The sequence below is a fragment of the Streptomyces tendae genome, assembly GCF_008632955.1.
GTDB lineage: Bacteria > Actinomycetota > Actinomycetes > Streptomycetales > Streptomycetaceae > Streptomyces.
This window is the reverse complement of record NZ_CP043959.1, coordinates 1-225,677: the sequence shown is the minus strand read 5'-3', so window position 1 is coordinate 225,677 and position 225,677 is coordinate 1. Positions and strand designations below refer to the sequence as shown.

208 protein-coding genes, 4 tRNA genes and 5 pseudogenes are annotated in these 225,677 nt (G+C 71.9%); 91 read left to right on the top strand and 126 right to left on the bottom strand.

Annotated elements, in window-relative coordinates; all coding sequences use genetic code 11:
* Window positions 1-156: 156 nt before the first annotated feature.
* The gene (locus F3L20_RS01075; RefSeq protein WP_150151164.1) at window positions 157-1,347 is read left to right on the top strand and encodes a pyridoxal phosphate-dependent aminotransferase; all 1,191 of its coding nucleotides are present in this window, start codon (window positions 157-159) and stop codon (window positions 1,345-1,347) included.
* Window positions 1,348-1,349: 2 nt separating this feature from the next.
* On the opposite strand, the gene F3L20_RS01070 is transcribed toward F3L20_RS01075, so the two are convergent.
* Window positions 1,350-2,219 carry a hypothetical protein gene (locus tag F3L20_RS01070; RefSeq protein ID WP_206338844.1) on the bottom strand — a complete coding sequence of 290 codons (870 nt, stop codon included), beginning with the start codon at window positions 2,217-2,219 and terminating at the stop codon, window positions 1,350-1,352.
* 459 nt (window positions 2,220-2,678) lie between these two features.
* On the opposite strand from F3L20_RS01070, the gene F3L20_RS01065 reads away from it, so the two are divergent.
* On the top strand, window positions 2,679-3,329 hold the full coding sequence (locus F3L20_RS01065; RefSeq protein WP_150151162.1) for an SCO4225 family membrane protein: 651 nt from the start codon (window positions 2,679-2,681) through the stop codon (window positions 3,327-3,329).
* Window positions 3,330-3,338: 9 nt separating this feature from the next.
* On the opposite strand, the gene F3L20_RS01060 is transcribed toward F3L20_RS01065, so the two are convergent.
* From F3L20_RS01060 to clpB, 3 genes are all read right to left on the bottom strand, one after another.
* On the bottom strand, window positions 3,339-3,947 hold the full coding sequence (locus tag F3L20_RS01060; RefSeq protein ID WP_150151159.1) for a DUF1707 SHOCT-like domain-containing protein: 609 nt from the start codon (window positions 3,945-3,947) through the stop codon (window positions 3,339-3,341).
* A gap of 147 nt (window positions 3,948-4,094) precedes the next feature.
* The gene (locus F3L20_RS01055; RefSeq protein WP_145829185.1) at window positions 4,095-4,625 is read right to left on the bottom strand and encodes a YbjN domain-containing protein; all 531 of its coding nucleotides are present in this window, start codon (window positions 4,623-4,625) and stop codon (window positions 4,095-4,097) included.
* 177 nt (window positions 4,626-4,802) lie between these two features.
* The gene (clpB, locus tag F3L20_RS01050; protein ID WP_150151156.1) at window positions 4,803-7,412 is read right to left on the bottom strand and encodes an ATP-dependent chaperone ClpB; all 2,610 of its coding nucleotides are present in this window, start codon (window positions 7,410-7,412) and stop codon (window positions 4,803-4,805) included.
* Window positions 7,413-7,545: 133 nt separating this feature from the next.
* Between clpB and F3L20_RS01045 the strand changes: the two genes are divergently transcribed.
* The gene (locus tag F3L20_RS01045; RefSeq protein WP_150151153.1) at window positions 7,546-7,962 is read left to right on the top strand and encodes a pyridoxamine 5'-phosphate oxidase family protein; all 417 of its coding nucleotides are present in this window, start codon (window positions 7,546-7,548) and stop codon (window positions 7,960-7,962) included.
* A 170-nt stretch (window positions 7,963-8,132) separates the two neighbouring features.
* Here F3L20_RS01045 and F3L20_RS01040 read toward each other — a convergent pair whose 3' ends face one another.
* Window positions 8,133-8,429, bottom strand: a complete 297-nt coding sequence (locus F3L20_RS01040; protein WP_167534435.1) for a (2Fe-2S)-binding protein — start codon at window positions 8,427-8,429, stop codon at window positions 8,133-8,135.
* A gap of 40 nt (window positions 8,430-8,469) precedes the next feature.
* Window positions 8,470-8,619, bottom strand: a complete 150-nt coding sequence (locus F3L20_RS01035) for a hypothetical protein (RefSeq protein ID WP_167534417.1) — start codon at window positions 8,617-8,619, stop codon at window positions 8,470-8,472.
* A 208-nt stretch (window positions 8,620-8,827) separates the two neighbouring features.
* Here F3L20_RS01035 and F3L20_RS01030 point away from each other — a divergent pair, with 208 nt between their 5' ends.
* Window positions 8,828-9,772, top strand: a complete 945-nt coding sequence (locus F3L20_RS01030) for a helix-turn-helix transcriptional regulator (protein ID WP_167534434.1) — start codon at window positions 8,828-8,830, stop codon at window positions 9,770-9,772.
* Between the two features lie 23 nt (window positions 9,773-9,795).
* Complete coding sequence (locus F3L20_RS01025) at window positions 9,796-10,770, top strand: helix-turn-helix transcriptional regulator (protein WP_150151148.1); 975 nt, start codon at window positions 9,796-9,798, stop codon at window positions 10,768-10,770.
* Here F3L20_RS01025 and F3L20_RS01020 read toward each other — a convergent pair.
* The 7 genes from F3L20_RS01020 to F3L20_RS00990 all read right to left on the bottom strand — a co-directional run bounded on the left by F3L20_RS01020 (window position 10,733) and on the right by F3L20_RS00990 (window position 18,576).
* Complete coding sequence (locus F3L20_RS01020; RefSeq protein WP_150157175.1) at window positions 10,733-11,764, bottom strand: helix-turn-helix transcriptional regulator; 1,032 nt, start codon at window positions 11,762-11,764, stop codon at window positions 10,733-10,735. The two genes, F3L20_RS01025 and F3L20_RS01020, sit on opposite strands and share 38 nt — an antisense overlap.
* A 127-nt stretch (window positions 11,765-11,891) precedes the next feature.
* Window positions 11,892-12,998, bottom strand: a complete 1,107-nt coding sequence (locus F3L20_RS01015; protein ID WP_240810813.1) for a sugar ABC transporter substrate-binding protein — start codon at window positions 12,996-12,998, stop codon at window positions 11,892-11,894.
* 274 nt (window positions 12,999-13,272) lie between these two features.
* Window positions 13,273-13,725 (bottom strand): heat shock protein transcriptional repressor HspR, encoded by a 453-nt coding sequence (locus F3L20_RS01010; RefSeq protein WP_006134641.1) that lies wholly within the window; start codon window positions 13,723-13,725, stop codon window positions 13,273-13,275.
* A gap of 4 nt (window positions 13,726-13,729) precedes the next feature.
* On the bottom strand, window positions 13,730-14,905 hold the full coding sequence (gene dnaJ / locus F3L20_RS01005) for a molecular chaperone DnaJ (RefSeq protein WP_145829177.1): 1,176 nt from the start codon (window positions 14,903-14,905) through the stop codon (window positions 13,730-13,732).
* 36 nt (window positions 14,906-14,941) lie between these two features.
* Window positions 14,942-15,610 (bottom strand): nucleotide exchange factor GrpE, encoded by a 669-nt coding sequence (grpE, locus tag F3L20_RS01000; protein WP_150151143.1) that lies wholly within the window; start codon window positions 15,608-15,610, stop codon window positions 14,942-14,944.
* Entirely contained in the window at window positions 15,607-17,445 is a 1,839-nt protein-coding gene (gene dnaK / locus F3L20_RS00995) for a molecular chaperone DnaK (RefSeq protein ID WP_145829176.1), read from the bottom strand. The genes grpE and dnaK overlap by 4 nt, the downstream gene beginning before the upstream one ends.
* A 93-nt stretch (window positions 17,446-17,538) precedes the next feature.
* Window positions 17,539-18,576, bottom strand: coding sequence for an undecaprenyl/decaprenyl-phosphate alpha-N-acetylglucosaminyl 1-phosphate transferase (locus F3L20_RS00990; RefSeq protein ID WP_150151140.1), 1,038 nt, complete (start codon window positions 18,574-18,576; stop codon window positions 17,539-17,541).
* 323 nt (window positions 18,577-18,899) lie between these two features.
* Between F3L20_RS00990 and F3L20_RS00985 the strand changes: the two genes are divergently transcribed.
* Window positions 18,900-21,206, top strand: coding sequence for a (Fe-S)-binding protein (locus F3L20_RS00985; RefSeq protein WP_150151137.1), 2,307 nt, complete (start codon window positions 18,900-18,902; stop codon window positions 21,204-21,206).
* A 715-nt stretch (window positions 21,207-21,921) separates the two neighbouring features.
* Here F3L20_RS00985 and F3L20_RS00980 read toward each other — a convergent pair.
* Window positions 21,922-24,864 (bottom strand): AAA family ATPase, encoded by a 2,943-nt coding sequence (locus F3L20_RS00980; protein WP_150151134.1) that lies wholly within the window; start codon window positions 24,862-24,864, stop codon window positions 21,922-21,924.
* 316 nt (window positions 24,865-25,180) lie between these two features.
* Between F3L20_RS00980 and F3L20_RS00975 the strand changes: the two genes are divergently transcribed.
* The 3 genes from F3L20_RS00975 (at window position 25,181) to F3L20_RS00965 (ending at window position 28,744) form a co-directional block, all read left to right on the top strand.
* Window positions 25,181-25,933: a helix-turn-helix transcriptional regulator gene (locus tag F3L20_RS00975; RefSeq protein ID WP_240810812.1), complete on the top strand. Its 753-nt coding sequence runs from the start codon at window positions 25,181-25,183 to the stop codon at window positions 25,931-25,933.
* A gap of 154 nt (window positions 25,934-26,087) precedes the next feature.
* The gene (locus F3L20_RS00970) at window positions 26,088-26,732 is read left to right on the top strand and encodes a DUF4255 domain-containing protein (RefSeq protein ID WP_150151131.1); all 645 of its coding nucleotides are present in this window, start codon (window positions 26,088-26,090) and stop codon (window positions 26,730-26,732) included.
* A complete protein-coding gene (locus tag F3L20_RS00965; RefSeq protein WP_150151128.1) occupies window positions 26,729-28,744 on the top strand; it encodes an ATP-binding protein in 2,016 nt (671 codons plus the stop codon). The genes F3L20_RS00970 and F3L20_RS00965 overlap by 4 nt, the downstream gene beginning before the upstream one ends.
* A gap of 31 nt (window positions 28,745-28,775) precedes the next feature.
* Here F3L20_RS00965 and F3L20_RS00960 read toward each other — a convergent pair whose 3' ends face one another.
* Both F3L20_RS00960 and F3L20_RS34365 read right to left on the bottom strand, forming a co-directional pair.
* Window positions 28,776-30,173 carry a ricin-type beta-trefoil lectin domain protein gene (locus tag F3L20_RS00960; protein ID WP_150151125.1) on the bottom strand — a complete coding sequence of 466 codons (1,398 nt, stop codon included), beginning with the start codon at window positions 30,171-30,173 and terminating at the stop codon, window positions 28,776-28,778.
* A gap of 91 nt (window positions 30,174-30,264) precedes the next feature.
* On the bottom strand, window positions 30,265-31,860 hold the full coding sequence (locus tag F3L20_RS34365) for a DUF4157 domain-containing protein (RefSeq protein ID WP_240810811.1): 1,596 nt from the start codon (window positions 31,858-31,860) through the stop codon (window positions 30,265-30,267).
* Window positions 31,861-32,081: 221 nt separating this feature from the next.
* Between F3L20_RS34365 and F3L20_RS00950 the strand changes: the two genes are divergently transcribed.
* The 13 genes from F3L20_RS00950 to F3L20_RS00890 all read left to right on the top strand — a co-directional run bounded on the left by F3L20_RS00950 (window position 32,082) and on the right by F3L20_RS00890 (window position 46,792).
* Window positions 32,082-33,671: a phage tail sheath family protein gene (locus F3L20_RS00950; RefSeq protein ID WP_150151122.1), complete on the top strand. Its 1,590-nt coding sequence runs from the start codon at window positions 32,082-32,084 to the stop codon at window positions 33,669-33,671.
* Between the two features lie 66 nt (window positions 33,672-33,737).
* The gene (locus tag F3L20_RS00945) at window positions 33,738-34,181 is read left to right on the top strand and encodes a phage tail protein (RefSeq protein ID WP_024886438.1); all 444 of its coding nucleotides are present in this window, start codon (window positions 33,738-33,740) and stop codon (window positions 34,179-34,181) included.
* A complete protein-coding gene (locus tag F3L20_RS00940; protein ID WP_150151119.1) occupies window positions 34,181-34,714 on the top strand; it encodes a hypothetical protein in 534 nt (177 codons plus the stop codon). Before F3L20_RS00945 ends, F3L20_RS00940 begins: the two co-directional genes overlap by 1 nt.
* Complete coding sequence (locus F3L20_RS33870; protein WP_167534433.1) at window positions 34,711-34,869, top strand: DUF6760 family protein; 159 nt, start codon at window positions 34,711-34,713, stop codon at window positions 34,867-34,869. The genes F3L20_RS00940 and F3L20_RS33870 overlap by 4 nt, the downstream gene beginning before the upstream one ends.
* Window positions 34,870-37,849: 2,980 nt before the next feature.
* Window positions 37,850-38,227: a hypothetical protein gene (locus F3L20_RS34235; RefSeq protein WP_206338843.1), complete on the top strand. Its 378-nt coding sequence runs from the start codon at window positions 37,850-37,852 to the stop codon at window positions 38,225-38,227.
* 51 nt (window positions 38,228-38,278) lie between these two features.
* Complete coding sequence (locus tag F3L20_RS00925) at window positions 38,279-38,704, top strand: phage tail protein (protein WP_024886434.1); 426 nt, start codon at window positions 38,279-38,281, stop codon at window positions 38,702-38,704.
* 71 nt (window positions 38,705-38,775) lie between these two features.
* Entirely contained in the window at window positions 38,776-39,513 is a 738-nt protein-coding gene (locus F3L20_RS00920) for a LysM peptidoglycan-binding domain-containing protein (RefSeq protein WP_150151116.1), read from the top strand.
* Window positions 39,513-41,420 (top strand): VgrG-related protein, encoded by a 1,908-nt coding sequence (locus tag F3L20_RS00915; protein ID WP_150151113.1) that lies wholly within the window; start codon window positions 39,513-39,515, stop codon window positions 41,418-41,420. Before F3L20_RS00920 ends, F3L20_RS00915 begins: the two co-directional genes overlap by 1 nt.
* Complete coding sequence (locus tag F3L20_RS00910) at window positions 41,420-41,878, top strand: GPW/gp25 family protein (protein WP_150151110.1); 459 nt, start codon at window positions 41,420-41,422, stop codon at window positions 41,876-41,878. The genes F3L20_RS00915 and F3L20_RS00910 overlap by 1 nt, the downstream gene beginning before the upstream one ends.
* Entirely contained in the window at window positions 41,878-43,836 is a 1,959-nt protein-coding gene (locus F3L20_RS00905) for a putative baseplate assembly protein (protein ID WP_150151107.1), read from the top strand. The genes F3L20_RS00910 and F3L20_RS00905 overlap by 1 nt, the downstream gene beginning before the upstream one ends.
* The gene (locus F3L20_RS00900; RefSeq protein WP_150151104.1) at window positions 43,833-44,429 is read left to right on the top strand and encodes a phage tail protein; all 597 of its coding nucleotides are present in this window, start codon (window positions 43,833-43,835) and stop codon (window positions 44,427-44,429) included. Before F3L20_RS00905 ends, F3L20_RS00900 begins: the two co-directional genes overlap by 4 nt.
* On the top strand, window positions 44,426-45,718 hold the full coding sequence (locus F3L20_RS00895; RefSeq protein ID WP_150151101.1) for a zinc ribbon domain-containing protein: 1,293 nt from the start codon (window positions 44,426-44,428) through the stop codon (window positions 45,716-45,718). The genes F3L20_RS00900 and F3L20_RS00895 overlap by 4 nt, the downstream gene beginning before the upstream one ends.
* A gap of 72 nt (window positions 45,719-45,790) precedes the next feature.
* Window positions 45,791-46,792, top strand: coding sequence for a Yip1 family protein (locus tag F3L20_RS00890; protein ID WP_150151098.1), 1,002 nt, complete (start codon window positions 45,791-45,793; stop codon window positions 46,790-46,792).
* A gap of 58 nt (window positions 46,793-46,850) precedes the next feature.
* Here F3L20_RS00890 and F3L20_RS00885 read toward each other — a convergent pair whose 3' ends face one another.
* Window positions 46,851-47,219, bottom strand: coding sequence for a MerR family transcriptional regulator (locus F3L20_RS00885; RefSeq protein ID WP_145829171.1), 369 nt, complete (start codon window positions 47,217-47,219; stop codon window positions 46,851-46,853).
* 125 nt (window positions 47,220-47,344) lie between these two features.
* On the opposite strand from F3L20_RS00885, the gene F3L20_RS00880 reads away from it, so the two are divergent.
* Window positions 47,345-48,250, top strand: a complete 906-nt coding sequence (locus F3L20_RS00880; protein ID WP_150151095.1) for an NADP-dependent oxidoreductase — start codon at window positions 47,345-47,347, stop codon at window positions 48,248-48,250.
* A gap of 11 nt (window positions 48,251-48,261) precedes the next feature.
* On the opposite strand, the gene F3L20_RS00875 is transcribed toward F3L20_RS00880, so the two are convergent.
* The 3 genes from F3L20_RS00875 to F3L20_RS33865 form a co-directional block, all read right to left on the bottom strand.
* Entirely contained in the window at window positions 48,262-48,771 is a 510-nt protein-coding gene (locus F3L20_RS00875; protein ID WP_150151092.1) for a phosphoribosyltransferase, read from the bottom strand.
* Entirely contained in the window at window positions 48,768-49,343 is a 576-nt protein-coding gene (gene dcd / locus F3L20_RS00870) for a dCTP deaminase (protein WP_024886422.1), read from the bottom strand. The genes F3L20_RS00875 and dcd overlap by 4 nt, the downstream gene beginning before the upstream one ends.
* 135 nt (window positions 49,344-49,478) lie before the next feature.
* Complete coding sequence (locus tag F3L20_RS33865) at window positions 49,479-49,637, bottom strand: hypothetical protein (RefSeq protein WP_167534416.1); 159 nt, start codon at window positions 49,635-49,637, stop codon at window positions 49,479-49,481.
* Between the two features lie 267 nt (window positions 49,638-49,904).
* Here F3L20_RS33865 and F3L20_RS00865 point away from each other — a divergent pair.
* Window positions 49,905-49,978, top strand: a tRNA-Gly gene (locus tag F3L20_RS00865).
* 79 nt (window positions 49,979-50,057) lie between these two features.
* On the opposite strand, the gene F3L20_RS00860 is transcribed toward F3L20_RS00865, so the two are convergent.
* The 11 genes from F3L20_RS00860 to F3L20_RS00810 all read right to left on the bottom strand — a co-directional run bounded on the left by F3L20_RS00860 (window position 50,058) and on the right by F3L20_RS00810 (window position 57,225).
* Window positions 50,058-51,224 (bottom strand): tyrosine-type recombinase/integrase, encoded by a 1,167-nt coding sequence (locus tag F3L20_RS00860; RefSeq protein WP_150151088.1) that lies wholly within the window; start codon window positions 51,222-51,224, stop codon window positions 50,058-50,060.
* A complete protein-coding gene (locus F3L20_RS00855) occupies window positions 51,224-51,433 on the bottom strand; it encodes a helix-turn-helix domain-containing protein (RefSeq protein ID WP_150151085.1) in 210 nt (69 codons plus the stop codon). Before F3L20_RS00855 ends, F3L20_RS00860 begins: the two co-directional genes overlap by 1 nt.
* Before the next feature lie 2 nt (window positions 51,434-51,435).
* A complete protein-coding gene (repSA, locus tag F3L20_RS00850; RefSeq protein WP_150151082.1) occupies window positions 51,436-52,833 on the bottom strand; it encodes a replication initiator protein RepSA in 1,398 nt (465 codons plus the stop codon).
* Between the two features lie 89 nt (window positions 52,834-52,922).
* On the bottom strand, window positions 52,923-53,243 hold the full coding sequence (locus F3L20_RS00845; RefSeq protein ID WP_150151079.1) for a SpdD-like protein: 321 nt from the start codon (window positions 53,241-53,243) through the stop codon (window positions 52,923-52,925).
* A gap of 12 nt (window positions 53,244-53,255) precedes the next feature.
* Window positions 53,256-53,411, bottom strand: coding sequence for a hypothetical protein (locus F3L20_RS00840; RefSeq protein WP_078948898.1), 156 nt, complete (start codon window positions 53,409-53,411; stop codon window positions 53,256-53,258).
* A gap of 11 nt (window positions 53,412-53,422) precedes the next feature.
* Entirely contained in the window at window positions 53,423-53,614 is a 192-nt protein-coding gene (locus F3L20_RS00835; RefSeq protein WP_150151076.1) for a mobile element transfer protein, read from the bottom strand.
* A 1-nt stretch (window position 53,615) separates the two neighbouring features.
* On the bottom strand, window positions 53,616-53,810 hold the full coding sequence (locus F3L20_RS00830; protein ID WP_150151073.1) for a hypothetical protein: 195 nt from the start codon (window positions 53,808-53,810) through the stop codon (window positions 53,616-53,618).
* Between the two features lie 19 nt (window positions 53,811-53,829).
* Window positions 53,830-54,507 (bottom strand): DUF2637 domain-containing protein, encoded by a 678-nt coding sequence (locus F3L20_RS00825; protein WP_150151070.1) that lies wholly within the window; start codon window positions 54,505-54,507, stop codon window positions 53,830-53,832.
* Between the two features lie 83 nt (window positions 54,508-54,590).
* The gene (locus F3L20_RS00820; RefSeq protein ID WP_150151067.1) at window positions 54,591-55,946 is read right to left on the bottom strand and encodes an FtsK/SpoIIIE domain-containing protein; all 1,356 of its coding nucleotides are present in this window, start codon (window positions 55,944-55,946) and stop codon (window positions 54,591-54,593) included.
* 3 nt (window positions 55,947-55,949) lie between these two features.
* Window positions 55,950-56,306, bottom strand: coding sequence for a hypothetical protein (locus F3L20_RS00815; RefSeq protein WP_004929398.1), 357 nt, complete (start codon window positions 56,304-56,306; stop codon window positions 55,950-55,952).
* 139 nt (window positions 56,307-56,445) lie between these two features.
* A complete protein-coding gene (locus tag F3L20_RS00810) occupies window positions 56,446-57,225 on the bottom strand; it encodes a GntR family transcriptional regulator (protein ID WP_150151064.1) in 780 nt (259 codons plus the stop codon).
* 18 nt (window positions 57,226-57,243) lie between these two features.
* Between F3L20_RS00810 and F3L20_RS00805 the strand changes: the two genes are divergently transcribed.
* On the top strand, window positions 57,244-57,708 hold the full coding sequence (locus F3L20_RS00805; protein WP_167534432.1) for an NUDIX hydrolase: 465 nt from the start codon (window positions 57,244-57,246) through the stop codon (window positions 57,706-57,708).
* Window positions 57,709-58,105: 397 nt separating this feature from the next.
* On the opposite strand, the gene F3L20_RS00800 is transcribed toward F3L20_RS00805, so the two are convergent.
* Window positions 58,106-61,561 carry a type ISP restriction/modification enzyme gene (locus tag F3L20_RS00800; protein WP_150151061.1) on the bottom strand — a complete coding sequence of 1,152 codons (3,456 nt, stop codon included), beginning with the start codon at window positions 61,559-61,561 and terminating at the stop codon, window positions 58,106-58,108.
* Between the two features lie 1,285 nt (window positions 61,562-62,846).
* On the opposite strand from F3L20_RS00800, the gene F3L20_RS00795 reads away from it, so the two are divergent.
* Entirely contained in the window at window positions 62,847-63,254 is a 408-nt protein-coding gene (locus tag F3L20_RS00795) for a hypothetical protein (protein ID WP_181007385.1), read from the top strand.
* 300 nt (window positions 63,255-63,554) lie between these two features.
* Here F3L20_RS00795 and F3L20_RS00790 read toward each other — a convergent pair whose 3' ends face one another.
* From F3L20_RS00790 to F3L20_RS00765, 4 genes and pseudogenes are all read right to left on the bottom strand, one after another.
* Window positions 63,555-63,860, bottom strand: a complete 306-nt coding sequence (locus F3L20_RS00790) for a hypothetical protein (protein ID WP_150151058.1) — start codon at window positions 63,858-63,860, stop codon at window positions 63,555-63,557.
* A complete protein-coding gene (locus F3L20_RS00785; protein ID WP_167534431.1) occupies window positions 63,857-64,597 on the bottom strand; it encodes a GntR family transcriptional regulator in 741 nt (246 codons plus the stop codon). The genes F3L20_RS00790 and F3L20_RS00785 overlap by 4 nt, the downstream gene beginning before the upstream one ends.
* Window positions 64,557-64,853 (bottom strand): hypothetical protein, encoded by a 297-nt coding sequence (locus tag F3L20_RS00780; protein ID WP_150151055.1) that lies wholly within the window; start codon window positions 64,851-64,853, stop codon window positions 64,557-64,559. Before F3L20_RS00780 ends, F3L20_RS00785 begins: the two co-directional genes overlap by 41 nt.
* Window positions 64,854-65,334: 481 nt before the next feature.
* Window positions 65,335-65,612, bottom strand: a pseudogene (locus F3L20_RS00765) (hypothetical protein).
* Between the two features lie 80 nt (window positions 65,613-65,692).
* On the opposite strand from F3L20_RS00765, the gene F3L20_RS00760 reads away from it, so the two are divergent.
* The 3 genes from F3L20_RS00760 to F3L20_RS00750 all read left to right on the top strand — a co-directional run bounded on the left by F3L20_RS00760 (window position 65,693) and on the right by F3L20_RS00750 (window position 67,587).
* Window positions 65,693-66,502 (top strand): GntR family transcriptional regulator, encoded by an 810-nt coding sequence (locus F3L20_RS00760; RefSeq protein ID WP_150151043.1) that lies wholly within the window; start codon window positions 65,693-65,695, stop codon window positions 66,500-66,502.
* Between the two features lie 450 nt (window positions 66,503-66,952).
* Window positions 66,953-67,168, top strand: a complete 216-nt coding sequence (locus F3L20_RS00755; RefSeq protein ID WP_150151040.1) for a type II toxin-antitoxin system VapB family antitoxin — start codon at window positions 66,953-66,955, stop codon at window positions 67,166-67,168.
* A complete protein-coding gene (locus F3L20_RS00750) occupies window positions 67,165-67,587 on the top strand; it encodes a PIN domain nuclease (RefSeq protein ID WP_150151038.1) in 423 nt (140 codons plus the stop codon). The genes F3L20_RS00755 and F3L20_RS00750 overlap by 4 nt, the downstream gene beginning before the upstream one ends.
* Before the next feature lie 658 nt (window positions 67,588-68,245).
* Here the strand turns inward: F3L20_RS00750 and F3L20_RS00740 are convergent.
* The 3 genes from F3L20_RS00740 to F3L20_RS00730 all read right to left on the bottom strand — a co-directional run bounded on the left by F3L20_RS00740 (window position 68,246) and on the right by F3L20_RS00730 (window position 69,619).
* Window positions 68,246-68,656 carry a PIN domain-containing protein gene (locus tag F3L20_RS00740; protein WP_150151035.1) on the bottom strand — a complete coding sequence of 137 codons (411 nt, stop codon included), beginning with the start codon at window positions 68,654-68,656 and terminating at the stop codon, window positions 68,246-68,248.
* Window positions 68,653-68,874, bottom strand: a complete 222-nt coding sequence (locus F3L20_RS00735) for a type II toxin-antitoxin system VapB family antitoxin (RefSeq protein WP_206338842.1) — start codon at window positions 68,872-68,874, stop codon at window positions 68,653-68,655. The genes F3L20_RS00740 and F3L20_RS00735 overlap by 4 nt, the downstream gene beginning before the upstream one ends.
* Before the next feature lie 298 nt (window positions 68,875-69,172).
* Window positions 69,173-69,619: an SRPBCC family protein gene (locus F3L20_RS00730; protein WP_150151029.1), complete on the bottom strand. Its 447-nt coding sequence runs from the start codon at window positions 69,617-69,619 to the stop codon at window positions 69,173-69,175.
* A 793-nt stretch (window positions 69,620-70,412) separates the two neighbouring features.
* Between F3L20_RS00730 and F3L20_RS00725 the strand changes: the two genes are divergently transcribed.
* Window positions 70,413-71,246: a PIG-L family deacetylase gene (locus F3L20_RS00725; RefSeq protein WP_150151026.1), complete on the top strand. Its 834-nt coding sequence runs from the start codon at window positions 70,413-70,415 to the stop codon at window positions 71,244-71,246.
* Between the two features lie 133 nt (window positions 71,247-71,379).
* Here the strand turns inward: F3L20_RS00725 and F3L20_RS00720 are convergent, their stop codons facing one another.
* Window positions 71,380-71,883: a lamin tail domain-containing protein gene (locus tag F3L20_RS00720; RefSeq protein ID WP_150151023.1), complete on the bottom strand. Its 504-nt coding sequence runs from the start codon at window positions 71,881-71,883 to the stop codon at window positions 71,380-71,382.
* A 523-nt stretch (window positions 71,884-72,406) separates the two neighbouring features.
* Between F3L20_RS00720 and F3L20_RS00715 the strand changes: the two genes are divergently transcribed.
* Both F3L20_RS00715 and F3L20_RS00710 read left to right on the top strand, forming a co-directional pair.
* A complete protein-coding gene (locus F3L20_RS00715) occupies window positions 72,407-72,625 on the top strand; it encodes a hypothetical protein (RefSeq protein ID WP_150151020.1) in 219 nt (72 codons plus the stop codon).
* A 135-nt stretch (window positions 72,626-72,760) separates the two neighbouring features.
* A complete protein-coding gene (locus F3L20_RS00710) occupies window positions 72,761-73,015 on the top strand; it encodes a hypothetical protein (protein ID WP_150151017.1) in 255 nt (84 codons plus the stop codon).
* A gap of 54 nt (window positions 73,016-73,069) precedes the next feature.
* Here F3L20_RS00710 and F3L20_RS00705 read toward each other — a convergent pair whose 3' ends face one another.
* From F3L20_RS00705 to F3L20_RS00685, 5 genes are all read right to left on the bottom strand, one after another.
* Window positions 73,070-73,513, bottom strand: coding sequence for a PIN domain-containing protein (locus F3L20_RS00705; protein WP_150151014.1), 444 nt, complete (start codon window positions 73,511-73,513; stop codon window positions 73,070-73,072).
* Entirely contained in the window at window positions 73,510-73,776 is a 267-nt protein-coding gene (locus F3L20_RS00700) for a CopG family transcriptional regulator (protein WP_150151010.1), read from the bottom strand. Before F3L20_RS00700 ends, F3L20_RS00705 begins: the two co-directional genes overlap by 4 nt.
* A 69-nt stretch (window positions 73,777-73,845) precedes the next feature.
* Window positions 73,846-74,463 (bottom strand): hypothetical protein, encoded by a 618-nt coding sequence (locus F3L20_RS00695; RefSeq protein WP_240810810.1) that lies wholly within the window; start codon window positions 74,461-74,463, stop codon window positions 73,846-73,848.
* Complete coding sequence (locus tag F3L20_RS00690) at window positions 74,460-76,007, bottom strand: sensor histidine kinase (RefSeq protein ID WP_150151007.1); 1,548 nt, start codon at window positions 76,005-76,007, stop codon at window positions 74,460-74,462. Before F3L20_RS00690 ends, F3L20_RS00695 begins: the two co-directional genes overlap by 4 nt.
* Complete coding sequence (locus F3L20_RS00685; protein ID WP_150151005.1) at window positions 76,004-76,702, bottom strand: response regulator transcription factor; 699 nt, start codon at window positions 76,700-76,702, stop codon at window positions 76,004-76,006. The genes F3L20_RS00690 and F3L20_RS00685 overlap by 4 nt, the downstream gene beginning before the upstream one ends.
* Window positions 76,703-76,865: 163 nt before the next feature.
* On the opposite strand from F3L20_RS00685, the gene F3L20_RS00680 reads away from it, so the two are divergent.
* Entirely contained in the window at window positions 76,866-77,750 is an 885-nt protein-coding gene (locus tag F3L20_RS00680) for a DUF3152 domain-containing protein (RefSeq protein ID WP_150151003.1), read from the top strand.
* A 36-nt stretch (window positions 77,751-77,786) separates the two neighbouring features.
* On the opposite strand, the gene F3L20_RS00675 is transcribed toward F3L20_RS00680, so the two are convergent.
* Complete coding sequence (locus tag F3L20_RS00675) at window positions 77,787-78,377, bottom strand: DM13 domain-containing protein (RefSeq protein WP_150151000.1); 591 nt, start codon at window positions 78,375-78,377, stop codon at window positions 77,787-77,789.
* 159 nt (window positions 78,378-78,536) lie between these two features.
* Here F3L20_RS00675 and F3L20_RS00670 point away from each other — a divergent pair, with 159 nt between their 5' ends.
* A complete protein-coding gene (locus F3L20_RS00670) occupies window positions 78,537-79,271 on the top strand; it encodes a translation initiation factor IF-2 (RefSeq protein ID WP_150150997.1) in 735 nt (244 codons plus the stop codon).
* 68 nt (window positions 79,272-79,339) lie between these two features.
* On the opposite strand, the gene F3L20_RS00665 is transcribed toward F3L20_RS00670, so the two are convergent.
* Window positions 79,340-79,513 carry a CsbD family protein gene (locus tag F3L20_RS00665; protein WP_145829158.1) on the bottom strand — a complete coding sequence of 58 codons (174 nt, stop codon included), beginning with the start codon at window positions 79,511-79,513 and terminating at the stop codon, window positions 79,340-79,342.
* 137 nt (window positions 79,514-79,650) lie between these two features.
* Here F3L20_RS00665 and F3L20_RS00660 point away from each other — a divergent pair, with 137 nt between their 5' ends.
* The 3 genes from F3L20_RS00660 (at window position 79,651) to F3L20_RS00650 (ending at window position 81,521) form a co-directional block, all read left to right on the top strand.
* Window positions 79,651-79,821 carry a hypothetical protein gene (locus tag F3L20_RS00660; protein WP_006134603.1) on the top strand — a complete coding sequence of 57 codons (171 nt, stop codon included), beginning with the start codon at window positions 79,651-79,653 and terminating at the stop codon, window positions 79,819-79,821.
* 238 nt (window positions 79,822-80,059) lie between these two features.
* Complete coding sequence (locus F3L20_RS00655) at window positions 80,060-80,833, top strand: polysaccharide deacetylase family protein (protein ID WP_150150995.1); 774 nt, start codon at window positions 80,060-80,062, stop codon at window positions 80,831-80,833.
* Window positions 80,834-80,936: 103 nt separating this feature from the next.
* Window positions 80,937-81,521, top strand: a complete 585-nt coding sequence (locus F3L20_RS00650; protein WP_145829156.1) for a TerD family protein — start codon at window positions 80,937-80,939, stop codon at window positions 81,519-81,521.
* Window positions 81,522-81,585: 64 nt separating this feature from the next.
* Here F3L20_RS00650 and F3L20_RS00645 read toward each other — a convergent pair whose 3' ends face one another.
* From F3L20_RS00645 to F3L20_RS00635, 3 genes are all read right to left on the bottom strand, one after another.
* A complete protein-coding gene (locus F3L20_RS00645; protein ID WP_150150993.1) occupies window positions 81,586-82,344 on the bottom strand; it encodes a hypothetical protein in 759 nt (252 codons plus the stop codon).
* Entirely contained in the window at window positions 82,341-82,895 is a 555-nt protein-coding gene (locus F3L20_RS00640) for a SigE family RNA polymerase sigma factor (RefSeq protein ID WP_150150990.1), read from the bottom strand. The genes F3L20_RS00645 and F3L20_RS00640 overlap by 4 nt, the downstream gene beginning before the upstream one ends.
* A 79-nt stretch (window positions 82,896-82,974) precedes the next feature.
* Window positions 82,975-83,592: a hypothetical protein gene (locus F3L20_RS00635; RefSeq protein WP_150150986.1), complete on the bottom strand. Its 618-nt coding sequence runs from the start codon at window positions 83,590-83,592 to the stop codon at window positions 82,975-82,977.
* Window positions 83,593-83,964: 372 nt separating this feature from the next.
* On the opposite strand from F3L20_RS00635, the gene F3L20_RS00630 reads away from it, so the two are divergent.
* Both F3L20_RS00630 and F3L20_RS00625 read left to right on the top strand, forming a co-directional pair.
* The gene (locus tag F3L20_RS00630; protein ID WP_150157171.1) at window positions 83,965-86,004 is read left to right on the top strand and encodes a SpoIIE family protein phosphatase; all 2,040 of its coding nucleotides are present in this window, start codon (window positions 83,965-83,967) and stop codon (window positions 86,002-86,004) included.
* A gap of 76 nt (window positions 86,005-86,080) precedes the next feature.
* Window positions 86,081-88,168: a SpoIIE family protein phosphatase gene (locus F3L20_RS00625; RefSeq protein WP_150150983.1), complete on the top strand. Its 2,088-nt coding sequence runs from the start codon at window positions 86,081-86,083 to the stop codon at window positions 88,166-88,168.
* A 22-nt stretch (window positions 88,169-88,190) separates the two neighbouring features.
* Here F3L20_RS00625 and F3L20_RS00620 read toward each other — a convergent pair whose 3' ends face one another.
* The 8 genes from F3L20_RS00620 to F3L20_RS00590 all read right to left on the bottom strand — a co-directional run bounded on the left by F3L20_RS00620 (window position 88,191) and on the right by F3L20_RS00590 (window position 95,902).
* Window positions 88,191-88,505 (bottom strand): SCO4225 family membrane protein, encoded by a 315-nt coding sequence (locus F3L20_RS00620; RefSeq protein ID WP_150157170.1) that lies wholly within the window; start codon window positions 88,503-88,505, stop codon window positions 88,191-88,193.
* 154 nt (window positions 88,506-88,659) lie between these two features.
* The gene (locus tag F3L20_RS00615) at window positions 88,660-89,340 is read right to left on the bottom strand and encodes a response regulator (RefSeq protein WP_150150980.1); all 681 of its coding nucleotides are present in this window, start codon (window positions 89,338-89,340) and stop codon (window positions 88,660-88,662) included.
* Entirely contained in the window at window positions 89,337-90,008 is a 672-nt protein-coding gene (locus F3L20_RS34360) for a hypothetical protein (RefSeq protein ID WP_240810809.1), read from the bottom strand. The genes F3L20_RS00615 and F3L20_RS34360 overlap by 4 nt, the downstream gene beginning before the upstream one ends.
* Complete coding sequence (locus tag F3L20_RS00610; protein ID WP_240810808.1) at window positions 89,918-91,723, bottom strand: sensor histidine kinase; 1,806 nt, start codon at window positions 91,721-91,723, stop codon at window positions 89,918-89,920. The genes F3L20_RS34360 and F3L20_RS00610 overlap by 91 nt, the downstream gene beginning before the upstream one ends.
* Before the next feature lie 381 nt (window positions 91,724-92,104).
* A complete protein-coding gene (locus tag F3L20_RS00605; RefSeq protein WP_150150977.1) occupies window positions 92,105-93,316 on the bottom strand; it encodes an NAD(P)/FAD-dependent oxidoreductase in 1,212 nt (403 codons plus the stop codon).
* A gap of 101 nt (window positions 93,317-93,417) precedes the next feature.
* Window positions 93,418-94,365, bottom strand: a complete 948-nt coding sequence (locus tag F3L20_RS00600; RefSeq protein WP_150150974.1) for an RNA polymerase sigma-70 factor — start codon at window positions 94,363-94,365, stop codon at window positions 93,418-93,420.
* Window positions 94,366-94,449: 84 nt separating this feature from the next.
* Entirely contained in the window at window positions 94,450-94,668 is a 219-nt protein-coding gene (locus F3L20_RS00595) for a DUF4287 domain-containing protein (protein ID WP_150150971.1), read from the bottom strand.
* A 97-nt stretch (window positions 94,669-94,765) separates the two neighbouring features.
* Window positions 94,766-95,902, bottom strand: a complete 1,137-nt coding sequence (locus F3L20_RS00590) for a sugar ABC transporter substrate-binding protein (RefSeq protein WP_150150967.1) — start codon at window positions 95,900-95,902, stop codon at window positions 94,766-94,768.
* A gap of 310 nt (window positions 95,903-96,212) precedes the next feature.
* On the opposite strand from F3L20_RS00590, the gene F3L20_RS33860 reads away from it, so the two are divergent.
* Window positions 96,213-97,208, top strand: coding sequence for an SCO2400 family protein (locus F3L20_RS33860; protein WP_167534430.1), 996 nt, complete (start codon window positions 96,213-96,215; stop codon window positions 97,206-97,208).
* Between the two features lie 76 nt (window positions 97,209-97,284).
* Window positions 97,285-97,604: pseudogene (locus F3L20_RS00580) on the top strand (antibiotic biosynthesis monooxygenase family protein).
* Between the two features lie 25 nt (window positions 97,605-97,629).
* On the opposite strand, the gene bla reads toward F3L20_RS00580, so the two are convergent.
* Window positions 97,630-98,550, bottom strand: a complete 921-nt coding sequence (bla, locus tag F3L20_RS00575) for a class A beta-lactamase (RefSeq protein ID WP_150150964.1) — start codon at window positions 98,548-98,550, stop codon at window positions 97,630-97,632.
* A 27-nt stretch (window positions 98,551-98,577) separates the two neighbouring features.
* Window positions 98,578-100,209 carry a penicillin-binding transpeptidase domain-containing protein gene (locus F3L20_RS00570; protein WP_150150961.1) on the bottom strand — a complete coding sequence of 544 codons (1,632 nt, stop codon included), beginning with the start codon at window positions 100,207-100,209 and terminating at the stop codon, window positions 98,578-98,580.
* 85 nt (window positions 100,210-100,294) lie between these two features.
* Here F3L20_RS00570 and F3L20_RS00565 point away from each other — a divergent pair, with 85 nt between their 5' ends.
* Both F3L20_RS00565 and F3L20_RS00560 read left to right on the top strand, forming a co-directional pair.
* Window positions 100,295-101,263, top strand: a complete 969-nt coding sequence (locus F3L20_RS00565) for a LysR family transcriptional regulator (RefSeq protein WP_150150957.1) — start codon at window positions 100,295-100,297, stop codon at window positions 101,261-101,263.
* Window positions 101,260-102,147, top strand: a complete 888-nt coding sequence (locus F3L20_RS00560; protein WP_150150954.1) for a serine hydrolase — start codon at window positions 101,260-101,262, stop codon at window positions 102,145-102,147. Before F3L20_RS00565 ends, F3L20_RS00560 begins: the two co-directional genes overlap by 4 nt.
* A 126-nt stretch (window positions 102,148-102,273) precedes the next feature.
* On the opposite strand, the gene F3L20_RS00555 is transcribed toward F3L20_RS00560, so the two are convergent.
* The 3 genes and pseudogenes from F3L20_RS00555 to F3L20_RS00545 form a co-directional block, all read right to left on the bottom strand.
* The gene (locus tag F3L20_RS00555; protein ID WP_004985680.1) at window positions 102,274-102,477 is read right to left on the bottom strand and encodes a cold-shock protein; all 204 of its coding nucleotides are present in this window, start codon (window positions 102,475-102,477) and stop codon (window positions 102,274-102,276) included.
* 238 nt (window positions 102,478-102,715) lie between these two features.
* Window positions 102,716-103,096, bottom strand: coding sequence for a MerR family transcriptional regulator (locus F3L20_RS00550; RefSeq protein ID WP_150150951.1), 381 nt, complete (start codon window positions 103,094-103,096; stop codon window positions 102,716-102,718).
* Between the two features lie 116 nt (window positions 103,097-103,212).
* Window positions 103,213-103,668: pseudogene (locus F3L20_RS00545) on the bottom strand (TetR/AcrR family transcriptional regulator); the annotation flags it as partial.
* A gap of 122 nt (window positions 103,669-103,790) precedes the next feature.
* Here F3L20_RS00545 and F3L20_RS00540 point away from each other — a divergent pair.
* The 4 genes from F3L20_RS00540 to F3L20_RS00525 all read left to right on the top strand — a co-directional run bounded on the left by F3L20_RS00540 (window position 103,791) and on the right by F3L20_RS00525 (window position 107,368).
* Entirely contained in the window at window positions 103,791-104,177 is a 387-nt protein-coding gene (locus tag F3L20_RS00540) for an ArsR/SmtB family transcription factor (RefSeq protein WP_150150948.1), read from the top strand.
* Complete coding sequence (locus F3L20_RS00535) at window positions 104,174-104,488, top strand: hypothetical protein (RefSeq protein ID WP_167534429.1); 315 nt, start codon at window positions 104,174-104,176, stop codon at window positions 104,486-104,488. Before F3L20_RS00540 ends, F3L20_RS00535 begins: the two co-directional genes overlap by 4 nt.
* Window positions 104,489-104,683: 195 nt before the next feature.
* Window positions 104,684-106,807, top strand: coding sequence for an MMPL family transporter (locus F3L20_RS00530; RefSeq protein WP_150150945.1), 2,124 nt, complete (start codon window positions 104,684-104,686; stop codon window positions 106,805-106,807).
* A gap of 189 nt (window positions 106,808-106,996) precedes the next feature.
* Window positions 106,997-107,368 carry a DUF6479 family protein gene (locus F3L20_RS00525; RefSeq protein WP_145829137.1) on the top strand — a complete coding sequence of 124 codons (372 nt, stop codon included), beginning with the start codon at window positions 106,997-106,999 and terminating at the stop codon, window positions 107,366-107,368.
* 120 nt (window positions 107,369-107,488) lie between these two features.
* On the opposite strand, the gene F3L20_RS00520 is transcribed toward F3L20_RS00525, so the two are convergent.
* The 4 genes from F3L20_RS00520 to thrS form a co-directional block, all read right to left on the bottom strand.
* A complete protein-coding gene (locus F3L20_RS00520) occupies window positions 107,489-108,283 on the bottom strand; it encodes a carboxypeptidase regulatory-like domain-containing protein (RefSeq protein WP_150150942.1) in 795 nt (264 codons plus the stop codon).
* A 194-nt stretch (window positions 108,284-108,477) separates the two neighbouring features.
* Window positions 108,478-110,181, bottom strand: coding sequence for a glycoside hydrolase family 13 protein (locus F3L20_RS00515; protein WP_150150940.1), 1,704 nt, complete (start codon window positions 110,179-110,181; stop codon window positions 108,478-108,480).
* A gap of 147 nt (window positions 110,182-110,328) precedes the next feature.
* The gene (locus F3L20_RS00510; RefSeq protein WP_150150937.1) at window positions 110,329-111,312 is read right to left on the bottom strand and encodes a nucleoside hydrolase; all 984 of its coding nucleotides are present in this window, start codon (window positions 111,310-111,312) and stop codon (window positions 110,329-110,331) included.
* Window positions 111,313-111,348: 36 nt separating this feature from the next.
* Entirely contained in the window at window positions 111,349-112,599 is a 1,251-nt protein-coding gene (gene thrS, locus F3L20_RS00505; RefSeq protein WP_276615873.1) for a threonine--tRNA ligase, read from the bottom strand.
* 283 nt (window positions 112,600-112,882) lie between these two features.
* Here thrS and F3L20_RS00500 point away from each other — a divergent pair, with 283 nt between their 5' ends.
* A complete protein-coding gene (locus F3L20_RS00500) occupies window positions 112,883-113,704 on the top strand; it encodes a hypothetical protein (protein WP_150150930.1) in 822 nt (273 codons plus the stop codon).
* Window positions 113,705-113,746: 42 nt separating this feature from the next.
* Here F3L20_RS00500 and F3L20_RS00495 read toward each other — a convergent pair whose 3' ends face one another.
* The 3 genes from F3L20_RS00495 to F3L20_RS00485 all read right to left on the bottom strand — a co-directional run bounded on the left by F3L20_RS00495 (window position 113,747) and on the right by F3L20_RS00485 (window position 116,325).
* Window positions 113,747-114,022, bottom strand: a complete 276-nt coding sequence (locus F3L20_RS00495; protein ID WP_150150927.1) for a hypothetical protein — start codon at window positions 114,020-114,022, stop codon at window positions 113,747-113,749.
* 45 nt (window positions 114,023-114,067) lie between these two features.
* Window positions 114,068-114,817, bottom strand: coding sequence for a GAF and ANTAR domain-containing protein (locus tag F3L20_RS00490; RefSeq protein WP_150150924.1), 750 nt, complete (start codon window positions 114,815-114,817; stop codon window positions 114,068-114,070).
* Window positions 114,818-114,981: 164 nt separating this feature from the next.
* Window positions 114,982-116,325 (bottom strand): helix-turn-helix domain-containing protein, encoded by a 1,344-nt coding sequence (locus tag F3L20_RS00485; protein ID WP_145829129.1) that lies wholly within the window; start codon window positions 116,323-116,325, stop codon window positions 114,982-114,984.
* 97 nt (window positions 116,326-116,422) lie between these two features.
* On the opposite strand from F3L20_RS00485, the gene F3L20_RS33855 reads away from it, so the two are divergent.
* Window positions 116,423-116,587, top strand: a complete 165-nt coding sequence (locus F3L20_RS33855; RefSeq protein WP_167534428.1) for a hypothetical protein — start codon at window positions 116,423-116,425, stop codon at window positions 116,585-116,587.
* A gap of 74 nt (window positions 116,588-116,661) precedes the next feature.
* Here F3L20_RS33855 and F3L20_RS00480 read toward each other — a convergent pair whose 3' ends face one another.
* The 5 genes from F3L20_RS00480 to F3L20_RS00460 form a co-directional block, all read right to left on the bottom strand.
* Window positions 116,662-118,032: an extracellular solute-binding protein gene (locus F3L20_RS00480; RefSeq protein ID WP_150150921.1), complete on the bottom strand. Its 1,371-nt coding sequence runs from the start codon at window positions 118,030-118,032 to the stop codon at window positions 116,662-116,664.
* Window positions 118,032-120,659, bottom strand: a complete 2,628-nt coding sequence (locus tag F3L20_RS00475) for a substrate-binding domain-containing protein (protein ID WP_240810806.1) — start codon at window positions 120,657-120,659, stop codon at window positions 118,032-118,034. The genes F3L20_RS00480 and F3L20_RS00475 overlap by 1 nt, the downstream gene beginning before the upstream one ends.
* 4 nt (window positions 120,660-120,663) lie before the next feature.
* Complete coding sequence (locus F3L20_RS00470; protein ID WP_145829348.1) at window positions 120,664-121,023, bottom strand: hypothetical protein; 360 nt, start codon at window positions 121,021-121,023, stop codon at window positions 120,664-120,666.
* Window positions 121,024-121,050: 27 nt separating this feature from the next.
* A complete protein-coding gene (locus F3L20_RS00465) occupies window positions 121,051-122,190 on the bottom strand; it encodes a hypothetical protein (protein ID WP_150150918.1) in 1,140 nt (379 codons plus the stop codon).
* Between the two features lie 64 nt (window positions 122,191-122,254).
* Complete coding sequence (locus F3L20_RS00460; protein ID WP_150150915.1) at window positions 122,255-123,523, bottom strand: PP2C family protein-serine/threonine phosphatase; 1,269 nt, start codon at window positions 123,521-123,523, stop codon at window positions 122,255-122,257.
* A gap of 129 nt (window positions 123,524-123,652) precedes the next feature.
* On the opposite strand from F3L20_RS00460, the gene F3L20_RS00455 reads away from it, so the two are divergent.
* The 3 genes and pseudogenes from F3L20_RS00455 to F3L20_RS34355 all read left to right on the top strand — a co-directional run.
* Window positions 123,653-124,093 carry a hypothetical protein gene (locus tag F3L20_RS00455; RefSeq protein ID WP_150150912.1) on the top strand — a complete coding sequence of 147 codons (441 nt, stop codon included), beginning with the start codon at window positions 123,653-123,655 and terminating at the stop codon, window positions 124,091-124,093.
* Between the two features lie 276 nt (window positions 124,094-124,369).
* Entirely contained in the window at window positions 124,370-125,299 is a 930-nt protein-coding gene (locus F3L20_RS00450; RefSeq protein ID WP_240810805.1) for a hypothetical protein, read from the top strand.
* Window positions 125,300-125,386: 87 nt separating this feature from the next.
* Window positions 125,387-125,554: pseudogene (locus F3L20_RS34355) on the top strand (endonuclease/exonuclease/phosphatase family protein); the annotation flags it as partial.
* Between the two features lie 58 nt (window positions 125,555-125,612).
* Here the strand turns inward: F3L20_RS34355 and snpA are convergent.
* Window positions 125,613-126,293, bottom strand: a complete 681-nt coding sequence (gene snpA, locus F3L20_RS00440; RefSeq protein ID WP_150150908.1) for a snapalysin — start codon at window positions 126,291-126,293, stop codon at window positions 125,613-125,615.
* A gap of 224 nt (window positions 126,294-126,517) precedes the next feature.
* On the opposite strand from snpA, the gene F3L20_RS00435 reads away from it, so the two are divergent.
* On the top strand, window positions 126,518-127,435 hold the full coding sequence (locus F3L20_RS00435) for a LysR family transcriptional regulator (RefSeq protein WP_150150905.1): 918 nt from the start codon (window positions 126,518-126,520) through the stop codon (window positions 127,433-127,435).
* Window positions 127,436-127,487: 52 nt separating this feature from the next.
* On the opposite strand, the gene F3L20_RS00430 is transcribed toward F3L20_RS00435, so the two are convergent.
* Window positions 127,488-129,554: a PhoX family protein gene (locus F3L20_RS00430; RefSeq protein ID WP_150150902.1), complete on the bottom strand. Its 2,067-nt coding sequence runs from the start codon at window positions 129,552-129,554 to the stop codon at window positions 127,488-127,490.
* A gap of 287 nt (window positions 129,555-129,841) precedes the next feature.
* Between F3L20_RS00430 and F3L20_RS33850 the strand changes: the two genes are divergently transcribed.
* The 9 genes from F3L20_RS33850 (at window position 129,842) to F3L20_RS00395 (ending at window position 138,529) form a co-directional block, all read left to right on the top strand.
* Window positions 129,842-130,579: a hypothetical protein gene (locus tag F3L20_RS33850; RefSeq protein WP_167534427.1), complete on the top strand. Its 738-nt coding sequence runs from the start codon at window positions 129,842-129,844 to the stop codon at window positions 130,577-130,579.
* A 293-nt stretch (window positions 130,580-130,872) separates the two neighbouring features.
* Entirely contained in the window at window positions 130,873-131,577 is a 705-nt protein-coding gene (locus F3L20_RS35215; protein WP_346768047.1) for a VWA domain-containing protein, read from the top strand.
* Window positions 131,578-131,679: 102 nt separating this feature from the next.
* The gene (gene metG / locus F3L20_RS00420) at window positions 131,680-133,296 is read left to right on the top strand and encodes a methionine--tRNA ligase (RefSeq protein WP_150150899.1); all 1,617 of its coding nucleotides are present in this window, start codon (window positions 131,680-131,682) and stop codon (window positions 133,294-133,296) included.
* 153 nt (window positions 133,297-133,449) lie between these two features.
* The gene (locus F3L20_RS00415) at window positions 133,450-133,980 is read left to right on the top strand and encodes a hypothetical protein (protein ID WP_240810804.1); all 531 of its coding nucleotides are present in this window, start codon (window positions 133,450-133,452) and stop codon (window positions 133,978-133,980) included.
* A gap of 9 nt (window positions 133,981-133,989) precedes the next feature.
* Window positions 133,990-136,680, top strand: coding sequence for an HD domain-containing protein (locus F3L20_RS00410; RefSeq protein WP_150150896.1), 2,691 nt, complete (start codon window positions 133,990-133,992; stop codon window positions 136,678-136,680).
* A gap of 128 nt (window positions 136,681-136,808) precedes the next feature.
* On the top strand, window positions 136,809-137,174 hold the full coding sequence (locus F3L20_RS00405) for a PH domain-containing protein (protein ID WP_048457137.1): 366 nt from the start codon (window positions 136,809-136,811) through the stop codon (window positions 137,172-137,174).
* Between the two features lie 102 nt (window positions 137,175-137,276).
* Window positions 137,277-137,543, top strand: coding sequence for a hypothetical protein (locus F3L20_RS35390; protein WP_346768045.1), 267 nt, complete (start codon window positions 137,277-137,279; stop codon window positions 137,541-137,543).
* Between the two features lie 165 nt (window positions 137,544-137,708).
* Window positions 137,709-138,188 (top strand): hypothetical protein, encoded by a 480-nt coding sequence (locus F3L20_RS35385; protein WP_346768044.1) that lies wholly within the window; start codon window positions 137,709-137,711, stop codon window positions 138,186-138,188.
* Between the two features lie 29 nt (window positions 138,189-138,217).
* Window positions 138,218-138,529, top strand: a complete 312-nt coding sequence (locus F3L20_RS00395) for a hypothetical protein (protein WP_150150893.1) — start codon at window positions 138,218-138,220, stop codon at window positions 138,527-138,529.
* Window positions 138,530-138,594: 65 nt separating this feature from the next.
* Here F3L20_RS00395 and aspS read toward each other — a convergent pair whose 3' ends face one another.
* On the bottom strand, window positions 138,595-140,358 hold the full coding sequence (gene aspS / locus F3L20_RS00390) for an aspartate--tRNA ligase (RefSeq protein WP_150150891.1): 1,764 nt from the start codon (window positions 140,356-140,358) through the stop codon (window positions 138,595-138,597).
* A 156-nt stretch (window positions 140,359-140,514) separates the two neighbouring features.
* Here aspS and F3L20_RS00385 point away from each other — a divergent pair, with 156 nt between their 5' ends.
* Window positions 140,515-142,659: a SpoIIE family protein phosphatase gene (locus tag F3L20_RS00385; RefSeq protein WP_150150888.1), complete on the top strand. Its 2,145-nt coding sequence runs from the start codon at window positions 140,515-140,517 to the stop codon at window positions 142,657-142,659.
* A gap of 69 nt (window positions 142,660-142,728) precedes the next feature.
* On the opposite strand, the gene F3L20_RS00380 is transcribed toward F3L20_RS00385, so the two are convergent.
* Window positions 142,729-143,709 carry a pirin family protein gene (locus F3L20_RS00380; protein WP_150150885.1) on the bottom strand — a complete coding sequence of 327 codons (981 nt, stop codon included), beginning with the start codon at window positions 143,707-143,709 and terminating at the stop codon, window positions 142,729-142,731.
* Between the two features lie 156 nt (window positions 143,710-143,865).
* Window positions 143,866-144,330 carry an SseB family protein gene (locus F3L20_RS00375; RefSeq protein WP_019525905.1) on the bottom strand — a complete coding sequence of 155 codons (465 nt, stop codon included), beginning with the start codon at window positions 144,328-144,330 and terminating at the stop codon, window positions 143,866-143,868.
* 163 nt (window positions 144,331-144,493) lie between these two features.
* Here F3L20_RS00375 and F3L20_RS00370 point away from each other — a divergent pair, with 163 nt between their 5' ends.
* The 3 genes from F3L20_RS00370 (at window position 144,494) to F3L20_RS00360 (ending at window position 148,121) form a co-directional block, all read left to right on the top strand.
* On the top strand, window positions 144,494-146,320 hold the full coding sequence (locus tag F3L20_RS00370; RefSeq protein ID WP_150150882.1) for an acyl-CoA dehydrogenase: 1,827 nt from the start codon (window positions 144,494-144,496) through the stop codon (window positions 146,318-146,320).
* Between the two features lie 118 nt (window positions 146,321-146,438).
* A complete protein-coding gene (locus F3L20_RS00365) occupies window positions 146,439-147,737 on the top strand; it encodes a M18 family aminopeptidase (protein WP_150150879.1) in 1,299 nt (432 codons plus the stop codon).
* A 126-nt stretch (window positions 147,738-147,863) separates the two neighbouring features.
* Window positions 147,864-148,121 (top strand): DUF6458 family protein, encoded by a 258-nt coding sequence (locus F3L20_RS00360; RefSeq protein ID WP_145829378.1) that lies wholly within the window; start codon window positions 147,864-147,866, stop codon window positions 148,119-148,121.
* Here the strand turns inward: F3L20_RS00360 and F3L20_RS00355 are convergent.
* Window positions 148,097-149,956 carry an NHL domain-containing thioredoxin family protein gene (locus F3L20_RS00355; RefSeq protein WP_150150876.1) on the bottom strand — a complete coding sequence of 620 codons (1,860 nt, stop codon included), beginning with the start codon at window positions 149,954-149,956 and terminating at the stop codon, window positions 148,097-148,099. The two genes, F3L20_RS00360 and F3L20_RS00355, sit on opposite strands and share 25 nt — an antisense overlap.
* A gap of 103 nt (window positions 149,957-150,059) precedes the next feature.
* Here F3L20_RS00355 and F3L20_RS00350 point away from each other — a divergent pair, with 103 nt between their 5' ends.
* A complete protein-coding gene (locus F3L20_RS00350) occupies window positions 150,060-150,554 on the top strand; it encodes an LURP-one-related/scramblase family protein (protein ID WP_150150873.1) in 495 nt (164 codons plus the stop codon).
* A 64-nt stretch (window positions 150,555-150,618) separates the two neighbouring features.
* Here F3L20_RS00350 and F3L20_RS00345 read toward each other — a convergent pair whose 3' ends face one another.
* Window positions 150,619-151,413, bottom strand: coding sequence for a carbon-nitrogen family hydrolase (locus F3L20_RS00345; RefSeq protein ID WP_150150870.1), 795 nt, complete (start codon window positions 151,411-151,413; stop codon window positions 150,619-150,621).
* Between the two features lie 219 nt (window positions 151,414-151,632).
* Here F3L20_RS00345 and F3L20_RS00340 point away from each other — a divergent pair, with 219 nt between their 5' ends.
* Window positions 151,633-152,457 carry a maleylpyruvate isomerase family mycothiol-dependent enzyme gene (locus F3L20_RS00340; RefSeq protein ID WP_150150867.1) on the top strand — a complete coding sequence of 275 codons (825 nt, stop codon included), beginning with the start codon at window positions 151,633-151,635 and terminating at the stop codon, window positions 152,455-152,457.
* A gap of 54 nt (window positions 152,458-152,511) precedes the next feature.
* Here the strand turns inward: F3L20_RS00340 and F3L20_RS00335 are convergent, their stop codons facing one another.
* Window positions 152,512-153,822 carry an MFS transporter gene (locus F3L20_RS00335; protein ID WP_150150864.1) on the bottom strand — a complete coding sequence of 437 codons (1,311 nt, stop codon included), beginning with the start codon at window positions 153,820-153,822 and terminating at the stop codon, window positions 152,512-152,514.
* Window positions 153,819-154,475: a GntR family transcriptional regulator gene (locus tag F3L20_RS00330; RefSeq protein ID WP_400099994.1), complete on the bottom strand. Its 657-nt coding sequence runs from the start codon at window positions 154,473-154,475 to the stop codon at window positions 153,819-153,821. The genes F3L20_RS00335 and F3L20_RS00330 overlap by 4 nt, the downstream gene beginning before the upstream one ends.
* A 196-nt stretch (window positions 154,476-154,671) precedes the next feature.
* Here F3L20_RS00330 and F3L20_RS00325 point away from each other — a divergent pair, with 196 nt between their 5' ends.
* A complete protein-coding gene (locus tag F3L20_RS00325) occupies window positions 154,672-155,574 on the top strand; it encodes a D-alanyl-D-alanine carboxypeptidase family protein (protein ID WP_150150861.1) in 903 nt (300 codons plus the stop codon).
* 73 nt (window positions 155,575-155,647) lie between these two features.
* Here F3L20_RS00325 and F3L20_RS00320 read toward each other — a convergent pair whose 3' ends face one another.
* The 4 genes from F3L20_RS00320 to F3L20_RS00305 form a co-directional block, all read right to left on the bottom strand.
* Window positions 155,648-157,066 (bottom strand): dihydrolipoamide acetyltransferase family protein, encoded by a 1,419-nt coding sequence (locus tag F3L20_RS00320; protein WP_150157165.1) that lies wholly within the window; start codon window positions 157,064-157,066, stop codon window positions 155,648-155,650.
* A 19-nt stretch (window positions 157,067-157,085) separates the two neighbouring features.
* Window positions 157,086-158,063: an alpha-ketoacid dehydrogenase subunit beta gene (locus F3L20_RS00315; protein WP_150150858.1), complete on the bottom strand. Its 978-nt coding sequence runs from the start codon at window positions 158,061-158,063 to the stop codon at window positions 157,086-157,088.
* Between the two features lies 1 nt (window position 158,064).
* Window positions 158,065-159,270 (bottom strand): pyruvate dehydrogenase (acetyl-transferring) E1 component subunit alpha, encoded by a 1,206-nt coding sequence (pdhA, locus tag F3L20_RS00310; protein ID WP_024886327.1) that lies wholly within the window; start codon window positions 159,268-159,270, stop codon window positions 158,065-158,067.
* Between the two features lie 396 nt (window positions 159,271-159,666).
* Window positions 159,667-161,307, bottom strand: a complete 1,641-nt coding sequence (locus F3L20_RS00305; RefSeq protein ID WP_150150855.1) for a protein kinase domain-containing protein — start codon at window positions 161,305-161,307, stop codon at window positions 159,667-159,669.
* A 353-nt stretch (window positions 161,308-161,660) separates the two neighbouring features.
* Between F3L20_RS00305 and F3L20_RS00300 the strand changes: the two genes are divergently transcribed.
* Window positions 161,661-163,301 carry a protein kinase domain-containing protein gene (locus tag F3L20_RS00300; protein WP_150150853.1) on the top strand — a complete coding sequence of 547 codons (1,641 nt, stop codon included), beginning with the start codon at window positions 161,661-161,663 and terminating at the stop codon, window positions 163,299-163,301.
* Between the two features lie 159 nt (window positions 163,302-163,460).
* On the opposite strand, the gene F3L20_RS00295 is transcribed toward F3L20_RS00300, so the two are convergent.
* Entirely contained in the window at window positions 163,461-164,000 is a 540-nt protein-coding gene (locus F3L20_RS00295; RefSeq protein ID WP_150150851.1) for a bacterial proteasome activator family protein, read from the bottom strand.
* Between the two features lie 210 nt (window positions 164,001-164,210).
* On the opposite strand from F3L20_RS00295, the gene F3L20_RS00290 reads away from it, so the two are divergent.
* Window positions 164,211-164,933: a hypothetical protein gene (locus F3L20_RS00290; protein ID WP_150150848.1), complete on the top strand. Its 723-nt coding sequence runs from the start codon at window positions 164,211-164,213 to the stop codon at window positions 164,931-164,933.
* 22 nt (window positions 164,934-164,955) lie between these two features.
* Here F3L20_RS00290 and F3L20_RS00285 read toward each other — a convergent pair whose 3' ends face one another.
* The gene (locus F3L20_RS00285) at window positions 164,956-165,939 is read right to left on the bottom strand and encodes an NAD(P)H-quinone oxidoreductase (protein ID WP_150150845.1); all 984 of its coding nucleotides are present in this window, start codon (window positions 165,937-165,939) and stop codon (window positions 164,956-164,958) included.
* Between the two features lie 207 nt (window positions 165,940-166,146).
* Here F3L20_RS00285 and F3L20_RS00280 point away from each other — a divergent pair, with 207 nt between their 5' ends.
* Both F3L20_RS00280 and F3L20_RS00275 read left to right on the top strand, forming a co-directional pair.
* Window positions 166,147-167,163, top strand: coding sequence for an ATP-binding cassette domain-containing protein (locus tag F3L20_RS00280; protein WP_145829392.1), 1,017 nt, complete (start codon window positions 166,147-166,149; stop codon window positions 167,161-167,163).
* Complete coding sequence (locus tag F3L20_RS00275) at window positions 167,160-168,008, top strand: ABC transporter permease (protein ID WP_145829393.1); 849 nt, start codon at window positions 167,160-167,162, stop codon at window positions 168,006-168,008. The genes F3L20_RS00280 and F3L20_RS00275 overlap by 4 nt, the downstream gene beginning before the upstream one ends.
* A gap of 56 nt (window positions 168,009-168,064) precedes the next feature.
* Here the strand turns inward: F3L20_RS00275 and F3L20_RS00270 are convergent, their stop codons facing one another.
* The 7 genes and pseudogenes from F3L20_RS00270 to pdhA (F3L20_RS00245) form a co-directional block, all read right to left on the bottom strand.
* On the bottom strand, window positions 168,065-169,159 hold the full coding sequence (locus F3L20_RS00270) for a potassium channel family protein (RefSeq protein WP_150150842.1): 1,095 nt from the start codon (window positions 169,157-169,159) through the stop codon (window positions 168,065-168,067).
* Complete coding sequence (locus F3L20_RS00265) at window positions 169,156-170,547, bottom strand: molybdopterin molybdotransferase MoeA (protein WP_150150840.1); 1,392 nt, start codon at window positions 170,545-170,547, stop codon at window positions 169,156-169,158. The genes F3L20_RS00270 and F3L20_RS00265 overlap by 4 nt, the downstream gene beginning before the upstream one ends.
* Window positions 170,544-171,461 (bottom strand): NTP transferase domain-containing protein, encoded by a 918-nt coding sequence (locus F3L20_RS00260; RefSeq protein WP_150157164.1) that lies wholly within the window; start codon window positions 171,459-171,461, stop codon window positions 170,544-170,546. Before F3L20_RS00260 ends, F3L20_RS00265 begins: the two co-directional genes overlap by 4 nt.
* Window positions 171,462-171,638: 177 nt before the next feature.
* Window positions 171,639-172,577, bottom strand: a pseudogene (locus F3L20_RS34340) (dihydrolipoamide acetyltransferase family protein); the annotation flags it as partial.
* Window positions 172,578-172,677: 100 nt separating this feature from the next.
* Window positions 172,678-173,112, bottom strand: a complete 435-nt coding sequence (locus tag F3L20_RS34335; protein ID WP_240810802.1) for a biotin/lipoyl-containing protein — start codon at window positions 173,110-173,112, stop codon at window positions 172,678-172,680.
* On the bottom strand, window positions 173,112-174,116 hold the full coding sequence (locus tag F3L20_RS00250; protein WP_150150838.1) for an alpha-ketoacid dehydrogenase subunit beta: 1,005 nt from the start codon (window positions 174,114-174,116) through the stop codon (window positions 173,112-173,114). The genes F3L20_RS34335 and F3L20_RS00250 overlap by 1 nt, the downstream gene beginning before the upstream one ends.
* Window positions 174,113-175,255 carry a pyruvate dehydrogenase (acetyl-transferring) E1 component subunit alpha gene (gene pdhA, locus F3L20_RS00245; RefSeq protein WP_150150836.1) on the bottom strand — a complete coding sequence of 381 codons (1,143 nt, stop codon included), beginning with the start codon at window positions 175,253-175,255 and terminating at the stop codon, window positions 174,113-174,115. Before pdhA (F3L20_RS00245) ends, F3L20_RS00250 begins: the two co-directional genes overlap by 4 nt.
* A 189-nt stretch (window positions 175,256-175,444) precedes the next feature.
* Here pdhA (F3L20_RS00245) and F3L20_RS00240 point away from each other — a divergent pair, with 189 nt between their 5' ends.
* Window positions 175,445-175,930 (top strand): Lrp/AsnC family transcriptional regulator, encoded by a 486-nt coding sequence (locus F3L20_RS00240; protein WP_150157163.1) that lies wholly within the window; start codon window positions 175,445-175,447, stop codon window positions 175,928-175,930.
* A gap of 47 nt (window positions 175,931-175,977) precedes the next feature.
* Here the strand turns inward: F3L20_RS00240 and F3L20_RS00235 are convergent, their stop codons facing one another.
* Both F3L20_RS00235 and F3L20_RS00230 read right to left on the bottom strand, forming a co-directional pair.
* Entirely contained in the window at window positions 175,978-176,568 is a 591-nt protein-coding gene (locus F3L20_RS00235) for a TetR/AcrR family transcriptional regulator (protein ID WP_150150834.1), read from the bottom strand.
* Window positions 176,565-178,079, bottom strand: coding sequence for a 3-hydroxyacyl-CoA dehydrogenase (locus F3L20_RS00230; protein ID WP_150150832.1), 1,515 nt, complete (start codon window positions 178,077-178,079; stop codon window positions 176,565-176,567). The genes F3L20_RS00235 and F3L20_RS00230 overlap by 4 nt, the downstream gene beginning before the upstream one ends.
* A 160-nt stretch (window positions 178,080-178,239) precedes the next feature.
* On the opposite strand from F3L20_RS00230, the gene paaN reads away from it, so the two are divergent.
* On the top strand, window positions 178,240-179,931 hold the full coding sequence (gene paaN / locus F3L20_RS00225) for a phenylacetic acid degradation protein PaaN (protein WP_150150830.1): 1,692 nt from the start codon (window positions 178,240-178,242) through the stop codon (window positions 179,929-179,931).
* A 7-nt stretch (window positions 179,932-179,938) separates the two neighbouring features.
* Here the strand turns inward: paaN and F3L20_RS00220 are convergent, their stop codons facing one another.
* From F3L20_RS00220 to F3L20_RS00210, 3 genes are read right to left on the bottom strand one after another with little or no spacing between them, the layout of a single operon-like run.
* On the bottom strand, window positions 179,939-180,721 hold the full coding sequence (locus tag F3L20_RS00220; protein ID WP_150150828.1) for a TrmH family RNA methyltransferase: 783 nt from the start codon (window positions 180,719-180,721) through the stop codon (window positions 179,939-179,941).
* Window positions 180,722-180,731: 10 nt separating this feature from the next.
* The gene (locus F3L20_RS00215; RefSeq protein ID WP_150150826.1) at window positions 180,732-181,976 is read right to left on the bottom strand and encodes an HTTM domain-containing protein; all 1,245 of its coding nucleotides are present in this window, start codon (window positions 181,974-181,976) and stop codon (window positions 180,732-180,734) included.
* Window positions 181,973-183,085: a DUF5819 family protein gene (locus F3L20_RS00210; RefSeq protein ID WP_150150824.1), complete on the bottom strand. Its 1,113-nt coding sequence runs from the start codon at window positions 183,083-183,085 to the stop codon at window positions 181,973-181,975. Before F3L20_RS00210 ends, F3L20_RS00215 begins: the two co-directional genes overlap by 4 nt.
* Before the next feature lie 314 nt (window positions 183,086-183,399).
* Here F3L20_RS00210 and paaA point away from each other — a divergent pair, with 314 nt between their 5' ends.
* Genes paaA through F3L20_RS00185 form a run of 5 tightly spaced genes read left to right on the top strand, consistent with a single transcriptional unit; the run spans window position 183,400 to window position 187,025 of the window.
* Complete coding sequence (gene paaA, locus F3L20_RS00205) at window positions 183,400-184,416, top strand: 1,2-phenylacetyl-CoA epoxidase subunit PaaA (protein ID WP_145829406.1); 1,017 nt, start codon at window positions 183,400-183,402, stop codon at window positions 184,414-184,416.
* Window positions 184,413-184,700 carry a 1,2-phenylacetyl-CoA epoxidase subunit PaaB gene (gene paaB, locus F3L20_RS00200; RefSeq protein ID WP_150150822.1) on the top strand — a complete coding sequence of 96 codons (288 nt, stop codon included), beginning with the start codon at window positions 184,413-184,415 and terminating at the stop codon, window positions 184,698-184,700. The genes paaA and paaB overlap by 4 nt, the downstream gene beginning before the upstream one ends.
* Complete coding sequence (gene paaC / locus F3L20_RS00195; protein WP_150150820.1) at window positions 184,697-185,434, top strand: 1,2-phenylacetyl-CoA epoxidase subunit PaaC; 738 nt, start codon at window positions 184,697-184,699, stop codon at window positions 185,432-185,434. Before paaB ends, paaC begins: the two co-directional genes overlap by 4 nt.
* The gene (paaD, locus tag F3L20_RS00190) at window positions 185,428-185,967 is read left to right on the top strand and encodes a 1,2-phenylacetyl-CoA epoxidase subunit PaaD (protein WP_150150818.1); all 540 of its coding nucleotides are present in this window, start codon (window positions 185,428-185,430) and stop codon (window positions 185,965-185,967) included. The genes paaC and paaD overlap by 7 nt, the downstream gene beginning before the upstream one ends.
* Window positions 185,967-187,025 (top strand): 2Fe-2S iron-sulfur cluster-binding protein, encoded by a 1,059-nt coding sequence (locus F3L20_RS00185; protein ID WP_150150816.1) that lies wholly within the window; start codon window positions 185,967-185,969, stop codon window positions 187,023-187,025. The genes paaD and F3L20_RS00185 overlap by 1 nt, the downstream gene beginning before the upstream one ends.
* A gap of 58 nt (window positions 187,026-187,083) precedes the next feature.
* Here F3L20_RS00185 and F3L20_RS00180 read toward each other — a convergent pair whose 3' ends face one another.
* From F3L20_RS00180 to F3L20_RS00165, 4 genes are all read right to left on the bottom strand, one after another.
* Window positions 187,084-187,413 (bottom strand): rhodanese-like domain-containing protein, encoded by a 330-nt coding sequence (locus tag F3L20_RS00180; RefSeq protein ID WP_150157162.1) that lies wholly within the window; start codon window positions 187,411-187,413, stop codon window positions 187,084-187,086.
* Between the two features lie 53 nt (window positions 187,414-187,466).
* A complete protein-coding gene (locus F3L20_RS00175; protein ID WP_145829410.1) occupies window positions 187,467-188,306 on the bottom strand; it encodes a hypothetical protein in 840 nt (279 codons plus the stop codon).
* A 413-nt stretch (window positions 188,307-188,719) separates the two neighbouring features.
* Entirely contained in the window at window positions 188,720-190,210 is a 1,491-nt protein-coding gene (locus F3L20_RS00170) for a DUF2252 domain-containing protein (protein ID WP_382687424.1), read from the bottom strand.
* Between the two features lie 427 nt (window positions 190,211-190,637).
* Window positions 190,638-190,721: transfer RNA gene (locus F3L20_RS00165), tRNA-Leu, on the bottom strand.
* Window positions 190,722-191,372: 651 nt separating this feature from the next.
* Between F3L20_RS00165 and F3L20_RS00160 the strand changes: the two genes are divergently transcribed.
* The 6 genes from F3L20_RS00160 to pknB all read left to right on the top strand — a co-directional run bounded on the left by F3L20_RS00160 (window position 191,373) and on the right by pknB (window position 199,497).
* Window positions 191,373-192,233 carry an FhaA domain-containing protein gene (locus tag F3L20_RS00160; RefSeq protein ID WP_145829411.1) on the top strand — a complete coding sequence of 287 codons (861 nt, stop codon included), beginning with the start codon at window positions 191,373-191,375 and terminating at the stop codon, window positions 192,231-192,233.
* Between the two features lie 10 nt (window positions 192,234-192,243).
* A complete protein-coding gene (locus tag F3L20_RS00155) occupies window positions 192,244-192,750 on the top strand; it encodes an FHA domain-containing protein FhaB/FipA (protein WP_150150814.1) in 507 nt (168 codons plus the stop codon).
* A gap of 132 nt (window positions 192,751-192,882) precedes the next feature.
* On the top strand, window positions 192,883-194,421 hold the full coding sequence (locus F3L20_RS00150) for a Stp1/IreP family PP2C-type Ser/Thr phosphatase (protein WP_150157160.1): 1,539 nt from the start codon (window positions 192,883-192,885) through the stop codon (window positions 194,419-194,421).
* Window positions 194,422-194,448: 27 nt separating this feature from the next.
* The gene (locus F3L20_RS00145; protein ID WP_145829412.1) at window positions 194,449-195,885 is read left to right on the top strand and encodes an FtsW/RodA/SpoVE family cell cycle protein; all 1,437 of its coding nucleotides are present in this window, start codon (window positions 194,449-194,451) and stop codon (window positions 195,883-195,885) included.
* Window positions 195,882-197,357, top strand: coding sequence for a peptidoglycan D,D-transpeptidase FtsI family protein (locus F3L20_RS00140; RefSeq protein WP_150150812.1), 1,476 nt, complete (start codon window positions 195,882-195,884; stop codon window positions 197,355-197,357). Before F3L20_RS00145 ends, F3L20_RS00140 begins: the two co-directional genes overlap by 4 nt.
* Window positions 197,358-197,526: 169 nt before the next feature.
* Window positions 197,527-199,497, top strand: coding sequence for a Stk1 family PASTA domain-containing Ser/Thr kinase (pknB, locus tag F3L20_RS00135; RefSeq protein WP_150150810.1), 1,971 nt, complete (start codon window positions 197,527-197,529; stop codon window positions 199,495-199,497).
* Between the two features lie 97 nt (window positions 199,498-199,594).
* On the opposite strand, the gene F3L20_RS00130 is transcribed toward pknB, so the two are convergent.
* From F3L20_RS00130 to F3L20_RS00110, 5 genes are all read right to left on the bottom strand, one after another.
* Complete coding sequence (locus F3L20_RS00130; protein WP_150150808.1) at window positions 199,595-200,359, bottom strand: class E sortase; 765 nt, start codon at window positions 200,357-200,359, stop codon at window positions 199,595-199,597.
* Between the two features lie 13 nt (window positions 200,360-200,372).
* Entirely contained in the window at window positions 200,373-201,527 is a 1,155-nt protein-coding gene (locus F3L20_RS00125) for a class E sortase (protein WP_150150806.1), read from the bottom strand.
* Window positions 201,524-202,162, bottom strand: a complete 639-nt coding sequence (locus tag F3L20_RS00120; RefSeq protein ID WP_145829417.1) for an aminodeoxychorismate/anthranilate synthase component II — start codon at window positions 202,160-202,162, stop codon at window positions 201,524-201,526. The genes F3L20_RS00125 and F3L20_RS00120 overlap by 4 nt, the downstream gene beginning before the upstream one ends.
* Entirely contained in the window at window positions 202,159-202,320 is a 162-nt protein-coding gene (locus F3L20_RS00115) for a hypothetical protein (protein WP_156700673.1), read from the bottom strand. Before F3L20_RS00115 ends, F3L20_RS00120 begins: the two co-directional genes overlap by 4 nt.
* Window positions 202,321-202,542: 222 nt before the next feature.
* Window positions 202,543-203,325, bottom strand: coding sequence for a DUF881 domain-containing protein (locus F3L20_RS00110; protein ID WP_150150804.1), 783 nt, complete (start codon window positions 203,323-203,325; stop codon window positions 202,543-202,545).
* Between the two features lie 140 nt (window positions 203,326-203,465).
* Between F3L20_RS00110 and crgA the strand changes: the two genes are divergently transcribed.
* Window positions 203,466-203,720 carry a cell division protein CrgA gene (gene crgA / locus F3L20_RS00105; protein ID WP_024886287.1) on the top strand — a complete coding sequence of 85 codons (255 nt, stop codon included), beginning with the start codon at window positions 203,466-203,468 and terminating at the stop codon, window positions 203,718-203,720.
* 325 nt (window positions 203,721-204,045) lie between these two features.
* Here crgA and F3L20_RS00100 read toward each other — a convergent pair whose 3' ends face one another.
* Together F3L20_RS00100 and F3L20_RS00095 are read right to left on the bottom strand one after the other, a co-directional pair.
* Window positions 204,046-204,933 carry a rhomboid family intramembrane serine protease gene (locus F3L20_RS00100; protein WP_150150802.1) on the bottom strand — a complete coding sequence of 296 codons (888 nt, stop codon included), beginning with the start codon at window positions 204,931-204,933 and terminating at the stop codon, window positions 204,046-204,048.
* A gap of 101 nt (window positions 204,934-205,034) precedes the next feature.
* The gene (locus F3L20_RS00095) at window positions 205,035-205,562 is read right to left on the bottom strand and encodes a peptidylprolyl isomerase (protein ID WP_145829420.1); all 528 of its coding nucleotides are present in this window, start codon (window positions 205,560-205,562) and stop codon (window positions 205,035-205,037) included.
* 353 nt (window positions 205,563-205,915) lie between these two features.
* On the opposite strand from F3L20_RS00095, the gene F3L20_RS00090 reads away from it, so the two are divergent.
* Window positions 205,916-206,614 carry a DUF5324 family protein gene (locus tag F3L20_RS00090; RefSeq protein WP_150150800.1) on the top strand — a complete coding sequence of 233 codons (699 nt, stop codon included), beginning with the start codon at window positions 205,916-205,918 and terminating at the stop codon, window positions 206,612-206,614.
* 132 nt (window positions 206,615-206,746) lie between these two features.
* On the opposite strand, the gene F3L20_RS00085 is transcribed toward F3L20_RS00090, so the two are convergent.
* Window positions 206,747-206,819, bottom strand: a tRNA-Ala gene (locus tag F3L20_RS00085).
* Window positions 206,820-207,000: 181 nt separating this feature from the next.
* Here F3L20_RS00085 and F3L20_RS00080 point away from each other — a divergent pair.
* Both F3L20_RS00080 and F3L20_RS00075 read left to right on the top strand, forming a co-directional pair.
* Window positions 207,001-207,549, top strand: a complete 549-nt coding sequence (locus F3L20_RS00080; protein ID WP_150150798.1) for a helix-turn-helix domain-containing protein — start codon at window positions 207,001-207,003, stop codon at window positions 207,547-207,549.
* Window positions 207,550-207,700: 151 nt separating this feature from the next.
* The gene (locus tag F3L20_RS00075) at window positions 207,701-209,245 is read left to right on the top strand and encodes a serine/threonine-protein kinase (protein WP_150150796.1); all 1,545 of its coding nucleotides are present in this window, start codon (window positions 207,701-207,703) and stop codon (window positions 209,243-209,245) included.
* Window positions 209,246-209,361: 116 nt separating this feature from the next.
* On the opposite strand, the gene F3L20_RS00070 is transcribed toward F3L20_RS00075, so the two are convergent.
* Both F3L20_RS00070 and F3L20_RS34330 read right to left on the bottom strand, forming a co-directional pair.
* Entirely contained in the window at window positions 209,362-210,642 is a 1,281-nt protein-coding gene (locus F3L20_RS00070) for a hypothetical protein (RefSeq protein WP_240810801.1), read from the bottom strand.
* Window positions 210,643-210,872: 230 nt separating this feature from the next.
* Entirely contained in the window at window positions 210,873-211,001 is a 129-nt protein-coding gene (locus F3L20_RS34330; RefSeq protein ID WP_003999697.1) for a DLW-39 family protein, read from the bottom strand.
* A 339-nt stretch (window positions 211,002-211,340) separates the two neighbouring features.
* Here F3L20_RS34330 and F3L20_RS00060 point away from each other — a divergent pair, with 339 nt between their 5' ends.
* On the top strand, window positions 211,341-211,781 hold the full coding sequence (locus tag F3L20_RS00060) for a DUF6344 domain-containing protein (protein ID WP_150150792.1): 441 nt from the start codon (window positions 211,341-211,343) through the stop codon (window positions 211,779-211,781).
* Window positions 211,782-212,069: 288 nt separating this feature from the next.
* On the opposite strand, the gene F3L20_RS00055 is transcribed toward F3L20_RS00060, so the two are convergent.
* The 10 genes from F3L20_RS00055 to dnaA form a co-directional block, all read right to left on the bottom strand.
* Entirely contained in the window at window positions 212,070-212,447 is a 378-nt protein-coding gene (locus F3L20_RS00055) for a VOC family protein (RefSeq protein WP_150150790.1), read from the bottom strand.
* 200 nt (window positions 212,448-212,647) lie between these two features.
* Window positions 212,648-212,721, bottom strand: a tRNA-Ile gene (locus tag F3L20_RS00050).
* 120 nt (window positions 212,722-212,841) lie between these two features.
* Complete coding sequence (locus tag F3L20_RS00045) at window positions 212,842-213,588, bottom strand: DUF3566 domain-containing protein (protein WP_150150788.1); 747 nt, start codon at window positions 213,586-213,588, stop codon at window positions 212,842-212,844.
* Between the two features lie 18 nt (window positions 213,589-213,606).
* On the bottom strand, window positions 213,607-216,204 hold the full coding sequence (gene gyrA, locus F3L20_RS00040; RefSeq protein ID WP_150150786.1) for a DNA gyrase subunit A: 2,598 nt from the start codon (window positions 216,202-216,204) through the stop codon (window positions 213,607-213,609).
* A gap of 42 nt (window positions 216,205-216,246) precedes the next feature.
* A complete protein-coding gene (gene gyrB, locus F3L20_RS00035) occupies window positions 216,247-218,307 on the bottom strand; it encodes a DNA topoisomerase (ATP-hydrolyzing) subunit B (RefSeq protein ID WP_206338840.1) in 2,061 nt (686 codons plus the stop codon).
* A gap of 433 nt (window positions 218,308-218,740) precedes the next feature.
* The gene (locus F3L20_RS00030) at window positions 218,741-219,283 is read right to left on the bottom strand and encodes a DUF721 domain-containing protein (RefSeq protein WP_150150782.1); all 543 of its coding nucleotides are present in this window, start codon (window positions 219,281-219,283) and stop codon (window positions 218,741-218,743) included.
* Window positions 219,280-220,401, bottom strand: a complete 1,122-nt coding sequence (recF, locus tag F3L20_RS00025) for a DNA replication/repair protein RecF (protein WP_150150780.1) — start codon at window positions 220,399-220,401, stop codon at window positions 219,280-219,282. The genes F3L20_RS00030 and recF overlap by 4 nt, the downstream gene beginning before the upstream one ends.
* A 72-nt stretch (window positions 220,402-220,473) precedes the next feature.
* The gene (gnd, locus tag F3L20_RS00020; RefSeq protein ID WP_024886273.1) at window positions 220,474-221,349 is read right to left on the bottom strand and encodes a phosphogluconate dehydrogenase (NAD(+)-dependent, decarboxylating); all 876 of its coding nucleotides are present in this window, start codon (window positions 221,347-221,349) and stop codon (window positions 220,474-220,476) included.
* Window positions 221,350-221,492: 143 nt separating this feature from the next.
* Window positions 221,493-222,623 (bottom strand): DNA polymerase III subunit beta, encoded by a 1,131-nt coding sequence (gene dnaN / locus F3L20_RS00015; protein ID WP_024886272.1) that lies wholly within the window; start codon window positions 222,621-222,623, stop codon window positions 221,493-221,495.
* Window positions 222,624-223,667: 1,044 nt separating this feature from the next.
* On the bottom strand, window positions 223,668-225,677 hold the full coding sequence (gene dnaA, locus F3L20_RS00005) for a chromosomal replication initiator protein DnaA (RefSeq protein ID WP_150150778.1): 2,010 nt from the start codon (window positions 225,675-225,677) through the stop codon (window positions 223,668-223,670).

The window sequence follows — 225,677 nt, the reverse complement described above, 5'->3', positions numbered from 1 at the left end:
CGGTCCCCTTGTCGTGTCCTTCGTCGGATCGGGATCGGAGCGGGAGGTACCTACCCGACCTCGGTCGCCGTCACGCTCCGCCGTGCCCGGGCCAAGAGGTGGCACGCGACCCCGTGGCCGGAGAGTGAGTTGAGGACACCGTTGATCCGGCGCAGGATGACCCGCATGACCTCCAGCGCGCGCCCCCTCCTCAACCGCCGGCTCGCAGAGTTCGGGACGACGGTCTTCGCCGAGATGTCGGCCCTCGCCCTGCGGACCGGAGCCATCAACCTGGGCCAGGGATTCCCCGACACGGACGGCCCGGAGGAGGTCAGGGAGGCCGCCGTGCGGGCCCTGCGGGACGGGCTCGGCAACCAGTACCCGCCGGGGCCGGGCATCCCCGAGCTGCGCACCGCCGTCGCCGCGCACCAGCGGCGCCGCTACGGCCTCACCGTGGATCCCGACACCGAGGTCCTGGTCACCGCGGGCGCCACCGAGGCCATCGCCGCCGCGCTGCTGGCGCTGGTGGAGCCCGGCGACGAGGTGATCGCGCTGGAGCCGTACTACGACTCCTACGCGGCCTGCATCGCCATGGCGGGCGGCACCCGCGTCCCCGTCACCCTCCGCCCGAGCGAGGGCCGCTTCCGCCTGGACCTCGACGAGCTGCGCGACGCGATCACCGACCGCACCCGCCTGCTGCTGATCAACACCCCGCACAACCCGACCGGCACGGTCCTCACCCGCGCGGAGCTGGCGTCGATCGCCGCGCTGGCCGTGGAGCGGGACCTCCTCGTCGTGACCGACGAGGTGTACGAGCACCTGGTCTTCGACGACGCCGAACACATCCCCCTGGCGACCTTCCCCGGCATGCGCGACCGCACGGTGACCATCTCCAGCGCGGGGAAGACCTTCTCCTTCACCGGCTGGAAGGTCGGCTGGATCACCGCCTCGCCCGAGCTGGTCACGGCGGTCCGCTCGGCCAAGCAGTACCTCACCTACGTCTCCGCCGGCCCGTTCCAGTACGCGGTCGCGGAGGCCCTCGCCCTGCCGGAGTCGTACTTCACCGACTTCCGCGCGGACATGCTCGCCAAGCGGGACGTCCTCGCGGCGGGCCTGGAGGAGGCCGGCCTGGCGGTCTACCGCCCCACCGGCACCTACTTCGTCACCGCCGACATCCGCCCCCTGGGCGAGACCGACGGCATCGCCTTCTGCCGGGCCCTCCCGGAACGCGCGGGCGTCGTCGCCATCCCCACGGCCGTCTTCTACGACCACCAGGACATGGGCGCCCCCTTCGTGCGCTTCGCCTTCTGCAAGCAGCGCCACGTCCTGGAGGAGGCCGCGGCCCGCCTCAAGAACGCGGGGCGCTGAGCTCAGCCCGCCGCGCGAGCACGGAGAAGGTCTCCGGTTCGACGCTCGCGACAGTCGCGGCAGTGGCCGGGGTGGGGGGCGCGGAAGGCGCGGTCGCAGCCGTCGCAGGTCCGGAGGGGCAGTACGGCCGGGCGGTCGAGGGGCTCCGGGGGCGGCGGTGCGGGCAGCGGGGTCTCGCGGAGGCGGAAGGCGAGGATGCCCGCCGGGCGGGACAGGAAACGGTCGGGGAGCCCCGCCGTGAGCGTTCTGGTGATCTGGCCGGGTGCCACGCCGGCCGCCAGCCACGCGGTGACGGCGGGCGCGAGCCGCACGGCCTCCCGTTCGGACAGCACGAGTCGTGGATCGACCTGCCGGAGGGCCGCCAGCACGGCGACCGCCTCCGGGTCCGCGTCCGCGAGCGCCGCCGAGGGCTCCTCCCGCGCGGCCACGGAGACGGAGACGGCAGGGGTCTGCCCGGCTCCGGACGGTTTCCGGGGACGGGGCGGGCCGGGGGGTTCCGGCGGGCCGTCCGGGTCCGGCTCCGGGGTCCCGCCGGGGACGTCGTAGAAGTAGGTCCGGGTGCGGATCTGCCCGGACGGGGTGCGCTCACGGCGGCGCTCCAGGTATCCGGCGGCCTCCAGCTCCCTGAGGGCCCGCGAGATCAGGATCTCGCCCTCGGTGAAGTGCGCGCACAGGGCGGCGATGCTCACGGGGGTGCCGCTCGGCAGGGACAGGATGTACACCGCGACGGTGACCGCGCTGCCGCGCCGCTGCGCGAGGGCGTTGGCGACCACGGTGAAGTCGGCCGTGAGACGGATGCGGACGTGGATCACGCCGGTGGTCGGAGCACCGGCGTCGGCGCGCAGGCGCGCGTTTGACTGCAAGTCAGCCATTGGGAAGGTTGGAGCTTCCTGATTGGTCAGGCCCTCGTTCGGGATGCCAGTCCCGGCCGGGGGCCGTATCTGTTTGCGGTTGTCGCGGCGAACGGCCCGTGTCCCGCACCCGCAAGCCGGTCACCCGCACGAGTGAAGCGCGCCGTCCGGCGGGGAGGGTGGGCGGGCGGGTAGTTCTCTCTCCCGGTTCTTTGGGGAGGTCAGCGGCCCGCCGGACCCTCGCCGGCAAGGAAGCGGTGGACCGCTCCGCCCGGCGACGGCGGGACCCCGGGTCGCCTGGGAAGGCGGCCCGGGAGGCACCTTCGAAACAGAGGGTCGGCCCGTACGGGGCCTTGCTGTCACGGACGTGCGGGTGAGTGCCGTCGCGCCGACGGTGAGTAGCGGTACTCATGCCGGGGCACGGCCCTGCCGGTCACTGTGTTGATCACCGACCCGTACCGGCTCCAGGAAGGGCCTTCGATGCCGATCTCCGACCGCTTCCGCCCGCGGCGACTCCTCGCACTCGCCACGGACAGTCTGCCCGCCCGCGCCTATCTGGGCCTCGTCGCCCTCGGTGTCGTGGTGCTGTTCCTGGCCCCGGACAGTCCCTACGCCATGGCACCGGCGCTGCTCACCGCGCCGCTCTCCTTCCTGCCCGTGGTCCTGCCCTTCGGGGCGGGGGGCGGGGCGGCCGAGGTGGCGACGGCCGTGCTGCACGGCGGGTGGCTGCTGCTGTGCGCCCTGGTGAACGCCGCCGCGTTCGGCGCGCTCGCCCGCAGACCGGACCGGGCGCCCTCGGCGCGCCCTCACAGCGGGCGGACCCTGCTCGCCGCTGCCGTGGACAACTGGCCCGCGCGGGTCTACGTCGCCGTGGTCGCGGCGGCCCTGGGCACCTTCCTGTACGCCGTGCTGCTGTCGCCGGACCCCGGGTTCGCGGGGATATGGCCCATCCTCGCGGCGGCGCCGCTCAGCTTCCTCGCCGCGGCGGCCTCGGCACCCGCCGAGTACCACTCGCTCCCCTGGCTCGGCACGCTGGTCTTCTCCGCCGGCGTGGTCCTGGCCGGACTGGTCAACGCCGTGCTCATCGGACTGCTCGCCCGGACGGTGAGGGTCCGGGCCGCGGGACGGTGAGAGGGGCCGCTAGTCGCGTACGGGGTTGGTCCTCAGCTTGCGGCGTTCCCAGCGATTGGGGTGGCGGACGACCACTCCCGCCATGCCGCCGGTGCCGGTGAGGCGGATCAGCGGGGTGCCGGGGAGGCGGTCGGGGGTGGTCGAGTCCCGCAGACCGCCGATGCCGGGGTCCATCGCGATGGTGTCGGCCGCCCAGCCGTCGGGGAGGACGATCGTGACGCCCGCCGCCTCGCCGTACACCTCCACCGTGACCTCGGGCAGCCGGCACTCGGCGCGGCTGAAGTCGAGCTTCACTCCTGACAGGCCGCCGCGCGCGATCACATGCGCGGGAACCTCCCAGCGGCCGGGGCCGCGGGACGCTCCGTGGAGGCCGCCCTTCAGCTCCAGAGGCGGCAGGTCGGCGGGGGCCGGCGGGCTCGGCAGGTCCGCGGTGAGGGCGTCCAGCTCCGCGTAGGTCTTCGCGGTGAGCGCCCGCTCCAGCCGCTCGTCCAGCTCGTCGAGGTCGATGCGCCCCTCGGCCGCCGCGTCGCGCAGCTGCTCCACCACCGCCTCCCGGTCGTCGTGGGAGGCTCGCAGGCCGCCTCGGTCGTCGTCGCGCGGGGCCGGCTGGGCTGTCATGTCCCCAAGAATAAGCGGGCCCGGCGGGCCGGGAGCCGGCATGAGAGAGCCCGGCCCCGCGACCGGCCACGTGGGCCGGCTTCCGGGCCGGGCTGGGCTCCCTACGGCGTGCGCCTGGCCGGCGCCGCCGCTCGCGCGCGAGGGCGCTTACGCGTCGTCGTCCGGCTTGTCCGCGTCGTTGATCTCCGACTCCAGGCCGAGCTGCTCGACGAGCCACTTGTCGAACTCGATGGCGGCCCGCACCCAGCTGACCGTCGAGGAGACGAAGTGCTCCAGGCTCACGCCCATGCCGATCAGCATCTGCGCCTCACCGATGAGACGGACCGTGCCGTCGTCGTGGGTGTGCGTGTAGACCTTGGGCCACAGGGTGCGGCGGTTCCAGTCGTCGATGGACTCGAGGAGCTGTGCCTTCTCCTCGATCTGGTGCGGCCGGTCGTAGAACGTCCGCACCGAGAAGATCTGCTGGTCGTCCTCGCCGCGGAACATGAAGTAGGTGCGGAACTGCTCCCACGGCGCCGCGAGGTCACCCTCGTCGTCGACGACGTACTTGAGCTCCATCTGGTCGAGGAGCTGCTTCACGAGGTCCTGATCCGGGACGACGGGGCCCGCCGGTCCTTGGGGCTGCGGCTCGGGCTGCTGGCCCCCGAAATTCGGAATCGAGGACGGGTCGATGGTCACCGTGAATTTCCCTTCGTACGGATTCCGCCATCCTCCCCCATGCGGGGAGGGGGGTGGCAAGCCCCGACGGGCCTGTCAGCCGAGGGCTGACTCGATCCGGTCAGGTCCGGGGTACCCGCAACGGCTCCGGGCCCAACGTCCGCGGGGGACATCGGGCCCGGAAAGCGGAACCGTGACTCAGAGTGTCTTGCCGGTTCCGGTGCCGGCGGCCGGGCCGACGATCAGCCCGTCCTCGAAGCGGTCCACCCGGACCGTGTCGCCGTCCTTGATCTCGCCGGAGAGGATCTCCCGGGCGAGCCGGTCGCCGATCGCGGTCTGCACCAGACGGCGCAGCGGCCGGGCGCCGTACGCCGGGTCGAGGCCCTCCTGCGCCAGCCAGGCCAGCGCCTCGGGCGTGACCTCCAGGGCGAGCCGGCGTTCGGCCAGGCGCCGGCCGAGCGCGGCGATCTGGAGCTCCGCGATGCGCTCCAGCTCGGCCTTGGTGAGCGCGGAGAACACCACGAGGTCGTCGAGACGGTTGAGGAACTCCGGCTTGAACGACGCCCGGACCACCTCGAGGACCTGCTCGCGCTTCTCGGCCTCGGTGCTGACGGGGTCGACCAGGTACTGGCTGCCCAGGTTGGACGTCAGCACCAGGATGGTGTTGCGGAAGTCCACGGTGCGGCCCTGGCCGTCGGTGAGCCGGCCGTCGTCGAGGACCTGGAGCAGGATGTCGAAGACCTCGGGGTGGGCCTTCTCCACCTCGTCCAGCAGCACCACGCTGTACGGGCGGCGGCGGACGGCCTCGGTGAGCTGGCCGCCCTCCTCGTAGCCGACGTAGCCGGGGGGCGCGCCGACGAGCCGGGCGACCGAGTGCTTCTCGCTGTACTCCGACATGTCGATGCGGACCATGGCCCGCTCGTCGTCGAAGAGGAAGTCGGCGAGCGCCTTGGCCAGCTCGGTCTTGCCGACGCCGGTGGGGCCGAGGAAGAGGAAGGAACCGGTGGGCCGGTCCGGGTCGGCGATGCCGGCCCGCGAGCGCCGCACGGCGTCGGAGACGGCCCGCACGGCCTCGGTCTGGCCGATCAGCCGCCGGCCCAGCTCGTCCTCCATGCGCAGCAGCTTCTGCGTCTCGCCCTCCAGCAGGCGGCCGGCCGGGATGCCGGTCCAGGAGGCGACGACGTCGGCGATGTCGTCGGCGCCGACCTCCTCCTTGACCATGGTGTCCTTCGCCACCTCTTCCTCGGCCTCCGAGGCGGCCTCCAGGTCGCGTTCGACGCCCGGGATCTCGCCGTAGAGCAGCTTGGAGGCGGTGTCGAAGTCGCCGTCGCGCTGGGCGCGTTCGGCCTGGCCGCGCAGCTCGTCGAGCTTCTCCTTCAGCTCACCGACGCGGTTGAGGGAGGTCTTCTCCTTCTCCCAGCGGGCGGTGAGGCCGCGCAGCTCCTCCTCCTTGTCGGCGAGGTCGCGGCGCAGCTTGTCGAGGCGCTCGCGGGAGGCGGCGTCGGTCTCCTTGCCGATGGCCAGCTCCTCCATCTTCAGCCGGTCGACGGCGCGCTGGAGCTCGTCGATCTCGACGGGCGAGGAGTCGATCTCCATGCGCAGCCGGGAGGCGGCCTCGTCGACGAGGTCGATGGCCTTGTCCGGCAGGAAGCGGGAGGTGATGTACCGGTCGGAGAGGGTCGCGGCGGCCACCAGCGCGCTGTCGGCGATCTGCACCTTGTGGTGCGCCTCGTAGCGGCCCTTGAGCCCGCGCAGGATGGCGATGGAGTCCTCGACGGTCGGCTCGGCCACCAGCACCTGCTGGAAGCGCCGCTCCAGCGCCGGGTCCTTCTCGATCCGCTCGCGGTACTCGTCGAGCGTGGTGGCGCCGACCATGCGCAGCTCGCCGCGGGCCAGCATCGGCTTGAGCATGTTGCCGGCGTCCATGGCGGAGTCGCCGCCGGCGCCCGCGCCGACGACCGTGTGCAGCTCGTCGATGAACGTGACGACCTGCCCGTCGGACTCCTTGATCTCCGCGAGGACGGTCTTCAGCCGCTCCTCGAACTCGCCGCGGTACTTGGCGCCCGCGACCATGGCGCCCAGGTCGAGCGAGACCAGCCGCTTGTTCTTCAGCGACTCGGGCACGTCGCCCTTGACGATCCGCTGGGCGAGGCCCTCGACGACGGCGGTCTTGCCGACACCGGGCTCGCCGATCAGCACGGGGTTGTTCTTGGTACGGCGGCTCAGCACCTGCACCACCCGCCGGATCTCCTGGTCCCGTCCGATGACGGGGTCCAGCCTGCCCTCACGGGCGGCGGCGGTCAGATCGGTACCGAACTTCTCGAGTGCCTTGTACTGGCCCTCGGGGTCGGGGCTGGTCACCCGGCGCGCTCCCCTCGCCTTCTGGAAGGCACCCTGCAGCTTCTCCGCGGTGGCGCCCTGCCCGGACAGTACCTCGCCGGCCGCACCGCCCTTGGCGGCGATGCCGATCAGCAGGTGCTCGGTGGACAGGTACTCGTCACCGAGGTCCTGGGCGCGGGCCTGGGCGTCGGCGACGACGGCGAGCAGCTCGCGGTTGGGCTGGGGCGGCGCCACGGTGGATCCGGTGACGCTCGGCAGTCCGGAGAGGACCCGCTCGGCACCGGAGCGTACGGCGGCCTGGTCGGCGTCCACCGCGGCGAGCAGGTCCGTGATGTTCTCGTTCTCCTGCCCGGCGAGCAGGGCAAGCAGCAGGTGCGCGGGGGTGAGGTCGGGGTGCCCCTCGGTCACGGCCCGGTTGCCGGCGGCGGCCAGTGCGTCCCGGCTCCGGTTGGTCAGCTCGGCGTCCACGTGTCCGTTCTCCTCCTTGGTGCCCTTCGGTGACCCTCAGCGGTGTCCGTGGTGACTGCGCCAACGTCCACAAACTTGAGTCTATTCCACTCAAGGTGGTGACCGCGAGGACTCGGGGCTAAGTTCCGGGGTCATGACCCTCACGTATTCGGTGGATCCGGGCGATCCGGACGCGTCGTACCTCAGCTTCTGGCGCGAACGGCACCTGTGCACGCTGACCACCCTGCGCCCGGACGGCACACCGCACCTGGTACCCGTCGGGGTGACGTACGACCCCGAGGCGCGCCTCGCCCGGGTCATCACCAACCGGACCAGCGCGAAGGTCCGCCATGTACGGGCGGCGGGGGACGAGGGCGCGCCGGTCGCGGTCTGCCAGGTGGACGGCAGGCGGTGGGCGACGCTGGAGGGACGCGCGCGGGTCCGCACGGAACCGGAGCGCGTCGGGGACGCGGTGCTGCGTTACGCGGAGCGCTACGGACGGATGCCCGGCCCCAACCCGGACCGGGTCGTCATCGAGATCGCGCTCACGCGCGCGATGGGCCGCGGCTGAGACCGGCGGCGCGGCTCGCACCGGCGAGCGATCCCTTCCGGCCATCACCCGATCCAGGCGATACCCGGAAATGTCCCCCAAAACTGCAGCGGCGTCACCGTGTTCAGGTCACGGTGACGCCGCTGCGGGGGGGAAGCACCTGCGCGATCTTTTACGACGGGGGAATCGCGTCAGGCACTGCGGGGGGTGGCCGAGATGGTCCTGGGGGCAGGGGAGTCGGACTCCACCTGCCGGTGGTCCCGCTGGTCCAGGTTCACAAAGATCATTCCGTACCGGATGGCACACCGCACGGGCTTCGGAGCCCCCCGGGGCCGCCTCAGACACCGGTACGCCCGTACGTCACCGTCCTCGTCGCGCGTGACGACCACGGGCTCACCGAAGACGGTCACCATCAACGAGTCACCGCTGTGGGGGATGGCGGTGACCAGGTCGATGAAATGCCATCCGGACCGGTAGGCCGTCGCCATCTCACGACGGAAGGATCGGTCGTCAGGTGGGGTGGCCACGTCAGCTCCAGACAGTGTCTGCCGGGAGCTGGACCACGTCCTCGCCGTCCACCACGCCCACGGCCCCGCTCGACCAGACGGTGTCGTCCTCGGCGTCGCTCTGCGCGCCGGAGAGGGCGCCCAGCGCACCGAAGGCCACAACGGCGGACAAGGCGGCGACAAGCACCGAGCGACGCATTCTCTTACGCATAGTCGGCTTCGTCCTCACTCGAAGGTCCCCTTTCCCCCGTCAAGTAAGACGATGGCTCATTCGGGCACGTCATGGCCACACGATCGGTGCATCATGTTCCTGCATGTTCAGGAGCCTGGGGGGTGGAGATTTAACAATGAATCGGACCAAAACCGTGCATCCCCATCCCATGACGGAGCTGTGCGTGGAAGGGAGTCGTCTGTACGCGAACGCACTGCGCACGGGACGTATCCCCCGGGCGGAGGCCGAAGCCGCGCCCTGTCTGGTCGACTTCTCCCTGCTCCACCCCGACCCCGACGACCCGGACTGGCTGCGCCCCGTCCCGCCCTCCGTCGTGCTGGCCCAGCGGCTGGACCCGATCGAGCGTGAGATCACCGAACGCAGGCGCCTGACCATGGAGTTGGCGGACACCTTCGAGCCGTTCATGGGACTCGGCGCCCCCCTGACGGAACCGGTCCACTCCATCACCGTGCTCGAAGGACTCGACCGCATCAACGAGGCGCTCGACCTGGCGACCTCCCAGTGCCGGAACGAAGTGCTCACCGTCCAGCCGAAGAACCGGCACCCGCAGCAGCGCCTGATCGAGGCGCTGGAACGCGACCGGCCCCTGATCGAACGCGGGGTGCGGATCAGGACGCTCTACCAGCACACCGCGCGGTACAACCCCGAGCGCATCGCCTGGACCGAGCAGTTCGCCGACGGCAAGGTGGAGTACCGCACCATCGACGAGCTGGTCGAGCGCCTCATCGTCTGCGACGACACGGTCGCCTTCATCCCCGTCCGGGACGACCGGCAGGTCGCGCTCGAACTGCGCCACCCCGGCCTGGTCCGCTACCTCATCAAGGTCTTCGAATTCATGTGGGGCCGGGCGGTCCCCCTCACCGCCGGCACCCCGTACGAGACCGCCCCGGACGGTCTCACCGACATCCAGCACTCGATAGCCAAACTGCTCGTCGAGGGACACGTCGACGAGGCCATCGCGCGCCGGCTCGGCATGAACGTCCGCACCTGCCGGGCACACATAGCGAAGCTGGCCACCGCGCTCGGCAGTGGCAGCCGTGCCCAACTGGGGTACCTCATCGCACAGTCCGGCATTCTCGAACAGGACCACTGATCCGGTCCGGGGGGCGATCAGGCATGAGCGGCGACGCACCACACAGGGCGGCGGACGCGCTGCGGGCGGAGGCACTGGACCGCTACGCCCGCGCCCTGGACCAGGGCCACGTGCCCGCCTCGGGGGACGCGGAGACCCCGCTCCTGCTCCGCCTCGGCCTGCTCCACCCCGCCGGGGACGACCCCAGCCGGCTGGAGCCGGTCGCACCGCACCTCGCCCTGCACCGGCTGCTGCGCGCCTCCGAGGACCGCGTCGCCGAGGAACGGCGGCGTCAGGAACGCCTGGCGGAGACCCTGGCCCCGCTGCTGCGCCCCGGCGAACCGGTGGAACAGGAGTCCCCCCTCGTGACCCGGCACAACGGCACGGAGCACATCGGACGGGCGATCAGCGAGGCGATGACCGGCGCCACGGAACTCCTCGCCGTCCAGCCGCACCGCAGCTACGTGAAGTTCGACCCGGCCGTCCACGAGCCCGCCCTCCGCCGCGACCAGGCCCTGCTGGACCGCGGCGGCCGTATCCGCGCCCTGTACCAGCACACCCTGCGCCACGCGCCCACGCTGGCCGCGCGCTACGAACGCCTCACGGGCGACGTCGAGGCCCGCTCCCTGGACGAGATCACCGACCGCCTCGTGATCGTCGACGGCGCGGTCGCCTTCATCCCGGCCGGCCCCGAGCGCTCCACGGCCCTGGAGGTCCGGCATCCGGCGATCGTGACGTTCCTGGTCACCACCTTCGACCGGCTGTGGCGCCTCGCCACCCCCATGTACCCGGAGGCGGACCGGCAGCCCACCCTCAACGGCGTCACCCCGCGCCAGCGCGCCATCGCCACGCTGCTCGTCGAGGGGCACACCGACGCCGTCATCGCCGACCGGCTCGGCATGAACGTCCGCACCGCGCGGGAGCACATCGCCAAACTCGCCACGCTGCTGGGCAGCGGCAGCCGGGCGCAGCTCGGCTACCTCATCGCGCGGTCCGGGGTGCTCGACTCGGCGGAGTGACGGCCGGGTGCCGCGCCCCGTCCAGCCCCGCCTGCGCGATCCGCACCCCCAGCTGGGTACGGCTGGCCGCCCCGAGGGTCTCCGACAGGCGGGCGATGTGCGCCCGGCAGGTGCGCACACTGATGCCCAGGCGCTCCGCGATGACCGCGTCCTGGTGGCCCTCCGCCAGCAGCGCCGCGATGGACTGCTCCCGGTGCGAGATGCCCTCGATGCCGGTGTCCGGCAGGGGGGCCGTCAGCGGGATGGCGAGCCGCCACAGCCGGTCGAAGACCGTGCCCAGGTACTCCACCAGCGCCGGGTGGCGCAGCTCCAGCGCCATCGTGCGCTCGGCGTTGGCGGGGATGAAGGCGACCGTACGGTCGAAGAGGATCAGCCGGTCGACCACCTCGTCCAGCGTGCGCGCCTCCACCGCGTCGCCCATCAGCTCCAGATAGCTGAGCAACCCGTGCCCGTGCCGGGCGACGTGGGTGTACAGGTCCCGCATGCGCACGCCCCGGCCGCGCAGCGCCATCGCCCGGTGCAGGCCCTCCGACAGCTCGGCCTCGCGCCTGATGCCGCCCGGCTGGACCGTGAGCACCTCGGTGGTGCACGCCTGCGTCGCCTCGTCCATCGCGGCCTGGATGCGCGCCAGTCCGTCCAGCACCCGGATCGCCGGGCCCTCCGCCGACGACTGGGCGACGGGCACCCGGCGGCCGAGTCCGGCGTACCACTCGAAGGCGGCCACCGCCGAGCCGACCCGGCGCTGACTCGCCCTCACCTCGTCGTACATGCCGCGCAGCAGCCGGGTCATGACCTCCTGCGGGGCGGTGGGCACCAGCCAGTCCATGTCGTCGGGATCGGGGTGCAGCAGGGCCAGCTCCAGCAGGCAGGGCACCCGCTCGGCCTCCCGGCGCGGCAGCCGGCCGCGCCGTACGGCCCGGGAGTACACGCGGTCCCCGGCCTCGCACAGTCGGTCAGCACCGTGCGGATGCTCCTCCGCCGCGTGCCCGGCCATCGCCCATCCCACCCCCGGTTCAGCCACTTTCCGCAGCGCAACTATGCGCGGCCGGAACCTGCTGTGCAACACGGGGCCGGCCACCGCGCCGCCCGGAGACCTGCGGGTGGCCGAATACCGACGGGAGTTACTTCAGGTCGAGCTTCTCGCAGGCGGACTTGAACTCGGCGGTGCAGATGTCCGACACGTCGTAGAACCCGTCGGCGATGACCGTGTCCTGGATGTTCTCCTGCGTCAGCGCGACCACCGGCACCAGCTGCGCCGGGATGTCCTGCTCGGTGGGGCTGTCGACCCGGTCGCGGGTGAGGGCGTCGAACTGGATGTCCCGGCCCTGGACCCGCGCCACGGCCATCTCCGCGGCGTTCTCCGCCTCCGTCGGGTACGACTTGTACACGCTCATGTACTGCTCGCCGGTGACGATGCGCTGCACCGCGGCGATCTCCGCGTCCTGGCCGGTGATCGGCGGGAGGTCGGTGACACCGGCGGCGCGCAGCGCCTTGACGATGCCGCCCGCCATGCCGTCGTTGGCCGAGTAGACGCCCTTGATCTTCTCCGCGCCGATCTCACCGATCGCCTCGGCCATGTTCTTCTCGGCGTTCTTGGGGTCCCAGTCCTTGGTGTCGAAGGACTTGGCGATGGTGACCTTGCCCTTGAGCTCGGACAGCGCGCCCGCCTTGAACTGCTTGGCGTTGGGGTCGGTCGACGAGCCGTTCATCATCACGACCTTGTCGGTGATGCTGAGGTCGCCGCCGAAGGACTCCAGCAGCGAACGGCCCTGCACCTCGCCGACCAGCTCGTTGTCGAAGGAGATGTACGCGTCGATCGGGCCCTCGGCCAGCCGGTCGTAGGCGATGACCGGGATGCCCGCCTCCTTGGCCTTGGTGACGCTCTCCGCGATGGCGTGCGCGTCCACCGCGTCCAGCACGATGACGTCGACCTTCGAGTCGATCATGCGCTGCATCTGGGAGGCCTGCTTGTCGGCGTCCGCCTCGGCGTTGGCGTACTCGACCTTGCCCTTGTTGTCGGTGAGCGCCTCCACCTTCTTCTTGAAGAAGGGGTAGTCGAACTGCTCGTAGCGCGTGTTGGCCTTCTCCGGGAGGAGGAGGCCGACGGAGATGTCGTCGCCCTTGGCGGGGCTCGCCTCGTCGCTGCTCCCTGTCGCGTCGAGCATGCCGCAGCCGGCGAGCGTGACGGACATCGAAACGGCGGCCACGGATATGGCGATACGACGCATGCGAGGGCTCACTTCAGGTGCGTTTTGGACGTGGGCACAGCTTTGCGGCCCATGTGACTGAAAAGCCAACGCTTCAGGGCCCATCGCCGTCAAGGGGCAACCACTTAACGAGATGGACACAGCACGGTCCGCTGAACTCGTGAAAGTCCTGCGGACACGCCGCGTGGATCACCTGGACACGCAGGCATACCATAGTCACAGATGTGGTCAGGCATAAGAGAAGGGGCCCTGAGGTTCGGTGAACCTCAGGGCCCCTTCCGCGCGTTCCGCGTGGTCAGTCCGACTGCTGCTGGCGCTTGGGCCGCCACACCACCAGCGCGCTGGTCTGCTGCACTTCCTGGTAAGGCACCAGGTCACGGCGGTACGAGGCGTGGACGGCCGCCTCGCGCTGGCGCATCGCCGCCGCCGCGCCGTCGAGCGCGTCCTCCAGTTCGGCCACCCGGGCCTGGAGGGCGGCGACCTGGTTCTCCAGTTCGATGATGCGCTTGATTCCGGCCAGGTTGATGCCCTCGTCCTGCGACAACTGCTGCACCTGCCGGAGCAGTTCGATGTCACGGGCCGAGTAGCGCCGGCCCCGGCCCGCCGTGCGGTCCGGCGACACAAGTCCCAGCCGGTCGTACTGACGCAGCGTCTGCGGATGCAGACCGGACAGCTGGGCCGCCACCGAAATGACGTAGACCGGGGTGTCCTGGGTCAGTTCGTACGGATTGCGTCGACGGCCGTCCATCGCATCAAGCTCCCTTCGCGGCCTGGAACAGCTCCGCCCGCGGATCCTGGTCCGCGGTTGCCTCGCGATACGCCTCCAGGGCGTCACGAGCCTTCCCCGACAGGTCCTTGGGAACACTCACCTCGACGGTCACCAGAAGATCACCGCGGGTGCCGTCCTTGCGGACCGCTCCCTTGCCGCGGGCACGCATGGTGCGCCCGTTGGGTGTGCCCGGCGGAAGCTTCAGCGTCACCGGAGGACCGCCCAGCGTCGGGACCCGGATCTCGCCGCCGAGAGCCGCCTCGGGATACGTGACGGGCACGGTGACGGTCAGGTTGTCGTCCTTGCGGCCGAACACCGGGTGGGTGCCGACGTGCACGACGACGTACAGATCGCCCGCGGGCCCGCCGCGCTCACCGGGAGCCCCCTTGCCGCGCAGCCGGATCCGCTGCCCGTCACTGACCCCCGCGGGAATGCGCACCTGCATCGTCCGCGAGGACTTGGCCCGGCCGCTGCCCTTGCAGACCTCGCAGGGCTCCTCCGCGATCAGACCGCGGCCCTTGCAGTCGGGGCACGGGTCCGTCAGCGAGAAACCGCCGCCGGAGCCCCGCGCCACCTGCCCGGTGCCGACACAGGTCGGGCACACGCGCGGTGTGCCGTTCTTGTCGCCGGTGCCCGAACATGCCTTGCAGGGCGCCTGCGACGACATCCGCAGCGGGACGGTCGCGCCCTCGATCGCCTCGGTGAAGCTGAGCGTCACCTCGGACTCGATGTCCTGGCCCCGGCGCGGCTGGGTCCGCGTGGTCCCCGCGCCGCCCCGGTTGAACAGGCCCCCGAAGACGTCACCGAGGCCACCGCCGAAGCCGCCGGCCTGGCCGCCGCCGGGCTGACCTCCGAAGAGGTCACCCAGGTCGAAGTTGAACGTGCCGCCGCTTCCGCCCGGCCCCGGACGGAAACCGCCGTTGCCGAAGAGGGCGCGCGCCTCGTCGTACTCCTTGCGCTTCTTGGGGTCGCCGAGGATGTCGTTCGCCTCGGAGATCTCCTTGAAGCGCTCCTCCGCCTTGGCGTTGCCCTTGTTGGCGTCCGGGTGGAACTCGCGGGCGAGCTTCCGGTACGCCTTCTTGATCTCGGCCTCGGTGGCGTCCTTGGGGACGCCGAGGACCTTGTAGTAGTCCTTCTCGATGAAGTCCTTGGTGCTCATCCCCGACGTCCCTCCTTCCCTGCGTCAGCTATAACGTCAGCCCTCCTCCGGGCCACCGTTCTCCTTGTTCTCCTCCGCCTGCGCCTCGGTGCTCTCCTCGGCCGGCTTGACCGTCTGCGCGCCCGGCTGCGGCTCGGCGACGGCCACCCGCGCGGGGCGGATGGTGCGCTCGCCGATGCGGTACCCCGGCTGCAGGATCGCCACGCACGTCGTCTCGGTGACGTCCGGGGCGTAGGAGTGCATCAGGGCCTCATGGATCGTCGGGTCGAAGGGCTCGCCCTCCTTGCCGAACTGCTGCAGGCCCAGCTTCGCCACCGTGGTCTCCAGCGACTCGGCGACGGACTTGAAGCCGCCGAGCAGCTCGCCGTGTTCCCGTGCGCGGCCGATGTCGTCCAGCACCGGGAGCAGTTCGGACAGGAGGTTCGCCACGGCGACCTCCTTGACCGCTACCCGGTCCCGCTCGACACGGCGGCGGTAGTTCTGGAACTCGGCCTGGAGGCGCTGGAGATCCGCGGTGCGCTCGCCGAGCGCGGTGCGGGCCTGGTCCAGCTGAGCCACCAGGGCGGCGTTCTGCCCCGTGTCCCCGGCCGGGGCCGCCTCCTCCTCGGAGGGAGCGGCGGCCTTCGGCTCGGCGTCGTCGGTCGGTGCGCCGGAAGGGACGTCGGGCTGCTGCTGCTCGTCGAAGCCCGGGGTCTCTTCCGTCACGCCGCACCGTCCTTGCGGTCCTCGTCGACGATCTCGGCGTCGACGACGTCGTCGTCGGCCTTGGCCTCACCGGCGGACGCGCCACCGGCGGCCTGGGCACCCTGGGCGTCGGCGTACATGGCCTGGCCCAGCTTCTGGGAGACGGCGGCGACCTTCTCCGTGGCGGTGCGGATCTCGGCGGTGTCCTCGCCCTTGAGCTTTTCCTTCAGCTCGGCGACGGCTTCCTCGACCTCCGTCTTGACGTCACCGGGGACCTTGTCCGCGTTGTCCGCGAGGAACTTCTCCGTCTGGTAGACGAGCTGCTCGCCCTGGTTGCGGGACTCGGCGGCCTCGCGGCGGGCGTGGTCCTCCTCCGCGTACTTCTCGGCCTCCTGGCGCATCCGGTCGACCTCGTCCTTCGGCAGCGAGGAGCCGCCGGTGACGGTCATCTTCTGCTCCTTGCCGGTGCCGAGGTCCTTCGCCGTGACGTGCATGATGCCGTTGGCGTCGATGTCGAAGGAGACCTCGATCTGCGGGACGCCACGCGGCGCCGGCGGCAGACCGGTCAGCTCGAACATGCCCAGCTTCTTGTTGTACGCCGCGATCTCGCGCTCGCCCTGGTAGACCTGGATCTGCACGGACGGCTGGTTGTCCTCGGCCGTGGTGAAGATCTCGGAGCGCTTGGTCGGGATCGTGGTGTTGCGCTCGATCAGCTTGGTCATGATGCCGCCCTTGGTCTCGATGCCGAGGGACAGCGGGGTGACGTCGAGCAGGAGGACGTCCTTGACCTCGCCCTTGAGGACACCGGCCTGGAGCGCGGCGCCGATGGAGACGACCTCGTCCGGGTTGACGCCCTTGTTGGCCTCCTTGCCGCCGGTCAGGTCCCTGACCAGGTCGGCGACGGCGGGCATACGGGTCGAGCCACCGACCAGGACGACGTGGTCGATCTCGCTGACGGAGATGCCGGCGTCCTTGATGACGTTGTTGAACGGCGTCTTGCAGCGCTCGAGCAGGTCCGCGGTCAGCTGCTGGAACTGCGCGCGGGTCAGCTTCTCGTCGAGGTGCAGGGGGCCCTCGGCGGAGGCGGTGATGTAGGGGAGGTTGATCGAGGTCTCGGTGGACGAGGACAGCTCGATCTTCGCCTTCTCGGCGGCCTCACGCAGACGCTGCAGCGCCATCTTGTCCTTGGACAGGTCCACGCCGTGACCCGACTGGAACTGCTTGACCAGGTAGTCGACGACGCGCTGGTCCCAGTCGTCACCACCGAGGTGGTTGTCACCGTTGGTGGCCTTCACCTCGACGACACCGTCGCCGATCTCCAGCAGCGAGACGTCGAACGTACCGCCACCGAGGTCGAAGACGAGGATGGTCTGGTCGTCCTTGTCGAGGCCGTACGCCAGGGCGGCGGCCGTCGGCTCGTTGACGATGCGCAGCACGTTCAGACCGGCGATCTCGCCGGCCTCCTTGGTCGCCTGGCGCTCGGCGTCGTTGAAGTACGCCGGGACGGTGATGACCGCGTCGGTCACCTTCTCGCCCAGGTACGCCTCGGCGTCCCGCTTCAGCTTCTGCAGCACGAAGGCACTGATCTGCTGCGGGTTGAAGTCCTTGCCGTCCAGGTTGATCTTCCAGTCGGTGCCCATGTGGCGCTTGACCGACCGGATGGTCCTGTCGACGTTCGTCACGGCCTGGCGCTTGGCCACCTCGCCGACCAGCACCTCACCGTTCTTGGCGAAGGCGACGACGGAAGGCGTGGTCCTGGCGCCCTCGGCGTTGGTGATGACGGTGGGCTCGCCGCCCTCCAGAACGCTGACGACGGAGTTAGTCGTGCCCAGGTCGATGCCGACCGCACGTGCCATTTCGATTCCTCCAGCTGACTTGAGTGGAACAGACTCAAGCATGCATGACGTCCGGCGTGGGGTCAACAGAGCTGAGTCAGCCAGACTCAACTCTTATCCGCTCCTTACACGCAACCGCTCGCTGACCTGCGAGGACGCACTGGCCGAACGTTGACGCGGCCGGAAAACGGGAGTGACGGGCAACCGCACGAGCCCCAGGACGAGCACCGCCGCGGCTCCCGCGACCCACATCGCCGCGCCCGCGGGCAGCCTCCCCGTGTGCACGCACACCGCGAGCACCGCCGCGCCCGCGGCCCCGGCACCGAGCAGCACCACGGCCGCGCGGGGTGCGAGCCCCAGCCGCCGCAGCCGGTGCGCGAGATGGTCCGGCCGTCCGCGGGCCACCGGCCGGCGGTCGAGCCGCCGCCCGAGTACCACCAGGGCGGCGTCCGCACACGCCAGGGCCGTGAGCGCGAACAACACGGCCGCTCCGGACCCGATTCCCTGTCCGGCCCGCACGAACACCGCCGAGGAGGACAGAAGGAAGCCCGTGAACAGCGCCCCGCCCGCCCCGAGCGCCGCCTGCGCGGGGAACCAGTTGTGCAGCAGGAACCCGGCGAGGGCGGCGGCCAGGGCGCCGAGCAGCGCGGCGAGTCCGTCCATCACCTCGGCCGCCGCGCAGACGGCCACCGCGACCGCGCCCACCGCCCCCACGGTGCCGGCCAAGCCGTCGGCGTGGTCCAGGCCCCGGAAGGCGACGGTCGCCACGACGACGCACGCCGCGGCCAGCACCCCGCCGGGCACCCCGGTCTCCTCGTACGGGACGACCAGCGCCGCCGCCACGGCCGTACCGGCGGGCGTGACCCACCGGCGGAGCCGCCAGGCGTCGGCGGCCAGCCCGAGCGCCGCGACGCAGCCGGCGGCCACGACCACCCGGCCGATCCCGGCGCCGAGCGGGGCCACACCCAGGGCGTCCCCGGCCACCGCGACCAGGGCGGTCGCCAGTGCGACGGCCGTTCCCCCGGCCAGCGGCACGGCCCGCCGGCGCCTGCGGTCCACGATCCCCAGACGCAGGGCGGGGACCCGCAGGACCCCCGTGAGCAGGGCGGACAGCAGCAGGGCGGTGGCGGCGGCGACGATCCCGTAGAGCACGGATATAAGTTAGAGGCGTATCGACCGATTTGGCGTGAATAACACGATCGGATCCCGGACGCCATCCGGGGCGGTCGCCAGGGCTCCTCCCGGGCACCCACCAGGGCGTCCGCCGGCCGGCTCACCGGTCACCCGCGAAGGCAACCCTCAGCGATTCAGATCACCCCGTGCCCGGCTACAGTGCGGCCGGAGATGGGGGTAGTCTCAGACGGACTGCATAAGTTACCGCTTAGTAATCTCGGGGAAGCCGGAAGGCAAGTCCCGGTGAAGCCCCCGACAGCCCACTCCACACCCTGAACCCCTCGCAGGCCCGAGGAGCCCTCATGCAACTCGCCGCGATCATCGTGTCGCTGGTCCTGACCGTGGTCGGCGTTGCGCTGCTCGCACGCGCGATCGGCCAGTTCGTCCGGCACTTCAAGCTGGGCCAGCCGGTCCCGGCCGGCAGCCGGACCGACAACCCCTACCAGCGCAGTGTGACCCTGGTGCGGGAGTTCCTCGGCCACACCCGCATGAACCGGTGGGGCATCGTCGGCATCGCCCACTGGTTCGTCGCCGTCGGCTTCCTGACACTGCCGCCGACCCTCGCCCAGGCCTTCGGCCAGCTGTTCCAGGCCGACTGGGTGCTGCCGGTCATCGGCGACTTCCTGCCGTTCGAGATGTACATCGAGTTCATCGGTGTCATGACGGTCCTGGGCATCGCGGCGCTGATCGTGATCCGCCTGCTCAGCCTGCCGTCCCGGCCCGGCCGCAAGTCCCGCTTCGCCGGCTCCAAGGCCGGCCAGGCGTACTTCGTCGAGTACGTCATCCTCACCATCGGCCTCGCGATCTACGTGCTGCGCGGCCTCGAGGGCGCCCTGCACCACGTCGACCACTACGAGGCGTCGTACTTCGCCTCGTACCCGCTGGTCCTGGCCTTCAAGGGGCTGTCGGTCGGCGCGCTGCAGAACCTGGTCTACCTGGTCGCCATGATCAAGATCGGGACGTCCTTCGTCTGGATGATCGTCGTCTCGCTCAACACCAACATGGGTGTGGCCTGGCACCGCTTCCTCGCCTTCCCCAACATCTGGTTCAAGCGCGAGGCCGACGGCGGGACCGCCCTGGGCGCCCTGCAGCCGATGACCTCCGGCGGCAAGCCGATCGACTTCACCGACCCCGGTGACGACGACGTCTTCGGCGTCTCCCAGGTCGAGCAGTTCTCCTGGAAGGGCCTGCTGGACTTCTCCACCTGCACCGAGTGCGGACGCTGCCAGTCGCAGTGCCCCGCCTGGAACACCGGCAAGCCGCTCTCCCCCAAGCTGCTGATCATGTCGCTGCGCGACCACGCGCACGCCAAGGCCCCGTACCTGCTGGCCGGCGGCGGCAAGACCATGGAGGGCGAGGAGAAGGCGTCCGAGGAGCAGCTGGCCGGTGTGCCCGCCGCCGCCCTCGCCGAGGCCGATCGCCCGCTGATCGGCACCGCCGAGGAGAACGGCGTCATCGACCCGGACGTCCTGTGGTCCTGCACCACCTGCGGCGCCTGCGTCGAGCAGTGCCCGGTGGACATCGAGCACGTCGACCACATCGTCGACATGCGCCGCTACCAGGTGATGATCGAGAGCGCCTTCCCGTCCGAGGCGGGCACGATGCTCAAGAACCTGGAGAAGAAGGGCAACCCCTGGGGCCTGGCGAAGAAGCAGCGCCTGGAGTGGACCAAGGAGGTCGACTTCGAGGTCCCGGTCGTCGGCAAGGACATCGAGGACCTGTCCGAGGTCGAGTACCTCTACTGGGTCGGCTGCGCCGGTGCCCTGGAGGACCGTGCCAAGAAGACCACCAAGGCCTTCGCGGAGCTGCTGCACATCGCGGGCGTCAAGTTCGCGATCATGGGCGGCGACGAGAAGTGCACCGGTGACTCCGCCCGCCGTCTCGGCAACGAGCCCCTGTTCCAGGAGCTCGGCATGGAGAACGTCATGTCCCTCAACGCCGCGTTCGGCGAGGAGAGGGACGACGACGGCAAGGTGACCGAGGAGTCCCGCAAGCCGAAGGCGTCGAAGAAGATCGTCGCCACCTGCCCGCACTGCCTGAACACCCTGGGCAACGAGTACCCGCAGCTCGGTGGCGACTACGAGGTCATCCACCACACGCAGCTGCTCCAGCACCTGGTGGACGAGGGCAAGCTGATCCCGGTCACCCCGGTCGAGGGCCTCATCACCTACCACGACCCGTGCTACCTGGGCCGCCACAACAAGATCTACACGCCACCGCGCGAGATCATCGGCAAGGTCCCGGGCCTGCGCAACGAGGAGATGCACCGTCACAAGGAGCGCGGCTTCTGCTGCGGCGCCGGCGGCGCCCGGATGTGGATGGAGGAGCGGATCGGCAAGCGCATCAACAACGAGCGCGTCGACGAGGCCCTCTCCCTCAACCCGGACATCATCTCCACGGCCTGCCCGTTCTGCCTGGTCATGCTGACCGACTCGGTCAACGGCAAGAAGGCCGCGGCCGAAAACGGCTCCGCCCCGGGCGTCAAGGTCAAGGAGTCCATCCAGGTCGTGGACGTCGCCCAGCTGCTGCTGGAGTCCGTCAAGACGCCGATCGACCCGGCGGGCGAGGAAGAGACGGAGCCGGCTCCCGAGCCGGAACCGGTGAAGTAACGCCCCCCGCACGGAAAGGGCCGCCCCGGAAGGGGCGGCCCTTTCACCGTCCCGGCCCTCCGTCAGCCCGCCCGGACCAGGGGGCGCCGCCTGAGCCGCCCGCGCCCCGCACCCCCGCGACGGCCGGCCCGCCGAGCCCGGTACCGCCGCCCGCGCCGAGGGCGCTTCGTCCGGTCGGCGGACGTCGGGCGGCCCGAAGCCGGTGGCGCGTTCGCGCGCGCCGCCCGCGCCCCGGCACCCCTGCGGGGCCCGGCAGCTCACCGGTCGCCGCGTCCCGTACCACCGCCCCCGCCGCGAGGGCGCTCCGTCCGGCCGACGCACCGTGGGCGGCCCGAGGCCAGTGGGGCGTTCGCGCGCGCCGCCCGCGCCCCGGCACCCCTGCGGGGCCCGGCAGCTCACCGGTCCGCCGCGTCCCGTACCACCGCCCGCGCCCCGAGGGCGCTCCGTCCGGCCGACGCACCGTGGGCGGCCCGAGGCCGCAATGGCCCGGCGGGCGGGGCATGCGCCCCGGCCACGGGCGTCCGGCGGGACTCCGTCGGCAGCTCGCGTGAGGGCCCCAGGGGGCCGGGGCCGCCCCCGCCGGGTGCCGTCGGGGGGTGACGCCCTGGCGCCGTCGTCAGCTCGCCGGGCCGGGGGCCGCGGCTCGCGGTCGGCGGACGGCCCGGCCGCCGGGCCGTCGAGCGGGGGCCGCTGGCGGTCACGCCCGGTGTCGTTGTCAGCTCGCGCGGGCCGGGGGGCCGTAGGGGGACGGGGGAAGGGCTGCGGGGAGTTCGGTGCGGCGGGTTATGCCTAACTTGCGGTAGGCCGCCGTCAGGTGGGTTTCCACCGTGCGGCGGGCCAGGTGCAGGGACGCCGCTATCTCCGCGTTGGTGCGGCCCTCCGCCGCCAGGCCCGCGATGCGGCGCTCGCTGTCGGTCAGCGCGGCCGGGCCCGTGCGCGGGGCTCCGGCACGCCGGGCGCCGCCCTCGTGCAGCAGCTCCTCGGCCACCCCGCGCAGCCGGACGGCGCCCAGGCGCTCGGCCCGCTCCACCGCCTCGTACAGCGCCTCCCGTGCTTGGGAGCGCTCCCGCGAGGCAACCAGCAGTCGTCCGTGGGCGATCAGCGCGGCGATCAGCTCGGCATCGGCCGGTGTCCCGCGCAGCAGCGCGACCGCCGTGCCGGTGAGCCGCAGCCCGCGCCGGCCGCCCGTGGCCTCACCCAGCACCCGCAACGCCCGCCCCCGCACCCTCGGGGTGTGCCAGACCTCGGCGAGCCGCGCCTCCTCCTCGGCGTGCGACAGCGCCTCGTGCCGCCTGCCCAGCGCGAGCAGGCACTCGGCGGCGCCCACCCGCCACGGGGAGGCCACGGACAGGTACGCCTCGCGGGACGCCTGCCGCCGGCCGCACTCGCCGAAGTCCTCCAGCGCCGCCGCCGGCTCCCCGGCCGCCGCGCGCAGCACCCCCCGCGCGTAGAGGAAGCGGTGCGTGCGCCAGGAGTCCGGGGCGGTCGGGAGCTCGAAGCCGTCCACCAGCCGGGCGGCCTCCTCCAGCCGTCCCGTCTCCACCAGGGCGATCACGGCCTGCGTGTGCGCGCTCGTGGGCCCGGGCCCGGAGGAGCGGATCCGGGGGGTCCGCGCACTCGGCTCGGCCAGCACGGCGTCGTGGTCGGCGCGGGCCGCCGCGAGGTCCACCCGTACGTCGGTCAGGATGTGGTGCATCGGGTGCAGCATGAAGGACCCCAGCGGATCCAGCGCCCGCCGCACCAGCTGCTCGGCCTCGTCGAGTTCGTCCGCCCAGTGCGCCACCAGCGCCGCCATCCCGAACAGGAACGGCACGGCGAGCGGGTCGGCGGGGCCGTCGGTGAGCGCGCGGATCCGGTCCATCGCGTCCCGTGAGGAGATCAGCCCGGCCGTCGCCCCGTGCCGTACGGCCTGCATCCGCCGGGCCGCGTCGAGCAGGTCCGGACCGTCGCCCTCGGGCTCGGGCAGGGGCGCCTCGTGCTCCGGGCGCAGCGCGTCCGGCGTGGCGTCGGACATCAGCACGGCGACCGCGCGCAGCGTCCGCACCAGGCCGGGCCGTTCCGCGAGCCGCTGCTCCTCCTCGCGGAGGAGGCGCAGCGCCTCCCCGGTCTCGCCGCTGCGGGCGAGCGCCGTGGCCAGGGCCACCATCGCCCGCACCCGGTCCCGGGACTCGCCCGGCAGCCGCACGGCCTGTGCCAGCCGGGCGAGGCCGCCGGACGGGTGCGCGGCGCACTCCAGGGAACCGAGCTGGATCAGCACGGTGGCCCGGCGCACCGGCGCCATGGGTTCGTCCAGGGCGCGCCGGAGGTACGCCACGGCGCAGCGTGGCCGGCCCGCCCGCACCTCCTCCCCCGCCGCCTCGACCAGGATGTCGACGGCCCAGGGCTCGGCCACCGCGGAGCCGTGGAACAGGTGTCCGGCGACCACGCCGGCCGGGGCGCCCTCGCGCATCAGCTCCTCGGCCGCGGTGCGGTGCGCCTCCCGGCGCCGGCCGCTGGTCCAGCCGCTGAGCACGGCGTCCCGCAGCAGCGGGTGCGCGTACCGGTGCAGGCCGTCCTCCCCCCGCCGCAGCAGGCCGAGGCGGGTCATCGCGGTGAGCCAGCCGGTGACCCGGTCCGGGTCCGCCTGGGCCATCCTGGCGGTGATCCGCGCCTGGGTGTCGCGGCGCTCGTCGGGGCAGTACCCCGGGCACCAGTGGCGCGCGGGCGCCGTACCGTCCGCGGCCGGGGGGCGTACGGCCGCGGCGTCCGCCTCCGCGCTCTCCAGCACGGCCAGGCAGCGGGCGACCCTGGCCGTGGCCCCGCCCGCGCCGGCCAGCCACCACGAGACGACGTCCGGGTAGGCGCCCGGGTACAGCGCCGCGCAGGTGTCCGGCAACGCGGTCGGCGGGGCGGTGCCGTCGTCGGCGTTCCAGGACGACAGGTCGTGCAGCAGGGCGCGCAGCAGCAGCGGGTTGCCCGCCCCGGCCCGCACGCAGTCGGCCACCCGGTCCGGCGCGGCCTGCGGGAAGGCGGCACGGACCAGGCCCGTGGCGGCGTCCGCGCTCAGCGGGGCGAGGGTGTGGGTGTGCACGAAGGCCGGGGACAGCCCGTGCGCCAGGCCGGGGGCGGCCTGGTCGATGTCGTACTGGCTGCGCTCGGTGACCACCAGCAGCACCGGCAGGCCGTCGACCAGCCGGGCCGCCTCGGTCAGCCAGCGGCGCGAGGACGGGTCGGCGGCGTGCACGTCGTCGACCGCCACGAACAGCGGCGCCCGCCGCGCGTGCGTCTCCAGCAGCCGCCACAGCAGCGCCCCCCGGGTCCGGCGCCGCTCGGCCTGGGTGGGGCCGGGCTCCGCCTCGGTGCGGGCGGGCACCGACGGGGTGTGGGCCGCCGGGACGTGGGCGGACGCCGCCGCGGCGCCCTGGAGGAAGTCCGCCTCCTCACCGAAGAGCTGGCGGGCGACGCCCCACTCCGTGCCCCTGTCCTCAGGGGTGCAGCGGGCCCGCAGCACCCGCATTCCCCGGGCCGACGCCTGCTGCGCGGCGGCCCTGAGGAGAGCGGTGCGGCCGGTGCCGGTGGCGCCGCGCAGCAGGACCAGCCGGCCCGATCCCGCGCGGGCCCGTTCGGCCCCGGCGGCCAGCAGGCGCAGGGCGTCGTCCCGTTCGCTGAGGGGGTCCACTAAGGGCAACGGTTCCTCCTGGGCCGGGCGGATCGTGGTCGGGGGACGGTGGCGGCGGGCCGCCGGTCCCCTTCTGAAGGACGCGCGCCGGGCCCGTCAGGTGCCCCGACGGGCCGAGGACGACGGCCTGTTGAGGCAAGAGACGGTAAGAAGGTGTGAATCCCCGCCGCGGGTATGGACGCGACGCACCGGGGCGTGATCCACTCCCGCCAAGCCACGGCCCGGCCGCCGTCCAGGCGCACGGAACACCACGTGATCTCGTGGTGCGTCTCGTGGTTCTCCACGATTGCCCGCGTCCCACCCGCCACAGGAGTGTGTGAGCGAAGCGTCGGACGCGGTCGCCCCGGTGGTGCCCGCACGGTCGGGTATGGGGAATCGGTTGCACAGCTCGTTCGGGAACCCGGAGACGGCCACACCACCCACGCTCACGCCCACCGGGCCCGGCAGCCGCATCCCCGTGCTGGTCGAGGCCCAGGACCCCATCTCCCGGGCCGGCGCGGCCAGCGAACTGCGCCGTCACCCGGTCATCGAGCTGGTGGAGGACGGCCGCCCCGGCCCCGGAACCGTCGCCCTGCTCGTCAACGACCAGCTCGACGAGGACCTGTTGACCCGGATGCGCAAGCTCGTGCGCAGCGACGGCAGCCGTGCCGTGCTGGTGGTGGGCGCGATCCGGGAGAACGAACTGCTCGATGTAGTGGAGTGCGGGGTCGGCGCGATCGTCTGGCGCCACGAGGCCACCGCCCACCGGCTGGTGCGTGCCGTCGTCGCGGCGTCCCGGGGCGACGGCGACCTCCCCGGCGACCTGCTGGGCCGGCTGATCAACCGCGTGGGCACCATGCACCGCACCTCGACGGGTCACGCCGGCGGTCTTCCCGCGACCGGCCTGACGGCACGTGAGGTGGACGTCCTGCGACTGGTCTCCGAGGGGCTGGACACGGGCGAGATCGCCGGCAAGCTCTCCTACTCCGAGCGGACGGTCAAGAACGTGTTGCACGGAATCACCACCCGGCTGCACCTCCGCAACCGGGCGCACGCCGTCGCGTACGCCCTTCGGGAAGGTTACATCTGACCGTACAGGCAACCGAATTGACCCCTCGGGCAGACCGCCGTGCCCCTGGCCCGTACGGGCCGGGGCACGGCGTCGCGCGCGCCTGGGCACCATCGGGGAAACCCGGCGGTCCGGCGGCCGGTGAGCGCCGCAACGGCAGAGCAGGAGTACGACGGTGATCCACGAGGTGGACGAGGTCCTCAAGGGCCTCCTGACGAGCGGCGCCCTGACCGGCTCCGGCATCGAGGTGTCCCTGGACGCCCCGACCCGGGACTGGGCGGCCCGCCGCAACGCGCCCACCCTCAACGCCTACCTCTACGACATCCGCGAGGAGGTCTCCCGGCGCGAACGCGGCACGGTCCCGGTCACCGACGGCAGCGGCCAGGTGGTGAAGCGCCGGATGCCCCCGCGCTGGTTCCGGCTGTCGTACCTGGTCACCGCCTGGACCCGGCAACCCCAGGACGAGCACCGCCTGTTGTCGGCCTGCATCGCCACGCTGCTCCCCCGCGAGATCCTGCCGCCCGGCGAACTGCCGCCCACCCTGGCTTCCTTGGGTCTGTCCGTCTCCCTGTCCGTGGCCGGCACGCAGACCGAGTCGCGGTCGCTCGCCGAGATCTGGTCCGCGCTCGGCGGTGAACTCAAGCCGTCCCTCGACCTGGTGGTGCTGGTGCCGTTCCCGTCCTACCCCGAGTACGACGCCGGCCCGCCGGTCACCGAGGGAGCGGTCGTCCGGGTCCGCTCCGTCGACGGCGTCCAGGACGACGCGCCCGGCCGCCACCACCGTCCGCACCACGTCGAGCGGGGGCGGCGCACCCGGTGAACGGCCCGCTCCACGACCCGGCCGAGGCGCTCCTCACCCGCGTCACCCGGCTCCGCGAACGCGTCGCCCGGCTGGTCGGGGACCGCTCCGCCGGCGATCCGACCGCCGGCGACCCGCTCCGCGGCCTCTACCTCGACGAGGACGCCGTACGGCACCACCTGAACGCCGCCCCCGCGCCGGCGACCCCCGACGAGCCAGCGGACGACGAACCCCCCGGTGACCGGCTCGGCCCGCTCGCACGGCGGCTCGGCCTGCGCCCGCTGGAGGTCGCGGTGCTGCTCGCGGCGCTCGCCCCGGACCTCGACCGCTCCTTCGAGCCGCTGTACGGCTACCTCAACGACGACGTGGGCCGCCGCCGCGCCACCACCGGGCTGGCGCTCGACCTGTGCGGCGCCCCCGTGCACCGTCCCGAGGCGCGTGCCGTCTTCCACCCCCGCGCACCCCTGCGCGCGCTGGCCCTGCTGGAGGTCGAGGAGCCGGAACGGCCGTTCCTCAGCCGCTCGCTGCGGGTCCCGGGACGGCTCGTCGCCCATCTCCTCGGCGACGACACCCCCGACGCGTCCCTCACCGGACGGGTCCGCCCGCTCACCCTCCCGGCCACCGCCGGGACGCCCGGCGACGACACCTTCACCGGCCGGCTCGCCACGCGGCTGGCCGAGGAACCCCTCACCGTCTACCTGCGCGAGCACCGCGAGGGCGAGGGCCTCGCGCACGCGGCGCGCGCCCTGCCCGGCGGCGCCCTGCACTACACGCCCAGGGGCGCGCACGCCGACGAGCCGCTGGCCGCCCTGGTGCGCGAGGCACGGCTGCGGAACCTCGCCGTGGTCGTCTCCGCGCTCCCGGACGACCCCGGGGCACTCGTGCGGGCACTGTCGGTGCCCGATGTGACCGTGGTGTTCACCGGCCCCCGGCCGTACGACCCGCAGTGGTGCGACCACGACCCGCTCGTCCTGGACGCCCCCCGGCTGGGCGCGGACGCGGTACGCACCTGGGCGGCCGCCCTGCACGACGGGGACGGCGCGGATCACTCCACCGCCCGGGCGGGCACCCTCGGCTTCGACCTCGCCGCCACCGTCGCCTCCTACCACCTGAGCACCGACCGGGTGACGCGGGCCGTGCGGGCCGCCCGGGGCCTCGCCGCGTTCGACGGCACGGCCCTCGCCCCCGCCCACCTCCGGCTCGCGGCGCGCCAGCAGTCGACCTCCGGTCTGGAACAGCACGCCCGGCGCATCCGCCCTGCGGTGACCTGGGACGACCTGGTACTGCCCGAGGTCCCCCTGGCGCAGCTGCGGGAGCTGGCCCGGCGGGCGAGGCTGCGCGACCGGGTGCTCGGCGACTGGCGGCTGAGCGCCGGCGGCGGCCGGGGGCACGGCGTGCTGGGCCTGTTCGCGGGCGACTCGGGCACCGGCAAGACCCTGTCCGCCGAGGTCGTCGCCGCCGAACTGGGCCTGGACCTCTACGTCGTACGGCTGTCCTCGGTCGTCGACAAGTACGTCGGCGAGACCGAGAAGAACCTGGAGCGGGTCTTCTCCGAGGCGGACCGCACCGACGCGGTCCTGCTCTTCGACGAGGCGGACGCGGTGTTCGGCAAGCGCTCCGAGGTCAAGGACGCGCACGACCGGTACGCCAACATGGAGAGCGCCTACCTGCTCCAGCGCCTGGAGTCCTTCGACGGCATCGCGCTGCTCACCACCAACCTGCGCGCCAACATCGACGAGGCGTTCACCCGGCGGCTCGATCTGGTGGTCGACTTCCCGTTCCCGGACGCCGACCAGCGGCTCGCGCTGTGGCGGCACAGCCTCTCCCGCGTGCCGTGCGCGGACGACGTCGACGCCCGGCAGGTGGCACGGGACTTCGAGCTGGCCGGCGGTTCCATCCGCAGCGCCGTGGTCACCGCCGCCTACGCGGCGGCGGACCGGGGCGGGCCGGTCACCACGGCCGACCTGCTGGAAGGGGCGCGGCGGGAGTACCGCAAGGCGGGGCGGCTGGTGCCGGGCGAGGGCACCTGGTAGCCGCCCCGGCCGGGGCGGGTGCGGCGCCGCGTCAGGGCGTCCGCACCTGCCACTTCTGGTTGGGCGTGCCCCCGCACGTCCACAGGTGCAGGCCGGTGCCGTTGGCGGTGCCGCTCCACATGGCGTCCACGCACTTGTCCGCCTGCGGGTTGACGAGGTCCGCCGCACCGCTCATCACGAAGTCCTGCGCGGGATTGGTGGTGCACCGGGCGAGCTGGATCAGGGCGCCGTCGTCCCGGGAGCCCCAGGCCACGTCCATGCACATGCCCATGGAACGCACGCTCGTGTCGTCCAGGAACTCCCACCGCTGGTTGGGGGCCTTCGGGTCGCAGTCCTGCAGCACCAGACCGGTGCCGTCCTGCGCCTTGCCCTTCTTCAGCGGGACGGTCACGCACCGGTCGGACCCGACGCCCACGATGAAGCTGCCGACCAGCGGCTGCGGCTGGGACTGCTGCTTCTGGCCGCCTCCGCCGCCACCGCCGCCTCCGGAGGCCGGCTTCTCCTCCTCCTTCTCACCGGAGCCTCCGCTGTCCGGGGCCCCGCCGGCGTCGGCGGGCTTCTCCTGCCGGGGCGGCTGCTCCGGCTGCGACGCCCCCGCGCTCGGCAGGGTGATCGGCGCGGAGGCCGAGGGGTCGGGGGCGGGGATCGCGGCGGCCTCGGTCTGCGCCGTCTTCTCGGTGGCCAGGGACCGCACGTCCGGCTTGTACGTCAGCCAGATCACGACGAACGCGACGGCCAGCGCCACCGTCATCCCCAGCACGGTGGCCAGCCAGCCGGGCAGGAAGCCGCGCTGGACGAACTTGCCCTCCACGCCCAGCGGGTCCACGCCCGACCGCTGCACGGTCAGCGTGTAGGGGCGCTCCTGCTTCGAGCCGAACCAGATGATCTCCCGTGGCTTCAGCCGCGCCTTGACGAACGCCGCGCGCCCGGGCTCGATCTGCACGTTGCCCGGGTCCAGGTCGAACGACAGCTGGTCGCCGTTGTCGCTCCCGCTGAGCGAGGCGGTCACCTTGGTGTTGCCGACGTTGTCCACCGCGAGCACCGGCCTGCCCCGCAGCCGCCCCTTCACCACCGGCGGCACCAGCTCGGCCCGCACCTCGGTGAACGGCGTGACCGTCAGGTTCCCCTCGGGGACGGTGGTCGCCTCGGGGTGCTCCGTCGGCGTGATCCGCACCGCGTACGGGTGCGGTCCCGCCGCGGCGTCCGGGCTCCGCGGGATGGTGAAGGACACCTCGACCGTCCCCGTGGTGCCCGGGTACAGCCGCAGCGACGGCGGCTCCACCCGCGCCCACGGCGCGAGGTCGCCCACCGGTTCGAACCGGTACTCGTCCACCACGTCACCGGTGTTGCGCACGCGCAGCCGCACCGTCGTGCCGGCGCCGGGATCGACCGTCGTCGACGCCGGCTCAAGAGAAGTCCAAAGGCTCACGCGTCGACGCTACGGGAGGCCCGCCGGGCGGTCAGGAGGCTCCGAGGCAGGGTCGGTGCCCGGAAAGGCAGCCGGCCCTGCCCGGCCCCGCTCAGCGCGTCTCCTCCCATTCGGAGGCCGACTCGTCCGGGTCGTGGCCGACGGTCCGGTCCGACATGGTGCCCTTGAGGACGTAGTTTTCCAGCGTCTTGCCCTCCGCCTCGGCCCGCGCCCTGACGGCCTCGACCACGTCGGGGTACTGCCTCATCCACTCCGGCATCACCCAGCCCGGGAAGAACTGCCCGTGGGCACCCGCGGCTTCGATCTGGTACCCGTTGGGCCGCCCGATGTGCGCGTTGACGGCCTCGAAGGCCCACTCGCAGCCGGCGCAGGCCAGCTTGACCCCGCCCATCATGACCGTCTTCGGGGACTCCCCGGTTCTGGGGTTCCTCACCCACTCCGCGACGTGCTCTCCGAGGACGGTCATCTCACCGTGCTGGGAGGTCTGCTTCGCCGACTCACCACCGACCGCGTACCACCGGATCTTCCCCTCCTCCAGGGCTCTGCTGACGGCGAGCAGGCCCTCGTTCCCGCCGTGCGCCCCGATGTAGGAGCCCTCGACCAACGCACGGAGTTTGGTGCGGTCCTTGTTGGCGCGGTCGCCGGTGTTCCGGTTCCGCTCCGCGGCCTTGGCCTGCGTCACCTCGTCGGACCGTTCGACGTAGCGGGCCAGTTCGTCCTCGACGACCTTCTTGTCGTTGTCGGTCACCTTCTTGTCGCCGGTGTTCCCGGCGATCGCGAGGTGACCGTCCGGCAGCAGCGACACGGCCAGGTGGGGCGTGATCTTCTTCGCGCTACGGGCGACGGTTTTCTTCTTCTTGTCGAGGAACTCGCCGTTGGTGTCCACGATCGTGTCCCGCGCGACGCGGGAGAGCCGGTCCAGCATGCGCAGGGTCACGTCCCGGTCCTGCTCGGCCGTCCCCGTGGTCCGACGGAACTCCGGTCCGGCGTCCTCCGCCGTCGCCGTCGCGGGAGCCCGCTGCACCCGCGGCGGGCCCGTGTCCACGGCCCGCTGCACGCCCCCGGCGGCCTGCGGGCCTGCCTCTCCGGCCCGCACCGGAGGCGCTCCGGCCATCACGCGGCGGGCGGTCTCCTCGGCCTCGCGCTCGAAGCGGTCCCCGGGGTCGCTGACCTTCAGTCCGCCGCCCTGGTCGCGGCCGTCCACCGGACCCCTGCGCTGCTGGACGACGTGCGTCAGCTCGTGCGCGAGGGTGTGCTTGTCCATACCGTCCCGGCCGACCACCACATGGCTGCCCGAGGTGTAGGCCCGGGCACCGATCTCCTCGGCGGACCGCTGGGCCACGGCGTCCGTGTGCAACCGCACGTCGCCGAAGTCCGCCCCGAGCCGGGACTCCATCTCCGTCCTCGTGGGAGTGTCCAGGGGCCGGCCGGAGCTGCGCAGCACCTGGTGCACGGCCGACCGTTGCACCGACGCGGACTCCGGGCCCGGCCCATGACCGCAGTTCGCGTCGTGCCGGTGGCGTTCCTCGGCCACGGCCCGGGCCACCGCGGCGTTCCCCGCCGTCCGCTGCAACGCGAGCAGCCGGGCGGCCGCCGCGTCGGCCGGCCGCCCGCCCCCCGTGCGGGACTTCGGTGACCGGATGCCGGGCGTCCCTGCCTGGTTCTGCCTGTCCTCCTGCCCGCGCACGGGCACTCCCCTCGACGGCGGATACACGTCTTTCCCCAGGCTGTCAGGCGGGCGCGGGCGGGGGAATGACCTTCGGGGCAGCCTCAGGGGCAGGTGCGCGGCGCCTTGCCCTTCCGGGCAACGGCGGTGCCCCGGGCACGGCACTCGCAGCCGTTCCGGTAGGCGCGCTGCGCGCGCGAAGGTGCGTACAGACCTGACTCGTACCCCGAGGAGAGCAGAGCATGCCGTCCTACCTGTCGCCGGGCGTCTACGTCGAGGAGGTGGCCAGCGGCTCGCGCCCCATCGAAGGAGTGGGCACATCGGTGGCGGCCTTCGTGGGGCTCGCCCCGGCCGGCCCGCTGAACGAGCCGACCCTGGTCACCAACTGGACCCAGTTCGTCGCCGCCTTCGGTGCCTTCACCGACGGGTACTACCTCGCGCACTCCGTCTACGGCTTCTTCAACAACGGCGGCAGCGCGGCCTACGTGGTCCGCGTCGGCGGCGCCCCCGGCGGTGTGTCGGGCGAGGCGTCCGGCGCGCCCGCCGAGGTGAACGGCGCGGCCCCGCGGGCCGCCCTGCCCGCCGGAACGCCGCAGCAGCTCGGCACCTTCACCGTGACCGCGGTGGCCGCCGGATCCGGTGCGCTCAGCGTCGAGGTCTCCGACCCCGAGGGCGAGGGCCCCGCCGAGCGGTTCCGGCTCACCGTCAAGGACGGCGACCGGCCCGTCGAGACCTTCGACGTCAGCGCCAAGAAGAGCAGCCGCACCTACGTCGTCACGCAGGTGAAGGAGCGCTCCAAACTCATCACCGTGCAGGAGGCGGCCCCCGCCGCGCAGCTCGCCCGTCCGGAGAACCAGACCGTCGCGCTCGTCGCCCCCGAGCCCGCGCCCGCCGTCCCGGCCGCCGCCGGGGACGCCGGCCGGCCCGGCCCGGCCCAGTACGTCGGTGACTCGGCGGACCGCACCGGCTTCGGCGGGCTTGAGGCCGTGGACGAGATCTCCATGGTCGCCGTCCCCGACCTGATGGCCGCCTACCAGCGCGGCGACATCGACCTGGAGGCCGTCAAGGCCGTCCAGCTCGGCCTGATCGCGCACTGCGAGCTGATGGGCGACCGTGTCGCCGTCATCGACCCGCCGCCCGGCCTCAACGCCCGCGACATCCGCGTGTGGCGCCAGGAGACCGCCGGCTACGACTCGAAGTACGCCGCCCTGTACTACCCGTGGATCAAGGTCTTCGACCCGGCCAGCGGCCAGAGCCGTACCGTCCCGCCGAGCGGTCACGTCGCCGGCGTCTGGGCCCGCAACGACTTCGAGCGCGGGGTGCACAAGGCGCCCGCCAACGAGGTGGTGCGGGGCGCCGTCGACCTGGAGCTCCAGATCACCCGCGGCGAGCAGGACCTGCTCAACCCGGTGGGCGTCAACTGCATCCGCGCCTTCCCCGGCCGCGGCATCCGCGTGTGGGGCGCGCGCACCCTGGCCTCGGACCCGGCCTGGCGCTACCTGAACGTCCGCCGGTACTTCAACTACCTGGAGGAGTCGATCCTGATCGGCACCCAGTGGGTGGTGTTCGAGCCCAACGACCACCAGCTGTGGGCCAGGATCCGGCGCAACGTCTCCGCCTTCCTCGTCAACGAGTGGCGCTCCGGCGCCCTCTTCGGCGCCCGGCCGGAGGAGGCGTTCTACGTCAAGTGCGACGAGGAGACCAACCCGCCGGAGTCCGTGGACCTCGGCCGGGTCATCTGCGAGATCGGCATCGCGCCGGTCAAGCCCGCCGAGTTCGTCATCTTCCGGCTGGCCCAGTTCTCCAGCGGCAACGGCGAGCTGGAGGAGTAGGGGAGTCCCCCGCACTCCGCTCTCCCCGCGAACTCCGCCCCCTCCTTGCGAAAGAAGTAACGACAGATGAGTCTGCAGCCGGGTGACGCCCTCACGTCACACAATTTCGGCCTCCAGATCGACGGTGTGATGGTCGAGTACCTCGCCGAGGTCAGCGGCCTCAGCATCGAGCAGGACGTGATCGAGTACCAGCAGGTCTCCGCCCAGGGCAAGCCCGTCACCAAGAAGATGCCGGGCGTGAAGAAGGCCGGCACCTGCACGGTCGTGCGCGGCATGACCCAGTCCGCCGCGTTCAACCAGTGGATCAACGAGTCGGTCAACGGCGCGATGGGCACGGCCCGCAAGAACGCCACCATCATGGTGATGGACTACCAGAACAATCCGGTCAAGCGGTACAACATGCGCAACGCCTGGTGCAGCAAGATCGACACCAGCACCGTGAAGGCCGGCGAGGCCTCCGCGCTGACCGAGACGGTGACCATCACGTTCGAAGAACTGGTCATCGAGTAATGTGCCGCACCACCGCCCGGCCGGGAGCCCTCCCGGCCGGCCCCACGCCCGCCGAGGGCGCCGTCGCGGCCCAGGGGCCGTCCACGGATGCCCCGGGGCAGGCCACGGACAGCCCCGTCGGCGCGGGCCCGGCGGCGTCGGCCGCCCCCGCGGGCGGCCAGGCGCTGCGCACCGAGTTCCCCTTCGAGCTGCCCCGCGGCTACGTCGACGAGTCCGGGACCGTGCACCGGCACGGGGTGATGCGGCTGGCGACGGCCCGGGACGAGCTGGTGCCGCTGCGCGACATACGGGTGCAGGAGAACCCGGCGTACCTGTCGGTGGTGCTGCTCGGCCGGGTCATCACCCGGCTGGGCACGCTCCCGATGGTGCACGACGGGGTCGTGGAGAACATGTTCGCCTCCGACCTGGCGTTCCTCCAGGACTTCTACCGGCAGGTCAACGCCGAGGGCCACACCCGGGCCGGCGTGACCTGCCCCCACTGCGAGCAGCCGTTCGAGGTCGAACTCGGCGGGAGCCGCCTGGGGGAATCGTGACGTACGCGACCGACCGGCTGCACGAGGAGATCGCGTACATCGCCTACCACTTCCACTGGAGCCTGGAGAACATCCTGGACCTCGAACACGGTGACCGCCGCCGGTACACGGAGCAGATCACCGCACTCGTCACCCGCGCCACGGCGGAGGGCTGACGGGGTATGGGATTCCTCGACCGGTTGCGGAGGAACGCGAACAACGCGAACGCGGCGGGGCGACGGGGCACGGATGCCGCTCCCGCTCCGGCCGCGTCCCCCGGGTCCGTCGCGGCCACGGGGTCCCCGGGCCCCGTGGACGACGGGGGCGCCGGAGGCGCCGGGGGCGGTACGGCCGGGTCCGGGACGCCCGCGCGCACGGCCGCGTGGCCCGGGCTGCCGCCGATCCAGCGGGCCACCGCCCGGCCGTCGTGGCCGGTCGCCGACGCGGGGTTCGGCGGCAGGCTGAGCACCTGGCAGAACCCGGCCTTCGCCGGCCCGCTCTCCCACGCCGTGCTCGACGGCGCGCCCGGCGGGCTGGTCCAGGGCGTCCTGACCACCTCGGCGCGTCCCTCGCCCGGTCTTGAGCTGCCCACGCTCTCCCTGCCCGTCGCCGCTCCTCCCGGCGAGCCGGGTCCCGGATCTTCGGGCGACGGCGCGGACCTGCCGCCGGTGCAGCGCGCGGCAGTACCCTTCACCGTCACCCGCCCCGCGGGCCCGTCGGTGACTCCCGCCCCCGCCCCGTCTCCCCGGCGGTCCGCGTCCCTGACCAGGACGCCGGCCCCGGTGGCAGCGGTGCAGCGGCGGTCCCTGCCGGTCGCACCGGGCCGGAGCACGGGGGGCTCCGGTGCGGGGACGGCCGGTACACCGGCCGTCTCGTCGTCCGGTCCGGCTGTCTCTTCGTCCGGTCCGGCCGTCTCCCGTCGGCTCCGGCTGGCACTCCGTCCGTCCCCGCTGCGTCTCCGTCGGTTCCGGGCGAGGCGCCGGGCGGCCGGTCCGGTCAGGGCGGTACGTCCTCCGCGCCGCGTCGTCGGCCGTTGCTGGGGGCGCCGTTGACGGCTCCGCCGTCGGCGTCGGCCGAGCCCCGGACACGGCGGGTTCGAGGCTGTGGGGGCCCGGGGGCTCCGGTGCAGGCGGTGCCGTCGGGGCAGGCCGCTCCCTCGGTGCCGTCTGCGCAGGCCGCTCCCTCGGTGCCGTCTGCGCAGGCCGCTCCCTCGGTGCCGTCTGCAGGCGCTCCCTCGGTGCCGTGTGGCGGCTGCTTCGGTGCCGCCGGTCTCCTCGGCCTCTTCGGCTTCTTCTCCTTCTTCGGCTTCTTCGAAGGCGGCGGCGCCGGTTCCTCCGGTGGGCCCGTCCTCGCCGGTGCCTTCGGCCCTCCCGCCGTCCTCGGCGTCGCCCGCTCGCCGCGCCTCTTCGGGGACCCCGGCCGGCCCGTCCTCCCCGGTGAGGCCGGCGTCCCGGGAGTCCGGCAGCCGTGCCGGTGGGAAGGAGCCCGTGGTCCAGCGGGCCGTCACGTCCGCGCCCTCGCCGTCCCGTACGTCCGGACCGCACGAGAGCACCGTCGAGGCACCGGAGGAAGCGGCACCGGCACCGGTGTCCCCGCCCGGCACCTCCGGTGCGGCCCCTGACGCCCACCGTGCGCTGGCTCCCTCCGCGCCGTCGGCGCTGTCTCCGGTGGCCCCGCATCTCCGTCCCGCACCCGCGGCCGTACCTCTGCGGCAGACCGCGCCCGCCGTGCAGCGACGGGCGGCGCGGCCCGGCGGGGGTGCACCGGGCGCACGGCAACCCGAGCCCTCCGGCCCGTCCGGCGGCCCAGCGGCCCCTGTCGCACCGGCACCACCGGCACGTCCTTCGGTCACGCCGGTGCCGTCGGCCGGGGCTCCCACCGTGCAGCGCGTGCCGGTCGAGCCGCCCGCGAGCACCGGGCAGGCTCCGGGCGCCGGGGGCGGCACCCCCGCGCCCACGCCGACGCCCACCCCCGTAACTTCGGCTCCGGTAACCGCTGTTCAGCGCCTCTCCCGGCCCGGTTCCACCGCACCCGTCGCCCCGCTGCGGCGGATTCCGACGGCACCGGCGCCCCGGGCCACGGACGCTCCCGCGACTCCGGGTGCCGCGCCCACGCCCTCCGTACCGCCCCTGCCCACCGCTCCCGCTGTGAGCGTCGTTCCGGGCGCGTCCGGTGCCCCTCGGCCCGCCCCCGTTCCGGCTCCCGACGCGACCCCGGTCCAGCGGGCCGGCGGTGCGGGCACGGCTCCGTCCGCTCCCGGTACGACCGCTCCCCCAGCCGCCCCCGCCGTGACCAGGCGGGCGGCCCCCGGGATCCGGCCCCGGGCCGCCTCCATACCCGCGGCTCCCCTCAACACCCCGGCTCCGCAACCCCGTACGCCCTCCGGGGAAGCACCGAAGCCCGCGACGGGCCGTACCGTGCTGCCGCCGCTCGGCTCCACCTCCGTCGCCGTACCGCGGCCCGGCGCTGCCGCCCCGTCGCCCGTCACGCCCTCTCCCGCCCCCGCGCCTGTCGGGCCCCCCATCCAGCGGCTCGCGGCAGGACGGCCCTCCGCTCCGGCACCGTCCGCGCCCACCGCGCCCGTGGTCCAGCGTTCCGCCGCCCCGGCTCCCCGTACCGAGGCGAGAAGCACCCCCGTGCAGCCCCGTACGCCGACGCCCACCCCGCGCCCACGCGGCACAGCCCCACGCCCGCCGCCCCGCGCACCGGCATCACCCCCGCCGTACGCCCCGGCCTCGGCGCCCCCTTGCAGCGCGGCACGTCACCCGCACCCACGCCCGCAGCGAGCCCCGCCCGTGCGAGCGCCCCGGCCACCCCCGTGTCCGTGCCCCCGGCGAAGTCCGCACCGCCGCTGCCCGGTTCCACCCCCAGCACCCCTGCCACCGGCCCCGCAGGCCCCGCCCCGCCCGGCCGGGCACCACCACCTCCGCCCGGCGCGCCGCCACCACGCCCCTCGCCACCCCGCTCCAGCGCGCCACCACGCCGACCCCGGCGCCCGCGCCGGCGCCGGCCCCGACGCCCCCGCGTCCCGCGGCCGCGTCGTCCGTCCCCTCCGCGCCCCCGTCACCGCCGCCCCGGTCCTCCCGGCGCCGACCGCTGCCTCCGCACCCCCCACCACCCCGCACGCCCCCACAACCCACGCAACCCGCCCTCCCGGTGCAGCGCGCGACGCCAACACCCCCCACCCCGCGTCAGCCCTCTCCACGCCCCCGTCACCCCACGCCCCCGATCCAGCGCACCTCCGCGCCCACCACGGCGCACCCGCCCGCACCGAAGCCGCCGGCCCCACCGCCCCCCCCGCAGGGGCCGCCTCCGCCGTACGACCCGGGGCCGCCCCCGCCGTACAGCGCCCATGACCCGCACCTGGGCGCGGGGGGCACGCGCGGTGGGCCGTCGTTCGATCCGCGCGCGCTGACCGACGGACAGCTCGACGAGCTGACGCACCGCCTGGTCGGCCCGCTCACCCGCCTCCTGCGCACCGAGCTGCGGATGGACCGGGAGCGCATCGGCAGACTCCGCGACCCCCGCGCCTGACCCGCGACCGGCACCCCGCACCCGCACCCGCCCGCCCCGAAAGGCCCTCCGATGCCCAGCGATCTCGATCCGGGATCCACCATCTTCTTCACCCTCACCATCGACGGTGAGAGCCTCGGCGCGTTCAACGGCTGCGAGGGTCTCGCGTCGACCGTGGAGGTCGAGCAGTACCAGGAGGGCGGCAACAACGGGTTCGTGTGGCAGCTGCCGACCCGGGTCACCTTCTCCACGATCCGGCTGACCCGCCCGCTCACCCCGGACACCTCGAAGGTCGCCGCCTGGATCTCGTCCGTGACGACCGGCGTCACCCGCCCCACCGCCCAGATCTCGGCGCTGCGCGCCGACGGGTCCGAGGTGGCGCGCTGGGGGCTGATCGACGTGCTGCCGGTGAGCTGGCAGGGGCCCTCGCTGGACCCGGCGAACCCGGGCGTGGCCACGGAGGTCCTGGAGATCGCCCATCACGGCTTCACGGACTGACCGCGACGGACCACACCCCACCCCGCAGGCACGACACACGTACCCAGGACCGAGGACGGAGACGAAGGACCATGGCAGGCAAGGGAGGCAAGGGCTCCACGGGCGGCGCGGGCAAGAGCCTGGTGCGCGCCACGCTCGCCATCCACGAGCCCCCCATCGGCGACAGCACCACACCGGGCGGTCTGATCAAGACCTTCGACTTCGACTTCAACCCGGCGCAGCTCACCCTCACCCGGCGTGCCCAGTGGAAGAGCACCCCGTCCGCCGCCCTGCGCGACGGCCCGCTGCCCGAGTTCATGGGCGCCGAAGGGCGGAGCCTGTCGATGGAGATCTTCCTCGACTCCTCCGGCGACCCGGGCGACAGCAGCGTGCTGAAGAAGGTCGAGGCACTGTTCTCCTGCTGCGAGGTGACCGCCAAGAGCATCGCGGCGGACCAGCCGTCCACACCGTGGGTGGTGTTCGAATGGGGGTCGTTCTCGACGGCGCGGTTCACCGCGTACATCGGCAGCGTGGGGGCGACGTACACCCTGTTCGGCACCACGGGCGTCCCCGTCAGGGCGACGTGCCAGGTGGAGCTGAACGAGATCCCCAGCCAGACCAAGGGCCAGAACCCGACGTCGGGCGCGCTCACCGCGCGGCGCGTGCACCGGGTCGTGGCCGGCGACACCCTGCAGTCGCTGGCCTGGCGGGAGTACGGGGAGGCCGCGGCCTGGCGGGCGATCGCCGAGGCCAACGACATCGACGACCCGTCCCGGCTGCCCAACGGCACCGAACTGATCCTTCCGGCGGCCGGGGAGGTCGCGTACTGATGGTCAAGCCCTCCTTCTCCAACATCGTCGACGTCACCTTCGACGGGAAGCCGGTGCCGCCCTACTTCGCCCCGCTGCTGGTCGGCGGCTGGGTGGACCTGGGCGCGGGTGTGCCGGGCGCCTTCCGGGTCACGTTCCGCGACGCGCACGGGCTGGTGCTCGGCAAACTCGGCATCAAGTTCGGCACCGAGGTGGTGATTGCCCCCGTCGCCCACGGCAAGGGCGCCGGCGACCCGCTGCTGACCGGCGAGGTCACCGGCATGGAGACCGACTACGACGGCACCGGCACCTTCACCGTGATCCGCGGCTACGACCGCGGGCACCGCATGATGCGCCGCCGCCGGGTCGCGGCCTACCGCAACCAGACGGCGTCCGACATCGCCCGCACCCTGGCCGCCCAGGACAACGTCACCGTCGGCACCGTGCAGGGCACGAAGACGGTCTACGAGTTCATCAGCCAGGCCAACGTCACCGACTGGGACTTCCTGTCCCGGCTCGCCGACGAGAACGACATGGTGATGTCCCTCGACGCCAAGGGACGCTTCCAGTTCGTCAGCCCCGACCCCGCCTCCGGCGCCCCGCCCACCAGCACCCCGGGCGAGAAGAGCCCGTACGTCCTCCAGGCCGGCACCGACGTGCTGCGCTGCCGCGCCGCGGTGACCGCCGCCGACCAGTACGGGCGGGTGGAGGCGCGCGGCTGGGACGTCGTCGCGAAGAAGGAGCTGACGGCGACCGCGCCCACCACCACCCACCCCGGCATCGACATCGGCACCACCCCGCGGAAGGCCGCCTCCGCCTTCGGCACCGTCACCCTGGTGGAGACGGAGAAGCCGTACGACCGGCAGAACGAGGTGAAGTACGCGGCGGACTCCCTCGCCGACGACGTCACCTCATCCTTCGCCGAGCTGGAGGTCGTCGTGCGCGGCAACCCCAAGCTGCGCCCCGGCGTGCCCGTCACCCTCACCGACGTCGGCGCCCCCTTCGAGGGCAAGTACACGGTGACGTCCGCCCGGCACGTGTTCGGCGACGGCAAGCACTACGAGACCTGGATCACCGTCAGCGGCCGCCAGTGGCGCTCCCTGTTCGGGCTCACCTCCGGCGGCGGGAGCGGCGCCGCGGCCGCCGCGCCCCGGCTCCCCGGCGTCGCCAACGCCCTGGTCACCGACGTGCAGGACCCACTGAAGCAGGGCCGGGTCAAGCTGCGCTTCCCGTGGCTGGACGACACCTACGTCTCCGACTGGACCCGGACCGTCCAGCTCGGCGGCAAGCGGGGCGGCGGCATCTTCCCGCTCGACGTGGGCGACGAGGTGCTGGTGGCGTTCGACCGGGGCGCCCTCGACCACCCGTTCGTCGTCGGCGGGCTCTACAACGGCGTGGACAAACCCTCCCCGGTACGGGACGTGCCGCTGCACGACGGCGTGAGGCGGCGGGCGATCCGGCACACCCTGTCCGACCGCGACGCCAACCGCGTGGACCTGCTCAGCCAGACCACCGGCGCCCGCAAGCAGGGCGTCCGCGTCGCCTCCGGCGACGACAAGCTGGTCATCAACCTGGACCGCACCAACACGGAGATCACCGTCGACAGCGAGGGAACCGTCGTCATCAAGGGCGGCCGCTCCGTCTCCGTCGAGGCGGGCACCGACCTCACCCTCAACGGCAAACGCTCGGTGACCATCAGGAGCGGCGGCCCGCTCACCCTCCAGGGCCGCGGCGCGGTCAGCCTCAGCTCGTCCGTCGGCGCGGTGAACGTCGACGCCAAGGGCGCCCTCTCCCTCAAGGCGATGGGCCTGGCCTCGCTGACCGCGATGGGCAGCGTGCAGATCAACGCGGCGGCCGCCGTGGGCATCCGGGCCGCCACCGTACCGGTCATGGGCCTGCTCACCGCCAACGGAAAGCCGGTGATCTGATGGCCGAGCAGTTCGTCGGCTCCGGCTGGGCGTTCCCCCTGCGCATCGGGCCCACCGGGGGCATCGCCCTGGTCAGCGGCGAGAAGGAGATCGAGGAGGCCATCCGGCTCATCCTCGCCACCGCCCCCGGTGAACGGCCGATGCGCCCGGAGTTCGGCTGCGCCATCCACGAGATGGTCTTCGCCCCCGTCAACGAGGCCACCGCCGGCCGCATCCAGCACGAGGTGTACACGAGCCTCGACCGCTGGGAACCGCGCATCGAGGTCGAGGAGGTGCAGGTCACCGCGGGACCCGGCGAGGGCGTGCTGCACATCGACGTCCGCTACTCCGTGCGCGGGACCAACAACCCACGCAGCCTCGTCTTCCCCTTCTACGTCATCCCCTCCCACGACGAGCCCGGCACGAGCGGCACGGCCGGTACGGGCGAGTGGGGCCCCCACCCCGAAAGCGACCGCTGATGGCCCTTCCCTCCCCCAACCTCGACGACCGCCGCTTCCAGCAGTTCGTCGACGACGCCAAGCGCTACATCCAGCAGCGCGCCCCGGAGTGGACCGACCACAACGTCTCCGACCCCGGGGTCACCCTGATCGAGGCGGTCGCGCACATGGCCGACCAGATCGTCTACCGCCTCAACCGGGTGCCCGAGAAGAACCACCTGGCCTTCCTGGACCTCGTCGGCATCACCCTGTTCCCGCCCACCGCCGCCCGCACCGACGTCACCTTCTGGCTGTCCGCGCCGCAGGACGAGTCGGTGGTGCTGCCCGAGGGCACCGAGGTGGCCACCACCCGCACCGAGCGCGAGGAGGCCGTGGTCTTCGCCACCGAACGCGAACTCACCGTCGTGTCCACGTCGTTGCGCCGGCTGGCCGTGCAGCACCAGGGGGAGCCGGCCGCCGACCGCACCGACGACCTCACCGAGGGCAAGGACGTCCTCTGCTTCAACGAGTCGCCCCGGCCCGGCGACTGCATGCTGTTCGGGCTGAGCGCCGCCGTCCCGCACTGCGCCGTCGCCCTGGAACTCGACAGCCGCGTCGACGGCGTCGGCGTCGACCCGCGCCAGCCCCCGCTGGTGTGGGAGGCGTGGACCGAGGACGGCTGGACCGAGTGCGAGGTCGACCGTGACGCCACCGGCGGCCTGAACCGGCCCGGCGAGGTCGTCCTGCACGTCCCCGGCGGCCACGTGCTGTCCCGCAACGGCGGCCACGAGGGCGGCTGGCTGCGCTGCCGGGTCACCGAACCCCTCCCGGGCCAGCCCTTCTACACCACCTCCCCGTCCGTGCGGGCCGCCGAGGCCCACACCCTCGGCGGCACCACCTCCGCCGTGCACGCCGAGACGGTGCACGACGAGGCCCTCGGCGAGTCCACCGGCCTGCCCGGGCAGCGGCTGCGCCTGGCCCACGCGCCCGTCGTCGGCGACACCCCGCCCGTGCTGCTGCAGACCGCCGAGCACGACGGCTGGACCGACTGGGACGTCGTCCCCCACTTCGCCGCCTCCCGCCCGCACGACCGGCACATCACCCTGGACGCCACCACCGGCGAGATCGCCTTCGGCCCCGCGGTCCGCGAACCCGACGGCAGCCTGCGCCAGTTCGGCGCCGTCCCCCCGAAGGGTGCCGTCATCCGCGCCCGCCGCTACCGCACCGGCGGCGGCAGGTCCGGCAACGTCGCCCGCGGCGCCGTCCGCGTCCTGCGCCGCTCCGTGCCGTACGTCTCCGAGGTCGTCAACCGGGAGGCCGCACGCGGCGGCGTCGACGGCGAGACCGTCGAGGAGGCGAAGCGCCGGGCGCCCATCACCCTGCGCGCCCAGGAACGCGCGGTCACCCTGCGCGACTACGAGGAACTCGCCCGCCGCGCCGCCCCCGACACCGCCCGTATCACCTGCCTGGAGGGCGAGGAGAGCGAGCACGGCGCCTACGCGGTGCGGGTCCTGGTCGTCCCGCAGGCCGTGCCGGACCCGGGCGGGCGGCTGCGCTTCGAACAGCTCGTGCCCGGCGACGCGCTGCTCACCCGCATCACCCGATACCTCGACGAGCGCCGGCTGATCGGCACGCGTCTGGCCGTGGGCCCGCCGTTCTACCAGGGCGTCACCGTCGTCGCGACCGTGCACGCCTTCCGCGGCACCGACACCGACCGGGTCCGCCGCCAGGCGCACGACGCCCTCTACCGGCACCTCGACCCGCTCACCGGCGGCGCCGACGGCACCGGCTGGCCGTTCGGCCGGCCCGTCCAGGCCGGGGAGATCTTCGCCGTGCTGCAGCGCGTACCCGGCGTGGAACTCGTCGACCAGGTCCTGCTGCACCCCGCCGACCCGATCACCGGCAAGCGCGGCGAGGCCACCGACCGGATCGACCTGTCCGCCCCGTCCCTGGTGTTCTCCTTCGACCACCGGGTCCGTGTGATCGGGGACGGCGCATGAGGGGCTCCGTCGACGGGCTGGGCTCCTCTACGCCGATCGGCGCGATGCTGCCCGCGATCTTCGCCGACGACGACCTGGCACAACGCTTCGTCGCCGGGCTCGACGAGGTGCTCGCGCCGTTCCTGGTCGTCCTCGACAACCTGGACTCCTACTTCGACCCGGCGCTCACCCCGATCGACTTCACCCGCTGGCTGGCCGACTGGGTCGGCGCCGAGACCGACGGCATCGAGACCCACGACAGCCCGGCCGGCGCCCCCTCGGTGGAACGGCGGCTGCGGGCCGCCGTGGCCGCCGCGGCCCGGCTGCACCGGGTGCGCGGCACCCGGCTCGGCCTGTCCGAGGCGGTGCGCCTGGTGTTCGGCGTGACCCCGCGGATCACGGAGAGCGGCGCCGCCGACTGGCACGCCCGCCCGCTCGGCCCGGTCCCCGGCGACCGCCGCCCGCACCTGCACGTCTCGCTGACGCTGCCCGACCCGGCCCCCGCCGACACGCACCGGCTGGACACCCTGGTCGCCGCCGCCCGCCCCGCCCACATGCCCTACACGGTCGAGGTCATCGCCGCGACCGCCGCCGAAAGGACCACCGACAGATGACCAGCCCGTCCTCCGGCCCCGGCCGGACCGCCTCCAGCTGCGCCGAGTGCGGCACCCCGGCGGAGCCCGGCCAGTCGTTCTGCGACTCCTGCGGCGCGGTCCTCGGCTGGGGCGGCGAGGGCCGCCCGGGCCGCACCGAGCCCGCGCGGACCGCGGCGGCCGGTGCGGCTCCGGGGGACTCCGTCGCCCCGGGCGGCTCCGCGCCGGCGGCCACCGCCTCCCGCACGGACGCCCCGGCCACGGCCCGGGCGGACGACTCCCCCTCCGCCACCACCGCCCCGGAGGACGACACCGAGCCCCTCCCCCACGTCCCGGCCTCCGCCGACCCGCAGCACACCGGCGGGAACGCCGACGACGGCCCGGACGACGACAGCGGCCCGGTCCCCGACGCCGAGGCGGCCGAGCGCGCCCGGTCCCTCCTCGTCCCGGTCGCCGACGCGGAGCCGCGCGCCCCGGAGGACCCCGCCGTCGCACCGGTCCTGCCCGGACGCACCGCGGCCCGGCGCCCCCAGGTCCGCGCCGTGGGCCCGCAGGCCGACGCGGAGGGCGGCGTCCCGTGCCCCTGGTGCTCCACCCTCAACCGCCCCGAACGGCACTTCTGCTCCCGCTGCGCCATGTCGATGACGCGCGGCGACGACGCCCCCGTCCGGCTGCCCTGGTGGCGCCGGATGTTCGCCGACCGCGGCGCCGAGTCGGCCTGGGCGGGTGAACGCCCGCGCCTGCGCCGGGGATTCGGCCGCATCTGGAACTGGGTCGTCGGCGCCGTCGTCGTCGGACTGGTCATCGCCCTGGTCGTGAACCTGGGCACGATGGTCCAGGCCACCCGCGACCACTTCGCCAAGCGTGCCCCGATCGGCCCGTCCGGCGTCAAGGCGTCCCGCTCCTACACCGGGCACGACGCGGGCCTCGCCTTCGACAAGCTCAACAACACGTGGTGGGGTCCCGGCATCGCGGAGTCCGCGGAGGGCGAGTGGCTGGAGGTCACCTTCGACCAGCCGACCCGCCTGCTGGACCTCGTGATCACACCGGGCACCTCCACCCGTGCGGACCAGCTCTCGGAGTCGGCGCTGCCGCGCCGGATCGACGCGCAGGTCACCCTCGCCGACGGCGAGAAGATCACCCGCACCCTCACCCTCGACCAGGGCGCGGGCGGCCAGCGCCGGAAGTTCCGGGTGGGCGAGGTGACGACCGTGCGCTTCGTCCTGCGCTCGGCCTACAACGCCGGTGCCGACAAGCAGGTGGCGATCGCCGAGATCGAGTTCTTCGGCCCGTCGAACAACAACAGCTGACGCCCGCCGGGCCCGCCTCGGGGTGGCTCCGGGGCGGGCCCCGAGGGGACCCCGGAGTGCGCCCCTTAGGGGATGTCACAGCTCGGCAGCAATGCCCCGCCCCGTGGCCGGGGCCCGGCACACGGCCGCCCGGGACCAGGTAGCTTCAAGAACGTGGCTGGATTCAGGATGGGACGCGGACGGAACAACAACGGTGCGCCGCACGCGCGACCGCAACACCCCCCGCACGGGCAGCAGACACCGCCGGGGCCGGCGTACGGCTACCCGCAGGCCCCGCAGCCGCCCGCCTACGGGCAGGGCGGAGGCGGCGGCAGCCCCTGGCCGCACGCCGGACCCGGCGGCCCGGGCGGCTACGGCGGGCAGGGCGGCCACGGCGAGCCGGAGTACTTCGGCGACGGCGGCTACCCGCCCGGCGTCCCGCACGACCCGTACGCGGCCAACAACCCCGGCCACACGCAGGCGTTCTCGATCGACGACCCCTACAGCCAGGGTGAGACGTACCACGCGGGTGCGGCGCCGGCCGGGCCGGTCGGGCCCCGGCTGCACTGGAAGGACCTGCTGAAGGGCATCGTCCTGTCCCCGCAGCAGACGTTCCTGCAGATGCGCGACTACACGATGTGGGGCCCCGCCCTCGTCGTCACCTTCCTGTACGGCCTGCTCGCCGTCTTCGGCTTCGACGGCGCCCGCGCGGACGCCATCAACGCGACACTGTCCAACGCCGTGCCGATCGTGCTGACGACGGCCGTCGCGATGGTGCTCAGCGCGTTCGTCCTCGGTGTGGTCACCCACACGCTGGCCCGCCAGCTCGGCGGCAACGGCGCCTGGCAGCCCACGGTCGGCCTGTCGATGCTGATCATGTCCCTCACGGACGCCCCGCGCCTGGTCTTCGCCATGTTCGCGGGCGGTGACGCCATGTTCGTCCAGCTCCTCGGCTGGGCCACCTGGGTCGCGGGCGGCGCCCTGCTCACGATGATGGTCAGCCGCTCCCACGACCTGCCCTGGCCGAAGGCCCTGGGCGCGTCGTCGATCCAGCTGATCGCCCTGCTGTCGATCGTGAAGCTCGGCACGTTCTGACCGGCACGGTGGTACGAGGGGGCTCCCTGAGGGGAGCCCCTTCCGCTTTCCGGGATGCTCAGTCCCGCGGGTGGGTGCACTCGGGCGGCGGATTGCGGGTGTTCGCGATGACCCCGTCCAGCCGGTCGCGCGCCGCTGTGAGGTCCGCGATGCGCTCGCTGATGCGAGCCCGCTCGCTCTCCAGATGCTCCACGAGCCCCGGCGGCACCGAGCCGGAGTACACGCTCGGCAGCACCTCCCGCACGGAGCGGCTGGCCAGCCCGGCGGCGAACAGCTGCCGGATCAGGCCGACCCGGTCGACGGCGGAGCCGGGATAGTGCCGCTGGCCTCCGGGGCCGCGCTCGGCGGGCAGCAGCCCCTGCTCCTCGTAGTACCGGAGCGCCCGGACACTCACCCCGGCCCTCCGTGCCACCTCACCGATCCGCATACACGTCCTCCGATCGACGGCCGTCACTCGTACGACGTGCCACTTGCATCTGACGCCGACGTCAGGTCCTAGCGTCGCGGGTGTCGAAGTCATTCCGGCTCTTCCGGCCCAGGAGGCAGAACATCATGCGCGCAGCCCGCTACCACGAGTACGGCGACACGACGGTGCTCACCGTCGAGGAGGCTCCCGACCCCACACCGGGCCCCGGCGAGATCCGGATCCGGGTCGCCGCGGCGAGCGTCAACCCGGTCGACTGGAAGGTGCGCAGCGGCGCCGTGCGTGACCTTCTCCCCGTGGACCTGCCGGCGGTCCCGGGCCGCGACGCCGTGGGCGTGGTGGACGAGATCGGTGAGGGCGTCCACGGGGTGGCCGTCGGCGACCGCGTCTTCGGGCTCGGCGGGGTGACGGGCGCGACGGCGGAGCTGGCCGTGCTGTCGGCCTGGGCGCCGGCGCCCGCGGCGTGGAGCGACGAGGAGGCGGCCGGGGCGGCCCTGGCCGCCGTGACGGCGCTCAGCGGACTGAAGACGCTCGGCCCGCTGTCCGGCCGTACGCTCCTGATCGAGGGCGCCGCCGGAGGAGTCGGCAGCGCGGCGGTCGAGATCGCGGCGGCCCAGGGCGCCACCGTGATCGGCACGGCCGGCGAGCACAACCACGCGTTCCTCACCGCGCTGGGGGCGGTGCCGACGACGTACGGCACGGGCCTCGCCGAGCGTCTGGCCGACCTGGCACCGAACGGCATCGACCTGGTCCTCGACGCGGCCGGCTCCGGATCGCTGGACGCACTCGTGGAAATCGCCGGCGACCCGGCCCGGGTGGTCACGGTCACCGACCACCGCAACGCGGAGCGTCTGGGCGTGCGGGTGGCCAACGCGGTGAACGACTCGGCCTGGCTCGCCGAAGCGGCCGACCTCGGCGAGCGGGGCCGCTACACACCGCGCGTCGAGCGGACGTACCCCCTGGAAGAGATCGCGAAGGCCCACGCCCACTCGGAGGGCGGGCATGTGCGCGGGAAGATCGTGGTGCTGCTGTGACCGGTCCTGCCTTAGAGGGCTTCCCGGTTCACGGCGGGGGCCTCACCCGAGGGGGTGACCGGCGGCAGGACGCTCCACGGGAAGTTGATCCACTCATCCGTGCGCTTCCACACGTACTCGCACTTCACCAGCGACTGCGCCTTCTCGTAGATGACGGCGCTGCGCACCTCGGCGACGGCGTCGAGGCAGAAGTCGCGGACCAGCTTGAGGGTCTTGCCGGTGTCGGCGACGTCGTCCGCGATCAGCACCTTCTTGTCGGTGAAGTCGATCGCGTTGGGGACGGGCGCGAGCATGACCGGCATCTCGAGCGTCGTCCCGACGCCGGTGTAGAACTCGACGTTGACCAGGTGGATGTTCTTGCAGTCGAGGGCGTAGGCCAGCCCGCCGGCGACGAACACACCGCCGCGCGCGATGCTCAGCACCACGTCCGGCCGGTAGCCGTCGTCGGCGATGGTCTGGGCGAGCTCGCGGACGGCGACGCCGAACTGCTCGTAGCTGAGGTTCTCGCGCATCCCGCTCACACCTGCGTCCGGTGGAAGTTGAGGAAGGACCTCGAGGCCGTGGGCCCGCGCTGCCCCTGGTACCGGGAGCCGTACCGCTCGCTGCCGTACGGGTGCTCGGCGGGCGAGCTGAGCCGGAACATGCAGAGCTGGCCGATCTTCATGCCCGGCCAGAGCTTGATGGGGAGCGTGGCGAGGTTGCTCAGCTCCAGGGTGACGTGCCCGGAGAAGCCGGGATCGATGAAGCCGGCCGTGGAGTGGGTGACCAGCCCGAGCCGCCCGAGCGAGCTCTTGCCCTCCAGCCGGGAAGCCAGGTCCACGGGCAGGGAGATCACCTCGTAGGTGCTGGCCAGCACGAACTCACCGGGGTGCAGGATGAACGGCTCGTCCCCGTCCGGCTCCACGAGCCGGGTCAGGTCCGCCTGCTCGACCGACGGGTCGATGTGCGGGTAGCGGTGGTTCTCGAACACCCGGAAGTAGCGGTCGAGACGTACGTCGATGCTGGACGGCTGCACCATGGATTCGTCGTAGGGATCGATCCGCACCCGCCCGGCGTCGATCTCGGCCCGGATGTCCTTGTCAGAGAGAAGCACGCCCCGAGAATACGCAAGGCGCGCGCGGCGGCCGAATCCGGCCGCCCCGCGCGCCCACGCCCTCTGTCTGCGACTTTCCGCTGCCGCTCCTGCCTCGGCTGCCTGCCGGCCGCCGCTTCCGGCTACCTCTCCCGGTTACCGCTTCTGCAAGGTCACCGGCACGACGCTGCGAAGCCGCGCACAGCGCGGACACCGCAGCAGCCGGCCGGGGCCGAGGCGCTCGGCCTGCTGCATCGGGAACGAGGTGGCGGTGAACACGTGCCCATCGGCACAGCGGACGACGGTGCGCTCCATCAAGTCCAAGAGTCCCTTCCCCAAGAGCCGCGTCTGGCTTGCTGCCCTGACGACAAAAGCCACGTTACGGGATGAAAGGAACGGCGCTCCAGGCGGCACCCCGGACGCACGCCACGGCGTCACGGTACGCCTCGCCGTCTGCCCACCGCAGCCGCTTCCACACCCTGAAACACGGTCAGGCCCCCGGGTCTTGGACACCGAGGGCCTGCCATGAGGTAGAGTGAGCGAGCGTCCGGACCACTCCCGACGGGGTTATCTGGATCTTGCGCGGGTGTAGTTTAATGGTAGAACATCAGCTTCCCAAGCTGAGAGCGCGAGTTCGATTCTCGTCACCCGCTCCATGAAAAACCCCCAGGTCATCGACCCGGGGGTTCTTTGTTGTCTAGACCGGTGGGCGGATGCCGCACCACAACCGCACCATTAGCCCGCCGACGGCTCCTCCTTGTGGTGCGCACGGTCGTCGGTGTGGTGCTTCGCACGCTCGGCGCGTACGAGGTCGTCGAGCCCAGCGGCGACCTCCCGTTGCCGGTCCTCGTCGGAGTGCTGATAGATCAGCGCCGCCTTCTCGGAGGACTGGCCGGCGCGCACCATCGTGTCCCGGAGGGTGGCGCCCGAGCGGGTGGACAGGGTGTGCCCGGTGTGGCGAAGGTCGTAGAAGCGGAAGCCGTTCGGGAGACCGGCGACCTCACGGGCCCGCCGCCACTTCCGCCCGAAGGTCGTACGCCGGAAGGCCGCGCCCTTCTCCCCCACGAAGACCAACCCGTCCGGGCTCTTCTCGGCGAACCAGTCGAGGTGCCGCTTCACCTCCTTCCGGAGGAAGGGCGGCAGGACGACCACACGAGCACCCGCGTCGGACTTGGTCGGCCCGGGCGCCCGCTTGCCGTTGGTCCGCTCCGGCTCGGCGACCCGCACACGGATCACGAGGTTGTCGACGTCGACGTCCCGACGGCGGAGGCCGGCCAGCTCCTCCGGCCGCATCGGACCGTAGGCGCCGAGGTAGACCATGAGCCGCCAACGGATGCCGATGGCGTCGGCGAGCGCGTCGACCTGGGCGACGGTGGCGATGCGCCGTTCCGCCGCCGATTCCTTGCCCGCCCCCTTGATCCGGCACGGGTTGCGCGTGATCAGGTCGTCGTCGACGGCCGTCTCAAGGATGCCCTTGAGGAGGCGATACGCCTTGGCAACGGTGGTCCTGGCCTTGGTGGCGCGGAGCCGTTCGGCGCGCCACTCACGCACACGCGGAGCCGTGATCTCGTCCAGGTCGAGCCCGCCGAACGCCGGGAGGATGTACAGGCGCAGCAGGTGCCGGTACAGGTCCTCGGTCCGAACGGCCAACTCCCGCTCCTCGACCCACTTCTCGGCGTAGACGCCGAAGTTGACGGCCCCGGCGTCGGGAGCGCGCCAGTCCCCGCGGCTGAGGTCCGCCTCGACCTGGGACAGCCAGATCTCGGCGTCCTTCTTGGTCGCGAAGGTCTCGTCCGCACGGATGCGCTCACCGTCGGGCCCGAGGTACGAAGCCGTCCACCGGCCGGACCGGTACTGCCGCACCGCACCGAAGCGCCGACGTCTGCCCTTCTTGTTGGCCATCAGGCGGCCCTCCGCAGTCCCGCGTGGCGGAGCCTCACCGGTTCCACGGTGTGGGCGGCGAGAAAGTCGCGCACGGCGCTCTCGGGGATGCGGACGTGACGGCCTACCTTCACGTACCGGATGCGCCGCTCCTCGATGAGCCGCCGCGCGAAGCGGACGCCCGTGCCGAGGCGTTCGGCGACCTGGGCCACGGTGAGGAGTCGTTCCATGGTCACCACTCCCCCTCGGCCCCGGCTTGGTCGCGTAGTGCTTCGCGGGCGGTCTCACGGTTGAGCCGGATGTCCCGGGCGATGGTGGCGGCGAGGGCGGATTCACCGGGGGTGTGGCCGTGTCCGGCGTACTGCCAGTCCGCCAGGACGAGGACGGTCTCCGGCTCGCGGTCGTCCCGGCCGAGGGTCCCGGCGTCCTGTGCGGCGCGGTAGTCGGCGCGTGCCTGACGGAGGGCACCGAGGGTGGTGGAGTAGTGGCGGGACTTCGAGGAAAAGTGGCCGCGGAAACCGAGCATGTGCGCCCAGGCCCACAGTCGCCCGTCCGGATACAGCGGGTCGAGGTCGCGGCATGCGGTGATGAGGCGGCGGGTGTGGTCGGGGACGCCATGGCGGTCGAGTTCGGCGAGTTCGCCGATGCGGCGGTCGAGGGTGCCGGTGTTCTCAGCGGCCTTGGTCGAGTACTTGGCGACGTAGGAGGCGACAGCCTGTTCGGTGATGTCGGAGCCGTCCCCGAATGCCTTCACCGGCCGGACGTCGAGCTGTGTACCCCAACGGAACGACCGGGCCGGCTGGTCCCCGGCGGCCGGTACCGAGGCCGACGTGTAAGAGTGCGCCGCAGCTGCACCGATCGCATCGGCGAGGACACCGACCGTGGCCCACGCGGGCGGCGGTGTTCCAGGACCCTCCGGCCCGTCGAGCCGGATCACCGCATGGAAGTGCAGGGCACCCCGCTTCTGGAACTCGGCGACCTTGCCGTACGAGAGGCGGACGTGATCGGCGAGTTCACGGCGGGGAAGGCCACCGCGAGCGGCGAGTTCACGGCGGAGCCGAGTGGTGAAGCGCTGCCAGAGCTGCCCGGCGTGGTTGTTGAAGAGGACGGCGCCCGCGTAGTCGTACGTCGCCGGGTCGAGGGCGGTGCCCAGTTCGGGTGCGTCGGGGGCGTGGCGGGTGCCGCAGCGGCAGACGCCGTGATCGGGCCGGTTGTGGACCGGGCCGAACGAGGGCGCGGTGAGGGTGGCGAAGACGCGCGGGTGATCCCGGACGGTGGTGGGGATGTCGCGGCGGTCGTCACCGGCGAGGCCGGCGCGGATGAGGTGGTAGGTGTCGCCCGCGTAGGTCCAGGCGCAGGCCGGGCAGCGGGAGGCGCGGCGGTTGCCGCAGGCGAGGCGGAGGCGTCCGCCGGGTTCATCGGCGGTGGTGTAGTGGTGCAGGGTCTCGCCGGTGGTCTTGTCCTTGTGGAGGGTCCAGCCGGTGAGGTGGATGGGGTCGGAGCAGCCGCCGGTGCGGCGGATCTGGTCTTCCCATCGGGTGTAGTTGCCGGCCGAGGCCACCCGAAGCAAATCGCCGAGGACGACCGGGTTGAGCAGAGGCTCAGGCGCGGACAGGGCGCGATGCGCCATGCTGGGTGCTTCCTTCCGGTTGAAAGATCGGACAGGGACGGCTCCCGGGCGGCGGATGCTTGGCGGTATCGATGCCGCCCGGGGGCCGGTCAGCGCCGCTTGGCGTCGGCGTTGACGAGCGAGCGGATCACCAGGGCGCAGACGGCGACCGAGGCGCCCGTGATGGCGACCGCGAGGAGCATGGAGACCAGGACGGCGCCGACGACCAGGACGACGGCCGTGCCGCCGCCGACGAGGGCGAGCGCGGTGCCGGGGGTGAGTTGGACCGTGGGCCGGGACGCAACCGGGACTGGGGCGACGGGGGCCGGCGGGATCGGGGTTCCCGGGGTGATCGTGGTCGGCTCGACGACGTCAGGCGGGATGACCCGGCCGGTGGGCTGGGGCATGGTCGGGAGCTTGGGCCGGAACATGAGCGGATCTCCTTACTTGACGGCGCTGTCGATGACGGGGGCAAGCACGCTGTCGGCGAGGAGGAAGCCGCCGAGGAGGAGCACGGCGATCAGCCACCAGGGCGGGCGGACGAGCTTGACGCCGAGCCAGCCGACGACGATCAGGGCGAGCCAGAGCGGGACGTCCATGTCGGGGTCTCCTAGCGGACGCGGCAGCGGTGGGTGCGGGCGGCGAGCTGGGCGGCGGAGCGGCTGGTGTAGTCGGCGGACCAGCCGCAGTTGTCGTTGCTGCACACGGCGGCGTGCTTGGTGGTGCCGTTGCGGTCGCGGTGGGTGCCGATCTGCACGGGGCCGATGCGCATCACGGAGTGGAAGAAGTCGCGGGCGGGCATGTCAGTCGGTCTCCGTTCGGGTCAGGTTCGGGTCGGGGAAGGCAGCGCGGATACCGGCGGCGGTGGCCGGGTCGGCGGTTAGGCGGGCGGCCTCCTCGGCGAGCAGGTAGGCGAGGAAGGGCCGGTTGGAGGCGGCCATCTCGCGGGCGGCGTCGAGGTGGTCGGCGGCGGTCAGGTCGGCCGGATCGACGAGCACGAGGTGCCCCCTTTCGGTGTCAGGCGAGCTGGGCGGCGATGGCGTCGGCCAGGTGCGGCGGAACGCCGAGGCGGGCGCGCAGGGTGTCGGTGTCGATCCGGGCACCAGTCCGGGCGTGGTGGTCGGCGGCGACCTTGCGGGCGTGGTCCACCAGCGCGGCCGGGACCGGAACGGCCGGCGGCGTCGGAGCGGAGTGGACGGGCGGGAGGGCCGGGGCAGCGTCGGCGGAGTCGACCGGGGCCAACTCCGGCTCAGCAGCGGGGGCCGGTTCGGGTTCCACCTCGGGCACGGGGTCCGGCACCGGCGCAGGGTCCGGCGAAGCCGAGGTGTGGCCTGCGGACGAGTGGGCGAGGAGAGTGCCACCCAGGAAGGCCAGGGCAGGCCAGGCGGCGACCAGGATGCTCAGCCAGGCGGGAACGTCGTCCAGGTCGAGAAGCCCGGCGGTGGCGACATTGGCGCCGAGCGAGGCGACCAGGGCGATGAGGAACCAGCACCAGGCCAGCCGGGACGGCCCGTCCATGCGCAGCCGACGCCAGGCGGCGACGAGGAGCAGGTCTACGGAGACCGGATAGGCCCAGGCCTTCCAGCCGTCCTGTCCAGCGGCGGCGGCGAGGTCGTGGAGATGGGCGAAGGACAGTGCCCCGGCGATGACGGCCTGAACGAGCACGGCGTCCACGCGGAGGGCGGGGCGGGTCATGACAGCTCCTCCTGTGATCAGGCATGGCGGGGGTAGGGACACGGCGCGAAGAACGGTCGCGCCGACCGTGGGATGTGGAGAGATCAGGCGGTGGCGGAGGCCGTCTTAGACAGCGGCACACGCGCCGAGGGCACGGAGGCGACCGAGGGCCGGAAGGCCGCCAGGGCGGGAAGATCCGGGGTGCGGTCGGCGTACTTGTTGCAGGTGTTCACGGCTTGCCGAAGTGAGGTGTGCGGGGCGCGGATGCGGTGCCAACCGCCGGTGGAGTCCCCGGCGATGGCGAGCCCGCGGGTCTCGGCGGGGATCTGGATGGCGGCCAGGACAGCATCCGGGGCGATGTCGCCGAAGGCCATGTTCGCCGAGGTTTCGTCGTTGACGCGGTGGGCGGTGCGGCCGGTGAGCTGGGCACGGAGCATCGTGATGCCCTTGCCGAGTTCGGAGCCGAAACGCTGCCCGCAAATCTCCAGATAGATGCCGGCCGCGCGGCCGAGCTGGGCGAGGCGGACCAGGGCGGTGATGATCCGGTCCCGCCGCTTCTCCTCCTCCTTGCTCGCGAAGAGGGCGAGTTCGGCGACCTCGTCGACCAAGACCACGACCGGCACCGGCCGCAGGTCTTCGGGCAGGTCCCAGATGTCGGCGGCGATCTCCGCATCCGGCACGGCGACGCTGACGCGCTGCTCGGCCCGGATGAGCTGATACACGTCCCTCATGTGGGAGACCAGCGCCTCCAGGAGCTCCAGCGCGGTGTCAGGGTTGTCGGCGAGCGCGGAGAACCGGCGCGCCAGCGGGAACAGCTCCACCCCTTGTTTGCAGTCGATGCCGATCAGGGCGACGTGCTGCGGGGCGAGGCCAGCGACGAGGTTGCGCTGATAGACGGACTTGCCGGACTCCGTCGCGCCGAGGGTCAGACCGTGCGGGACGGCACGGTAATCGCGGTAGTGGACCGAGCCGTCTTCCCGTAGTGCGACCGGGACCCGCATCGGACGGGTGTCGGCCTTGGCAGGCATCTGCACCCGCTTGAGCACGTCGTAGCCAGTCATCCGGATCTCGACCACGCCCGAGCGCAGCTCACGGGAGGTGACGCCGTACATGCCGAAGGAGTGGCGCAGCCGGTCCGAGGCGGCGGCGACGTCGAAGGCGTCCTGTCCGGGCCGGAGCTTAAGCCGCAGGATCAGGCCGGTGCGGGTGGGACGCAGCCGCAGGATGCGCGGTGCGCGGGACTCCGGCGCCGGGCGGTTGGTCATCCGAGCCAGCATCAGACGCCAGCGCGAGGGCGGGACCGTCAGGCCGCAGGCGTCCATGACCGAGCCGTACCGGACCAGGACCCGCAGAACCGCGAGGGTGACCCCGAAGGTCAGCCAGTACCAGGCGGGGCGCCGCCACCGCAGGAGACCCGCAGCGGCGACGACCACCAGCAGTAAGACCGTCGGCCACGTCACGGCTCAGGCCGCCTTCGAGGCCGAGTCGACGTCGACCAGCGAGGTGACGGCGACCGCGCGGAAGGCGATCCCGTGCCGCTTCTGGCCGTTGAACTCGTTCTCCCACGGTCGGGCGACCAGGCCGGTGAGCGCCACCGGGGTACCCATGGCCAGCTCACCGGAGAAGCCGGTCTCCGGGACGGTGATGGACAGGATCTCCACCTCGTCGTTGGCCGCGAACATCACGTCGACCGTCATCAACTTGACGCCGGTCTCCATGTCGGTGGCGATCTCACCGGTACGGCGGTCACGGACCTTGGGCTGTGGGGCCTTGGCGACCATCACGGTGGCACCGGACGTCTCCACGGGAATCTGACGCACAGCAGATCACTCCTCTACAGATGTCGAACTCCGCCACTCATGTACATGAGTGATGGGAAGAAGAGTGCCTGACTCCTATACATGAGTCAACCCGCCGCGGCTAAGAAGTCACGACGGATCGCAAGGAGTTGAGCAGGCGTCAGTCGGCGGCAGGGATCCGGTACTCGAAAACGAACTGGTCAGCAGCCATGAGCGTGTCGCAGACTTCGACCACGAGCCCCGCAGTCGTGCGAGCCTCACGGATCAGGTGAACCACCGGCGCACCGGGGCTGAGCGCCAGCTCGGACGCCTCCACCTTGGAGGCCGGCCGCGCTTGCAGCGTCTCGACGAACTCGGCGAACTCGTGCCCGTGGTCTTCGAGTCGGGCGTAGATGCCACCGCCGCCGGGGTTCTCGGCGAACAGCTCCGGGATCTCCTTGACGACGTCCCACGGGAGGTACGAGGAGGCGGTCTCGACCGGGGTGCCGTTGCGGAAGTAGAGACGCCGACGTGCGAGCACCTGAGTGCCAGCGGGGACGCCCAGTCGCCGGGCGGCATCCTCGGGGGCCTCCATGGGCCCGATGTAGAGGACGCTCACCTTGGCCGTGGCGCCGGACTGCGCGGACTCCGCGAGGTACGCGGCCTTACCTCCCTGCCGATGGGACCGCCGGAAGCGATCCGACGACCGATGCCGCACCGGCGGCCGGTCCTTCACGATCGACCCCTTGCCGTGCCGAGTCTCGACGAGCCCGCTCGCCCGCACCTCGACCATGGCCTTGCGGATCGTGCCGCCCGAGACGCCGTAACGCTCCACCAGCTCCGACTCACTCGGCACCATGTCGCCGGGCTTGAGCACACCGGCCCGGATCTGCCGCACGATCTCATCGGCGATCTGCACGTACCGAGGCCCCGACCTGCCCCCCTCTACCGCAGTTCCCATAGTCGTTCTCCGCCTCCTATGCTCCTGTACATGAGTCAATCACAGGAAGCAACGCCCTCACCCCTGCACTCCGTCTCCGTCGCCGGAGTAGTGGTGCGCGAGGACGGGCGCCTCCTGGCCATCCGCCGGGCCGACAACGGCACATGGGAACTCCCCGGCGGCGTGCTCGAACTCGACGAGACCCCGGAGGCCGGCGTAGCCCGCGAGGTCCTGGAGGAGACCGGCATCCACGTCGAGGTGGATGAACTCACCGGCGTCTACAAGAACACAACCCGCGGCATCGTCGCCCTGGTCTTCCGCTGCAAGCCCTCCGGCGGCACTGAGCGCACATCGAGCGAGTCGACGGCCGTCTCCTGGCTCACACCCGACGAGGTCAGCGAGCGCATGGCCGAGGTCTACGCGATCAGGCTCTTGGACGCCTTGGACGGCAACGGCCCCCACGTACGGAGCCACGACGGCAAACAGCTCATCCCAGCGGGATAAGACTTTCCCTACTTCATCAAGGCGGCTCGCTCCGCTCACCGCGCGCGGCCCGGCCCCCGGCCGGGCCTGCGCTCCTGTCTCCGCCCCGCTCCAGCCCGGCCGGCGCCCGTGCCGCGCCCACAGCAGTCAGCCGCCTCGAATCCCGGTGCCATGTAGGTCTGCGGCGCGACACCGTATGAAAAGACCAATTAGCGTGGCTGAGGCTGGTGGTGGTACATCGAGACACACGCGCGCCTGAGCGATCGGTGGACCCGCCGTCGTGGCTGACTGTCGTCGGCTGAGGCACAGACGATGCCCCTCAGCCAGCGAATCAGCACGCACGGAAGGTGTTAGGCGCCAGTCAACCGATGAACGCCGTCTAGCGAAGGCAGAGACTCCGCTAGCTGACATCTAGCAGTTATTCAGGGATCTCCGGCCTAACAGGTTCGGTGTGCCATTCTAGGCTGTCGTCACGGCAGGCTACATAGTTTGCATCCAGCTCATCAGAAAGCAGGAGCAAAGCGGTTACCTTTTTGACGATTGCGGAGAACTGGCGAACCTCGGCGGTATCGAGAGCACGCTTCAGCAGCCGATCGTCTCTGTAGGAAAGCCACTTACGCAAGACCGAATAGCCGCCTACACGATAATCCCAAACCTTCTCAGGAACCGAGGCCCAAAAAGCCCTACCGTTGAGATAGACATCAACGGCACTACCTAGCTGGCTCTCCATGCGGTCGGGTGACAATCCGAGTGCAGCGGCTGCAGCGCCATATGATTGGATCTCATGCGGCGACCATGGACGAGTCTCGGTACGTCCAGCAACGGGCATGACGGCTTTGGGCTGGATACTCGCCCATGACTTCAGCCGCAAGTCCGAAGGCTCTAGTGCGCCCTCTGTCCCACTCACATTTCCTACGAGGCGCAGAAAATCCCACACCTTCGACTCGAAGAGGGGCTCCACAGCCAATTCGACATCGAGGAGGGAACTGATCTTTCTACCGAGCTCGACACTTTGGTCAAACCTCGACTTATCAAGCGGGAGGGGGACTCTCTGGAAATTGAAGCGTCCTCCATCCCTGTTCTCTTCCAGGTATGCAGGGCTGAACCCGACAGCGAGAGCATGCAGCCAAGGAGTCGCAGCCACCTCGGGGTGATCAATCTCTCGGCACCCGATCCGAGTAAGCCAATCGCGAGTTCTTCCTGAGAGATTCGCTCTGGGCTGCTTGGAGGTCACGTCGAATAGCGCCCCTTGCTCTTTCTCCACTTCCGTCGGCAGCATCACAGGGAAATAATAGGCATCCTTGTGCAGGGCATGCTCATCGCCAATTCCTGCAAATAGATAGAAAGCAGCTCCATCGAGGGCCCTAGGAACCCTCTTCCGTGCAAGGAAAAACGTCGGATTGGGTTCACGCATGGCCTTAATCAAGTCCGGACGAGGCTCGTTCCATAGAGGACGAGTCGGCTCGAGGTAGGCCCAGCGCTGATCAAACGGGAAGGACAGATAGCGTCCGACATTTTCAGGACGGTATCCACCCTTAGCAATTAGTCGTTGCCGTACAACATTTGGGTCTGCGAATCGCGCAGCTGGTTCACGCAGACCGCGGAGATCTTCCGCCAGATGTTCCGTGGAATCAGTCTCGTCGAAATACCGCATCATCCTCGCTTCGATCTGAGGACGAGAGAACGCGATCAGCGCACCTTTGCGCTTTTCAAGAAGCCCCAGGAGGGGCGACTCTTCTGCTAGTTCGTCAACACGAGGCCAGCGAAAATACCTCTCGTGGACCTGCGCTGGACGAAAGGTATAGGCAGTATCTTCGCGAGGGGCCAGTGAAGCATAAGCGGGTTCTCCAGTGGAGAGACTATCAAGGAGTTCCTTCCGCTTTCCCACACCCCAGAAGTCTCGATAAGTAACCTCTGGAGCCGGCGAGCGAGTTAGCTTACGGACGAATGTGCCAATCGCTGTGCCTTGATTAATCCCAGAACGATTACGCTCAGTCCTGAAGACGGAAGGGTCATCCTTTCCGTCGGGCGTCCTTTTCCCGGTTTCCCTTCCATCGCCGTTTAGATTGTCGATAGCAACTTTATCGAACTCCGCGAGCACCCGCTGCCTCACCGCAACAAGGGAGGGATCGCCAAGGTAGGAGAAGTTTGAGATGAAGCTGACGATTCCTTCACCCTGCTTTTCTGCTATACGCCGCTCAGCAACCCTGAAGAAGCGCACGTACAGGTCATCCAGGTTGTGCCGAGTAATCCCCCACCCCTTGAGGCCTGACTTGTAGGCATCCAGAAGGTCACCTTCTTCTTTGGGGCTAACACCAGCGAAGGCGTTGTATGGCGGATTGCCGAGCACCACTAGAATCGGGGCTTCCTTTTTGACGGCTTGCGCCGAGTCGCGCTCCTTTTCGAGCTCAGGAAAAGTAAGATGAGTCTGGTTAGAGTCTTCCGACCATCCCGTTAGTGCATTCGTAAGAAAAACAGCCACCCGCTCTGCTTCGGCAGCATTCAAGGGAGCGCCGGCATTCTGCAAGAATGACCCAAGCTGCAGGTGAGCGATAACGAAGGGAGCGGGTAGGATCTCGAAGCCAATGATCCTGCTAGTGGCCGCTCTCTTGAGATCTTGGCCAGTCAGCGCATCGCCTCCGCCTTCTGTGAGCCGCCGCTGAATGACGCGCAAGACCTCCAAGAGGAAGGATCCGGTACCCACACAAGGATCAAGAACCCAGACCCGCTCATCTGCGAGTCCATCGCGACAACCCAGCTCTTCCTTGAGTACGTTGTCGACATTTTGGACGATGTAAGAGACCACCTCTGGCGGCGTGTACCAAATACCCAAATCTTTGCGCAATTGCGGGTCAAACTCGGCAAGAAACGGCTCATAAAAATACTGCACCGCGTCAGCAGCTTCAAAGTATGAGAAGAAGGCGTCGCGATTCACACGGTTAAGCGCTTCTCCAGCCCAATCTAGAATCTCGTCCAAGCGGAGGGGGCGGAGCCGCGAAGCAGTCGATACCTGCTCGAAGAGCATGCGAACGACGGGCACGCTCAGGAACCATGAAGCTGTCCGCCAATTGAATTTCTCATCCCCTTCTTCACGGTCATTGCACCAATAGACCCACGCGGAGAAAACTCCATAGAATAGTGTCTGCACGAGGGTGGATCGGAAGAACCGATGAGCGTCAGGCCCTTCAAAAGAAATGCCGAGTGCCTGATCCAGGGCATTCTCAAGGGAGTCAAGGGCACTCAGGTCCTGATCCTCGATCCGCTCCAGCGCCTGCTTTGCGTAGGCCGCCAGGAAATAGGCGAGATCTTCTGGCTTATTGATAGGCGCGCCTGCTGTGAGTGCGCGATTCATGTAGTCGTATAGTTCCTGAGCAATCCTGTCGAACTGATCGCTAGCTTCAAGGGCGACTAGATCCTGAATCGAGTCGGCCAAAGAGAAAGACTCGCGCTCCAAGAGGCGACTCTTTCCCTGAGTGACGAGTCGAAAGCTCAAAAAGTTGCTTACCAGAACCTTTCCGTAGCGAGTTGCATACTTTCGAACTTGTGCCGTACGAATCACCGCTCCGAGGTCGGCACCGAAAGGCTTGGCTTCAATAGCTCCTTGAGTCGGCAGCTGCCGCTCAAAAGCCGCCTCCTGTCCGCCGACTCGCCTCAGCTGATTGGCCGCAAAGAGTCCCCCATCGGGAATGCCCGCTCCGCTGTTCCTCAAGTTAATTACTGCAGAGATTCCCGGATCCGTGTTGCGACCTACCGAGTTAATGAGCCGCTCTAGAGCCCCGTAATAGGAGGTCTCAGGCACTCCTTCACCGGTGGAATAGACACGCTTAAGATCGTGGATATACTGCTTGAGAATAGCGGTCGGGGCTTTGGGCATTTGAACCAACTGCTCCCTTCGCCGGACAGATCCGGTTCAGCCTTGTATCACTACGATCTTAGCTTCAATCGCGTGTGAGGGCCCGTCAGGACGCAGAAGTAGGGGTGACGTGCTACATCCTCCCCCAGCAGCGGCCACGGCTTGCCGTGCCGGCCATGCGGAAGCGGCCACGCCCGCCAGCCCCGAGCGGCAACCTCTGTCGCTCGCGCTGAGTCGAAGCAGGCAGGAAGCTCAGGGTCTGGCACCTGCATAGGATCCCTGCGGTGGCGCTTGACCCCTGAGGGCACAGCGACCGCGCCCAGAAGCGGGGCCGGTTGGCGCGATGAGCAGGCCGCCTCCCCCGCAATGAGCCGGGTCCAACATTCGTGAGGAGCAGGGGTTGGTCAGTCGCAAAAGGCTGGATCGGGCCTGCCCCACCGGGGGGCGGGGCAACAACCTGCCGCCTGTAGCATCCCAAGTAGGTTGAACTGTGCCACCTGTTGATCGTTTGGGTCAGGGACCACAACGGCCAGGCTGCGCAGTTGACGGCTCCGTACTGAGAGTCGGCCCGGCCTGGTGGTAGCCAGACCGGGCCTGCACCCGCGGAGCGTTGGTGAGCCCGGCCGTTCAATAGCCGGCCGGGCTCACCGTCCTACTTGCTCCAGAAGTGCAGCGACCGCCACGAGAAGGCTGAGAATCGACAAAATCACCTGCCAACGGTCTGGCGGAGACCAGCTAATCCTCACCTTGTTCGGCGACTGGTCACACATTGCTGCCCCTCTCTCATTGCGCCCTCTCTGAGGGCATCCCGGCCGGTTGACGGCCGGAGCTCTCGCGGGAGGTGGGCAACGGGTAGAGCCTAGCGCCCTAACTCGCTCTACTTCCCGGTTGCTTGAGCAGGAGCGTTTCAGCGGTCTCTATCGCGGTGACTTTCGCATGTACTTTGTGTGAGTCCTCTCGGTGTCGGGGCTACTCCCGAGTCCCTCACCCCCGAGATCGGTCGTTAGACGGCCCCAGGTGGCCTCGGGCATGACGGAACAAGCGACGCTTGCAGGGCAATGTGATGTCCGTCACTCTACGGATCGGCGGTCCCTGGACCCGAGCGTCCAGCACAGAGAGCCTCGCCATAGACCTTACGGACTACGCATGGACTAGCCTCGGCCCACAGAGCCCTCGATCCGCCACGACCAGCGACGTCGCCTGACTGTCAAGCGGCCTCCGGAGCCATGTGTGATCCAAGCCGCTCCGTTGGGTCGGCCTGTTCGGCATACTCAGGTGTCTGGATCGCGAGCGCAGGGGGTGGGCGATGTACGGCCGGAGCGACGAGGCATGGGATCAGTTGGTCAATGCCGGCTTGAAGTTCCTCGTTGAGCGGGCACAACTCCGTAAGGTCACGACCTACACGGAGATGAACTCTGTACTGGCCCGGCGGACTGGACTGCCTGGCTTCGACTTCGAGCAAGCGGACGAGCGGGCAGCGATGGGCCACCTGCTTGGACTGATAGTGGAACGGGACTACCCAGAGAGCGGGCTCATGATCTCCGCCTTGGTCCACTACCTCGGGGCAAACGATGCTGGACCTGGTTTCTACACACTCGCGCAGCAGCTCGGTCTGCTTCCGAAGGGTTCCTCCGCAACGGTGAAGCTCGAATTCTGGATTGGGCAGGTCAACTCGCTTCACGAGCGCCATGCCCCTTCGCATCTGCCTGGATGATGCGTTCTGTCATGGAATTTGGGCTCTGGGGCGAGCCGGTCAAGGAGGAACTGGAGCTGTCACAGGAGGACCCCCGACCTTCAACGGCATCCCGTCCCATGACATCCACAGGTGACATCAACAGCCATGGATGGCGGCAGTCGGCAGAAGCTTGACGCGGCATGGTCAGCTGGTGGGTGCCAGGCGTGATGGGGGTACCGGACGAATTCCTAAAGCGGTGGTCACACGGCAGCACCGCCGACGGCAGAAGCCCACGGCATCTGAACTGGTCAGAGCCGTGGGCTTCGCCAATCCCGCTGTTCAGCGGAGCCTGTGATCAGTAGACCGGCTGTCCAGGCGGTGGCCCCGACTGGTCGCCACGCGAAGTGTGTCCCTCAGGGCTCCGGTCAGGTTCTTCGCCAGAAGCCACATGTCGTCCGGGGCCGCGTCGGTGGCAAGCATGTCGGTCGCCTGGTCCAGTAGTGCGGTTGCCGTGCCGAGTTGTACTGACTCGATGTTGTCGGCCAGGCGGGACATATAGCCGCCGTTGTCATCGGTGCTGAGGAAGCACGGCTTGCCGTCGGGCCCCGTCCAGGGAAGGAGTCGCAGTTCGTTCGGCGTCGTCATGTGTTCGTCGACCTCTCGTCGATCACGTAGTGAGTGGTGAACACGGCGTCGGCGCGGTCTCCCGGCAGCACCAGGAGGGCCGCCTCGACCACGCGTCCAGCGGTGTCGGCCACCTGGCGCGTGACGGCGAGGACTGCCAGGGCGGAGCTGATCCGAAGGGTGGACGCCTCCTCCGGTGTCGGAAGGCGAACGCTGATCTCCTCCCGGACCTCAGCCGGCGGCGGGCGGAGTTCCGTCAGTCGTGTCACCACCGCCTCGTACGGGAGTGGCTCGCGGAGCACGACGGCCGGCGCCAGGTCGCAGGGGACGTAGATGCGCGCCAGGCTGTGAGGTCTCTCGTCCTCATGGCCGAGACAGAGGATCTCGGTCAGAGGGCTGCCGGTCGGCATCTTCAGCAGGGCCGCGAGATGCCCGCGGGCCCGCACCCTGGTGGTATGGACGGTGACGCTCAGGGGTGCGAGATCCATGCTGTGCGCGTCCGAGGTTCGCCTCCCGCCGACGTACGTGATTCTGCGGAGCGGACGACGGACGAAGTTCCCCTTGCCGTGGGTCTTCTCGACGAGACCTTCCGCCTGAAGCACGGCGAGGGCACTCCGCAGCGTCGGTGTGCTGACCCTGTACTGCGAGGCCAAATGCGCCTCAGAAGGCAGGCGTTCGCCGGGCTTGAGCCGACCCGTGACGATCCGCTCCCGGAGGTCATCGGCGATGGCGTCGCGTCGTGAGGGCACGGGCGGCATCACCGCCTCTCATTCGCATGAGCCGCAGGGCGACGAGCCGGGTCCCCGTGTGGATGGTCAGCAACTCGCCCGAGTCGAAAACGAGTCGTTTGGCTCCGCCGGGCAGTTGGAAGAGGTCAGTCACCCGGCACTGCCGGCCCCCGACCTGGATGACGTCGCCGAGCTGCACGCTGGCCGAGGTGATCTCGACAGGGGAGAGCACCGCGCCACTGAGTGCCGGCCCCCTCACCGTGCCGCCTCCGCCGGTACCGAGCATTTGGCGAGGGTGTGGCACGAGCAGTCGCAGGTCTCGTAGATCACCGGCACGTCGACCGGTGCGGTGGCCGGGGACGACTCCGCGCAGGCGTGGTGTGTGCCGATGCGGCAGGAGGCCGACCGGTAGGAGTCGGGACCGGATTGGGTGCTGTGGGGTTGTTGGCGGGAAGGCATCAGCGGTCACCCGCCGAGGCGTACCAAGGGCCGGCGAGAGGAGCGCAGCTCACGGCCGCCGAGCGGTGCCGCGCTCGTGCCTCACTGGCCAGTACGTATGGGCGGACGAGCGCCGTCTCCTCGCCCACGAGAACGTCCGTGTGCTCGCGGTGCCGACGCAGCAACAGCACTGCGCCGTAAGCGACTTCCGCAGACACGGCCACCGGCCGCGCAGGCGTTTCGGAGCGGCGGTGCCGGCCCTTGTAGAGGTACCGCTCCCTGAAGTGCGAGGCGGTACGGCGGATACGATTGAGCACGGTGTTCAGCCCCTATCGCTGATGACCCGGTCCCCCGACATCGCCCGTCGCGGGGACCGTTTGCGTACGACCGCCCAGAGGGTGCGGTCGTTCGAACTGGTGGCGAGGAGGCCGAAGCGGTCGGCATCGGCCACCGCTCCCAGGGCCTCCCGCCATGACTCCGCGGAGAGTGGTTCCGGCACCTCCGCCTCGATGGCCGTGCAGTCGTCGCGCTCCTCCACGCGGGTGGCGAGCCCGACGGCCGATAACCGGGCTGCGATGGCCTCCGCGCGATCCTTGGAAGCAGGCACAGGGCAGCCCTCCGGTTAGCGGCGATCACTTTGAGTAAAGCTAGTTAACTAGATTAGAGCTAGTGGACTAGATTTTCCATATGTCTGAGCAACCGCCCTACCTCCGCATCGCCGACGAGCTTCGGCGGCGGATCGCGGAGCACGAGTGGGAGCCGGGGGACCGGCTTCCCTCCCGCGCCCAGATCGGCCAGGAGTACGGCGTCGGCGACAACGTGGTGCGCCGCGCACAGGAGTTGCTGATCTCCCAAGGTGTGCCGGAGGGCCGCGCCGGTTCCGGTACCTACGTCGCCGAGCCACGGCAGCGCGTACGGGTGGTCCGGTCGTCGGCACGCGAGCAGCCCAGTGGCTCCCCGTTCCGGGCAGACATGCAGGCCGTGGGCAGGCAGGGCGACTGGGAGAGCCGGACCGAGGCCAAGGTTCCGGCACCGCCGGAGGTCGCAGCGCGTCTCGGTATCGCCGAGGGTGAGCTGTGCGTGCGGACGGCGTACGAGTTCCTCGCCGACGGCAGGCCGGTTCAGCTGTCGACGAGCTGGGAGCCGTACGACCTCACCGGCGGCACACTCGTCGTCCTCCCTGAGGGAGGACCGCACGCCGGGGCAGGGGTGGTGAACCGCATGGCGGAGATCGGCGTCACCGTCACCCACGCCGTGGAGCAACCGGAGCCGAGGCAGGCGACAGCCGAGGAGGCCTCACTCCTCGGCGTCCAAAAGGGCGCGCTCGTCACGCACATCCGGCGGACGTACTACAGCGACCAGGGACGGCCCGTGGAGACCGCGGACATCGTGGTACCCGCCGCGCTCTGCGAGATCGTCTACGAGATTCCGATCAGTCGCCAGCCGCGCACCACAAGCGCACCAGACGGAGCGGGGAACAGCGGGGAACCACGGTGAAAGCCGCCGAGGCCGACGAGGCGGCATCCGTACCGTTCGTGCAGGTCAGCGGCCGATCCGGCCGCGAATGATCGCAGCTTCCCAAGCTGAGAGCGCGAGTTCGATTCTCGTCACCCGCTCCATGCGAAACCCCCAGGTCATCGACCCGGGGGTTCTTTGTTGTCGTCAAGCCCGGCCACCCCCCTTGTCGCCCCTCGTCAGATGCTGTTGGACCCGCGCGGCCCTCCCGCACGGCCGGCAGGCCCGCACCATCGTTCCCCTGAGCTGCTGGTGCACGGGCTCACACACCGGCCAGCCTGTTTGTCCATCTGGTTCCGCAGTGCCGTGACCGCTCCCACCCGGCGAAGCAGAGCCCTGCTGTCTCCACTGCCCGGCCGCGATCACCATCCAGCAGGATCGACATCCTTGTATATACTTGCTGGCACTCTATATACCTTCGGAGGTGCATCAATGACTCGCACCGTTATAGACCTCGATGATCAGCTGGTCGCTGACGTGGCCAAGGCCCTCGGTACCAGCACCAAGAAGGAAACGGTGAACACCGCCCTGCGCGAGGTGCTGGAGAGCCGACGGCGGGCTCTGGCCCTCACCCGCCTGCGGGCGGCGTCGGCCGAGGGTGCCTTCGATCTCGACCTCCTTGAGGACAAGGGAAACTACCGTCGGTGAACGCCGCTCAGTTCCTGATCGACACCAGCGCACTCGCCCGGCTGTTGCGCGGCGACGCCGAGCAGTACGGCTGGGACCAGGCGACGGCAGCCGGGCTCATCGCCACGTGCCCCATCACGGAGCTGGAGTTCTTCTACAGCGCGCGTTCCGCCGCCGACCGTGCCCAAGGCATCGAGGACCTGCGTCTGCTCTTCGGCTGGGTACCGGTCGACGACCGCGCCTACGACCGCGCCTGGCAGGTCCAGGACACCCTCACCCAGCGCGGACACCACCGCAGTGCCGGAGCCGTCGACCTCGTGGTGGCGGCCACGGCCGAGTTGCAGGGACTGACCCTCCTCCACCGCGACCGGGACTTCGAATGCATCGCCGCCGTCACAGGCCAGGCGCTCCAGTGGTACGGGCCAGAACCCGGCAAATGAACCCTGGGCGCCGGGCGTTCGGCTGTTCCGTAGAAGCCTCGGCCACCGGCCTGTGGTGGCCGACGGGCTGGGACCGGGAATCGGCGCATGCGCGAAGGTGCTCCCCGACTGAATGCCTGCCTCTCCCGGAGACGGGTCCCCACCTATCTCCGTCCTGAGTTCTGTGGCCGCCGCTGAATCTTCTCCGCGTGCGCCTGCACAGGGGCCCGCCGCCACCGGACCTGACCGCAGCGTCGGCATGGGCGTCCTCCAATCATCCGACGGGCGCCGCTGGGCGGCCGCCCACGGTCTCGTCCTGTCCGTGTGGCGAAACGGCCCAATCGAGGATGCACACGCACGCCGGCCGACCAAGCGACGCAAGAAATCGTAGAAGCGCGGAAGCCGTCCGGGAGACCGGCGACCTCGCGAGCCCGCCGCCACTTCCGACCGAAGGTCGTGCGCCGGAAGGCCGCACCCTTCCCCCTACGAAGCAGGACTGGCCTCGGCCGCGTCAGTGCGCTGATGACCGGAGTCATCGGCCGGCGTACCGCCGTTGGCGTCCTTGCTGGGTCACGCCGCGGCGGATCCTCCGCCTGGCCCGGCACTGGCCCTTCACCAGCCACTCCACCGCCGCCCTCGAAAAGCTCACACTCCTGCCGGACCCGGCCGACCAGGCACGTCAAACGACGTCGTGAATGTTGTGCTCGGTCAGGTCGGACGCGTGCCGGGCGACGGTGCTGTAGTCGGCATCGTCGTGAAGGACAGTCAGGCCGTGGTGGGCGGCAGTGGCTGCGATGACAAGATCTACTGCCGAGGCACTGCGGTGCTCCCCGACCTGAGCCATACGGTGTTGCACCGCGCTGATCCAACGCCCTGCGTTCTTCGGCACCGCCGCATCGGGATAGAGGTCGGAGAACATTTCCGCGATCTCGTCGTACTCGCGGCGGTTCCGGGCGTTGTACAGGAACTCGGTGCGTTGCACGTAGCACGATGCGATGGCTCCGGCATCGATCGCGTCGTACCAGGCCGACTGCAGTTTCGGATCGCGGAGCAGCCTGACCAGGCCGGACGTGTCGAGCAGGTACATCACCGGCTGCGCTTCTCCGCCCTGTGCAGACGCTCGGCATCCTCGACGGCACCCCACTCACGGGCACGGTTGAAGTGACGGCTGATGCGCGCCGCACGCTCCTGCTGCTCGGCGTAGAAGTTCAGAGCGAGGTTCACCGCCTCCTTCTTCGTCCGGACGTTGGCCAGAGCCATGGCGCGCTCCAGGGCGTCGTCGTCGATGTCGATCTGGGTCACGGACATACCGCACCTCCCAGGTAATGTTGGTAATATACATAGAAGAATACGTCACCAACATTGACCGTTGCACGTGTCGGCCTCTCGGGCAGCGGCGGCCCGAGCCATCCGGACGGGCGCGTCGAGGCCGGCGGCGACCTCTTCCTGACACTGCTCGTCGGGGTATCGGCTGATCGGCGTAGCTGCCTTCAGGCAACTCCCCGCGCGGACCATCGCAGCGGGCAGCACGCGGCAGCCAGCCGAGCCGATGGCGGTTGACGGCCTCGTCCGAGCAGGGAAGCGTCGCGAGGGCGCGGCCGGTGCCTCAAACGGGCATGGTGTGCTCGCGTACCGCGATCCGTGCCAGCTTGGTCAGCATCATGCCGTTGCGGACCCTGACGAAGTAGTCCACGGGAAGTCCGTGCAGCCGCGTGCCGGGGCCTCTGAGGGCGTGCCAATCGAGGGTGAAAAGGGTGTGCTCGCCCCAAGGTGTCAACTTCATGGCGATGCGAGCCGCACCGAAGGGGTCTGCCTTGGCTTCCAACTGCAGGCGGCGACCTGGGTCGCAGATGCGGACCACGCAGGTGTCGTCGACTGTCAGAGGGCCGGTGCCGACGCGGACCTTCAACCGGGCGCCGACGTCCGGCCAGTGCGGGTCCACGGCGAGGACCTGCTGGGTTCCGGTCACCCACTGCCCGTAGCGGTGCCCGTCGGACAGCAGACTCCAGACTTCGGACGGCGAGCTCAGAATCAGACAGCGATTCCGGGCCATGATCACGCTCCTGAAGGACGGCCGGCATGGAGGCACTCCGCCTCTGACGTCCCCTGGGACGAGGACGGCCGGCGCAGCAGACGGCCGGCGGTTCGGACAGCGTTGGCATCCGGCCGCTGCCCGGCCCGATGTGTGGCCCGACGCACCCAGTTGCCGTCCCCGGCTGTCCCACCGGTCCGGCTTCCAGCGTCGCGCCGGCCTCAGCGCCTGCATAGTCCGGCAGGTCCGGACGAGTGAGGCGACAGCGGGGCGGCGCCGAACGCGGCTCGCTCGGCGCCCTCACCCAGCGCGGAAGCAGCGAGATGCACGGGGCCGGAACAGCGGGTCGGCCTGGTGGGCACCGCCCGGAACGGGCGGACCCGTCGTATCAGGGGCACCTCTTCAGTACGGGCGGACGGTGACACGAGGACGGGCCGCTTCGGAGGCCGGGACCCGATACGGGCATCCGGGGGCGGACCCAGCCTTCGACGGAGCGGTCGTCGCCCGGTCAGCCGTGGTACCTGACGCGGCACCGGCGACGGTGCCTGGTGGGGGAAGCGCGCACCCTACGCGGCGCCGGTGTGTGCGGGTCGCGTCCGGATCCGTTCGGCGTCGGGCCGCCGGCGTCCGGGCTGAGCGGCCCGGCCGGGAACAGCAGGTCCCGGCGGCGCTGTTGCACCGAGCGAGGCAGCGGCACCACAGGCGAGGACCCGAGGACCACGGAATCGCGGGCGGCGCCAGGCCCGGTTTCGGAAGGCAGGTACGCCCGCCGTGCTGCTCGGACCAAGGACACATCTCCACAGGAGGACTTCCCATGACTGACCGGCCCTTGACCCTCATGGCGGTGCACGCCCACCCCGACGACGAGGCCACCGGAACCGGAGGCATCCTCGCGCGGTACGCCGCGGAAGGCATCCGCACGGTTCTCGTGACGTGTACCGACGGCGGTTGTGGTGACGGACCGGGGGGTGTCAAGCCGGGCGATCCCGGGCACGATCCGGCAGCCGTCGCCCTGATGCGCCGCCGCGAGCTCGAAGCGAGCTGTGGCGTCCTGAAGGTCAGCGATCTGGAAACACTGGACTACGCGGACTCCGGGATGATGGGCTGGCCGACCAACGACGCCCCCGGATCCTTCTGGCGGACCCCCGTCGAGGAAGGCGCCGCCCGGCTCGCGGAACTCATGCGGCACTACCGGCCCGACGTGGTCGTCACCTACGACGAGAACGGCTTCTACGGCCACCCCGACCACATCCAGGCCCACCGCATCACGATGGCGGCGCTGGAAATGACCGCCCTGGCACCGAAGGTGTACTGGACCACGATGCCCCGCTCGGCCATGCAGCGGTTCGACGAGATCATGCGCGAATTCCACGAGGACATGCCGGAGCCCGATCCTGCCGAGGCCGCCGTGATGGCCGAGATCGGTCTTCCCGACGACGAGATCACCACGTGGGTGGACACCACCGCATTCAGCGGTCAGAAGTTCGACGCTCTGGCCGCACACGCCAGCCAGGGCGAGAACATCTTCTTCCTCAAGATGGGCAAGGAGAGGTTCGGCGAGTTGATGGGCATCGAGACCTTCGTACGGGTCCAGGACGCCACCGGCGCGGCCGTCCCCGAGAACGATCTCTTCGCCGGACTGCGCTGATCCGCCCGTCCGGCCCGGCGATCGGCAGCACGGCGGCGCACGGCTGCCACGGGCACTTCGCCGGGCAAACGGCGGGCCCGCCCCAAGCGTCCGGGAGCGGGCCCGCCGCCGTTTCGACGCGGGTCGTCGCCCGTCAGCCGTGGTACTTGATGTAGCCGTTGCCGTCCTTGTCGTGCGCCTTCTTGGTGTAGGCGTGGATGTCGGCAGGCGCGCCGCCCGGCTTGTAGAAGTAGATCGTGTCCTTGTCGTTGTTCCACATGAAGTTGCAGTTCTGGCGGTAGACGACGTTCTTGCCGTCGGAGTCGGTGCCCCGGCCGCCGCGCAGGTGCACGTAGTCACCCGGCTCGAGTATGTGGTTGGCCTTGAAGGTGAAGGTGTTGCCGGCGCGGTCCTTGACCTTGTAGCCCTTCAGATTCACCTTCGACTTCTTCGAGTAGTTCTTGATCGTCAGGTACTCGTTCTTGGTGTTCCCGCCCGAGCACTTGTTGGAGTCCCGGCCGGGGGCGTCGTACTGCACGCCCTTGATCTTGAGGGCCGAGGAGTACTCGGCCGCCTGCGCCGGAACGGCCCCCGTGAAGCCGAGCGCGGCGACCGCCGCGACGGTGGCGGCAACGGTCAGAGTGCGCCGGATGCGCATGAGGTTCCCCCCTCAGTGGTGCGAATGAAGCATCCGGAGCATACCTAAGGTGTTCATATGATGAAGTCAGTGTGAAGAATGTATGGTTGGCGACTGTCGCGGCCCTGCTACAGGGGTTCCCGCGGGCGCGGGCGGGGTGTTGTCCACGTGGCCGTTCACCTGGAAGAGGAGCCACTCAAACCGGTCCGGGTAACTTCCAGATCCGCAGCCCAGCCGTACATCGAACTGACATAGGGGCGTGCACCGCTCGGCCAACACCATGCGGGGCGGGCGGACTTGCTGCTCGGGCACCCCGCGCTGCGTCTCCTCGCGTGCGCGCCAACGCCGACGATCTTGGCCCGGGTCCATGTCTATCGCGCGACAGCAGGCCGTTCGGCCGGCTCAGGAGCGCATTTCGGCCGTTCCCGGGGCGGTGGGGCGCAAGGCGCCCTCCGTCCGTCAGGGCGGCTCTATTCTTCTACGCGTCTGTAGAAACAAACAGGCCCGGGTCCACCTGGGCCGCGCACCCCTGGAGACGACACTCATGGCCTCGATCGACCTGGACAAGGTGCTGGACAAGGCGTGGGCGGACAAGAGCCTGCCGGAGATCCTCGCTGCTCCCGTCGGAGCACTGAAGGGGGTCTCCGACCGTGACGGCGAACTGCTCCAGGAGGCGTTCGGCGTCAAGACCGTCGCGGACCTGGCGAACCTGAAGTACGTCCGCTGGGCCCAGGCCCTCGCGGCGCTCGACGCGGCCAAGTAGCCGGCCGCGGGCACCGGACGGGTGCCGTTTCGCCGGCGCGTGGGCGGACGGCACCTGACATGCCAGACTCTCGCGGGCAGGCAGGCAGGCGGACGGACATCCGGCCCGTGACGGGGGGGGGGGAGGGCCATGTCGGTGGCGTTTGCGACCTTGGTGCTGGTGTCGTTCCTGGTGTTCGTGGTGCTCTGGCTCACCTGTGCCGTTCTCGGCCTCTACGGCCTGGTTCTCGGACGTGCGCCAGGTCGGTGGCTGCGCCGCCACGTCCGGCAGCCGCGGCTGTGGGGAGCCGGCGTTCTGCTCGTAGCGGCAGGCAACTTCGCCCAGCCATCGGTCACCGTGGTCGGAGTCGGCCTCGTCGCCCTGGGGCATGTCGTGAGGCCAACTCCGTGATGAGCTGAACGGCTTCTCTGCCCCTCTACCCCTGAGGAGCGGGAGAGCCGGGCGTCAGAGCGGGAGGTCGTCCGGCAGGACGCGGAACGCCTTGTGCCGGCCCAACGGTCGGACGGCACGGAAGTCGCGGCGGTCGAGGGTGAGGATCGCGTCGGTGTCGTAGTCGGCGGCGAGGGCGACGTTCACCGCGTCGGCGAGATCGAGATCGAGTGCTTTGTAGCGGGCCCGCACGAACTGCGCGGCACCCAAGTGGTCGTCGGTGATCTCGGGCATGACGACCCGGCCCCGGCTCATCCAGCGCCGCAGGTCGTCGATCGCGCCGACGGCCACGGCGCGGCCGAACTCCCGGGTGGCCACGTGATCGAGTTCCGCCAGCAGGAGCGGGGACATGACCAGCAGACCGGCCGCCATGATCGCCTCGTTCGCCGCCTCGTGCTCCGGATGTGTCGAGTCCAGGGCGGCGAGCAGACCGGAGGTGTCGGCGATGACGATGATCACGCGGCGCTTCCCGACGACGGGTCCGTCTCACGGCCGACCGCGTCGGCGACGGCGTCACGGACCTCGGCCTTGGACGGTGTCCGTCCCCGCCCCTCGACCGTGCGGGAGAACAGCGGCTCGTCCCACACGCGGTTCGCCATGGCAGCGAGATGGATCCCCTGACGGATGATCTCGGCCTCGCTTATCCCGCGGCGCTTGGCCGCCTCCTTGATGATCGCCAGGTCCTCGGGGTCGGCGTAGACGTTCGTGCGCTTCATGGACATGTACCAATGCTAGGACATGTACCGGTGTGATGTACGGGAACGGGCACCCGCCTACCGGCACGCGGCCGGTCAGTCCTGGGGCTGCACGGAGGGCCGGGTTCCGGGGCCGCCGCCCGTCGGGAAGGCGACGGGGCACTCCGTGATCGGCTGGGTCATCGTCCAGTCGTTGCCGCTCACCAGGACGGCGCCCGGTGCGAGGTCCTCGGCGGGGCCCTCTTCGGCGCGGGGAACGGCGGTGACGGCCAACGGTGCCGCGTACGCCACCGTGCAGGTCAGCTGCAGCATCGCCAGGCGGCTCAGCGGCGCCGTCTCGCCGGGGAGCCGCACGGTGACGGTGCCGTCGCCGGCGACCGACACCCGCGGGGCGTTCTTCAGGCGGGGCAGCTCCGTGACGGCCACGGCCGCCTCCTTCACGTTCGGCCCCTCGAAGAGCAGGCGTACGACGCCTTCGACGTCGTCGGCCAGGCGGGGAAACGCCCTTGGGGCACCGTCGCCGTCGGTGAGGAAGAACAGGGAGACGGAGGCGGGTGCCTCGGTCGGCGCCGGACTGGGATCGGCCATGCCGCCCGCCGGCGCTCCCGCCTCGATGACGTCGGAGGCGGGGACCCCGCACCCCGCGAGCACCACCGCCGTCACCAGACCGGTCAGCAGTGGTGCCGTACGTCCGCCCCTTCGCCCGCGCCTCACGTCGTGCCTCCCTCGTCGCCGTGCAGCGGGAGCTCGACCGTGAAGACAGCGCCGCCGCCGGGCCGGTTCGCCGCCCGGATGCGTCCACCGTGCAGACGCACGTTCTCCGCCGTGATCGCGAGGCCGAGCCCGCTGCTCTCGCTCCTCGCCCGTGACGTGCTCGCCTTGTAGAACCGTTCGAAGATGTGCGGCATGGCCTCCCGGGCGATCCCCGGGCCGTTGTCGCTCACCTCGAGGACCGCCCACTCCGCCTCGCCGGGCCCGCCCCTCCGCACGCCCAGCGTCACCCGGACCGGCGGCTCGCCGTGCCGCAGCGCGTTGCCGACCAGGTTGGCCGTCACCACGTCGAGCCGGCGCGGATCGACCCGTGCGCGCAGCTCCCCCGGCCCGGGCAGCCGCAGTTCCACCTCCTCCTGCCGCCAGCGGGAGGCGATCGTGCGCCGCACGGACTCGGCCAGGTCGATCTCGTCCCGGTTGAGCTCGGCGGCCCCCGCGTCGAAGCGCGATATCTCCATCAGGTCGTTCACCAGCACACTCAGCCGGTTCGTGCCCTCGCCGATGAGCCGCAGCGCCTCACCGGTCTCGCTCTCCGCCTCCACGTCCAGCACGTCGGTGACCGCCGACATCGCCGCCAGCGGGGTACGCAGTTCGTGGGAGACGTCCGCCACGAAGCGGCGGCCCCGCGCCTCCAGACGGCGCAGCTCGGCCACGGTTCGCTCCAGTTCGGCCGCCGTCTCGTTGAACGACCGGGAGAGGTCGGCCAGTTCGTCGGTGCCGGTGACGTCGAGCCGGACGTCGAGGTGTCCCTCGGCCATCCGGCGCGTCGCCCGGCGCAGTGCCCGGACGGGCCGCAGCACCCCGCTCGCGGCGAGCAGCGCCAGCACCACGGCCAGGCACAGAGCCACCAGGGTGGCCCGCTCGATGCCGCTGACCATGGCCTCGACATACCCCTCCTCGGCGGTCTGCGGGACCTCCAGGTACATCACCAGACCGGAGAGGCGGGACTCCTTGCCGTTCTCCGCGATGTAGGTGACGGGCATGCCGACGAGGAGACGAGGGCTGCCGTCGACGTCCACCCGCTGGAACACCGCGGCCCGGCGCGTCGCGACGGACGTGAGCATCTCGTCGCTCGGCTCGGTGAACCGGGGGGTCGGCGCATATGCCCGACGGGTGCCGTAGGCGGCCATCACTCGCCAGCCCGCCGTGGGGTTCGCGTACAGCACCTGGTCCACCACCTTCTGCAGGTCGGCGGCGTCGGGAGAGGACGGGACGTACGGCGCGACGGCGTCGACGCTCGCACGGAACCGGTTGATGACGGAGTCCTGGCTCTGCTGCAGCACCCCGGTCCGTGCCTCGCGGAAGGCGAGGGCCCCGGTGCCGAGGGAGCTGAGCATGGCCACCAGGACGAAGGACGTGAGGAGGCGGGAGCGCAGACCGCGCAGGGGGAGCGGGATGCGGGCGACGGCGGCGCGCAGGACGCGGCGGGGGCCGGTGCGCGGCTCGCCCGTCGCCGAAGCCCGGGAGTCGGTGCTCCGGCGGTTCATGCGATGCCGTTGCCGGTGCCGAAGCGGTAGCCGAAGCCGCGTACGGTCTGCACGTACCGCGGGCTCCTGCCCTCGCCCAGCTTGTTGCGCAGGCGCTTCACGCAGGCGTCCACGAGGCGTATGTCGCCGTGGTAGCTGTGCTCCCAGACCGCTTCCAGCAGCTGCTGGCGGCTGAAGACCTGGCCGGGCGAGGCCGACAGGGTCAGCAGCAGCCGCAGTTCGGACGGGGCGAGGGTGACGGGTTCGCCCCGGTGCGTCACCACGAGCCCGGCGCGGTCGACGACCAGGTCGCCGTGCGTCTCCGGGCGGGGACGGGCGCCGTCCGGCGGTGACGCGTCCTGCCGGCGCAGGACGGCCCGTATGCGCGCGTCGAGGACCCGCGCCTGCACCGGCTTCACCACGTAGTCGTCCGCGCCGGTCTCCAGGCCCAGGACCACGTCGATGTCGTCACCGCGCGCCGTCACCATGATGATCGGCACCTGGTCGCGCTCACGGATCCGCCGGCACACGTCCAGGCCGGAGATGCCGGGCAGCATGAGATCGAGGACGACGACGTCCGGCCGGAAGGGTCCGAGCTGCTCCAGCCCTTCCTCGCCCGTCTCCACCCCGAGGACCTCGTGCCCCTGGTGCCGCAGGCCCAGCCGCACGGCCTGGCGGACGATGGAGTCGTCTTCGACGATCAGAATCCGTGGCATTGCGGCAGTTTAAGCAGACCGGACGACCGGTTCGGTAGCGGAGGATGACCGCTTTCCGGCCGTTGTTGCACAACGATCACATGGGAGGGGGAACCGGGACGTCGTTGCCGTTCCGTGATGGCGCGGGCTCACCCCGATCATCTGGGCTCCGCAGATTGACCCCATGCGTTCGGTACGAGAGAGGCACACCGCACCCCCCGCCGGCACCCGCGCCGTCCACCACGGCTCCCCCCGGCGCCGGTCCTCCCGTCGCCGGGGACGGCCGCGCCGCCGGGGACGCGGACTGCTGCTCGGCCTGCTGGTGGTGGTCCTGCTGGGCACGGCGGGGTACCTGCGCACGGGCGGCCGGGACGACGCCGCCGGGCACGCGCCGCGGACGCCGGACGCACGCGTCGCCCCCACGCCCGCACCCTCCCCTCCGCGTACGAAGCCCTCTGTCGCCGCCTCGCCCTCCGCGGCCCCGACCACGATCGACGTGCCCGCGGAGGGCAGCGGGACGTTCGTCACCGCGCCGGCCGGCGGGAGCACCGTGGGTGAGGGTGCCCGGCCGCTGCGGTACGTCGTGGAGGTCGAGTCCGGACTGGACGTCTCGCCGTCCCGGGCGGCGCGGGAGATCGCCGGGATCCTCGCCGCCCCACGCGGCTGGACCCACGACCCGGACAACGCGTTCCAGCTGGTGGGCGCGGGATCGCCGCACGACCTGCGGATACGGATCGCCACGCCGGCGACTGCGGACGCCCTGTGCTGGGAGGGCATCCACCAGGACACCGGGGGCGAGTACAACTGCGAGGTGCCCGACGGAGTGGTGGTGAACCTCCGGCGCTGGGTGAAGGGCTCGCCCACCTTCGACGGGCCGATCGAGGACTACCGCGCGCTGATCATCAACCACGAGATGGGCCACTTCCTCGGCCACGCGCACATGACCTGCGGCGGCCCGGGACAGCCGGCCCCCGTGATGATGCAGCAGATCAAGGGCCTGCGGGGCTGCGTCGCCAACGCCTGGCCCTACGACGAGAACGGCGACCTCGTCACCGGACCCGCCGCCTGACCGGCCGCTGGACCCGGCGAGGTCAGGCCGGCGCGGTCAGGCCGCCGGGGCGAGTTCCGCCGCTCCGAAGGAGACGTCGAAGCGGTCGCACCAGATGCTGACGCTGGTCCAGGCGGACGGGTCCGCGTCCTCGGGGATGGCGTAGTTCTGGCTTCCCTTGTTGCCCTTCAGCGCTCCGAGGTCGACGTACCGGCCGTCGTCGAAGACGTGCCAGCCGGCCCGCCCCTCCTTCACCGGCGCGTCGGTCAGCCACACGCGCAGGTCGGGGCCGTTGCTGGTGTCGAGCCCTTCCAGCCGCACCACTCGGCTGCCGTCGGCCAGCCGCACGAGGCTCACCGTGCCGGTGGTCGCGTGCTCATGGCTGATCAGCTCGCCGCTCGCCAGGGTCACCGGGCCGGGCGGGGGCGCGGTGGACGCCGTGCCGGACGGGGCTCCGCCCGGGGCCGCCGTCGCGGCCGGGGCGGCCGGGGCGGCCGTCACGGCCCCGGGCAGTGCCTCCCGCACCGTCTCGTCCTGCCACAGCTTCCACGGCTGGAACCAGTACAGCCCGAAGCCCGCCACGGCGGTCACCCCCACCAGCAGCACGGCCGTCCACGGCCTGAACAGCCCGTCGCGCACGCGTCCCATGTCGCCCCACCTCCCCCGTCGTTCGGTCCCGTCAGTCAACAGGAGGGGCGGGCGCGCCGGGCCGCACGGCCCATGACGAAACCCTTACGGATCCCGCCGGGCCGGGTCTGAGTATCCGAACGGATGTGCACCGGGCCCGCGATGGGAAAGGGTGGGCGCATGCGTCGACTTCTGCTGCTCGCACCGGTGTTGGTGGCCCTCGCCGGCTGCGGGGTGATCCAGTCCTCCGAGGGCGAGGCCACCGACTCCGCGCGGGAGGTGGCGACGAGGGCCGGCCAGCGGCTCGCCAGTCAACTCCCGCGCACGGCCGACGAGGTGGGCTACTCGGCGTCGTACCTGGACGGGGTGGAGGTCCTGCGGGTCGAGGGCGACTCCACGCACGAGGGCGACGGTGTCGAGGTGATCGTCCGCACGTCCGGCTCGGCGTACAACGGCTGGTTCGACGTCGAGCAGGTGACCGTGCGGCGCTGCTTCTCCCTACGGGTGTCCCCGAGGGCGGAGTGGGGCGAGGAGGCCCGGGACGTCGACTGCCCCGAGGGCCCGCCCCTCCGCTTCCCCCCGCCGCCCGAACCGCCCCGGGTGCCGTCCGAGGCGCTCGAGGCGGAGCTGCCCCGCGTCCCGGCGGGCGGCCGCGTGGACGAGGCCGAGGTGCGCCGGGTGCTCGCCGCACTGGACATGGATCCGGAGATCACCACAGAAGTGAAGACGGAGGACGGAAGCGTCGGCATCCTCCTGTCCCCGCCGTCCTCCCGCTACGAGCCGGTGGACTGCGTCCTGGCCGTCGTCGGCCCCGGCAGGACGAACGTCTGGATGCCCTCCCGCATCCAGCGCATGCCCGGCGAAGGCGGCTGCTCCGTCGACAACGCCCTGCACCCCCTGCCCCCGCCGCACTGACACGAACACCCGCGTGGGGCCGCCCCGGAACGTGGCCGGGGCGGCCCCACGCGGGTGTGGGGACGAGGTCAGTGCTTGAAGGTGTCCTTCGTCTTCTCCTTGGCCTCGCGGGCGTCGCCCTTGCTCTTCGTGGCCTGGCCCTCGGCGGCCATGCGGTCGTTGCCGACGGCGCTGCCCAGGGCCTCCTTGGCCTTGCCCTGCGCCTGCTCGGTCTTCGCCTTGGCCTTCTCACCGGCACTCATGGAGCATGCCTCCTCGTAGCGTTCGGGCGAACTCGTCGTGGCCCTCGGGTGCCCCCACCGCTCCTTCACAAACAAGGAAGCAGTGAGGTGTGAGGGTGCGGACCGAGGGCAAACGGTGCGGCAGGAGGTCGATAACTATGGTTCCCCTGTTGCTGGTTCTGCTTCTCGCCCTGATCCTCTTCGGCGCGGGCTTCGCGGTGAAGATCCTCTGGTGGATCGCGATCGCCGTGCTCGTCGTCTGGCTGCTCGGCTTCGTCATGCGTTCCACCAACGCGGGCGGTGGTCGCGGTCGCTGGTACCGATGGTGACGCGCCACCGCGCGACACCGCACCACCCCCCGGGGGCCCGGTCACCACGGTGACCGGGCCCCCGGTCCGTGCGGCCGCGGCGCCCGCCGCCCCCGCCGTTCTGTCCGCGAACGTCCCCGGATGTGTCCGTGATCGGTAACGGACGCATCCGGGGACGTCCGTCCGTCGTCTCGCCCAGTGGTTCCCAGGGGAGCCCGGGACGCGGGCGACGAGCGACGGCAGGAAAGCGGGGCGGGCCATGGCGCGGCACGGCGGTGGACGGAGCTGGTACGGCAAGGTGGCCGGGGCGGCACTCGGTGTGACGATGCTGGCCGTCGGCGCCTCGGTGTACACCGCGCAGGCCGACGTCGTGGGCGGCGCGACACCGCAGGCGTCCGCGCCCGCGAAGCCGGGCGGAGAGGCCCGGCGGGTCTCGGCGACGATCGTGCACGCCTCCGACGCGGGTCCGCGCGGCGTCAACATCACCATCGACGACGGCCCCGACCCCCGCTGGACGCCCGAGGTGCTCGATCTGCTGCGCGAGCACGAGGTGAAGGCCACCTTCTGCCTGACCGGCGTCCAGGCACGGACCCACCCGGACCTGGTGAAGGACATCGTCGCGGCCGGCCACCGGCTGTGCGACCACTCCGTCTCGCACGACACCGCCATGGACCAAAAGTCCGAGGCCTACCAGTCGAAGGAGATCCTCGACGCCGAACGCATGATCACCGAGGCGTCCGGAGGCGTACGGCCCCTCTACTACCGCGCGCCCGGCGGCGCGTTCACCCCGCACAGCCGCCAGGTGGCCGCCTCCCGGGGCATGCGCCCGCTGGGCTGGAACGTCGACACCAAGGACTTCGAGCAGCCGGGCGCGGACGCCATCGTCGCCACCGTGCAGCAGGAGCTGTCCAACGGGCCGACCATCCTCTTCCACGACGCCGGCGGCGACCGCGAGCAGACCGTCGAGGCCCTGCGCCGCGTGCTGCCCTGGCTGAAGGAAGAGGGCTACTCCTTCGGCTTCCCGGTGCGCTGAGCGCCCGCAACAATCCCGTTTCAGGGCAGACCCGGCTGTTCAGGATGTTGCGCCGCCAGGCAGACTCTGGCCCGTACACCCGTCGACAAAGGATGGCTCCTTCATGATCACGCTGACCAAGGAAGACGGCCCCGCGGACCTGGACGGGGTCACGCACCTGTCCATCGGCGTCTCCTGGGACCCGACCGCCGGCAGCAGCGGCGGAGTGCTCGGCAAGCTGCGCCGCAAGACCGGTACGGACCTGGACCTGATCGCGGTCGCCATGTCGGGCGGCGACCCGGTGCGCCTCGCGGGCCTGGACTCGCTCGACCCGATGGGCAACGGCTCCCTTCTGCACAGCGGTGACAACCAGACCGGCCACGGGGACGGGGACGACGAGACGGTGACCGTCGAGTTCTCCCGGCTGCCCGGCGCCATCACGGCGGTCGTGTTCGTCGCCGCGGCCTACAAGAAGGGCAGCTCCTTCCAGAAGGCCCGCAACATCAGCTTCAAGGTCTACGACGCGACCGGCGGCAGTACCCAGCAGGTGGCCGACATCTGGCCGAGCATGCTCAGCCAGGACAACGGCTGCGCCGTGGCCAAGGCCGTGCGCGTGGGCAACAGCTGGAAGCTCCAGGTGATCAACGAGACCGGCAAGATCAAGCAGGGTGACGAGCACGCTCTGATGCGGTTCGCCGTCAGCAAGTAGCACACGGCACGAGGGGCACGACGGCGGCCACGGCACCGGACCGGGTGCCGTGGCCGCCGTCGTGTCAGGGCCTGCCGAGCTCGGCGTGGACGCGGCCCTCGGTGTCGCGCACGGTGACGGTGGGCATCGAGGCGAACGGATCGTCGTCGTCGCGCCGGACGGCGTCGGTGACGGCGTACCAGACGCCCCATCCCGGGCTGCCGGGCAACTCCAGCAGATGGCCGCGGACCACGCCGGCCGTCGTCCCGACCTCGACGACGGAGGCCGTGCCCGCACCGCCGTAGTAGAGGCCGGACAGGTACTCCCGGCTGCCGTCGCCGTGGCTCTGCATCGACACCCCGGGCGTGCTCCGGTCGATGTTGCCGTCGACCACGCTGCGGAACTGGGGAAGCTCGGGCATGTCCGGCGTCGTCCAGTGCTTCCCCTCCTCCGTCAGCCACAGGACGAACCCCGGCGCCGCCGTCACCCGCTCACCGGGAGCGACGACGCGGGGTGTCGGGGCGGGCGGCCGCTGCGAGGCGGTGGGCGTGGGCGTAGGGGTGGGCGAGGCGCTCACCGTCGCGGCCGGGCGCGTGGTCCGGTCGGCGGCGTCGTCCGTGCCGTGCACGACGACGAACGCCAGCGGCACCAGCAGCAGACCGCAGCCCGCGCCCAGCACGGTGGTCCGCCGCCTGCGCCGGATCGTCCGGCCCCGGCGTTCCACGTCGGCCAGCGGCGCCCGGGACGGTGTGATGCCGTACGCCGCCGCGGCCAGCGCCTCGCGCAGCCGGCCCGTCTCGGCGGGCCCGGCGTCCGGTTCTTCTTCGGTCGGCAAGTGGTTCATGAACGGGCTCCGGGAAGAGGATGCGAGCGCTCGGCGGCGGCGAACGCGGGATGGGAGCGCAGGGCCTCGAGACCGCGCCGGGCATGCGTCTTCACCGTGCCGGGCGAGCAGTTGAGCACCTCGGCGATGGCGGTCTCGGGCAGGTCCTCCCAGTAGCGCAGCACCAGCACCGTCCGCTGGCGGGTGGAGAGCGTGCCGAGTGCCTCGGTGATCGCGGCGCGGTGCTCCACGGACTCGGCGTGGCCGTGGTCCTCCTGGTGCACCCGCTCCGGCAGGAACGGCATCAGCAGATGCGTGACCCGTCGTCTGCGGGTGCGGCTGATGTTGTTGTTGACCAGTGAGCGCCGTACGTAGAAGTCGACGTCGTCGGCGGGGATGCGTCCCCACCGGGCGTACACCTTGGCCAGCGTGGTCTGCACGAGATCCTCGGCTTCGTGGAAGTCCCCCGTGAGCAGGAGGGCGGTCCGCACCAGACGGCCCCAGGCGGCACCCGCGTAGGCGGCGAAGTCCGGGTTCGCCGGGAAGGGTGCTGATGTCTCGTACTGCGGCACGGACCGGTTCCTCCGGGTCGGGTGTGGGGGGTGGAGCGGGGGCGGGACCGGCCGGGGTGGGCCGGCCCCGCCCGTGAGGTCAGCGGGGCAGCGCCAGCGAGGCGTAGACCCGGCCCTTGGTGTCGCGGACCGTCACCTTGGAGGCGAAGTGCCAGGACCCGTCGTCGGCCGGCACGGCGTCCGCGGTGGCGTACCAGACGCCCCAGCCGGGACGGCCGGCCAGCTCGATGAGCTTCCCGCGCACGGTACCGGCCCTGGTCTCGATCTCGACGGTCGAGGCGATGCCCTTGCCGCCGTAGTACAGACCGGAGAGGTGGACGCGCTCCGGCGTGCCCTCGGACTGCAGGGAGACACCCGGGCTGCTCAGGTCGATGTTGCCGTCGACCACACTGCGGAACTGCGGCTCGGGGTCGCCGGGGGTCGTCCAGTGCTTGCCCTCGGGCGTCAGCCACAGCTCGAACCCGGGAACGGCGGTCACGTGCTCACCGGGGGCGACGACGCGCGGCGTCGGGGCGTGCTTCCTCGCGGTCACCGCCGCCGTGGCGGGCGCCGCCTGGACCGGCAGCGCCTGCGCCGTCCCCGCCCGGCCGGAGATCTCGTGCGGCGCCGTGGCGGGCGCGGCGTACGACACCGTGGCCATGCCGGCCACCGCGGCCGTGACGACCGCACCGGCCAGGTACTTCAGCGTCCGTGTCATGAACGGGCAACTCCTCGTGCAGTACGGGCCTTTGCGGACCCGTCGGTCGGATGGACGGAGGGCGCCTCTCCACCCGTACAAACCCCGGCCCTCCGTCCGCGGATGACACCCGCCGCGAAGTTTCTTCGCCGGTGGGCCGGGACGGCGGCGGGCCGGGGCCCGGCCGTCCACCGGGTGCCCGGGGCGCCCGCCGGGCGTATCGTCCCGGTATGGGCGTCGGGTGCGACAGGGGTGCCCCGCGACCGCGGCCCCCCGGCTCCGGGTCACCCGGGCGTCCACGCCGTCGAGGCGCCGAGAGACGCAGGGGACGCCCGCCTCCCCTGCCGGACGGAGTCAGCCGTGGAGGTGCTGGAACGCACCCTGGTGCAGGGCATGCGGGACACCGGGGCCCACGTCGGCGGCCTGTACCTGTTGGCCGCCCAGGAGCGGGCGCTGCGGCTGGCGGTGCTGAGCGGTGTCCCGTGGGACGTCGCCCTGCCGTGGGCCAGGGTCGGGCTCGGCTACCACTCCCCGGTCGCCGACGCGCTGCGCGAGGACCGGCTGGTGTGGCTCGGCGGGCCGGAGGAGGTGGCGCGCCGGTATCCGCAGCTGGCCGTCGTGCTGCCGTACCCGTTCATGCTGGCCGCGTCCGCGGTCACGGCCGACGACACGGTGTGGGGCGGGCTCGTGCTCCAGTGGCCCGGCTCGCGCCCTCCGGAGCTGAGCGGCGCGGAACGGGACACGATCGACGCCCTGTGCCGACGCCTCGGCGGACTGCTCAGCACCGCCGCCGACCGTGACGCCCCGGTGCTGCCCGGCGGCGCCCCGCGGCTGACGCCCCCGCCGGACGTGCTCACCGGTGAGCCCCGGGATCCCGCGGTCGCCTTCGCCGAACGCCTGCCCGGCGGGTGCTGCTCGCTCAACGCCGACGGCCGGATCGTCTTCGTCACCGACACCGCCGCCCGGCTCCTCGGCGCCGCGCCGTCCGAGCTGCTGGGCGTCCGGCCGTGGGAGGCGCTGCCGTGGCTGAACACCCCGGTCGCGCAGGACAACTACCGGGCCGCGGTGTTCAGCCGGCGTGCCACGTCGTTCACCGCGCTGCACCCGCCGGGCCGGTGGCTGTCCTTCCGGCTCTACCCGGACGGCACGGGCATCAGCGTGCGCATCGCGTCCGTCGCCGCGCCGGGCGTACCGGACCCGGGACCGTCCCCGGCCCCCGAACCCGTCGCCGCCGACCGGTCCGCGGGCGTGTACCACCTGATGCACCTGGCGGCGACCCTCTCCGAGGCGGTGGGGGTGGGGGACGTCGTCGACCGGGTCGCCGGCCTGGTGCTGCCCGCCACCGGGGCCCAGGCGCTGATCCTGATGACGAGCGAGGAGGGCCGGCTGCGGATCATCGGCCACCGTGGCTACACGGAGGACCTGATGGGCCACTTCGACGGGGTGCCGCTGACCGCGGACACCCCCGCGGCGCAGTGCCTGGCCACCGGCACGCCCGGCTTCTTCTCCGCCTTCTCCGACCTGCGGCGCGCCCATCCCACCGCGATCCGCGTGGACGACATGGCCGCCTGGTGCTTCCTGCCGCTGCTCGCCTCCGGACGCCCCGTCGGCACCCTCGTCCTCGCCTACGACCGCCGGCACACCTTCGCCCCCGCCGAACGCGCGCTGTTCACCTCCCTCGCCGGTCTCGTCGCCCAGGCCCTGGACCGCGCCTGCCTCTACGACGACAACCGCCGCCTCGCCCACAGCCTGCAGGCCGGGCTGCTGCCGCACGCCCTGCCGCGGCTGGCTGGGCTCGAGGTCGCCGCCCGCTACCTCCCCGCGGGCCGCGGCACCGGTGTCGGCGGCGACCTGTACGACCTGATCCGCCTCGACGACACCAACGCCGCGGCCGCCATCGGCGACGTGCAGGGGCACAGCGTGCAGGCGGCCACGCTGATGGGGCAGGTGCGCACCGCGGTGCACGCCACGGCCGGGGCGCCGCCCGGGGAGGTGCTCGCCCGCGCCAACCGGCTGCTGACCGACCTCGACCCGGGCCTGTTCACCAGTTGCCTGTACGTGCACCTGGACCTGGCGCGCCACCGGGCGCGGCTGGCCTGCGCGGGCCATCCGCCGCCGGTGCTGCGGCATCCCGACGGGCGCACCGAGGTGGTCGACGTGCCGTCCAACCTGCTGCTCGGCATCGACGCCGACGCCGACTACGAGTGCGCCGGCATCGCCCTGCCGCCCGGGTCCGTGCTGGTCCTCTACACCGACGGTCTGGTCGAGGTACCCGGCGTGGATCTCGGCGACGCCGTCCACGGACTCGCCGACCGGCTGGCCCTCGCCGGCGACCTGGACGCCGAGGCCCTCGCCGACGTGCTGGTCCACGACGTACGGCACCGCGCGCACCGCGGTGACGACGTGGCGTTGCTGGTCCTGTGCGCCCGGTAGCCGGAGCACCGGTCAAGTTGCCGTGCGCGGGTGATGCGAGAAGGTGAGTAGGGGAGTCCCCCGAAGGGAGTAAGCGGTGACGGACGGTCCCGTCGACGACGCCGCGGTGCTGGACGCGCTGTTCGCCGGCTCGCCCCAGGGCTTGTTCCTGCTCGACGGCGACCGCAAGGTCACCCGCTACAACCCCTCGGCGCGCGGGGTGCGCGCCCTGCCCGCCGAGGCGGTCCTCGGCCACTACGTGGAGGACTTCGCCCCCGACCTCGGCACCCACGAGATCGCCCACCTGATCGACGAGGTGCTCACCACCGGCGAGCCACTGCGGAACCGCCTCATCCGCGGACGGTCGCCGTCCGAGCCGCACCGCACGCTCGCCGTACAGGTGTCGCTGTTCCCGCTGCGGGACGGCCCCGGACTGGTGGGCGTGGTGGAGGACGTGACCGAGCGGCAGGCCGCGGCGGACCGCCTCGCCGTCCTCAGCACGGTGCACCGCACGCTCGGTGCCACGCTCGACGTGCAGGCCTCGGCGGACGCCCTGGTCGCCGCGCTGGTGCCCGCCTTCGCCGACGCGGCCGCCGTCGACCTGCTGGACGACGACCCCGCCGGGGCCGAGCCGCCGTCCGGGCCGCTGCCGACGTCCGTCCCCCTGCGCCGGGTGGCCTTCGCCGCCCCCGACGGCGTGCGGCCGTTGCGGAGGACCGGTGACAGCCGCCCCTTCCCCTACCCGACGCCGTACACCCAGGCGCTCAACGACTCCCACGCGCGCCTGGTGCAGGTCACGCCGGACGACCCGTGGCTGAAGACGGACCCGGACGGCTTCGCCCCGCTGCTGGGACGCACGGTCCACTCCATGATCGTCGCGCCGCTCACCGCACGGGACGGGGTGCTGGGGCTGCTGACGCTGTACCGCAGCCGGGTGGACGCCTTCGAGGAGGACGACCTGGACGTGGCCCGGCAGGCGGCCGCCACCGCGGCCTCGCACCTGGACAACGCGCGCCGCTACCGCCGCGAGCACGCGGTGGCCTCCGCGCTCCAGCGCCGGCTGCAGCCGGGGGCCACCCCGCGTCTGTCGGCCGTGGAGACCGCGAACGTGTATCTGCCGGAGGGCGCGGGCGGGGCGTGGTTCGACGTCATCCCGCTCTCCGGTGCCCGGGTGGCGCTGGTGGTGGGGGACGTCGCCGGTCACGGCATCGAGGCGGCGGCCACGATGGGCCAGCTCCGGGTCGCGCTGCGCACCCTGGCGCTGCAAGACCTGGAGACCGACGAGGTGCTGACCCACCTGGACGAGGTCGCGGGACAGCTCACGTCCGTCGACGCCAGGGAGGCGCACCCCTACCTGGCGACCTGCGCCGTCACCGTCTACGACCCGGTCTCCCGGCAGTGCACCATGATGCGGGCCGGCCACCCGGCGCCGGTCCTCGTCGACCCGGACGGGGCACCGCTCGCCGTGGACGTCCCGCTCGGACCGTCCCTGGGGGCGGAGGGCGGGGCGGCGTTCCAGCCCGCCGTGGTGCAGCTTCCGCCGGGCAGCCTGATCGCGCTCTGCACCAACGGGCTCCTCGGCGCCGAGGGCGACCGCGAGGGGGACGGCGAGACAACCGCCGTGCACCGCCTGGAACACGTGCTCGCGACTCCGTCCCGGCCCCTCCAGGAACTGTGCGACACCGCCGTCTACCGCATGGCGCCCTCCCGGTACGACGACGCCGTGCTGCTGCTCGCGCGCACCGACTCCCTGCCACCGCAGCGGGTCGCGGACTGGACGCTGCCCGCGGACGCCTCCGTGGTCGGCACGGCCCGCCGGCTGGTCGGCCAGCAGCTCACCGCCTGGGACCTCGCCGACCGCGCCTTCACCACGGAGCTGATCATCAGCGAGCTGGTCACCAACGCCATCCTCTACGGCGAGGGGCCCGTCCGGCTTCGGCTCATCCACGACCAGGAGCGCCTGCTGGCGGAGGTGACCGACGCCAACAGCGCCAGCCCCCACCTGCGGCACGCGCGGGCGGGGGACGAGGGCGGGCGGGGTCTGTACATCGTGATGCGGCTCAGCGCCCACTGGGGCGTGCGGCACGGCCGCCGGGACAAGACCATCTGGTCCGAGCAGCGGCTCGGCGAGGAGCCGGCGGACCTCCTGGCCGCGGTGGACGCCTTCGACACGGCCGGGGTGTGACGGGCGCACACCCCGGGCCGGTTCAGTGCGCCGGGCCCCGGCGCAGGCGGCGCGAGCACCAGCCGATGACGGCTGCGTTGACCAGCGCGCCGACGACGACCGCCAGGAGGAAGGACGCGATGCCGCCTCCCGGCAGGGCCAGCAGGACCAGACTGGCCGGGGCGGTGGCGAGCACCGGTATGACGCCCGCGAAGGACGCGTCCTCGTTCTCGCCGGCACTCACCGCGAACGCCCACACGGTGAGGCCCGCGCAGACCGCGAGGTACAGGAGGGCGAAGACGTCGCCGTAGAGGTGGCGCAGGCGGCCGAGAAGAGTACGGTCGGTTCGTCCGGTCATGGCGGTGGGCTCCTCGGAGGCGCTGCCGGCGGTGCTGATGCTGGTCATGTTCATGATCCTCGGGTCGGTGCGTCTGGTAGTCGGTACGTCTGGTACAGGACAGGTGCTGCGGGGGTTTCGGGGGCGTGCGGGACGCCGGGCCGGTCGGGCCGGGTCACACCGCGGTGCCGGGAGGGTTCGGGCGGGCGAGGCCAAGGTCGTAGGCGAGGATCGTCGCCTGCACCCGGTCCCGCAGCCCCAGCTTCCGCAGCAACGCGTTGACGTGGGACTTCACCGTGCCGACGGTGATGCCGAGCTGCTCGGCGATCTCCGCGTTGGTCAGTCCGGCGGCGACCAGGGTCAGGACGCCGTGCTCGCGGTCGGTCAGACCGGACAGCTCACGGATCCGCCCGGCCGCCCCCGGGGCGGCGCCCGCGGCCGCGTAATGGCCGATGAGCCGGCGGGTCGCCGAGGGCGCGAGGACGCTCTCGCCCGCCGCCACCACCCGGATCCCGCGCAGCAGTTCGGCGGCGTACACGTCCTTGAGCAGGAAGCCGGAGGCGCCCGCCCGCAGGGCGTCGAAGACGTAGGCGTCGAGGTCGAAGGTGGTCAGCACCAGGACCCTGGGCGCGTCCGGGCGGCCGGTGATGATCCGGGTCGCGGCGATGCCGTCCAGTTCGGGCATCCGTACGTCCATCACGACGACGTCCGGCGCCAGTTGTCCGGCGAGCCGCACCGCCGCGGCCCCGTCGGCGGCCTCACCGACGACCGTCAGGTCCGGCTCGGCGTCGATCACGGCGGCGAATCCCGCGCGCACGATGCCCTGGTCGTCGGCGACCAGCACCTTGAGGCTCATCGTTCCCCCTCCTCCCCGTCGCCCGGTGCGAGGGGCAGCAGGAGACGGACGGTGTCCGCCGGTCCGGTGGTCAGGGTGCCGGCGAGGGCCTCGACCCGCGCCACGAGCCGCTCCCGTACGGCCGGGTGGGCGGCGGACGGAACCCCGGTGGCCGTGATCGTCAACGTACCGTCCGCGGCGTCCAGTTCGAGTGCCGTGGGATGGTCGCCGCCGGTGGCGAGCACCGTCTCGGCGGCGTGGTAGGCGGCCAGGTCCACGGCGGCGGGCAGCCGCTCCGGCACCCGCCCGGTGAGGCGTATGTCCACCTCCCGGCCGGTGGCCCGGCACTGGCGGGCCAGCAGGTCCAGCGCCTGGAGCGTGGGCTGCGGACGCAGCGCGGGCCGCTCCTCGTCGTCGCGGACCGCGTCGAGCAGCGCGCGCATCGCGGCCAGGGCCTCCCGGGCGCGCTCGGCGGTCGCCTCCAGCCTGCCCGCCTCCGCCTCCGCGACCATGTCGGCGGTGCGGGCCAGCACGGTGGTCTCCAGACCGCCGGCGATCCGGCGGCGCTCGGCCCACGCGTCGCGGACCGCCTCCCCGGTCAGCGCGCCGAGGCGGCCGTCCCGCGCGGTGCGGGCGTCCTGGAGGCGGCGTCCGCGCAGCGTGCCGACGCGGTGGGCGGCGGACAGCACCGGGACCGTCCCCGCGAGGGCCACGACGACGACCGCCCAGGCGGGCACCCCGGTTCCCCGGTCCGACACGGCAGCGGTGACGGCAGCAGTGTGCACCGCGATCGCCCCCGCAAGAGTTCGCGGGAGGATGAGAGGGCAGCCGCGGAGCCGTCCGCGCAGTTCGCCGCGCCCCGGGGTGGCTGTCCGACCGGCGCCCCGAAGGGCGCGCGGGAACTGCGCGACCAGCCCCCACCGGACCGCAGCGGACCGTCCGACGCGAGCGCCACGCAGGTGGCCAGCATGCTCAGCGCGGGCGGCAGCAGGACCGGACCGGTGTAGTCACCGGCGGCCGCCGCCACCGGCCACAGCAGGGCCAGCACCGCGAGAGCGCCGTACGCCGTGCGCGGGGCCCGCCGCAGCCACAGGAGCGTGACCGCCTGCCCCGCCGCGAGCAGCGCGAACAGCACGCCCGCCGACACGGACGACCCCGTAGAGGTGTCCTCCGCCCGGATCGCCACCACCGGCAGCAGCGGCTGCAGGACGAGTCCGGCCGCGGCCGTCACCTGGGCCACGCGGTAGCCGCGCGCGCCCGGCCGGTCGGCGGGCCCGGCGGTCCGGCCGGGCAGGACCGCCCGCACCTCCCAGCCGCCGTCCGCCGTCGGGCCGGTGGTCAGGGTGCCGCCGGCCTCCCGGGCACGGGAGCGCAGGATGCCCTGGCCGCGTCCGCCGCCGAGGTCCGCGCCGTGCGCCGGGGTGCCGGGCAGCGGGGCACCGCTGGTGACCACGACGTCCGTGCGGTCGTCGCCGTACCGGCAGCGCACCCGCGTCGGCGCGCCGGGCGCGTACCGCGCCCCGTTGGTGAGGCCCTCGCGCACGATGCCGTACACCGCGTCCGCGACGGCGCCCTCCGGCAGGGGGTCGGTCTCGCAGTCGACCGGCTGGCCGATCCGCCGGAACCCGGCGACCAGGCCGAGCAGCCGTTCCTCGGGTGACGGCAGATCGGCGGCCGAGGGGGCGGGGGCCCGCACCGCGCCGAGCGCCCGAGTGACCTCGTGACCGGTTTCCACGGCGAACCGCAGTGCCTCGTCGGCGAGTTCGGGACGGGTCTCGCGCAGGCCCAGGGCGGCGCCGGCGGTGACCACCACGGCCGTCAGGTGGTGGGCGCTGACGTCGTGCAACTCCCGTTCCATACGGCGGCGTTCAACGGCCGGGAGCCGGTGGCGCTCGGACTCGGCGCGGCGCAGCAGGTGTTCGGACGCCTGGCGGGTACGACGGGCGCGGCGGGTGAGCAGACCGGCGCCGCACGTGGTGGCGTACAGCAGGGCGGTGAGGACGAGGTCGAGTCCGTCCCGGTCGCTCAGCCGGTGCAGGGTGAGGCCGTACAGCAGCTGCCAGACGGCGAGGGACGTGCCGCACAGCAGGGTGGTGAAGGTGTCGCGCCCGGTCGCCACCGCCCACAGGGCGAGCGCGACACCGGCGGTCCCGAGCACCGCCGTGGCCCCGGCGGGCAGCGGGCCGGCGCCGAGCGCGCAGGCGGCGGCCACCACCACGAGCGCGGCCACCGGCCGGCTGCGGCGCAGCGTGAGCACGCCGGTGACGGAAGCGGCGACGAGGGCCGCCACGAGCAGGGCGGACGCGGACGGGATGGCGCCGCGCACCAGTGCCGCCCCCGGCCACACCAGGGCCTGGGCGCACAGCAGCAGGACCGGTACCAGCCGGTCGTCGTTGCGTTTCATGACGTGACCAGGCTAGGTCCGGTATCCCCGCATCCTCCTCCGGCCGAAGGGGGATTCCGCCCTCTGTCCCTGGGTGCAGAGGGGACGGCCGGGGGCCGTTCTCCGGGGCGTCGGGAGGGTGGCGGGCCGGCGCGGTACGGCAACTCCGCTCTGCCCGCTCCGGCCGGGTGCGGCTCGCTCGGGTGCGACGCCCCGTGATGCCTCGGGGCTGTGGCCGGAACGGGACGGAGCGGTCCGGCGAGGTCGGGAACCGGTGCGCGCCCCCGACGCCATGCGTCGGGGGCGCGGAGGAGCAGCCCCACCGTCGGGCCGGCCCCGAGGGCATCCCTCCCGGGCCGGCCCGGCGGACCGCGGCCGGCGGCGGATGGCGGCGGCGGCCGGTCAGGCCGCCGTTTCCGGGGCCGGCTCCGCGGCCGGGGCGGACGGCGCGGTCTCCGGGCGCGGCAGACGGCGGCGGCGGGTCGGCATGCCGAGGGTCGGGTGGGCCACACCCCACGCCGCGCCCTTGCAGATCAGCTCCTTGTAGAACGCCGCGAGCCGTCCGGTCAGGGCGGCGTTCACCGCGCGGTCGTCGGCGGTGACGTACTGGATGAGTCCGTCCTTGCGCCCCAGCGAGACGCACTGGTTGAAGTAGCGCAGCGGTACGTGGGGCAGCTTCCCGCCGGTCAGCCGCGCGGCGATCGCGTCGGCGGCCTGCCACGCGGTGGGCGTGCCGGTCGCGCACGACATCCGCAGCGGCTTGTCGCCGGGACCTCGCACCAGGGCCACGTCGCCGACGGCGTACACGTCCGGGTGCGAGACCGAGCGCATGGTGTCGTCGACCACGATCCGGCCGTCGTCGCCGGCTTCCAGCGCGGTGGCCTTCACGATCGGGTGGACGGCGAACCCGGCGGTCCACACGGTGAGCGCGGACGGCAGGACCGTCCCGTCGGCGGTGACGACCCGGCCGTCCTCGACGGCCGTGACGTCCGCGTTCTCCCGCGCGGTGATGCCGAGCCGGCCGAAGACCTCCCGTACGTACCGGGCGCCCTTCGGCGACAGCCAGTCCCCGAGGCCGGCCCGGGCGGCGAGGGTGACCTCCAGGTCCGGACGGGACTCGGCGATCTCGGTAGCCGCCTCCAGACCGGTGAGACCTCCGCCGACCACGACCACGGACGCGCCCGCGCCCAGCCCGGCGAGGCGCTCGCGCACCTTCAGCGCGCCGGCCCGGCCGGCGATCTCGTACGCGTGCTCGGCGGCGCCGGGCACACCCTGGTCGTTCCAGCCGCTGCCCAGGGCGTACACGAGGGTGTCGTACGTCAGCTCCTCCGCGCCGTCGGCACCGGTGACGGCGACGGCCTTGCGGTCGACGTCGACGGCGGTGACCGTCGCGACCTTCAGTTCCACCTCGGTCCCGCCGAGCACGTCGGCCAGCGGCCGGTGGGGGAGGGTGCGCCCGGTGGCCAGCTCGTGGTTGCGGACGCGCTCCACGAAGTCGGGCTCGGCGTTGACGAGGGTGAGGGAGACGTCGTCACGGTGCAGCCGCCTGGCCAGACGCCCGGCGGCGGAGGCTCCGGCGTATCCGGCTCCGAGGACGATGATGCGGTGCTGCATGGCAGGCTCCTGTCGTCGACTGGTTCGCCCCTTGAACCGGGCAGCCCGCCGATCCCTGACAGGAAAACAATGTGACCTGCGTCACATGCGACGGATGCGCCTCAGTAGACGTCCCGCAGCACCGGCTCCCCGTGGTCGGCGGCGGCCCAGCGCTCCGTCACGCGCTCCAGCTTGTCGGGGTTGACCTGGCTGCGGACGGCGACGATGCCGTCGTTGGTGACCTCCAGGCACATCACGCCGATGACCCGGCCGTCGAGCACCGCCACGACCGCCGGTTCGCCGTTCGCGGTCGCCGCGTACATCGCGGGCGACCCGCCCACCACCTCGCGCTTGGCCCTGCCCGGGGTGAACATGCCGCGCAGGAAGGTGGCCACCGCCTTGACGCCGGCGAACCCCTTGGCACGGGCCGGAACCTTCCCGCCGCCGTCGCCGACCGCGACGACGTCCTGCGTGAGCAGCGCGACCAGCGGCTCGGTCCGCCCGCTGGTGGCGGCCGCGATGAACTCGTCGACGATCCGCCGCGCGGCCGTCTCGTCGATCTCCCGGCGCGCCCTGCCCGCGGCCACGTGCTTCCTGGCCCGGTGCAGGATCTGCTGGCTGGCGGCCTCGCTGACGTCGAGGATCTCGGCGATCTCCTTGTGCGGGTAGCCGAACGCCTCCCGCAGCACGTACACCGCCCGCTCGTCCGGCGAGAGCCGCTCCAGCAGCACGAGCATCGCGTACGACACCGACTCCCGCTGTTCGGCGGTGTCGGCGGGTCCGAGCATGGGGTCACCGGCGAGCAGCGGCTCCGGCAGCCACTGCCCCACGTACGTCTCGCGCCGGGCGCGGGCCGAGGTCAGCTGGTTGAGACAGAGGTTGGTGAGCACCTTCGTCAGCCACGCCTCGGGCACCTCGATCCGGTCGGGGTCGGCGTCCTGCCAGCGCAGATACGTCTCCTGCACCAGATCCTCCGCCTCGCTCGCCGAGCCGAGCAGCCGGTAGGCGATGGCCTCCAGCCGGGGCTTGGCAGCCAGGAAACGGTTCACGTCGCTCGTACGCGGGGCCATGCCGCCGATCCTAGGCGCGCCCCGCCCACCGTCCCCGCGCCTCCGGAACGGGGCCGTCCGGCGGGGACCCGGAGGCCCGCCCGGCTAGGCCCGGGGGGCGGTCCCCTCGGCGAGGGTGTGGGCGACGAGGGCGTTGGCGTGACCGTGTCCCAGCCCGTGCTCGGTCTTGAGCCAGGTGACGAGCTCCATGTGGCGGGTCAGCGGTGACGAGCGGATGAGGTCCTTCCACTCGGCGACGGGGCGGCCGTACTTCTTCTCGATCGAGGGGAAATAGCTGGCGGGGCCCTTCACCTGTGCGCTCATGACGACCGGTCCTTCCATCGCGTGCGGCCACTGTCAGGAGGGTCGACCGGGGGAAGGACCGGAAGTCAGCGGCGGGCGGACGTGACCCGCGTCACGGTCATGGGGTGAGACCGATCCTCGCGCAGTCGTCCTCGTGATCCGGGGTGCAGATCTCCCGGACGGTGTAGACGCCGTCGGCGATCACCGTGTCCTCGATGTTCTCCGGGGTGAGGGCGACCACCGGGACCAGCATCGCGGGGATGTCCTTCTGCGACCCGCTGTCGATCACGTCGCGGGCCAGGGCGTCGAACTGGATCGCCCGCTCCTGCACCTTGGCGACGGCCATGTCGGCCGCCCCGGTCGCCTCCAGCAGGAAGGACTTGTACACGCTCATGTACTGCGTGCCGTCGACGATCCGCCGCACCGCCGCGAGGTCCGCGTCCTGCCCGGTCACCGGCGGCAGCTCGGTGACGCCCGCCTCCTGAAGCTCCTGGATGACCGCACCGGCCATGCCGTCGTTCGCCGAGTAGACGGCGGCGACGTTGCCGGCGCCGACCTTCTTGATCGCCTTGCGCATGTTGGCCGCCGCGACCTCGGGCAGCCATTTCTTCGTGTCGAACGACGCGGCGATGTCCACCTTGCCGTCCAGCTCGCCCATCGCGCCCTTCTTGAACAGCTTCGTGTTCGGGTCGGCGGGCTCGCCGTGCATCATGACGACCTTGCTGGTCTCGGCCTTCTCGCCGAGCGCGTTGACGAGGGCGCGGCCCTGCACCTGGCCGACGAGTTCGTTGTCGTGCGAGACGTAGGCGTCGATCGGGCCCTCGGCGAGCCGGTCGTAGGCGATGACGGGTATCCCCGCCTCCTTGGCCCGGCGCACGTCGGGCGCGACGGCCCGCGCGTCGACCGCGTCCACGAGGATCACGTCGACCTGGTCGGTGACCATCTTCCGGAACTGCTCGCTCTGTTTCTCCTGGCTGCCCCCGGCGTTGGCGTAGACCACCTTGCCCTTCCGGTCGGTCTCCGAGGCGATCCGCTCCTTGATGAGCGGGTAGTCGAACTTTTCGAAGCGCGCCGTGTCCCGGTCGGGCAGCAGCAGGCCCACGGTGATGTCGTAGTCCTTGGCGCGCGCGTCCGCGCCGTGGTCACCGCTCGCGCCGAGGACGCCGCATGCGGTGAGGGAGAGTGCCGACAGCGACGCGGTCAGCGCGAGAGCGTAACGGCGTGCGGCGGCCGGGGCGGTGGTACGGGTCTTCAACGTGGGGGCGCCTTCCGGGCGGACGTGCGGCATGGGGGGGGCGGCTGGACGGCTGACGCGGCACTCCGTACGGCGTCGGGGCCGACGTCCGGCCGGGCCCAGAACGTCGCTTCGCAGTGTGTCCGTTGTGCGGTGGTGCGGCACACGTGCTCACGACCTTCCCCCCAGGCGCGCCGAGAATGTGCGCAGGAGCGGCACACCGGCTGCACACAGCGGGCCGTGGGCCTGGCTAGCGTGGCTGTTCCCCCGCCCGGTCCGGGCCGCCCGTCCCCGCACGGTCGCCCGGTACGACACCTCAGGAAGTCAGCGGATGGACTACTGCTCCACGTGTCGCCGGCACCTCAACGGCGCCCTGGTCTGCCCGGGTTGCGGCGCCTACGCCCCCGACATCGCGCCCGGCGTGGTGGGCGGTGACCGCGTCCCGGGAGCGGCGGCGACGACGTCCGGCCCGGCCACCGGTGCCGGTGACGGTGACGGTGACGGTGACGGTGACGAACGGCGGGCGGACGCCGGATGGTTCACCTCACCGGCACGCTCCATCGACCCTGTCCCCCTGACCGCGTCCGCACGGCCCGCCGCCGAACGGCCGACCGCTCCCGAACGGTCCGCCGACGCCGAACGGCCCGCCGGGTCCGGCCCCGTGGACGGCTCACCGCGCACCGTCCCCTCGAGTTCCGGTACCGGACGGGCGGCACGACGGCGGCAGCTGGCCCGGTGGCGGAAGACGCAGCGGCGCGCCCTGGTCGCCACGGCCGTGGCGCTCGTCGGCGGCGGCATCACCCTCGCCTCGACGGACCGGGGCGGCGGTGAGCGCGCCCAGGCCGCCACCGCGCCCGACCTGCGCGGCATGGGCGGGACCACGGGCACCACGGACGACGGCCCACCGCCCGGCCGCTCCCCGGACCGTACGACCGCTCCCCGGCGGCCGACGACCGCCGCGGCCCGGTCCGTACCGGGTCCGCGCCGGCCACCACCGCCCCCGCGTCGCGCACCCACACCGACCGCACCGCCGCCACCGAAGTCCCCACCGGGGACCGGTCCGAGGCACCGGGGTCCGTCTCCCGCTCGGGCTCCCGTACGGAGACGAGCCAGGGCACCGGCCGCGGAGCGACGTCCGGCACGGGCGGCTCCGGCACGACCACCCGCCCACCTCACCCCGCCGTCCGCCGACGACGGGGAGCGGGGCGGGAGCGGCGACGCGGGCGACGGCGGCAGCGGCGCCACGCAGCCCGCGCCCGGCACGCCCCCGCCGTCCGCCGAGCCGGAGGACCCCCGGCTCTGCCTGCTGCTGCTCTGCATCGGCTGACCGCGCGTCCGGGGCGGGCCGTCCGGAGGCCCGCCCCGCCCGGCGCACCTCACGGAGTCTGCGGGACAATCGGGACATGAGCGTCGTCAAGATCAACGTACTCACGGTTCCCGAGGACCAGCGCGAGACCCTGGAGAAGCGGTTCGCCGCACGGGCCGGGGCGGTGGAGGGCTCGGACGGGTTCGAGTGGTTCGAGCTGCTGCGCCCGGTCGAGGCACCGACACCTACCTTGTCTACACGCGCTGGCGGACCGAGGAGGACTTCCAGCGCTGGATGGCCGGCCGTGGCCAGGCCGCCCACGCGGGTACGCAGGGCGACAAGCCCCGTCCGGCGGCCACCGACGCCACCCTGTGGTCCTTCGAGGTGGTCCAGCAGGCGGCGCCCCGCCAGGGCTGATCCGTCAGGCCTGGCGGGGCCCGCGTCACGCCAGGACGTCCAGCACCCGCCGTGCCGCCTCCGCCACCAGCTCGTCGCTGGCGGCGGCGTCGCGGTCGGGGCGTTCGGTGAGGACGGACAGCACCATGGGGGAGCGGCCGTTCCCGGGCCACAGCACGGCCGCGTCGTTGGCCCGGCCCCACTCGCCGGTGCCGGTCTTGTCCCCCACCGTCCAGCCCCGGGGCGCGCCGGCCCGGATGCGCCGGTCGCCGGTGGTGTTGCGTACCAGCCAGTCGGTGAGCTGGGCGCGCCCGGCGCCCGGCAGGGCGTCGCCGAGGACCAGGGCGCGGTAGTCGGCGGCGATCGCCCGCGGCGTGGTGGTGTCGCGCGGGTCGCCGGGCGGGTTGCTGTTCAGCTCGGGCTCGGTGTGGTCCAGCCGGGTCACCCGGTCGCCGAGCCCGCGGACGTAGGCGGTCAGGGCGCGCGGTCCGCCGAGCTCGCGCAGCATCAGGTTGGCGGCCGTGTTGTCGCTGTACCGCACCGCCGCGTCGCACAGCTCCCGTACGGTCATGCCCTTGCCCGTGTGCTTCTCGGTGACCGGGGAGTACGGCACCAGGTCGGCCGCGCCGTAGGTGATCCGTTCGTCCAGGCGCGCCCCGGGCCGGCGGTCCAGGAGCGCGGCGGCGGCGAGGGTCTTGAAGGTGGAGCAGAGCGCGAAGCGTTCGTCGGCCCGGTGGACGACGGTGGCGCCGGTGCCGGTGTCGACGGCGAACACCCCGAGCCGGGCGCCGTACTCGCGCTCCAGGGCGGTGAGGTTGCGGGGGCTGACCGGTGACGGGGTGGTGCGGTCCGGGGTCGCGGGGGCGCCGCGGCCCGGTGCGCGGTCCGGGGCGTCGGTGGCACAGCCCGCGACGGGGGCGAGGGCGGCGGTCAGCAGCAGGGCGCGGCGGGAGGGGCGTGCGGTCACGAGGGGTTCCTTCCGGGTGGGGGCGGGTCAGGAGCGGGGTGCGGCGGACAGCAGGGCGTGGAGCACCGGTCCGGCCGAGCCGCCGCCGGTGACGCCCTCCTCGACCACGCAGGCCACGGCGACGCCGTCGCGGTGGGCGACCATCCAGCCGTTGTTCTCCTGGTCGTCGGAGACCTCGGCGGTGCCGGTTTTTCCGCCGACCTCACCGGCCAGCGGTGCCAGGGCGCGGGCGGTGCCCTCGGTGACGGTGGCCCGCAGAAGCGCCCGGAGCTGGGACACGACCCCGGGCGGCAGCGCCCGCGTCCTGGTGGTGTCCTCCGTGCCGGCGACGAGGACGGGCTGGTGGAAGGTGCCGGACACGGCCGTCGCGGTGACCGACGCCATGATCAGCGGGTTGGCCTGCACCCGGCCCTGGCCGATCATCGACGCGGCCTTCTCCGTGGCGTCGCGCGACACCGGCACGGACCCGTCGTAGGAGGGGACACCCACGTGCCAGGTCTGGCCGACGCCGAAGTACTCCTTCGCGACGTCCCCGAGCTCGCCGTCGCCGAGCCTGTCGCGCAGGCCGATGAAGGCGGTGTTGCAGGACTCGGTGAAGGCCTTGCGGAAGGTGGCGCCCGGGTGGGCGGAGGTCTCCACGTTCTGGAACCGTTTGCCGACGGTGAGGTACCGGGGACAGTCCACGACGTCGTCCGGTGCGACCGCGCCCTTCAGCAGCAGAGCGCTGCTGGTGACGATCTTCCAGGTGGAGCCGGGGGCGTAGGTGCCGGAGACGGCCCGGTTGAAGCCGGTGGCGGGGGAGTTGGCCACGGCGAGGATCTCGCCGTCCTCGACGCGCAGGGCGACGAGCGCCGCGTTCCTGCCGCCGGAGCTCTTCAGGGCCCGTTCGGCGGCCGCCTGCCAGCGGGCGTCGAGGGTGGTGCGCAGGGGGCCGTCGTCCTCGCGGACGTCGGTGGACCCGAAGGCCGCCTCGGTGCGCCGGACGTCCCCGGTGACCCGGTCGACGAGCTGCACGGCCCCGCGTGGTCCTCCGCCGCCCCGGCCGCGCCCCAGCTGGCCGAGGACCGGGCCGAGGGAGGGGTGTTCGGCCACGGACAGCGTCCGGCCGTCGCGGTCGTCCGCCCTGACCGGTTCGGCCTCCTCGCGCTCCAGGCGGAACTTCTCCGTCCCGCTGAGCCGCGGGTGCACCACCGACAGCCGCCAGTCCACCTTCCACTCGCCGCCCCGCTCGCGCAGCGGCAGCTCGGCGGCGTAGGTCCAGGTGCCGAGACCGGTGACGGGCATCCGGGCGGTGAACGGCACGGTGACGGCGTGCTCGTCGGCCTCCTCGTCCTCCTCGGGCTTCCCGGCCGTGAGCACCGGTTTCTCGATGTCGAGCCCGGCGGTGAAGCTGCGCAGCACCTCCTCCGCGCGGTCGGGTCTGGTGGTGCGGGCGGCGGCGTCCGGGAGCCGTCCGGCGGACCAGTCGGCGAGGAACGCGCGCGCCTCGGCCACCGCGTCGGGGTCGGGTCCGCTCTCGCCCGCGAAGGGGCCGAGGCCGGCCGCCCAGGCGCCGCCCACGGCGACCGCGGCCACCGCCGTCACGGCGACGACGGCCCTGACCGCCCTGCGCGGACGCCGACGGGAACCGGAAGGGGGAAGGTCGGGAAATGTGTGCATGCCCCGACCACAGCAGCGCGGACGGCCGTCCGTCCAAGTCCGCTATCAATCATGGACCGATCAACACTCGATATGATGACTGGTCGTGGACCTGGTGCGGCACCTGGAGTGCTTCGTGGCTGTTGCAGAAGAGTCACACTTCGGCCGTGCCGCGGCCCGTCTCGGCATCGCCCAGCCGCCTCTGTCGCAGCGCATCCAGCGCCTGGAACGGGAGCTGGGCGTGCGTCTGTTCGAGCGCACCAGCCGCCAGGTGCGGATCACCGAGGCGGGACGGCTGCTGCTGGCCGAGGCGCGGGAGGTCCTCGCCCGCACCGAGTCGTTCCGTGCCACCGCCCGCCGGGTGCGGGACGGCGAGACGGGACTGCTGCGCGCCGCCCTGCCTCCCGACCTCTCCGGCGAGACCGTCGCCGCGCTGCTGGCCGGCTTCGGCGACCGTCACGCCGGTCTGGAACTGGAGCTGCACGAGCTGTCCACCGCCCAGCAGCTGGAACGGCTCGCGGCCCACGACCTGGACGTCGGCGTCGTGCACCATCCGTGCGACGTGACCGGTCTGGAGCTGGGCCCGGTGCTGCGCCGGGAGCTGGGCGTGCTGCTGCCGGCCGGCACCCCGGCGGCCGGCTCCGACGCGGTCCCGCTGCCCGCACTGGCCGGCCGGGACCTGATCCTCTTCCCCCGTACGGCCGCCCCGGCCCTCTACGACGACCTGCTGACCACCTGCGCCCGGGGCGGTTTCACCCCCGCCGCCGTACGTCACGGCCAGGGCACCAGCTTCGTCCGCGGCCTGGTGCTGTCCTCCGGGGCCGTCGCCCTGTGCCCGCGCGACGCCGCCCCTCCGGACCCCGCAAACGGGGAGGCGGACGTCGTGTGGCGTCCGCTCACCGGCGGGGCCCCGGCGCTGCGGCACTCCGCGGCCTGGCCGAAGGGGCGCGGCGACGCCGCCGTGCAGGCCTTCGCCGAGGCGGTCACGCACGCCCTGAGCACCGCCGCCGGCGCGGTCCCCGACGTGCCGGACCGTCCCCTGCACCTGCGACCGGCATCGGAGTACTGGCTGTGACGGACGCCGTCGCCCGCATCCACGCGGCCCTCGCCGACGCCGGGGTCACCGGCTGGCTGCACGCGCTCGACATCGACTCGGGTGAGCAGCTGGACGCCGGGGCCGACCAGCCGGTGTGCACCGCCAGCGTCCACAAGCTGTGCCTGCTGGTGGCCCTGCACGAGCGGGCGGCGCGGGGCGAGCTGGACCTCACCGAACAGGTGGAGACCGTGCCGGGGGACCGCACGGCGGGGCCCACGGGGGTGGCCGCCATGCTGGACGCGGCCCGGATGTCCCTGCGCGACCTCGCCTATCTGATGATGGCGGTCAGCGACAACGCGGCCGCCGACCTGCTGCTCAGCCGCGTGGGTCTGGACGCCGTGAACACCGCCACGGCACGGCTGGGACTCACCCGGACGCTGGCCGTGCACTCCTTCGGCGAGATGCTCGCCACCGTGAGGCAGGACGCCGGCCCGGACGGCGCCCGGGCGCTCGCCGACCCGCGGGTGGTGAGCCGGCTGCGGGCGCTGGACCCGGCGCGCACCAATCGCAGCACGCCTCGGGACATGACCCGGCTGCTGGGGGCGGTGTGGCGGGACGAGGCCGGCCTGCCGGAGCACGGCGCCGCGATGCGGCGGATCATGGGGCTCCAGGTGTGGCCGCATCGTCTGGCCTCGGGGTTTCCCTTCGACGACGTCCATGTCGCCGGCAAGACGGGCAGCCTGCCGACCCTGCGCAACGAGGTGGGCGTGGTCGAGTACCCGGACGGAGGCCGTTACGCGGTCGCCGTGTTCACCCGGACCGCCCACACCGCGGCCACTCTTCCGGCGGCCGACGCGGTGATCGGCACGGCGGCACGGATCGCGGTGGACGCCCTGCGCGCGAAGGCGTTCCGCGCGCGGTGACGGCGGGGATCGCGGGGATCGTGGGGATCGCGGCCGGAAATCAAACGGAATAGGGCCGGGAAACGGCGAAGAGCGGGTGCTCGCACGGAACGTGCGAGCACCCGCTCTTCAAAACCTGCGTGCAGGTCAGGCGGGAACGATGTTCTCCGCCTGCGGGCCCTTCTGGCCCTGGGTGACGTCGAAGGTCACCTTCTGGCCTTCCTGGAGCTCACGGAAGCCCGAGGTGGCGATGTTCGAGTAGTGGGCGAACACGTCAGCGCCGCCGCCGTCCTGCTCGATGAAGCCGAAGCCCTTTTCCGAGTTGAACCACTTCACCGTACCGGTGGCCATATCTATCTCCTGAGACAGTGCGGGAATCGCACTTTACGAATCCCTACATCGTCGCGATGATCACCTGCCCGGAGACCCGGTAGCAAACTGGCAACCACAACTGCAACTGACGTCAGCCTAGCACGGAAATGATTCGCGGCAAGCGAGGAAAATCACTGGAATAAACCCGGACAGCGTGTTTAGCGATAAGAATTTCTCGCGAGCGGGGCGGAAATTCTGCGCCGGCCGGGGCAGGTTTTCACCGGTGTCCGTGGACCGTGTCCGCACCCTGACGGCGGAGGTCCTCGTTCATCTGTTCGGCCCGTTCCAGCTGGTCCTCCAGGCTCACGATGCGGCACGCGGCGTCGACCGGGGTGCCCTGGTCGACCAGCTCACGCGCGCGGGCGGCGAGCCTGAGCTGATGGCGCGAGTAGCGGCGGTGGCCGCCCTCCGAGCGTGTCGGGGTGATCAGCCGCGCGTCGCCGAGCGCGCGGAGAAACGCGGGTGTGGCTCCGACCAGTTCGGCGGCCCTGCCCATGGTGTAGGCCGGGAAGTGGTCGTCGTCGAGCCGGTCGGCGACGGGGGGCCGGTCCTGGTCCGGCTGCCGGCCGTCGACGTACGGCTGACTTTCCGAAGGCATACGCACCTTTCCGCGGACCACAGTGGGCATGGTCCGCCACGGGGGCGGGTTCCCCACCTCCAAACTCTAGTCGCCTCGGCGGAAAATCTGTCGTGGCGCATACAGATGTCTTCGGCTCAGGTGTCGTCCGCCGTCGCGGCCCCGCCGTCGGGCCGGGTCCGGTGCGGTCCCATCGCTCCGAGGACCTTTCCGAGTTCACTCTCGTCGAGCGCCCGTCCGGGCAGCGGACGCGGGGTGCCGGCGGGGGCGCGGAGCCCTTCGAGGAACAGGGCGAGGGGGCGGCGCCAGCCGTCGGGACCGGTGGCGGCCGTCAGGGCCGGCACGGCGCGGCCCAGTGCGGCAAGGGCGAACAGCAGGTCCTCGGTGGTGACGTCGGGGCGCACGCCGCCCTGCGCGCGTGCCCGCTCCAGCAGGACGTCGACGGTCTCGCGGTGGTGCGCGTGCACGGCGCGGAGCGTCTCGACGTCCGGCAGACGGGTGGTCATCAGGTCGGTGGTGCCGCGATCGGCCGCCAGAGTGGCGAAGACGGTGCCGAGGCAGCCGGTCAGACCCGTCCAGGCGTCCGGTTTCCGGGGCCTCCCGGACGTGACCCTGAGGCTCCCCCGATCCGACCCTGAGATGTGTCAGAAATCTTTGACAGGTACCCAGGACCCCTGTCAGCCTTTTCTGACAGGTACGAGGGAAAGGGGCCGTGATGCCCGAGGTCCCGCCGCCGGCGCCCACGGGCGACGTTCTGCTGAAGATGCTCTCCGCGCTCGGCAACCCGCACCGGATGCGGATCGTGGCGGCACTCGTGCAGAACCGCACGTACGTCAGCGCGCTGGCGCGCGAGATCGGCATCAGCCGGCCGCTGCTGCACATGCACCTGCAGCGGCTGGAGGCCGCGGGCCTCGTCACCGGCACGCTCGAAGCCGCGGACGACGGCAAGACCGTCAAGTACTACGACGTCACGCCGTTCGTCTGCGAACTCACCCCGCACACCGTCGCCCGCGCGGCCGCGACGCTCACCGACGTCGACGCGGGCACCGCCGACCGCGGCACGGGCCGCTCGGACCGAGGCGCGAAAGAGGAAGCGAAGTGAACGACCAACTGGTGACGCAGGCCGCCGGAGCCGAGGAGCTCGGCGTGCTGGTCGGGGCCGTCGGCGCGGCCGGGTTCTTCACCCTGCTGATCGTGATCGTCTGGCAGGTGGCCGCGACCTGGCGCGCCCGCATGCTGGCCGCGCGCGAGGAGCAGTACAAGGAGCTGGCCACGCGGTACGCGCAACTCCTCGAGGACACCGTGGAGTTGCAGCGCCGCACCACGGACGAGCAGCGCCGGCTGCTGGAGGAGCTGACACAGACCCGGCTCGCCGTCGGATCGATGGAGAAGATGATGCGCGAGATCGAATGACATGACGCGCGTGCACCGAGGTGTACGGCCGGGAGCGGCAACTCCCGGCCGTACGGAGGAAGCACACGCCCCGGACACACCCCTTCCCGTCCACCACGGCAGGTCGTCACAGCCTGAGCGCCGTGGTGCGGGCTCCGTGCGCCCCGCGCCGGCCGTCACCGGCCGGCGGTGCGCTTCACACCAAGGAGAGTACTCATGCGCGCCCTGTTGCAGCGCATCGCGCGTGCGCCCGGCGGGCGCCGCGGAAAGTGGGCCGTGCTCGCGGCCTGGCTGATCGTCGCCGTCGCGCTCGGCCCGCTGGCCGGGAAACTCGGCGACGTGGAGGACAGCGGCCCCAACGCCTTCCTGCCGCACGGCGCCGAGTCCGCGCGGGTCAACACGGAGCTGGAGAAGTTCCGTACGGACACGATCATGCCCGCGGTCGTCGTCTACACCGGCGCGGGCGCGCGGGAGGCCGCCGACGCCGAGCGTCCCGCCCTCGACCGGTTCGTGGCCGCCGGACAGAAGGTCACCGGACCGTTCCCGTCCGACGACGGCGAGGCGCTGATGACGGTGGTCCCGCTGGACGGCGAGGACGAGATCACCGACACGATCGACGCCCTGCGCGACGTCGCCGGGGCCAACGCCCCGCCCGGCACGGACGTCGAGGTCGGCGGCCCGGCCGCGTCCCTCACGGACAGCGTGGCGGTGTTCGACAGCCTGGACTCCACCCTGATGATCGCCACCGGCCTGGTGGTGACCGCGCTGCTGCTGATCACCTACCGCAGCCCCGTGCTGTGGCTGTTCCCGCTGCTGTCGGTCGGCTTCGCCGCCGTGCTCACCCAGGCCTCCACCTATCTGCTCGCCGAGCACGCCTCGCTGCCCGTCGACCCGCAGAGCGCGGGCGTGCTGATGGTGCTGGTCTTCGGCGTCGGCACCGACTACGCCCTGCTGCTCATCGCCCGCTACCGGGAGGAACTGCACGCCCACGAGGACCGGCACGCGGCGATGCGGATCGCCCTGACACGCTCCGGGCCCGCGGTGCTCGCCTCGGCCGGCACCATCGCCGTGGGCCTCGCCTGCCTGGCGCTGGCCGACATCAACTCCTCGCGCTCGCTGGGCCTGGTCGGCGCGGTCGGTGTGGTGTGCGCGTTCCTCGCCATGGTCACGGTCCTGCCCGCCCTGCTCGTCCTCGCCGGGCGCTGGGTGTTCTGGCCGTTCGTCCCCCGCTTCGGCACGCCCGCGCGCAAGGAGCGCACGGTGTGGTCCCGCATCGGGGCCGTGGTGGCGCGGCGCCCGCGCTGGTCGTGGCTGATGTCGGTGGCGGTCACCGGAGTGCTCGCGCTGAGCACCGCCGGGATCTCCCTCGGACTCACCCAGGCGGAGATCTTCCAGGACAAGCCCGAGTCGGTCGTCGCCCAGGAGCGGATCTCCGAGCACTTCCCGTCGGGCGCCTCCGACCCGGCGCGGATCGTCGCCCGTACCCCGGCCGCCGGCGAGGTGCGGGCGGCCGCGTCCGGGGTCAGCGGGGTGGCCCGCGTCGAACCGGGCGGCGACCGCACGCCCGACGGCTCCCTCACCACCCTGTCGGTGGTGCTGGAGGACGCCCCGGACAGCGAGGCCGCCAAGGACACGGTCGACGCCCTGCGCACCGCCGTGCACGCGGTGGACGGCGCGGACGCCCTGGTCGGCGGGACCACCGCGGAGAGCCTGGACACCGCGCGGGCAGCGGACCGGGACCTGACGACCGTGGTGCCCGTGGTGCTGCTGGTCGTCCTGGCGGTGCTCGTCGGGCTGCTGCGGGCGCTGGTCGCGCCGGTGCTGCTGCTGGCCACCGTGGTGCTGTCCTACCTCGCGGCGCTCGGCGCCTCGAACCTCCTCTTCGAGCACGTCCTCGGCTACGCGGGCGTCGACTGGTCGATCCCGCTCATGGGCTTCGTCTTCCTGGTCGCCCTGGGCATCGACTACAACATCTTCCTCATGCACCGGGTGCGGGAGGAGACCGCGCGCCTCGGCTGGTCGCGCGGTGTCCTGGAGGGCCTGACCAGCACCGGAGGAGTGATCACCTCGGCCGGTGTGGTGCTGGCGGCCACCTTCGCGGTGTTCGCCGGGCTGCCGCTGGTGACCCTGGCGCAGATGGGGGTGCTGGTGGGGATCGGCGTCCTGCTGGACACGTTCCTCGTGCGCACGGTCCTGGTGCCGGCCCTCGCGCTGGACCTCGGACGCTGGTTCTGGTGGCCGGGGCGGCTGTTCCGCGAGCCGCCGCGGACGGACGGCGGGGCGGGCGGCGACCGGACCGTCGGGGCTGCCGGGGAGCGGGTCGCCGGGACGTCGGCGTAGAGACGGGAAGGCCGGGGCCGGGCCCCGAGCTGCACACGTGGGGACGCGACGGCCCGTCCCGGCCTTCCCTCTGGCCGCAGACTGCCACCCCGGGCGGGCCGCCGCCCCTCGGGACGGGCCGAACGAGGGGCGGCACCGATTCGGACATAGCGGGAGCTTTATCACATTTCCTGGGCCATACTCGGAAACATGAACACGGCAACGCTTGTACAACTGGCCGCCAGTGACCACCAGTGGGCCGTGGCCGCGGCCTTCGTCGGCGGCATCATCGTGGCGGGCGCCCTGGTCTGGGCCGTACGTGCCGGAATGCGGTACATGGACCAGGAGTCGCCGCGCCCCAACCCCGAGGACCAGCCAAGGCTGCCGGAGGGCGGTGCGATCCGTGAGATGCGGGAGATGCGGGAGCCGGACGAGATACCGCTCACGCCCAGGAGTGGCTCACGGCTGATGCCGTACGAGCTCCACCACGCCAGTACCAGGACGGGAAGGGACCAGCAGCGCAAGCGCTGGCTGCCCGGCTCGAGCGGGGCCTTCGGCAGCGGCGGCCCGGGTCATGTCTGACCTGCCGGTCCGACGTGCCCCCGCCACACAGGACGCGTAGCCGTGGGGCGGGCCCACCGTATCCGGGGCCCCGCCCCCGGATCCCCTTCGCGCAGTTCCCCGCGCCCCCGAGGGGCCCGGTCAGCGGGGCGGGACCGCCAGGGCCGGGGCGGACTCCGGGGTGGGGGAGCCGACGCTGATCTGGATCTGTTCGCTCGTCGCGCTGACGCCGTTCAGGGTGGCCTTGGCCTGGAGCCGGTTCGGGCCGTCCGGAAGAGCACGGGCGGGGGCGCAGCTCCACAGGCCGTCGGGGCCCGCCGTGTCCGTGCACACCTCGTTCCCGTCCTGGTCGGACACGGTGATCCGCGCACCCGGGTGTGCCGTGCCCGCGGCGGCCGGGCGGGCGCCCAGCGGAACGCCGGACTCGGGGCGGGACAGGACCGGCGACGCCAGCCCCACCGTCACCTGGCATCCGCCGGTCGCCCGCGCGACGCCCCGCGCGTCCGCGAGCCGCAGCACGCAGCCCTTCAGCCGGGTCCCCGGCTCCGCGTCCACGGGCACCGCCAGCACGAAGGGGAAGGTCCCGGTACGCCACGGCTGCTCCGCCGAGGTGGCCGTGTACGCGGCGCTGCGGCCGTCGGCGGCGACCGCGCCCCGGTAACCGGCCGCGGAAAGGGGGGCACCGGTGACCCGGGCCCCGTCCGGAGCGGTCAGGGTGAGGGTGGAGTCGGCACCGAGGGCCGGACCCGGCAGTCCCCCGGCCTCGACGATGCCGTCCCGGCCGGGCGGGATGGTCACGGCGCTCCACAGCACCCGGTCACCCGCGGACGGCGCCGGGCCGTCGGCGGCGGACGCCGCACCGGCGGGCAGCCACGCGCCCGCGAGAAGTCCGGCCGCCGTCAGCACGGCGGCCGCTGTCTTGCTGGACCTGTTCATCGTGGACGGGCTCCCTGTACGGCCGGCACGGACACCTGCGGCCGACTCTGACGGCGGTCGCCCCATCCCGCCCGCCCTGGACCCCCGTCCGGGTGGCGTCCACCGATCCCGTCCACGAGATGCGGCGGCACCGGAAGCGCGCCGCTCCCGCCCACACGGGCGGGAGCGGCGCGCTTCCGGTTTTCAGGGGCGCGTCAGCGGGTCAGCCAGGCCGTGGTGTCCGGGGCCAGACGGCCGTCCCGCAAGGGGGCGCTGGTGAGGACGACCTCGCCGGCCGGAAGGGAGACCGGCTCGGCGGACAGGTTCGTCACGCAGCGCCAGCCGTCGCCGCGGTCGAACTGGAGCACCCCCGCCGGAGTGCCCTCCGTCCAGGTCAGCGTCTCGCCGTCGAGCAGCTTGCGCCGCAGCCGCAGGGCCGTGCGGTAGAGCTCCAGGGTCGAGCCCGCCACGCCGTCCTGCGCCTCCACCGCGTACTCCGCGAAGGACGCCGGCTGCGGCAGCCAGGCACCGCCCGCGCCGAAGCCGTACGACGGGCCGGTCGTCGTCCACGGCAGCGGGACCCGGCAGCCGTCGCGGCCCTTGCGGACGCGGCCGGTCTGTTCCCAGATCGGGTCCTGGAGCACCTCCGTGGGCAGGTCGGCGACCTCGGGCAGGCCGAGTTCCTCGCCCTGGTAGACGTACGCCGAGCCGGGCAGCGCCAGCATCAGCAGGGTGGCGGCGCGGGCCCGGCGCAGTCCCGCCTCCAGGTCGACGGCGGGGGCGTGGCCGCCGGACAGCAGCCAGGCGTTCTCGTCCGTGCCCGGCGGCAGCATCAGGCGGGAGGCGTGCCGGACCACGTCGTGGTTGGACAGCACCCAGGTCGCCGAGGCGCCGGCCGCCTGCGCGGTTGCCAGCGACTCGGTGATCACCTGGCGCAGCTCGTCCGCGTCCCACGCGGCCTCGAGGTACTCGAAGTTGAAAGCCTGGCCGAGCTCGTCCGGGCGGGCGTACAGGGCCCGCCGGGCGCCGGGCACCCACGCCTCGGCGACGGCCGTGCGCGGCGGGGTGTACGTGTCGAAGATCTTCCGCCAGTCACGGTAGATCTCGTGCACCTCGTCGCGGTCGTAGAAGGGGTGCGTGCCGGGCGCGAAGTCCGCGAGGGCGGCCTCGCCGCCCGCCGCGTGGTCGCCGAGGTCGCGCAGCGGCTCCTCGAGGTCCTTGGTGAGGGCGTGCGCCACGTCGATGCGGAAGCCGTCCACGCCCCGGTCGGACCAGAAGCGCAAGGTGGTGCGGAAGTCCTCGCGGACGTCCTGGTGGTCCCAGTTGAGGTCGGGCTGCTCGGCCGCGAACAGGTGCAGGTACCACTGCCCGTCGGGCACCCGCTGCCAGGCGCTGCCGCCGAAGACGGACTGCCAGTCGGTGGGCGGCAGCTCGCCGTGCTCACCCCGGCCGTCCCGGAAGACGTACCGGTCGCGGGCCGGGGAGCCGGGTCCGGCGCGCAGCGCCTCCTGGAACCAGACGTGCTGGTGGGAGGTGTGGTTCGGGACGATGTCGACGATCACCTTCAGGCCCAGCCGGTGGGCCTCGCCGACCAGCGCGTCGAAGTCGTCGAGGGTGCCGAGGCGCGGGTCGACGTCACGCGGGTCGGCGACGTCGTAGCCGCCGTCGGCCAGCTCGGACGGGTAGAAGGGGCTCAGCCACAGGGCGTCCACGCCCAGCGCCGCGAGGTGCGTCAGGCGGCGGGTGATGCCGCGCAGGTCACCGAGGCCGTCACCGTCGGCGTCGGCGAAGCTGCGGGGGTAGATCTGGTAGACGACGGCCTGCCGCCACCAGTCGGGGTCACGGGAGGAGAGGTCGGGCGTGGCGTCGGGAGCGGGGTGCGGCGGCCGGGGCTCGGGCGCGGTGGGACGGTCGGTCACGCGGGGTCTCCTCTGGGTGTGCGGGTACCTGTGGAGAAACTGACCAGAACACCGTAAAAGTGAACGCACCGGTATCGGGGTGCCATTCCCCCCGGGTGTGGCGGACCACACGTTCGCCCGGCGCACACGGGTCGAACGGGCGTCCGACTACGGCACAGGATGTTCGACCGTGGTGAGGTACAGCTTCACGTAACGCTCGACATCCACGTCCAGGCCGACGTCCACCAGCGGCTGCTCGCGGGTGCCTTCGTGCAGCTCGGACTCGCCGGGGCGCGGGCGCCGGTCGACGACGGTCTGGCCGCGCGCCGGGCCAGGCGCGAGGGACACCTCGACCGGCAGGCGGTGGGTGGTCAGCCCCTCGGGGTCGGCCACCGCGCACAGCGCGCCCGCGTCCCCGAGACCGCCGGAGTCCTCGGCCGGGTCGTCCGGGCGGCTGCCCGGGTGGGCGGGGCGGTGCGCGAGCAGGTCACCGGCCAGCCGCGCCCCGGGTTCGGCACTGGCGCGCAGCCGCCGCACGTCGGCGCCGGGGACGACGACCCGGGTGAACACGTCCAGCCCGTACATGGTGATCGGCACCCCCGCGGTGAGCATGATCGCGGCGGCCTCCGGGTCGTGCCAGACGTTGAACTCGGCCACCGGGGTGGCGTTCCCCAGGGCCGCCGCGCCGCCCATGAACACGATCCGCGCGATGTTGCGGGTGACCTCGGGGTGGGTCCGCAGCAGCAGGGCGATGTTGGTGAGCGGCGCGGTGGGCACGAGGGTGACCGGACGCGGCGAGGCGAGGATCTCGCGCCGCAGCAGTGTCACCGCGTCCACGCCGGCCGGGACCCGGCTCGGGGCGGGCAGGCCCAGGTCACCCATGCCGTCGTCGCCGTGGACGTGGCGGGCGGAGCGCGGCGCCTCGATCAGCGGGCGCTCGGCGCCCCGCGCCACCGGGACGTCCGGCCCGCCCGCCCGCTCCAGCACGGTCAGCGTGTTGCGCACGACGCCGTCCACGTCCGTGTTCCCGGCCACGCAGGTGACGGCCCGCAGGTCGATCCCGGGGTGGCGCACGGCGAACAGCAGGGCGAGGGCGTCGTCGACCCCGGTGTCGCAGTCGATGATCACCGGGACGGGCCGGCCGTTGCTCACGAGGGGCTCCTCTCGAGGGCGGGCTGCCCGTCGACCTTACGCGGGCTCCCAGAGCGCGGCCCCCCGTCCGCGCACCCGCGCCCCGATCCGCCCCAGGACGTCCGCCACCGGCAGCACGCCGGGCCGCCGCCCGTCCCGCAGGCGCAGGGCGAGCAGACCGTCCTCGGCCTCCCACGCCCCGAGCACCGCCTGGTACGGCACCAGCCGGGCCCGCCGGATCCGGGCGCCGAGGCTGCCCTCCCGGGGACCGGCGACCTCCGCCCGCAGACCGAGTTCCGCGGCCTGCCGTACGACGGCGTGGGCGTGCTCCTCCTGGTCCTCGCCCACCGGCAGCACCACCAGCTGCACCGGAGCCAGCCACGGCGGGAAGGCGCCGCCGTGCTCCTCCAGCAGATGGGCGACGGCGCGTTCCACGCTGCCGATGACGCTGCGGTGCACCATGACCGGACGGTGCCGGGCGCCGTCCGGGCCGATGTGGCGCAGGCCGAACCTCTCCGGCTGGTGGAAATCGATCTGCACGGTGGACAGGGTGGACTCGCGGCCCGCCGGGTCGGTGATCTGCACGTCGATCTTCGGGCCGTAGAAGGCCGCCTCGCCCTCGACGGCCTCGTACTCCACGCCGGACGCGTCCAGCACCTCGCGCAGCAGGGCGGTGGCCCGCCGCCACAGGGCCGGGTCGGCGACGTACTTCCCCCCGCCGCCCGGCAGCGAGAGCCGGTGCCGGGAGGCGCGGATGCCCAGGTCGGTGTAGGCGCGGGAGATCAGCGCGAGGGCGCCTGCGGCCTCCTCGGCGGCCTGGCCGGGGGTGCAGAAGATGTGCGCGTCGTTGAGCTGGATGGCCCGTACCCGGGTCAGTCCGCCGAGGACGCCGGACGGCTCGGAGCGGTACATCCCGCCCAGCTCGGCCAGGCGCAGCGGCAGTTCGCGGTAGCTGCGGGCGCGGGAGCGGTAGATCAGGGCGTGGTGGGGGCAGAGGCTGGGGCGCAGCAGCATCTGCTCCGCGCCCAGCTCCATCGGCGGGAACATGTCGTCGCGGTAGTGGTCCCAGTGGCCGGAGATCTCGTACAGCTCGCGTTTGCCCAGCACCGGTGAGCAGACGTGCCGGTAGCCGGCCGCGCGTTCCGCCTCGCGGACGTACTCCTCCAGGGTGTGGCGCACGACGGCGCCGTCCGGGAGCCAGTAGGGCAGGCCCGCGCCCATCAGCGGGTCGGTGTCGAACAGGCCGAGTTCACGGCCGAGGCGTCGGTGGTCGCGCACGGCGCCCTCCTCAGGTCGGGAGGCGAGCACCACGCGCGACGAAGCCCCGGGGCACTCGCCCCGGGGCTTCGTCAGTGGTCAGCTGTCAGCGCGCCGGGACACTCTCCGGCGTCGTCGTGAGGGACACGTGGGCACGCTGCATGAGGCGGACGCTAGCAGCGGGCGGGCCGTGACCGCACCCGGTTTACCGCTCCGGCGGGACCGCGGTCGTGCTCACCCGGACGGCTCGCCTCGCTGGTGGGGGGCCTGTCCCGGTGGTGCCGTAGGAGCACGTCCGCCCGTGGACGGCCCGGCTCCCCCAGGAGGCATCCCGATGACCCGTGCCCCGGCCACCGCCCGCACCCTCCTCGCCTCCGCCCTGTCGGTGACCGCCCTGCTGATCACGGCGGCCTGCGTCGGCCACGACCGGGACGTCCCGCGCGCTCTGCCCCAGGGCGTGTCCGAGCCCCCGGCCGAACCGTCGCCCACACCGTCGGCGCCGACGCCGTCCGCGGTGACCGGCACCGGGCGGACCACCCCCGTGCTGAACGAGGACCAGCTGAAGGCGGCGCTGATCACCGAGGCGGACCTCGGCCCGCCGTGGACGGCCGGCCGGGGCGCGGCGCTGTGGCGCGACGGCATGCTCAAGGCGACCACGGACGACGCCGACTGCGGCCGTCTGCTGGAAGTCCTCTACACGGAGGAGCCGTTCGGTGCCGCGGCGGGTCCCAGCGCCTCGGTGACGCTGGACGACACCGAGGACGACGCACAACTGCGCGAGCAGATCGGCCCCCGCCGGCCGGACGATGCCGAGCGCGAACTGGCCTGGCTCGCCGCGCTGCCGGAGAAGTGCGGAAGCTTCCGGGCGACGACCGTCCGGTCCGGCGCGCAGACCGTCGAGGTGACGGAGCTGCCCCTGCCGGACCAGGCCGGTGACGCCCGGGCCGCCCTGCGGGTGACGATGACGGGGGAGACCCCGGACGGCGCCCCGGCCCGCCTCACGGTGGACCTCGCGGCGATCCGCGTCGGTGAGGACACGATCACCCTCACCAACGGCGGACTCGGCGCGGTGCGGCCCGAGATCACCCAGGCGATGGCCCAACTGGGCGCGGACCGGCTGGCGGAGGTCGCACGGCAGGGGCGGCTGCGGGTCTGACGCGGACGGCCGGGAGTCTTCGTCGGTCGCTGTCGTGAGGGATCAGCTCAGGCGGTCGACGGCCTGCTTGGCCTCCACCAGGTCCGCGCCCGTGGCCTCGCGGTACAGCCTGATCGCCTGCACCTGCTTGCCGTCGCGCACGAGGGCGCGGATCTCGTCCTCGCGCGGCATTTCCTCGTCCAGGCCCAAGTGCCGCATGACCTGGTCGAGTTTGCGCTCCACGCGGGCGACGCGGCGGTCGGACCTGGCCTGACGGGTCTGGATGGAGGCCACGCCGAGGATCACGACGCAGGTGAGGAAGAGAATGGCTGTGTCCATGACCAGCCAGCCTAGGCGGTAAGGCGCGGCCGGTCGCCGGACGGTTCAGCGCGAGTCGAAACGGCGCCGGTGGGAGACGACGTCGACGGCCGCCTCCAGGACGGTGACGCCCTGGGCGAAGGCGTCACCGCGCAGCCGGGCGAGGGCCTCGTCGGCGCCCACGCCGAGCTGGGCCATGATCATGCCGACCGCCTGGTGCACCCGGTCGTGGTCGGCGGCCAGCCCGCTGAGCCAGCCCTTGTCGGCGTCCCGCGCGTCGTGCGGCAGGTCCATCAGCGCGCCCGTCATCACCCCGGCCAGCAGCAGCGCCACATGCATCTGGTGGGCGCTGAGGACACCGGGGGAGCCGCTGTAGAGGTCGAGGGTGCCGACGCAGACGGCGGTGGAGCCGAGGGGCAGCGCGTACACGGCGCGTACCCCCGTGCCGAGTGCCTGCTGCACGAAGACCGGCCAGCGGTCGGCGCAGTCGTCGTCGGCCAGGTCGCGGGCGAGGACGGGGGCGCCGGTCTTCAGGACGTGGTGGCAGGGGCCGTCACCCAGGGTGGCCTGCAGCTGGGCCAGGCGCGCGGCACGGGCACCGGACGCGGCGAGCTGGAGCGGCATGCTGTCGCCGCGCAGCGACACGGACGCGCCGTCCACCGGGAGCAGGTCGACGGCGACCGCGCACAGCCGTTCGGGTACCTGCGCGGGCTCGGCGTCGCGCAGTCCCGCGGCGATGGCGCCGACCGCCCGCGCGTACCCCCCGGTACCGGCACCCCGGTCCTGCCCACCCCCCGGGTCGTCCCCGGGCCGCACGCCGCACCGCCTCCCCTCATCAGCCGAAACGCGTCCCGACTACCCGGCCCGAAGCCCCCGAAACACACCACGTCCCGGCCCACCGGGGTTGCTGCCGGTCCGGCCCCCTCTCCCGGACCGGCGGAGCCCGGAGCCCACCCGTCCCCGCGGGCCCGGAGTCCTGCTCAGACCGGGGGCTGGGCCGGGGCCGGGCCCAGGGTGGTGGTGCCGGGGGCCGTGCGGTGGCCGAGGCCGGTGCGGTACGCGTCCAGGGCCGCCTCCACGCGGCCCGTGCGGCGCAGCAGGTCGCCCAGGAGGCGGCACAGGTCGGCCAGGTCGCCCGCCGCGCCCGCGCGTTCCAGCAGGCTGAGCGCGCGGACGTAGTGCTCCTCGGCCTGCTCGGTGTCCCGGGCGTCCTCGGCGATGATGCCGAGCAGCCGGTGCGCGGCGGCCGCGTGCACCGCGCCCCGCTCGGGGGAGAGCCCGCCGAGCACGTCCCGCAGCAGGTCCGCCGCCTCCTCGGACCGCCCGCGCCGGTGCAGCACGTCGGCCAGCTCGACGGTGAGCTGGCTGCTGTACAGGAACGCGCGGGTCGCCGACAGCATGCGCAGCGCCTCCCGCATCTCCCCCTCGGCCTGCTCAAGGTCGCCGTTCTGCGCGTACACGTACCCGCGCATCCAGTGGCAGTTGGCCAGCTCGGTGCGCAGCTGTAGCCTCCGGTACAGCTCCGCCGCCTTGGCCAGGGAGGCGTCCGCCTCCGCGAGGCGCCCCTCGGCGAGCAGGGTGCGGGCCACTGACCGGTGCATGCGCGCCACCAGCGCCGGGTCACCCGACTGCGGGGCGAGCGTCAGCGCGAACTCGGCGGCCTGCGCGGCACGCGCGTGCGCGCCCATGTCCATGTACGGCCCGATGACGCTGGCGTACAGCAGGAGCAGTGCGTCCGGGTCGTGCAGTCCGCCCCGGTTCAGCTCGTCGATCGCGGTCTCCAGCAGGTAGACCGCGTACCGCAGCTCCCCCGCGAGGTAGTGCGCGACGGCACGGCCGCGCAGCGCCGGCACCCGTGCGGGCAGCGGGGCCTCGGCGAGCCGCTCCTCGGCCCGCTCGAAATACCGCCGCCCCGACTCCAGTTCGCCGGTGTCCAGCGCGCACTCGCCGAGCCCGAGCAGCGCGGCGGCCTGTTCCTCGGGCAGCCCCTGGGCGTCCGCCTCGGCCAGCAGCGCCGTGTACCGCTCCACCGCGGCCTCCGCCTCACCGAGCGCGAGCGAGCGCTGCGCCTCGGTCAGCCCCAGGCGCAGTTCGGTCACCCGCCGCGCCGAGCGCCCGGTCGCCAGTTCGTCGAACTCGACCTCCAGCCGTTCCGCGAGATGCCGCAGCGCGTCGTCCGAGGGGCGCACCCGGCCGGCCTCGAGGGTGGAGATGTAGGCGGGGGTGTACACCGGCTCGGCCAGCTGTTTCTGTGTCAGTCCGCGCGCCACGCGCAACCGCTGCACCCGCCGTCCGATGGTGCCCGGCTCGTCCCGCTCCCCCATGCCAACTCCCCCAGTGCCCCTTGCCGTTCGCCTCGGACAGCCCCTAGGTTAAACCGCGAATTAAACCCGCTTAACCCATCGCTGTTGCGAGGTCGCCGTGCTGGACCGCACACGCCCCACCGAGCGTTACGCCCGAGGTCTCGTCGCGGCCCTCGCCGCGGTCGCGGCGCTGGTCCTGGCGGCGAACGTGGGACCGGCCAAGGCCGTCGGCCATGAATCCGACCAGGTCACCACCGCGCCGGTGGAGGCGGCCGAACGCTAGGGCGGCGGCACCCGTCACGGGTCCCAGGGACTGCCTGGTGGACGGGCCGTAGGTGTGTTGTCCGGACAGCACACCTAGCCGGGCAGGGCCCTGCGCAGCGCCTGGTCCAGCCGCCGCGCCAGCTCCTCGTCGCCGGGCGGGCCCTCACCGAAGAGCGGACCGAGTTCCGTGATGAACGTCTGGGTGAACGCGCCGTACAGCGGCGTCCTCGGCCGGTGCACGGCCTCGCTCAGGGCGTCCCTCAGCATCTCGTCGGCGAAACCGGGACGGCCCCCGTCCCGGCGCGGCGCCCCGTCGGCGCCCTCCCCCGTCGGCGACGGCGAGGGCACGGCGGAGACCGCCGGGGGACAGCGCACCAGACCGTCGTAGGCGGAGTCCCGGGTCGCCGCGAACCCGGCCTCCAGCAGGCAGCGTTCGCTCTCCCGCCCGGTGAGATACCGGATCAGCTCGGTCGCCTTGCCCGAGCGCTGCGACGTCCGGGACACCGCCAGGTTCTGCCCGCCGAGCACCGCCCGCCCGGGCAGCCGGGCCACCCCGAGCTCGTCCCCGAAGACCTGGTACAGCGTCGGGTAGGCGGAGGGCCAGGCCCGCAGGAAGACCGTGCGCCCCTTGACGAAGTCGCTGGTCGCGGCCGCCTCGTCGGAGCCGGCCGCGTCCGGCAGCGTGTACGCCGGCTCGGTGCGGCGGCGCAGCTCCGCCACCCCCCGGGTGAGCTCCTCCACGTCCCCCGTGTAGCGGCCCTTCCCGTCCACCAGCTCCAGCCCGGGCACCGCCGACGCGAACGCCTCCACCGCGTTGACCGTCCGCCCCTCGTACGCCGCGAGCTGGGTGGTCCAGCCGTTGGCGAAGGCTCCCGGAAGCTTCGCGTGCAGGGTCTCGACATGCCCGCGCAGCCGGTCCCAGGTGAACCCCTCCGGCACGTACGGCTCCTCGACACCGGCCCGCCGCATCAGGTCGCGCCGGTAGTAGAGCAGGCCGACGTCGCTGTTGAACGGCACCGCGTAGACCTTCCCGTCCCAGCGGGCCGTCTCGGCGACCGACGCGATGACGTCCTCGTCCACGACGTCGTCCGGCAGCGCCCGCACCAGGCCGGCCTCGGCGAACTCCGGCACCCAGGTCACGTCCAGGTTCACCACGTCGTACTCGGCGCTGCGGGACTGCAGGGCGCCCAGCAGCTGGCTGCGCTGCTCGTCGGCGCTGCCCGGCAGCTCCACCAGCCGGGCCCGGTACTGCGAACCGGTCCGCTGCTCGCGCCGGTTCCAGGCGTCGATGAGCTGCTGCCGCACGCCGTTCGTGCCGGTGACGTCCCGGCCGCTGGCCACCACGATGGTGCCGGGCACCTCCTCGGTGACGGCCGCGTCGGGGGGCCGTTCCCCGTCCCCGCCGCCGGTGCAGGCGGCGAGGAGCAGCAGCAGCGCGGGCAGCACGGCGAACCGTCGCGGCATCAGCCCTCCCCCGTTCCCGTGCGGGCGATCTCGTCGTGCAGGGCGGCGCCCACGTCGTCCCCCGCGTCCAGACAGCGCCCCCCGCTGGCGTCGGCGATCCGGCGGTCCGGCCGGCCCGTGTCGCAGCCCCCGCTGCCGAGGACCGCCACGGTCACCGGGACGCCGCCCGCCCCGGCCCCGTCCAGCACCTCGGTCAGCCGGCCGCCGGTCAGCCGCTCGCCGTGCTCGCCGTCGGTGATGTGCACGATCAGCTGGGGCCGCCCGTCGCTCCCCCGGCGTTCCATCTCCTCGAACGCCGCGAGCAGCGCCGCGTGCGGGTCGGCGGCGGCGTCCCGCACCCGCGCCCGCGTGTCGACGGCGCGCTGGGCGTCGTGCGTCCGGTGGGTGCCGAACCCGAGCAGCGTCTCGTACGGGCCGTCGCCGGTGTCGGCCACCGCCCACACGCCGTACTCGTCCGCCGTGCCCAGCCCGCCCAGCGACTGGCGCAGCAGCCCCGGGCCGCCGCTCGGCCCCTGCCACAGGTCGGCCATCGAACCGGAGCTGTCCAGCAGGAACAGCACCCGGCCCGGCCCGCCGTACGCCTGGTAGTCGCGCAGCGCCCGGTCCATCGCGTCCCGGCCCGCCGACTCGTCGAGCGGGGCGGGCGCGTACATCATGCCCAGGTCGGAGGCGCCCTCCGGCTGCAGCAGCTCCCGGGTGTCGGCGGAGCGGAAGCCGTACCGGGCGAACACGGCGCGTCCGCCCTCGCCGGACAGCCAGTCGTGGAAGGCGGCCACCGACGCGTCCCTGTCCGCCTCGTCGCGGTCGCCGCCGCTCCAGCGCACCCGCACGAACACCGGCTCCATCCCGGGCACGTCGTCCGGGTAATGGGCCATCCGCCGGTTGCGCGTGGTGCTGTCGCAGCCGACGCCGCTGCGCATCAGGAACTCCGGGACCAGGGCGGCGGTGCGGTCGTCCACGGCGTCGTCGTCGGGCAGCGCGCACAGCAGTTCGCCGGCCGTGGGGGAGGGCGGGCCGTCCTGGTCCAGCAGGCGTTCCCCGCGGGCGACGGCACGTCCCTCGGCGCCGTACAGGCCGACCGTGGCGAGCAGACCGGAGTCGGTGAACTCGGGGTCGGGGCGGCGCACGGCCGCGTCCGGGGCGCGCGCGGTCAGGTCCCGGACCATCTCGGTCAGGCTCTGCGCGGTGCGTCCCTCCAGGGAGTCGACGGCGATCTGCTGCGGCACGGCGAGTACGACGGGGGAGTAGGCGAAGGGCGACGCCTCCCGCTCCAGGGCCGCGACGGCGTCCGTGTCCTGCTCGTCCAGCACCCGGTCGACGTCGGCGCGGGACGCGGGGATCCACACGTCCGGCTGGGGGCCGACGTCCCGCTGCGGGTTCACGTCGTCGTCCCGGGGCTCCTGCCAGTCGCCCGTGTGCCCCCGCAGCGCGCCGACCACGTCGGAGGACCCGGCGCTGTAGACGGTCACGCCGGTGCGCCGGCAGCCGGCGTCGGTGGTGTTCCCCTCCGAGGTGAGATAGGCGTCGGCGGCGGCGCGCACGGTCGGCTCCAGGTCCGGGTCGGTGAGCACCCGCAGTTCCAGGGGCGGGACGCAGTGGGTGCCGTCGCCGCCGGCCAGGCCCGGCGGACCGTACAGGCCGAACCCGAGCAGGCCGAGGGCGAGCAGTACGGGCAGCGCGAACCGGAGCACGGGCCGGCGCACCGGCGGCGGCTCTTCCGGACCCGGCCGCTCCCGGGGCTCCGCGCGGGTCCGGCGCCATGCGGCGAGGACGGCCGGCCGCCCGCCGCGCGGTGGCCGCGGGGGGCGGTCCGGCCCGCCGGAAACCTGACCGGGCGGAACGGGGCGGGGCACGAGGGGGTCGGGGTGCTGGGCGCCCTGGGGCTCCTCCCCCTTGCCTAGCCGCACCTTCAGGCCCGCGTCGGCGCGCAGCTGCGGCTCCCAGCGGTCCTCGCGCAGGGTGCGGTGGCCGCGCTCGGCCATCCGCCGTCTCAGCGCGGCGAGGAGGTCCGGCAGTTCGATGCCGCCACCCTCGCCCAGCAGGGCGGCCAGCTCGGCGGTGAACGGCGTCGGTGTGTGCCGGTCACCCGCGTCGATACGGTGGTTGGCCTGCACGCTCATCAGCACCGCGACGCGCCGCTTGTCCTCGAAGTGCTCCCACACCCGGGCGGCGTTGCCCGCGAAACAGCAGTCCAGGACCACCACGATCCGGCGTGCCGCGCTGGTGGCCAGCACGGTCGCCATCAGGTCGCCGAACTTCTCCGCCCCGGAGAACACCGTGTGCTCACCGGCGATCACCCGGGCGTCGCGCATCTGCAGGTACAGCTCGTCGCCCCCGCTGGGGATCGCCCCGTGCCCCGCGAAGTAGACCAGCAGCAGCCCGCGGGCCTCCTTGGCGGCCCGCTGCAGCACCCGCCCCGTGTCGGCCAGGTACGGCGACGGCAGCGTCCTGATCTCCTGCTCGGCGAACACCCGCCCGCGCACCAGCGCCTCGCGCAGCGCGGTCAGGTTGTGCCGGACCGCCGGCAGGTCGTTCGGCACACCGTCCGGCGGCTCCGTGAAGTCGTACTCGGACACCCCGATCAGCAGCGCCCGGTCCATCGACTCCCCCGCGTCCTGAGGCTGCACCGGCCTACCTGTCGTCGCGGTTCACCGGTTCGACTCTGCCCTGCGGCGGTTCGCCGTTCTCGACCCGGCGCCGATTCGCCTGCCAGGCCAGCACACCCCGCTTGACCTGCTCCAGCAGCTCCTGGAACACCACCGTGGCACCCGCCGAGGTGACGGCGATGACGATCTCCGTGCTCGTCCCCATCGGGGCGCCGGACCGGTCGGCGGCACCCACGTCGGTGGCGGGCCGCACGCGCATCCGCACCCGCCCGTCCCCCAGCAGGTCGTCGAGCGGCTTCTCCCGTTCCAGCCAGTTGCGCAGCGCCGAGATGTCGCCCTCGGTCGCCGTCCCGTCCAGCCGTATGCAGATGTCCTGGTCGGCCACTCCATCCCCCTCAGCCATAACTCACCATCATGGCACCGCTGTTGCTCCCTGGGGAGGGTCCGTACGCAGCTGCCCGGCCGGCACCCCGACGCTCGCCTGCACCGCGCGCAACCGGCGTCGTACGTGCTCCGCGGCCCCGTCCCGGCGCCCCGGCACCCGGCCACGCAGGTCCACCAGCGTCAGCCCCAGCTCACGCACCCGCACCGGGTCGTCGACCAGACCCCACTGGTGGTGCGCCCGGTCCACGGCCGCCTCGACGGCGGGCGCGTCGGCCGGCTGCCCGGCGGCCAGGCGGGTGCCCGCCAGCGCCATCCACGCCTGACAGCTGCGCACCGCGTCCCCCGCCAGCATCGCCAGGTCCGCCCGGACCTCGGTCCAGTGCAGCGCCTCCTCGGACACCGGCCCGTGCGCGAACCCCGCCGCCTGCTCCAGCCGCGCGGCCAGCGCGTCCGCCTCGGCGTGCCGTCCGGCGCGCACGGCGTCGGTGACGGCCGCGTGCGGGTCGCCCGGCAGCGGACCGCGCTGCGCCAGCACCAGGTCGGTGCCCGCGCTCTCCGGCGCGATCCGGGCCAGGACCTGCTGGTGCAGGTCCTCCGCCGCCGGCCGCCGCCCGCTGCGCAGCACCGTCGCCAGCGCCTTCATGTACGACGGCGCCACCACCCCGCGCCGGGACGGCGGCGGTGCGATGCGACCGTAAACGGCGGCGTCCCGTCCGCAGTCCATCAGGAACGGCCGGCCCGGCGCGGGCGGCGCGCACAGCGCCTGCCAGGTGTCCGCGTCCGCGTGCAGGTCGAGGAACAGGGTCGTCGCACCGGCCGGGCGCAGCCGCAGCTCGTCCCGGAACCAGTGCCAGGGCAGCGCCGTGTAGCGCACGGTGGCCGGGGTGGTGCGGGCCAGCGCCAGGTGCGGCAGCCGCTGCCGGCGGTCCAGCCGCAGCTCGCCCGCCGCGTACACGGTGAGCGGACCGGGCGCGGCGGCGGCCGCCCGCAGCCGGGTCAGCACGGCCTGCGGCTCCAGCGGGTCGGCGAGTTCCACGACGTTCGCGGTGTCCGTGCCGGACAGCACGGCGGGCGGCACCGCCGCGAGCACGGGGAGCACGGACGCCGCGTCCACCAGCCGTCCACGGCCCAGCGGCGAGGCCGCCAGCAGCAGCACGGTTCCGGGCATGGTCCCCTCCCCCTGTCGATCACCCACGGCAGCACCGTAACCGCTGCGGCTGCAAACGGGGGCGTCACAGCGGTGAACGTCCCCCTTCGCGACGTTCGACCCCCGCCGCGGGGTCCGCCCCCGTGGGGAGCGCGGTGGCGCCCGCCGGGCGTCCGGACCGCGTCACGCGCGTGCGGCGTACCGCGAACACGGTGGTGTCGTCGGTCAGGTGCCCCCGGCAGTGCCGCACCGTCCCGTCCCGGACGAGCATCACCAGCGGGGCCGGGGCGGTGAGCCGCGGGTCGGCGGCCACGGAGCGCCGTACGTCGTCGGCGACCGCGTAGAAGTGCCCGTGGACGTCGCGCGCCTCGGTCACCCCGTCGGTCACCAGCAGCAGCGTCTCGTCGGCGCCCAGGTGCACCCGGCGCACCACCGGCGGTCCCGGCGCGAGGTCGCGGTAGCCGAGCGGGAGCCCCCCGGCCGTCGGCAGGTGGCGCACGCCCGACGGCCCCACGGCCAGCGGCGGCTCGTGACCGAAGACGACGGCGTCCACGACGTCGGTCCCGTCCGCGGGGAAGTCGAGCAGCACGGCGGTGGCGAACCGGTCGCCGTCCGCCCTGCCGAGCGCGGTGGTGTACGCGCGGTGCCGCACCATCCGCGCCTCCAGCCGGTCGGCGACCGCCGCCAGGTCCCTCTCGTGGAAACCGGCCTCCCGGAACGTGCCGAGCAGCACCGCCGCCGTCTCCACCGCGCCCAGCCCCTTGCCCTGCACGTCCCCGACGAACACCCGGGTGCCGTGCGGGCCGGGCTGGATGTCGTAGAAGTCGCCGCCGACCCGGGCCTGGGCGTCGGCGGTGAGGTACACCCCGGCGTGCTCCAGGCCGCCCCAGCCGGGCGGCAGCGGCCGCAGCACGGTCCGCCGCACCGTGTCCGTCACGTCCCGCATGTGCAGGGCGCGCCGCTCGCCGCGCACCCGCACCCCGCACGCCAGCGTGGCGAGGGCACCGCCCAGGGCGACCAGGATGAAGTCGGGCAGCCCGGCCTGGAACTGGTGCGGCCAGGCGTTGTCGACCAGGGTGTACGTGCCCATGGACAGCGCCGCGAACAGAGCCGTGCCCCACACCCCGCAGAGCGCGGCGGCGATGCCCGGCACCAGAACGATCCAGGAGATGATCCGGAACTCGCCGGTGGTGTTGTAGTCGGCCACCGCGATGGCGAGGAGCAGCAGCAGCGGCGGCAGCCAGGCGACACTGCGACCCCGCACGCGCAGCATCTGCTGCCGTTGCACGACGTCGGCCCGGCCGGCCGCCGGGTACCGGTCGGGCAGGGCGTGTCCTGTGCTGGCCGGACTCACGGCCCCAGCGAAACACGCGGCCGTGCCGCCCGCATCCCCTCCGGCCGGGCCCGCCGCGCACGGCCGAGTTGCCGCCCGGGCGCGGCAGGTGTGCCCTGGTGGGACGGGGGTGGAGAGAGGAGTGCTCCCATGGCGCATGCGGCACCCCGGACCCGGGGCATGATCGAGCAGGCCCGCACCCCCGACGTCTTCGACGCCCGCACCCACCGGATGGCCCGGGTGGTCCTGCCCGTCCTCACGGCGCTCGTCTACGGCTTCTGGGCCGCGGCCAACCGGCGCTACGGCGGACCCATCACCGGCTGGAACCTGCTGTTCGGCTTCCTCACGGCGCTGGTCTTCGCCGCGCTCTTCATCACCCTGCTCACGGTGGGCCCGAAGCTGCGGCGCGCAGCGCACGCCCTGGCCTGGGCGGCCTTCGCGGGCTGCGCGGTCGGCTTCCTGTTCAGCCAGTCCAACGGCAGCATCTACCGCTCGGTCGCGGTGGGCGTGGGCATCATGGCGGGCGTCTTCCTGATCATGTTCTACCGCTACTACACCCAGCAAGACGCAGAGGGCCACCCCCGCGAATAACGCACCCAAGGGGCGCGGGGAACTGCGCGACAAGCCCCCACCGACCCGCACCCTCAGGCGCATGGGGAACTGCCCCGCACCTTCAGGGGCGCGGGGAACTGCGCGACAAGCCCCCACCGACCCGCACCCACCCCACGAACCGCCCCACCCCCAAGGGGCGCGGGGAACTGCGCGACAGGCCCCAACGCACCGGCACCCACCCACCCACTGGAAGCGAGCCCCCCGTTCGGGGGCACCCCACTCGCGCACACGCCCCGACGCCACTTGCCTGGAACCGTGGCCGAAGGCATCCCTCACCGCACCCGCAACGCCCTCGCAGCGGCGCTGCTCGCCCTCGCCTGCCTCCTCACCCCCTGCGCCGTCCTGGCCGCCTGGGCCGCCCACGACCTCGCCGACACCACCCGCTACGTCCGCACCGTCGCCCCCCTCGCCACCGACCCGAACGTGCGCGACGCCGTCGCCGACGCCGTGGGCGACCAGGTCGTACGCGAGCTGGACGCACGGACCACGGACAGCGCCGCCCCGCTCGGTCCCTTCGCCCGCGACGCCATCCACTCCTTCACCCGTACGGACGCGTTCCGCACGGCGTGGGAGGCGGGCAACCGGGCCGTGCACGCCGCGCTCCTGCACGCCCTGCGCGACGACGTGTCCGCCCGCGGCCCGGTCACGGTCGACCTCGCACCCGTCACCGCGCAGGTGAAGCAGCGGCTCGAGGCCGACCGCATGCCCTACGCCCACCGCATCCCCGTCCAGCACACCGAGGTTCCGGTGGTGCCGGCCGACGAGGTGGCCGGGCTCCGCAGGGGTTACCGGCTGCTGGAGGCCGCCGCCCTCTGGCTCCCGCTCACGGCCGTGACCCTCGCCGTCACCGGCGTCGCGCTCGCCGCCGCCCGCCGCCGTGTCCTCACCGCCGCCGGCCTGGGCACCGCGCTGGGCGGGGCCCTGCTCGCCCTGGCGGTCACCGTCGGCCGCCGACTGACCCTGGCCGATCTGCCGGACGCCGTCCACCGCCCGGCGGCCGCCGCGGTCTACGACGCCCTGACCGCCACCCTGCGTACGGCGTCCTGGCTGCTCCTCGCCGTGGGCGCGGCGGCGGCCCTGCTCACCTGGCTGAGCGGCGTACCCGCCCGCCGCCGCGACCGCCTCCGCACGGCCGGCACCCCGGACCCCGCACCCGCCCCGGCCCCGACCGGCGCCCGCACCTGAACCACCGTTCCGACCCGCAGTTCCGGCAACCCGCCGCCTCGTCCCTCGTCCCTCGTCCCTGAGGGAGGATCCGGGCACCGTGCCCGCGACCGCGCACCGACCTGGCCTGCCCGCACCGCCCCGGCGTTCGGCGCACGGACCGACCACGTCCTCATCTCCGGGGATTTCGCAGCGGACCGCGCCCGCTTCCCCGGCCCGGGCGACACCGATCACCGCGCGCTCGTCGTCGCCCTCACCCTGCACCCGGGCCACTGAACGGCGGTGCGGGCCGCCCTCGTCGAGGACGGCCCGCACCGGACGGGACACGCACCGGTCAGCGCGCGGACTTCTCCAACGCCTTCTCCGCCTGGTCCAGCGCGGCCGCGAACCCGTTGGCCCACAGCTGGTCCACCCGAGACCGCTCGGCGGAGTTCGGGATGGCGTTGGTGCAGGACGGGCCGGGGCCGCCGCCGGACATCAACTCGCTGCACGGACCGGAGTAGTTGTCCGGCAGACCCAGCACGTGACCGGTCTCGTGCGTGGTGACCCGCGTCGAGTCGTAGGTCTGGTTCTGGGCGTAGTCGAGGAAGACGTAGCCCCGGCCGTGACCGTCGGTGGAGGCGTACGAGCCGCGCGAGTCGTTGCCCTCGCGGTACGAGAAGTCCGCGCCCGACGTGCCCGACTGGAGTCTCACGTTGGAGACCGAGCTGTTCCAGATCTGGGCGCTGCGGGCTATCTGCGTGGCGAAGGTGGGCGCCTGGGAGGCGTTGTAGACGACGGTGACGGCGGCGGCGCCGGTGGGGTCGGCGGCCCGCTTCTCGGCCACCGACTTCAGCACGGCCTCGAAGAACGCGCGGGTGGCCGCGGCCTCCTCGGACGAACCGTCGTACGCGGCGTACGAACCGGTGGGGGCGACGGGGGCGGGGGCGGCGCCGGCCGGGGCGGCACCGAGGCCGAGGGCGGTCAGGCTCAGACCGGCCGCGCTCAGCACGGACAGGGGCATGCGCAGGCGCATCGATGACTCCTTGGGTGGGGGGTGAGTCATGTGTCACCGGTGAGTGTCCGCGCCCGTGCGGCGGCTGTGATGATGGCAACCGGTGATAGGACGGGGCTATCGCCCCTCCCCGGCCATGTGGCGCAGCGCACCCCTGCCAGGTGTCACCGACGCCCGACTACGTCTGGACAGGCGGGTTTTGGGTGTCTGGTGAAAGCTGAACTTCCCGCTTACGCTCCCGGGGCATGGAGCTTGAGGTCCGGCACCTCAGGGCGCTGTGCGCGATCGCCGACACCGGCAGTCTGCACCGAGCCGCACGCCAGCTCGGCGTGGCCCAGCCCTCGTTGAGCACGCAACTGCGGCGCATCGAACAGGAGCTGGGCGGTGCCCTGTTCGTCCGTGCGCGCACCGGCTGCCGTCCCACCCCACTGGGCCGGCTGGTGCTCAGCCGCGCCCGCCCGCTCGTCACCGAGCTGCGCTCCCTGGTGACCGAGGCCCGCGCCGCCGCCGTCGGCGGCCGGCAGCTGCGCATCGGCTCCACCGCCAGCAGGGCCCTGGCAGGCTGGCTGCGACGGCTGCGCCGGCACTGGCAGGAACCCACCCTGCACATGGACGTCTCCGCCAACGCCCTGCTGCGCATGGTCGCCGACGGCCAGCTCGACGTCGCGTTCGTGCACGAGGTCGAGGGCTGCCCGCTGCGCGTCCCGGAGAATCTGCGCACCCGCGTCCTCATCGCCCGCGAACCGCAGTTCGTGTCCCTGCCCGCGGACCACCCGGCCGCCGCCCGCCCGGTCGTCCGCCTCTCCGAACTGGCCCACGACCGCTGGATGATCGACCCCGCGGTCGACGGCGAGTGGGCCGCCGTGCGCCGGATGCTGGACGGGGCCGGGATCGACCCGCCCGTGCTGCACGGCGACTACCACACCGCCGCGTCCCTGGTCGCGATCGGCGAGGTCGTCACCGTCTGCCAGCCGACGTCGCCCTCCCGCCCCGAGACGGCGGTCCGCCGCATCGACGGCGACCCGCTGGGCGTACGGCTGCTGCTGGCGGCGCGTACGGAGACGGAGCTGGAGGGCGTCTACCCGCACCTGGCGGAGGCGTACCGGGAGGTGGCACGGCAGGCATCGGCGTACCGGGAGTGGCTGGAGGAGCTGGTGCTCTGACGCCCGCGCGGGCCCCGCCGCCGCCCCCGGTCACGCCGTCCGTCCTCCGGCGTCAGACGCCGATGTCCCGCCCGTCCGCGCGCCACACCGCGACCACGGCCGGGCGGACGTACGTCCCGGGACCGTCGGGCCAGGTGCTGGCGGGCCGCTCCACGGTCGCCCCGTCCACCTCGCCAGGGTGCTGTACGGCGACGAGCACCCGCCGGTCCTGGACGACCGGCCCGCAGGTCTCCGCACCCGTGGGCACGGTCAGGAACTGCTTCAGCTCACCGCGCCGCTCCCCGCGCGTGGCGACGCCGAAGAGGCCGTCGTGGGAGCCGAGGGCGCTGCCGTCGGTGGAGATCCACAGGTTGCCGTGCGCGTCGAAGGCGACGTTGTCCGGGCAGGAGATCGGGCTGACGGCGTCCTTGGGGAACCCGGCGAAGTACGTCGCCGGGTCGTCCGGGTCGCCGGCGACCAGGAACAGCGACCAGGCGAAGCGGGTGCTCTCCGGCCGGTTGAAGCGCTCCGTGAGCTCCAGGACGTGGCCGTGCTTGTTGGCGTGGCGCGGGTTGGCCTCGTCGGCCTTGGGGTTGGCGCCGGTCCCGCGGTTGGAGTTGTTGGTGAGCGCGACGTACACCTTGCCGGTGACGGGGTTGGGCTCGATGTCCTCGGGCCGGTCCATCTTGGTGGCGCCGACCTTGTCACCGGCCAGGCGCGTGAAGACGAAGACCTCCTCGGCGGTCATGCCCTCCACGTGCGAGACGGCTCCGCGGGCGGTCGCCGTGGCCAGCGGGATCCACTCCCCGCTGCCGTCGAACTCGCCGTCCCCGGGCAGCTTCCCCGTCCCGTCGATCTCGATGGCGGGCGAGTCGCCGGTCAGCCGGGCGACGTACAGCGTGCCCTCGTCGAGCAGCGTGAGGTTGTGCGCGCGGGCCGCGCGGCTGTCGCCGTGCCGCATCCGCTTGCTGCTCACGAACTTGTAGAAGTAGTCGAACCGCTCGTCGTCGCCGGAGTAGACGACCGGACGCCCGTCGTGCGTCAGCCGCACGGTCGCCGCCTCGTGCTTGAACCGGCCGAGCGCGGTGTGCTTGCGGGGCGTGGAGTCGGGGTCGTACGGGTCCAGTTCGACGACGTAGCCGAAGCGGTGCACCTCGTTCGGCTCCTGGGCGAGGTCGAACCGCTTGTCGAACCGCTCCCACTTGCGCTCGGTGGCGCCGGTGCCGATCCCGTACCGCTTGTCGGTGGCGCTGCTGCCGTTGGCGAAGTACTGGTTGAAGTTCTCCTCGCCGTGCAGGGTGGTGCCCCACGGGGTGGTGCCGCCGGAGCAGTTGTTGAGCGTGCCGCGCACCCGGGTGCCGCTCGGGTCGGCGGACGTCTTCACCAGGTCGGAGCCGGCGACGGGCCCGGTGAGCCGGAACTCGGAGGTGGCGGTGAGCCGCCGGTTCAGGTGGTGCCGTCCGACGGCCGTCAGCCTGCCGCTCCCGCGGTCCTCCTCCACGGCGACGACGGCGAGACCGTGCGCGGCCCAGGCGATCTCCACCTGCTCGCGCGTCGGGTTCTGCGGGTCGTAGTCGCGGAACATGAGGATCTCGTCGGTGTACTCGTGGTTGGCGACGAGCAACTGCCGGTCACGCTCGCCCTTCAGCGGCAGCAGCGCGAGGAAGTCGCAGTTGTACCCGAACTGTCCGGCCTGCGCGCGGGCGCTCTGCCGCTCGGGGTCGAAGGCGGGCGCGCCGCGCAGGATGGGCTCGCCCCAGCGGATGACGACGTTCTGCCGGTAGCCCTCGGGCACGGTGACGGCGTCACGGGTGTTGGGTGCCACCGGCGTGAACCGCAGGCCGCGGGCGCCCTTGGGCGGACGGTGGCCCTTCGCGGCCCCGGCCGCCCCGGCCTCGGGAGCGGCGGCGACACCGACCGCCCCCGCGCCGGCCGCGGCGACGGTCACGACGGCGGCGGCACGCATCACCGACCGGCGGCTGAGGGCCCCGGCGACGACGTCACCGACGTACGCGTTGGCGCTGGTGTTGGGCACCTCGTGGAAGCAGGCGTCACCACACCGGAAGCGACAGGTCAGGGCGGACCGCCCGCCCGGGTGCGAACGGGACGGCGTTCCGATCAACGGCAGCAGCTTTCGCACGTGTTCTCTCCTTGGCGTGCCCGAGGTGTCAGCGCGACCGTAGGAGCGCACGGGTGCGGCGACCGGGCGCCGGGATGAACGACGGGTGAAGCCGCGGTGGTCATCAAGGGCGGTGCGTGGGAGCGGGCCGGGCGGCCGGGTGGTCGTCTACAGGCCGGATCGCGCCCTTGACATATACGATCCCGCACATCCCACCCTGCCCAAGATCACCCACAAGGGCCGCTAACCTTACGTGTCCGTCCTGGCCAGGGTTTGACGGGCATCAACTCACGCGAAGGGTTGCGCACATGGGCATTCTCACTCTCCTGCGGAACGCGTTCGGACGGTCACGGAAAGCGAGGCCCGCCGAAGCGGAGGGTGCGGCGCCGGCCGCCGAGGCGACGGAAACGGCCGCCCCGACCACGCCCGAACCGTCCCCGGAACCCACGATCCCGTCCCCGTCCCCCGAGCCGGGACCGGCCACCCCGACGGTCCCGGAACAGCGCGAACGCGACGAACACGACCTCGTGAGCGCCGCCTTCGACAAGATCACGGTCCCGCGTCCGACCCCGTCGACGGACCCGGAGCCCGCCCCGAAGCAGGCGGCAGCGACCGACCCGGAGCCGAAGACGGAGACGGAGGCCGCCCCGGAGCCGAAGGCGTCGACGGCCCCGAACCCGAGGCGAAGCCGGCCCCGAGGCGACCCCGAGCCGGAGGCGAAGAGCGACGCGGCCCAGGAGCCGGAGGCAAAGACGGAAGCCGCCCCGGAGCCTGAGCCGGAGGCCAAGCCGGCCACCGAGCCCGAGGCGAAGCCCGCCATCGAGCCCGAGGCGGAGGCCGAGACCGCATCGGAGCCGGAGGCGAAGGCCGAGACGGACCCGGCAACCGAGGACAAGGGGAGCCTGGAGGCCGAGGCGGAGGCAACCCCGCCCCCCGAGCCCGAGCCGGAGGCCAAGGCGGAGCCGAAGGCGGAGGCCAAGGCAGAGCCGAAGGCGGAGGCCAAGGCAGAGGCCGAAGGCGGAGGCCAAGGCAGAGGCCGAGCTTGAGGCCGACGCCGAACCCGACGCGAAGCCCGAAGCCAAGGCCGAACCCGAGGCAGAGGCCGAGGTGCGGTCCGAAGCCGAGGCGGAGCCTGATGCCCGGGCTGCTGCCGAGGCGAAGCGTGAGGCCGCGGCCGAGTCCGCTGCCGAGCCGAAGGCCGAGGCCGCCCCGGCGGCCGAGGAGCCGACGGCCGAGGCGACCCCCGAGCCCACGACCGACACTCCCGCGGCCGCCGACGGCGAACAGCCCCCGCAGGGGCCACCCGCACCCGACAACGAGACCCGCACGGGTGGTGCGGGTGGGAACGAATCCCGGCCGAAGGCGAAGCCGAGGCCGACGCCACCCACACCCCGCCACCCCCGCCTCCACCCTCCGCAACACCACCCTCACCACCGCCTACAAGGCAGCCGGCACCGTCCTCGACAAGAACGGCCTCACCGGCGCCCGCGCCAAGATCCACCTCGTGCTCGACCGCTCCGCCTCCATGCGCCCGTACTACAAGGACGGCTCCGCCCAGGCCCTCGCCGAGCAGACCCTCGCCCTCGCCGCGCACCTCGACACCGAGGCCACGCTGCACGTGACGTTCTTCTCCACCGAGCTGGACGGCACCGGCGAGCTCACCCTCACCGAGTACGAGAACAAGATCGACGACCTGCACGCAGGGCTCGGCCGGATGGGCCGTACCAGCTACCACGCAGCCGTCGAGGCGGTCCTCGAACAGCACGCCAAGGAGCCGGCCGGCACCCCCGCCCTGGTGATCTTCCAGACGGACGGCGCCCCCGACGCCAAGACCCCGGCGACCAAGGCCCTCACCGAGGCCGCGAAGAACCACCCCAACGTGTTCTTCTCGTTCGTCGCCTTCGGCGAGCACGACAACAAGGCCTTCGACTACCTCCGCAAGCTCACGACGGAGAACACGTCGTTCTTCCACGCGGGCCCCACCCCCCGCGAGCTCACGGACAAGGAGCTCTACGAGGGCGTCCTGGCGTCCTGGCGCCCGTAGGACGTCCCGCCCCTCACGCACCCCCCGGGGGGTGGACGGAACCCCGTCCACCCCCCGAAACGCGTGTGAGTCGATCTCGTCGGGACCAGTAGGATTTCGACCATGGCGGCCACTGGATCAGAGAAGCAGGGGGCGAAGGCGTACTACGTCTCGACCCCCATCTACTACGTCAACGACGCTCCTCACCTGGGCCACGCCTACACGACCGTCGCAGGCGACGTGCTCACCCGCTGGCACCGCCAGCGTGGCGAGAAGGTGTGGTACCTCACCGGCACGGACGAGCACGGTCAGAAGATCATGCGTACGGCCGAGGCGAACGGGGTCACCCCGCAGGCCTGGGCCGACAAGCTCGTCACGGAGGCCTGGAAGCCCCTGTGGGAGCACCTCGACATCGCGAACGACGACTTCATCCGCACCACGCAGAAGCGGCACACCGACCGCGTCCAGGAGTTCGTGCAGGACCTGTACGACAAGGGCGAGATCTACAAGGGCGGCTACGAGGGCCCGTACTGCGTGGGCTGCGAGGAGTACAAGCTCCCCGGTGAGCTGCTCGACGGCGAGGGCGACTACGCGGGCCAGAAGCTGTGCCCGATCCACAAGAAGCCGGTGGAGATCCTCAGCGAGGAGAACTACTTCTTCAAGCTCAGCGAGTACAGCGAGAAGCTGCTCGCGCACTACGAGGCCAACCCGGGCTTCATCCAGCCCGAGTCCGCGCGCAACGAGGTCGTGAACTTCGTCCGCCAGGGCCTGCAGGACCTCTCCATCTCCCGCTCGACGTTCGACTGGGGCGTCAAGGTCCCGTGGGACGACAAGCACGTCATCTACGTGTGGGTCGACGCGCTGCTGAACTACGCGACGGCGGTCGGCTACAACGAGAACCCGGAGAAGTTCGAGTCGACGTTCCCCGCCGACGTGCACCTGGTCGGCAAGGACATCCTCCGCTTCCACGCGATCATCTGGCCGGCCATGCTGATGGCGCAGGGCCTTCCCCTCCCCGGGAAGATCGCCGCGAACGGCTGGCTGATGGTCGGCGGCGAGAAGATGAGCAAGTCCAACCTGACGGGCATCAAGCCGCAGGACCTGACCTCGCACTTCGGCGTGGACGCGTACCGCTGGTACTTCCTGCGGGCGATCGCCTTCGGCCAGGACGGCAGCTTCTCCTGGGAGGACTTCTCCGCCCGCTACACCAGCGAGCTGGCGAACGACTACGGCAACCTCGCCTCCCGCGTGGCGGCGATGGTCGGCAAGTACTTCGGCGGTGAGCTGCCGGCCGCGACGGCCGACGGCGACGCGGAGAAGGCGATCCACGACGGCCTGGCGAAGGCGGTCACGGAGGCGGACCGGAAGATCGGCGAGGAGCTGGACTTCCAGGGCGGCATCCTGGCGGTCTTCGACTTCGTGAAGCAGGTCAACGGCTACATCACCGAGCAGGAGCCCTGGAAGGTCGCGAAGGACGACTCGCCGGAGAGCAAGGCCCGCCTGGCGACGATCCTGTACACGGCCGCGGAGTCCCTGCGCGCGGTGGCCGTCCTGCTCAACCCGATCATGCCGGAGACCTCCCAGAAGCTCTGGGAGTCCCTCGGCGCGGAGCCCTCCCTGGGCGCCCTCGCCGACCAGAGGGTCCAGGAGTCCGCCGCCTGGGGTCTGCTCCCCGCCGGCTCCACGGTCACCAAGGGCGCGGTCCTCTTCCCCCGCCTGGAGGAGAAGCCCACCGCGTAACACGCACCGCGCATGGCGAAGGGCCCGGGAACCTCGCGTTCCCGGGCCCTTCCGTCGTCGCCGCCCGCCCATGGCCGTCCCCCTGCCTCCAACCGGGTGGACGGCCGGCGGATGGGTATAGCTCTGCTGACAGCAGGCCTACGGGTGGGGGCTATGGGGGAGACGGGCCAGACGCGACCGGATGCGGACACCACGCACACGGGCACCGCGGACACCGGGACCGAGGACACCGCCGCACTGCGCAGGGAACTCGCGCTGGAGCGCTATCGCTACGTCCTGCAACAGATCCAGACCGTGAACGAGAACGCGCACCGGTTCCTCGCGATCTACCAAACCCTCGCCACCACTCTGGTCGCCGCCGCGCTCGCACTCTTCGTCGGCTACCGCAAGTGGGAACTCGCGGCGGACACCGCGCGGGGCGGGGTGATCGGGCTGCTGACGCTCACGACGGTGGTCGCTGCTTTCACCGGCACGCTGATCGTGGTGGGGGCGCTGGCCTGGCTCGACTACCGCCACGAGGAGTGTGACGTCACCGACGAGCTCGTCGGCCCCGGCTTCCGCAAGCGTCCTCGCCCCGGCAACTTCCTGCGCTGGTACGAGACGTACGTAGTGCTCTTCATCCTCGTGTCGGTGATCACCATGTGGGTGCTCGCCGGCCTGTTCCTGCTGCCCGCGATGAGGTGAACGTCCCCCGTGACCGAGCACGTCCACACGAACACGTCCCTGTGGAAGAACACCCTGGCCGCCCGCCCGGGTCCCGAGGCGGACCCTCACGCCGAGCAACGGGGACAGCTGCGCGCGTCGTACAGGGAGTTACGACGAAAGGCGGCCGTCCTCCTGGAAGAGAACGCCCGCAGCATGCCGGACTTCACCGTGCACGACATCAGCCACGTGGACGCGCTCTGGGAGACGGCCGACCTCGTCTGCGGCGACACGGTCACCCTGAACCCGGCCGAGGCGTACGTCCTGGGCTGCGCCTTCGTGCTGCACGACGCGGCGATGGGGACGGCCGCCTACGGGACGACCGTGCCGGAGGCACTGGGCGAGAAGCGTTGGCGCGACCTGGTGTCGCTGGCCTACTACGAGCGGGAGGGATGCTGGCCGGAGCGCAACGAGCTGGAGGACCCGCCCGCGGAGATCGCCGAGGCGTGCGTGGCGACCGCGATCCGTGAGACCCACGCGGAACAGGCGAAACGACTGGTGGACCAGCCGTGGCGGAGCAGCACGGGCAACGAGATCCATCTGATCGACGAGGTGCAGCTGCGGGAGTGGTACGGCCCGCTGTTCGGCGACCTCGCGGCCAGCCACTGGTGGCCCGTGGACCGCCTGGCCCGGGAGTTCCGGCACTCGATCGGGTCGCTGCCCTGGCAACCGAGTGAGTGGGTCATCGAGCCGCTCAAGCTGGCGTGCATCCTGCGTCTCGCCGACGCCACCCAAATCGACAGCCGCCGTGCCCCCAGCTTCCTGTTCTCCCTGCGGCGGCCGCGCGGGGTGTCCCGTGAGCACTGGCGGTTCCAGGAGCACATCAGCCGCCCGTACCGCAACGGTGACCGCGTCACCTACAGCTCGCTGCGCCCTTTCCCGCCGCGGGACGCCGCCTCCTGGTGGCTGGCACTGGATTACCTGCGCGGCATCGACCGCGAGCTCAAGGCTGTCGACGCGCTGCTCCACGACCTGGGCCGGAAGCGGCTCGCGGCGCGAGCGGTCGCCGGCGTCGACTCCCCGGAACGCTTCGCCGAACTGTTCCGCGTCCAGGACTGGCGCCCCATCGACGCGACGGTCAAGGTCTCCGACATCCCGTCCCTGGTCGGCACACTCGGCGGCCGGCAGCTCTACGGGGACGAGCCGGAGGTCGCCCTGCGGGAGCTGATCCAGAACGCCCAGGACGCCGTGCTGGCCCGCCAGACGCTCCAGCCCGACTTCCCGCTCGGCCAGGTGGAGATCCGCCTGACCCGGACCGACGACGACTGGTATCTGGAGGTACGCGACTCCGGGACCGGCATGGACGAGGAAACCCTGGTCCACGGGCTGCTCGACTTCGGCACCAGCGGGTGGAGCTCGACGAGCGTGCGCAACCGTCTGCCCGGCCTGGCCGACGGCGGCTTCCGCCCCAGCGGCCGCTTCGGCATCGGCTTCTTCTCGGTCTTCCTCCTCGGTGACGAAGTCGAACTGATCACCCGCCGCTACGACGCCTCCCTCGCCGACGCCCGCCGCCTCACCTTCGACGGCCCTTCGCACCGCCCACTCCTCACTCCGGTGCCGGGGCAGGGGTGGGTGCCGGAGGGCACGACAGTACGGGTGAAGCTCAGGAAAAGCCCTTACGCGACGCAGGGCCTGTTCAGCAGAACCTACGACGAACGTCTTGCCGAGTTGGCCCGGCGTCTGGTGCTGGAGAACGCGGTGCCCATTCATACATGGGAGCCGGGAGCAGCGGTGCCGCAGGTCCTCCGCCCGTTCTCCCTCGCCTCAGGGGCGCGGGAGGAGGTGTTCGACCGCCTCTACCCGCCGCAGGCGGCGAAGGGGCGCGCCGGGGAGGAGAAGCTCCGTCTCCAAATGCGCGACGACTTCGTGGACAGGGCGACGGAGGTACGTGACGACAAAGGGCAGAGAGTCGGGCTCGCCATGCTGTGGAGCAGCTGGGCGCATCAGGGTCAGCGTGATTACCCGGGCATCGTCACGGTCAACGGATTTCTTGCCGACACGTCGGTCTCGTTCGCCGGATACCTCATGGGACAACCCAGCCGAGCCTCACGGGACAAGGCCGCGTTGGTCGCCACCCGGGACGAGATGCGGCAGTGGATCGACACACAGGAGCAACGGCTACGCCACGCCGGGCTCTTCGACGATTCGCTGCAGCTCGAGATCGCGCTCACCCTGCACACCGCTTCGGCGCCGCTCTCCGACGACGTTGCATTCGCCCTGACGGCACAGGGCGTTCTCAGCTTGTCCGAGGTTCGCGAGTGGGTGGTCCAGCGCAACCAAATCTTCGTGGGTCTGGGCTGGCCCCTCTCCTGGCGCACCCGCCCACCCGAGATCGGTCACCCGGTGTCCGGAGAGCCGATCCAACTGCCCGACGACTGCGTTTTCATCTGCCAGTACGGCACCACCCCACCACTGACGGAGGTGTTCCCGTACGCCGCGAATCGTGATTCAGCCTATGAGTTCGCCCGTGACCACCCCACCCTCACGTGGCAGAAGCACTGGTGGCGGATGTCGGACGACTTGTACGGCCTGTTCGTCCGCACCTTGTGTGACGTCTGGAACTGCTCGCTGGAATCCCTCCTGGCTCCCCTCGAGCAACGTGACTGGTCCGACTGCATCCACGTGGACGAATCCCTCGGCCCCGTGCCCGGCTACCACTTCCGCCGTCCCTCGGGCACGTAACGCACGCGCTACAGCACGGCCCCGGAAGAGAACACCCCTTCTCCGAGGCCGTCCGGCTTGCGAAGATCGCCTCACGGCGGCCCGAACGTCCGGTCGCCACGGACACCACATGTGGGGGAGCACAAACCATGGCACTCTTCGGCAACGCGCACACCGTCGACCCAGCCAAGGCCCAGCAGGACTACGCCCGGCTCCTGGGCCACGGCGAGCAGGTGCACGCGGCGTTCCTGCTGATCCGCGACACCATACTGTTCACGGACCGCCGGCTGATCCTGGTCGACAAGCAGGGCATCACCGGCAAGAAGACCGAGTACCACTCGATCCCGTACCGCAGCATCTCCCACTTCGCGGTGGAGACCGCGGGCCACTTCGACCTCGACGCCGAACTGAAGATCTGGATCTCCGGCGCCCCGACCCCCATCCAGAAGACCTTCACGAAGGGCGTCGACATCTACGAGGTCCAGGCCATCCTCACCCAGTTCGTGGCCCGCTGACCCCTCCACCCCAACCCGCGGGAACATTCCCCCCACCCTCGAACGGGTGAACGTGCCCGCATACGCCCGACCTGATGACCATGAGCGCCCTAACGTGCGCTCATGGTCACCGCAACACACGAGGCCTCCCATCGGCTCTTCCAGGAGCATCCGGAGGCCCTCGCCCCCGTCTTCGAGGCACTGGGACTGCCACCGCCGATGAAGACGGACTTCCACGAGCTGTCCCCGGACACGACCGAGATCCGTCCTATGGAGCGCCGCGCCGACACAGTCCTCATGTTCGAGCCCGACATGGGCGAACACTTCGTCCTGGCCGTCGAGGCACAGACGAAGAAGGACCCGGAGAAGGCAAGGAACTGGGCGTACTAGGTCTCGTATCTGCGCGCGAAGTACGACCTGCCGGTCTTGCTGGTCGCCGTCTGCCGTGATCCTTCGACGGCCACCTGGGCCATGGGCCCCTTCGCATGCTCGGTCGGCCCCTGGACGACGCAGGTTACCCGTCCATTCGTGCTCGGACCACAGACCGTCCCGGAGGTGACCGATGAAGCGACGGTGGTCCAGCAGCCGGCTCTCGCGGCGCTTTCGGCCATTGTGCACAGCCAGAGCAGGCGGGCCGCGGCCATACTGGAAGCGGTCGCCCGCGGACTCGTGTCCTTTGAGCCGGACGTCACGAAGTCCTGGTTCGGAGTCGTGGAAGTCGGGCTGGAGTCCACTCCGGCCAGGGAGAACTGGAGGAAGTTGATGCAGAACGTCGTCACCCACTTCCCGGGACACGGCACGCTCTTCGAGGAGAAGTACCTCGAGGGGAAGAGCGAAGGGAAAGCCGAGGGGAAGTCGGAGGCAATCCTGCGCGCGCTGAAGGTGCGCGGGCTCACCGTCCCGGACGACGTCCGGGAGCGCATCACCGGGTGCACCGACCTCGACACCCTCGCCACCTGGTTCGACCGCTCCCTGACCGTCTCCGAGGCCAAGGGTCTCTTCGCCGGCGAGGCGGAGGAGCCGACCGCTTCCTGAGTCCCGGTCACCGGTGGTCGAATGGCCGCATGCGGTCCGAGCACTGTCTGACCAGGAATCACATCGAGGTCTTCCACAACCGCGTGCTGTCGTCGGGTCCGCAGCGCATCCGGTTCCGGACGTTGGTGTACGGGTCAACACTGCCGCTCCTCGTGTGGACCGGCATCGCGGGGTTCCTCCACCACGTCTTCAACCCGATCGCGCCGATGGTCCTCTGCGGACTCTTCGTCACGCTGATCGCCCTCGGCTTCGCCCTGCGCCGCCGGAGGAAGCACTCGGTGCGCTGCAGTTTCTACGGCGCGCTCGGCGCGGTGCTCGCCGGGTCGATGGACGGGTTCTGAGGCGTCGGCGGCAACGCAAAGGGCCCGGAACCGTGTCGGTTCCGGGCCCTTCCCGTAAGCGGCGACTACTTCGGCTGGGGCTTGCGCACCGACAGGTGCAGCTCCTTCAGCCGCGTCTCCTCCAGCTCCGTCGGCGCGCCCATCATCAGGTCCTGGGCGTTGCCGTTGAGCGGGAAGGCGATCGTCTCGCGGATGTTCGGCTCGTCGGCGAGGAGCATGACGATGCGGTCCACGCCGGGGGCGATGCCGCCGTGCGGCGGGGCGCCGAAGCGGAACGCGCGCAGCATGCCGGCGAACTTGTCCTCGACCGTCTCGCGGTCGTAGCCCGCGATCTCGAACGCCTTGAGCATGATCTCCGGCTCGTGGTTCCGGATCGCGCCCGAGGACAGCTCGACGCCGTTGCAGACGATGTCGTACTGCCAGCCCAGGATGTCCAGCGGGTCCTGGGACTCCAGGGCCTCCAGGCCACCCTGCGGCATCGAGAACGGGTTGTGCGAGAAGTCGATCGCGCCGGTCTCCTCGTCCTTCTCGTACATCGGGAAGTCGACGATCCAGCAGAAGCGGAAGACGTTCTCCTCGAACTGCCCGGCGCGCTTGGCGGCCTCGACCCGCACCGCGCCCATGATCTTGGAGACCTCGTCGAACTCGCCCGCGCCGAAGAACACCGCGTGGCCCGGGGCCAGCGCCAGCCGCTTGGTCAGCTCGGCGACGTTCGCCTCGGTGAGGAACTTGGCGATCGGACCGGTCAGCGAGCCGTCCTCGCCGACGCGCACCCATGCCAGGCCCTTCGCGCCCTGGGAGACGGCGTAGTCACCCAGCTGGTCGAAGAACTTGCGGGGCTGGCCGGACACGTCCGGCACCGGCAGCGCGCGCACGTGCTTGCCGGCGAAGGCCTTGAACTCCGAGCCCTCGAAGACGTCGGTGATGTCGACGAGCTCCAGCTGGGCCCGCAGGTCCGGCTTGTCGGAGCCGTACTTCAGCATCGCCTCGCGGAACGGGATGCGCGGGAACGGCGACGTCACATGACGGCCGTTGCCGAACTCCTCGAACAGCTCGGTCATCAGCTTCTCGATCGGCTGGAAGACGTCCTCCTGCTCGACGAAGCTCATCTCGACGTCGAGCTGGTAGAACTCGCCCGGCGAGCGGTCGGCGCGGGCGTCCTCGTCGCGGAAGCAGGGCGCGATCTGGAAGTAGCGGTCGAAGCCCGAGATCATCAGCAGCTGCTTGAACTGCTGCGGGGCCTGCGGCAGCGCGTAGAACTTGCCGGGGTTGAGACGCGAGGGGACCACGAAGTCGCGCGCGCCCTCGGGGGAGGTCGCGGACAGGATCGGCGTGGTCATCTCGTTGAAGCCCAGCGCGGTCATCTTGTGGCGGATCGCCGAGATGACCTGCGTGCGCAGCATGATGTTGCGGTGCATGCGCTCGCGGCGCAGGTCCAGGAAGCGGTACTCCAGGCGCCGCTCCTCGTTGACGCCGTCCTCGGCGTTGATGGTGAAGGGGAGCGGAGCCGCGGTGCCCAGCACCTCGACGGCGTTGACCTCGACCTCGACCTCACCGGTCGGCAGGTCGGGGTTCACGTTCTCCGCGCCGCGCGAGACGACCTGGCCGTCGACGCGGACCACGGTCTCCTTGGACAGCTTGTCGAGTGCCTCGTAGGCCTCGGTGCCCGGACGGGCCACCAACTGCGTGATCCCGTAGTGATCGCGCAGATCGATGAAGAGGATGCCGCCCAGGTCGCGCCGATTGTGCAGCCAGCCACTCAGCCGGACGTCGGTGCCGACGTCAGAGGCGCGGAGCTCGCCGCAGGTGTGGGACCTGTACCGATGCATCGTCGTTCATCCAGCCTTCGCGGATCGGGGTCGTTGTTTCACGTGAAACTCCCCCAAGCCTACCGGCCGGGCCAAGATCGCTGTTCCGCCATTCCCCGTGCCGCGGGCGAACGACATCGGTGGAAGTTTTCGGAACCATCTTCATAAAGTGGTGCAATGCGCACTGGTGAGCCCCTGCCCGCCCTGGGGGACGTCCTCGCCGCCCTCGGAACCGGCGTGTGGCACTGGGACACCGCATCCGGGCTGGTCGCGGTCGATGCCGTGGCGGCCCGGCTGCTCGGGTTGCCCTCCGAGGAGGCCACGCTCACGGAGGCGCAGGTCCGGGCCCGCCTCCACCCCGTCGACTGGAACGAGATCACCGGGATCGTCCAGCTGGCCGTCGCCGAGGGCACGCTCGCCGAGGTGCGCATCCGGATCATGGACGACCAGAACCAGGTCGTCCGGGTGGTACGCAGCCGCTCCAAGCCCTCCTTCGACACCGAGCGCAAGTCCTACGTGCTGACCGGCACCCTCCAGGAGGTGACCGAGCCGGCGCCGGGCACACCCGCCGCGCGCAGCGCGGTGACCGGTGACTGGCGGCGCTCCCGCGAGGCGTTCCTGCTGGACGCCGGCCGCGCCCTGGCGGAGGCCCGCTCGACGCAGGAGGTGCTGCGGGTCGCGGCCAACCTGTCGATGCCGGGGTTCACCCCGGACGGCCTGGCCGTGTTCGGCGTGGAGGGCGACCGGCTCACGATCATCGGCCACCACGGGCACGAGCCCGGCGCCGACAGCCCTTTCTACATGCCCCTGGACACGGACTATCCGGCCGCCGAGGTGGTCCGCACGGGCCGCGCGGTCTACCTCTCCTCCCCGGAGCAGTACAGGTCCCGCTACCCGCTCACCTGGCCGCTCGCCCAGCGCTTCGGCCGTCAGTCCTGGGCGTTCCTGCCGCTGACCGCGTCCGGCCGCACGATGGGCGCCTGGCTGGCCGCCTTCACCTACCCGGTCGCGTTCACCCCGGATGAGCGTTCCGTGCTGACCACGGTCGCCCGGATGCTGGCGCAGGCGCTGTCCCGCGCGGGCACCGCGGAGAGCGAGAAGGCGCTGACCGAGGGCCTGCAGCGTTCGATGATGCCGAAGCTCGGTCCGGGCATCCCCGGCATGGACGTCACCGCCCGCTACGTCCCGACCGGCGGCGGGCTCCAGGTCGGCGGCGACTGGTACGACGTGATCCCCCTGCCCGGCGGCACCTCCCGGACGACGTCCGGGGGAGGCCGGTTCGCGCTGGTCATCGGCGACGTACAGGGCCACGACGTACGGGCCGCGGGGCTGATGGGCCAGCTGCGGATAGCGCTGCGGGCGTACGCCTCGGAGGGCCACCGGCCGGACGCCGTGCTCGCGCGCGCCTCCCGCTTCCTGCACGGCATCGGCGAGGATCCGACCGAGATGCGCTTCGCGACCTGCCTGTACGCCGAGGTCGACCCGGGGGCCGGGGTCCTGGAGGTCGCCCGTGCCGGGCATCCCGATCCGGTCATCCGGATGGCCGACGCGACGGTGCTGACCCGGCCGACGGCCGGCGGACTGCCGCTGGGCATCGACCCGGACGCCGACTACCCGACCACCCGGCTGGTCCTGGAGCCCGGCGAAACCCTGCTGATCTGCACGGACGGGCTGATCGAGACCGGCGGCCACGACCTGGACACCGGCTGGCAGCGGCTGCGGGAGATCCTGGAACAGCACCGGGGCACCCAGGAGGAGCTGGCCGACGCCCTGGTCCAGGCGGTGCACGGCCCCTCCTCGCACCACACCACCGGCCCGCTGGCCGACCGCCGTGAGGACGACATCGCGCTGCTCCTGCTGACCCGGCAGGGCGACGCCTGCGGCTGCGGCGCGGACGAGACGGTGCCGCCTCCGGTGCGCCGTACGGTGCTCACGGTGGCGCAGGCCGAGCCGGAACGCGTGGGCATCGCCCGCCAGCAGCTGCGCGAGCTGCTGCACGACTGGCCCTCGGACGACCAGGTGGACTCGGCGGTGCTGCTGCTGTCGGAGATGCTGACCAACGTCCTCGTGCACACCGACGCCGACGCCCTGCTCCTCGCGGAGATCACGGACGGCGGCGACGGCCGCCGCATCCGGGTCGAGGTCACCGACACCGCCGACGACCTGCCGCATCCGCGCAGGCCGGGGGAGCTGGCGTCCTCGGGCCGGGGCCTGCTCCTCATCGAGCTCCTGGCCCACAGCTGGGGAGTCGCCCCCCGCGGCCGCGGCAAGAGCATCTGGTTCGAGCTCTACGAACGCAAGGACGCCGACGGATCCGGCTGAGCGGGGTCGGCGTCGGGAACGCCGAGGGCCCCGCCCTCAACCGGACGAGGCCTCACGGCGCGTAGGGGTTCAGGCCTCCTGCGGACCCTTTTCCGTCATGCCGTGCACGGCCGGGACCGTGCCGAGGCGGCCCTTCTGGAAGTCCTCGAAGGCCTGCATCAGCTCGTCCTTGGTGTTCATCACGAACGGCCCGTAGTGCGCCATGGGCTCGCGGATGGGCCGGCCGCCGAGCAGGACGACCTCCAGGTCCGGCGTGTGCGAGTCCTGCTTCTCGTCCGCGCGGACGGTCAGCGAGCCGCCGGTGCCGAACACCGCGGTCTGCCCGAGGTGGATCGGACGACGCTCGGCGCCCACCGCACCGCGTCCGGCCATCACGTACGCCAGGCCGTTGAAGTCCTCCCGCCAGGGCAGGGTGACCTCCGCTCCCGGCGCGAGCGTGGCGTGGATCATCGTGATCGGCGTGTGGGTGATGCCCGGACCCTCGTGGCCGTCCAGCTCGCCGGCGATGACGCGGAGCAGCGCGCCGCCGTCCGGGGAGGTGAGCAGCTGGACGCTGCCGCTGCGGATGTCCTGGTAGCGGGGCGCCATCATCTTGTCCTTGGCGGGGAGGTTCACCCACAGCTGGAGGCCGTGGAAGAGTCCGCCGGACATCACCAGGTGCTCCGGCGGCGCCTCGATGTGCAGCAGGCCGGAGCCCGCCGTCATCCACTGGGTGTCGCCGTTGGTGATGGTGCCGCCACCGCCGTTGGAATCCTGGTGGTCGAAGATCCCGTCGACGATGTAGGTGACGGTCTCGAAGCCGCGGTGGGGGTGCCACGGGGTGCCCTTGGGCTCGCCGGGCGCGTACTCCACCTCACCCATCTGGTCCATCATGATGAACGGGTCGAGATGGCGGTAGTTGATCCCCGCGAACGCCCGGCGCACCGGGAAGCCCTCGCCCTCGAAACCGCTGGGCGCGGTCGTGACGGCGAGCACGGGGCGTGCCACGGCGTCGGCGGGAGCGGTCACACGGGGCAGCGTCAGCGGGTTCTCGACGGTCACTGCAGGCATGGGTACCTCCTCGGGTACGCCCACTTTAGTTGAGCGTTGAACTTCTTGCCACCTCGAACGGAGAAAGCCCGGAGGGAATTCCCTCCGGGCTCCGCACGAGGACGACGGCACCGGCCGGCCGCGACGACGGCCTTCGCCACGCACACGGGGACGGCTCTAGCCATACATGCGGCGCATGGCGAACTCGACCATCTGCTCCACGGCCTTGGCGTCGAACACCATCCGGTGCTCGCCCTCCATGTCCAGCACGAAGCCGTAGCCCGTGGGCAGCAGGTCGATCACCTCGGCGCCGGTGATCACGAAGTACTTGGACTCCTTGCCCGCGTACCGCCGCAGCTCCTTGAGTGAGGTGAACATCGGGATCACCGGCTGCTGGGTGTTGTGCAGGGCGAGGAAGCCGGGGTTGTCACCGCGCGGGCAGTAGACCTTGGACGTGGCGAAGATCTGCTGGAAGTCCTCCGCCGCCATCTGGCCCGTGGTGAACGCGCGCACGGCGTCGGCGAGCGAAGGTGCGGACGGTTCGGGATACGCAGGCGCCTGCTGCCCGTACCCGCCCGGCATCTGCTGCTGCGGCGGCACGTAACCCTGCTGTGTCCCCGCGCTCTGGTCGTAGCCGTACATGGCGCACAGACTACTGACCCCGCGCGAGGGCTGGGTCACAGATGTCCGGATCGGGGTTGCTTCTTATTACCGACGGGTAGCATCATCGGAGCTACTTGTCGGTACGTGATTCAGTTGCGAGGAATCAGTCCCTCGCCGATCCCTCTCAAACGGAGCCGTCGCCATGGGGCACTACAAGTCGAATCTCCGCGACATCGAGTTCAACCTCTTCGAGGTACTCGGGCGCGACAAGCTGTACGGCACGGGCCCGTTCGAGGAGATGGACGTCGAGACCGCGAAGAGCATCCTGGAGGAGCTGACCCGCCTCTCGGAGAACGAGCTCGCGGAGTCCTTCACGGACGCCGACCGCAACCCGCCGGTCTTCGACCCGGTGACCAACACCGCGCCCGTCCCCGAGTCCTTCAGGAAGAGCTACAAGGCCTTCATGGACTCCGAGTACTGGCGTCTCGGCCTGCCCGAGGAGATCGGCGGCACCACCGCGCCCCGTTCCCTCATCTGGGCCTACGCCGAGCTGATTCTGGGCGCCAACCCGGCCGTGTGGATGTACTCCTCGGGCCCCGCCTTCGCGGGCATCCTCTTCGAGGAGGGCAACGAGGTCCAGAAGCACATCGCGAAGATCGCCACGGAGCGGCAGTGGGGCTCCACGATGGTGCTCACCGAGCCGGACGCCGGCTCGGACGTGGGCGCGGGCCGCACCAAGGCCGTGCAGCAGGAGGACGGCTCCTGGCACATCGAGGGCGTGAAGCGTTTCATCACCTCGGGTGAGCACGACATGTCGGAGAACATCCTCCACTACGTGCTCGCGCGTCCCGAGGGCGCCGGCCCCGGCACCAAGGGACTGTCCCTCTTCCTCGTCCCGAAGTACGAGTTCGACTTCGAGACCGGCGAGCTGGGCGAGCGCAACGGCGTCTACGCCACGAACGTCGAGCACAAGATGGGCCTGAAGGCCTCCAACACCTGCGAGATGACGTTCGGCGACAAGCACCCCGCCAAGGGCTGGCTGATCGGCGACAAGCACGACGGCATCCGCCAGATGTTCCGCATCATCGAGTTCGCCCGCATGATGGTCGGCACGAAGGCGATCTCCACGCTGTCCACGGGCTACCTGAACGCCCTGGAGTACGCCAAGGAGCGCGTCCAGGGTCCCGACCTGGCGAACTTCATGGACAAGACCGCGCCCAAGGTCACCATCACCCACCACCCCGACGTGCGCCGCTCGCTCATGACGCAGAAGGCGTACGCGGAGGGCATGCGCGCCCTGGTGATGTACACCGCCTCGATCCAGGACGCCATCCAGGTCAAGGAGGCGAACGGCGAGGACGCCTCCACCGAGCACGCGATGAACGACCTGCTCCTGCCGATCGTCAAGGGCTACGGCTCGGAGAAGGCCTACGAGCAGCTCGCCCAGTCGCTGCAGACCTTCGGCGGCTCCGGCTTCCTGCAGGAGTACCCGATCGAGCAGTACATCCGGGACTCCAAGATCGACACCCTGTACGAGGGCACCACCGCCATCCAGGGCCAGGACTTCTTCTTCCGGAAGATCGTCCGTAACCAGGGCGCCGCCCTGAACTCCCTCGCCGAGGACATCAAGAAGTTCCTCGCGGTCGGCGAGGGCGGCGAGGAGCTGGCGGGCGCCCGCGAGCACCTGGCCAAGGCCGCCGTCGAGCTGGAGGCCATCGTCGGCCTGATGCTCACCGACCTCGCGGCCACCGAGCAGGACGTCAAGAACATCTACAAGGTGGGCCTGAACACCACCCGCCTGCTGCTGGCCTCCGGTGACGTCGTCGTCGGCTACCTGCTGCTCAAGGGCGCCGCGATCGCCGCCGAGAAGCTCCCGACGGCATCCGCCAAGGACAAGGCCTTCTACACCGGCAAGATCGCCGCGGCGAAGTTCTTCGCGGCCAACGTCCTGCCGGGCGTCACCCTGGCCCGCAAGGTCTCCGAGGGTGTCGAGCTGGACCTGATGGAACTGGACGAGGCGGCGTTCTAGCCGCTTCCGGGCCCTTACGGGACCTCCCCGTACAGACCCGCACGCAACCAGGCCGGACCCCCGCGAGGGCCCGCTCCCGCACCGGGAAGCGGGCCCTCGCGCTCGTTAAGGTGAACCCATGAGCGAACCCCCCCGCTTCGACCGCGGCCACACCGACGACCTGATGTCCTTCCTCGCGGCGAGCCCCACGCCGTACCACGCCGTGGCGAACGCCGCCGAGCGGCTGGAGAAGGCGGGCTTCCGGCAGGTCGCGGAGACGGACGCCTGGGACGGCACGGCAGGCGGCAAGTACGTGCTGCGCGGCGGCGCGATCATCGCCTGGTACGTCTCCGAGGGGGCGGACCCGCACACGCCCTTCCGGATCGTCGGCGCGCACACCGACTCCCCCAACCTGCGGGTCAAGCCGCGTCCCGACAGCGGGGCACACGGCTGGCGCCAGGTGGCCGTGGAGATCTACGGCGGTCCGCTGCTCAACTCCTGGCTCGACCGTGACCTGGGCCTGGCCGGGCGGCTGTCCCTGCGGGACGGCACGACCCGCCTGGTCGACGTGGACCGTCCGCTGCTGCGGGTCCCCCAGCTCGCCATCCACCTGGACCGCGCGGTCAACTCCGACGGCCTCAAGCTCGACAAGCAGCGGCACATGCAGCCGGTGTGGGGCATGGGCGACGACGTCCGCGACGGCGACCTCATCGCCTTCCTGGAGGAGACCGCGGGGGTGCCGGCCGGCGAGGTCACCGGCTGGGACCTGATGGTGCACCCGGTCGAGCCGCCCGCGTACCTGGGCCGCGACCGCGAGCTGGTGGCGGGCCCGCGCATGGACAACCTGCTGTCCGTGCACGCCGGCACGGCCGCGCTCGCCGCCGCTGCCGCACGGGGCTCGCGCCTGTCGTACATCCCGGTGCTCGCCGCCTTCGACCACGAGGAGAACGGCTCCCAGTCGGACACCGGCGCGGACGGCCCGCTGCTCGGCAACGTCCTGGAGCGCTCGGTGCTCGCCCGCGGCGGGTCGTTCGAGGACCGGGCCCGCGCCTTCGCCGCCACCGTCTGCCTGTCCTCCGACACCGGACACGCCGTCCACCCCAACTACGCGGAACGGCACGACCCGACGCATCACCCCCGCGTCGACGGCGGCCCCATCCTCAAGGTCAACGTCAACAACCGGTACGCCACCGACGGTTCGGGACGCGCGGTGTTCGCCGCGGCCTGCGAGAAGGCCGGTGTGCCCTTCCAGTCGTTCGTCTCCAACAACGCGATGCCGTGCGGCACCACGATCGGCCCGATCACCGCGGCCCGGCACGGCATCAGGACGGTCGACATCGGCGTGGCCATCCTGTCGATGCACAGCGCCCGCGAACTGTGCGGCGCCGAGGACCCGTTCCTGCTGGCGAACGCGCTGACGGCGTTCCTGGAAGGCTAGTTCGGGCGCCGGCCCGCTAGCAGCGTTCCGAGTGGCGGTCAACTCCCGTGCGTGTCACGGCGCATGGGAGCCGCCCGTCCGGGTACCCGGGTCGCACCGGAAACACCGGACAGGGAGGCGACACTCATGGGCCTCGGCGGATGCATCATCCTCATCGCCGTGGGAGCAATCCTCACGTTCGCGACCGACTGGGACATGCAGGGTGTCAACCTTGACCTGGTCGGCGTCATCTTCATGATCGTCGGACTGATCGGCGTCGCGACCTTCAGCAGCATCGCCCGGCGTCGGCGGGTCGTGGTACCCCCCGCCACTCCGGTCGTCGACGACACGACCCGTCCGCACCACCACACCCGCGACGGCTACAGCGACGGGTACGGCGTCTGACCGGACGCCCCGCCCGCGCCGTCCGCACCGGACAGCTCCACGGTCAGCCGGTCCGTGCCCCCCGCGACGGGGCGCACGGGCAGCCGCCACTCACGGCGGTGCACATGGCAGGCCGGATGGAGGACGTCCGGGCCGGCGTCGCAGGAAGCCGCCGTCGCCACGACATGCAGCACTCCCGGCCCCACGGCGGGGTCGGTCTCGAGGGCGCGGGAGAGTTCGCTCCCCGCGCCCTCTCCGCCGCGCAGCAGCGCCGGCGGTGCGGCGGACACCAGCAGGCGCGTCGCAGGCCCGTCCCGCGTGTCGAGCTTCTGGCCCGGCGGCGGCTCGAAGACCACCTCCAGGCGTACGCGGCCGACGGCGATCTCCGTGACGGACCGCTCCGCTGCGGGCGGGCTCACGACATCGGCGGGCAGCCGCAGCCGGGTCAGCCGGTGGCGGGCCGACTCCACCACGACGACGTCCCCTTTGTCGACCACGGCACCGCTCGGCTCACGCAGGTCCGTGGCCAGGGTGGACACCTCGCCGGTGCCCGGGTCGTACCGGCGCAGGGCGTGGTTGTAGGTGTCGCTGACGGCGAGCGACCCGTCGGGCAGCGCGGTCACCCCCAGCGGGTGCTGGAGCAGCGCCTCATCCGCGGGACCGTCGCGGTGCCCGAAGGCGAACAGTCCCGCGCCGACGGCCGTGCGCACCCGCCCGTCCGGGTCCAGCAGACGCAGCGCGGAGCTTTCGGAGTCGGCCACCCACAGCCCCCGCGGCGTCACCGCGAGCCCCGAGGGCTGCGCGAAGAGGGCCTGCCCGGCCGGTCCGTCGACGAGGCCCTCCTCGCCGGTCCCGGCCGCGCGGGCGACGGTGCCGTCGGCGGGGTCGTACGTCCACAGCTGGTGGATGCCGGCCATGGCGATCCACAGCCGGTCCCGCCACCAGGTGACGTCCCACGGGGAGGAGAGGTTCACCTCGCGGGCCGCTCCCGAGACGGCGTCGCCCCGGTGCCAGGGGGAGCCGGTGCCGGCGAGGGTGGTGACCTCCCCGGAGGCGAGGTCGACCCGCCTGAGGGCGTGGTTGACCGTGTCGGCGACGGCCACGGCACCGTCCGGCAGCAGCGCGAGCCCCTGCGGCTCCTGGAAGCGGGCCGTGTCCGCGGCCCCGTCCGTCAGGCCGCGCTCCCCCAGGCCGATCCGCCTGAGGACCGTCTCCCCGTCCTCCGCCAGCTCCACCAGCTGGTGGCGGGTGGTGTCGCCGGCCAGGAAGGTCCCCGACGGCAGCCTCAGCACCTTCCCTGGGAAGCGCAGCACGGTCGGCTCCGGCTCGGGCGGCGCGTAGGGCAGGTCGCCGCGCCTGAGGGTGCCCTTCGCCGCGTGCTCGGCCTCCAGCTCCGTCACCAGCCGCCCGATCTCGGGCGCGTGCCCCTCCCCGGAGTACGTGGCCACGACGTACCCCTCCGGGTCGACGACCACCAGCGTCGGCCAGGCCCGCACCGCGTACTGCGTCCAGGTCGTCAGCTCCGGGTCGTCCAGTACGGGGTGCCGGACGGCGTACCGCTCGACGGCGTCGGCCACCGCCGCGTGCTCCGTCTCGTGCGGGAACTTCGGCGAGTGCACGCCGATCACCACGAGCGTGTCCCGGTGCCGCTCCTCCAGCTCACGCAGCTCGTCGACGACGTGCAGGCAGTTGATGCAGGCGAACGTCCAGAAGTCCAGCAGCACGATGCGTCCGCGCAGGCCGGCGAGGGTGTACCCGTCGCCGCCCGTGTTCAGCCAGCCGCCCTTCCCCGCCGGCTCGGGGGCCCGCACGCGCGCGGAACGGCGGACCGGGGGAGCGGAAGCGGCGTCGTCCATACGTCCAGCGTGCCACCCGGGGACACCGGGCGGGGGTGGGGCGGGCTCCGCCCGTCGGCCTAGTGGCGGCGTCGGACGGGACCGGGCGGGGAAACCGTCGGGCATGAGATTTCTTGTGCGCGACCGGATCCTCGGCATCGGGGACGACTACTGGATCGAGGACGACCGCGGGAACAAGGTCTTCCTCGTCGACGGCAAGGCGATGCGGCTGCGGGACACCTTCGAGCTGAAGGACTCCAAAGGGCGTGTGCTCATCGACATCCGGCAGAAGATGCTGGCCCTGCGGGACACCATGGTCATCGAGCGGGAGGGCGAGCCGCTGGCCACCGTCCGGCGCAAGCGGCTGTCCCTGCTGCGCAACCACTACCGGGTGACCCTGGCGGACGGCAGCACCGAGCTCGACGTCAGCGGCCGGATCCTCGACCGCGAGTTCGCCGTCGAGTACGACGGCGAACTGCTCGCCGTGATCTCCCGCCGGCTGATGACCCTCCGGGACACCTACGGCGTGGACGTCGTCCGGGACGACGCGGACCCGGCGCTGCTGATCGCCGTGGCGGTGTGCGTGATCCACCTGGCGGAGAAGGAACGGGAGGACTAGGGCAGGGCGCGGCGCGCGGGTGCGGCGCCCCGGCCCCCCGCGCGGGCGGATCGGGGCCGGTCGGTCAGCGGCGGGGGCGTTCCAGGCCCAGGACGCGGTCCTTCAGGGCCGGGAAGCGGTCCCGGGTGCCCGCCACCGTCGCGGGGTCGAACTCCACCGTGAGGACCTCCTCGCCGGGTCCCGCCTCGGCCAGCACCTCACCCCACGGGTCCACCACGACCGAGTGACCCGCCTGGGGAACTCCCGCGTGCGTCCCGGCCGTTCCGCACGCGAGGACGAACGCCTGGTTCTCCACCGCCCGCGCCCGGGCCAGCAGCGTCCAGTGCGCCCGGCGCCGCTCGGGCCAGCCCGCCGGGACGACGAAGGTCTCGGCGCCGGCGTCGACCAGACCGCGGAAGAGCTCGGGGAAGCGGAGGTCGTAGCAGGTGGCGACGCCGACGACGGTGTCCGGCAGACGGACCGTCACCAGATCCTCGCCCGCCCCCATCAGCACGGCCTCGCCCTTGTCGAAGCCGAAGCGGTGGATCTTCCGGTAGGCGGCGGCCAGTTCGCCGGAGGGGGAGAAGACGAGCGAGGTGTTGTAGAGCGGCCCCTCGGGGTCCCGTTCCGGGACGGAGCCCGCGTGCAGCCACACGCCCGCCTCGCTCGCGGCCTTGGCCATCGCTTCGTAGGTCGGGCCTTCGAGCGGTTCCGCCTCGGTGCCGAACTCCTCGTAGGCGAAGGCGCCCGTGGTCCACAGCTCGGGGAGGACGACGAGGTCCGCACCGGCCTGATCGCGTACCAGCGCGGCCACCCGGCGCCGGCGCGATTCGACCGATTCGTCCTCGTTCACGGCGACTTGCAGCAAGGAAGCGCGCACACTACCACCGTCCTGGCATTCGACCCGCGTCCACGGGCCTACGATCGTCACACGAAAGCACTGCCGGGGTGCCTGTCAGCAGCGTAACTTGGGGGTCCCGCCGGTTCGAGCGAAGCCGAGAACCGGGGGAGACCCGAGACACCCGCGCAGTGCAGCCATCGCCCACTGGCACCGCCGCCACAACCTGCCCGTGTACCGACCGCCGAGGGGTCCCGTTCCGTGAGTCTGCATCCCGCCCTCCAGCCCTACGCCGACGCCTGGTCCCACTCCATCGAGGCGATATCCGAGCTGGTGCAGCCGCTGCCGGAGGCCGACTGGAACCGGCGCACACCCTGCCCGGGCTGGTCGGTCCGTGACGTGGTCTCGCACGTCATCGGCCTCGACTCGGAGATGTACGGCGACCCGCGGCCCATCCACACGCTGCCGCGCGACCTGTTCCACGTCACCAACGACCACCAGCGGTACATGGAGATGCAGGTCGACGTGCGCCGCCACCACACGGCGCCGGAGATGACCTCCGAGCTGGAGCTGATGATCATCCGGCGCAACCGCCAGCTGCGGAACGAGTCCCGCGACCCCGGCACCAAGGTGCGCGGCCCGCTGGGCACGGAGCTGACGCTGGAGGAGTCGATGCGCCGCCACGCCTTCGACGTGTGGGCGCACGAGCAGGACCTGCGCACGGCGCTCGGCCGCCCCGGCAACCTCGACTCCCCCGGCGCCCAGGTCGCCCGTGACGTGCTGCTGGACGCGCTGCCCCGGGTGGTCGCCGAGCTGGCGCAGGCGCCGCGCAGCTCCGCGGTGGTCGTCGACGTGCACGGCCCCGTGGAGTTCCTGCGCACGGTGCGGGTCGACATCCAGGGCCGCGGGACCCTGGAGACGGCCCCGGCCCTGGGCCCGGCCGCCACCCTCACCCTCGACTGGGAGACGTACGTCCGCCTGGCCTGCGGCCGCGTGACGGCGGAGGCGGTGGCGGACCGCGTGAAGACCGAGGGCGACCTGGATCTGGCCGCGGCCATCCTCCGCCACTTCGCGGTCACGCCGTAGCGAGCCTTCGCCGCGCGGGCGGGCGCCCGGTCGGCACGCCCGCCTCCCCGGCCGTCAGGCCGGGACGTGGACGGTGGAGACCCTGCTGGCGACCAGCCGTTCGCGTTCGCGGCGGGCCGCCCGCCCGCGCAGACGGAGGATCTGGGTGACGCCCAGCGCCTGGAGGACGAAGACCGCCGAGAAGGCGACCGCGTAGTCGTCACCGGTCGCGTCCAGCAGCACGCCGATCGCGAAGAGCGTCGTCATCGAGGCGACGAACCCGCCCATGTTGGTGATGCCGGACGCCGTGCCCTGCCGCTCCGGCGGGTTGGCCGGGCGGGCGAAGTCGAAGCCGATCATCGACGCGGGCCCGCACGCCCCCAGCACCGCGCACAGCACGATCAGCAGCCACATCGGAGCCCTGTCCGCCGGCCAGGCCAGCGTCACGGCCCACAGCAGCGCCGTCGCGCCCACCGTGCCGAGCGCCAGCGGCAGCCGCGCCCCGTGGTGACGGGCGACGACCTGGCCGTAGACGAGACCGACGGCCATGTTGGCCAGCACCACCAGGGTGAGCAGCTCCCCGGCCACGGCCCGGGACAGCCCCTGCGCCTCCACCAGGAACGGCATCCCCCACAGCAGCAGGAAGACCATCGCCGGGAACTGCGTGGTGAAGTGCACCCACAGCCCGAGCCGGGTCCCCGGCTCCCGCCAGGAGGTGGCGATCTGCCGGCGGACGTAGGCGGCGCCCTGGTGCGGGAGCGGCCCGGGCTCGTGGCCCTCCGGGTGGTCCTTGAGGAACAGCAGGACCAGCACCAGCACCACCACCCCCGCGAGCGAACTGCCCGCGAACGCCGCAGTCCAGCCGATGCCGTGCAGCAGCCTCGCCAGCACCAGGGTGGAGACGAGGTTGCCCGCCATGCCGATCAGCCCGGCCATCTGCCCGACCATCGGCCCGCGCCGGGCGGGGAACCACCGCGTGCCCAGCCGCAGCACGCTGATGAAGGTCATCGCGTCGCCGCAGCCCAGCAGCGCGCGCGAGGCGAGCGCCATGCCGTACGACGGGGAGAGCGCGAAGCCGAGCTGCCCGAGGGTGAACAGCACGACGCCCAGACTCAGCACCTTCTTGGTGCCGAGCCGGTCCACCAGCAGGCCGACGGGTATCTGCATGCCCGCGTAGACCAGCAGCTGGAGGATGGAGAACGTGGACAGCGCGGAGGCGCCCACGTGGAAACGCTCGGCCGCGTCGAGGCCCGCCACACCCAGGGACGTACGGAAGATGACGGCGACGAAGTAGACGGAGACGCCGATCCCCCACACGGCCAGGGCCGGCCGGCCGCCGGGCGGGTCACCGGGCAGCGTGCCGGCACCGCGCGTGGCGAGGCTCATCGCGTCTCTCCCCGCGCCAGGTGGGAGAACCAGCCGACGTGCCGGTGGACGATCTCCACGGCCGCCTCGGCGTCACCGGAGCGCAGCGCCCCGAGGATCTCCTCGTGCTCGGAGAGCGTCTTCGCGATGCGGTCCGGGTGGGAGTGCATCACGGCCTGCCCCATCCGCAGCTGGCGGTCGCGCATCTGGTCGTAGAGGCGGGAGAGGATCTCGTTGCCGCCGCTGCGCACGATCTCGGCGTGGAAGCACCGGTCGGTGACGGAGGCGGCGGCGAAGTCACCGGCGGCCGCCTGCTCCTTCTGCCGGGCGAGCAGTTCCTCCAGGCGCTCGATCAGCGCGGGGGGCGCGGGCACGGCCTTGCGCGCCGCGTGCTCCTCCACGAGCAGCCGGGTCTCCACGACGTCGGCGATCTCCTGGGCGGAGACCGGCAGCACGAGGGCACCCTTCTTCGGGTACAGCTTGATCAGACCCTCGGTCTCCAGCCGCAGCAGGGCCTCGCGCACGGGCGTGCGGGACACCCCCACGGCCTCGGCCAGCTCGCCCTCCGTGAGCAGCGTCCCTCCCTCGTACGTGCGCTCCAGCACACCCTGTTTGACGTGGGCGTAGACGCGGTCGGCGGCGGGGGGACGTTTCTCGGGTGCGGACAAGCTCATGGCGACAGCATAGATACAACACGTACGCATGGAAGTATTCGTCCACGATGCGGACCCTGCGCGCCGGAAAAGTCGCGCCCCCTCCCGTACAACCATCCCTTCGGCGTACGCGTCAGATACGTGCGGCCCCTTCTGGGCGGCCGCTCATCAACTCGGCCGGGCAGCACGGCCATTCACGGTAATCGGGGTATCTGACTTGAAAATCGGCATTCAGGGCGTCCGTCTCCGCAGAGCCGCCGGCGTCGTCGTGACCACCGGCGCCGTGCTCGCCTCCGGTGCCCTCTACGCGGCGCCGGCGCAGGCCGCCGCTCCCGTTCCGCCCGTCGTCGCCAAGGGCGGCTTCGTGATGAACAACGCGAACGGCAAGACGCTGTACACGAAGGGCGGCGACATCCGCCGCTCCACCGGTTCCACGACGAAGATCATGACCGCCAAGGTCGTGCTCGCGCAGAAGAACCTGAACCTGAACTCCACGGTCACGATCCAGAAGGCGTACAGCGACTACATCGTCTCCAAGAACGCCTCGTCCGCGCGGCTGATCGTCGGCGACAAGGTCACCGTGCGCCAGCTGCTGTACGGGCTGATGCTCCCGTCCGGCTGCGACGCCGCCTACGCGCTGGCCGACAAGTTCGGCACCGGCAGCACGCGCTCGGCGCGTGTGAAGTCGTTCATCTCCAAGATGAACGCGGACGCGAAGAAGCTGGGCCTGAAGAACACCCACTTCGACTCGTTCGACGGCATCGGCAACGGCAACAACTACTCCACACCGCGCGACCTGACGAAGATCGCCAGCAGCGCGATGAAGAACGCGACCTTCCGCTCCATCGTCAAGACGAAGAAGTACACGGCCAAGACGAAGACCAGGACGGGCGGCACCCGCACGATGGCGCCGTGGGTCAACACCAACAACCTGCTGAGCAGCTACAGCGGCACCATCGGCGTGAAGACCGGCTCGGGCCCGACGGCCAAGTACTGCCTGGTGTTCGCCGCGACCCGCAACGGCAGGACGGTCGTCGGCACCGTCCTCGCCTCGTCCTCCAGCGCCCAGCGCGAGAAGGACGCCAAGGCCCTCATGAACTACGCGTTCGGCAAGATCTGACGGACGACGTCGCCACAGGGACGACAGGAGGGGCGCCGCACACCGTGCGACGCCCCCCTGTCATGTCCGGCCGTCAGGCCCAGGTCATCAGCCGCTTCGGCTGCTCCAGGACCGCCGCCACGTCGGCCAGCACCTTGGAGCCGAGCTCTCCGTCGACCAGGCGGTGGTCGAAGGACAGTGCCAGGGTGGTGACCTGGCGGGGCTTCACCTTGCCCTTGTGCACCCACGGCTGGAGCTTGATCGCACCGACCGCCAGGATCGCGGACTCGCCCGGGTTGAGGATCGGCGTGCCCGTGTCGACGCCGAAGACGCCGACGTTGGTGATCGTGACCGTGCCGCCCTGCATCGCCGCCGGGGAGGTCTTGCCCTCCCGCGCCGTGGACACCAGTTCACCCAGGGACCCGGCCAGTTCCGGCAGCGTCTTGGCGTGGGCGTCCTTGATGTTCGGGACGATCAGGCCGCGCGGAGTGGCCGCCGCGATGCCCAGGTTGACGTAGTGCTTGACCACGATCTCCTGGGCCGCCTCGTCCCACGAGGCGTTGATGCCGGGGTTGCGCCGGATCGCGACCAGCAGGGCCTTGGCGATCAGCAGCAGCGGGTTCACCCGCAGCCCGGCGAACTCCTTGTCCTGCTTCAGCTCCTCGACCAGCTTCATCGTGCGCGTCACGTCGACCGTCACGAACTCCGTGACATGCGGCGCGGTGAACGCCGAGCCGACCATCGCCGCCGCCGTGGCCTTGCGGACGCCCTTCACGGGGACGCGCGTCTCGCGAGCCGTGTCGTACGACGCCGGGGCCGCGGCCTGGACGGGCACGGCGGCCGGAGCCGGGGCCGTCGGCTGCTGCGGGACCGCCTGGGTCGCGGCCACGGCCGCGTGCACGTCCTCGCGGGTGACGACGCCGTCCGGGCCGGTCGGGGTGACCGTCGCCAGGTCGACGCCCAGGTCCTTGGCCAGCTTGCGCACCGGCGGCTTCGCCAGCGGACGCTGCGCGGGGGCGGCCGGGGCGGCCGGAGCCGCGGGAGCGCCCCCGTGTCCGTTCAGCTCGGACTGGACGGCGGCCGCGGCCTGCTGTGCCGCGGCGTCCGGCGCCTGCTTGCGCGGACGGCGGCGGGTGGAGGACGTGGCGACGCCGTAGCCGACCAGCACCGGCTGGCGGGCCGCGGGCTGCTCGGCGGGCTGCTCCGGCTCCGCGGCGGGGGCGGGGGCCGCGGGGGCCTCCTCCTGCGCCGGGGCCGCGCCGCCCGCGACCTCCACCGCGATGATGGAGGTGCCTACGTCGACCGTGGTGCCCTCGGGGAAGTGCAGGGCGCGCACCACACCGTCGTAGGGGATGGGCAGTTCGACGGCCGCCTTCGCCGTCTCCACCTCGCAGACCACCTGGCCGTCGGTGACGGTGTCACCGGGCTGGACGTACCACTTGAGGATCTCGGCCTCGGTGAGGCCCTCGCCCACGTCCGGCATCTTGAACTCGCGTACGGACGCGTTCGTCATCGTCGTCACGACCCTCTCCTCAGTACGCCAGCGAGCGGTCGACGGCATCGAGCACCCGGTCCAGGTCCGGGAGGTAGGACTCCTCCAGGCGGGCCGGCGGGTACGGCGCGTGGTAACCGCCCACCCGCAGCACCGGGGCCTCCAGGTGGTAGAAGCTGCGCTCGGTGATCCGGGCGGCGATCTCCCCGCCGGAGCCGAAGAACACCGGTGCCTCGTGGACGACGACCAGACGGCGGGTCTTCTCCACCGACGCCTGGATGGCGTCGAAGTCGATCGGGGAGACCGAGCGCAGGTCGAGGACCTCCAGGCTGCGGCCCTCCTCGGCCGCCGCGTCGGCGACCTCCTGGCAGAGCTTCACCATCGGGCCGTACGCGGCGAGGGTCAGGTCGGTGCCCTCACGCACCACGCGCGCGGCGTGCAGCGGGCCGGGGATCGCCTCGGTGTCGACCTCGCCCTTGTCCCAGTAGCGGCGCTTGGGCTCGAAGAAGATCACCGGGTCGTCGCTCTGGATGGCCTGCTGCATCATCCAGTACGCGTCCGCCGCGTTCGACGGGGAGACGATCTTCAGGCCGGCCACATGCGCGAACAGGGCCTCCGGCGACTCGGAGTGGTGCTCCACCGCGCCGATGCCGCCGCCGTAGGGGATGCGCACGACGACGGGCATCTTGACCTTGCCCAGCGCGCGGGCGTGCATCTTCGCGAGCTGCGTGACGATCTGGTCGTACGCCGGGAAGACGAAGCCGTCGAACTGGATCTCCACCACCGGGCGGTAGCCGCGCAGGGCCAGACCGATCGCGGTGCCGACGATGCCCGACTCGGCGAGCGGCGTGTCGATGACACGGCTCTCGCCGAAGTCCTTCTGCAGGCCGTCCGTCACCCGGAACACACCGCCGAGCTTGCCGACGTCCTCGCCCATGACGAGGACCTTCGGGTCCGCTTCCAGCGCCCGCCGCAGCGACTCGTTGATCGCCTTGGCCAGGGCCATCTTTTCCGCCATGTCACTTACCCCCGTCTTCGTCCGCGAACGACGCCTGGTAGGCGGCGAACTGCGCCCGCTCCTCGTCCACCAGCGCGTGGCCGTCCGCGTACACGTTCTCGAAGATGGCGAAGTGGTCCGGGTCCGGCATGGCGCGGACCGCTTCGCGCACTCGTTTGCCCAACGCCTCGCTCTCGGTCTCCAGTTCCGCGAAGAATCCCTCGTCCGCGTGGTTTGAGACCTCGAGGTGGCGGCGGAGGCGCAGGATCGGGTCCTTCGCCTCCCAGGCGGCCCGCTCGTCGTCGTGGCGGTAGCGGGTGGGGTCGTCGGAGGTGGTGTGCGCGCCCATGCGGTACGTGAACGCCTCGACGAGCGTGGGCCCCTCACCGGCGCGGGCCCGCTCCAGGGCCCACTTGGTGACGGCGAGGTTCGCCAGCACGTCGTTGCCGTCCACGCGCACGCCCGGGAAGCCGAAGCCCTGCGCGCGCTGGTACAGCGGCACGCGGGACTGCTTCTCGGTCGGCTCGGAGATCGCCCACTGGTTGTTCTGGCAGAAGAACACCACCGGGGCGTTGTAGACCGCGGAGAAGGTGAAGGCCTCGGCCACGTCGCCCTGGCTGGAGGCACCGTCGCCGAAGTAGGCGATGACCGCGCTGTCGGCGCCGTCCTTGGTGATGCCCATCGCGTAGCCCGTGGCGTGCAGCGCCTGGGAGCCGATGACGATCGTGTACAGGTGGAAGTTGTTGCCGTTCGGGTCCCAGCCGCCGTTGTTGACGCCGCGGAACATGCCGAGCAGGTTGGTCGGGTCGACCCCACGGCACCAGGCGACGCCGTGCTCCCGGTAGGTCGGGAAGACGTAGTCGTCGTCGCGCAGCGCCCGGCCGGAGCCGATCTGCGCCGCCTCCTGCCCGAGCAGCGAGGCCCACAGGCCCAGCTCGCCCTGGCGCTGGAGGGCGGTGGCCTCCGCGTCGAAACGACGGGTGAGCACCATGTCGCGGTACAGACCGCGCAGGTCCTCGGCGGTGATGTCGGCGACGTACTGGTCGAACTCGGCGTTCTTGACGCGCTTGCCCTCGGGCGTCAGCAGCTGCACGAGGGCGGGCTCGGCGCTCTTCCCGGCGCCTGCGGCCTTCTTGGTGGTGCTGGTGGTGCGCTTGGTGCCGGTGGTGCCGGCCTTGCTTCCGGCGCTGCGTCGCGGTGTGCGCGCGGCAGTGCTCTCCACGGTCACGTGTGCTCCTCCGTCGGTCCGGCCCCCGGGGTTGCCGGTAGGCCAGTGCGGCTCACCTGTTCTCGACCACCGGGCACGGGGTGGGTGCCACTCGGCCGGGAACAGGCGTGACAGGTGCCCCGGCGAGCGCCCTGCACAAAGCACGTTACCCAGTGCTCCACATTTCTGTGAAACCCCCTCTGACCTGCGATTTTGCTTGGATATCCAAGTAAATCGGGGAAGGCCCGGAAGGCGCGCTGGTCACAGCCTTGCAGGAGGCCGGAGCAACGGCACGTTATCCCGGCCGAGCCGGGCAGGGAAGAGCCGACTTTCCCGGCGGCACGGCGTGCCGCCGGGGGTGTCACGGGGTGCCCGGCGAAGGCATGAGGTCATGGGGTTCGGCAGCGCCGCAGCGTGTCAGCTGCCGGCCCCGCCGGGCACTCCGCCCACGTCGGCGCCGCCGGGACCGGTGCCGCCCGGACCCGTCCCGCCCGGACCCGTACCACCGGTCTCGGTGCCGCCGTCCCCCGTGCCGCCGTTCTCCGTGCCGCCGTCCTCGGTGCCGCCGTTCTCCGTACCGCCGTCCTCCGTGCCGCCCGTCTGGGTCGGCTGCGTGGCCGTCGGCTGGTTGGTCGGCTCCTCGGTTTCCGGCTGGCTCGGCGTCCACGACGGTTCGTTCGACGGCGTCCAGCCGCCGCCACCACCCGAGCCCCAGCCCGGGTCGGTGCCCGGGTCCGTGGTCTCCTCGGTCGCCTCGTCACTCGGCGACTCGCTCGTCTTCTCGTCCTCGGTGCTCTGCGTGACGGACGGCGAGGTGTCGGGCTTGCCGCCCTCGCCCCCGCCGCCGCCGTTGTTCAGCGCGAGGGCGACACCCGCCGCCACGGCGATCACCGCGAGCACCGCGAGGATCCACAGCTTGCCGCGCCCGCTGCCTTTGTTGCCCTGACCCTCGAAGCCGCCGTCGTCCCCGCCGCCGTAGCCGACGGGCAGGATCGGCTGCGGGATGGCCGTCGTGCCGGCGGCGTCCGGGTGCGGCATCGCGGCCGTACCGGCGTAGCCGGCCGCCGGGGTGCGCGGGCCCTCGTGCATGTCGACCGGGCCGGTGTTCCAGGTGCCGGTGTGGCCGCCCTGGTCGTAGAGCATCTGCAGCGCGTACTGGACCAGCCCGCGCATCTCCTCGGCCGTCTGGAAACGGTCGTCGGGCTCCTTGGCGAGGGAGCGCATGACCAGCCCGTCCAGCTCCGGCGGGCAGGCGTCGGAGGCCTCCGACGGCGGCGTGGGGATGTCCTGGACGTGCTGGTAGACCACCGACAGCGGCGTCTCACCGGTGAACGGCGGACGCAGCGCCAGCAGTTCGTACATCAGGCAGCCGGTGGCGTACAGGTCGGAGCGGTGGTCGACGGCCTTGCCGAGCGCCTGCTCCGGGGAGAGGTACTGCGGGGTGCCCATGACCATGCCGGTCTGCGTCATCGTCGTCGACGCGCCGTGCAGCGCGCGGGCGATGCCGAAGTCCATCACCTTCACCGCGCCGTTGTGGGTGATGATGACGTTGGCCGGCTTGATGTCTCGGTGCACGATGCCGTGCTGGTGCGAGTAGGCCAGCGCCTCCAGCACACCCGAGACGATGATCAGCGCCTGCTCGGGGCCCGGGGCCTCGGCGTTCATCAGCAGATCACGGATGGTGCGGCCCTCGACCAGCTCCATCACGATGTACGGCACCGACTGCCCGCCGACCGTGTCCTCGCCGGAGTCGTACACGGCGACGATCGCGTGGTGGTTGAGTCCGGCGACCGACTGTGCCTCGCGCGTGAAGCGCGCCTTCGAAACCGGGTCCTCGGCCAGGTCGGAACGCAGCAGCTTCACGGCGACCGTGCGCCCGAGGCGCACGTCCTCCGCGGCGAACACCTCGGCCATGCCGCCCCGGCCGAGCCGGTGCGTGAGCCGGTACCGGCCGTCGCCGACCAGCCCGCCGTTGCCCCAGTTGTCCGGCGCGTCCGAGATGCCGCCGCCAGTCGCCTCGGGGTCGGACGGGCCCTGAGCGCGCTGCTGCTGTGCCATCAGTCCTCGCCGTCGTTTCTGCCCGCGGTGCGCGCGGTGTTGTTACGGTCTCCGTCGGCCACGCTACAGCCTCCGGCGGGGCCTCCGGTCCGGGACGGGCTGCCGGGACCGGCACGAGACGGACCGGTCATCAAACCCGCTCCCCGTACTGTCGTGCAAATTCCGTGTACCAGCGGTACGACCGCTGTAACGCTTCCGCGACGCTTCTTTCGCGTACGGTCACGGAACGGGCACCGCGCTTGACGTGTCGGTGCCCTGGGGCAGACTTGGCCGGGAATAGCACTTTCGATCTACGAAGAGACAGTCACCGACGGCGGCGCCGGACGCCGGAGAGGCTACGGGGGACGCAAAGCATGAGCCAGGACGGCGCACAGGGCCGCCACGCGGGGCGGGCGCTCGCCGGCGGACGTTACCAACTGCGGGACCTGCTCGGCCAGGGCGGCATGGCCTCGGTGCACCTCGCCTACGACTCGGTGCTCGACCGTCAGGTCGCCATCAAGACGTTGCACACGGAACTCGGCCGGGAGCAAGCCTTCCGCGAGCGCTTCCGCCGCGAGGCCCAGTCCGTGGCGAAGCTCACGCACACCAACATCGTCTCGGTGTTCGACACCGGCGAGGACGACGTGGACGGCATGACGACGCCGTACATCGTCATGGAGTACGTCGAGGGCCGCCCGCTCGGCTCCGTGCTCGACGAGGACGTACGGCAGCAGGGCGCGATGCCCGCCGACAAGGCCCTCAAGATCACCGCCGACGTGCTGGCGGCGCTGGAGATCAGCCACGAGATGGGGCTGGTCCACCGCGACATCAAGCCGGGCAACGTGATGATGACCAAGCGCGGCGTGGTCAAGGTGATGGACTTCGGCATCGCCCGCGCCATGCAGTCCGGCGTCACCTCGATGACGCAGACCGGCATGGTCGTCGGCACCCCGCAGTACCTCTCCCCGGAGCAGGCGCTCGGCCGGGGCGTCGACGCGCGCTCCGACCTCTACTCGGTCGGCATCATGCTCTTCCAGCTGGTCACCGGCAGGCTGCCGTTCGACGCGGACTCGCCGCTGGCGATCGCCTACGCGCACGTGCAGGAGGAGCCCCCGCTCGCCTCCTCGATCAACCGTTCGCTGCCGCCGGCCGTGGACGCGCTGATCTCCCGCGCCCTGAAGAAGAACCCCAACGAGAGGTTCCCCAGCGCGGAGGCCATGCGCGGCGAGTGCCTGCGGGTGGCGCAGTCCGTCCAGGCGGCCCCGCCGAGCATCGTGCCCGGCTCGCAGACGCCGAGCGGCGCCGGTGTCGGCTCCGCGGTGTTCCCGCCGGTCGACCAGGCGCACCAGGCGCCCCCGGGCAGCGTCCGGACGCCGTACCAGCCGACGCCCCCGCCGCCGCACCCGTACGGCACCCCGGCACCCGCCACGCCCTCCCCGTCGTACGGCTATCCGCAACAGGGCGGCTACCCGACGCCCGCGCCCACGCCGTACGCGCAGCAGGGCGCGTCGACCCCGCCGCCGTACACGATGTCGCCCCAGGGATCCGGCACCGGCAACGCGGGGCGCGGCGGCCGGAACACCCCGGTGATCATCGGCTCGATCGTCGTCTCGGTGCTGGCGGTCGGCGGCCTGATCGCGGCGCTGCTCATCAACAACAACGACGAGGACCCGCAGGCCGGCGGCGCGTCGCCCTCGGCGACCAGGGCCGAGGGCTACCGCGGGCCGGACACCTCGAAGACGATCGACCCGGAGAAGTGCGAGGACCCGCAGGAGTCGTACAACGACCCGGAGAAGGTCCAGCTGCCCAACTTCAAGTTCAAGCACATCGCCTCGGTGAAGGCGTGCTTCCAGGCCGCGGGCTGGGGGAACAACCTCAAGATCGTCAAGGTCGACGAGAACACCTACGGCGACGGCTCGATCCGCGAGCAGTTCCCGCCCCCCGGTACGGACGTCGACCCGGAGGACATGCCGGAGATCACGCTCAAGGTCTCGACGGGCAACCCGCCGTCCTGACCCGGCCGCTCCGCCGCGGGGCGGACCGCGCGGACATACGGAAGGGGCCCGGCATCCGTGCCGGGCCCCTTCGTGCGGTTCGGGCCGTGCGGGCGAGGGGCGTGCAGGCCCCCGCGTCTCGGCGGGCACCGGCGGACGGGCCCGCGCTTCGGCGGGTGCTTACAGGTAGGGACCCCCCGAGCGGCCGCCCGGGTTGACGTCCTCCGAGCCCTCGGAGACACCCGGCGGCAGAGCGCGGCGCATCTGCTCCAGCTGGGCCCGCGCCGCCATCTGCTGGGCGAAGAGCGTCGTCTGGATCCCGTGGAAGAGGCCCTCGAGCCAGCCCACCAGCTGGGCCTGCGCGATGCGCAGCTCCGCGTCGCTGGGGGTGGTCTCGTCCGTGAAGGGCAGGGAGAGCCGCTCCAGCTCCTCGACCAGCTCGGGGGCCAGCCCGTCCTCGAGCTCCTTCACCGAACTGGCGTGGATCTCCTTGAGCCGGGCCCGGCTGGCCTCGTCGAGAGGAGCCGCCCGCACCTCCTCCAGCAGCTGCTTGATCATGCTGCCGATCCGCATGACCTTCGCCGGCTGCTCCACCTGCTCCGTCACCGGGGTCTCACGGGAGTCCTCGTCGCCCTTGCCGCCGCTGAGCGCCATACCGTCCTGGCCGACGACCAGGATCTGCGGATTCTCCGGCGACCGTTCGTTCCTCGGCATCTCCATGAGGCCATTGTCGCGCACACCCCGTTCACACCGTGGTGCCGCCCCCGGAAGCCGCCGCCGGCGCGGGGTCCTTCGGACGGCCCTGTCCGACATGCCGGGTCCGCCCGGCGGTGCGAGGCTGTTGGCGTCCATCCGGCCCATCTTGCCGACGGTGCGGCCGAGCACCGGCCGGCGCGGGAGGTCACGGTCGTGACTCCATGGCTGCGTGTAATGGGGGCGAGTCTCGTTCTGGGGGCGGGGGCGGCGGTGCTGCCCTTCGGCCCGGTCGCCGGGCCGCCGGGCACGGCCGGTGTGGCCTACGGGGCGGAGCGGAAGCCACCGGGCATCGCCGCCCCCCGGAGCGCCGCACCTCGGTCGGACGCCGACGACCCGCGCGGCGCTCCACCGCCGTCGGACACCGACGACCTCCGGAACGCCGAGCCGCGGTCGGTGTCCCGCTTCCCCTCCGCCCCGTCCACTGCGTCGCCCTCCACCTCACCCTCCGCGTCCCGTGCCGGAAGCGGCCCCGGCGAAGGCCGGGAGCGGCCCGGGCGGCAGGAGACGGCGTCCGAGGAGTCCCGGGAGACCGCTCCGCCCCGGCGGGGCCGGGAGACGGAGGCGGGCGAGGGCGCCCGCGACGCGGCCGGACAGCCGGACGGCGACGGGGGCCGGCGGCCGAACGCCCGGCTCGACGCGACGAGCCCGGCGCAGGACCCGGCCGGTGCCGCGGACACGGACCCCGGCGGCGCCGACACGCCGGCCTCCTCCGCCGCGGCCCCGGTGCCCGCCACGTCGTCGACGGCCGCGGAGCCGAACGCCGTCGCCGGTACCGGGACGGCCGTCGAGCCGGTGCTGCGGATCCTGCCGCTCGGCAGCGGCCTGGTCCTGATCGGGCTCGGGCTCGCCCTCGCCTTCCTCGGGCTGCGGATGCGGCAGGAGCGCGGGGTGCGCTGAACCCGCGCCCGGGCGCCCGCGCTCAGTTCGGCGTGACCAGCAGGACCTTGCCGATGTGGGAGCTGTCCTCCACCACCCGGTGCGCCTCGGCGGCGTCCGGCATGGGGATCTCCCGGTCGATCACCGGACGGACGTGCCCGCCCGAGACGAGCGGCCACACGTGCTCCCGCACGGCCGCGACGATCGCCGCCTTCTCCTCCAGCGGGCGGGCGCGCAGCGTGGTGGCGCTGATCGCGGCGCGCTTGGCGAGCAGGGCGCCGATGTTCAGCTCGCCCTTCACCCCGCCCTGCATGCCGATGATCGCGAGCCGGCCGTTGACGGCCAGGGCCTGGATGTTGCGGTCCAGGTACTTGGCGCCCATGTTGTCCAGGATGACGTCGGCGCCCGCGCCGTCGGTGGCCTGCTTCAGCTCGGCCACGAAGTCCTGCTCGCGGTAGTTGATCAGGATGTCGGCGCCCAGTTCGGCGCACCGCTCCAGCTTCTCCTTCGTCCCCGCGGTCACGGCCACCTTCGCCCCCACGGCCTTGGCGAGCTGGATCGCCATGGTGCCGATGCCGCTGGAGCCGCCGTGCACGAGCAGCGTCTCGCCGGGGCGCAGGTGGGCGATCATGAAGACGTTCGACCAGACCGTGCAGACGACCTCGGGGAGCGCCGCCGCCCGGTCGACGGTCAGCCCGTCGGGGACGGGCAGCAGCTGTCCGGCGGGCACGGCCACCTTCTCGGCGTAACCGCCGCCGGTGAGCAGCGCGCAGACCTCGTCGCCGACCGCCCAGCCGCTCACCCCGGGACCGATCTCCGCGATCCGGCCGGAGCACTCCAGACCGGGGTACGGGGACGAGCCGGACGGAGGGTGGTAGAAGCCCTGCCGCTGGAGGATGTCGGCCCGGTTGACCGCGCCGGCCACCACCTCGACGAGGACCTCGCCCTCGCCGGCCACCGGATCGGGGACCTCGTCCCAGACCAGCGCCTCGGGCCCACCGGGTTCGGGAATCGTGATCGCATACATGAAGGGGACGGTACTCCGGGGGACCGGACGCCGCGCTGGGTGCGCCGCATGCCGGGGCACCGCGGGAGAGCGCCGACGGGCGCGGTGGGCGGGCCGCCGTGCGACATCGTCCGCGCGAACGCCGAAATCCGCGTGCGGGACCGATGAGTTTGCGCGACGGTAAAGGTCTCTCCATGCGTAGCCCAAGCACGCGGAAGGACCCGAAGCATGAGCACGCAGACGTCCGGCACGGCGATCGAGACCGCAGGCCTGGTCAAGACCTTCGGTGAGACGCGGGCCGTCGACGGGGTCGACCTCACCGTGCCGACCGGCACGGTCTACGGCGTCCTCGGACCGAACGGCGCGGGCAAGACCACCACCGTGAAGATGCTCGCCACCCTGCTGCGTCCGGACGGCGGTGAGGCGCACGTCTTCGGCCACGACGTCGTGCGCGACGCGGACGCGGTGCGTGCCCGCGTGAGCCTCACCGGCCAGTACGCGTCGGTGGACGAGGACCTCACCGGCACCGAGAACCTCGTCCTGCTGGGACGGCTGCTCGGCCACCGCAAGCCCGCGGCCCGCGACCGCGCCGCCCAGCTCCTCGAGGCCTTCGGGCTCACCGAGGCGGCGGGCAAGCAGGTCAAGCAGTACTCCGGGGGCATGCGGCGCCGCATCGACATCGCCGCGTCCATCCTCAACACCCCGGACCTGCTGTTCCTCGACGAGCCGACCACGGGTCTCGACCCGCGCAGCCGCAACCAGGTGTGGGACATCGTGCGCGCGGTGGTCGCCCAGGGCACCACGGTGCTGCTGACCACGCAGTACCTGGACGAGGCCGACCAGCTCGCGTCCCGGATCGCGGTGATCGACAAGGGCAGGGTGATCGCCGAGGGCACCAAGGGCGAGCTCAAGGCGTCCGTGGGCGCCGGCTCCGTCCATCTGCGGCTGCGGGACCCCGACCGGCGGCCGGACGCCGAGCGGCTGCTGCGGGACCTGCTGCTCGCGGAGGTGCAGCTGGAGCCCGACCCGGTGGCGCTGACAGCCCGGCTGAACGCCTCGACCAGCGACAGCGCGGCCGACCAGGCGGCACGCGCGCTCACCGAGCTGTCCCGGGCCGGCGTCACCGTCGACAACTTCTCCCTCGGCCAGCCGAGCCTCGACGAGGTCTTCATGGCACTGACCGGACACGACACCGGCGCCGCGGACGGCCCCGGCACCGACACGAAGGACGAGGTGGCGGCATGAGCACGGCCACGAGCACGGAGACCAAGGAGCTCGCGCCCGTCAGCGCCGAGTCGCTGGCGGCCCTGCTGGTCGCCAAGGAGCGCCCGCCGCGGCCCAGCTCCCTGTCCACGTCGCTGACGTTCGGCTGGCGCGCCATCCTGAAGATCAAGCACGTGCCGGAACAGCTCTTCGACGTCACCGCGTTCCCGATCATGAACCTGCTGATGTTCACGTACCTTTTCGGCGGTGCGCTGGCGGGTTCACCGAAGGACTACATCCAGTTCGTCCTGCCGGGCATCCTGGTGATGTCGGTCGTCATGATCACCATGTACACCGGCGTCTCGGTGAACATCGACATCGAGAAGGGCGTCTTCGACCGCTTCCGCTCGCTGCCGATCTGGCGGCCCTCGGCGATGGTCGGCTATCTGCTCGGCGACGCCCTGCGCTACACCATCGCCTCCGTGGTCATGCTCACCGTGGGACTGCTGCTCGGCTACCGCGCCGACGGCGGGGTCCACGGGGTGCTGGCCGGGATCGCGCTGCTGCTGCTGTTCTCGTTCGCCTTCTCGTGGATCTGGACGATGTTCGGGCTGCTGCTGCGCACCGAGAAGTCGGTGATGAGCGTCAGCATGATGGTGATCTTCCCGCTCACCTTCCTGTCCAACGTCTTCGTCGACCCGCGCACCATGCCGGGCTGGCTGCAGGCGTTCGTCAACAACAGCCCTGTCACGCACCTGGCGTCGGCGGTCCGCGGGCTGATGGCCGGTGACTGGCCGGCCGCCGACGTCATGTGGACGGTGGGCTGGGCGGCCCTGTTCGTCGTCGTCTTCGGACCGGTCACCATGCGGCTGTACAACCGCAAGTAGCCGGCCCAGGACGCGGTACGGCCCCGAGGACGCGATCCCCGGGGCCGTACCGTTGCTCAGTCGCGGAGCGGCCGGACGTCCGGGGCCACCTGGCTGCCCGGTGTCGCCCGCACGATCGTGATCAGCCGGTCCGTCAGCTCCAGCGTCCCGACGTCCGGGTCGTCGTAGCCGAGCACCCGGTGCCCGCGTACGACGCTCACCACCAGGTCGTCCATCTCCCGCGGCAACTTCCCCACCTCGGCCTTTATGACCGGCCGTTCGACGACGTCGAGCCCCGTGCCCTGCTGGATCAGGTCCTCCATGACCATGCCGGCGGCCGGGCTCAGCACCGACAGGCCCAGCAGCCGCCCCGCCGCGCTGGCACTGGTGATGACCGCGTCGGCACCCGACTGCTTGAGCAGCGGGGCGTTCTCCTCCTCGCGGACCGCGGCGACGATCTTCGCGGTCCGGTTGATCTGGCGCGCCGTCAACGTCACCAGGACCGCCGTGTCGTCGCGCTGGGTCGCGATGATGACCTGGCGGGCCCGCTGGAGTTCGGCGCGCTTCAGCACCTCGCTGCGCGTCGCGTCCCCTATCACGCCCGCGTAGCCGTCCGCCGTGGCCGCGTCGATCGCCTTGGCACTGGGATCGACCACCACGACCTGCTCCTTGCGGAGCCCCGTCGCGCAGACCGTCCTGATCGCGGACCTGCCCTTGGTCCCGAATCCGACGACTACGGTGTGATCGCGCAACGTGGACCTCCAGCGGTTCAGCCGCCATTCCTCCCGGGTGCGTTCGGTGAGGGCCTCGAGGGTGGTGCCGACCAGGATGATCAGGAACAACACCCGCAGCGGCGTGATGACGAAGATGTTGGTGAGCCGGGCCGCGTCCGTGACCGGCGTGATGTCGCCGTACCCCGTGGTGGAGAGGGTGACGGTCGCGTAGTAGAAGGCGTCGAGGAGATCGACGGATCCGTCGGAGTTGTCGGTGTAGCCGTCCCGGTCGGCGTAGACGACGAGCGCCGTCACCACCAGCACCAGCAGAGCCGTCGACAGCCGTTTGGCGACCTGCCGGATCGGGTGCTCCACCAGTTTGCGGGGCAGCTTCACCCGGTACGTCACCAGATGCTCGTCCGCCTGGCGGGCGATGACGTCCTGGCCCGGAAGTTTCACGTGAAACACACCCCGATTCCCCCGGACGCCCAGGGCAGGTCCAGCAGTTCCGCATCCTGTCCGGGCTTCGCACCCCCGGGCGGTACGACGGCCAGCGCGTCCGCCGCGGCGACCCCGCGCAGCATGGCAGGACCGTTGTAGAGCAGCGGCAGCGCCCGGTCACCGCGCAGGGCGACGGGCACCAGCCGGGTGTCGTACGGGTGTCCCTGCACCGCGTCCCTGAGCGGCAGCGTGTACCCCTCGGGGGCGGGGCGGGCGGCGAGGGTCCGCAGCAGGGGCTCGGCGAGGGTGACCAGGCCGGACACGGCCGCGAGGGGGTTGCCCGGCAGGCCGACGAGGTACCGGCCCTCCTTGATCCGGGCCAGCAGCATCGGATGGCCGGGGCGCACCGCGACGCCGTCCACCAGCAGTTCGGCTCCCAGGCGGCGCAGCGTGGGGTGCACATGGTCGACCGGTCCCGCGGCGGTGCCGCCGGTGGTGACGACCACATCGGCGTCGCAGGACGTCAGCGCCTTGAGCAGCGCGTCCTTCTGGTCGCCGACCCGCCGTACGTCGACGACCTCGGCGCCCAGGGCGCGCAGCCACGGCGGGAGCAGCGGGCCCAGCGCGTCCCGGATCAGTCCGTCGTGCGGCAGCCCCTCGCCGAGCAGTTCGTCGCCGAGTACGAACACGGCGGCGCGGGGGCGGGGGACGACGGTGAGCGTGTCGTAACCGGCGGCGGCGGCCATGCCGAGCACCGGCGGGGTGACCAGCGTGCCCACGGGCAGCAACTGGTCGCCGCTGCGGCACTCCTGGCCCCGGGGGCGGATGTCCTGGCCGTGCGAGACGGTGTGCGGCGCCCGGGTCTCGGCGGTGGCGAACAGCCGGCCCTTGTCGTCGGTGCGGCCGTGCTCACTGCGCAGCACGGCGGTGGTGTCCGGCGGGATGCGGGCGCCGGTGGCGATGCGGACGGCCTCGCCGTCGGTCAGCGGCGCGTGCGCGCTGTGCCCGGCGAGCACGCCCTTCTCCCGCACGTCCCAGGGCCCGGGACCGGAGACGGCCCAGCCGTCCATCGCGGAGGTGTCGAAGGACGGCAGGTCGGTCAGGGCCAGGAGCGGGGCGGTGAGCGTGAGGCCGAGTGCGGAGCCGAGCGGGACGGCCACCGGGGTCAGGTACCCGGTGCTCCTGCCGCCGCCGAGGCGTGGGGCGCGTTCGGCAACGGCCCGGGCCTCCGTCCACTCCGTGGCGTCACGGTGCGCGGAACCGCCGGACGTGCCGGCGCCCTGTCCGTGCCCGCCTGGGGCGTGGTCACCTGCGGTGCGGTCGTGGGCGTCCTTCACGAGAGCGAGCGCCTCCTCGACGTCGAGGTCGTCGGCGTCCTCACCGGCCCGGGCTGCACGCGCGGTCATCCCGCGTCCGGGCGGGTGCCGGGTGCCGCACCGGGCGCGGTACCACCGGATTCGGCGGCGGCGCCGTCGGCGTCGGCGGACGGGGTGCCGGGGGAAGCGGCCTCCGGGGTGTCCTCCTCGGCCCAGCGTCCGGCCAGCGCGACGGCCTTGCGGACGGCCTCGGCCACGGCGTCCCGGTCGCCGCTCCCCTGGGCGGCCGCGAAGCCGACGAGGAAGGTGGTCAGCGGGGCGGCGGGCCGCGCCACCCCGTGGGCGGCGTCACGGGCCAGGTCGAGCAGCAGGCCGGTGTCGACGTCCAGGTCGATGCCCAGCTCGTCCTTGACTGCGGAGATCCATTCGTCCAACACGTGTCCATGCTCCCTGATGCGTGCCCTGGCAGTGGCGATGTCGTCCCAGGTGTCGCAGTCGAAGGACGCCACCGGGTCGGAGATGCGGAGAAGGTCGAGGGCACCGGTGAGCCGGCGCAGGGGGAGCCCGGCCGGTCCGCCGTGCCGGGCGGTGAGAGCGGCCAGCTCGCGGCGCAGGGCACCGGTCCGGTACGCGGCCACGAGCGGCTGGTCCCGGCCGTCGGAGTCGGTCAGCAGCACGCCGTCGGCCGCACCTCGGCGAAGGGAGGCCAGCAGCGCGCCGACGGTGCGGCGGCCCAGGAACGGGAGATCGGCGGAGAGCAGCACGACGTGTTCCGCCGTCAGGTGCCGGAGGCCGGCGTCGAGCGCGGCGAGGGGCCCGCCGCCCGGCGGGTCCTCGCGGGCCCAGACCACCTGGCGCGTGGTGGGCCGGGGGTCGGCCACGACCACCGTGGTGCGGGCGTCGGCGCAGGCCGCGAGCACCCGGTCGAGCAGCGGCCGTCCGCCGACCCGCACGGCCGGCTTGTCCGTGCCGCCGAGCCGCCGGGAGGCACCGCCGGCGAGCACGACGGCGTCGTACGCGGCGGGTCCCTCCGGGAAGCCGCCGGACGCGTCGCCGGGCGCGCCGCCGGCGGGTGCTGGGACGGCTGGTTCTCGGTCACCCCCGAGTATGCGTGCCCCCACGATCACAGGGAACGCAGGGGCACGCCGCAAGCCTCCGAAGGCCGGTGGGACGCTACGGGGTCACAGCGTCCGCAGCAGCACCGCCGGTTGCTCGACGCAGTCGGCCACGTACCGCAGGAATCCGCCCGCCGTGCCGCCGTCGCACACCCGGTGGTCGAACGTGAGGGAGAGCTGCACGACCTGGCGGACCGCCAGCTCGCCCTCGTGCACCCACGGTTTGGGGACGATGCGGCCGACGCCCAGCATGGCCGCCTCGGGGTGGTTGACGATCGGCGTGGAGCCGTCGACGCCGAACACCCCGTAGTTGTTCAGGGTGAAGGTGCCGCCGGTCAGCTCCCCGGGCGTCAGCGTCCCCGCCCGGGCCGCCTCGGTGAGCCGGACGAATTCCGCCGTCAGCGACTCGGCGTCCCGGGTGTGCGCGTCACGGACGACCGGGACGACCAGCCCGCGCTCGGTCTGCGCCGCGAACCCGAGGTGCACGTCCGCGTACTGGACGATCTCCCTGGCCTGCGTGTCCACCGAGGAGTTGAGCTCCGGGAAGCGGGCGAGGGCTGCCGTGCAGATCCGGGCCAGCAGCGCCAGGACGGAGATCTTCGGCCCGCCCGCGGCGTTCATCGCGGCCCTGGTCCGCATCAGTTCGGTCGCGTCGGCGTCCACCCAGCAGGTCGCGTCCGGGATCTCGGTGCGGCTGCGGGAGAGCTTGTCGGCGACGGCGCCCCGGATGCCCTTGAGGGGGATCCGGGTGACCGACGGGGTGCTCCCGGAGGCGGCGGCCACCGGCGCGGCGGCCGTGGCCCGTTCGCCGGCCGTCGCGTCCGTACGGCTCCCGGTCCCGGCGTCCGTACGGCTCTGGGTCCCGGCGGCGCGCAGGGCGTACTCCACGTCCGCGCGCAGGATCAGCCCGTCGGGGCCCGAGCCGGTCATCTCCCGCAGGTCCAGGCCGTTCTGCCGGGCCAGCCTGCGCACCAGGGGCGAGATCACGGGGACCGGTCCGTCCGCCGTGCCCTTTCCGGGTGTGCCGGGTGCCGTGCGCGGTGTCTCCCGCGCGGTGTCGGCCGTCCGCGTCGCCTCCGCGGGCTCCACCGGCCTCGGCGCCCGTTCACCGCGGGACGGCCGGGGCCTGACGGACCCGGCGGCGCCGGGCCGGTGCCTGCGAGGTGCCGTAGCCGACCAGGACGTTGCCGGAGCCGTCGGCGGCCGGCTCCCGGCCGCTCGCGCTGTCGGAAGCCGCCGTGTCCCCGGCGCCCGCGGCGCCCGCGGCGTCACCGGCCGGGCCGTCGTCCGCCGTCTCACCGACCGCCACCGTCAGCAGCGGGGCACCGACGGGCAGTTCGGTGCCCTCGGCGCCGAAACGGGCCGTGACCACACCGCCGTAGGGGCAGGGCACCTCCACCATCGCCTTGGCCGTCTCGACCTCGACGACCGGCTGGTCCACGGCGACGACGTCACCGACCTCGACCAGCCAGCGCACGATCTCCGCCTCGGTGAGCCCTTCACCGAGGTCGGGCAGCTTGAACTCCAGCACCTGTGCCATCAGCTCTCGGCCTCCCATTGCAGACGCCCCACGGCGTCCAGGATCCGGTCCACACCGGGCAGGTGATGACGCTCCAGCATCGGCGGCGGGTACGGCAGGTCGAACCCGGCCACGCGCAGCACCGGCGCCTCCAGGTGGTGGAAGCAGCGCTCCGTGACCCGGGCCGCGATCTCCCCGCCGGGGCCGCCGAAGCCGCCCGACTCGTGGACGACGACCGCGCGTCCCGTCCGCCGCACCGAGGCGCACACCGTCTCGTCGTCGAACGGCACCAGGGAGCGCAGATCGACGACTTCGAGGTCCCATCCCTCGGCCCGGGCCGCCTCGGCGGCCTCCATGCAGACGGGGACGGACGGGCCGTAGGTGATGAGGGTGGCGCTCCGCCCGGAGCGCCGCACCACCGCGCGGCCTATCGGTTCCACGGCCGTCGGCTGCTCCGGGTTCCAGGTGTCCTTGGACCAGTAGAGCCGCTTGGGCTCCAGGAAGACCACCGGGTCGTCGGAGGCGATGGAGGCCCGCAGCAGGCCGTAGGCGTCGGCGACGGTCGCGGGCGTGATGACATGGAGCCCCGGAGTCGCCATGTAGTACGCCTCGGAGGCGTCGCTGTGGTGCTCGACACCGCCGATGCCGCCGCCGTAGGGGATGCGGATGGTGAGGGGGAGCGGCATCGTGCCGCGGGTGCGGTTGCGCATCTTCGCCACGTGCGAGACGAGCTGCTCGAACGCGGGGTAGGCGAACGCGTCGAACTGCATCTCCACGACCGGCCGCAGCCCGTACATGGCCATGCCGACTGCGGTGCCGAGGATGCCCGCCTCGGCCAGCGGCGTGTCCGTGCAGCGGTCCTCGCCGAACTCCTTGGCGAGGCCGTCGGTGATCCGGAAGACGCCGCCGAGCGTGCCGACGTCCTCACCCATCACGTGCACGGACGGGTCGTCGGTCATCGCGTCGCGCAGGGCGCGCGTGAGGGCCTGCGCCATGGTGGCCGGCTTCACGGCGACGGTGGTCATGCCTGCGTCCCCTCCGACTCGGCCTCGGCCGCCAGCTCCGCGCGCAGCTGCTCGCGCTGGGCCAGCAGCTGGGGGGTCGGCTCGGCGTAGACGTGCGTGAACAGGTCCATGGGGTCGAGCTCCGCGTCCTGGTTCATGCGGGCGCGCAGGTCGGCGGCCATGGTCTCGGCGTCCTGCCGGGCGGTCTCGACGCCGGCCTCGTCCAGCAGGCCGCGCCCGGTCAGCTCCCCCTCCAGCAGGGTGATCGGGTCGTGCTGTCGCCACGTCTCGACCTCGGAGTCGCCGCGGTAGCGGGTCGCGTCGTCGGCGTTGGTGTGGGCGTCCACGCGGTAGGTGATCGCCTCGACCAGGGTCGGGCCGCCGCCCGCGCGGGCACGCCGTACGGCGTCGGCGAGGACCTCGTGCACGGCGGCGGCGTCGTTGCCGTCGACCAGGCGGCCGGGCATGCCGTAGCCGACGGCCTTGTGGGCCAGCGACGGGGCCGCGGTCTGCTTGGCGAGCGGGACGGAGATCGCGAAGCCGTTGTTCTGCACGAGGAAGACCACGGGGGCCTGCCAGACGGCGGCGAAGTTCAACGCCTCGTGGAAGTCGCCCTCGCTGGTGCCGCCGTCGCCGACCATGGCGAGCGCGACCACGTCGTCACCCTTGAGACGGGCGGCGTGGGCGAGACCGACGGCGTGCGGCAGCTGGGTGGCGAGCGGGGTGCTCAGCGGCGCCACCCGGTGCTCACGGGGGTCGTAGCCGGTGTGCCAGTCGCCGCGCAGCAGGGTGAGCGCCTCGACCGGGTCCACGCCCCGGGCGACGACGGCGAGGGTGTCGCGGTAGCTCGGGAACAGCCAGTCGCGCTCCTCGAGCACCAGGGCGGCGGCGACCTCGCAGGCCTCCTGGCCGGTGCTGGAGGGGTACACCGCGAGGCGGCCCTGCTTGGTGAGAGCGGTGGCCTGCGCGTTGTACCGGCGGCCCTTCACCAGCTCCGCGTACAGCCGGCGCAGCAGGCCGGCGTCGGCCTTCGTCGCCGCCTCGGTGCCTAGCACGCGGTACGGCTCCGCGTCCGGCAGCAGCGGGGCGGGGTCGGTACGGGGCTGCCAGGCGGGCGGCGGGGTCGGCCGGTAGGCCCCCCGCTGCTCCATGACCGTCATGACGGCACCTCCTCGTGGGACGACTGACGGAGGCACGGCGTCTGTGACGCGCCTCACCAACCGATTGTTCGGTCGCCGGCACATTTTGGCTACGGGTGGCATCAGGCTGTGGACAAACGGTTCTCCACACCGTGGGATGGATGCAGGACGTCCACGGCGGAGAGGTGGGGGCGGGTGGCATCTGAACAAATGGCCGAGGGGCAGGAGGGGACCGGACCGCTGCCGCCGGCGCGGCCCCTCGACGCGATCGACCAGGACATCCTGCGCATGCTGCAGGCGGACGGCCGCGCGTCGATACGGTCGGTCGCCGAACGGGTGCACGTCTCCCGGGCGAACGCGTACGCGCGGATCAACCGGCTCGTCGAGGACGGGGTCATCCGCGGTTTCGGAGCCCGCGTCGACCACGAACGGGCCGGTCACGGCACGTCGGCGTACATCACCCTGAAGATCGTGCAGAACACCTGGCGCACGGTGCGCGAGCAGCTCCGGCAGCTCCCCGGCGCCTCGCACATCGCTCTGGTGGGCGGGGACTTCGACGTGCTGCTGCTGGTGCACACACCGGACAACCGGGCGCTGCGCGAGCTGGTGCTGACCCGGCTCCAGGCCATCCCCGAGGTGCTGAGCACCCGCACGCTGCTCGTCTTCGAGGAGGAGGACCTGGAGCCGCAGGGGTGAGACGGGGGCCGGCCCGCGGGCGCGGGAACCCGGGCCCCGCAACCGCCTCAGACCGCCTTGCGCAATCCCCCGAAGGCCAGCTGCGCCACCGCGTCGGCCACCTCGCGCTCGTTCATGCCGCGCCCGTCCGGCCGGTACCACTCCACGATGGAGTTGATCATGCCGAAGACCAGCCGGGTCACCAGCCGTACGTCTATGTCCTCGCGCACGTCCCCGTCGGCCGCCGCCGCCTTCAGCAGCCCGGCCACCCGGTGGTCGAACTCGCGCCGTCGCTCCAGGGCCCACCGCTCGGTGTCCGTGTTGCCGCGCACCCGCAGCAGCAGCGTCACGTAGGGCAGCTCCGCGATCAGCACCTCGACCATGCGCCGTACGACGTACTCCAGGCGCTCGGCCGCGCGCCCCACGCGCGCGTGCTCCTCATCGAGGATCTCGAAGAGACCGTCGAGCGCCCGGCTCACCGCGCGGCGCAGCAGTTCCTCCTTGCCGGCCACGTGGTGGTAGATCGACGACTTGGAGATGCCGGCGGCCTTGGAGAGGTGCTCCATGGAGGTGCCGTCGTAGCCGCGTTCGTTGAACACCTGCACGGCGACGGACAGCAGCGTCTCCGGGGTGTAGGTGTCCCGCTTGGCGGTGGTCATGGAGTGTCCTCCCGCTGGTCGGTGGCGCACGCGTACCGGTGGAGGGCGAGGGACGGCGCGTAACGGCCGGACGGGTCCACCCCGTGCAGTTCGTCCAGCAGGGACCCGGCCCAGCCCCGGCCGAGCCGGCGGCTCCACTCGAAGGGCCCGAGGGGGTAGTTCACACCCAGGCGCATCGCGGTGTCGACGTCCTCCTCGGTGGCGACGCCCTTGGCGACCGCGTCGACCGCGAGGTCGATGATCCGGGCCACCGTCCGCGCCACGATCATCCCGGGGACGTCCCCGATGACGCTCACCTTCTTGCCGAGCGCCTGGAACAGTCCGGTGGCCTCGGTCACCGTGACCGGCGAGGTGTGCGAGGCATGCGCCAGGGCGATGCGGGTGGCCTCGCGGTAGTCCAGCGCCAGGTCGAAATGGACCACGTCACGGAACTCTCCGGAGATCCGCCCGTCGGCGAGCACCAGCTGTCCGCCGCTCGGCAGCACCAGCCGGGCGCCGTCGTTCCGCTCCGCCTCGCGCACCTCGATGCCCGCCTCGCGGATCAGGTCGAGCAGCTCCGAGGCCGGCCCGAGGCCACCCTCGGCGACGACGTACGCGGGCGGTGCGGCGGGCGCGGCGGTGTGCGGCTCGGGGCGCTCGGCGCCCTCCCCGTGGTCGTACCAGCCACGGCCGGTCTTGCGGCCGAGGCGGCCGGACTCGACCAGCCTGCGCTGCGCCAGGGACGGCGTGAAGCGCACGTCGTGGAAGAAGGCCTGCCACACCGAGTGCGTCACGGACTCGTTGACGTCCTGCCCGATGAGGTCGGTCAGCTCGAAGGCGCCCATCCGGAAGCCGCCGGACTCGCGCAGCACCGCGTCGACGGTGGCCGGGTCGGCGCCCTGCGACTCGTACACCGCGAAGGCCTCGGCGTAGAAGGGGCGGGCGATGCGGTTGACGATGAAGCCGGGGGTGTCCGCACAGGCCACCGGCGTCTTGCCCCAGGCGCGGGCCGCCTCGAACGCACGCGTGGCGTACGCGACGTCCGTGGCGAAGCCGGAGACGACCTCGACGAGCGGCAGCAGCGGCGCGGGGTTGAAGAAGTGCAGGCCGACGAAGCGGCCGGGCACGCGCAGGGCGCCGCCGATCGCCGTGACCGACAGGGACGAGGTGTTGGTGGCGAGGAGACAGTCGTCGTCGACGACGTCCTCCAGCGCCCGGAACAGCTCCTGCTTGACGTCGAGACGCTCCAGGACCGCCTCCACGACCAGGGCGCAGCCGGCGAGGCCGGAGAGCTCGTCGACGGGCTGCAGACGGGCGCGGGCCGCGTCCCGCCCGTCGGCGGTGAGACGCCCCTTGTCGACCAGCCGGTCGAGCCGGGCGCCGATCGCGTCGGCGGCCTTGCCGGCCTGGCCCGGGGCGGCGTCGTACAGCCGCACGGGATGGCCCGCGACCAGCGCGACCTGGGCGATCCCCTGCCCCATGGTGCCGGTGCCGACCACGGCCACGGGACTGCTGAGGTCGAGTGCTGTCATGTGCGCGATCCTCCCGCACGGTGATTTCCACAGATGCGGCGGACCCCCTTGTCCCGACCGATCGTTCGGTTACTCTAACTCTGACCGCCTGTCCCTGACTACGTTTCCGCAAGGTCCAAGAGCTCGACGAAGAGTTCCTGAGACGAGGAGTTGGTCCCGCATGGCCGCCGAACTCACCGCGCACGAGCTGATCGCCCGCCACCGTCCGACCCTGGACCAGGCTCTGGAAGCGATCCGTACGCGCGCGTACTGGTCCCCGCACCCCGAGCACCCCAAGGCCTACGGGGAGAACGGCAGCCTGGACATGGCGGCGGGCAAGGCCGCCTTCGACGCCCTGCTCGGCACCCGCCTCGACCTCGGCCAGCCCGGCACGGACGGCTGGGTGGACGGCGAGACGTCCCCCTACGGCGTCGAGCTGGGCGTGAGCTACCCGCACGCGGACCTCGACACCCTGCTGCCCGCCATGAAGGCCGGGATGCGCGCCTGGCGCGACGCGGGCGCGGAGGCCCGCGCGGTGGTCTGCCTGGAGATCCTCAAGCGGATCAGCGACCGGACGATGGAGTTCGCCCAGGCGGTCATGCACACCTCCGGCCAGGCGTTCATGATGGCGTTCCAGGCCGGCGGCCCGCACGCGCAGGACCGCGGCATGGAGGCGGTGGCCTACGCGTACGTGGAGCAGGTCCGCACGCCCGACACCGCGGAGTGGACCAAGCCGCAGGGCAAGCGCGACCCGCTCGCCCTCACCAAGACGTTCGTCCCGGTCCCGCGCGGCATCGGCCTGGTCATCGGCTGCAACACCTTCCCGACGTGGAACGGCTACCCGGGCCTGTTCGCCTCCCTGGCCACCGGCAACGCGGTCCTGGTCAAGCCGCACCCCCGCGCGGTGCTGCCGCTCGCGCTCACCGTCCAGGTCGCCCGCCAGGTCCTCGCCGAGGCCGGCTTCGACGCGAACCTGGTGGCGCTGGCCGCCGAGCGGCCCGGCGAGGGCATCGCCAAGACGCTGGCCACCCGCCCGGAGATCCGGATCATCGACTACACCGGCTCCACCGAGTTCGGCGACTGGCTGGAGGCCAACGCGCGCCAGGCGCAGGTGTACACGGAGAAGGCCGGCGTCAACACGGTGCTCGTGGAGTCGACGGACGACTACAAGGGGATGCTGTCCAACCTGGCGTTCTCCCTGTCGCTCTACAGCGGCCAGATGTGCACCACCCCGCAGAACCTGCTGGTCCCCCGCGACGGCATCACCACCAACCAGGGCCCCAAGTCCTTCGACGAGGTCGCCGCCGACCTGGCGAAGGCGGTCGACGGCCTGCTCGGCGACGACACCCGCGCCAACGCCCTGCTGGGCGCCATCGTCAACCCGGACGTCAAGGCACGCCTGGAGGCGGCCGCCGGTCTCGGCGAGGTCGCCCTCGCCTCCCGCGAGATCAGCAACCCGGAGTTCCCCGGCGCGGTGGTCCGCACCCCGGTGATCGTGAAGCTGGACGGCGCCAAGCCGGACGCCGAGGCCGCCTACATGAGCGAGTGCTTCGGCCCGGTCTCCTTCGTCGTCGCCGTCGACTCGGCCGCCGACGCCACGGAGCTGCTGCGCCGCACCATCCAGGAGAAGGGCGCGATGACGGTCGGCGCCTACACCACCTCCCCCGAGGTCGAGGAGGCCGTCCAGGAGGTCTGCCTGGAAGAGGCCGCCCAGCTCTCCCTCAACCTCACCGGCGGGGTCTACGTCAACCAGACCGCGGCGTTCTCCGACTTCCACGGCTCCGGCGGCAACGCGGCGGCCAACGCCGCCCTGTGCGACGGTGCCTTCGTGTCCAACCGCTTCCGGGTGATCGAGGTACGCCGGGAGGCGTGAGCCCGCCTCAGGAGGGTGCGCCCCCGGCGGCGCTCCAGTGGTACAGCGTCATGGCCACACTGGTCGCGAGGTTGTAGCTGGAGACCTGGGGGCGCATCGGCAGCGCCACCAGATGGTCGGCCCGCGCGCGCAGCTCCGGCGAGAGGCCGCTGCGCTCGGAGCCGAACGCGAGCAGGGCGTCGTCCGGCAGCTTCAGGGAGCGGATGTCCTCGCCCTCCGGGTCCAGCGCGAAGACCGGTCCGGGCGGCAGCTCGTCCACGGTCAGCCGTTCCACGGCGGTGGCGAAGTGCAGTCCCGCCCCGCCGCGCACCACGGTGGGGTGCCAGGGGTCGAGCGTGCCGGTGGTGACGACTCCGGTCGCCCCGAATCCGGCGGCCAGCCGGACCACCGCCCCCGCATTGCCGAGATTGCGCGGCTGGTCCAGGACCACCACCGGAGCGGTGCGCGGGGCGTGCGCCAGCCTCGCCAGGTTGTCCGCGCGGCCGGGCCGTACGGCCAGGGCGGCCAGGGCGGTCGGGTGCGGACGCGGCACCAGCGAGGCGTACGTCCCGTACGGCACCTCCGTCAGCAGCGCCGCCATCGCGTCCCGCACGTCCTCGGCCAGTTCGTCGGCGAGCGTCAGCGCGCCGGCCCGGTCGGCGGTGAGCGCGGTGAGCACCTCGGCGCCGAAGCGCACGGCGTGCTTGAGGGCGTGGAACCCGTCGAGCAGTACCGCGTCCGGGGCGGCACGGCGCCATGCGGCCACCGGGTCCGGGGACGCGGCGGCGGGGTCGTGGGCGGCGTCGGTCATGGCAGGCAGCCTACGTGCGCGCTCCCGGTACGCCGCCCGTCACCGGGGCGGGCCCCGCCGGGCCTCCGGGGGGAAGGCCGGCCGGGCGCCGCGGCGGCGGGGCCGGTGACCTGGACGCGGGCGAGCGCAGCCGCCCCTGGGCGCGTGCCGCCAGAGCGCCGATCCGGCGCAGGAAGGACGTGGGCAGGAAGACCGCGTCGGCCGCGATCATCGCCAGCGAGAAGAAGGGCAGCCCGAGCACCACGGCGATCACCGCGTGCTCCATGATCATGAAGGTCAGCAGGACGTTCTTGACCCGCCGGTTGAACAGCGTGAACGGGAAGGCGACCTGCACGACGACGGTCACATATGTCACCAGCATCACCATGGTGCCGTTGGCGGAGAGCAGGTCGGCCAGTCCCTGCCAGGGGGAGAAGTACTCCAGGTGCAGCGGGTAGTGGACCGCGGTGCCGTCCTGCCAGCGCGAACCCTGGACCTTGTACCAGCCGGCCGTGGCGTAGATCAGGCAGGCCTCCGCCATGATCACCAGCAGCGCGCCGTTGTGGACGACGTTCGCGACGACGTCCAGCAGGATCCGCGGCTGCCCGCTCCTCGCCAGGCGCCCGACCAGCCACCACACCGCGAGCGCGAGCCACACGCCCCACAGCACCGCCGGTATGAACCAGTCACCGTCCGTCCGGCCCGCCAGGAACGCCAGGAGCAGCACGGAGCCGAGCACCGCCCACAATGCCGGTCCCACCCGGTCGCGCGGCAGCTCCCCCCGTGCGCGTGCCTCGTCGGCCCGGCGCGCCCGGCGCGCGTCCAGGGACCACACCCGGCCGCACCGGGTGAAGACCAGGTAGATCGCCATGATGTGCAGGACGTTGTCGCCGCCGTCGCCCATGAAGACGCTGCGGTTCTGCAGCGCCAGGACACCCACCATGAACAGCACCGACATGGTGCGGGTGCGCCAGCCGAGCAGCAGCAGCAGGCCGGCCAGCACGGCCAGGGCGTAGACCGCCTCGAACCAGAGCCGGCTGTCCGACCAGAGCAGCACGGTGAACGCCTGGTTCGTCGACACCAGCTGTGCGGCGAGGTCCCAGTCCCACGGGCCGTCGGGGCCGTAGAGCTCCTGACGGTGGGGGTATTCGCGCAGCAGGAACAGCAGCCAGGTGAGGGCGAGTCCGATGCGGAGCACCGCCGTCTGGTGCGGGCCGAGCGGGGAGTCGGTGACGCGGGCGATCGCCCGGGACACCGCCAGCGAGACACGGTTCACCCGATGCCTCCCCGGATCTCCTTCTCGGGCAGCGTCCACCAGGGGAGCACGCGGTACACGGGCTTGCCGGACACCTTCTCCTTGCTCCAGGACGGTGGCGGCACGTCGGTGGTACGCGAGCGGACCTGGACCCTCGCCAGTTCGCCGTCCGGGCCGGCCGCGTCCGCCCGGTCGAGGCGCATGGCCATGATCCGGCGCAGATACGTCTCGGAGAGCGCTCCGCGCATGCCCACCGGGCGGTTGTCGTCGTCGTGGGTGGCCACGAAGAAGTCCCAGGCGCGGCGCAGCTCGTTCTGCTGCGTGTGGCTGGGTGCGAGGTTCCCGTCGATGGCCCGGCCGTCCTGGGCCGACAGGTCGTACCAGCCGGTGGTGCGGCTCCCGCCGTCCGGCGTGCGGATCTCGGCGCGCACCTGCACGGACACGTTCTGCTGCAGCGGGTTCGGCGCGAACAGCTTCCAGTTCTGCTCGAACTCCGGGTAGATCCAGTCGGCGATGGTCTCGCTGTGCTTCTTGCTCACCGTGTTCGCCGGGGCGACGTGCAGGAACGTCATGCCGAGGTGCACGCAGACCGCGACGGCGACGACCGCGAGGGCCAGCGCGGCACCGATCTGATAGCGCAGGGAGAGGGCGGCCACGCCGGTACGGGCTTCGGCGAGCGGTCCGCCCCAAGCCTCCTCCGCGCCGGGGGGCGCTGGATTCTGGAGACCGCTCGGTGTCCTGCTCGGTGTCTCCCTGCTGTCGGGAGGCACGGCGGACGGTTCGGGTGTTTCCGGTGCGGCGTCCGAGGTGCCGGAGTCCGGCCCCTCGGAGCCCGGAGCGGGCAGCCCGGGGCCGGGCGCCTTGTGGGGCTCCGGTACGTCGGACGCGGGCGCCTCGGATGCGTCCGACGCGAGCGCCGGTGACACGTCGGCCCCGGGAGTCTCCGGCGCGGGAGACGTGAGGCCGGGCGCTGCGTCCGACTCCGGCGCGTCCGGAGTGGGCACGTCGGATGCGGCCGGGCCCGGCGCGTCCGATGGCGGTGGGGGTCCGGGCAGCGGGGCGCGCGGACCCGGCACAGCGGGCCGTGCCGGCCCGTGCCGGGCGTCCGAGCCCTTGTCGTACGCGTTCATTCCGCCCCGCTCCCCGAGTTCCCGGTCCTTACCGCGTCCGCCCGGCCGCGAGGCCCTCACGGCGCGGGGCCACGACCGCGCCTCCGCGTCGCACGGAACGGTACTCAGCCCCGGCCCCCCGGGCACAGCCCCGCCAAAACTCCGTCCCGTGGCAGTCACCACATCCGGCCGTACCGGACCTCGTCCACAACCGGCACCCGCAGGTTATCCACAGCGGTTGACACCTCGCGGCGCCCGTCTCACCATGGAATCGCACGAACCGAACGATCGGTCGGGAGCGTGCTCCGGAAAGCATCCAGGTCGAGGGGGACCCCATGGCGACAGCAGCCGCCCGCGATACGGCCGGCAGTCCGACGGCGCAAGAGGCACCGGCGGGCCTCGGCGACCCCGCCGAGTTCCAGCGCGCCTTCGACGCGGCGGTCGCCGCCGACGAGCGGATCGAGCCGCGCGACTGGATGCCGGACGCCTACCGCGCCACGCTCGTCCGGCAGATCGCCCAGCACGCCCACTCCGAGATCATCGGCATGCAGCCGGAGGCGAACTGGATCACGCGCGCGCCCTCCCTGCGCCGCAAGGCCATCCTCATGGCGAAGGTGCAGGACGAGGCCGGGCACGGCCTGTACCTGTACAGCGCCGCCGAGACCCTCGGCGTCGGCCGTGACGAGCTGCTCGACAAACTGCACTCGGGCCGCCAGAAGTACTCCTCGATCTTCAACTACCCGACGCTGACCTGGGCCGACGTGGGCGCCATCGGCTGGCTGGTGGACGGCGCCGCGATCACCAACCAGGTCCCCCTCTGCCGCTGCTCCTACGGTCCGTACGCCCGCGCGATGGTCCGCGTCTGCAAGGAGGAGTCGTTCCACCAGCGCCAGGGCTACGAGCTGCTGCTGGCCCTCAGCAAGGGCACCCCTGAGCAGCACGCGATGGCGCAGGACGCGGTGGACCGCTGGTGGTGGCCGTCGCTGATGATGTTCGGCCCGCCCGACGACGAGTCCCAGCACTCGGCGCAGTCGATGGCCTGGAAGATCAAGCGGCACTCCAACGACGAGCTGCGACAGCGCTTCGTGGACATCTGCGTGCCGCAGGCGGAGTCGCTCGGCCTCACCCTCCCCGACCCTGACCTGCGGTGGAACGAGGAGCGGGGGCACTACGACTTCGGCGCGATCGACTGGTCGGAGTTCTGGGAGGTCCTCAAGGGCAACGGCCCGTGCAACGAGGAGCGGCTGTCCCGGCGCAGGAAGGCCCACGAGGAGGGCGCCTGGGTCCGGGAGGCGGCAGCGGCCCACGCGGCCAAGCACAGGAACGACGAGACGGGAGCTACGCGCGCATGACCCACACCGACTGGCCGCTGTGGGAGGTCTTCGTGCGCTCGCGCCGGGGACTGTCCCACACCCACGCCGGCAGCCTGCACGCACCGGACGCGGAGCTCGCCCTGCGCAACGCGCGCGATCTGTACACCCGCCGCGGCGAGGGCATCTCCATCTGGGTCGTGCCGTCCTCCGCCGTCACCGCGTCCTCGCCCGACGAGAAGGACCCCTTCTTCGAGCCCGCCGCCGACAAGCCCTACCGGCACCCCACGTTCTACGAGATCCCCGAGGGGGTGCAGCACCTGTGACCACGACACCCGCCGCGGAGACCGTGCCCACGGCCGCCGCGCTCGCCCTCGGTGACGACGCCCTGGTGCTCTCCCACCGCCTCGGCGAATGGGCCGGGCACGCCCCCGTGCTGGAGGAGGAGGTCGCCCTCGCCAACATCGCGCTCGACCTGCTCGGCCAGGCCCGGGTGCTGCTGTCGACGGCAGGCGACGAGGACGAGCTGGCCTTCCGGCGCGAGGAGCGGGCCTTCCGCAACTGCCAGCTGGTCGAGCAGCCCAACGGCGACTTCGCCCACACCATCGCCCGCCAGCTGTTCTTCTCCACCTACCAGCACCTCCTGCACGACCGGCTGGCCTCCGGCGACGGCCCGTTCGCCCCGCTGGCCGGCAAGGCCGTCAAGGAGGCCGCCTACCACCGCGACCACGCCGAGCAGTGGACCCTGCGGCTCGGTGACGGCACGGACGAGAGCCACAGCCGGACGCAGCGGGCCGTGGACGCGCTGTGGCGCTACACCGGCGAGCTGTTCCAGCCCGTCGAGGGCCTCGACGAGGTCGACTGGGCCGGCCTGGAGCGCACCTGGCTGGAGCTGGTCACGGACGTGCTGGGCCGTGCCACCCTCACGGTGCCCGAAGGCCCCCGTACCGGGGCGTGGTCGGCCGGAGCGGGCCGCCAGGGCCTGCACACCGAGCCCTTCGGCCGGATGCTCGCCGAGATGCAGCACCTGCACCGCAGCCACCCGGGGGCGACATGGTGACGGTCACGCCCCTGGAGGCGGAGCTGCTGGAGCTGGCCGGCTCGGTCCCGGACCCCGAGCTGCCGGTGCTGACACTGCGCGAGCTGGGCGTGGTCCGCGCGGTGCGCGCGCACGGCACGGACAGCGTCGAGGTCGACCTGACGCCGACCTACACCGGCTGCCCGGCCGTCGAGGTGATGAGCCTCGACATAGAGCGCGTGCTGCGCGACCACGGCGTGCGCGAGGTGACGGTGCGCACGGTCCTCGCCCCCGCCTGGTCGACGGACGACATCACGGACGAAGGGCGCCGCAAGCTGCGCGAGTTCGGCATCGCCCCGCCGCGCGCGGGCGTCGCCTCGGGCCCGGTCCGGGTCCAGTTGGGCCCCACGCGGACCGGTGCGGGCGGACCGGCCGACGAGCCGGAGCCCGTCCGCTGCCCGCACTGCGGCTCCGCCGAGACCGAGCTGCTCAGCCGTTTCTCCTCCACCGCGTGCAAGGCGCTGCGCCGCTGCCTCGCCTGCCGTGAACCGTTCGACCACTTCAAGGAGTTGTGATGGCCCGCTTCCACCGGCTCCAGGTGGCCGCGGTCGACCGGCTCACCGACGACTCCGTCGCCCTCACCCTCACCGTCCCCCCGCAGCTGCGCGAGGAGTTCCGGTACGTCCCCGGGCAGCATCTCGCGCTGCGGCGCACCGCCGACGGCCAGGAGATCCGCCGCACCTACTCGATCTGCTCCCCCGCCCCCGACGGCGAGGCGCCGGGCACCCTGCGGGTCGGGGTGCGGCTCGTGGAGGGCGGCGCCTTCTCCACGTACGCGCTGAAGGAGATCGACCTCGGCGACGAGCTGGAGGTCATGACCCCGGCCGGCCGTTTCACGCTCCCCCCGGCCCCCGGCCTGTACGCGGCCGTTGTCGGCGGCAGCGGGATCACCCCGGTGCTGTCGATCGTCTCGACCCTGCTGGCCCGTGAGCCCCGCGCCCGGTTCTGCCTCATACGCAGCGACCGGACGACCGCCTCGACGATGTTCCTGGAGGAGGTCGCGGACCTGAAGGACCGCTATCCCGACCGGTTCCAGCTGGTGACGGCCCTCTCCAGGGAAGAGCAGCAGGCGGGGCTGCCGTCCGGGCGGCTGGACCAGGAGCGGCTGGCCGGGCTGCTCCCGGCGCTGCTCCCCGTGGACCAGGTGGACGGCTGGTTCCTGTGCGGGCCGTACGGGCTGGTCGAAGGGGCCGAGCGGGCGCTGCGCGGGCTGGGCGTCGCCCGCTCCCGCATCCACCAGGAGATCTTCCACGTGGACTCCGGGGCGACGGCCCCCGCCACGGCGACGGCCCCCGCGCACAGCACGGTCACGGCACGGCTCGACGGACGCGGGGGCACCTGGCCCGTGCAGACCGGCGAGTCCCTGCTGGACACGGTGCTGCGCAACCGGCCCGACGCGCCCTACGCCTGCAAGGGCGGCGTGTGCGGCACCTGCCGGGCCTTCCTGGTCTCCGGCGAGGTGCGCATGGACCGCAACTTCGCCCTGGAGTCGGAGGAGACGGAGGCGGGATACGTCCTGGCCTGCCAGTCGCATCCGGTGACGGAACAGGTGGAGCTGGACTTCGACCGCTAGTCCCGCACGCTCCTTAGGGCGTCCGGCAACCCCGGGCGCCCTCGAACGTGCGGCGCCCCTAGAGCACGTGCCCCGGCTGACCCTCGTCCGTGACGACGGGGCGGCCGGCGGCCTCCCACACCTGCATGCCGCCGTCCACGTTCACGGCGTCGATGCCCTGCTGGGCCAGGTACATGGTGACCTGGGCCGACCGTCCGCCGGAGCGGCAGATCACGTGGATCCGTCCGTCCTGCGGGGCGTCCTCGGTCAGCTCGCCGTAGCGGGCCACGAACTCGCTGATGGGGATGTGCAGCGCGCCTTCGGCGTGACCGGCCTTCCACTCGTCGTCCTCGCGGACGTCCAGCAGGAAGTCGCCGTCCTTGAGGTCACCGACCTGGACCGTGGGCACACCAGCTCCAAAACTCATGTCCCCGACGCTACCCGACCGGGCGACCGCGGGTTTCAGTCCCGCAGGGCGGCCAGCTGCGCCTCGCGCTCGGCCACGTCGGCCTGGAGCTGCGCGGCGATGTCCTCGAGGAGCCGGTCGGGGTCGTCGGGCGCCAGCCGCAGCATGGAGGCGATGGCGCTGTCCTCCAGGTTCTTGGCGACCACCGTGAGCAGTTCCTTGCGCCGGGAGAGCCATTCGAGGCGGGCGTAGAGCTCGTCCGCCGCGCTCGGGACGCGCTTCAGCTCGGGGCCCGCGGCCCACTCCTCGGCCAGTTCGCGCAGCTCGGTCTCGCTGCCGCGGGCGTAGGCGGCGTTGACCCGGGTGATGAACTCCTCACGGCGGGCGCGTTCCTCGTCCTCCTGCGCCAGATCGGGGTGGGCCTTGCGGGCGAGGTCCCGGTAGAGCTTGCGGGCCTCCTCGCTGGGCCGTACCCGCTGCGGCGGCCGTACCGGCTGGTCCGTGAGCATGGCGGTGGCCTCGGGGAACAGGCCGTCCCCGTCCATCCAGCCGTTCATCAGCTCCTCGACGCCGGGGATGGGCAGCAGCCGGGCGCGCGCCTCGTCGGCCCGTCGCCGGTCCTCGGGGTCGTCGCTGCGGGACGCCTTGGCCTCGAGGATCCGGGCGTCCAGTTCCTCGATACGGGCGTACAGCGGGCCGAGCTTCTGTTCGTGCAGCCGGGAGAAGTTCTCGACCTCGACGCGGAAGGTCTCCACGGCGATCTCGAACTCGATCAGCGCCTGTTCGGCGGCCCGTACGGCCTGCTCCAGCCGCTCCTCGGGCCGCGCCGCGCCACCGCCGGCGGGCGTTCGCTGCGCGCCGGCGCCTCCACCCTGCTCACCTTCCGAGGTCGTCACCCGGACAGCGTAGGCCACCTGCGAGGCCGGCACGCTCCTGTCACGGTGGCAGCGTCCGGGACACCCGGACCAACCGCCCGCGCGCACCTGCGGGCCCCCCGGGTGTACGCCCGACGGACCTGGCGGCCGCCCGGGCGTGCGCCCGACGGACCCGGCGACCCACCCGGGGCGGGCACCCGGCGGACCACCGTGGGTGTACGCCCGCCACACCCGACGGGCCACCGGTGCGGGCACCCAGGCGGATGGCCTGGGCATGTACACCCGGCGCACGTAACGGGCCTCCCTGGGTGTGCGCCCGGCGGGCCGGTCGCGGCACGCGCCCCACACCCCCACAGCCCACCCGGGCCCGTTCACCCGGCGCACCGGCACACCGCCGGGGTCGCCCCGGACAACCGGACCGCCTCAGACCCCCCTCAGACCCCCATCTCCGCGGCGATCCGCCCCGTGCGCACGGCCCCGACCAGGTCCGTGTGGTCCGCCTCCGTCCGGTCGGCATAGGCGACGGCGAACGTGGCGACGGCCTCGTCCAGCTCGTCGTTCTTGCCGCAGTACCCGGCGATCAGGCGGGGGTCGGCGCTGTGGGAGTGGGCGCGGGCCAGCAGCGCCCCGGTCATCCTGGCGTAGTCGTCGACCTGGTCGGCGGCAAGCGCCGCCGGGTCCACGCTGCCCTTGCGGTTGCGGAACTGCCGAACCTGGTAGGGCCGACCGTCGACGGTCGTCCAGCCGAGCAGGCTGTCACTTATCACCTGCATCCGCTTCTGGCCCTCGACCACGCGGCGGCCCTCGTGCTCGGCCCGCGGGGCGTCGAAGCCCGCGGTGGGCAGGTGCGGCACCAGGGCGGAGGGGCGGGCCTCCTTGACCTGGAGGACGAGCGGCTCCCCCCGGTGGTCGAGCAGCAGCACGACGTACGAGCGGGTGCCGACGCTGCCCGTGCCGACGACGCGGAACGCCACGTCGTGCACCGCGTGCCGGGCCAGCAGCGGGTGCCGGTCGGACGGCAGCGTGCCCAGGTACTGCTCCAGGGAGGCGGCCACCGCGGCCGCCTCTGCGTCCGGGATCCGGCGCAGCACGGGCGGCGCGTCCACGAAGCGGCGCCCGCCGTCCTCGGTGCGCTCGGTCGACTTGGCGGCGAACCGGCCGCTGGTGTTGGCGCGGGCCTTCTCGGCGACCCGCTCCAGGGTGCCCACCAGGTCGTGCGCGTCGGTGTGGGAGACCAGTTCCTCGTCGGCGATGGCGTTCCACGCGTCCAGTGCGGGCAGCTTGGCCAGCAGGCGCATGGTGCGGCGGTAGGCGCCCACCGCGTCATGGGCGGCGGCACGGCAGGTGTCCTCGTCCGCGCCGGCCTCCCGCCCGGCGAGCACCAGCGAGGCCGCGAGCCGCTTGAGGTCCCACTCCCAGGGGCCGTGCACGGTCTCGTCGAAGTCGTTCAGATCGATGACCAGGCGGCCCCGGGCGTCGCCGTAGAGGCCGAAGTTCGCCGCGTGGGCGTCGCCGCAGATCTGCGCGCCGATGCGGGTGATGGGCGTGCGGGCCAGGTCGTGGGCCATGAGGCCGGCCGACCCGCGCAGGAAGGCGAACGGCGTGGCGGCCATCCGGCCGACGCGTAGCGGGGTCAGCTCGGGCAGCCGGCCGTGGCCGGACTGCTCCACGGCGGTCACGGCGTCGGGGCGGGAGGCGTCGAGGCCGAAGGCCGCGTGGGCGCTGCGGGGCACCCGCTCGCGCAGTGCCTTGCCCTCCTGTTTCGGCGTGCCCGCGGCGGGCCACCGTCCGAATCCGGCCACCTGCGGCAGCCGCCGCTCCTGTCCGGCGTCCACAGTCGCGGCCCCCGCCGTCCCGGCGTCCGCCTTCCCCGCTCCGGCCGTCCCGGCGACCACTTCGGCTCCTCCGGCTCCGGCGTCGCTCACCACGACCGCCTCCCCCCTGCACGTGTATGCGGTGCACACCTGCCGACATCGATCGTGCCGACCGTACAGCCGTGGACGGCGGGGACGTCAGCCCTGTGGATGACCTTGAGGACCTCGGACCACCCTGTGGACAACTTACTCCGAAGCGGACAACTCGCATGGTCCCGGACAACCCACACCCTGTGGACAACGGTGGGCGAACCCCGCGGTCGAGCAAGGCGAGCGAGTCGAACACCGTCCGACCACCGGAACGAGCACCACCCGCCCGGCACTTGCGGCGCCGCCCGTTACGGGCGGAGATCACCCCTCTCGCCGCCCGTGCGACACCGATTCGATCATGAGATGTTCCTCACACGGCGCCCACACCCACACACCCCCGGACATGCGAAACGGGCGGCATCCGATGGATGCCGCCCGTTCGACGGTGTGCGCGAGGGGGGAGTTGAACCCCCACGCCCTTTCGGGCACTGGAACCTGAATCCAGCGCGTCTGCCTATTCCGCCACCCGCGCATTGGGTGTGTCTTCCGACCCTTGCCCCTTGGGGCCTGGCGCCTTCCGACATCGAGAACATTAGCACGCTGGTCGGGGTGGATTCACATCCCTTATCCGCGCACCGCCCGCGACCGGGCACAACGCCGGCCGGGGCGCCACCCGGCGTCCGGGCGACGTCTCCCCGACACCGCTCCGCCACCCCTCGGCCGCCCCTTCGACACCCGCGGACGCGTCCCTGGCCGGTCCCCGGCCGGAACATCCCGACAGCTCCCGCACCCGGGCCGTCCACCCGCCCGCACACCACCGCCGACCTGCCCCGCACCGCCGCCCGCTCATGTCGCGGCCATGACCGCTTCACGTATCAACCTCGTACCGGTACCAGCCGTCTCCCCAGGAGGCGGGCGGAGTCCGCCGCAGGGTGCGGGACACTGGTCTGTGGCCCCCTCTACGATCCATGGCAGAACGACGCGCACCAGCACGGCCGACGGAGTTCGAAGGGGAGCCCCGAAGGGAACTTCGTCAGGCGTCGACACCCGGCGACCGGGCGGACAGGGGGAACCAGCCGATCGGGCGGCGCGTGGATACGATCAGTAAGCAGTACCAGGTAAGCGGTGCACGGAACGGTGCACGGGGCAGTACACAGGACGGCAGCGACGGAGGAGGTGCCCCATGGGAGTCCTGAAGAAGTTCGAGCAGCGTCTCGAAGGTCTGGTCAACGGCACCTTCGCCAAGGTGTTCAAGTCCGAGGTGCAGCCCGTGGAGATCGCGGGTGCGCTCCAGCGGGAGTGCGACAACAACGCCACCATCTGGAACCGCGACCGCACCGTCGTGCCCAACGACTTCATCGTCGAGCTGAGCACCCCGGACTTCGAGCGGCTGAGCCCGTACTCCGGCCAGCTCGGCGACGAGCTCGCCGGCATGGTGCGTGACTACGCCAAGCAGCAGCGGTACACCTTCATGGGCCCGATCAAGGTGCACCTGGAGAAGGCCGAGGACCTCGACACCGGCCTCTACCGCGTACGCAGCCGCACGCTCGCCTCCTCCGCCAGCCAGGCGGCCCCCGGAGCGGCAGGGCCCGGCGGCGCCCCGCCCGCCGGACGCCCCGGCGGCTACGGCTACCCGCCGGCCGCCCCCGCGGGCGCCCCGCCCATGCCGGCCGCGCCGCCGCCCGGCGGACGTCCCGGCGGTTACGGCTACCCGCCGGCCGCGGCCGGACAGCGGCCCCCGGCCGCCCCCGCGCCCGGCGGACGCACCCGCTACTGGATCGAGATCAACGGCACCCGCCACCAGATCTCCCGCGCCACCCTGGTGATGGGCCGCAGCACCGAGGCCGACGTCCGGATCGACGATCCCGGCGTCTCCCGCCGGCACTGCGAGATCCGGACCGGAACGCCCTCGACGATCCAGGATCTCGGGTCCACCAACGGCATCGTGGTGGACGGGCAGCACACCACCCGCGCTACGCTCCGCGACGGCTCGCGGATCGTCGTGGGCAGCACCACCGTTATCTATAGGCAAGCCGAAGGGTGAAGCGGGGGCAATGTCAGAGCTGACCCTCACGGTCATGCGGCTGGGTTTCCTGGCCGTACTGTGGCTGTTCGTGATCGTGGCCGTGCAGGTCATCCGGAGTGACCTGTTCGGCACTCGCGTCACCCAGCGCGGAGCCCGGCGGGAGGCCGGCCGGCAGCAGGCGAACCGCCAGGCACCGCCGCAGCAGCGCCAGCAGTCCGGCGGCGGCCGCCGTGGCCGCAACACCCCCACCAAGCTGGTCGTGACCGAGGGCACCCTCACCGGCACCACCGTCGCCCTCCAGGGCCAGACCATCACCCTGGGCCGGGCTCACGACAGCACGATCGTGCTGGACGACGACTACGCCTCCAGCCGCCATGCCAGGATCTACCCGGACCGCGACGGTCAGTGGATCGTCGAGGACCTGGGCTCCACCAACGGCACCTACCTGGACCGGACCCGGCTGACGACCCCCACACCGATTTCGCTGGGCGCACCGATCCGCATCGGCAAGACCGTCATCGAGCTGCGGAAGTAGTACGAGAATGAGCGAGCGGAGCGAGCACGCGGTGGGGGTCCTCACCCAGGGTCCCGGCGCGCTCCCGACCGGAGGGTGGGCAGTGTGGCTCGACACGACCGGCTGTACCCGGAGCCGACGGGCGAGGTGCGCATGAGTCTGTCCCTGCGCTTCGCCGCCGGATCGCACAAGGGCATGATCCGGGAGGGCAACGAGGACTCCGGTTACGCCGGTCCCCGCCTGCTCGCCATCGCCGACGGCATGGGCGGTGCCGCCGCCGGTGAGGTCGCCTCCTCCGAGGCGATCTCCACCATCGTCGCCCTCGACGACGACGTGCCCGGTTCGGACCTGCTCACCTCCCTCGGCACTGCCGTCCAGCGCGCCAACGACCAACTGCGCATGATGGTCGAGGAGGACCCCCAGCTCGAAGGCATGGGCACCACCCTGACCGCCCTGCTGTGGACCGGCCAGCGCCTCGGCATGGTGCATGTCGGCGACTCCCGCGCCTACCTCCTGCGTGACGGCGTCCTCACCCAGATCACCCAGGACCACACCTGGGTGCAGCGTCTGGTGGACGAGGGCCGGATCACCGAGGAGGAGGCCACCACCCACCCGCAGCGGTCCCTGCTGATGCGGGCCCTCGGCAGCGGCGAGCACGTCGAACCCGACCTCTCCATCCGCGAGGTGCGGGCCGGCGACCGTTACCTGATCTGCTCCGACGGCCTGTCCGGCGTGGTCTCCCACCAGACCCTCGAAGAGGCCCTGGCCAGCTACCAGGGCCCCGAGGAGACGGTCCAGAACCTGATCGAGCTGGCGCTGCGCGGCGGCGGGCCCGACAACATCACGGTGATCGTCGCCGACGTCCTGGACCTCGACACCGGGGACACCCTGGCCGGGCAGCTGTCCGACACCCCGGTCGTGGTCGGCGCCGTCGCCGAGAACCAGAACCAGCCGCACGACAACGGCATCATGCAGACCCCCGCGGGCCGGGCGGCCGGCCTCGGGCGGCGGCGCGGCGGGGGCGGCGGCGAGTTCGGACCGCCCGGCAGCGGCGACGTCACCGGCTTCATCCAGACCGACGGCTTCGACTACGGCGACGACGACTTCGTCAAGCCCGCCAAGAACCGCCGGTGGCTGAAGCGGTCCGTGTACAGCCTGCTCGCGCTGGCCGTCATCGGCGGCGGTCTGTACGGCGGCTGGCGCTGGACCCAGACGCAGTACTTCGTCGGCGCCAAGGGCGAGCACGTCGCGCTGTACCGGGGCATCAACCAGGACCTGGCCTGGGTCTCCCTCTCGAAGGTCGAGAAGGACCACCCCGAGATCGAACTCAAGTACCTCCCGCCCTACCAGCGCAAGCAGGTCGAGGCGACCATCGTCGAGGGCGACCTGTACGGCGCCCGGGAGAAGATCGAGGAGCTGGCCGTCCAGGCCTCCGCGTGCAAGAAGCAGGCCGAGCGGCGCGCCTCCGACAGCGAGACCAACGCACGCACCGGTGCGGGCGAGGCCGGAGGGACCACGGGAACCACTCCCGCGTCCTTCTCGTCCAAGGCATCACCGACGCCGAATCCCTCGGACTCGGCGAAGGCCCCGGAGCAGTCCACGACCCCGTCCACGACCGCACCCACTACCAGCCCCGGCCCCAGCCTCTCGGAGGAGGAGCAGAAGGTCGTCTCGCTGTGCGGTAAGCAGTAGGCAAGCCGTGAGAGGCCCTGTCACACGATGAGCAGTACTACCAATCCGTCGACGCAGCACACGTCCACGATCGGCGCCATCGGCGCGCCCAGCCGCCGCAACACCGAGCTCGCACTGCTCGTGTTCGCCGTGGTCATCCCGGTCTTCGCCTACGCCAACGTGGGCCTCGCCATCAACGGCGACGTACCGGCCGGGCTGCTGAGCTACGGCCTGGGCCTCGGCCTGCTGGCGGGCGTCGGTCACCTCGTCGTACGGAAGTTCGCGCCGTACGCGGACCCGTTGCTGCTGCCGCTGGCCACGCTGCTCAACGGCCTGGGGCTCGTCGCCATCTGGCGTCTGGACCAGTCCGAACTGCTGCAGCAGATCAAGCAGGCGGGCACCGCCGCGCCCCGGCAGCTGATGTACACCGCGATGGGCATCGCCCTGTTCGTGGCCGTGCTGGTCTTCCTCAAGGACCACCGCGTCCTGCAGCGCTACACGTACATCTCCATGGTCGGCGCGTTGTTCCTGCTGCTGCTCCCGCTGGTGCCGGGCCTCGGCCAGAACATCTACGGCGCCAAGATCTGGATCAAGGTCGGCGGCTTCTCCATCCAGCCCGGTGAGTTCGCCAAGATCGTCCTGGCGGTGTTCTTCGCCGGCTACCTGATGGTGAAGCGGGACGCGCTGGCGCTGGCCAGCCGCCGTTTCATGGGCCTCTACCTGCCGCGCGGCCGCGACCTCGGCCCGATCCTGGTCGTATGGATGGTCTCGATCCTCATCCTGGTCTTCGAGACCGACCTCGGTACCTCGCTGCTGTTCTTCGGCATGTTCGTGATCATGCTGTACGTCGCCACCGAGCGGACCAGCTGGATCGTCTTCGGTCTGCTGATGTCGGCCGTCGGCGCCGTCGGCGTCGCCAGCTTCGAGCCGCACATCCAGCAGCGTGTGGACGCCTGGCTGGACCCGATGAAGGAGTACACGCTCTCCCGCGCGGGCGTGGGCGGCCACTCCGAGCAGGCCATGCAGGCACTGTGGGCGTTCGGCTCCGGCGGCACCCTCGGCACCGGCTGGGGCCAGGGCCACTCCGAGCTGATCCGGTTCGCCGCCAACTCCGACTTCATCCTCGCCACCTTCGGCGAGGAGCTGGGCCTGACCGGCCTGATGGCACTGCTGCTGCTGTACGCGCTGATCGTGGAGCGCGGCGTGCGCACCGCCCTCGCCGCCCGCGACCCGTTCGGCAAGCTGCTCGCCATCGGCCTGTCCGGCGCCTTCGCCCTCCAGGTCTTCGTGGTCGCCGGCGGCGTCATGGGCCTGATCCCGCTGACCGGTATGACGATGCCGTTCCTGGCGTACGGCGGTTCGTCCGTCATCGCGAACTGGGCGCTGATCGGCATCCTGCTGAGGATCAGTGACACCGCGCGCCGTCCGGCCCCCGCGCCCGCCACCAACCCCGACGCCGAGATGACCCAGGTGGTCCGCCCGTGAACAAGCCCCTGCGCCGGATCGCGATCTTCTGTGGCCTGCTCGTCCTCACCCTGCTCATCCGGGACAACTGGCTGCAGTACGTACAGGCCGACGAGCTGAGGACCGACGAGAACAACCGCCGCGTCGCCATCGAGCGCTACGCCTCACCGCGCGGCGACATCATCGTCGAGGGCGAGCCCATCACCGGGCACACCACCACCAAGGGCGACTTCAAGTACAAGCGCACCTACAAGGACGGCCCCATGTGGGCCCCGGTCACCGGCTTCGTGTCCCAGGCGTACGGCGCCAACCAGCTCGAGGCCATCGAGGACGGCATCCTCACCGGCAACGACGACCGCCTCTTCTTCCGCAACACGCTCGACATGCTGACGGGCAAGAAGAAGGAGGGCGGCAACGTGGTCACCACCCTCAACGCCGCCGCGCAGAAGGCCGCCTACAAGGGCCTGAAGAAGCAGGGCGGCAAGGGCTCCGTCGTGGCGATCGAACCGTCCACCGGCAAGATCCTCGCGATGGCCTCCTACCCGTCGTACGACCCCTCCACGATCGCCGGCAGCAGCCTCGACACGGACGCCGAGGCGTGGAGCAAGCTGCAGAAGAAGAACAACCCGGACGACCCGATGCTGAACCGGGCGCTGCGCGAGGTCTACCCGCCCGGCTCGACCTTCAAGGTCGTCACCGCGGCCGCCGCGCTGGAGCACGGGCTGGTCGAGGACGCGGACCAGAAGACCGAAACCCCGCTGCCGTGGATCATGACCGGCACCAGGACCGAACTGAAGAACGAGGGCGATCTGCCCTGTGAGGACGCCACCCTGCGCGAGGCGCTGCGGGTGTCCTGCAACACCGTCTTCGGCAAGGCCGGCGCCGACCTGGGCAACGACAAGATGCTGGAGACGGCCAAGAAGTTCGGCTTCACCGAGGAGCAGTTCACCCCGGTCCGCGCGACCGCCTCGGTGTTCTCCGACAACATGGACCCGTCGCAGGTGGCCCTGTCCTCCATCGGCCAGTTCAACACCGCCGCCACCCCGCTGCAGATGGCCATGGTGGCCTCGGCCGTCGCCAACAACGGCAGCCTGATGAAGCCGTACATGGTGGACGAGCTCCAGGCCCCGAGCCTCGACGTCATCGAGAAGACGGACCCGGAGGAGATGAGCCGGCCGATGTCGGCGAAGAACGCGCAGATCCTCCAGTCGATGATGGAGACGGTCGTCGAGGACGGCACGGGAACCAACGCCAAGATTCCCGGCGTCACCGTAGGTGGCAAGACCGGTACCGCTCAGCACGGTGTGGACAACAGCGAGAACCCCTACGCGTGGTTCATCTCCTACGCCAAGGGCGAGGACGGCAGCTCCCCCGTCGCCGTGGCGGTCGTGATCGAGGACGAGAACGCCGTGCGCGACGACATCTCCGGTGGCGGTCTCGCCGCACCGATCGCCAAGAGCGTGATGGAGGCGGTCCTCAAGGGCAAGCAGTGACCCCCATCACGTCTGCCTCACATCGGTGCACGTTGCGGTACCGGTCCTGTATCGGCTGACGTACTTGGCCAGGTCACACAGAACGAGCCGGGTACGGTAGGCCCGGACGGCAGCCTCCGGCGGCACAAGTGTGCTGCCCGGGACCGACGGAGAGGGCTGGTAGGTAGCTATGGAAGAGCCGCGTCGCCTAGGCGGCCGGTACGAGCTGGGCCCGGTGCTCGGCCGTGGTGGCATGGCGGAGGTTTACCACGCACATGACACCAGGCTCGGACGCCAGGTGGCGGTGAAGACGCTACGCGCGGATCTCGCGCGCGACCCGTCCTTCCAGGCCCGGTTCCGCCGGGAGGCCCAGTCGGCCGCCTCGCTCAACCATCCCGCGATCGTTGCGGTCTACGACACGGGCGAGGACTACATCGACGGGGTCTCCATCCCGTACATCGTCATGGAGTACGTCGACGGCTCCACGCTCCGCGAGCTTCTGCACAGCGGCCGCAAGCTGCTGCCGGAACGCACGCTGGAGATGACCATCGGCATCCTCCAGGCGCTGGAGTACTCCCACCGGGCCGGCATCGTCCACCGCGACATCAAGCCCGCGAACGTCATGCTGACGCGCAACGGCCAGGTCAAGGTCATGGACTTCGGCATCGCCCGCGCAATGGGCGACTCCGGCATGACGATGACCCAGACCGCGGCGGTCATCGGCACCGCGCAGTACCTCTCGCCGGAGCAGGCCAAGGGCGAACAGGTGGACGCGCGTTCCGACCTGTACTCCACCGGCTGCCTGCTCTACGAACTGCTGACCGTCCGGCCTCCCTTCGTGGGCGACTCCCCGGTCGCGGTCGCCTACCAGCACGTGCGGGAGGAACCGCAGCCGCCGAGCGTCTTCGACCCCGAGATCACGCCCGAGATGGACGCGATCGTACTGAAGGCGCTGGTCAAGGACCCCGACTACCGCTACCAGTCGGCCGACGAGATGCGTGCCGACATCGAGGCCTGCCTCGACGGCCAGCCCGTCGCGGCGACCGCGGCCATGGGCTCGGTCGGCTACGGCGGTTACCCGGACGACCAGCCGACGACGGCGCTGCGCGCGGACGCCGGCGGGGCCACCTCGATGCTGCCGCCCATGAACCCGGACGACGGCGGCTACGGCTACGACGAGCGCCAGAGCCGTCGCCGCCCGCCGAAGAAGAACAACACCTCCACGATATTGCTGGTCGTGGCGGGTGTGCTGGTCCTGATCGGCGCCATCCTGATCGGCCGCTGGGCGATCAACGGCAGCGGCGGCGTGGGCAACGGCACCGTCGCGGCCCCGAACTTCGTCGGCGAGACGAAGGCGAACGCGCAAAAACTCGCCGACAACAGCGATTTGACGTTGGCCTTCACGGAGAAGCCCTGCGAGAACCAGGCCAAGGGCAACGTCTGTGACCAGGACCCGGCAGCCGGGACGAAGGTGGACAAGGAGTCCACCGTCACCCTGACGGTCTCCACGGGGGCGCCGAAGGTCGCCGTGCCGAGCGTGATCGGTGACGACATCGACGACGCCAAGGCCGAACTCGAGGGCGACAAGTACCAGTTCGTCGTCGAGGTCGAAGAAAAGATCAGCGGCGAGGAGCCGGGCACGGTCATCGAGCAGAAGCCGGATCTCGGTGAAGAGGTGGAGAAGGGTACGACCGTCACCCTCACCGTCGCCAAGGCCGAGGACAAGGCCACGGTCCCGGACGTCCTCACCAAGAGCTGTGAGGAGGCCAAGGCCCAGATGACGGCCAGCACCCTCACCGGCAACTGCGTCGAAGAGGAGACGGACGACCCGAACCTGGTCGGCAAGGTCATCCGCACCTCGCCCGATGCGAACACCCAGGTCTCCAAGAACAGCCAGGTGACGATCTTCATCGGCAAGGCGAAGGCAGCCGAGAAGGTGGCCGTGCCGGAGATCAACGGCAAGAAGCTCGAGGAAGCCCAGCGTCTCCTCGGGGAGGCGGGACTCTCCGTCACCGGTGTCACCGGTCCGAACGACCCCAACGCCCGCGTGTTCGGTTCCAACCCGCCCCAGGGCACCCCGGTGGACAAGGGCACGGGAGTGACCCTGTTCACGGTCGGCGGTGGCGGCGGCGGTGACGGCGGCTTCTTCGGGGGCGGCTGATCCGCGGCAGGCACCTCGCACGACAGGAGCCCCGGCCCCCTCTTCGGAGGGGGCCGGGGCTTTTCGTCGGTCCGGGACCTCGGGCGCGGGGCCTGGATCAGTTCAGCTCCTGCGGCGGGGTGCGGTTCTCGTCCACCTTCTCCTTGCGGACCAGTTCGCCCCAGACGATGTAGCGGTACGTGCTGGTGTAGATCGGCGTGCAGGTCGTCAGCGTGATGTAGTGGCCGGCCTTCTTGCGGCCGGACTCCGCGGGGACCTTGGCGAGGACGTCGACGTTGTACTTCGACGTCTCCGGGAGGATGCCGAAGACCTTGTAGACGTACCAGGTGTCCTTCGTCTCGAAGACGATCGGATCACCCTTCCTGATCTTGTGGATGCCGTGAAACTTCGCGCCGTGACCGTCCCGGTGCGCGGCGAGGGAGAAGTTGCCCTTCTTGCCGGACGTCGGCAGGGTCGCCTTCACGGGGTCGGTGTAGTAGCCGGCCACGCCGTCGTTGAGGACCTTCATCGACGTGCCCTTCTCGACGAGGATGTCGTCGCCGCTCATCGCGGGCACGTGCAGGAAGCCGATGCCGTTCTTGCTGTCGTAGACGGCGGGTGCGCTCTTGTCGCCGCCGCCGGACTCCTGGGCCCAGGAGTCGCGCACCTTGTCCGCCTGCCGGTCCGCCGCGCGGTCCGCGACGACGTTCGTCCACCACAACGAGTAGACGACGAACAGGCCGAGCAGCACGCCCGCGGTGATGAGCATCTCCCCGAAGAAGCTGATCACCATGGCCACCGGCCCCATGCGGCGGCGTGCCCTGGGCGGCGGGGACGCGGGCGCGTCGGAGTGCTGTGCGGTGTCGTCGGCGGTCGCTGCCACGTTTCCTCTGCCCTTAACTGACGAGCGCATCCGGCTTGCCCTTGCTGCGCGGCCGTTCCTCGACCATCTGACCCCAGACGATCAAGCGGTACTTGCTGGTGAACTCAGGTGTGCACGTGGTCAGCGTGATGTAGCGGCCGGGCCCGGTGAAGCCCGAGCCCTTGGGCACCGGTTCGAGGACGCTCACATTGCTCGGTGGCGTCACCGGCAACGTCGACGCCGTCTTGTAGACGAAGTACGTGTCCTGCGTCTCCACCACGATCGGATCGCCCGGCTGCAGCCGGTTGATGTACCGGAACGGCTCCCCGTGCGTGTTGCGGTGGCCCGCGAGCCCGAAGTTGCCGGTCTTCGCGTCCGGCATCGCCGTCTTCAGCGCGCCCTCCGCGTAGTGGCCGACCATGCCCCGGTCGAGGACCTTCTTGCTGCTGATGCCCTCGGCGATCGGCACCACCACGTCCAGCTTGGGGATGTGCAGCAGCGCGAAGCCCTGCCCCGGCTCGAACGCCCCCGGTTTACGCTCGCCGTTCGCCCAGTCCTGCTGGAGGTCGCTGGCCTCCTTGCCGGCCTGCGCGTGCGCGCGCACGTTCGTCCACCACAGCTGGTAGGTGACGAACAGGAGCATCAACACGCCGGTGGTGATGAACACCTCGCCGATGGCCCGGCTCGCCACGACCGCCGGGCTGGCCTTACGCGCCCGAGCCTGCCGACGCGCCTCGACACGGGACAGCGGCGCCCGTGACGCCCCCTCAGAGGCGTCGTCAGGGCCCCGGCCGGCCGAGGCCCGTGACGCCCCCTCAGAGGCGTCGTCAGGGCCCCGGCCGGCCGAGGACCCGTCGGCGGCCTTGTGAGAGCCTCCACGGCGCCCCTGCCGCTTCTTGGCCGCCTTCCTGCGGGCTGCCCGGCCCCCCGGAGCGGGAGGTTCCTCACGTACCGCGCGCTCCGGCGGGTCCGGAATGCGCAGCGCGACGGTCTCCTCGTCGATCGGCGGCAGCCGCGTGGTGGCGTCGTCGGCGGTGCCCCCGTAAGGGTCGGGCGTCGCCGCCCCGCCGTACCACCCGTCCCCGTACGCGCCCTGGACCCCGTACGGCTGCCCGCCGTACGAGGTGCCCTGGTCGCCGGCGCCGTACCCATGGGCGCCGGACTCGCGCTCGGGGCGCAGCGCCGTCACGCCGAGGACCTGCCCACCACCGGGGCGAGCCCCGCGGATCTCGCCACGGCCTCCGTGTCACCACACTCCGCGAGCCAGTTGGCCAACATCCGGTGGCCGTGCTCGGTCAGCACCGACTCAGGGTGGAACTGCACCCCCTCCACCAGGAGTTCACGGTGCCTGAGTCCCATCACGATGCCGTCCGCGGTGCGGGCCGTGACCTCCAGCTCCGCCGGGACCGTGGCCGGCTCGGCGGCCAGCGAGTGGTACCGGGTGGCCGTGAACGGGGAGGGCAGTCCGGCGAAGACGCCCTTGCCCTCGTGCGTCACCGGGGAGGTCTTGCCGTGCAGCAGCTCGGGGGCGCGGTCGACCACACCGCCGTACGCCACCTGCATCGACTGCATGCCCAGGCAGACGCCGAAGACCGGCACCCCGGTCGCGGCGCAGTGGCGCACCATGTCCACGCAGACCCCGGCCTCTTCAGGGGTGCCGGGGCCCGGGGACAGCAGCACGCCGTCGAAGCCGTCCTGGGCGTGGCCCGTCGACACCTCGTCGTTGCGCAGGACCTCACACTCGGCGCCCAGCTGGTACAGGTACTGGACAAGGTTGAAGACGAAGCTGTCGTAGTTGTCGACGACGAGAATGCGCGCGCTCACTGGTTGTCCACCGTCACATCGTTGAAGGGCAGCAGCGGCTCCGCCCACGGGAAGACGTACTGGAAGAGGACGTAGACCACGACGGTGATCAGCACGAGTGAGATGAGTGCCCTCACCCATCCGTTGCCCGGCAGATGCCGCCAGATCCAGCTGTACATGCCGTCCCTTCCGTCGTACCACGGCACCAGACCCACGCCGTACGCCACCAGACTAACGGCGCAACGCCCTCTGTTTCCCGGCCTCCACAGGCTGTGTGACAAGCCGACCGGTAGGCCGCGTGCACCTCTGAGTACGTGCCGCGGGGCCGATCGCCTCGATCGGCCCCGCATGTTCCACGTGAAACCACGGACGGGCGGGACGAACCCGGCCCGGGCCGGGTGCTAGTCGACGGGTTCCGCGTAGTGCAGGTCCACCGTGCCGGAGTAACCGGGGAGCGTCTTGGTGCCCTCGTCCTCGACCTTCCAGCCGAGACCGTAGACGTTGACGTACACCATGTAGTTCTGGATCGCCGGTGAGGCGGCGAGCGCCTTCTTCAGCTTCTCCGGCTCCCCGACCGCGGTGATCGTGTACGGCGGCGAGTAGACGCGGCCCTGAAGGATCAACGTGTTGCCCACACAGCGCACGGCACTGGTGGAGATGAGCCGCTGGTCCATCACCTGGATGCCCTCGGCACCGCCCTGCCACATCGCGTTCACCACGGCCTGGAGGTCCTGCTGGTGGATGACCAGGTAGTCCGGCTGCGGTTCGGGATAGCCGGGGAGCTTGGCAGTGGCGTCCGGCGGGGCGTCGTTCAGGGTGACCGTGATCGCCTTGCCCTTCAGTTCCTGCGTGCCGGCGCGCTCCTCCAGATCGGCGAGCTTGGCGTCCTCCGCCTCGGTGCTGCCGTCGTCCCGCTCGGCGAGGGCCTCGACGTCCTTGCGCAGGGCGCCGTTGGACTCGTCCAGCTCGCCGTTCTTGCGGCTGCGTTCGTGGATCAGGTCGGAGAGCTTCAGCAAGGAGGCGTCGGTGCGGATGTTGGTGCCCTTGGCCGTGTCGAAGCTGATGAAGAAGAGAAGGCCCGCGAGGGCGAAGATGCCCGCGGTGAGCACCCGCACCGGTCGCACTCGGCGCGGGCGGGGTGCGGGACTGGATTCCGTCCCCGGGAAGTCGGCAGAATTGCTCAACGTACCCTTATCTCCTTCGGCGCCGCGGAAGCACTACGCTAACGGACGCCCGGGGGAGCACTCAGAGTCCCCTTGTACGCTGCCCCGAGCCCGACCCAGACCCTGCGCGGCCACGCAGCGCATCGACAGGAGAGACCCTCGTGCCGAAGTCACGTATCCGCAAGAAGGCCGACTACACGCCGCCGCCGGCCAAGCAGACGGCCGCGATCAAGCTGACCAACCGCGCCTGGGTCGCGCCGGTGATGCTGGCCCTCTTCCTCATCGGCCTGGCCTGGATCGTCGTGTTCTACGTCACCGACGGCTCGCTGCCGATCGACGCGCTGGGCAACTGGAACATCGTGGTGGGCTTCGGCTTCATTGCCGCCGGGTTCGGCGTCTCCACGCAGTGGAAGTAGCGCCGCACGCCGCAGTGGAAGCAGCGCCGGACCGGGGGCGGACCGCGCCCACCGGTCACTGAGCGCAGCCCTGCCCCGAGGGGTTCCATCAGCTCTGGGCAGGGTTATCCCCTGAGTTATCCACAGCCCTTGTCCACATGTGGACAGGGAACCCGATCTGTGGATAACCCCCTCCGAGGTTGACGCCGGTGTGACAGAAACACCACCAACCGAAAACCTGTTCGTATACAGGGTGACCTGCGGAAACAGCGGTCAGTAACCACGCACGGTGAGGTCGTCGCACCGTATGCACAAGATCCGACACCGTCTGTGGACAAACTCGGGCTCAGGTGAGCTGCGCGGTCCTCACCAGGGTGATCAGCACGACCGCCGCCAGCACCACCGCACAGGTTCCGTACTGCACCAGCGCCCGCCGCTCACGCGGGGCGTGCACCATGGCGTAGCCGATGACGGCGCCCGCGACGAGCCCGCCGATGTGAGCCTCCCAGGCGATGCCGCTCCAGCCGAAGGTGAAGACGAGGTTGATCACCAGCAGGGCGATGATCGGCCGCATGTCCTGGCGGAGCCGACGCATCAGCACGGCGGTGGCGCCGAACAGTCCGAAGACGGCACCGGACGCCCCCAGTGAGGCGGAGGTGCCCGCAGCCAGCAGATAGGTCAGGGCGCCGCCGGCCAGACCGGAGATCAGATAGAGCGCGAGATAGCGCACCCGACCCAGCTGCTGCTCCAGCGGGCCGCCCAGCCACCACAGACCGAGCATGTTGAAGCCGATGTGCCAGAACTCCTCGTGCGTGAACATCGAGGTCAGCAGGCGGTACCACTCGCCCTCCGCCACGCCCTGGGTCGGCAGGAACGGCGCCGGAGGCCAGGTGCCGACCAGAACGAGATCGTTCAGCAGCGACGACTGGATCCGCACGGCCAGGAAGACCGCCAGGTTGATCCCGATGAGGATCTTCGTCACCAGCCGGGGGTCCGCCGCGACGCTCCCGCCGGCCAGCGTGCGGGGCGCGGAGGCGGACGGCGCGTGACCGGTGCCCCCGCCACTGCGGACACACTCCGGGCACTGGAATCCCACGGACGCGTCGACCATGCACTCCGGACAGATCGGCCGCTCGCACCGGGTGCAGCGGACACCGGTCTCCCGGTCCGGATGGCGGTAGCAGCCAGGGGCACGCCCGGCGTCCTGAGCGCTGTCGGCGGCCTGGTCGTCCATGAGATCCCCTAGGTCGTTGGAAAAACCCCGCCCCGCCCATCCTTACGGATGAGCGGGGCGATTGGTTCCCTTCGAGGCTTTCGCGCCCAGGGGACGAGGGTTCAGCCCTCGCTGATCTCGACCGACTCGATGACCACGTCGTTCACCGGGCGGTCGGTGCGCGGGTTGGTCTGCGCCGACGCGATGGCGTCGATGACCTTCTGGCTCGCCCCGTCGGTGACCTCACCGAAGATCGTGTGCTTGCGGTTCAGCCAGGCCGTCGGGGCGACGGTGATGAAGAACTGCGAGCCGTTGGTGCCCGGGCCGGCGTTGGCCATCGCCAGCAGGTAGGGCTTGTCGAAGCGCAGGTCCGGGTGGAACTCGTCCTCGAACTTGTAGCCGGGGCCGCCGGTGCCGTTGCCCAGCGGGTCACCGCCCTGGATCATGAAGCCACTGATCACCCGGTGGAAGACCGTGCCGTCGTAGAGCTTGTCGGTGGACTTCTGACCGGTCTGGGGGTGGGTCCACTCCCGCTCGCCCTTGGCGAGCTCGACGAAGTTCTTGACCGTCTTCGGCGCCTGGTCCGGGAAGAGCTGAACCTTGATGTCGCCGTGATTGGTCTTCAGGGTGGCGTAGAGCTGCGTAGCCACGATGTGCCTTCCGTTGTCTTTCCGTGACTCCCTGATCCTCGCACGGACCGGGCGCCGAGTCGCCCGGCCTGGGCGCACAGAGGGGGCCTCCGGGTCGCGTCGCTCACGAAAACCGTCACGAGTCCTCCCGAGACGGGGGCGCATCGCACCGATCCGTGGCATCGTCGGCGACAAACACCCGTTGCACCGCATTCGTCCCCTTGCCCTCGATATCGCCGCTCTTGATATCGCCGTCGGTCACCGAGGGCGGCACCCGTTCGCCCGTCCACGCATGCCGCGTGGCGACCCGACAGGCATGATCCGTAAAAGGGTGGAAAGTCGAAATACCGTACGCCACCGAGGAGGAGGAACTCGTGACCCGCATCGACAGCGTGCGCGCCGCGACCGGTTCGGCGAAGGACAGCGTGCTGCACGCCGCGGAAGTGGTGGCGCCCTACGCCGACACGGCCAAGGTCAGGGCCGCGCACTACGCACAGGAGGCCCGCGTACGGCTCGCGCCCAAGGTGACGCAGGCCGCAGGACAGGCCCGCGTCCAGTACGGCACGCATGTACAGCCGTACCTGGAGCAGGCCCGGACCCATATGCCGCCGAAGGTCGACAAGGCCGCCCAGCAGGCCGCCGTCCGTACGCGCCTGGCCGCTCGCCAGGCCGCGGAGTATTCGCGGCCGGTGATCGAACAGGCGGTGGCCGCCGCCGGACCGGCGCGCGAGGAGGCCGCGGCCCGCAGCGCGGCCGCTCTCGCCGCCCTGCGGGGCCAGGTCTCGGCCCAGCAGATCCAGAAGCTCGTGCGCAAGCAGCAGCGGCGGGCGAAGGCCGGCCGCGCCGCGAAGATGGTCCTGATCCTGGGCGCCGTCGCCGGCGGAGCGTTCGCCGCCTGGAAGTGGTGGGACAAGCAGGCCAACCCGGACTGGCTGGTGGAACCACCGGCCGCGACGGACGTGTCCGGCTCGACCACCCTGACGTCGGTCGACGGCAGCGACGTGGGCGCCCTCGATCCGGAGGTCGAGGCAAAGGAGGCCGAGGAAGAGGCCGCCAAGCGCGACGAGACCTGACGGCCGTCGGCACCTCGCACGACGCGAACGGTGCGGTGGGTCAGAGGACTTGAGCCTCTGACCCACCGCACCGTTTCACGTGAAACAAGACCCCTCGCACCCGCGTTTCCGCAGGTGGAGGGGTCTTCTCTGTGGAGCCTAGGGGAGTCGAACCCCTGACATCTGCCATGCAAAGACAGCGCTCTACCAACTGAGCTAAGGCCCCGGAACGAAAGCGTCCACCAGGAGAAACATGTCCCGGCAGGCGCCCGACACCAGAGTACCGGGTCCCCCCGGGGGTTCGGCAAAAAGATTGGGGGTCCCCGTGACCAACCACTCTCCGTAAGATGCTCGGCGTGGTTCGCTCTAGCGAACCACGGTTCATGGGGAAGCGATGGGGAGACGCAATGGACGCCGCACAGCAGGAAGCCACCGCCAGAGCGCGGGAACTGCAGCGGAATTGGTACGGGGAGCCGCTGGGGGCGCTCTTCCGTAGGCTCATAGACGACCTGGGCCTCAACCAGGCCAGGCTGGCGGGGGTCCTGGGACTGTCCGCACCGATGCTGTCGCAGCTGATGAGCGGCCAGCGGGCGAAGATCGGCAACCCGGCCGTGGTCCAGCGCGTGCAGCTGCTGCAGGACCTGGCGGGGCAGGTGGCGGACGGCAGCGTGAGCGCCGCCGAGGCGACCGAGCGCATGGAGGAGATCAAGAAGTCGCAGGGGGGATCCGTGCTCACCAACACCACGACGAGCACCACCAGTTCGGGTGCGCCCACGGTGAAGCGCGTGGTCCGCGAGATCCAGTCCCTGTTGCGTTCGGTGGCGGCCGCCGGCGACATCATCGAGGCCGCCGACACCCTGGCGCCCACCCACCCCGAGCTGGCGGAGTTCCTCCGGGTCTACGGAGCCGGCCGTACGTCCGACGCGGTCACGCACTACCAGTCGCACCAGAACTGACGCATCTCCCGGCGGCCGAAGGGGGCTCGGCCGCCGGTGACAGGTGCGGTGGAGGAGAAGCGGCTCAGAAGCGGGGGCTCAGGGGGAGTCGTATCGCTCGTCGTGGGGGAGAGACACGGGGACACCTCAGGGGGAGGAGCGACGCACAGCCATGGGTGAGGTCTTCGCCGGCCGGTACGAGCTGGTCGACCCGATCGGACGCGGGGGCGTCGGAGCCGTCTGGCGCGCCTGGGACCATCGCCGCCGCCGCTATGTGGCGGCGAAGGTACTGCTGCAGAGCGACGCCCATTCGCTGCTGCGCTTCGTGCGCGAGCAGGCGTTACGTATCGACCATCCCCATGTCCTCGCCCCCACCAGCTGGGCCGCCGACGACGACAAGGTCCTGTTCACCATGGATCTGGTCGCCGGCGGGTCCCTGGTCCACCTGGTCGGTGACTACGGACCGCTGCCGCCCGCGTTCGTCTGCACCCTGCTCGACCAGTTGCTCGCGGGACTCGCGGCGGTGCACGCGGAGGGCGTGGTGCACCGCGACATCAAGCCCGCCAACGTGCTTCTCGAGGCCACCGGCACGGGCAGGCCCGGACTGCGGCTGTCGGACTTCGGCATCGCGATGCGGCTGGGCGAGCCCCGGCTGACCGAGACCAACCTGGTGGTCGGCACACCGGGGTATCTGGCCCCGGAGCAGATGATGGGCGCCGAACCGGACTTCCCCGCCGACCTGTTCGCCGTGGGCCTGGTCGCGCTGTATCTGCTCGAGGGCGCGAAACCGGACGCCAAGGCCCTCATCCAGTACTTCGCCGACCACGGGACGCCCGGCGCGCCCCAGGGCATCCCCGAGCCGCTGTGGCAGGTCGTGGCCACCTTGCTCCAGCCCGATCCGGAGGCCCGCTTCCGCACGGCCACCGGGGCACGCAAGGCGCTCGCCTCGGCCGCGGAGCTACTGCCGGAGCCGGGTCCCGATGACGAGCTGATCGAGATCTTCGACCAACTGGGCCCGCTGCCCACCGGTTTCGCCCCTGAAGGCCCGCTGAAGAAGGCGTCCGGGCTGCGTCGGGGGATGGGCGATTCGACGGGAGAGGGTGAGGCCGCGGGCGGGAGCCTCGGGGCGCACGGAGCACCTCCGCCCGGAGCCGAGGAGACGACCGGCTCCGTGATCGGCGGCCCGCCCGAACCAGCTCCCGCCGATCCCCGCCAGGGCATCACCGGCTCCCCCATGACGCCACCGGACGCCGTCCCGCGGCCCGGCGGCACGTCGGACACCGGCAGCTTCCCCCTGCCGCCGCCCCGGGCCGACTCGCCCGCTGCCCCCTCCGTCTTCACCCCGCCGGAGCCCTCCCTGCCCGCTCCTCGCTCCCCTGAGCGCCCTTCCCAACCCCCGCAGTACGCGCCTCATCCCCCGTACAGCGGCCACCGGCAGCCGGTGCTCGACCTCTCCCCCTACGAACCCGCCCGTCCGCCGAGCTCCCCCCTGCCACACCCGCCCGTGCGTCCTGAGGCCTCCACTACTGAATACACCGCCGAGTCCTCGCGGGTTCCGCCTCCGGACAGGGTTCCGGCGCCGCACACGGCAGGGCCCCGGTCGCACCGCCGGCACGGCAGCCGCCGGCCCGGCCCTCCGGTGCGGGTGACCGTGCCCGTCCTGCTGCTGGCCCTGGCCTGTTACGCCGTGGGGCTCTGGGCCCTCACCCGCATGTGAACCTTGGGACCACGGGACCAGGAACCCCCGCCCGCGGGAGCACGGGGCCGCGGGGCCTTGAGCCGGAACCGTCCCAGTCGCACGCAGGATCCTGTGGCCCACCCGGGAGACCGCGTCTACACGGCGGCCCGCCGCCGGGCCACCACCGTCCACACCCCGAGCCCCACCACCAGGGCGCTCCCGGTGCCGATGCCGCCCGCAGCGAGCACCCGGTACAGCGTGTCGCCGTCCGCGCCGCCCTCCCCCGCGTCAGCCGTCCCCCCGCCGCTCCCCGCGACCGTGAAGACGTCCGACGGCACGACACGGCCCGCGTAACCGGGCCCGTCACGCACCTCCCCGCTCTGCCGCACGCGCAGCGTCAACGGCACGGGCCCGTCGCCGAACTTCTCCGCGACCTCTGCCGAGAGGTGCGCGACGAGGTAGTACGCGCCGGCGAACCGCATCGCCGTGACCTGCCGGCCGGAGGCGTGCCGGTTCTCGTACGCGACGGGTGGCAGGGGCTTGAGTGCCTTCGCCTTCTGACCGCCGTCGTAGCCGATGCCCAGGTCCTCGACGTGACCGCGTACCGGGTTGTAGAGGTCCAGGTCGAGCGCGGAGGCGACGTAGCCGGAGGCGTCCGTGCCGGAGCTGCCGAGTTCGGCGGTGGCGTGGAGCTGCCGGCCCCAGTCGACGGGCACCTGGTAGAAGAGCGACTGGCCCGGCCGTATGTCGTCCCGCCACACCCCTTCGCCGAGCGGGGTCGCCTGTGCGAAGCCCGCGCCGCCGGGGCGTCGTTGGGCCCGCCCCTGGACGGGAGCGGGGGTGGCCGAGTTCCACGCGTCGGGCGCACGTGTGGGGTCGGCCGTCTCCAGCGCGGGCTCCGACACCGTGATCAGCTCCATCTCCCAGGGGTCGGGGGAGGCGTCCCGCGCGTCCGGGGCGGCGCGTTCCACGGTGACGTAGTACGTCCCGGCCTCCGCGCACAGGCTTCTCCTGGGGGAGATCTCCCGCATGGCCCACGCCGCGACGGGGCGGGGGCTGCCCGGTGCGCCGAAGTTCGCCGTGTCCACGTCGCAGGAGCGGCCGTCGGCGTCCTCCACCGTCACCTTGACGCCGTCGGCGACGGAGACGGTGCGTCCGGGCGGCGGTACGGCGGTGGCGGAGGCGTAGGCGGTGGCCGTGTCGTCCAGTTCCAGGCGGTAGTACACCGTGCCGGCCGCCGGGAGAGTGCTGCGGTAGGTCCGGCCGGGTTCCAGTTCCTCGGCGTCCGCGGTGCTCGGGGCCCCTTCGACGCGCTGCGCGTCCGCGGCGAAGGCGTAGGCAAGGACGCCGTCCTCCACGACGGCGGGGGTACTGTCCTCTACGACGGCGAGGGCCTGCTGAGCCGGCAGTACCGGCCCCAGGCCGAGCGCTGCCACCAGGCACAGACGCCCGACGGCGGGGTGCCGGCCCCGTCCCGACGGCCGAGCCGTGCTCCGCGCCGTGCCCTGCCGTCCCCTCACACGCCCCCCTCGTCGCCGTCCGTCGCCGGGCTTCGCATCGTGCCGCCCATCCTGCACCGCGGGCGCGGCACGGCCACAGGGTCCCGGCCACACAAAACCCCGACCGCACCAGCGGCCGGGGTCTGTTCAGCGTCGTATGTCGATACTCACGAACCCGTGGGCACGGAGTCAGTCGCCTCCGTCCACAGATCCTGCTCGGCGCGATCCGCCTGGATCTGGCGGTACACGAGGAGCCCGCCGATGGCGGCCAGTGCGACCAGGAGAAGCTTCTTCACCGCGCGACCTCGTCTTTCCTTGACGTAGGGGACCTCTGGCGCCCGACTATACACACCGGCCGATACCGATCGGTGACCTGCGTCGCCGCCTCCAACTGCCCTCGCGGGCAACTGGATCGACGCGGCGCGGACGGTGTGATCGGAGGGTGATCACACCCGCACGCACGGTGTCTTTTGCTGCCTTTCCTCATCTCTTCAGGGCTTTTCCGCCGTCATGCACCCATCCGAGTGGTGTTCATCTGAACATCCACGCGGCGCGGGCGTCGGTCCACCACTTCGAGGTCCTCATACACATCATGAGGAAAGTACGCAAATCGCCCAACCCGAAAGTGAGGGGCCATGGCCAGGAACAAGGTCATGAAGCTGTGGAACACCGTCGTCACCGCCTTCCTCGCGCTGTGCACGGCGCTCGGTCTCATCACCACGGCCGCCGCGGCGGCCGTACCGCAGACCGGGGAGACCCGCAACAGCGACAGCGCGACCAAGACGGAGGCTCCCGCGCCGGCGACGTCCCTGTGGTCCTGGCCACTGGTCAGGGCACTGCCCCCCACGATGAAGCAGCGCATCCACGCCGAGGCGCACGGCAAGTCCCCCAGCTGTCGGCACCGGCCCCACGAGGACGGCGCCGCGGAGTCGGAGAACACCGCGGAACGGGACCGGAGCGCGGCGCAGGACTCGACCTCCCGACCGGATTCCGAGCTGGTCCCCGCGCACTGTTCCGAGGACACAGCGTCCACCCTGCCCGCGCCCGCCACCGGCCGTATCCCGCTCCAGCGCTGAGGCTCCTCGGCCCGCTGTTTCCGACTCGACCCTCCTCGTGCCGTCGCTGCTTCCCGGAGTCCTGGCGAACTTGCGTACAGCACAACGGCACGACACGAGCCGAACACCCCCGAAGACCCCGGTCGGCATCCGACCGGGGTCCGGGGCGTATCCGAGACACGAGCCCGCCGGGTCACGAGCCCGCCGGCGCGACCGCTCCCACACGCCCGCACACGGCGATGTGAGCGGCTGACGGACCTGACAGTGCTCCGAGGAGCGCGTAGGGCCCCCGACGGCGTCTCCAAGCCCTCAGAGCGGGCTCAGGCGGCGCCTCAGCAGGCAGAACACGTTGCCCTCCGGGTCGGCGAGGACGTGCCACGATTCCTCGCCGGTCTGACCGATGTCGGCGGGCCGCGCCCCCAGCTTCAGCAGCCGTTCGAGCTCCGCGTCCTGGTCGCGGTCGGTGGCGTTGAGGTCGATGTGCAGCCGGGGCTTGCCCGGCTGCGGGTCGTCGTTGCGGCTGAGGACGATCGTCGGCTGCGCGCCCCCGAACCCTTCCCGGGGACCGATCTCGATGTCGTCCCCGTCGCGTTCCAGCTCCACGAAGTCCAGCACCTCGCACCAGAACCGCGCCAGCAGCTCCGGGTCGCGGCATTCGAGTACGAGTTCACCGATACGGCTCGCCATGAACGGGACCCACTTCCACCTCGGGATCTTCCGGCCCGGCCGCACGGGAGGCTCGCGCCCCGCCGCCCGACCCGCGCCCGCGACCGTACCGGGCGGCAACAGGCCGGCGCGAGGCGTTCACACCACCTCGACCCGTCCGGCCCACAACCCCGGGAACAGCAAAAGACCCCCAGTCGCACCGACTGGAGGTCTTCTCACTGTGGGGCTAACAGGATTTGAACCTGTGGCCTCATCCTTATCAGGGATGCGCTCTAACCAACTGAGCTATAGCCCCGCCGCGCTTGCGGTGTGTGTCCCGCGCGCTGACTCCTGAAGATTAGCGCACGACCGGGGCAGTCCCAAAATCGGTTGTCGCAAGGCCGTCACAGCGGGCGGCGCGCGCCCGCTGAGCAGGTCACTCGTCCTCGGCCAGCGTCAGCTCGACACCGCCCACGAACCCGGCGGAGAGGTTGTAGATGAACGCTCCCAGGGTCGCCAGCGCCGTCGCCAGAATGACGTCGATGACCGCGATGACCGTGGTGAACATCAGAACGTTGGGCAGCGACAGGAACGACTGGAGGTCGAAGCCGTTCGACCCCTCGGAGCCGGTCGCCTCCGAGATCGTGCCGCCGACCGTCGAGAACACGCCCATGGCGTCCATGACCATCCACAGCACAGCGGCCGCGACGATCGTGCAGATGCCGAGGGCGATCGACAGCAGGAAGCTGACCTTCATGACCGACCACGGGTCGGCCTTCGCCACGCGCAGGCGCGCCTTGCGCACGCGCGGGGTGGTGCTGGCCCCCGTGCGGGGCCGGCGCACCGCGCCGGTGCCGCCGACCGCGGCGCCGGCCTGGGCCGGGTAGGCCTGCGGCGGGTGGTACGGGCCCGCCTGCTGCTGCGGCTGCCGTTCCCCCGGCAGCGGTGAGGCCGTCTGAGCGGCGGCACCCTGCCCGGGTGCGGCCTGCTGCGGGCCTCGGGTGTCCGTCACGGTTCCCCCCTGGGATCCCTGCCTGGTGGACGAGGAGGCGTCGGAGACCGGCGCCTTGATCGCTTTGAGATTGGTCGTGTGCGGATCTGCCGCCCGCGCGGCGGAGCCACGGCCGCCGCCGTCCGTCCCCCTACTGGTACCGGCCGGTCCGGCGCCCGTGGCTCCGCTCACGCTGACTCACTCCTCGTCCTACTCGGAGGAGGGCGCCTCGCCCTCGTCCGTGCCGGTGGTCGCGTCCCCGTCGGCGGTCTCGTCCACGGCCACGTCGCCGTCGACTTCCTCCGCCTCGCGTCCTGCTTCGGCGTTACGGGCGATGCCGACCACGGCATCGCGCTTGCTCAGGTTGATCAGTTGGACGCCCATGGTGTCACGGCCGGTTTCCCTGATCTCGTTGACTCGCGTGCGAATCACACCACCTGACAGCGTGATGGCGAGAATTTCGTCGGTCTCCTCGACCACCAGCGCGCCGACGAGGGTCCCGCGGTCCTCGACGATCTTGGCGGCCTTGATGCCGAGGCCGCCGCGACCCTGAACCCGGTACTCGTCGACTGCGGTCCGCTTCGCGTACCCGCCGTCTGTGGCAGTGAACACGAACGTACCGGGTCGAACAACATTCATCGAGAGCAGCTCGTCCCCTTCGCGGAAACTCATGCCCTTGACGCCCGAGGTCGCGCGTCCCATGGGGCGCAGCGTGTCGTCCGTCGCCGTGAACCTGATCGACTGCGCCTTCTTGCTGATCAGCAGCAGATCGTCATCGGCCGAGACGAGCTCGGCACCGATCAGTTCGTCGTCGGTCCCGTCCTCCTGCTCGCGCAGGTTGATGGCGATGACACCGCCGGACCGCGGAGAGTCGTAGTCCTTCAGCGGCGTCTTCTTCACCAGGCCCGCCTTGGTCGCCAGGACCAGGTACGGAGTCGCCTCGTAGTCGCGGATCGCACGGATCTGGGCGATGGTCTCGTCCGGCTGGAAGGCCAGCAGGTTCGCCACGTGCTGTCCGCGCGCGTCGCGGCCGGCGTCGGGCAGCTCGTACGCCTTCACCCGGTAGACGCGGCCCTTGTTGGTGAAGAAAAGCAGCCAGTGGTGCGTCGTGGACACGAAGAAGTGGTTGACGATGTCGTCTTCCTTGAGCTTCGCGCCTCGCACCCCCTTGCCGCCACGCCTCTGCGCCCGGTAGTCGTCGGTCTTGGTGCGCTTGATGTAACCGCCACGCGTGACCGTGACGACGATGTCCTCCTCGGCGATCAGGTCCTCGATGGACATGTCGCCCTCGTAGGGGATCAGCTTCGTCTTGCGGTCGTCGCCGAACTTCTCGACGATCGCCGCCAGCTCCTGGCTGACGATGCCCCGCTGGCGCACCGGGGAGGCGAGGATCTCGTTGTACTCGCTGATCTTCGCCTGGAGCTCGTCGTGCTCCTGGACGATCTTCTGGCGCTCCAGGGCGGCCAGGCGGCGCAGCTGCATCTCGAGGATGGCGTTGGCCTGGATGTCGTCGATCTCCAGGAGGTCCCTCAGGCCGCCGCGCGCGATCTCGACGGTGTCGCTGCGCCGGATCAGCGCGATGACCTCGTCGATGGCGTCCAGGGCCTTCAGCAGACCGCGCAGGATGTGCGCCCGCTCCTCCGCCTTGCGCAGCCGGAAGCGCGTACGGCGGACGATGACCTCGATCTGGTGCGTGACCCAGTGCCGGATGAAGGCGTCCAGGGACAGCGTGCGCGGCACGCCGTCCACCAGGGCCAGCATGTTGGCGCCGAAGTTGGTCTGCAGGTCCGTGTGCTTGTACAGGTTGTTCAGGACGACCTTGGCGACCGCGTCCCGCTTCAGCACGATGACCAGGCGCTGGCCGGTGCGCGAGGACGTCTCGTCGCGCACGTCGGCGATGCCGCCGACCTTGCCGTCCTTCACCAGGTCGGCGATCTTCTGCGCGAGGTTGTCGGGGTTGGTCTGGTACGGCAGCTCCGTGACCACCAGGCACTGGCGGTTCTGGATCTCCTCCACCTCGACCACCGCGCGCATGGTGATCGAGCCGCGCCCGGTGCGGTACGCCTCCTCGATGCCCTTGCGGCCCACCACCAGGGCGCCGGTCGGGAAGTCGGGGCCCTTGATGCGCTCGATCAGCGCGTCCAGCAGTTCCTCGTGCGAGGCCTCGGGGTTCTCCAGGTACCACTGGGCGCCGGCCGCCACCTCGCGCAGGTTGTGCGGCGGGATGTTGGTCGCCATGCCGACGGCGATACCTGCCGAACCGTTGATCAGCAGGTTCGGGAAGCGCGCCGGCAGGACGGTCGGCTCCTGGGAGCGGCCGTCGTAGTTGTCCGTGAAGTCGACGGTCTCCTCGTCGATGTCCCGGACCATCTCCATCGACAGCGGCGCCATCTTGCACTCGGTGTAGCGCATCGCCGCCGCGGGGTCGTTGCCCGGGGAGCCGAAGTTGCCGTTGGAGTCCACCAGCGGCATCCGCATCGACCACGGCTGCGCCAGGCGGACCAGCGCGTCGTAGATCGAGGAGTCGCCGTGCGGGTGGTAGTTGCCCATGACGTCGCCGACGACGCGGGCACACTTGTAGAAGCCGCGCTCGGGGCGATAGCCGCCGTCGTACATCGCGTACAGCACACGGCGGTGGACGGGCTTGAGGCCGTCACGCACGTCCGGCAGCGCACGCGACACGATGACGGACATCGCGTAGTCGAGGTACGACCGCTGCATCTCCGTCTCAAGCCCGACGGGCTCGACACGCATGGCGGCGGCGTCCACGTCCTCAAGAGGCGTGACGGGAGTGTTCTCGTCGGTCATTGCTGGTGAAGGTCCTTCCTGGTGCGGTCAGCTGAGACCGACTCAGATGTCGAGGAAGCGGACGTCCTTGGCGTTGCGCTGGATGAACGCGCGGCGTGCCTCGACGTCCTCGCCCATCAGGACCGAGAACAGGTCGTCGGCCTGGGCGGCGTCGTCCAGGGTGACCTGGCCGAGCACGCGGTGCTCCTGGTCCATCGTGGTGATGCGCAGCTCCTCGGCGTTCATCTCGCCGAGACCCTTGAAGCGCTGGACGGAGTCCTCACGGATGCGCTTGCCGGCGTTGCGGCCCATCTCGATCAGCGCGTCACGCTCGCGGTCGGAGTACGCGTACTCGAAGTCGTCCTTGCCCCACTTGATCTTGTAGAGCGGGGGACGGGACAGGAACACGTGCCCGGCCTCGACCAGCGGCCGCATGAAGCGGAACAGGAACGTCAGCAGCAGGGTGTTGATGTGCTGGCCGTCGACGTCGGCGTCCGCCATAAGGATGATCTTGTGATAGCGGAGCTTCTCGATGTCGAAGTCCTCGTGCACACCGGTACCGAACGCGGAGATCATCGCCTGGATCTCCTGGTTCTGCAGGATCCGGTCGATGCGCGCCTTCTCGACGTTCAGGATCTTGCCGCGGATCGGGAGGATCGCCTGGTACTCGGGGTTACGGCCGGACTTGGCCGAACCGCCGGCGGAGTCACCCTCGACGATGAAGATCTCGCACTTGGTCGGGTCGTTCGACTGGCAGTCGGACAGCTTGCCCGGCAGGGACGCCGTCTCCAGCAGGCCCTTGCGGCGGGTCAGATCGCGCGCCTTGCGGGCCGCCACGCGCGCGGTGGCAGCCGCGATGCCCTTGCGGACGATGTCCGCGGCCTCGTTGGGGTTGCGGTCCAGCCAGTCGGCGAGGTGCTCGTAGACGACCTTCTGCACGAAGGTCTTCACCTCGGTGTTGCCCAGCTTGGTCTTGGTCTGGCCCTCGAACTGCGGCTCGCTCAGCTTGACCGAGATGATCGCGGTCAGACCCTCGCGGATGTCGTCACCCGTGAGGTTGTCGTCCTTGTCGCGCAGCAGCTTCTTGTCGCGCGCGTACTTGTTGATCAGCGAGGTGAGCGCGGCACGGAAGCCCTCTTCGTGCGTACCGCCCTCGTGGGTGTGGATGATGTTCGCGAAGGAGTACACGCCCTCGGTGTAGCCGCCGTTCCACTGCATGGCGACCTCGAGGGACAGGTGACGGTCCTTGTCCTCGGCCTCGAGGTCGATGACGGTGGGATGGACCACCTCTCCCTTGCGGGAGTTGAGGTACTTCACGAAGTCGACGATGCCGCCCTCGTAGTGGTACGAGACGGCCTTGACCTCGTCCTTCTCGTCCTCGCCCGCCTCGTCCGCACCGGCGGTGGCCTTCGCCGAATCGCGCTCGTCGGTGAGGTTGATCTTCAGACCCTTGTTGAGGAACGCCATCTCCTGGAAGCGCCGGGACAGCGTCTCGAAGGAGTAGTCGGTGGTCTCGAAGATGTCACCGTCGGCCCAGAAGGTGACCGACGTGCCGGTCTCCTCGGTGGCCTCGTGCTTGACCAGGGGCGCGGTGGGGACACCCAGCTTGTAGTCCTGCGTCCAGCGGTGGCCGTCGGTCCTGACCTCGACGGCGACGCGCGTCGACAGCGCGTTGACCACGGACACGCCCACGCCGTGCAGACCGCCGGAGACCGCGTAACCGCCGCCGCCGAACTTGCCGCCCGCGTGCAGCACGGTCAGGACGACCTCGACGGCGGGCTTGCCCTCGGAGGGGACGATGCCCACCGGGATACCACGGCCGTTGTCGACGACGCGGACGCCGCCGTCGGCCAGGATCGTCACGTCGATCGTGTCCGCGTAGCCGGCCAGCGCCTCGTCGACCGAGTTGTCGACGACCTCCTGCACCAGGTGGTGCAGTCCCCGCTCGCCGGTCGACCCGATGTACATACCGGGTCGCTTACGGACCGCGTCCAGGCCCTCGAGGACGGTGATGGCGCTCGCGTCGTACGACGTGGCTCCCTCGTCGGTCGAGGGGCTCGCCGCGTCGGGGACGCCGGTGTCGGTGGACGGGATGTTCTCGTTGGGGTTGCCGGAATCGGCCACGAAGCGCCCTTTCTGGCACAGCACGAGCCGGGCTCGTCGGCAGGTTGCCGGAGCGGCTGCGGCATGTTGCGTTGGTAAGCCTTGATCAGCGTTGCTCAGCTCTTCCCGGACGGTCCCCAAGGACGGGGCGGGATTGTCTTCCAGTCTACCGGTAGCGCTGACATCGATGGGGGTTTGCGGGCACCTGAGTCCGCATGTGGCGCCCTGAACCGGCCTCACCCGACTCCCGATATGCGGATGGGGGCTCCAAGAGCCCCACGACGGCACTCAGCGCTTTCACCCGTCAACCCTTGGCTACTTAGGAGTCAGGTGGCGGTTCGCACCCGCGTGCGGGGGCGCGACGCAGCGGGCATCCGGCCCGCGAACGCGGTGCTGAGAAGCCTTGGTGTGATGTCTCTCACTTGTGTCCGGCGAGGCGCGAAAAGCCGCCGGATCACCCGTACGTGTCGCCGGGACCGGTGCTGCCCGGGGCCCGCAGCGGCCCGAAACGACGGGCCGGACCCGCGGGTCCGACAACCTTGATCAGCCGCACGGTGCCGTGCCCCAGATCGTCGTTCAGACGGGCCACGAGCGTCGGCGCCAGCAGCCGCAGATTGGTCGCCCACGCCGTGGAGTCGCAGCGCACCACCAGCACCCGCTCGTCCTCTTCGTAGCGCTCCGGCTCGCAGTGCTTGGCCACGTCCTCGCCGACGATCTCCGGCCAGCGGCCCATCACGCCGCCCACCGCCGCCGGGGCCTCCCAGCCGCGCTCGGTCAGGAGACGGTTGATCGCCGCGCCCAGCGCCATCGGGTCACGCCGGTCGGTGCGCGCCCCGGAGCGCAGGCCCCCGCGCCGCGCCTGCTTCTTCTGCCGCGCCGCGTCCCCACGCGCGCGTGCCGCCTCACGGGCCGCGCGCAGCGCCACGCGCGCCAGATCGACGCCCGAGGGCTCCGGCGCGTTCCCGGACTCGCCGGCGGGCGGCTTCTCCTCGCTCATGCGCGCTCCACCGTCCCCTCGGCCACGGCGAACCGTGTACCCGCCAGCACATGCGGTACGTCGTCGTCGACGGCGGCCGTCACCAGCACCTGCTCCCCGGGGGCCACCAGCTCGGCCAGACGCTCCCGGCGGCGCGTGTCCAGCTCGGCGAACACGTCGTCCAGCACCAGCACCGGCTCGTTGCCCTCGGCGCGCAGCAGGTCGTAGGAGGCGAGGCGCAGCGCCAGGGCGTACGACCACGACTCGCCGTGCGAGGCGTAGCCCTTGGCGGGCAGCTGGCCCAGCTTGAGCAGCAGGTCGTCACGGTGCGGGCCGACCAGGGTGACCCCCCGCTCGATCTCCTGCTTCCGGGACTCCGCGAGCGCCGCCATCAGCTGCTCGAACAGGTCCTCGCGCGTGTGCGCCTCGCCCGGCGCGGACGGCTTGTACTCCAGGGCGACCGGGCCACCGCCGGGCGCCAGTTGCTCGTACGCCTTGTCGGCCATCGGCTGGAGCGCCGCCACCAGGTCCAGCCGCTGCGCCAGGAGTTCGGCGCCCGCGCGCGCGAGGTGCTGGTCCCAGACGTCCAGCGTGGACAGGTCCAGGGTGCGTCCGCCGTGCCGACGGGCCAGCGCCGCCGACTTCAGCAAGGTGTTGCGCTGCTTGAGCACCCGTTCGTAGTCGGAGCGGACGCCCGCCATGCGCGGGGAGCGCGCGGTGATCAGCTCGTCGAGGAACCGGCGGCGCTCACCCGGATCGCCCTTGACCAGCGCCAGGTCCTCGGGGGCGAACAGCACGGTCCGCACGATCCCCAGCACGTCCCGCGGCCTGACCTGTGCGGACCGGTTGATGCGGGCGCGGTTCGCGCGGCCCGGGTTGAGCTCCAGCTCGATCAGCTGCTGCCGCTCGCCCTGCCGGACCTGAGCCCGGACGATCGCGCGGTCGGCCCCCATGCGGACCAGCGGCGCGTCGGAGGACACCCGGTGACTGCCGAGGGTGGCGAGGTAGCCGACCGCCTCGACGAGGTTCGTCTTGCCCTGCCCGTTGGGGCCGACGAAGGCCGTCACCCCCGGGTCGAGCGGGACCTCGACCCGGGGGTAGGAGCGGAAGTCGGCCAGCGACAGGTGCGTGACGTGCATGGTCGTTTCGCCGACCTCCCGCGGCGTTGCGGACCGCCGCGCGGTCCTGTGGACAAGTGCCGTCCCTGTGGACTACTTCTTCTCGACCGCGTGCCCGCCGAACTGGTTCCGCAGCGCCGCGATCATCTTCATCTGCGGCGAGTCCTCCTGGCGGGAGGCGAACCTCGCGAACAGCGAGGCCGTGATCGCCGGCAGCGGGACCGCGTTGTCGATGGCGGCCTCCACCGTCCAGCGTCCCTCACCGGAGTCCTGTGCATAACCCCGGAGGTCCTCCAGGTGCTCGTCCTCGTCGAGGGCGTTGACCGCCAGGTCGAGCAGCCAGGAGCGGATGACGGTGCCCTCCTGCCAGGAGCGGAAGACCTCCCGCACGTCGGTCACCGAGTCGACCTTCTCCAGCAGCTCCCAGCCCTCGGCGTAGGCCTGCATCATGGCGTACTCGATGCCGTTGTGGACCATCTTCGCGAAGTGCCCCGCGCCCACCTTGCCGGCGTGCACCGAGCCGAAGTCGCCCTCGGGCTTGAGGGCGTCGAATATCGGCTGCACCTTGGCGACGTCCTCCGCGGAGCCGCCGTACATCAGCGCGTAGCCGTTCTCCAGGCCCCAGACGCCGCCGGAGACGCCGCAGTCGACGAAGCCGATGCCCTTGGCGGCCAGCTCCGCGGCGTGCTTCTCGTCGTCCGTCCAGCGGGAGTTGCCGCCGTCCACCACGACGTCGCCGGGCTCCAGCAGTTCGGCGAGTTCGTCGACGGTGGACTGGGTCGGCTCGCCGGCCGGGACCATCACCCACACCACACGGGGGCCGCTGAGCTTGCCCACAAGCTCCTGCAGGCTGTGGACATCGGCGAGGTCCGGGTTGCGGTCGTACCCGAAGACGGTGTGGCCCGCGCGGCGCAGCCGCTCGCGCATGTTGCCGCCCATCTTGCCGAGACCGACGAGACCGAGCTCCATCAGATGTGTTCCTTAGGTTGCGACGGGACGTGACGGCACCTTGCGTGCCGGCGTCCGAGCCTAAACCCGGACGCTCGCGCACATCTGTGGGCATACGCGCTCACACGCCCGTCCTCACCTGCGGCTTCCCGCGCGAGGCGGGATCAGCCGCTGAGCCGCACCGGCATGATCAGGTACTTGTAGGCCTCGTCCGCCTCCGCGTCCATCGCCGGGCGGCCGCTGAGCAGTGCCGGCTTGGTGGACGTGGTGAAGGACAGCTGGGCGACCGGGGAGTCGATGGCACTCAGGCCGTCCAGCAGGAACGTCGGGTTGAAGGCGATGGAGATGTCGTCGCCCTCCAGCTGGGCGTCGACCCTTTCCACAGCCTGTGCGTCGTCGCTGGAACCGGCCTCCAGGATGAGCACGCCCTGCTCGAAGCTCAGCCGCACCGGGGTGTTGCGCTCGGCGACCAGCGCCACGCGCTTCACGGCCTCCACGAAGGGGGCCGTCTCGATCACGGCGACGCTGTTGAACTCCGTCGGGAACAGCGTGCGGTACTTAGGGAGGTCGCCCTCGAGCAGGCGCGTGGTGGTACGGCGGCCGGCGCCCTCGAAACCGATCAGACCCTCACCGGCACCGGAGCCGGACAGCGCCAGGATGACCTGGTCCCCGCTGGTCAGCGCCTTGGCGGTGTCCAGCAGCGTCTTGGCGGGCACCAGGGCGACCGCGGAGGCCTCCGGGTTCTCCGGCTTCCACAGGAACTCGCGGACCGCGAAGCGGTAGCGGTCGGTGGAGGCGAGCGTCACCGTGTCGCCCTCGATCTCGATGCGCACACCGGTGAGGACGGGCAGGGTGTCGTCGCGGCCGGCCGCGATGGCGACCTGCTGCACGGCGGAGGCGAAGACCTCGCCGGGGACGGTGCCCGTCGCGTTCGGCATCTGGGGCAGGGCCGGGTACTCCTCCACAGGCAGTGTGTGGAGGGTGAACCGCGAGGAGCCGCAGACCACCGTCGCCCGTACACCGTCTGTGGAAATCTCCACCGGCCGGTTGGGCAGGGCGCGGGAGATGTCGGCCAGCAGACGGCCGGAGACCAGGACCGTGCCCTCCTCCTCGACCTCGGCCTCCACCGACACCCGCGCGGAGACCTCGTAGTCGAAGCTGGACAGGCTCAGCTGGCCGTCCTCGGCCTTGAGCAGCAGGCCGGCGAGGACAGGCGCCGGCGGACGGGCCGGGAGGCTGCGAGCCGCCCAGGCCACTGCCTCCGCGAGTACGTCGCGTTCCACCCGGATCTTCACTGTTGCCGCCTCCTGCTGTTGCCGGCGCTTCTCGCCCTGCCTGGCTCTCGTCGTCTGACTCGGTGTCGTCGGCCCCTGTGAGGGGAAGGACACCGGGGTCCAGTCTGACGCACCGCACTGACAGTAGGTGCCTCTCGGGGTCAAGTCGTGACGAGTGGCAGTCGGGGCCGAGACAGCGAGTTGTGCACAGGACCCCCTTCGAAACGAATTCCTGGCTCTCTATGGTCGGGAGTAGTAGTAGGGCCTGTGGATACCGTGGATAACCCCGTTTTCGCAGGTCAGCATCGGTTTTTTGTCCACCGACCCTGTGGGTGGCGCCCGTGGACAACCCGGCCCTTCTGTGGAGAACGGAAAGTTCTGCACATCCCGTGCACAGGGGAGGCCGAGTTCTCCCCAGCTGCGTCCCCAGGTTTGCGGCCCTTTCCCACAGCCCTCTCCGGCAGCATGATGTGACGGCTTTCACTCGCCCCGGTGAGGAGGCGCGTCACGTTGCCGAACAGTGGACAGCCATGTGGAGAAGCCGGTGATCACTGGGGACAACCGGCCGCAGCCTGTGGGTTGGCCGTGGACAACTTGATGCACAGCCTGTGGATCAGTCCGTCGTCCACAGTCTGTGGAGATCCTTCGTCCACGGATCCACAGGCAGGTGACCTGCGCAGATGGCTTGTCGCCAGGGTGCACTGTGGATGGGGTTGGGACAACTTCCCGGTCCCCAGCGTGTGGACGGGAAAAAGTCGACGAATCTGTGGAGGACTGCCGTAACCCCCAGCGGAAATCGAACACCGCACGTGGCCGGGACACTGCCGAACCCGCCGAGGACTGCCGCCGGACTCTGTCGGGAGTGCCGCGGAACGAGGTCGGAGACGCCTGTGGGCGTCGGCCGGGGCCTCTCCGCGTGCCGTCGACGGTTCCGCCGCCGTGCCGTCGGCCACCCACAAGCACGCGAGCGGGCCGCGTCGTCGGCACCTGGAAGCTCGCGAGCGGGCACAGAAGAAGGGCGCCCCCGGAGAGATCCGGGGGCGCCCTCGTGAGGTGTCGGGGCCGTCAGCCGGCCTTGATGCGGTTCGTGAGCTCGGTGACCTGGTTGTAGATGGAGCGCCGCTCGGCCATCAGATTGCGGATCTTCCGGTCGGCGTGCATCACCGTGGTGTGGTCCCGCCCGCCGAACAGCGCGCCGATCTTCGGCAGCGACAGGTCCGTCAGCTCACGGCACAGGTACATGGCGATCTGCCGTGCGGTCACCAGCGCACGGCCGCGGGAGGTGCCGCACAGGTCTTCGACGGTGAGCCCGAAGTAGTCGGCGGTCGCGCCCATGATGGCCGTCGAGGTGATCTCCGGTGCCGAGTCGTCACCCCCGGGCATCAGGTCCTTCAGGACGATCTCCGTCAGCCCGAGGTCCACCGGCTGCCGGTTGAGTGACGCGAAGGCGGTCACCCGGATCAGCGCGCCCTCCAGCTCCCTGATGTTGCGGGAGATGCGGGAGGCGATGAACTCCAGCACCTCCGGCGGGGCGTTGAGCTGCTCCTGCACCGCCTTCTTGCGCAGGATCGCGATGCGCGTCTCCAGCTCGGGCGGCTGGACGTCGGTGATCAGGCCCCACTCGAAACGGTTCCGCAGCCGGTCCTCCAGCGTGACCAGTTGCTTGGGCGGCCGGTCGCTGGAGAGCACGATCTGCTTGTTGGCGTTGTGGAGCGTGTTGAACGTGTGGAAGAACTCCTCCTGCGTCGACTCCTTGTCCGCCAGGAACTGGATGTCGTCGACGAGCAGGATGTCCATCTCGCGGTAGCGCTTGCGGAAGCTGTCGCCCTTGCCGTCGCGGATGGAGTTGATGAACTCGTTGGTGAACTCCTCCGAGCTCACGTACCGCACGCGCGTGCCCGGGTAGAGGCTCCGCGCGTAGTGCCCGATCGCGTGCAGCAGGTGGGTCTTGCCGAGGCCCGACTCCCCGTAGATGAACAGCGGGTTGTACGCCTTCGCCGGCGCCTCGGCCACGGCCACGGCGGCCGCGTGGGCGAAGCGGTTGGACGCGCCGATCACGAAGGTGTCGAAGAGGTACTTCGGGTTCAGCCGTGCGGTCGGCTCACCGGGGCCCGTCGCCGGGGCCGGCTGCGCGGCCAGCGGGCCGGGCGCGCCGGTGGTGGGCAGGTTCGGGCCCACCGGCCCGCCGCGGTGGACGTGTCCCGAGCCGGACGGCGGCTCGGGCAGGTCGCGGCGCATGGCGTCACGCTGGTCGTAGTCGCCTCGGGACGACTCGTAGTCGGAGCGCTGGTCGTAGGAGGGGCGCTCCACAGGCTGGGGACGGTAGTCCTGGGAGGCCGGGCCGCCGTAGGAGTCCGAGCCGTAGGAGTCCTGCGAGCCGTACGCGTCCTGCGACGGGGAGCCGTAGGAGTCCTGTTGCGGTGATCCGTAGGGGTCCTGGGGCGGGGAGGCGTAGGGGTCCCGGTCGGGGAAGCCGAGGCGCTGCTGCTGCCAGCCGTAGTCGTCCTGCGAGGGACGCGGCCAGGAGCCCGGCTCCGGACGCTGGTACTCCGACGGATAGGCGGGGCGGGCGGACGGCATCTGGTCACCGGAGGGTCCCTGCTGGTCGCCGCGGCGGCGTCCGTACCCGTCGTAGCCCTCGTACGGCTCGCGCTCCTGCCGGTCGTGCCGGTCCGGGCGCTCACGGTGGTCGGGGCGCTCACGGTGGTCGCGGTGCTCCGGACGGTCCGGGTGGACGGGCAGCTCCGGCTCCTCGTACCGCGGCTGCGGGCGGGGCGTGGGCGTGGCCGGGGGCTCGCCGGCGGTCTCGTCGACCGTGATCGCGATGCGGATCGGGCGGCCGCACTCGCGGCTCAGGCTCTCGCTGACCACAGGGGCCAGACGTCCCTCCAGCACACCCTTGGCGAACTCGTTGGGGACGGCGAGCAGCGCGGTGTCGGCGACCAGGGCCAACGGCTGGCAGCGCCGGATCCAGTGCTCGTCCTTGCTCTCCACACCTTGACCACGGCCCTCGCCGAGCAGTTGCTCCAGTACGCGTGGCCACACTGCGGCAAGATCGGCAGGTACGTCAGCCAC

Bases quoted from the DNA above. Each gene is read 5' to 3' on its own strand.
- F3L20_RS01075 (WP_150151164.1), top strand. From the start codon at position 157: ATGACCCGCATGACCTCCAGCGCGCGCCCCCTCCTCAACCGCCGGCTC.
- F3L20_RS01070 (WP_206338844.1), bottom strand. From the start codon at position 2,219: ATGGCTGACTTGCAGTCAAACGCGCGCCTGCGCGCCGACGCCGGTGCT.
- F3L20_RS01065 (WP_150151162.1), top strand. From the start codon at position 2,679: ATGCCGATCTCCGACCGCTTCCGCCCGCGGCGACTCCTCGCACTCGCC.
- F3L20_RS01060 (WP_150151159.1), bottom strand. From the start codon at position 3,947: ATGACAGCCCAGCCGGCCCCGCGCGACGACGACCGAGGCGGCCTGCGA.
- F3L20_RS01045 (WP_150151153.1), top strand. From the start codon at position 7,546: ATGACCCTCACGTATTCGGTGGATCCGGGCGATCCGGACGCGTCGTAC.
- F3L20_RS01040 (WP_167534435.1), bottom strand. From the start codon at position 8,429: ATGGCGACGGCCTACCGGTCCGGATGGCATTTCATCGACCTGGTCACC.
- F3L20_RS01030 (WP_167534434.1), top strand. From the start codon at position 8,828: ATGACGGAGCTGTGCGTGGAAGGGAGTCGTCTGTACGCGAACGCACTG.
- F3L20_RS01025 (WP_150151148.1), top strand. From the start codon at position 9,796: ATGAGCGGCGACGCACCACACAGGGCGGCGGACGCGCTGCGGGCGGAG.
- F3L20_RS01020 (WP_150157175.1), bottom strand. From the start codon at position 11,764: ATGGCCGGGCACGCGGCGGAGGAGCATCCGCACGGTGCTGACCGACTG.
- F3L20_RS01015 (WP_240810813.1), bottom strand. From the start codon at position 12,998: ATGCGTCGTATCGCCATATCCGTGGCCGCCGTTTCGATGTCCGTCACG.
- F3L20_RS01010 (WP_006134641.1), bottom strand. From the start codon at position 13,725: ATGGACGGCCGTCGACGCAATCCGTACGAACTGACCCAGGACACCCCG.
- dnaJ (WP_145829177.1), bottom strand. From the start codon at position 14,905: ATGAGCACCAAGGACTTCATCGAGAAGGACTACTACAAGGTCCTCGGC.
- dnaK (WP_145829176.1), bottom strand. From the start codon at position 17,445: ATGGCACGTGCGGTCGGCATCGACCTGGGCACGACTAACTCCGTCGTC.
- F3L20_RS00985 (WP_150151137.1), top strand. From the start codon at position 18,900: ATGCAACTCGCCGCGATCATCGTGTCGCTGGTCCTGACCGTGGTCGGC.
- F3L20_RS00950 (WP_150151122.1), top strand. From the start codon at position 32,082: ATGCCGTCCTACCTGTCGCCGGGCGTCTACGTCGAGGAGGTGGCCAGC.
- F3L20_RS00945 (WP_024886438.1), top strand. From the start codon at position 33,738: ATGAGTCTGCAGCCGGGTGACGCCCTCACGTCACACAATTTCGGCCTC.
- F3L20_RS00940 (WP_150151119.1), top strand. From the start codon at position 34,181: ATGTGCCGCACCACCGCCCGGCCGGGAGCCCTCCCGGCCGGCCCCACG.
- F3L20_RS00925 (WP_024886434.1), top strand. From the start codon at position 38,279: ATGCCCAGCGATCTCGATCCGGGATCCACCATCTTCTTCACCCTCACC.
- F3L20_RS00920 (WP_150151116.1), top strand. From the start codon at position 38,776: ATGGCAGGCAAGGGAGGCAAGGGCTCCACGGGCGGCGCGGGCAAGAGC.
- F3L20_RS00915 (WP_150151113.1), top strand. From the start codon at position 39,513: ATGGTCAAGCCCTCCTTCTCCAACATCGTCGACGTCACCTTCGACGGG.
- F3L20_RS00910 (WP_150151110.1), top strand. From the start codon at position 41,420: ATGGCCGAGCAGTTCGTCGGCTCCGGCTGGGCGTTCCCCCTGCGCATC.
- F3L20_RS00905 (WP_150151107.1), top strand. From the start codon at position 41,878: ATGGCCCTTCCCTCCCCCAACCTCGACGACCGCCGCTTCCAGCAGTTC.
- F3L20_RS00900 (WP_150151104.1), top strand. From the start codon at position 43,833: ATGAGGGGCTCCGTCGACGGGCTGGGCTCCTCTACGCCGATCGGCGCG.
- F3L20_RS00895 (WP_150151101.1), top strand. From the start codon at position 44,426: ATGACCAGCCCGTCCTCCGGCCCCGGCCGGACCGCCTCCAGCTGCGCC.
- F3L20_RS00890 (WP_150151098.1), top strand. From the start codon at position 45,791: ATGTCACAGCTCGGCAGCAATGCCCCGCCCCGTGGCCGGGGCCCGGCA.
- F3L20_RS00885 (WP_145829171.1), bottom strand. From the start codon at position 47,219: ATGCGGATCGGTGAGGTGGCACGGAGGGCCGGGGTGAGTGTCCGGGCG.
- F3L20_RS00880 (WP_150151095.1), top strand. From the start codon at position 47,345: ATGCGCGCAGCCCGCTACCACGAGTACGGCGACACGACGGTGCTCACC.
- F3L20_RS33865 (WP_167534416.1), bottom strand. From the start codon at position 49,637: ATGGAGCGCACCGTCGTCCGCTGTGCCGATGGGCACGTGTTCACCGCC.
- F3L20_RS00860 (WP_150151088.1), bottom strand. From the start codon at position 51,224: ATGGCCAACAAGAAGGGCAGACGTCGGCGCTTCGGTGCGGTGCGGCAG.
- F3L20_RS00855 (WP_150151085.1), bottom strand. From the start codon at position 51,433: ATGGAACGACTCCTCACCGTGGCCCAGGTCGCCGAACGCCTCGGCACG.
- repSA (WP_150151082.1), bottom strand. From the start codon at position 52,833: ATGGCGCATCGCGCCCTGTCCGCGCCTGAGCCTCTGCTCAACCCGGTC.
- F3L20_RS00845 (WP_150151079.1), bottom strand. From the start codon at position 53,243: ATGTTCCGGCCCAAGCTCCCGACCATGCCCCAGCCCACCGGCCGGGTC.
- F3L20_RS00840 (WP_078948898.1), bottom strand. From the start codon at position 53,411: ATGGACGTCCCGCTCTGGCTCGCCCTGATCGTCGTCGGCTGGCTCGGC.
- F3L20_RS00835 (WP_150151076.1), bottom strand. From the start codon at position 53,614: ATGCCCGCCCGCGACTTCTTCCACTCCGTGATGCGCATCGGCCCCGTG.
- F3L20_RS00825 (WP_150151070.1), bottom strand. From the start codon at position 54,507: ATGACCCGCCCCGCCCTCCGCGTGGACGCCGTGCTCGTTCAGGCCGTC.
- F3L20_RS00810 (WP_150151064.1), bottom strand. From the start codon at position 57,225: ATGGGAACTGCGGTAGAGGGGGGCAGGTCGGGGCCTCGGTACGTGCAG.
- F3L20_RS00805 (WP_167534432.1), top strand. From the start codon at position 57,244: ATGCTCCTGTACATGAGTCAATCACAGGAAGCAACGCCCTCACCCCTG.
- F3L20_RS00800 (WP_150151061.1), bottom strand. From the start codon at position 61,561: ATGCCCAAAGCCCCGACCGCTATTCTCAAGCAGTATATCCACGATCTT.
- F3L20_RS00795 (WP_181007385.1), top strand. From the start codon at position 62,847: ATGTACGGCCGGAGCGACGAGGCATGGGATCAGTTGGTCAATGCCGGC.
- F3L20_RS00790 (WP_150151058.1), bottom strand. From the start codon at position 63,860: ATGACGACGCCGAACGAACTGCGACTCCTTCCCTGGACGGGGCCCGAC.
- F3L20_RS00785 (WP_167534431.1), bottom strand. From the start codon at position 64,597: ATGCCGCCCGTGCCCTCACGACGCGACGCCATCGCCGATGACCTCCGG.
- F3L20_RS00780 (WP_150151055.1), bottom strand. From the start codon at position 64,853: ATGCTCGGTACCGGCGGAGGCGGCACGGTGAGGGGGCCGGCACTCAGT.
- F3L20_RS00760 (WP_150151043.1), top strand. From the start codon at position 65,693: ATGTCTGAGCAACCGCCCTACCTCCGCATCGCCGACGAGCTTCGGCGG.
- F3L20_RS00755 (WP_150151040.1), top strand. From the start codon at position 66,953: ATGACTCGCACCGTTATAGACCTCGATGATCAGCTGGTCGCTGACGTG.
- F3L20_RS00735 (WP_206338842.1), bottom strand. From the start codon at position 68,874: ATGTCCGTGACCCAGATCGACATCGACGACGACGCCCTGGAGCGCGCC.
- F3L20_RS00730 (WP_150151029.1), bottom strand. From the start codon at position 69,619: ATGGCCCGGAATCGCTGTCTGATTCTGAGCTCGCCGTCCGAAGTCTGG.
- F3L20_RS00725 (WP_150151026.1), top strand. From the start codon at position 70,413: ATGACTGACCGGCCCTTGACCCTCATGGCGGTGCACGCCCACCCCGAC.
- F3L20_RS00720 (WP_150151023.1), bottom strand. From the start codon at position 71,883: ATGCGCATCCGGCGCACTCTGACCGTTGCCGCCACCGTCGCGGCGGTC.
- F3L20_RS00715 (WP_150151020.1), top strand. From the start codon at position 72,407: ATGGCCTCGATCGACCTGGACAAGGTGCTGGACAAGGCGTGGGCGGAC.
- F3L20_RS00700 (WP_150151010.1), bottom strand. From the start codon at position 73,776: ATGTCCATGAAGCGCACGAACGTCTACGCCGACCCCGAGGACCTGGCG.
- F3L20_RS00690 (WP_150151007.1), bottom strand. From the start codon at position 76,007: ATGAACCGCCGGAGCACCGACTCCCGGGCTTCGGCGACGGGCGAGCCG.
- F3L20_RS00685 (WP_150151005.1), bottom strand. From the start codon at position 76,702: ATGCCACGGATTCTGATCGTCGAAGACGACTCCATCGTCCGCCAGGCC.
- F3L20_RS00680 (WP_150151003.1), top strand. From the start codon at position 76,866: ATGCGTTCGGTACGAGAGAGGCACACCGCACCCCCCGCCGGCACCCGC.
- F3L20_RS00675 (WP_150151000.1), bottom strand. From the start codon at position 78,377: ATGGGACGCGTGCGCGACGGGCTGTTCAGGCCGTGGACGGCCGTGCTG.
- F3L20_RS00670 (WP_150150997.1), top strand. From the start codon at position 78,537: ATGCGTCGACTTCTGCTGCTCGCACCGGTGTTGGTGGCCCTCGCCGGC.
- F3L20_RS00665 (WP_145829158.1), bottom strand. From the start codon at position 79,513: ATGAGTGCCGGTGAGAAGGCCAAGGCGAAGACCGAGCAGGCGCAGGGC.
- F3L20_RS00660 (WP_006134603.1), top strand. From the start codon at position 79,651: ATGGTTCCCCTGTTGCTGGTTCTGCTTCTCGCCCTGATCCTCTTCGGC.
- F3L20_RS00655 (WP_150150995.1), top strand. From the start codon at position 80,060: ATGGCGCGGCACGGCGGTGGACGGAGCTGGTACGGCAAGGTGGCCGGG.
- F3L20_RS00650 (WP_145829156.1), top strand. From the start codon at position 80,937: ATGATCACGCTGACCAAGGAAGACGGCCCCGCGGACCTGGACGGGGTC.
- F3L20_RS00645 (WP_150150993.1), bottom strand. From the start codon at position 82,344: ATGAACCACTTGCCGACCGAAGAAGAACCGGACGCCGGGCCCGCCGAG.
- F3L20_RS00635 (WP_150150986.1), bottom strand. From the start codon at position 83,592: ATGACACGGACGCTGAAGTACCTGGCCGGTGCGGTCGTCACGGCCGCG.
- F3L20_RS00630 (WP_150157171.1), top strand. From the start codon at position 83,965: ATGCGGGACACCGGGGCCCACGTCGGCGGCCTGTACCTGTTGGCCGCC.
- F3L20_RS00620 (WP_150157170.1), bottom strand. From the start codon at position 88,505: ATGACCGGACGAACCGACCGTACTCTTCTCGGCCGCCTGCGCCACCTC.
- F3L20_RS00615 (WP_150150980.1), bottom strand. From the start codon at position 89,340: ATGAGCCTCAAGGTGCTGGTCGCCGACGACCAGGGCATCGTGCGCGCG.
- F3L20_RS00610 (WP_240810808.1), bottom strand. From the start codon at position 91,723: ATGAAACGCAACGACGACCGGCTGGTACCGGTCCTGCTGCTGTGCGCC.
- F3L20_RS00605 (WP_150150977.1), bottom strand. From the start codon at position 93,316: ATGCAGCACCGCATCATCGTCCTCGGAGCCGGATACGCCGGAGCCTCC.
- F3L20_RS00600 (WP_150150974.1), bottom strand. From the start codon at position 94,365: ATGGCCCCGCGTACGAGCGACGTGAACCGTTTCCTGGCTGCCAAGCCC.
- F3L20_RS00595 (WP_150150971.1), bottom strand. From the start codon at position 94,668: ATGAGCGCACAGGTGAAGGGCCCCGCCAGCTATTTCCCCTCGATCGAG.
- F3L20_RS33860 (WP_167534430.1), top strand. From the start codon at position 96,213: ATGGACTACTGCTCCACGTGTCGCCGGCACCTCAACGGCGCCCTGGTC.
- F3L20_RS00570 (WP_150150961.1), bottom strand. From the start codon at position 100,209: ATGCACACATTTCCCGACCTTCCCCCTTCCGGTTCCCGTCGGCGTCCG.
- F3L20_RS00555 (WP_004985680.1), bottom strand. From the start codon at position 102,477: ATGGCCACCGGTACGGTGAAGTGGTTCAACTCGGAAAAGGGCTTCGGC.
- F3L20_RS00550 (WP_150150951.1), bottom strand. From the start codon at position 103,096: ATGCCTTCGGAAAGTCAGCCGTACGTCGACGGCCGGCAGCCGGACCAG.
- F3L20_RS00540 (WP_150150948.1), top strand. From the start codon at position 103,791: ATGCCCGAGGTCCCGCCGCCGGCGCCCACGGGCGACGTTCTGCTGAAG.
- F3L20_RS00530 (WP_150150945.1), top strand. From the start codon at position 104,684: ATGCGCGCCCTGTTGCAGCGCATCGCGCGTGCGCCCGGCGGGCGCCGC.
- F3L20_RS00525 (WP_145829137.1), top strand. From the start codon at position 106,997: ATGAACACGGCAACGCTTGTACAACTGGCCGCCAGTGACCACCAGTGG.
- F3L20_RS00520 (WP_150150942.1), bottom strand. From the start codon at position 108,283: ATGAACAGGTCCAGCAAGACAGCGGCCGCCGTGCTGACGGCGGCCGGA.
- F3L20_RS00500 (WP_150150930.1), top strand. From the start codon at position 112,883: ATGACCCGTGCCCCGGCCACCGCCCGCACCCTCCTCGCCTCCGCCCTG.
- F3L20_RS00495 (WP_150150927.1), bottom strand. From the start codon at position 114,022: ATGGACACAGCCATTCTCTTCCTCACCTGCGTCGTGATCCTCGGCGTG.
- F3L20_RS00485 (WP_145829129.1), bottom strand. From the start codon at position 116,325: ATGGGGGAGCGGGACGAGCCGGGCACCATCGGACGGCGGGTGCAGCGG.
- F3L20_RS00480 (WP_150150921.1), bottom strand. From the start codon at position 118,032: ATGCCGCGACGGTTCGCCGTGCTGCCCGCGCTGCTGCTGCTCCTCGCC.
- F3L20_RS00465 (WP_150150918.1), bottom strand. From the start codon at position 122,190: ATGCCCGGAACCGTGCTGCTGCTGGCGGCCTCGCCGCTGGGCCGTGGA.
- F3L20_RS00455 (WP_150150912.1), top strand. From the start codon at position 123,653: ATGGCGCATGCGGCACCCCGGACCCGGGGCATGATCGAGCAGGCCCGC.
- snpA (WP_150150908.1), bottom strand. From the start codon at position 126,293: ATGCGCCTGCGCATGCCCCTGTCCGTGCTGAGCGCGGCCGGTCTGAGC.
- F3L20_RS00435 (WP_150150905.1), top strand. From the start codon at position 126,518: ATGGAGCTTGAGGTCCGGCACCTCAGGGCGCTGTGCGCGATCGCCGAC.
- F3L20_RS33850 (WP_167534427.1), top strand. From the start codon at position 129,842: ATGGGCATTCTCACTCTCCTGCGGAACGCGTTCGGACGGTCACGGAAA.
- metG (WP_150150899.1), top strand. From the start codon at position 131,680: ATGGCGGCCACTGGATCAGAGAAGCAGGGGGCGAAGGCGTACTACGTC.
- F3L20_RS00415 (WP_240810804.1), top strand. From the start codon at position 133,450: ATGGGGGAGACGGGCCAGACGCGACCGGATGCGGACACCACGCACACG.
- F3L20_RS00405 (WP_048457137.1), top strand. From the start codon at position 136,809: ATGGCACTCTTCGGCAACGCGCACACCGTCGACCCAGCCAAGGCCCAG.
- F3L20_RS35390 (WP_346768045.1), top strand. From the start codon at position 137,277: ATGGTCACCGCAACACACGAGGCCTCCCATCGGCTCTTCCAGGAGCAT.
- F3L20_RS00395 (WP_150150893.1), top strand. From the start codon at position 138,218: ATGCGGTCCGAGCACTGTCTGACCAGGAATCACATCGAGGTCTTCCAC.
- aspS (WP_150150891.1), bottom strand. From the start codon at position 140,358: ATGCATCGGTACAGGTCCCACACCTGCGGCGAGCTCCGCGCCTCTGAC.
- F3L20_RS00385 (WP_150150888.1), top strand. From the start codon at position 140,515: ATGCGCACTGGTGAGCCCCTGCCCGCCCTGGGGGACGTCCTCGCCGCC.
- F3L20_RS00380 (WP_150150885.1), bottom strand. From the start codon at position 143,709: ATGCCTGCAGTGACCGTCGAGAACCCGCTGACGCTGCCCCGTGTGACC.
- F3L20_RS00375 (WP_019525905.1), bottom strand. From the start codon at position 144,330: ATGTACGGCTACGACCAGAGCGCGGGGACACAGCAGGGTTACGTGCCG.
- F3L20_RS00370 (WP_150150882.1), top strand. From the start codon at position 144,494: ATGGGGCACTACAAGTCGAATCTCCGCGACATCGAGTTCAACCTCTTC.
- F3L20_RS00365 (WP_150150879.1), top strand. From the start codon at position 146,439: ATGAGCGAACCCCCCCGCTTCGACCGCGGCCACACCGACGACCTGATG.
- F3L20_RS00360 (WP_145829378.1), top strand. From the start codon at position 147,864: ATGGGCCTCGGCGGATGCATCATCCTCATCGCCGTGGGAGCAATCCTC.
- F3L20_RS00355 (WP_150150876.1), bottom strand. From the start codon at position 149,956: ATGGACGACGCCGCTTCCGCTCCCCCGGTCCGCCGTTCCGCGCGCGTG.
- F3L20_RS00350 (WP_150150873.1), top strand. From the start codon at position 150,060: ATGAGATTTCTTGTGCGCGACCGGATCCTCGGCATCGGGGACGACTAC.
- F3L20_RS00335 (WP_150150864.1), bottom strand. From the start codon at position 153,822: ATGAGCCTCGCCACGCGCGGTGCCGGCACGCTGCCCGGTGACCCGCCC.
- F3L20_RS00330 (WP_400099994.1), bottom strand. From the start codon at position 154,475: ATGAGCTTGTCCGCACCCGAGAAACGTCCCCCCGCCGCCGACCGCGTC.
- F3L20_RS00320 (WP_150157165.1), bottom strand. From the start codon at position 157,066: ATGACGAACGCGTCCGTACGCGAGTTCAAGATGCCGGACGTGGGCGAG.
- F3L20_RS00315 (WP_150150858.1), bottom strand. From the start codon at position 158,063: ATGGCGGAAAAGATGGCCCTGGCCAAGGCGATCAACGAGTCGCTGCGG.
- F3L20_RS00305 (WP_150150855.1), bottom strand. From the start codon at position 161,307: ATGGCACAGCAGCAGCGCGCTCAGGGCCCGTCCGACCCCGAGGCGACT.
- F3L20_RS00300 (WP_150150853.1), top strand. From the start codon at position 161,661: ATGAGCCAGGACGGCGCACAGGGCCGCCACGCGGGGCGGGCGCTCGCC.
- F3L20_RS00295 (WP_150150851.1), bottom strand. From the start codon at position 164,000: ATGGAGATGCCGAGGAACGAACGGTCGCCGGAGAATCCGCAGATCCTG.
- F3L20_RS00290 (WP_150150848.1), top strand. From the start codon at position 164,211: ATGGGGGCGAGTCTCGTTCTGGGGGCGGGGGCGGCGGTGCTGCCCTTC.
- F3L20_RS00285 (WP_150150845.1), bottom strand. From the start codon at position 165,939: ATGTATGCGATCACGATTCCCGAACCCGGTGGGCCCGAGGCGCTGGTC.
- F3L20_RS00280 (WP_145829392.1), top strand. From the start codon at position 166,147: ATGAGCACGCAGACGTCCGGCACGGCGATCGAGACCGCAGGCCTGGTC.
- F3L20_RS00275 (WP_145829393.1), top strand. From the start codon at position 167,160: ATGAGCACGGCCACGAGCACGGAGACCAAGGAGCTCGCGCCCGTCAGC.
- F3L20_RS00265 (WP_150150840.1), bottom strand. From the start codon at position 170,547: ATGACCGCGCGTGCAGCCCGGGCCGGTGAGGACGCCGACGACCTCGAC.
- F3L20_RS34335 (WP_240810802.1), bottom strand. From the start codon at position 173,112: ATGGCACAGGTGCTGGAGTTCAAGCTGCCCGACCTCGGTGAAGGGCTC.
- F3L20_RS00250 (WP_150150838.1), bottom strand. From the start codon at position 174,116: ATGACCACCGTCGCCGTGAAGCCGGCCACCATGGCGCAGGCCCTCACG.
- pdhA (WP_150150836.1), bottom strand. From the start codon at position 175,255: ATGACGGTCATGGAGCAGCGGGGGGCCTACCGGCCGACCCCGCCGCCC.
- F3L20_RS00240 (WP_150157163.1), top strand. From the start codon at position 175,445: ATGGCCGAGGGGCAGGAGGGGACCGGACCGCTGCCGCCGGCGCGGCCC.
- F3L20_RS00235 (WP_150150834.1), bottom strand. From the start codon at position 176,568: ATGACCACCGCCAAGCGGGACACCTACACCCCGGAGACGCTGCTGTCC.
- F3L20_RS00230 (WP_150150832.1), bottom strand. From the start codon at position 178,079: ATGACAGCACTCGACCTCAGCAGTCCCGTGGCCGTGGTCGGCACCGGC.
- paaN (WP_150150830.1), top strand. From the start codon at position 178,240: ATGGCCGCCGAACTCACCGCGCACGAGCTGATCGCCCGCCACCGTCCG.
- F3L20_RS00220 (WP_150150828.1), bottom strand. From the start codon at position 180,721: ATGACCGACGCCGCCCACGACCCCGCCGCCGCGTCCCCGGACCCGGTG.
- F3L20_RS00210 (WP_150150824.1), bottom strand. From the start codon at position 183,085: ATGAACGCGTACGACAAGGGCTCGGACGCCCGGCACGGGCCGGCACGG.
- paaA (WP_145829406.1), top strand. From the start codon at position 183,400: ATGGCGACAGCAGCCGCCCGCGATACGGCCGGCAGTCCGACGGCGCAA.
- paaB (WP_150150822.1), top strand. From the start codon at position 184,413: ATGACCCACACCGACTGGCCGCTGTGGGAGGTCTTCGTGCGCTCGCGC.
- paaD (WP_150150818.1), top strand. From the start codon at position 185,428: ATGGTGACGGTCACGCCCCTGGAGGCGGAGCTGCTGGAGCTGGCCGGC.
- F3L20_RS00185 (WP_150150816.1), top strand. From the start codon at position 185,967: ATGGCCCGCTTCCACCGGCTCCAGGTGGCCGCGGTCGACCGGCTCACC.
- F3L20_RS00160 (WP_145829411.1), top strand. From the start codon at position 191,373: ATGGGAGTCCTGAAGAAGTTCGAGCAGCGTCTCGAAGGTCTGGTCAAC.
- F3L20_RS00155 (WP_150150814.1), top strand. From the start codon at position 192,244: ATGTCAGAGCTGACCCTCACGGTCATGCGGCTGGGTTTCCTGGCCGTA.
- F3L20_RS00150 (WP_150157160.1), top strand. From the start codon at position 192,883: ATGAGTCTGTCCCTGCGCTTCGCCGCCGGATCGCACAAGGGCATGATC.
- F3L20_RS00145 (WP_145829412.1), top strand. From the start codon at position 194,449: ATGAGCAGTACTACCAATCCGTCGACGCAGCACACGTCCACGATCGGC.
- pknB (WP_150150810.1), top strand. From the start codon at position 197,527: ATGGAAGAGCCGCGTCGCCTAGGCGGCCGGTACGAGCTGGGCCCGGTG.
- F3L20_RS00115 (WP_156700673.1), bottom strand. From the start codon at position 202,320: ATGTACAGCTGGATCTGGCGGCATCTGCCGGGCAACGGATGGGTGAGG.
- F3L20_RS00100 (WP_150150802.1), bottom strand. From the start codon at position 204,933: ATGGACGACCAGGCCGCCGACAGCGCTCAGGACGCCGGGCGTGCCCCT.
- F3L20_RS00080 (WP_150150798.1), top strand. From the start codon at position 207,001: ATGGACGCCGCACAGCAGGAAGCCACCGCCAGAGCGCGGGAACTGCAG.
- F3L20_RS00075 (WP_150150796.1), top strand. From the start codon at position 207,701: ATGGGTGAGGTCTTCGCCGGCCGGTACGAGCTGGTCGACCCGATCGGA.
- F3L20_RS00060 (WP_150150792.1), top strand. From the start codon at position 211,341: ATGGCCAGGAACAAGGTCATGAAGCTGTGGAACACCGTCGTCACCGCC.
- F3L20_RS00055 (WP_150150790.1), bottom strand. From the start codon at position 212,447: ATGGCGAGCCGTATCGGTGAACTCGTACTCGAATGCCGCGACCCGGAG.
- gyrA (WP_150150786.1), bottom strand. From the start codon at position 216,204: ATGACCGACGAGAACACTCCCGTCACGCCTCTTGAGGACGTGGACGCC.
- F3L20_RS00030 (WP_150150782.1), bottom strand. From the start codon at position 219,283: ATGAGCGAGGAGAAGCCGCCCGCCGGCGAGTCCGGGAACGCGCCGGAG.
- recF (WP_150150780.1), bottom strand. From the start codon at position 220,401: ATGCACGTCACGCACCTGTCGCTGGCCGACTTCCGCTCCTACCCCCGG.
- gnd (WP_024886273.1), bottom strand. From the start codon at position 221,349: ATGGAGCTCGGTCTCGTCGGTCTCGGCAAGATGGGCGGCAACATGCGC.